Annotated in this window: 208 protein-coding genes, 2 tRNA genes and 1 riboswitch (1 of these 211 cut by a window edge); of the genes, 93 read left to right on the forward strand and 117 right to left on the reverse strand. The window is 67.2% G+C overall.

Annotated features, from left to right (window positions below):
* Together NS6_RS25420 and NS6_RS25425 are read right to left on the reverse strand one after the other, a co-directional pair.
* Positions 1-1,553: the 5' portion of a glycoside hydrolase family 15 protein gene (locus NS6_RS25420; RefSeq protein WP_084471431.1), read on the reverse strand. Its footprint begins 466 nt before the window's first position; 1,553 of the gene's 2,019 nt are visible here — the first part of the coding sequence; it begins with the start codon at positions 1,551-1,553; its stop codon lies off the left edge, out of view.
* A gap of 43 nt (positions 1,554-1,596) precedes the next feature.
* On the reverse strand, positions 1,597-2,259 hold the full coding sequence (locus NS6_RS25425) for a class I SAM-dependent methyltransferase (RefSeq protein ID WP_068046452.1): 663 nt from the start codon (positions 2,257-2,259) through the stop codon (positions 1,597-1,599).
* A gap of 139 nt (positions 2,260-2,398) precedes the next feature.
* Between NS6_RS25425 and NS6_RS25430 the strand changes: the two genes are divergently transcribed.
* The 10 genes from NS6_RS25430 to NS6_RS34235 all read left to right on the forward strand — a co-directional run bounded on the left by NS6_RS25430 (position 2,399) and on the right by NS6_RS34235 (position 13,023).
* Positions 2,399-2,608 carry a hypothetical protein gene (locus NS6_RS25430; RefSeq protein WP_068046455.1) on the forward strand — a complete coding sequence of 70 codons (210 nt, stop codon included), beginning with the start codon at positions 2,399-2,401 and terminating at the stop codon, positions 2,606-2,608.
* A 139-nt stretch (positions 2,609-2,747) separates the two neighbouring features.
* On the forward strand, positions 2,748-3,782 hold the full coding sequence (locus NS6_RS25435; protein WP_068046458.1) for a sulfate ABC transporter substrate-binding protein: 1,035 nt from the start codon (positions 2,748-2,750) through the stop codon (positions 3,780-3,782).
* A gap of 72 nt (positions 3,783-3,854) precedes the next feature.
* Positions 3,855-4,694, forward strand: a complete 840-nt coding sequence (gene cysT, locus NS6_RS25440; protein WP_068046972.1) for a sulfate ABC transporter permease subunit CysT — start codon at positions 3,855-3,857, stop codon at positions 4,692-4,694.
* Complete coding sequence (gene cysW / locus NS6_RS25445) at positions 4,691-5,497, forward strand: sulfate ABC transporter permease subunit CysW (protein ID WP_068046461.1); 807 nt, start codon at positions 4,691-4,693, stop codon at positions 5,495-5,497. Before cysT ends, cysW begins: the two co-directional genes overlap by 4 nt.
* A 22-nt stretch (positions 5,498-5,519) precedes the next feature.
* A complete protein-coding gene (locus tag NS6_RS25450; RefSeq protein WP_068046464.1) occupies positions 5,520-6,515 on the forward strand; it encodes a sulfate/molybdate ABC transporter ATP-binding protein in 996 nt (331 codons plus the stop codon).
* Between the two features lie 277 nt (positions 6,516-6,792).
* On the forward strand, positions 6,793-7,812 hold the full coding sequence (locus tag NS6_RS25455) for an AurF N-oxygenase family protein (protein ID WP_068046467.1): 1,020 nt from the start codon (positions 6,793-6,795) through the stop codon (positions 7,810-7,812).
* A 16-nt stretch (positions 7,813-7,828) separates the two neighbouring features.
* Positions 7,829-9,418 (forward strand): FAD-dependent oxidoreductase, encoded by a 1,590-nt coding sequence (locus NS6_RS25460; protein WP_068046469.1) that lies wholly within the window; start codon positions 7,829-7,831, stop codon positions 9,416-9,418.
* 414 nt (positions 9,419-9,832) lie between these two features.
* Positions 9,833-12,016, forward strand: a complete 2,184-nt coding sequence (locus tag NS6_RS25465) for an Hsp70 family protein (protein ID WP_168443464.1) — start codon at positions 9,833-9,835, stop codon at positions 12,014-12,016.
* Between the two features lie 21 nt (positions 12,017-12,037).
* Positions 12,038-12,970: an HAD family hydrolase gene (locus NS6_RS36035; RefSeq protein ID WP_157112939.1), complete on the forward strand. Its 933-nt coding sequence runs from the start codon at positions 12,038-12,040 to the stop codon at positions 12,968-12,970.
* Complete coding sequence (locus tag NS6_RS34235) at positions 12,925-13,023, forward strand: hypothetical protein (protein ID WP_245669505.1); 99 nt, start codon at positions 12,925-12,927, stop codon at positions 13,021-13,023. The genes NS6_RS36035 and NS6_RS34235 overlap by 46 nt, the downstream gene beginning before the upstream one ends.
* Before the next feature lie 144 nt (positions 13,024-13,167).
* On the opposite strand, the gene NS6_RS25475 is transcribed toward NS6_RS34235, so the two are convergent.
* Complete coding sequence (locus NS6_RS25475) at positions 13,168-14,736, reverse strand: AMP-binding protein (RefSeq protein ID WP_068046475.1); 1,569 nt, start codon at positions 14,734-14,736, stop codon at positions 13,168-13,170.
* Positions 14,737-15,813: 1,077 nt separating this feature from the next.
* On the opposite strand from NS6_RS25475, the gene NS6_RS25485 reads away from it, so the two are divergent.
* Complete coding sequence (locus tag NS6_RS25485; protein ID WP_068046975.1) at positions 15,814-17,016, forward strand: helix-turn-helix domain-containing protein; 1,203 nt, start codon at positions 15,814-15,816, stop codon at positions 17,014-17,016.
* Position 17,017: 1 nt separating this feature from the next.
* Here the strand turns inward: NS6_RS25485 and NS6_RS25490 are convergent, their stop codons facing one another.
* The 7 genes from NS6_RS25490 to NS6_RS36490 all read right to left on the reverse strand — a co-directional run bounded on the left by NS6_RS25490 (position 17,018) and on the right by NS6_RS36490 (position 23,262).
* A complete protein-coding gene (locus NS6_RS25490) occupies positions 17,018-17,326 on the reverse strand; it encodes a putative quinol monooxygenase (protein WP_068046480.1) in 309 nt (102 codons plus the stop codon).
* Positions 17,327-17,523: 197 nt separating this feature from the next.
* The gene (locus tag NS6_RS25495; RefSeq protein WP_068046482.1) at positions 17,524-18,261 is read right to left on the reverse strand and encodes a sirohydrochlorin chelatase; all 738 of its coding nucleotides are present in this window, start codon (positions 18,259-18,261) and stop codon (positions 17,524-17,526) included.
* Positions 18,261-19,589: a sulfate adenylyltransferase subunit 1 gene (locus NS6_RS25500; RefSeq protein WP_068046484.1), complete on the reverse strand. Its 1,329-nt coding sequence runs from the start codon at positions 19,587-19,589 to the stop codon at positions 18,261-18,263. Before NS6_RS25500 ends, NS6_RS25495 begins: the two co-directional genes overlap by 1 nt.
* A gap of 1 nt (position 19,590) precedes the next feature.
* Complete coding sequence (cysD, locus tag NS6_RS25505; protein WP_174552632.1) at positions 19,591-20,538, reverse strand: sulfate adenylyltransferase subunit CysD; 948 nt, start codon at positions 20,536-20,538, stop codon at positions 19,591-19,593.
* Positions 20,517-21,281: a phosphoadenylyl-sulfate reductase gene (locus tag NS6_RS25510; RefSeq protein ID WP_157112940.1), complete on the reverse strand. Its 765-nt coding sequence runs from the start codon at positions 21,279-21,281 to the stop codon at positions 20,517-20,519. Before NS6_RS25510 ends, cysD begins: the two co-directional genes overlap by 22 nt.
* Positions 21,278-23,026 (reverse strand): nitrite/sulfite reductase, encoded by a 1,749-nt coding sequence (locus tag NS6_RS25515; RefSeq protein WP_068046491.1) that lies wholly within the window; start codon positions 23,024-23,026, stop codon positions 21,278-21,280. The genes NS6_RS25510 and NS6_RS25515 overlap by 4 nt, the downstream gene beginning before the upstream one ends.
* Before the next feature lie 134 nt (positions 23,027-23,160).
* Positions 23,161-23,262: an Ms4527A family Cys-rich leader peptide gene (locus tag NS6_RS36490; RefSeq protein ID WP_357238227.1), complete on the reverse strand. Its 102-nt coding sequence runs from the start codon at positions 23,260-23,262 to the stop codon at positions 23,161-23,163.
* 158 nt (positions 23,263-23,420) lie between these two features.
* Here NS6_RS36490 and hemW point away from each other — a divergent pair, with 158 nt between their 5' ends.
* Positions 23,421-24,764, forward strand: coding sequence for a radical SAM family heme chaperone HemW (gene hemW, locus NS6_RS25520; RefSeq protein WP_210747028.1), 1,344 nt, complete (start codon positions 23,421-23,423; stop codon positions 24,762-24,764).
* Positions 24,765-24,835: 71 nt separating this feature from the next.
* Here hemW and NS6_RS25525 read toward each other — a convergent pair whose 3' ends face one another.
* The 3 genes from NS6_RS25525 to NS6_RS25535 are packed head-to-tail and all read right to left on the reverse strand — an operon-like array spanning position 24,836 to position 26,760.
* Entirely contained in the window at positions 24,836-25,774 is a 939-nt protein-coding gene (locus tag NS6_RS25525; protein ID WP_068046494.1) for a hypothetical protein, read from the reverse strand.
* Position 25,775: 1 nt separating this feature from the next.
* On the reverse strand, positions 25,776-26,117 hold the full coding sequence (locus NS6_RS25530; RefSeq protein ID WP_068046497.1) for a type VII secretion target: 342 nt from the start codon (positions 26,115-26,117) through the stop codon (positions 25,776-25,778).
* A gap of 10 nt (positions 26,118-26,127) precedes the next feature.
* Positions 26,128-26,760: a YbaB/EbfC family nucleoid-associated protein gene (locus tag NS6_RS25535; protein WP_068046500.1), complete on the reverse strand. Its 633-nt coding sequence runs from the start codon at positions 26,758-26,760 to the stop codon at positions 26,128-26,130.
* Positions 26,761-26,955: 195 nt separating this feature from the next.
* Between NS6_RS25535 and hrcA the strand changes: the two genes are divergently transcribed.
* From hrcA to NS6_RS25620, 17 genes are all read left to right on the forward strand, one after another.
* Positions 26,956-27,987 (forward strand): heat-inducible transcriptional repressor HrcA, encoded by a 1,032-nt coding sequence (hrcA, locus tag NS6_RS25540; RefSeq protein ID WP_033244753.1) that lies wholly within the window; start codon positions 26,956-26,958, stop codon positions 27,985-27,987.
* Positions 27,988-28,167: 180 nt separating this feature from the next.
* Positions 28,168-29,322, forward strand: a complete 1,155-nt coding sequence (dnaJ, locus tag NS6_RS25545) for a molecular chaperone DnaJ (protein WP_068046503.1) — start codon at positions 28,168-28,170, stop codon at positions 29,320-29,322.
* Positions 29,323-29,326: 4 nt separating this feature from the next.
* Positions 29,327-30,070, forward strand: a complete 744-nt coding sequence (locus NS6_RS25550; RefSeq protein WP_068046506.1) for a 16S rRNA (uracil(1498)-N(3))-methyltransferase — start codon at positions 29,327-29,329, stop codon at positions 30,068-30,070.
* 177 nt (positions 30,071-30,247) lie between these two features.
* Positions 30,248-32,401, forward strand: a complete 2,154-nt coding sequence (locus tag NS6_RS25555) for a PhoH family protein (protein ID WP_068046982.1) — start codon at positions 30,248-30,250, stop codon at positions 32,399-32,401.
* A gap of 60 nt (positions 32,402-32,461) precedes the next feature.
* Complete coding sequence (ybeY, locus tag NS6_RS25560; protein ID WP_068046509.1) at positions 32,462-33,031, forward strand: rRNA maturation RNase YbeY; 570 nt, start codon at positions 32,462-32,464, stop codon at positions 33,029-33,031.
* Between the two features lie 5 nt (positions 33,032-33,036).
* Positions 33,037-34,359, forward strand: coding sequence for a hemolysin family protein (locus tag NS6_RS25565; protein ID WP_068046986.1), 1,323 nt, complete (start codon positions 33,037-33,039; stop codon positions 34,357-34,359).
* The gene (locus NS6_RS25570) at positions 34,352-34,702 is read left to right on the forward strand and encodes a cytidine deaminase-like protein (RefSeq protein WP_068046511.1); all 351 of its coding nucleotides are present in this window, start codon (positions 34,352-34,354) and stop codon (positions 34,700-34,702) included. Before NS6_RS25565 ends, NS6_RS25570 begins: the two co-directional genes overlap by 8 nt.
* Positions 34,695-35,609 (forward strand): GTPase Era, encoded by a 915-nt coding sequence (gene era / locus NS6_RS25575; protein WP_068046513.1) that lies wholly within the window; start codon positions 34,695-34,697, stop codon positions 35,607-35,609. The genes NS6_RS25570 and era overlap by 8 nt, the downstream gene beginning before the upstream one ends.
* A 239-nt stretch (positions 35,610-35,848) precedes the next feature.
* Positions 35,849-37,414, forward strand: coding sequence for a sensor histidine kinase (locus tag NS6_RS25580; protein WP_245669506.1), 1,566 nt, complete (start codon positions 35,849-35,851; stop codon positions 37,412-37,414).
* Complete coding sequence (locus NS6_RS25585; RefSeq protein ID WP_068046519.1) at positions 37,411-37,827, forward strand: roadblock/LC7 domain-containing protein; 417 nt, start codon at positions 37,411-37,413, stop codon at positions 37,825-37,827. Before NS6_RS25580 ends, NS6_RS25585 begins: the two co-directional genes overlap by 4 nt.
* Positions 37,824-38,183: a DUF742 domain-containing protein gene (locus tag NS6_RS25590; protein ID WP_068046989.1), complete on the forward strand. Its 360-nt coding sequence runs from the start codon at positions 37,824-37,826 to the stop codon at positions 38,181-38,183. The genes NS6_RS25585 and NS6_RS25590 overlap by 4 nt, the downstream gene beginning before the upstream one ends.
* Positions 38,164-38,787 carry a GTP-binding protein gene (locus tag NS6_RS25595; protein WP_068046522.1) on the forward strand — a complete coding sequence of 208 codons (624 nt, stop codon included), beginning with the start codon at positions 38,164-38,166 and terminating at the stop codon, positions 38,785-38,787. Before NS6_RS25590 ends, NS6_RS25595 begins: the two co-directional genes overlap by 20 nt.
* Complete coding sequence (locus NS6_RS25600; protein WP_068046526.1) at positions 38,784-40,067, forward strand: cytochrome P450 family protein; 1,284 nt, start codon at positions 38,784-38,786, stop codon at positions 40,065-40,067. Before NS6_RS25595 ends, NS6_RS25600 begins: the two co-directional genes overlap by 4 nt.
* Positions 40,064-41,299, forward strand: coding sequence for a cytochrome P450 family protein (locus NS6_RS25605; RefSeq protein WP_068046529.1), 1,236 nt, complete (start codon positions 40,064-40,066; stop codon positions 41,297-41,299). The genes NS6_RS25600 and NS6_RS25605 overlap by 4 nt, the downstream gene beginning before the upstream one ends.
* A gap of 186 nt (positions 41,300-41,485) precedes the next feature.
* Positions 41,486-42,259: a DNA repair protein RecO gene (recO, locus tag NS6_RS25610; protein WP_068046533.1), complete on the forward strand. Its 774-nt coding sequence runs from the start codon at positions 41,486-41,488 to the stop codon at positions 42,257-42,259.
* 169 nt (positions 42,260-42,428) lie between these two features.
* On the forward strand, positions 42,429-43,238 hold the full coding sequence (locus NS6_RS25615) for an isoprenyl transferase (RefSeq protein ID WP_068046536.1): 810 nt from the start codon (positions 42,429-42,431) through the stop codon (positions 43,236-43,238).
* Positions 43,235-43,660, forward strand: a complete 426-nt coding sequence (locus NS6_RS25620; protein WP_068046539.1) for a hypothetical protein — start codon at positions 43,235-43,237, stop codon at positions 43,658-43,660. Before NS6_RS25615 ends, NS6_RS25620 begins: the two co-directional genes overlap by 4 nt.
* On the opposite strand, the gene NS6_RS25625 is transcribed toward NS6_RS25620, so the two are convergent.
* Positions 43,642-44,277 (reverse strand): TetR/AcrR family transcriptional regulator, encoded by a 636-nt coding sequence (locus NS6_RS25625; RefSeq protein WP_068046992.1) that lies wholly within the window; start codon positions 44,275-44,277, stop codon positions 43,642-43,644. The genes NS6_RS25620 and NS6_RS25625 overlap by 19 nt on opposite strands.
* A 105-nt stretch (positions 44,278-44,382) precedes the next feature.
* Here NS6_RS25625 and NS6_RS25630 point away from each other — a divergent pair, with 105 nt between their 5' ends.
* On the forward strand, positions 44,383-45,360 hold the full coding sequence (locus NS6_RS25630; RefSeq protein WP_068046542.1) for a hypothetical protein: 978 nt from the start codon (positions 44,383-44,385) through the stop codon (positions 45,358-45,360).
* Positions 45,361-45,445: 85 nt separating this feature from the next.
* Here NS6_RS25630 and NS6_RS25635 read toward each other — a convergent pair whose 3' ends face one another.
* Together NS6_RS25635 and NS6_RS25640 are read right to left on the reverse strand one after the other, a co-directional pair.
* A complete protein-coding gene (locus tag NS6_RS25635; protein WP_245669507.1) occupies positions 45,446-45,886 on the reverse strand; it encodes a Fur family transcriptional regulator in 441 nt (146 codons plus the stop codon).
* Positions 45,887-45,889: 3 nt separating this feature from the next.
* Positions 45,890-46,240 (reverse strand): ArsR/SmtB family transcription factor, encoded by a 351-nt coding sequence (locus NS6_RS25640; RefSeq protein ID WP_084471436.1) that lies wholly within the window; start codon positions 46,238-46,240, stop codon positions 45,890-45,892.
* A gap of 357 nt (positions 46,241-46,597) precedes the next feature.
* Between NS6_RS25640 and NS6_RS25645 the strand changes: the two genes are divergently transcribed.
* Both NS6_RS25645 and NS6_RS25650 read left to right on the forward strand, forming a co-directional pair.
* A complete protein-coding gene (locus NS6_RS25645) occupies positions 46,598-47,983 on the forward strand; it encodes a glycine--tRNA ligase (RefSeq protein ID WP_068046999.1) in 1,386 nt (461 codons plus the stop codon).
* A gap of 212 nt (positions 47,984-48,195) precedes the next feature.
* Positions 48,196-48,873, forward strand: a complete 678-nt coding sequence (locus NS6_RS25650) for an MBL fold metallo-hydrolase (RefSeq protein WP_068046545.1) — start codon at positions 48,196-48,198, stop codon at positions 48,871-48,873.
* Positions 48,874-48,925: 52 nt separating this feature from the next.
* Here the strand turns inward: NS6_RS25650 and NS6_RS25655 are convergent, their stop codons facing one another.
* Together NS6_RS25655 and NS6_RS25660 are read right to left on the reverse strand one after the other, a co-directional pair.
* Positions 48,926-49,828: a cutinase family protein gene (locus NS6_RS25655; protein ID WP_084471438.1), complete on the reverse strand. Its 903-nt coding sequence runs from the start codon at positions 49,826-49,828 to the stop codon at positions 48,926-48,928.
* Positions 49,829-50,137: 309 nt separating this feature from the next.
* A complete protein-coding gene (locus NS6_RS25660; RefSeq protein ID WP_068046546.1) occupies positions 50,138-51,172 on the reverse strand; it encodes a DUF6508 domain-containing protein in 1,035 nt (344 codons plus the stop codon).
* A gap of 273 nt (positions 51,173-51,445) precedes the next feature.
* Between NS6_RS25660 and NS6_RS25665 the strand changes: the two genes are divergently transcribed.
* The 3 genes from NS6_RS25665 to dnaG all read left to right on the forward strand — a co-directional run bounded on the left by NS6_RS25665 (position 51,446) and on the right by dnaG (position 55,513).
* Positions 51,446-52,144, forward strand: coding sequence for a YdcF family protein (locus NS6_RS25665; protein ID WP_068046549.1), 699 nt, complete (start codon positions 51,446-51,448; stop codon positions 52,142-52,144).
* A 64-nt stretch (positions 52,145-52,208) separates the two neighbouring features.
* The gene (locus tag NS6_RS25670; RefSeq protein WP_068046552.1) at positions 52,209-53,453 is read left to right on the forward strand and encodes a deoxyguanosinetriphosphate triphosphohydrolase; all 1,245 of its coding nucleotides are present in this window, start codon (positions 52,209-52,211) and stop codon (positions 53,451-53,453) included.
* A gap of 137 nt (positions 53,454-53,590) precedes the next feature.
* Positions 53,591-55,513, forward strand: a complete 1,923-nt coding sequence (gene dnaG, locus NS6_RS25675) for a DNA primase (protein ID WP_068046556.1) — start codon at positions 53,591-53,593, stop codon at positions 55,511-55,513.
* Between the two features lie 5 nt (positions 55,514-55,518).
* On the opposite strand, the gene NS6_RS25680 is transcribed toward dnaG, so the two are convergent.
* On the reverse strand, positions 55,519-55,767 hold the full coding sequence (locus NS6_RS25680; protein WP_068046559.1) for a hypothetical protein: 249 nt from the start codon (positions 55,765-55,767) through the stop codon (positions 55,519-55,521).
* Between the two features lie 207 nt (positions 55,768-55,974).
* On the opposite strand from NS6_RS25680, the gene NS6_RS25685 reads away from it, so the two are divergent.
* A tRNA-Asn gene (locus tag NS6_RS25685) sits at positions 55,975-56,047 on the forward strand.
* Between the two features lie 453 nt (positions 56,048-56,500).
* Here the strand turns inward: NS6_RS25685 and NS6_RS25690 are convergent.
* Complete coding sequence (locus NS6_RS25690; RefSeq protein ID WP_068046562.1) at positions 56,501-57,955, reverse strand: MFS transporter; 1,455 nt, start codon at positions 57,953-57,955, stop codon at positions 56,501-56,503.
* A 77-nt stretch (positions 57,956-58,032) separates the two neighbouring features.
* Between NS6_RS25690 and NS6_RS25695 the strand changes: the two genes are divergently transcribed.
* Positions 58,033-58,644 (forward strand): TetR/AcrR family transcriptional regulator, encoded by a 612-nt coding sequence (locus NS6_RS25695; RefSeq protein ID WP_068046565.1) that lies wholly within the window; start codon positions 58,033-58,035, stop codon positions 58,642-58,644.
* A gap of 313 nt (positions 58,645-58,957) precedes the next feature.
* Positions 58,958-60,247: a Fic family protein gene (locus NS6_RS25700; protein ID WP_157112941.1), complete on the forward strand. Its 1,290-nt coding sequence runs from the start codon at positions 58,958-58,960 to the stop codon at positions 60,245-60,247.
* A 339-nt stretch (positions 60,248-60,586) separates the two neighbouring features.
* Here NS6_RS25700 and NS6_RS25705 read toward each other — a convergent pair whose 3' ends face one another.
* A complete protein-coding gene (locus NS6_RS25705) occupies positions 60,587-61,048 on the reverse strand; it encodes a class I SAM-dependent methyltransferase (protein WP_245669508.1) in 462 nt (153 codons plus the stop codon).
* Between NS6_RS25705 and NS6_RS25710 the strand changes: the two genes are divergently transcribed.
* On the forward strand, positions 61,047-61,313 hold the full coding sequence (locus NS6_RS25710) for a TetR/AcrR family transcriptional regulator (protein ID WP_245669509.1): 267 nt from the start codon (positions 61,047-61,049) through the stop codon (positions 61,311-61,313). The two genes, NS6_RS25705 and NS6_RS25710, sit on opposite strands and share 2 nt — an antisense overlap.
* Before the next feature lie 34 nt (positions 61,314-61,347).
* Here the strand turns inward: NS6_RS25710 and NS6_RS25715 are convergent, their stop codons facing one another.
* The 4 genes from NS6_RS25715 to NS6_RS25730 are packed head-to-tail and all read right to left on the reverse strand — an operon-like array spanning position 61,348 to position 65,544.
* Complete coding sequence (locus NS6_RS25715; protein WP_068047003.1) at positions 61,348-62,688, reverse strand: bifunctional adenosylcobinamide kinase/adenosylcobinamide-phosphate guanylyltransferase; 1,341 nt, start codon at positions 62,686-62,688, stop codon at positions 61,348-61,350.
* Positions 62,688-63,608: an ABC transporter ATP-binding protein gene (locus NS6_RS25720; RefSeq protein ID WP_245669510.1), complete on the reverse strand. Its 921-nt coding sequence runs from the start codon at positions 63,606-63,608 to the stop codon at positions 62,688-62,690. The genes NS6_RS25715 and NS6_RS25720 overlap by 1 nt, the downstream gene beginning before the upstream one ends.
* On the reverse strand, positions 63,605-64,633 hold the full coding sequence (locus tag NS6_RS25725; RefSeq protein ID WP_068046574.1) for a FecCD family ABC transporter permease: 1,029 nt from the start codon (positions 64,631-64,633) through the stop codon (positions 63,605-63,607). Before NS6_RS25725 ends, NS6_RS25720 begins: the two co-directional genes overlap by 4 nt.
* On the reverse strand, positions 64,630-65,544 hold the full coding sequence (locus tag NS6_RS25730; protein WP_157112942.1) for an ABC transporter substrate-binding protein: 915 nt from the start codon (positions 65,542-65,544) through the stop codon (positions 64,630-64,632). The genes NS6_RS25725 and NS6_RS25730 overlap by 4 nt, the downstream gene beginning before the upstream one ends.
* 35 nt (positions 65,545-65,579) lie before the next feature.
* Positions 65,580-65,726: riboswitch (cobalamin riboswitch) on the reverse strand.
* Between the two features lie 549 nt (positions 65,727-66,275).
* On the opposite strand from NS6_RS25730, the gene NS6_RS25735 reads away from it, so the two are divergent.
* Entirely contained in the window at positions 66,276-67,532 is a 1,257-nt protein-coding gene (locus tag NS6_RS25735; RefSeq protein WP_210747026.1) for a cytochrome P450 family protein, read from the forward strand.
* A 72-nt stretch (positions 67,533-67,604) separates the two neighbouring features.
* Here the strand turns inward: NS6_RS25735 and NS6_RS25740 are convergent, their stop codons facing one another.
* Positions 67,605-68,468 (reverse strand): SMP-30/gluconolactonase/LRE family protein, encoded by an 864-nt coding sequence (locus NS6_RS25740; protein WP_068047009.1) that lies wholly within the window; start codon positions 68,466-68,468, stop codon positions 67,605-67,607.
* A gap of 130 nt (positions 68,469-68,598) precedes the next feature.
* Here NS6_RS25740 and NS6_RS25745 point away from each other — a divergent pair, with 130 nt between their 5' ends.
* From NS6_RS25745 to NS6_RS25775, 7 genes are read left to right on the forward strand one after another with little or no spacing between them, the layout of a single operon-like run.
* The gene (locus NS6_RS25745) at positions 68,599-69,786 is read left to right on the forward strand and encodes a lipid-transfer protein (RefSeq protein WP_068046577.1); all 1,188 of its coding nucleotides are present in this window, start codon (positions 68,599-68,601) and stop codon (positions 69,784-69,786) included.
* A 2-nt stretch (positions 69,787-69,788) separates the two neighbouring features.
* Complete coding sequence (locus NS6_RS25750; RefSeq protein WP_068046579.1) at positions 69,789-70,244, forward strand: MaoC family dehydratase N-terminal domain-containing protein; 456 nt, start codon at positions 69,789-69,791, stop codon at positions 70,242-70,244.
* A complete protein-coding gene (locus NS6_RS25755) occupies positions 70,241-70,666 on the forward strand; it encodes a MaoC/PaaZ C-terminal domain-containing protein (RefSeq protein ID WP_068046582.1) in 426 nt (141 codons plus the stop codon). The genes NS6_RS25750 and NS6_RS25755 overlap by 4 nt, the downstream gene beginning before the upstream one ends.
* A gap of 14 nt (positions 70,667-70,680) precedes the next feature.
* Positions 70,681-71,511: an SDR family NAD(P)-dependent oxidoreductase gene (locus NS6_RS25760; protein WP_068046584.1), complete on the forward strand. Its 831-nt coding sequence runs from the start codon at positions 70,681-70,683 to the stop codon at positions 71,509-71,511.
* 29 nt (positions 71,512-71,540) lie between these two features.
* Complete coding sequence (locus NS6_RS25765; RefSeq protein ID WP_068046587.1) at positions 71,541-72,686, forward strand: acyl-CoA dehydrogenase family protein; 1,146 nt, start codon at positions 71,541-71,543, stop codon at positions 72,684-72,686.
* A 28-nt stretch (positions 72,687-72,714) separates the two neighbouring features.
* A complete protein-coding gene (locus NS6_RS25770) occupies positions 72,715-74,262 on the forward strand; it encodes an acyl-CoA synthetase (protein WP_068046590.1) in 1,548 nt (515 codons plus the stop codon).
* Positions 74,263-74,267: 5 nt separating this feature from the next.
* Positions 74,268-75,476, forward strand: a complete 1,209-nt coding sequence (locus tag NS6_RS25775) for a TetR/AcrR family transcriptional regulator (protein WP_068046593.1) — start codon at positions 74,268-74,270, stop codon at positions 75,474-75,476.
* A 123-nt stretch (positions 75,477-75,599) separates the two neighbouring features.
* Here the strand turns inward: NS6_RS25775 and NS6_RS25780 are convergent, their stop codons facing one another.
* The 12 genes from NS6_RS25780 to NS6_RS25835 form a co-directional block, all read right to left on the reverse strand.
* On the reverse strand, positions 75,600-76,052 hold the full coding sequence (locus NS6_RS25780) for a hypothetical protein (protein ID WP_068046595.1): 453 nt from the start codon (positions 76,050-76,052) through the stop codon (positions 75,600-75,602).
* Between the two features lie 176 nt (positions 76,053-76,228).
* A complete protein-coding gene (locus NS6_RS25785) occupies positions 76,229-76,747 on the reverse strand; it encodes a DUF4232 domain-containing protein (RefSeq protein ID WP_068046598.1) in 519 nt (172 codons plus the stop codon).
* A 154-nt stretch (positions 76,748-76,901) separates the two neighbouring features.
* Entirely contained in the window at positions 76,902-78,878 is a 1,977-nt protein-coding gene (locus NS6_RS25790) for a neutral/alkaline ceramidase (RefSeq protein ID WP_068046601.1), read from the reverse strand.
* A gap of 188 nt (positions 78,879-79,066) precedes the next feature.
* Positions 79,067-79,642, reverse strand: a complete 576-nt coding sequence (locus NS6_RS25795) for an Asp23/Gls24 family envelope stress response protein (protein WP_068046604.1) — start codon at positions 79,640-79,642, stop codon at positions 79,067-79,069.
* Positions 79,643-79,741: 99 nt separating this feature from the next.
* The gene (locus NS6_RS25800; RefSeq protein ID WP_068046607.1) at positions 79,742-80,314 is read right to left on the reverse strand and encodes a DUF6286 domain-containing protein; all 573 of its coding nucleotides are present in this window, start codon (positions 80,312-80,314) and stop codon (positions 79,742-79,744) included.
* Positions 80,311-80,631 carry an Asp23/Gls24 family envelope stress response protein gene (locus NS6_RS25805; protein ID WP_245669511.1) on the reverse strand — a complete coding sequence of 107 codons (321 nt, stop codon included), beginning with the start codon at positions 80,629-80,631 and terminating at the stop codon, positions 80,311-80,313. Before NS6_RS25805 ends, NS6_RS25800 begins: the two co-directional genes overlap by 4 nt.
* Positions 80,628-80,819: a hypothetical protein gene (locus NS6_RS25810; RefSeq protein WP_068046610.1), complete on the reverse strand. Its 192-nt coding sequence runs from the start codon at positions 80,817-80,819 to the stop codon at positions 80,628-80,630. The genes NS6_RS25805 and NS6_RS25810 overlap by 4 nt, the downstream gene beginning before the upstream one ends.
* Positions 80,820-80,850: 31 nt before the next feature.
* Positions 80,851-81,339, reverse strand: coding sequence for an Asp23/Gls24 family envelope stress response protein (locus NS6_RS25815; RefSeq protein ID WP_068046614.1), 489 nt, complete (start codon positions 81,337-81,339; stop codon positions 80,851-80,853).
* Positions 81,340-81,401: 62 nt separating this feature from the next.
* On the reverse strand, positions 81,402-81,731 hold the full coding sequence (locus tag NS6_RS25820; RefSeq protein ID WP_068046617.1) for a hypothetical protein: 330 nt from the start codon (positions 81,729-81,731) through the stop codon (positions 81,402-81,404).
* Entirely contained in the window at positions 81,731-82,099 is a 369-nt protein-coding gene (locus tag NS6_RS25825) for an Asp23/Gls24 family envelope stress response protein (protein ID WP_068046620.1), read from the reverse strand. Before NS6_RS25825 ends, NS6_RS25820 begins: the two co-directional genes overlap by 1 nt.
* Entirely contained in the window at positions 82,096-82,704 is a 609-nt protein-coding gene (locus tag NS6_RS25830; RefSeq protein WP_068046623.1) for an Asp23/Gls24 family envelope stress response protein, read from the reverse strand. The genes NS6_RS25825 and NS6_RS25830 overlap by 4 nt, the downstream gene beginning before the upstream one ends.
* Positions 82,695-83,261, reverse strand: coding sequence for an RNA polymerase sigma factor (locus NS6_RS25835; protein WP_068046626.1), 567 nt, complete (start codon positions 83,259-83,261; stop codon positions 82,695-82,697). The genes NS6_RS25830 and NS6_RS25835 overlap by 10 nt, the downstream gene beginning before the upstream one ends.
* Positions 83,262-83,467: 206 nt before the next feature.
* Here NS6_RS25835 and NS6_RS25840 point away from each other — a divergent pair, with 206 nt between their 5' ends.
* The gene (locus NS6_RS25840) at positions 83,468-83,698 is read left to right on the forward strand and encodes a hypothetical protein (RefSeq protein ID WP_068046629.1); all 231 of its coding nucleotides are present in this window, start codon (positions 83,468-83,470) and stop codon (positions 83,696-83,698) included.
* A 327-nt stretch (positions 83,699-84,025) separates the two neighbouring features.
* Here the strand turns inward: NS6_RS25840 and catC are convergent, their stop codons facing one another.
* The 9 genes from catC to NS6_RS25885 all read right to left on the reverse strand — a co-directional run bounded on the left by catC (position 84,026) and on the right by NS6_RS25885 (position 91,438).
* A complete protein-coding gene (gene catC, locus NS6_RS25845; RefSeq protein ID WP_068047014.1) occupies positions 84,026-84,325 on the reverse strand; it encodes a muconolactone Delta-isomerase in 300 nt (99 codons plus the stop codon).
* Positions 84,326-84,336: 11 nt separating this feature from the next.
* Positions 84,337-85,458, reverse strand: coding sequence for a muconate/chloromuconate family cycloisomerase (locus tag NS6_RS25850; RefSeq protein ID WP_068046632.1), 1,122 nt, complete (start codon positions 85,456-85,458; stop codon positions 84,337-84,339).
* Between the two features lie 27 nt (positions 85,459-85,485).
* Positions 85,486-86,334, reverse strand: a complete 849-nt coding sequence (catA, locus tag NS6_RS25855) for a catechol 1,2-dioxygenase (RefSeq protein ID WP_068047016.1) — start codon at positions 86,332-86,334, stop codon at positions 85,486-85,488.
* A 221-nt stretch (positions 86,335-86,555) separates the two neighbouring features.
* A complete protein-coding gene (locus tag NS6_RS25860) occupies positions 86,556-87,176 on the reverse strand; it encodes a response regulator transcription factor (protein ID WP_068046635.1) in 621 nt (206 codons plus the stop codon).
* A 77-nt stretch (positions 87,177-87,253) separates the two neighbouring features.
* On the reverse strand, positions 87,254-87,805 hold the full coding sequence (locus tag NS6_RS25865; protein WP_068046638.1) for a nuclear transport factor 2 family protein: 552 nt from the start codon (positions 87,803-87,805) through the stop codon (positions 87,254-87,256).
* Positions 87,802-89,082 (reverse strand): amidase, encoded by a 1,281-nt coding sequence (locus NS6_RS25870; protein ID WP_068046641.1) that lies wholly within the window; start codon positions 89,080-89,082, stop codon positions 87,802-87,804. The genes NS6_RS25865 and NS6_RS25870 overlap by 4 nt, the downstream gene beginning before the upstream one ends.
* On the reverse strand, positions 89,079-89,348 hold the full coding sequence (locus tag NS6_RS25875) for a hypothetical protein (protein WP_068046642.1): 270 nt from the start codon (positions 89,346-89,348) through the stop codon (positions 89,079-89,081). Before NS6_RS25875 ends, NS6_RS25870 begins: the two co-directional genes overlap by 4 nt.
* Positions 89,324-89,878, reverse strand: a complete 555-nt coding sequence (locus NS6_RS25880) for a flavin reductase (RefSeq protein ID WP_068046645.1) — start codon at positions 89,876-89,878, stop codon at positions 89,324-89,326. Before NS6_RS25880 ends, NS6_RS25875 begins: the two co-directional genes overlap by 25 nt.
* A gap of 78 nt (positions 89,879-89,956) precedes the next feature.
* The gene (locus NS6_RS25885; RefSeq protein WP_068046648.1) at positions 89,957-91,438 is read right to left on the reverse strand and encodes a sensor histidine kinase; all 1,482 of its coding nucleotides are present in this window, start codon (positions 91,436-91,438) and stop codon (positions 89,957-89,959) included.
* Between the two features lie 169 nt (positions 91,439-91,607).
* On the opposite strand from NS6_RS25885, the gene NS6_RS25890 reads away from it, so the two are divergent.
* The 8 genes from NS6_RS25890 (at position 91,608) to NS6_RS25925 (ending at position 98,624) form a co-directional block, all read left to right on the forward strand.
* Entirely contained in the window at positions 91,608-92,768 is a 1,161-nt protein-coding gene (locus NS6_RS25890) for an acyl-CoA dehydrogenase family protein (protein ID WP_068046651.1), read from the forward strand.
* Positions 92,769-92,799: 31 nt separating this feature from the next.
* Positions 92,800-93,165, forward strand: a complete 366-nt coding sequence (locus tag NS6_RS25895) for a hypothetical protein (RefSeq protein ID WP_068046654.1) — start codon at positions 92,800-92,802, stop codon at positions 93,163-93,165.
* Between the two features lie 23 nt (positions 93,166-93,188).
* A complete protein-coding gene (locus NS6_RS25900; protein WP_068046658.1) occupies positions 93,189-94,466 on the forward strand; it encodes an aromatic ring-hydroxylating oxygenase subunit alpha in 1,278 nt (425 codons plus the stop codon).
* Entirely contained in the window at positions 94,459-94,971 is a 513-nt protein-coding gene (locus NS6_RS25905) for an aromatic-ring-hydroxylating dioxygenase subunit beta (RefSeq protein WP_068046660.1), read from the forward strand. Before NS6_RS25900 ends, NS6_RS25905 begins: the two co-directional genes overlap by 8 nt.
* Positions 94,968-95,702: an SDR family NAD(P)-dependent oxidoreductase gene (locus tag NS6_RS25910; RefSeq protein ID WP_068046663.1), complete on the forward strand. Its 735-nt coding sequence runs from the start codon at positions 94,968-94,970 to the stop codon at positions 95,700-95,702. The genes NS6_RS25905 and NS6_RS25910 overlap by 4 nt, the downstream gene beginning before the upstream one ends.
* The gene (locus tag NS6_RS25915) at positions 95,666-96,667 is read left to right on the forward strand and encodes a PDR/VanB family oxidoreductase (RefSeq protein ID WP_068046666.1); all 1,002 of its coding nucleotides are present in this window, start codon (positions 95,666-95,668) and stop codon (positions 96,665-96,667) included. Before NS6_RS25910 ends, NS6_RS25915 begins: the two co-directional genes overlap by 37 nt.
* Positions 96,668-96,780: 113 nt before the next feature.
* Positions 96,781-97,080 (forward strand): DUF485 domain-containing protein, encoded by a 300-nt coding sequence (locus NS6_RS25920; RefSeq protein ID WP_068046670.1) that lies wholly within the window; start codon positions 96,781-96,783, stop codon positions 97,078-97,080.
* Positions 97,077-98,624, forward strand: coding sequence for a solute symporter family protein (locus NS6_RS25925; protein WP_068046673.1), 1,548 nt, complete (start codon positions 97,077-97,079; stop codon positions 98,622-98,624). The genes NS6_RS25920 and NS6_RS25925 overlap by 4 nt, the downstream gene beginning before the upstream one ends.
* A 100-nt stretch (positions 98,625-98,724) precedes the next feature.
* Here the strand turns inward: NS6_RS25925 and NS6_RS25930 are convergent, their stop codons facing one another.
* Complete coding sequence (locus NS6_RS25930; RefSeq protein WP_068046676.1) at positions 98,725-99,330, reverse strand: TetR/AcrR family transcriptional regulator; 606 nt, start codon at positions 99,328-99,330, stop codon at positions 98,725-98,727.
* Between the two features lie 205 nt (positions 99,331-99,535).
* Here NS6_RS25930 and NS6_RS25935 point away from each other — a divergent pair, with 205 nt between their 5' ends.
* Complete coding sequence (locus NS6_RS25935) at positions 99,536-100,642, forward strand: FAD-dependent monooxygenase (RefSeq protein ID WP_068046679.1); 1,107 nt, start codon at positions 99,536-99,538, stop codon at positions 100,640-100,642.
* Positions 100,643-100,753: 111 nt separating this feature from the next.
* Positions 100,754-102,223, forward strand: a complete 1,470-nt coding sequence (locus NS6_RS25940) for an MFS transporter (protein ID WP_068046682.1) — start codon at positions 100,754-100,756, stop codon at positions 102,221-102,223.
* 242 nt (positions 102,224-102,465) lie between these two features.
* Here the strand turns inward: NS6_RS25940 and NS6_RS25945 are convergent, their stop codons facing one another.
* Positions 102,466-103,233, reverse strand: a complete 768-nt coding sequence (locus NS6_RS25945) for an alpha/beta fold hydrolase (RefSeq protein WP_068046687.1) — start codon at positions 103,231-103,233, stop codon at positions 102,466-102,468.
* Between the two features lie 128 nt (positions 103,234-103,361).
* Positions 103,362-104,381 carry an ABC transporter substrate-binding protein gene (locus NS6_RS25950; RefSeq protein WP_068047017.1) on the reverse strand — a complete coding sequence of 340 codons (1,020 nt, stop codon included), beginning with the start codon at positions 104,379-104,381 and terminating at the stop codon, positions 103,362-103,364.
* A 217-nt stretch (positions 104,382-104,598) separates the two neighbouring features.
* Here NS6_RS25950 and NS6_RS25955 point away from each other — a divergent pair, with 217 nt between their 5' ends.
* The 5 genes from NS6_RS25955 (at position 104,599) to NS6_RS25975 (ending at position 110,474) form a co-directional block, all read left to right on the forward strand.
* Complete coding sequence (locus tag NS6_RS25955) at positions 104,599-105,570, forward strand: FecCD family ABC transporter permease (protein WP_068047019.1); 972 nt, start codon at positions 104,599-104,601, stop codon at positions 105,568-105,570.
* Positions 105,567-106,649 (forward strand): FecCD family ABC transporter permease, encoded by a 1,083-nt coding sequence (locus NS6_RS25960; RefSeq protein WP_068046690.1) that lies wholly within the window; start codon positions 105,567-105,569, stop codon positions 106,647-106,649. The genes NS6_RS25955 and NS6_RS25960 overlap by 4 nt, the downstream gene beginning before the upstream one ends.
* Positions 106,646-107,458, forward strand: coding sequence for an ABC transporter ATP-binding protein (locus tag NS6_RS25965; protein ID WP_068046693.1), 813 nt, complete (start codon positions 106,646-106,648; stop codon positions 107,456-107,458). Before NS6_RS25960 ends, NS6_RS25965 begins: the two co-directional genes overlap by 4 nt.
* 306 nt (positions 107,459-107,764) lie before the next feature.
* On the forward strand, positions 107,765-109,471 hold the full coding sequence (locus NS6_RS25970) for a hypothetical protein (protein ID WP_245669512.1): 1,707 nt from the start codon (positions 107,765-107,767) through the stop codon (positions 109,469-109,471).
* Between the two features lie 124 nt (positions 109,472-109,595).
* Positions 109,596-110,474, forward strand: a complete 879-nt coding sequence (locus tag NS6_RS25975; protein WP_068047022.1) for a TIGR03854 family LLM class F420-dependent oxidoreductase — start codon at positions 109,596-109,598, stop codon at positions 110,472-110,474.
* On the opposite strand, the gene NS6_RS36495 is transcribed toward NS6_RS25975, so the two are convergent.
* Complete coding sequence (locus NS6_RS36495) at positions 110,366-110,731, reverse strand: helix-turn-helix domain-containing protein (protein WP_084471408.1); 366 nt, start codon at positions 110,729-110,731, stop codon at positions 110,366-110,368. The two genes, NS6_RS25975 and NS6_RS36495, sit on opposite strands and share 109 nt — an antisense overlap.
* 252 nt (positions 110,732-110,983) lie before the next feature.
* Here NS6_RS36495 and NS6_RS25980 point away from each other — a divergent pair, with 252 nt between their 5' ends.
* Together NS6_RS25980 and NS6_RS25985 are read left to right on the forward strand one after the other, a co-directional pair.
* Positions 110,984-111,217, forward strand: a complete 234-nt coding sequence (locus NS6_RS25980; RefSeq protein ID WP_068046699.1) for a ribbon-helix-helix domain-containing protein — start codon at positions 110,984-110,986, stop codon at positions 111,215-111,217.
* Positions 111,211-111,645 carry a PIN domain-containing protein gene (locus NS6_RS25985; RefSeq protein WP_068046702.1) on the forward strand — a complete coding sequence of 145 codons (435 nt, stop codon included), beginning with the start codon at positions 111,211-111,213 and terminating at the stop codon, positions 111,643-111,645. Before NS6_RS25980 ends, NS6_RS25985 begins: the two co-directional genes overlap by 7 nt.
* Positions 111,646-111,855: 210 nt before the next feature.
* Here the strand turns inward: NS6_RS25985 and NS6_RS25990 are convergent, their stop codons facing one another.
* Positions 111,856-112,329: a Uma2 family endonuclease gene (locus tag NS6_RS25990; protein ID WP_245669513.1), complete on the reverse strand. Its 474-nt coding sequence runs from the start codon at positions 112,327-112,329 to the stop codon at positions 111,856-111,858.
* 453 nt (positions 112,330-112,782) lie between these two features.
* Between NS6_RS25990 and NS6_RS25995 the strand changes: the two genes are divergently transcribed.
* The gene (locus NS6_RS25995; RefSeq protein WP_068046705.1) at positions 112,783-113,337 is read left to right on the forward strand and encodes a DUF8020 domain-containing protein; all 555 of its coding nucleotides are present in this window, start codon (positions 112,783-112,785) and stop codon (positions 113,335-113,337) included.
* Positions 113,338-113,508: 171 nt separating this feature from the next.
* On the opposite strand, the gene NS6_RS26000 is transcribed toward NS6_RS25995, so the two are convergent.
* Entirely contained in the window at positions 113,509-118,974 is a 5,466-nt protein-coding gene (locus tag NS6_RS26000; protein WP_068046708.1) for an ATP-binding protein, read from the reverse strand.
* Positions 118,975-119,408: 434 nt separating this feature from the next.
* Between NS6_RS26000 and NS6_RS26005 the strand changes: the two genes are divergently transcribed.
* Both NS6_RS26005 and NS6_RS26010 read left to right on the forward strand, forming a co-directional pair.
* Entirely contained in the window at positions 119,409-120,389 is a 981-nt protein-coding gene (locus NS6_RS26005) for an alpha/beta hydrolase (protein ID WP_371859361.1), read from the forward strand.
* A gap of 254 nt (positions 120,390-120,643) precedes the next feature.
* Positions 120,644-121,345: an MspA family porin gene (locus NS6_RS26010; RefSeq protein ID WP_068046711.1), complete on the forward strand. Its 702-nt coding sequence runs from the start codon at positions 120,644-120,646 to the stop codon at positions 121,343-121,345.
* 73 nt (positions 121,346-121,418) lie between these two features.
* On the opposite strand, the gene NS6_RS26015 is transcribed toward NS6_RS26010, so the two are convergent.
* Positions 121,419-121,850, reverse strand: a complete 432-nt coding sequence (locus tag NS6_RS26015) for a hypothetical protein (protein WP_068046714.1) — start codon at positions 121,848-121,850, stop codon at positions 121,419-121,421.
* A gap of 125 nt (positions 121,851-121,975) precedes the next feature.
* Positions 121,976-122,830: an oxygenase MpaB family protein gene (locus NS6_RS26020; RefSeq protein WP_084471410.1), complete on the reverse strand. Its 855-nt coding sequence runs from the start codon at positions 122,828-122,830 to the stop codon at positions 121,976-121,978.
* A 224-nt stretch (positions 122,831-123,054) separates the two neighbouring features.
* Between NS6_RS26020 and NS6_RS26025 the strand changes: the two genes are divergently transcribed.
* Positions 123,055-123,813 carry a PaaX family transcriptional regulator C-terminal domain-containing protein gene (locus NS6_RS26025; RefSeq protein ID WP_068046716.1) on the forward strand — a complete coding sequence of 253 codons (759 nt, stop codon included), beginning with the start codon at positions 123,055-123,057 and terminating at the stop codon, positions 123,811-123,813.
* A 127-nt stretch (positions 123,814-123,940) separates the two neighbouring features.
* Here the strand turns inward: NS6_RS26025 and NS6_RS26030 are convergent, their stop codons facing one another.
* The 11 genes from NS6_RS26030 to NS6_RS26080 form a co-directional block, all read right to left on the reverse strand.
* Complete coding sequence (locus NS6_RS26030) at positions 123,941-125,572, reverse strand: acyl-CoA dehydrogenase family protein (protein WP_068046717.1); 1,632 nt, start codon at positions 125,570-125,572, stop codon at positions 123,941-123,943.
* A gap of 177 nt (positions 125,573-125,749) precedes the next feature.
* Positions 125,750-126,043, reverse strand: coding sequence for a gas vesicle protein K (locus tag NS6_RS26035; RefSeq protein WP_068046719.1), 294 nt, complete (start codon positions 126,041-126,043; stop codon positions 125,750-125,752).
* On the reverse strand, positions 126,036-126,254 hold the full coding sequence (locus NS6_RS26040) for a gas vesicle protein (protein ID WP_068046721.1): 219 nt from the start codon (positions 126,252-126,254) through the stop codon (positions 126,036-126,038). The genes NS6_RS26035 and NS6_RS26040 overlap by 8 nt, the downstream gene beginning before the upstream one ends.
* Positions 126,251-127,039, reverse strand: a complete 789-nt coding sequence (locus NS6_RS26045) for a GvpL/GvpF family gas vesicle protein (RefSeq protein ID WP_068046722.1) — start codon at positions 127,037-127,039, stop codon at positions 126,251-126,253. Before NS6_RS26045 ends, NS6_RS26040 begins: the two co-directional genes overlap by 4 nt.
* Positions 127,029-127,421, reverse strand: a complete 393-nt coding sequence (gene gvpJ / locus NS6_RS26050) for a gas vesicle protein GvpJ (RefSeq protein ID WP_068046724.1) — start codon at positions 127,419-127,421, stop codon at positions 127,029-127,031. The genes NS6_RS26045 and gvpJ (NS6_RS26050) overlap by 11 nt, the downstream gene beginning before the upstream one ends.
* The gene (gene gvpO / locus NS6_RS26055; protein WP_084471411.1) at positions 127,418-127,717 is read right to left on the reverse strand and encodes a gas vesicle protein GvpO; all 300 of its coding nucleotides are present in this window, start codon (positions 127,715-127,717) and stop codon (positions 127,418-127,420) included. Before gvpO ends, gvpJ (NS6_RS26050) begins: the two co-directional genes overlap by 4 nt.
* Positions 127,718-127,722: 5 nt before the next feature.
* A complete protein-coding gene (locus NS6_RS26060) occupies positions 127,723-127,980 on the reverse strand; it encodes a gas vesicle protein GvpG (RefSeq protein WP_068046726.1) in 258 nt (85 codons plus the stop codon).
* A gap of 3 nt (positions 127,981-127,983) precedes the next feature.
* Positions 127,984-128,778, reverse strand: a complete 795-nt coding sequence (locus tag NS6_RS26065; RefSeq protein WP_068046730.1) for a GvpL/GvpF family gas vesicle protein — start codon at positions 128,776-128,778, stop codon at positions 127,984-127,986.
* The gene (gvpJ, locus tag NS6_RS26070) at positions 128,775-129,182 is read right to left on the reverse strand and encodes a gas vesicle protein GvpJ (RefSeq protein ID WP_068046733.1); all 408 of its coding nucleotides are present in this window, start codon (positions 129,180-129,182) and stop codon (positions 128,775-128,777) included. The genes NS6_RS26065 and gvpJ (NS6_RS26070) overlap by 4 nt, the downstream gene beginning before the upstream one ends.
* Entirely contained in the window at positions 129,179-130,270 is a 1,092-nt protein-coding gene (locus NS6_RS26075) for an SRPBCC family protein (protein WP_084471441.1), read from the reverse strand. Before NS6_RS26075 ends, gvpJ (NS6_RS26070) begins: the two co-directional genes overlap by 4 nt.
* Before the next feature lie 5 nt (positions 130,271-130,275).
* On the reverse strand, positions 130,276-130,848 hold the full coding sequence (locus NS6_RS26080) for a hypothetical protein (protein ID WP_068046739.1): 573 nt from the start codon (positions 130,846-130,848) through the stop codon (positions 130,276-130,278).
* Between the two features lie 272 nt (positions 130,849-131,120).
* Here NS6_RS26080 and NS6_RS26085 point away from each other — a divergent pair, with 272 nt between their 5' ends.
* On the forward strand, positions 131,121-131,792 hold the full coding sequence (locus NS6_RS26085) for a DUF3159 domain-containing protein (RefSeq protein ID WP_068046741.1): 672 nt from the start codon (positions 131,121-131,123) through the stop codon (positions 131,790-131,792).
* A gap of 158 nt (positions 131,793-131,950) precedes the next feature.
* Here the strand turns inward: NS6_RS26085 and dhaL are convergent, their stop codons facing one another.
* From dhaL to NS6_RS26100, 3 genes are all read right to left on the reverse strand, one after another.
* On the reverse strand, positions 131,951-132,625 hold the full coding sequence (dhaL, locus tag NS6_RS36040; RefSeq protein WP_068046744.1) for a dihydroxyacetone kinase subunit DhaL: 675 nt from the start codon (positions 132,623-132,625) through the stop codon (positions 131,951-131,953).
* 12 nt (positions 132,626-132,637) lie between these two features.
* A complete protein-coding gene (locus NS6_RS36045) occupies positions 132,638-133,633 on the reverse strand; it encodes a dihydroxyacetone kinase subunit DhaK (RefSeq protein ID WP_068046747.1) in 996 nt (331 codons plus the stop codon).
* A gap of 257 nt (positions 133,634-133,890) precedes the next feature.
* Entirely contained in the window at positions 133,891-135,132 is a 1,242-nt protein-coding gene (locus NS6_RS26100) for a cytochrome P450 family protein (RefSeq protein WP_068047032.1), read from the reverse strand.
* A gap of 343 nt (positions 135,133-135,475) precedes the next feature.
* On the opposite strand from NS6_RS26100, the gene NS6_RS26105 reads away from it, so the two are divergent.
* The 3 genes from NS6_RS26105 to NS6_RS26115 all read left to right on the forward strand — a co-directional run bounded on the left by NS6_RS26105 (position 135,476) and on the right by NS6_RS26115 (position 138,648).
* Positions 135,476-136,291, forward strand: coding sequence for a class I SAM-dependent methyltransferase (locus tag NS6_RS26105; protein ID WP_068046750.1), 816 nt, complete (start codon positions 135,476-135,478; stop codon positions 136,289-136,291).
* Positions 136,292-136,488: 197 nt separating this feature from the next.
* Positions 136,489-136,950, forward strand: a complete 462-nt coding sequence (msrA, locus tag NS6_RS26110; RefSeq protein WP_247610643.1) for a peptide-methionine (S)-S-oxide reductase MsrA — start codon at positions 136,489-136,491, stop codon at positions 136,948-136,950.
* Between the two features lie 90 nt (positions 136,951-137,040).
* Positions 137,041-138,648 (forward strand): bifunctional phosphatase PAP2/diacylglycerol kinase family protein, encoded by a 1,608-nt coding sequence (locus NS6_RS26115; protein WP_245669514.1) that lies wholly within the window; start codon positions 137,041-137,043, stop codon positions 138,646-138,648.
* Positions 138,649-138,699: 51 nt separating this feature from the next.
* On the opposite strand, the gene NS6_RS26120 is transcribed toward NS6_RS26115, so the two are convergent.
* Together NS6_RS26120 and NS6_RS26125 are read right to left on the reverse strand one after the other, a co-directional pair.
* Complete coding sequence (locus NS6_RS26120) at positions 138,700-140,343, reverse strand: MFS transporter (RefSeq protein ID WP_068046756.1); 1,644 nt, start codon at positions 140,341-140,343, stop codon at positions 138,700-138,702.
* A gap of 24 nt (positions 140,344-140,367) precedes the next feature.
* The gene (locus tag NS6_RS26125) at positions 140,368-140,790 is read right to left on the reverse strand and encodes a VOC family protein (protein WP_068047039.1); all 423 of its coding nucleotides are present in this window, start codon (positions 140,788-140,790) and stop codon (positions 140,368-140,370) included.
* Positions 140,791-141,128: 338 nt separating this feature from the next.
* On the opposite strand from NS6_RS26125, the gene gad reads away from it, so the two are divergent.
* Positions 141,129-142,568, forward strand: a complete 1,440-nt coding sequence (gene gad, locus NS6_RS26130) for a glutamate decarboxylase (protein WP_068046759.1) — start codon at positions 141,129-141,131, stop codon at positions 142,566-142,568.
* 91 nt (positions 142,569-142,659) lie between these two features.
* Here gad and NS6_RS26135 read toward each other — a convergent pair whose 3' ends face one another.
* The 3 genes from NS6_RS26135 to NS6_RS26145 form a co-directional block, all read right to left on the reverse strand.
* On the reverse strand, positions 142,660-143,013 hold the full coding sequence (locus tag NS6_RS26135; protein ID WP_068046762.1) for a hypothetical protein: 354 nt from the start codon (positions 143,011-143,013) through the stop codon (positions 142,660-142,662).
* A gap of 123 nt (positions 143,014-143,136) precedes the next feature.
* A complete protein-coding gene (locus NS6_RS26140) occupies positions 143,137-144,333 on the reverse strand; it encodes an NADH:flavin oxidoreductase (protein ID WP_068046765.1) in 1,197 nt (398 codons plus the stop codon).
* Positions 144,330-144,977: a TetR/AcrR family transcriptional regulator gene (locus NS6_RS26145; RefSeq protein ID WP_084471412.1), complete on the reverse strand. Its 648-nt coding sequence runs from the start codon at positions 144,975-144,977 to the stop codon at positions 144,330-144,332. Before NS6_RS26145 ends, NS6_RS26140 begins: the two co-directional genes overlap by 4 nt.
* Before the next feature lie 215 nt (positions 144,978-145,192).
* Between NS6_RS26145 and NS6_RS26150 the strand changes: the two genes are divergently transcribed.
* A complete protein-coding gene (locus NS6_RS26150; protein ID WP_068046768.1) occupies positions 145,193-146,047 on the forward strand; it encodes a 3-hydroxyacyl-CoA dehydrogenase in 855 nt (284 codons plus the stop codon).
* A gap of 21 nt (positions 146,048-146,068) precedes the next feature.
* On the opposite strand, the gene NS6_RS26155 is transcribed toward NS6_RS26150, so the two are convergent.
* From NS6_RS26155 to NS6_RS26255, 21 genes are all read right to left on the reverse strand, one after another.
* Positions 146,069-147,334, reverse strand: a complete 1,266-nt coding sequence (locus NS6_RS26155) for an amidohydrolase family protein (RefSeq protein WP_245669515.1) — start codon at positions 147,332-147,334, stop codon at positions 146,069-146,071.
* Complete coding sequence (locus NS6_RS26160; protein ID WP_068046769.1) at positions 147,303-148,367, reverse strand: acetamidase/formamidase family protein; 1,065 nt, start codon at positions 148,365-148,367, stop codon at positions 147,303-147,305. Before NS6_RS26160 ends, NS6_RS26155 begins: the two co-directional genes overlap by 32 nt.
* Positions 148,367-148,768: an allophanate hydrolase-related protein gene (locus tag NS6_RS26165; RefSeq protein ID WP_068046773.1), complete on the reverse strand. Its 402-nt coding sequence runs from the start codon at positions 148,766-148,768 to the stop codon at positions 148,367-148,369. Before NS6_RS26165 ends, NS6_RS26160 begins: the two co-directional genes overlap by 1 nt.
* Positions 148,769-148,810: 42 nt before the next feature.
* Positions 148,811-149,464 (reverse strand): GntR family transcriptional regulator, encoded by a 654-nt coding sequence (locus NS6_RS26170; protein ID WP_068046776.1) that lies wholly within the window; start codon positions 149,462-149,464, stop codon positions 148,811-148,813.
* Positions 149,461-150,366: a hypothetical protein gene (locus tag NS6_RS26175; RefSeq protein ID WP_157112947.1), complete on the reverse strand. Its 906-nt coding sequence runs from the start codon at positions 150,364-150,366 to the stop codon at positions 149,461-149,463. Before NS6_RS26175 ends, NS6_RS26170 begins: the two co-directional genes overlap by 4 nt.
* A 47-nt stretch (positions 150,367-150,413) precedes the next feature.
* Positions 150,414-151,787: an allantoinase AllB gene (gene allB / locus NS6_RS26180; protein ID WP_068046782.1), complete on the reverse strand. Its 1,374-nt coding sequence runs from the start codon at positions 151,785-151,787 to the stop codon at positions 150,414-150,416.
* A 26-nt stretch (positions 151,788-151,813) separates the two neighbouring features.
* A complete protein-coding gene (locus NS6_RS26185; protein ID WP_068046785.1) occupies positions 151,814-152,863 on the reverse strand; it encodes an ABC transporter substrate-binding protein in 1,050 nt (349 codons plus the stop codon).
* A 32-nt stretch (positions 152,864-152,895) separates the two neighbouring features.
* The gene (locus NS6_RS26190) at positions 152,896-153,705 is read right to left on the reverse strand and encodes an ABC transporter permease (RefSeq protein ID WP_068047044.1); all 810 of its coding nucleotides are present in this window, start codon (positions 153,703-153,705) and stop codon (positions 152,896-152,898) included.
* Positions 153,702-154,463, reverse strand: a complete 762-nt coding sequence (locus NS6_RS26195) for an ABC transporter permease (RefSeq protein ID WP_068046787.1) — start codon at positions 154,461-154,463, stop codon at positions 153,702-153,704. The genes NS6_RS26190 and NS6_RS26195 overlap by 4 nt, the downstream gene beginning before the upstream one ends.
* Complete coding sequence (locus NS6_RS26200) at positions 154,460-155,272, reverse strand: ABC transporter ATP-binding protein (RefSeq protein ID WP_068046790.1); 813 nt, start codon at positions 155,270-155,272, stop codon at positions 154,460-154,462. The genes NS6_RS26195 and NS6_RS26200 overlap by 4 nt, the downstream gene beginning before the upstream one ends.
* A 188-nt stretch (positions 155,273-155,460) precedes the next feature.
* Positions 155,461-156,819, reverse strand: a complete 1,359-nt coding sequence (locus NS6_RS26205) for a cryptochrome/photolyase family protein (protein WP_068046792.1) — start codon at positions 156,817-156,819, stop codon at positions 155,461-155,463.
* Between the two features lie 72 nt (positions 156,820-156,891).
* On the reverse strand, positions 156,892-158,388 hold the full coding sequence (locus NS6_RS26210) for an SDR family oxidoreductase (RefSeq protein ID WP_068046796.1): 1,497 nt from the start codon (positions 158,386-158,388) through the stop codon (positions 156,892-156,894).
* Between the two features lie 120 nt (positions 158,389-158,508).
* Positions 158,509-159,939, reverse strand: coding sequence for a transcription termination factor Rho, short form (locus NS6_RS26215; protein ID WP_307648488.1), 1,431 nt, complete (start codon positions 159,937-159,939; stop codon positions 158,509-158,511).
* Positions 159,940-160,067: 128 nt separating this feature from the next.
* On the reverse strand, positions 160,068-161,015 hold the full coding sequence (locus NS6_RS26220; RefSeq protein ID WP_068046802.1) for an ABC transporter substrate-binding protein: 948 nt from the start codon (positions 161,013-161,015) through the stop codon (positions 160,068-160,070).
* A gap of 25 nt (positions 161,016-161,040) precedes the next feature.
* Entirely contained in the window at positions 161,041-161,748 is a 708-nt protein-coding gene (locus NS6_RS26225) for a class II aldolase/adducin family protein (RefSeq protein ID WP_068046804.1), read from the reverse strand.
* A 166-nt stretch (positions 161,749-161,914) separates the two neighbouring features.
* Positions 161,915-163,072, reverse strand: a complete 1,158-nt coding sequence (locus NS6_RS26230) for an LLM class flavin-dependent oxidoreductase (RefSeq protein ID WP_068046807.1) — start codon at positions 163,070-163,072, stop codon at positions 161,915-161,917.
* Entirely contained in the window at positions 163,069-164,115 is a 1,047-nt protein-coding gene (locus tag NS6_RS26235; RefSeq protein ID WP_068046811.1) for an LLM class flavin-dependent oxidoreductase, read from the reverse strand. Before NS6_RS26235 ends, NS6_RS26230 begins: the two co-directional genes overlap by 4 nt.
* On the reverse strand, positions 164,112-165,161 hold the full coding sequence (locus NS6_RS26240; protein ID WP_068046815.1) for an ABC transporter substrate-binding protein: 1,050 nt from the start codon (positions 165,159-165,161) through the stop codon (positions 164,112-164,114). The genes NS6_RS26235 and NS6_RS26240 overlap by 4 nt, the downstream gene beginning before the upstream one ends.
* Before the next feature lie 11 nt (positions 165,162-165,172).
* Complete coding sequence (locus NS6_RS26245) at positions 165,173-165,970, reverse strand: ABC transporter ATP-binding protein (protein ID WP_068047046.1); 798 nt, start codon at positions 165,968-165,970, stop codon at positions 165,173-165,175.
* On the reverse strand, positions 165,967-166,722 hold the full coding sequence (locus NS6_RS26250) for an ABC transporter permease (RefSeq protein ID WP_371859364.1): 756 nt from the start codon (positions 166,720-166,722) through the stop codon (positions 165,967-165,969). The genes NS6_RS26245 and NS6_RS26250 overlap by 4 nt, the downstream gene beginning before the upstream one ends.
* Positions 166,723-166,831: 109 nt before the next feature.
* Positions 166,832-167,890: an NrtA/SsuA/CpmA family ABC transporter substrate-binding protein gene (locus NS6_RS26255; RefSeq protein WP_068046819.1), complete on the reverse strand. Its 1,059-nt coding sequence runs from the start codon at positions 167,888-167,890 to the stop codon at positions 166,832-166,834.
* 296 nt (positions 167,891-168,186) lie between these two features.
* Here NS6_RS26255 and NS6_RS26260 point away from each other — a divergent pair, with 296 nt between their 5' ends.
* A complete protein-coding gene (locus NS6_RS26260; RefSeq protein ID WP_245669517.1) occupies positions 168,187-168,903 on the forward strand; it encodes an IclR family transcriptional regulator in 717 nt (238 codons plus the stop codon).
* Between the two features lie 20 nt (positions 168,904-168,923).
* On the opposite strand, the gene NS6_RS26265 is transcribed toward NS6_RS26260, so the two are convergent.
* Positions 168,924-169,658: an ATP-binding cassette domain-containing protein gene (locus NS6_RS26265; protein WP_068046825.1), complete on the reverse strand. Its 735-nt coding sequence runs from the start codon at positions 169,656-169,658 to the stop codon at positions 168,924-168,926.
* A gap of 105 nt (positions 169,659-169,763) precedes the next feature.
* Complete coding sequence (locus NS6_RS26270; RefSeq protein ID WP_068046829.1) at positions 169,764-170,531, reverse strand: IclR family transcriptional regulator; 768 nt, start codon at positions 170,529-170,531, stop codon at positions 169,764-169,766.
* An 89-nt stretch (positions 170,532-170,620) separates the two neighbouring features.
* On the opposite strand from NS6_RS26270, the gene NS6_RS26275 reads away from it, so the two are divergent.
* The 3 genes from NS6_RS26275 to dmpG all read left to right on the forward strand — a co-directional run bounded on the left by NS6_RS26275 (position 170,621) and on the right by dmpG (position 173,641).
* Entirely contained in the window at positions 170,621-171,484 is an 864-nt protein-coding gene (locus NS6_RS26275) for a 2-keto-4-pentenoate hydratase (protein ID WP_068046832.1), read from the forward strand.
* Positions 171,481-172,443 carry an acetaldehyde dehydrogenase (acetylating) gene (locus NS6_RS26280; RefSeq protein WP_084471414.1) on the forward strand — a complete coding sequence of 321 codons (963 nt, stop codon included), beginning with the start codon at positions 171,481-171,483 and terminating at the stop codon, positions 172,441-172,443. The genes NS6_RS26275 and NS6_RS26280 overlap by 4 nt, the downstream gene beginning before the upstream one ends.
* 154 nt (positions 172,444-172,597) lie before the next feature.
* Positions 172,598-173,641, forward strand: a complete 1,044-nt coding sequence (gene dmpG, locus NS6_RS26285; protein ID WP_068046835.1) for a 4-hydroxy-2-oxovalerate aldolase — start codon at positions 172,598-172,600, stop codon at positions 173,639-173,641.
* Positions 173,642-173,756: 115 nt separating this feature from the next.
* Here the strand turns inward: dmpG and NS6_RS26290 are convergent, their stop codons facing one another.
* Positions 173,757-174,023: a hypothetical protein gene (locus tag NS6_RS26290; RefSeq protein ID WP_157112948.1), complete on the reverse strand. Its 267-nt coding sequence runs from the start codon at positions 174,021-174,023 to the stop codon at positions 173,757-173,759.
* A 114-nt stretch (positions 174,024-174,137) separates the two neighbouring features.
* Here NS6_RS26290 and NS6_RS26295 point away from each other — a divergent pair, with 114 nt between their 5' ends.
* Entirely contained in the window at positions 174,138-175,844 is a 1,707-nt protein-coding gene (locus NS6_RS26295; RefSeq protein ID WP_068046841.1) for a hypothetical protein, read from the forward strand.
* 241 nt (positions 175,845-176,085) lie between these two features.
* On the opposite strand, the gene NS6_RS26300 is transcribed toward NS6_RS26295, so the two are convergent.
* On the reverse strand, positions 176,086-176,880 hold the full coding sequence (locus NS6_RS26300; RefSeq protein WP_068046845.1) for a thioesterase family protein: 795 nt from the start codon (positions 176,878-176,880) through the stop codon (positions 176,086-176,088).
* 306 nt (positions 176,881-177,186) lie between these two features.
* On the opposite strand from NS6_RS26300, the gene NS6_RS26305 reads away from it, so the two are divergent.
* Both NS6_RS26305 and NS6_RS26310 read left to right on the forward strand, forming a co-directional pair.
* The gene (locus tag NS6_RS26305) at positions 177,187-177,840 is read left to right on the forward strand and encodes a GntR family transcriptional regulator (protein WP_245669518.1); all 654 of its coding nucleotides are present in this window, start codon (positions 177,187-177,189) and stop codon (positions 177,838-177,840) included.
* On the forward strand, positions 177,837-179,045 hold the full coding sequence (locus NS6_RS26310; protein ID WP_068046848.1) for an MFS transporter: 1,209 nt from the start codon (positions 177,837-177,839) through the stop codon (positions 179,043-179,045). Before NS6_RS26305 ends, NS6_RS26310 begins: the two co-directional genes overlap by 4 nt.
* Before the next feature lie 312 nt (positions 179,046-179,357).
* Here the strand turns inward: NS6_RS26310 and NS6_RS26320 are convergent, their stop codons facing one another.
* On the reverse strand, positions 179,358-180,581 hold the full coding sequence (locus NS6_RS26320; RefSeq protein ID WP_084471418.1) for an NAD(P)/FAD-dependent oxidoreductase: 1,224 nt from the start codon (positions 180,579-180,581) through the stop codon (positions 179,358-179,360).
* Positions 180,582-180,656: 75 nt separating this feature from the next.
* A complete protein-coding gene (locus NS6_RS26325; protein ID WP_068046855.1) occupies positions 180,657-181,136 on the reverse strand; it encodes an RrF2 family transcriptional regulator in 480 nt (159 codons plus the stop codon).
* Between the two features lie 231 nt (positions 181,137-181,367).
* Between NS6_RS26325 and NS6_RS26330 the strand changes: the two genes are divergently transcribed.
* From NS6_RS26330 to NS6_RS26350, 5 genes are all read left to right on the forward strand, one after another.
* A complete protein-coding gene (locus NS6_RS26330; protein WP_068046857.1) occupies positions 181,368-182,957 on the forward strand; it encodes an AMP-binding protein in 1,590 nt (529 codons plus the stop codon).
* A 187-nt stretch (positions 182,958-183,144) separates the two neighbouring features.
* The gene (locus tag NS6_RS26335) at positions 183,145-183,990 is read left to right on the forward strand and encodes a mycofactocin-coupled SDR family oxidoreductase (RefSeq protein ID WP_084471419.1); all 846 of its coding nucleotides are present in this window, start codon (positions 183,145-183,147) and stop codon (positions 183,988-183,990) included.
* Between the two features lie 215 nt (positions 183,991-184,205).
* Positions 184,206-184,646 carry a hypothetical protein gene (locus NS6_RS26340; RefSeq protein ID WP_068046860.1) on the forward strand — a complete coding sequence of 147 codons (441 nt, stop codon included), beginning with the start codon at positions 184,206-184,208 and terminating at the stop codon, positions 184,644-184,646.
* A gap of 267 nt (positions 184,647-184,913) precedes the next feature.
* Positions 184,914-185,468 (forward strand): hypothetical protein, encoded by a 555-nt coding sequence (locus NS6_RS26345; protein WP_068046863.1) that lies wholly within the window; start codon positions 184,914-184,916, stop codon positions 185,466-185,468.
* Positions 185,469-185,642: 174 nt separating this feature from the next.
* Entirely contained in the window at positions 185,643-186,656 is a 1,014-nt protein-coding gene (locus tag NS6_RS26350; protein WP_068047059.1) for a ferric reductase-like transmembrane domain-containing protein, read from the forward strand.
* 9 nt (positions 186,657-186,665) lie between these two features.
* On the opposite strand, the gene NS6_RS26355 is transcribed toward NS6_RS26350, so the two are convergent.
* From NS6_RS26355 to NS6_RS26380, 6 genes are all read right to left on the reverse strand, one after another.
* The gene (locus NS6_RS26355; RefSeq protein WP_084471420.1) at positions 186,666-187,409 is read right to left on the reverse strand and encodes a TetR/AcrR family transcriptional regulator; all 744 of its coding nucleotides are present in this window, start codon (positions 187,407-187,409) and stop codon (positions 186,666-186,668) included.
* A 10-nt stretch (positions 187,410-187,419) separates the two neighbouring features.
* Positions 187,420-188,619: a thiolase C-terminal domain-containing protein gene (locus tag NS6_RS26360; RefSeq protein WP_068046865.1), complete on the reverse strand. Its 1,200-nt coding sequence runs from the start codon at positions 188,617-188,619 to the stop codon at positions 187,420-187,422.
* Between the two features lie 125 nt (positions 188,620-188,744).
* Positions 188,745-189,899 carry a thiolase family protein gene (locus NS6_RS26365; RefSeq protein ID WP_068046869.1) on the reverse strand — a complete coding sequence of 385 codons (1,155 nt, stop codon included), beginning with the start codon at positions 189,897-189,899 and terminating at the stop codon, positions 188,745-188,747.
* Entirely contained in the window at positions 189,896-190,963 is a 1,068-nt protein-coding gene (locus tag NS6_RS26370; RefSeq protein WP_068046872.1) for a thiolase family protein, read from the reverse strand. The genes NS6_RS26365 and NS6_RS26370 overlap by 4 nt, the downstream gene beginning before the upstream one ends.
* The gene (locus NS6_RS26375) at positions 190,956-191,429 is read right to left on the reverse strand and encodes a Zn-ribbon domain-containing OB-fold protein (protein ID WP_068046874.1); all 474 of its coding nucleotides are present in this window, start codon (positions 191,427-191,429) and stop codon (positions 190,956-190,958) included. Before NS6_RS26375 ends, NS6_RS26370 begins: the two co-directional genes overlap by 8 nt.
* Positions 191,429-191,887 (reverse strand): PhlB family protein, encoded by a 459-nt coding sequence (locus tag NS6_RS26380; protein ID WP_068046877.1) that lies wholly within the window; start codon positions 191,885-191,887, stop codon positions 191,429-191,431. The genes NS6_RS26375 and NS6_RS26380 overlap by 1 nt, the downstream gene beginning before the upstream one ends.
* Before the next feature lie 224 nt (positions 191,888-192,111).
* Here NS6_RS26380 and NS6_RS26385 point away from each other — a divergent pair, with 224 nt between their 5' ends.
* Positions 192,112-193,647, forward strand: coding sequence for an aldehyde dehydrogenase family protein (locus tag NS6_RS26385; RefSeq protein ID WP_068046881.1), 1,536 nt, complete (start codon positions 192,112-192,114; stop codon positions 193,645-193,647).
* 228 nt (positions 193,648-193,875) lie between these two features.
* On the opposite strand, the gene NS6_RS26390 is transcribed toward NS6_RS26385, so the two are convergent.
* Both NS6_RS26390 and NS6_RS26395 read right to left on the reverse strand, forming a co-directional pair.
* Positions 193,876-194,598, reverse strand: coding sequence for a VTT domain-containing protein (locus NS6_RS26390; protein ID WP_281211449.1), 723 nt, complete (start codon positions 194,596-194,598; stop codon positions 193,876-193,878).
* Positions 194,599-194,681: 83 nt separating this feature from the next.
* A complete protein-coding gene (locus NS6_RS26395) occupies positions 194,682-195,194 on the reverse strand; it encodes a UCP032817 domain-containing protein (protein WP_068047067.1) in 513 nt (170 codons plus the stop codon).
* 829 nt (positions 195,195-196,023) lie between these two features.
* Here NS6_RS26395 and NS6_RS36280 point away from each other — a divergent pair.
* A complete protein-coding gene (locus NS6_RS36280) occupies positions 196,024-196,158 on the forward strand; it encodes a hypothetical protein (RefSeq protein WP_281211450.1) in 135 nt (44 codons plus the stop codon).
* Here NS6_RS36280 and NS6_RS26400 read toward each other — a convergent pair.
* The 3 genes from NS6_RS26400 to NS6_RS26410 are packed head-to-tail and all read right to left on the reverse strand — an operon-like array spanning position 196,146 to position 198,418.
* Complete coding sequence (locus NS6_RS26400) at positions 196,146-196,592, reverse strand: nitroreductase family deazaflavin-dependent oxidoreductase (RefSeq protein ID WP_068046884.1); 447 nt, start codon at positions 196,590-196,592, stop codon at positions 196,146-196,148. The genes NS6_RS36280 and NS6_RS26400 overlap by 13 nt on opposite strands.
* Positions 196,593-196,642: 50 nt before the next feature.
* On the reverse strand, positions 196,643-197,113 hold the full coding sequence (locus NS6_RS26405; RefSeq protein ID WP_068046887.1) for a hypothetical protein: 471 nt from the start codon (positions 197,111-197,113) through the stop codon (positions 196,643-196,645).
* Positions 197,114-197,158: 45 nt separating this feature from the next.
* Positions 197,159-198,418: an alpha/beta hydrolase gene (locus NS6_RS26410; RefSeq protein WP_068046890.1), complete on the reverse strand. Its 1,260-nt coding sequence runs from the start codon at positions 198,416-198,418 to the stop codon at positions 197,159-197,161.
* A 329-nt stretch (positions 198,419-198,747) separates the two neighbouring features.
* On the opposite strand from NS6_RS26410, the gene NS6_RS26415 reads away from it, so the two are divergent.
* A tRNA-Ile gene (locus tag NS6_RS26415) sits at positions 198,748-198,821 on the forward strand.
* 131 nt (positions 198,822-198,952) lie between these two features.
* Here NS6_RS26415 and NS6_RS26420 read toward each other — a convergent pair.
* Positions 198,953-199,894, reverse strand: coding sequence for a helix-turn-helix domain-containing protein (locus NS6_RS26420; protein ID WP_168443462.1), 942 nt, complete (start codon positions 199,892-199,894; stop codon positions 198,953-198,955).
* A 159-nt stretch (positions 199,895-200,053) separates the two neighbouring features.
* On the opposite strand from NS6_RS26420, the gene NS6_RS26425 reads away from it, so the two are divergent.
* Entirely contained in the window at positions 200,054-200,356 is a 303-nt protein-coding gene (locus NS6_RS26425) for a hypothetical protein (RefSeq protein WP_068046894.1), read from the forward strand.
* 515 nt (positions 200,357-200,871) lie between these two features.
* Here NS6_RS26425 and NS6_RS26430 read toward each other — a convergent pair.
* Positions 200,872-204,120, reverse strand: coding sequence for an arabinosyltransferase domain-containing protein (locus NS6_RS26430; protein ID WP_068046898.1), 3,249 nt, complete (start codon positions 204,118-204,120; stop codon positions 200,872-200,874).
* Between the two features lie 119 nt (positions 204,121-204,239).
* On the opposite strand from NS6_RS26430, the gene NS6_RS26435 reads away from it, so the two are divergent.
* The gene (locus NS6_RS26435; protein WP_068046901.1) at positions 204,240-204,809 is read left to right on the forward strand and encodes a TetR/AcrR family transcriptional regulator; all 570 of its coding nucleotides are present in this window, start codon (positions 204,240-204,242) and stop codon (positions 204,807-204,809) included.
* A 75-nt stretch (positions 204,810-204,884) separates the two neighbouring features.
* Here the strand turns inward: NS6_RS26435 and NS6_RS26440 are convergent, their stop codons facing one another.
* From NS6_RS26440 to NS6_RS26450, 3 genes are all read right to left on the reverse strand, one after another.
* The gene (locus NS6_RS26440; RefSeq protein ID WP_068046904.1) at positions 204,885-205,631 is read right to left on the reverse strand and encodes a methyltransferase domain-containing protein; all 747 of its coding nucleotides are present in this window, start codon (positions 205,629-205,631) and stop codon (positions 204,885-204,887) included.
* A gap of 27 nt (positions 205,632-205,658) precedes the next feature.
* On the reverse strand, positions 205,659-206,477 hold the full coding sequence (locus tag NS6_RS26445) for a class I SAM-dependent methyltransferase (RefSeq protein ID WP_068046907.1): 819 nt from the start codon (positions 206,475-206,477) through the stop codon (positions 205,659-205,661).
* A 513-nt stretch (positions 206,478-206,990) separates the two neighbouring features.
* Positions 206,991-207,581 carry a TetR/AcrR family transcriptional regulator gene (locus NS6_RS26450; protein ID WP_157112951.1) on the reverse strand — a complete coding sequence of 197 codons (591 nt, stop codon included), beginning with the start codon at positions 207,579-207,581 and terminating at the stop codon, positions 206,991-206,993.
* Between the two features lie 220 nt (positions 207,582-207,801).
* Between NS6_RS26450 and NS6_RS26455 the strand changes: the two genes are divergently transcribed.
* Positions 207,802-208,140, forward strand: a 339-nt coding sequence (locus NS6_RS26455; RefSeq protein WP_157112952.1) for a DUF475 domain-containing protein, incomplete at its 3' end; no start/stop codon positions are given.

Raw genomic sequence — 208,140 nt, forward strand, 5'->3', positions numbered from 1 at the left:
AGTAGCGAGGCGTCCAGCGTGGAACCGCCGTAGACCTGGGTGAACCGGCCGCGTTCGTCTACTCCGTGGGCCAGGACATCGGCTCGGATCTCCGCCGCGATCTCATGCCATTTGCGGGCGATCGCCGCCTGGCCGTGCAGTTCGGCCAGGCGTGCGCCGCGGTCCAGCGCGACCCAGCACATCACCTTCGAGGAGGTGAAATGCTGTGGTTCGCCGCGCACTTCCCATAGGCTGCGGTCGGGTTTCCGCCAGTGCGCGATGGCCGCGTCCACCTGGCGTTTCAGCATGGGCCACAGCGTTTCCGGAACGTGTTTGCGCGATTTCACGTGCAGGTACACCGCATCCAGCATGGTGCCCCAGATATCGTGCTGCTCCTGGTCGAATGCGCTGTTGCCGATGCGTACGGGCCGGGCGTGACCGTAGCCGGTGAGATGGTCGAGGGTGGATTCGGGCAGATGTCGTTCGCCGCCGATCCCGTACAGAACCTGCAGTGGTACCGGGTCGCCGTCGGGTCCGGTGGTGGCGTCGTGCAGGAATGCGAAGAAGTCGTCGGCTTCGCGGTCCAGGCCGAGAGTGTAGAGACCCCAGAGGGCGAAACTGGAATCGCGCACCCAGGAGTAGCGGTAATCCCAGTTACGTTCCCCACCAGGTGTTTCCGGTAGTGAGGTGGTGCCCGCCGCCATCAGTGCGCCGGTCGGAGCGTAGGTGAGGCCCTTCAAGGTGAGGGCGCTACGCTGTAGGTAGCGCCGCCATGGATGGTCGGGGAAATCGCCGAGGGTTATCCATTGCCGCCAGCATTCGATCGTGGTCCACATATTGTCGGCAGCCTCGTCGAACGTGCGCGGGGCGGGCAGGTCGGACCAGGTCAATGCGACGTATGCACAATCGCCTTCGGTCATTCGGGTGCGTGCGCGGGCTTCCCGGCCCTCCAAGCCCAGACGCAGATCGGTGGTGAGCACCAGGTTCGGGCCGGCGGTTGTATCGGCGGTGCAGACCGCGGTCGCCTCCTCGTACACCTTGCCGGTGTATTCCCAGCAGGCCGTGGCCCGGTGGTAGTCGAAGGACGGTTCGCAGTTCAGTTCGAGCTCGACCGTGCCGCTCACGCATTTGACCGTGCGCAGCAGCATATGGGCGGCATCCCAATCGGTCGGGGTGCGCCGGTGGGTGCGGCTGCGCTGCTCGGTGCTGTGCCACGGGCCCAGGACCAGCGCATCGCGCACGATCAGCCAGCCGGTTGCGGTCTGCCAGGTGGTCTCCAGGATCAGTCCGCCGGGTAGGTAGCGGCGGGCAGCGGGTACCGAATGCCCGTACGGCCCCAGGCGGAAGTGGCCCGCGCTGCGATCGAGCAGTGCGCCGAACACGCTCGGCGAATCCGGACGGGGTAGGCACATCCACTCCACGGCGCCGTTGCCGGCGATCAGGCAGGTGGTTTCGCAGTCGGAAAGGAATGCGTAGTCGTCGATGGCCGGGAAGCTGTCTGCACGGCCCATCGCGGCCGGGCGGGAGGCGCCCGGCCGTCCGCTCGCCGGTGGTGCGTGCTCGGGACTCGACATACAACCCATGATGTGTTGCCGAGCCCCGCGACGCCACCATCGGTTATTCGGTGCGCCGGATCCGGGCGAGCCAGGCCACGACCTCGACCTTGCCCGCGGCGTCGACCGTCAGGTCACCGAGTTGGCCGGCATTGGATTCGGTGACGCGCCCGTAGTAGTGGTCGGGTCGCAGGTCCTCGAGCTCCCAGCCCGGCCCGGCGAAGGAGTCGCGGATGAGGTCTGCCCCGATACGGGGCCCGAAACCCGATTCGGTATCGGAGAGCGCGAGGATATGCACGTATCCGCCGGGTTCGCACAGCCGATGCAGCGCGCGGACGTATGCCGCGCGGGCTCGGTCGTCGTCCATGAACACGTGGAACAGGGCGCTGTCGACGATCGTGTCGAAGGTACCGAGCGGGTTGCCGGGCGAATCCGCGAGCGCGACCATATCCACCACCTCGAACCGGGCTGCGGGCACACCTTTGGCCGTGGCATTGCGCCGCGCATAGGCGACGGCGCTGGGGGAGAGGTCGACACCGAGAATGTCGTAGCCCGCGGCGGTGAGCGCGATGGTGTGTTCACCGGCGCCGGTCCCCGGGTCGAGTGTCCGGCCGCGGATCCGGCCGGAGCGTTCCAGGGCGATGATCGCGGGTTGCGGTTCGCCGATGATCCACGGCGCGGTGTCGTTGTCGTAGGCGGAGTTCCATACCTCGGGGGCCTGTGTCATGACTTCAGCCTGCAACCTCGAGCGCGCTCGAGGTCAAGACACAGAGTAGGCCGGCCCGGCCGCCGGCGAGGCATCGGTACATGGGGCATGTCATGCCAGGTGGGCAGGCGCCGGAACCCGGTGTTCTACGCTGGTCGCCGTGGAGCGTATTGCCGACTGGTGGGACGGGTTCGAATTGTGGGTGGCGGGGTTGCCGTTCATCCCGCAGTTCCTCGTGGTGCTGGTGGGCATGGTGCCGATCAGTTTCGGGATCGCCTATCTCATCGACCGGGCCGTCCGCCTGGCCGCCAGGGCACTGGGGCGCGACGAAACCGACGGAGCCCCCGAGACCGGAAGCGAGGTGGGCTGATGCCGCGCTCGCGAGTACAGCTCGCACTGGCCGCGCTGCTGGTGCTGGTGATCATCGCCTGGTTGTTCACGCTGTGATCGGTCCCGGTGGCCGCGGGCCCGTACGCGCTCGGCGCGGATGCGGCGCGCAAAGGTCCAACATGCCGCGTACCGGCCGCCCGGCGGGGCGCCGCCGGATGTTCACCGCGCTCGTGGCGGTGCCCGTATTGCTGAGCGCATGTGCGGGTGGTTCCAGCGACGAGGTCGGTGGTCGTGGCGCCGACGGCAGTGGCGGCACGGTCGATCTCTATGCCTACGCCATCCCCAAACCCGGCTACGACGAGGTCGTGCCGGCGTTCAACGAGACCGAGGCAGGCGAAGGGGTCGAGGTGCGCCAGTCCTACGGCGCCTCCGCCGACCAATCCCGCAAGATCGCCCGCGGCGCCCCCGCCGATATCGTGAGCTTCTCCCTCGAACCCGATATCACCCGGCTGGTCGACGCCGGGCTGGTGGACCCGGACTGGAACGCCGACGCCACCCGCGGCGTCCCGTTCGGTTCGGTGGTCACTCTGGTGGTACGGGCCGGTAATCCGAAGAACATCCGCGGCTGGGACGATCTGCTGCGACCGGACGTCGAGGTGGTTACCCCGAACCCGTTCAGCTCCGGCTCCGCGAAATGGAACCTGCTCGCACCGTATGCCGCGGCCAGCGACGGAGGCCGCGATCAGCAGGCCGGGATAGATTTCCTGGATCGGATGCTCACCCGCGTGCGGGTCCAGCCGAAATCCGGCCGGGAGGCCACCGAGGCATTCCTACAGGGCACCGGCGATGTGCTGATCAGCTACGAGAACGAGGCGATCTTCGCCGAACGGCACGGTGACCCGGTGGAACACATCGTGCCGGAGACCACGTTCCGGATCGAGAATCCGGTCGCGGTGCTCGAACATGCGCAGCATCCGGAGAAGGCGCTGGCATTCCGGGATTTCCTCTACACCCCGGCCGCCCAGCGGGCGTGGGCCGAGGCCGGCTTCCGGCCCGTCGATCCCGGGGTTGCCGCCGAGTACGCCGAGCAGTTCCCGGAACCGGTCACGCTGTACACCATTGCCGACCTCGGCGGGTGGGAAATGGTGGAGGCCGATCTGTTCGCTCCCGACTCCGGTGCGATCGCCGTCGCCTACGACAACGCGACCGAGTAGCCGGGTGACCCGGACCACACGCGATACTCGATACTCGTGACCGAACACAGCCCCGACACCGCACCCGCCGCGGTGCGCGCCGAACCCACCCGCCGCCCGCTGGGCTCCTGGCTGCGGTTCACCGGGTCGGTGGGTCCGCTCGGTATCGCCACAGCCATGCTGTGGCTGAGCGTTATCGTGCTGCTACCGCTGGCCGCGCTGACCTTCAGTGCCTTCGACGACGGCTGGTCGGGGTTCTGGGGCGCGATCACCGACCCGCTGGCGCTGGCTTCGCTGCGGGTGACAGTGCTGGTGTCCATCGTGGTGGCGTTGCTCAACGTCGTCATGGGCACACTGATCGCCTGGGTGCTGGTGCGCGACGACTTCCCCGGCAAGGGCCTGGTCAACGCTTTGATCGATCTGCCGTTCGCGCTGCCGACCATTGTCGCCAGTATCGTGCTGCTCGCGCTGTACGGGCCCAAGAGTCCGATCGATATCCATCTCAACGCCACCCAGCCGGGGCTGGTGGTCGCTCTGGCCTTCGTCACGCTGCCGTTCGTGGTGCGATCGGTGCAGCCGGTGCTGATCGAGGCCGATCGTGAGGTCGAGCAGGCGGCGCTGTCGCTGGGTGCGGACAACTGGACCACATTCCGGCGGATTGTGCTGCCCACCCTGGCGCCCGCGATCATCAGCGGCGGCGGGCTGGCCTTCGCCCGGGCGATCGGCGAATTCGGGTCGGTGGTGCTGATCGGCGGCAATATCCCGCGCGAAACACAGGTGGCCTCGCAGTACATCCAGCAGCAGATCGAAATCGACCGGCCGGTGAACGCGGCGGCGGTATCGGTGGCGCTGCTGGTGATCGCGTTCGTGGCCCTGCTGGTGCTGCGGGTTTTTGCCGAACGGACGGCCCGGAAGGAGCGCGAGGCCCGATGAAACTGTCCACGCCCAGCCGGGTGAGCTTGCGGGTGCTGGCGCTCGGCTACCTCTTCGTGCTGCTGGTCCTGCCGCTGGGGATCATCCTGTATCGGGCGTTCGAGCACGGTATCGGCGCCTTCATCGACCAGATCAGCACGCCGGCGGCTATCTCCGCCTTCAACCTGTCCATGGTGATCCTGGTCATCGTGGTACCGGTGAACGTGATCCTCGGGGTGGTGATCGCGCTGGCCCTGGTGCGCGGGAACTTCCCGGGCCGGCGGTTACTGCAGGGTCTGGTGGATCTGCCGTTCGCGGTCTCGCCGGTGGTGGTGGGTGTCGCGCTGATCATGCTGTGGGGTGTGGGCGGCTGGTTCGGGGTGATCACCGAATGGGGTTTCCAGGTGATCTTCGCGCTGCCCGGGATGGTGCTGGCGACGATCTTCGTGACCATGCCGTTCGTGGTGCGCGAGGTGGAACCGGTACTGCACGAGATCGGTGACGATCAGGAACAGGCGGCCGCGACCCTGGGCGCCTCCCGCTGGCAGACCTTCTGGCGGATCACCGTCCCCGCCATCCGCTGGGGTCTCACCTACGGTGTGGTGCTCACCGTCGCCCGCGCGCTCGGCGAATTCGGTGCGGTGATCATGGTGTCGTCCGGTTTCCCCGGTGTCTCGCAGACACTCACCCTGCTGGTGCACGAACGCTATATCAACGATCACAACGATTTCGGCGCTTACAGCGCCGCAGTCCTGCTGATGGGTCTCGCGCTCATCACCCTGCTGTTGATGACGCTCCTGGAACGTAAGCGGGACGTGTCATGACCGTGCATGCCGGAGGCCGCCCATGATCACTGTGACCGATGCGCGCAAGAACTATGGTTCTTTCGCCGCTCTGGACGATGTCAGCCTGGAGATCCCCTCCGGTGAGCTGACCGCGCTGCTAGGCCCTTCCGGTTCCGGGAAATCGACCCTGTTGCGGTCGATCGCCGGGCTGGAGAATCTCGATTCGGGCGTGGTGACCATCAGCGGTCGCGACGTGACCCGGGTGCCGCCGCAGAAACGCGATATCGGGTTCGTCTTCCAGCACTACGCGGCGTTCAAACATATGACGGTCCGTGACAATGTCGCCTTCGGCCTGACCATCCGCAAACGCCCCAAGAACGAAATCGCCCGACGAGTGGACGAACTGCTGGGCATCGTCGGGCTCGACGGTTTCCAGCATCGCTATCCGGCGCAGCTCTCCGGTGGCCAGCGCCAGCGGATGGCGCTGGCTCGCGCACTGGCCGTGGACCCGCAGGTCCTGCTGCTGGACGAACCGTTCGGTGCGCTGGACGCGAAGGTGCGCGCGGATCTGCGCACCTGGTTGCGCCGCCTGCACGACGAAGTGCATGTGACCACCGTGCTGGTGACGCATGACCAGGAGGAAGCCCTCGACGTCGCGGACCGGATCGCGGTGATGAACGCCGGCCGCATCGAACAGGTCGGCAGTCCCGAGGATGTCTACGACCGGCCGGCCAGCGAATTCGTGATGACTTTCCTCGGTGCGGTGGCGCGGTTGAACGGCCACTTGGTGCGGCCGCACGATATCCGGGTCGGCCGGGACCCGAGTATGGCGCTGGCCGCCTACGAGGGCACGGCGGAATCGGCGGGCGTTACCCGCGCGACGATCGAACGGGTGGTGCGGCTCGGGTTCGAGGTCCGGGTGGAAATGCGCAATGCCGCTACCGGGGACCTGTTCGTCGCGCAGGTGACCCGTGGTGATGCCGAGGCGTTGCGGCTGGCCGAGGGGGAGACCGTCTTCGCCCGCGCCACGCGGATTCCGGAACTGCCGGTCGCCTAGGACCCACCCATCCGCTCCGGTTCGAGCCGCGCGTTCTATCCGGCGAATCGGCAAGTACCTGTGACCGGAACTCCCGCAAAGGGGGAGGGGCAACGTCCCGGGCGTCCGGGAGCGGCAGTTCTGCGAGCGTTGAAGGCTTCCCTCGTTCTGTGCGTTGAACTGCGGTGATGCCTTTTGGTTATCGACCGTGGTCCGGTTCCGCCGAATGTCGTGTTGACGTACCCCGCATTAGCTGTAACTATGGGAAACAGTTAAGCCGGAATCATTGACGAGAGGCATGACGATGACGTCTTCAGCCACCACGGTCTCCGACGACCAGCTGGTCGCTCAGGCCCAGGAGTACGCGGAAAAGCTGCTGCTGTTGTCGGAAGGCTCGGTCAACCGGAATTTCGACCCGTTCGAAGATATCGACTGGGACCACCCGGACTTCGATGTCGATGCGCGGCCCGAACGCTGGATCCTGCCCGTATCCGGCGATACCATCGGGCGCCATCCCTGGTACCGGGCGCTGTCCGACCAGCAGAAGATCGCTCTCGGCAAATACCGCCAGGCCAATGTCGCCAAGGTGGGTCTCCAGTTCGAGGCCATCCTGATCAGCGGCATGATGCAGCACGTCTTCGGTCTGCCCAACGGCGATCCGGAGTTCCGCTACTGCTCCCACGAGATGATCGAGGAGCACAACCACACCCTGATGTTCCAGGAGATGGTGAACCGGATCGGTGCCGACGTACCGGGCATGGGCCCGTTGGTCCGTCAGTTCCGGCATATCGTCATCCCGGTCGCGGTGGCCTTCCCGAATCTCTTCTTCATGGCGGTGCTCGGTGGCGAGGAGCCGATCGACCACATCCAGAAGGACATCCTGCGCTCGGGTGAGGAAGTCCATCCGATCATGCGCGGGGTGATGGCGATCCACGTGGCCGAAGAAGCCCGCCACATCTCCTTCGCCCACGAATTCCTCGCCAAGCATGTGCCGGAATCATCGCGGATGAACAAGTTCGTGCTGTCGCTGGCCATGCCGATCGTCATGTGGATCCTGGGCCGCGCCATCGTGACCCCGCCCAAGGCGTTCTTCGACGAGTTCGATATTCCGAGCAGTGTCCGCAAGGAGCTGTTCTACGGCTCGGCCGACGCCAAACAGACTTTCAGTGACTACTTCGGCTATGTGCGCATGCTGGCCGAGGACATCGGCCTGATGAACCCGATCGCCAAGCGTGTGTGGAAGGCCCTCGGCATCGCCGGGCATGCCACCCGGTACCGCTCCGAGCCGCTGCGCGCCGTGCCCGGCAAAGCGGCCTGAAGAACGGTAGGACTTCATGCCCTACGTCGTCACCCAGTCGTGCTGTAGCGACGCCTCCTGCGTCTACGCCTGCCCGGTCAACTGTATTCACCCGACCCCGGACGAACCGGATTTCCGGACCGCGGAGATGCTCTACGTCGACCCGGCCGCCTGTGTGGACTGCGGCGCCTGCGCCTCGGCCTGCCCGGTGGACGCCATCACGTCGTCGAAGAAATTGACCGACGAGCAAAAGCCGTTCATCGAGATCAACGCCGATTTCTACCGGCAGTCGCGACCACGCCCGATACTCGCCCGGCCGGTTCCGGCGCCGCCGATCGATACTGCCGGTCGCGGCCCGCTGCGGGTCGCGGTGGTCGGTTCCGGGCCCTCGGCCATGTACGCCGCGGACGAACTGCTCACCCAGCCGGATGTGCGGGTGACCGTGTTCGACCGGCTGCCGGTTCCCTACGGCTTGGCTCGCTACGGCGTGGCACCGGATCATGAGAAGACTCGTAAGGTCGCCGGACTGTTCGACGTGATGTCGCGGCAGTCCGGATTCGGGTCGTACTTCGATGTCGAGGTCGGCAAACATATTTCGCACGAAGAACTGCTCGCCTACCACCATGCTGTCGTCTACGCGGTCGGTGCCTCCGCCGACCGTAAACTCGGCATCCCCGGGGAAGGTCTGAACGGAAACGTCTCGGCCACCGATTTCGTGGCCTGGTACAACGGGCATCCCGATCACGCCGACGACGATTTCGATCTGTCCCAGCGCCGCGTGGTTGTGGTGGGCAACGGCAATGTGGCGCTCGATGTGGCCCGGGTCCTCACCACCGATCCGGAAGCACTGGCCGGCAGCGATATCTCGCCGGTCGCGCTCGAAGCACTGCGGCGCAGCGAAGTACGCGAGGTCGTGGTGCTCGGCCGGCGTGGTCCGGCCGAATCGGCCTTCACCGTCCCGGAGTTCGTCGGGTTGCTGGGTTGCGATGTGGATATCGCGATCGACGGTGACCTGCCGCCACTCACCGGCGACCTGCCGTATCAGGTGGAACAGAAGCTGAAACTGCTGCACCAGGTGGCCGATCGGCCGTTCGGGCAGCGGCGCCGGATCGTCTTCCGCTACCAGAGCGCGCCGAGCCGGATCCTCGGGCCCGACGCGGTCACCGGTATCGAAGTGGACCGGACCGAGCTGGTTCCCGGCGACGACGGCAGTGCCCGCGCGGTCGTCACGGGCGATATCGATCTCTTGGAGGCCGGGCTGGTGCTCACCTCGGTCGGCTACCGAGGAGTTCCCACACCCGGTCTGCCGTTCGACGAACAACGCGCGATCATCCCCAATCGGGCCGGCCGGGTGCTGACGGGTCCGGAAGGCGATGTATATCCGGGCGCGTATGTGACCGGCTGGATCAAGCGTGGTCCCACCGGGTTCATCGGTACCAACAAATCCTGCGCCCAGGAAACCGTGCAACAGCTTGCCGACGATTTCAACACCGGCCGGCTGGCCGGGCCCGCAGGTAGCGCGGAGGCTTTCGACCGGCTGTTGCGGCAGCGCCGGCCGCAGGTCCGGGCCGCGGGCGCGGTGGCCCGCTCGGCCGCGCCGGTACGCCGCTTGTTCGCTCGCACCTGAAGCGATCCTCCAGGTTCCGCCCGTCCGGTATCGCACCGGGCGGGCGGTCTTCGTTTGCGCGAGGCGAATTCCGCGCGAGTAGCTATTGATCGGTTACCGGTGGGCGGTCGTGCCCGGATGAACGTCCGGGTGTCAGTGGGGGTTACCTGCGGACGCGTCGACAGGTAGTGGTGTGCGCCTAGGTGTTTCTGTTGAATCCCCAGTTCAAAGCCCATTTCATTCGGAATGGATAATTGGGCTATCGGTTTGTTTTCCGGCCGATATTCGGGGAGTTGTTCCGTAACTGCCACTTTCATCGCCGATTATTCGATTTATTCGAGCCATTGCAGCTAACCTGTGGTCGCTGTTTGGAAAACGACCGCGCCCATGGCTTTTTCGCAGGACGTGGTCTCGGTGCGTTTGACGGGATGGCAAATGACTTCTGGCCTGGGTATCAGTATCGGCACGGTGAACGTTGTCTCGGCGCGGGTCGCCGAACACGGCGCCCGGCCGATCGTGCGGACACGGCGGACGGCTGTCGGATTCGACAACCGCGGAACCGCGCGGCTCGGGGGAATCACCCGATTCTCCACGGCGGTAAGCGAATTCGCCGACCTGGGCCGCGACCCCGAATCGGTCTATGTCGACGGCCGGATCTGGGCGCCGGCCACCATCTTCGCCTCGGTGGTGCAGGGACTGGTCACCGCCGAACCCGCGGCCGGAGTGGTCGCCACCCATCCGGCCGGATACAGCGCCAAACAACTCGACCTGCTCCGGCAGAGTCTCGACCTCGCGGGTGTGGGGCATGTCCAACTGGTTCCGGAGCCGGTAGCCGCCGCGCACTGGCTCGATGCCGAACACGGCCCGCTGGATACCGGATTCGCCCTGGTCTACGACTTGGGCGGGAACAGTCTCGATGTCGCGGTGGTACGGACCGGGATGGACTGGCCGGATCACCCCGTCGTCGGAAAGCCGGTGCGTTCCTACGATTTCGGTGGCCGCCCGCTCGGCGCGATGATCGCTCGTTGCGCGGGTGACCGGGCGATCGGCCCGGCCGAACCCGGTACCGGGACAGTGTCGCTGATGTCCTTCGTCGACCCCGAAGGGCTGCGCCGCGAACATATCCGGGATTCGCTCGAAGTAGTGCGCGGCGCGGTGCGCTCGGCCGGTGTCGCACTGTCCGATATCGGCCGCATCCTGGTGGTCGGCGGTGCGGCGCGGCCACCGCAGGTCGCCGAAACCCTCGCCGAACTGGGGGTGCCGGTGATGATCGCCGCCGATTCCGCGCAATGCGTGGCGCTCGGTGCCGCAGCGATGGCCGCGGAGAGCGTTCCGCTGGCTGCCTCGTCCCACGCCAGGCACGCCCCGATCTTCTCGGGTGCCGCAGTGTTTTCCGCGGTCGCCATGTCCGCGGCCACCATCCTGGGCAACGGTGCCGCCGACACCGTGGTACCGGATCCGGACCGGATGCCGCTACAGACCCCGGGCGCGGTGCTGTACGAAATTCACGGTGAAGCGCAGGTGGAACGCTCCGGCGCCGGATGGAGCGTGTCCTACGCGCCACTGAGCGCCGGGCCGCATATCACTCCCGCGGGGGTGTCGCGACCGTACGGGCCCCCCATGCCCGGGACCGCGGCGGCGCCCGCGGACTCGGCGCCGGATCGTGATGGCGACCGTAACGACTCGCACACCTCACCCCGCGACCGGCACGCCGACAACGAATCCCGCTACAGCGATCCGGCGCAGTTCCAGAATCCGATCCCCTTCGAACCCCCCGGCTTCCCGGTACGGCCCGGTCCGGGCCCCGCGGAGCCGGAGATTCCCGGAATCGAACTCCCCGGCGGCACCGATCCGGGCGAACCGCCCGTCGTCGATCCACCCGGCGCACCGCCCGGTGGGGAAACCGATGGGCCGGAGCACGGTTCGGACAACGGCACCGGCGGACTGCCGGGACTCCCCGATACCGGTTACCCGGGAGTGCCGGACATACCGGGTGGGAACTGGTCCGGTGGCGAGGAATCACCGGGAGGCAACTGGTCGGCACCGGGTAGTGACTGGTCGGCACCGGGCGGCGGATGGACGGCGCCGGGCGGTTCGGGCGATACCCCGGCGCCGGAGTCCGGGGACGACGGATCGGGCGCCGGCAACTCGGACGGTTACGGTGCGGGCGACCCTGGCGGCTTCGGTGCGGGCGATCCCGGCGGTTACGGCATGGGTGATTCGGGCGGTTACGGCATGGGTGATTCGGGCGGTTACGGCATGGGTGATTCGGGCGGTTACGGTGCGGGCGACCCTGGCGGTTACGGTTCGGGCGGTTTCGGCGCGGGTGATTCGGGTGGCTTCGGCGGGAACGGTTTCGGTGGCTCGGACAGCGGCCTGGGCGGGCCCTCCTTCGGCGGATCCGATTCATCCGGCGGTTCGAACAGCAATTCCGGCGGTTTCGGCGGCGGTTATTCGAGCAGTAACGGCGGTTCGGATTCCGGCGGCTCCGATTCGTCGAAGGGATCGAAATCCCGGGGCTCCGATTCCGGCGGCGCCAGTTCCTCCGGCCACGCCGGCGGGTCCTCCCGGAGCAACGGCTCAGGCGGGAAGTCCTCGGGCGGTGGCTCCGATAACTGACGTCCGGCTCGGGAACCACAGGTGAGCGGGCCACGACCCATGCAACGACCGACCGGACGCCCGACACCGGCGCTCATCGTGAGTTACCCGGACGACAGCTGGACGGCGCGAACAGTATTCGAGCAGGAAACGGCGGGTGCGGGCGCGGCGGCCCGGCGCGAATCCGAAAAATCCAGTGCCGGGGAACCCGGTCCGCGGGAGAATCGACAGGTGGATGTAGACGGGGGCCCGCCGCGGCTGATCGCATTGGATGTAGACGGCACACTGCTGAAAACCGGTGCGCCGGTGACCGATCGGGTGGCGGCAACGGTTCGTGCGGCAGTGGCGGCCGGAGCGCATGTCGTGGTGAGTACCGGGCGGACCGTGCTGAGCACCCGGCCGGTGCTCGCCGAACTGGGACTTGTACGGGGGCACGCCATCTGCTCGAACGGGGCGGTGCATATCGATATCGAAGCCGCCGAGCCGACCGCGGTACACACCTTCGATCCGCGGCCGACGGTGACGGCGCTGCGGGAACTGTTCCCCGAGATGATCTTCACCGCGGAGCAGGTGGGCTCGGGTTTCTGGGCGACAGGAATGAGTCCGGGGGAATACTACGCCGGCGGAGAATACATGGTGGTCGACCACCACACACTGTGCAGTGTGCCCACACCCCGGCTGAACTGCTGGTGGCCCGAGGGATCGGTCACCGAGATGCGCAGTCTGCTGGAGACCCTGGCCGTTCCGGATATCAGCTGGGTCTACGGTGAGTTCGGCCCGTGGCTCACGGTCTCCCGCCAGGGCGTGTCCAAAGGCTGGGCGCTGGAGCAGGTGCGCCGGGCACTGAACATTCCGCGGGAAGCCACCCTGGGATCGGCGACGGGTTCAACGACCGCGAGATGTTCGCCTGGGCCGGGCATTCCGTCGCCATGGCGAACGCGCCCGTCGAACTGCACGAGGTCGTCGACGAGGTGACCGCCGACGTGAGTGCCGATGGCGTGGCCGCGGTTCTGGAGCGCTGGTTCTGAACAGTATCGCCGGCCGCGGGTGCGGCTGTGGGATCACTGCTCGGGATGCGAGCAGGATTTCTCGAATGGCTCCGTGCGGCAGGGGTTCCCGCGAAGTGGACTGGGGTCCCGAGACACCCTGTGGCCTGGGATTTCCTCGGTAAATCAGTACCGCATCCGCGTCTCGGAGGCCGGTTCCGCCGCATGATCACGGAGGTGCCGCTTGTAGACCTTGCCGGAGTCGTCGCGGGGGAGCTCGTCGACGAGATGGACCGCGGTGGGCACCTTGTAGTCGGCGATCCGGTCACGGAGTGCTGCGCGTATCCCGTGGGGATCGAGTGCGGCGCCGGGACGGGCAAGAATGTACGCGGTGACTGCTTCGCCGAGATCACCGCTATCGGGCAGGCCGAGGACCGCGACGTCTTCCACGCCGTCCAGCGCCATGATCGCGTTCTCGATCTCGGCGGGGTAGACGTTCACACCACCGCGGATGATGATCTCGCTGGAGCGGCCCGCCAGATGCAACCAGCCGTCCTCGTCGACGTGGCCGAGATCGCCCACCCAGATCAGGTCCTCGACCGGGCTTTCGGGAGCGCCCCTGTTGAGATAGGTGAACCGCGGCCAGTAGTCGGCGCCGCGCACGTAGACGCGACCGGTCACACCGGAAGGTAGTGGGTTGCCGTGCTCGTCGGCGATCAGCACGGCCGAACCGTCTACGGGCCGGCCGACCGATCCCGGGTGCTCCAGCCACTCCGAGGCCGAGATCCAGGTGACTGTCCCCGTCTCGGTATTGCCGTAGAACTCCCACAGGGCTTCACCGAACCAGTCGATCGCGGCCCGCTTCACCGCCGGTGGGCACGGGGCGGCGGAATGGATGAGATGGGTCAGGCTCGACACGTCATAGCGTGCCCGGACGTCCGCCGGCAGCGACAGCAGCCGCGACAGCATGGTGGGCACCACCTTGGCCTGCTGGATCCGCTTGCGGTCGATGTGCTGAAGAAACTTCTCGGAGTTCCAGCGGGGCATGATCGTGATATCCGTGCCCATCCGCAGCGCCAGCACGGCGACGGCGTTCGGGCTGGTGTGATACAGCGGCCCCGCCACGAGCATCTGCCCGCCCGGCGCCAGGCCCATCCGCTGCGCGGTGCCCCCGGCGATGGACAGCAGCTGGTGCGGTGTCATCCGCTCCCGGAACACGCCTTTGGGGGCGCCGGTGGTGCCCGAGGTGTAGATGAGGCCCATGGAGTCGGCGATCGCGCCCTCGATGTATCCGAGTGCCTCGGGCTGTGCCTCGACCCACTGCTCGAGCAATGGGTGGCGCCCGGTCGGCTGGACCAGCGCCCGGTCCAGTTCCGCCTCCGCTACCAGCTCTTCGGGCATCGCCACCTCGAGCAGCTGTATATCGACCCCGATCTGCTCGCGGGCAGCTTCGAGGATGGGCACGAACTCGGTGTGCGCGATAGCCAGGCGAGCACCGCTGTCGCCGAGCACATGTGCGACCTCCGCTGCCAGCCAGCGGGTGTTGATCGGAACCGGATTACCGCCGCACCCGGCGATCGCGAGTGAGATCTCCAGGAACTCGATGTCGTTACGCGCCATGATCGCGACCCGGTCACCGCGCTCGACACCGGAGTCGGCGAGCGCGGCAGCGAGGCGACCGGCTCGGCCGTGCGCGTCGGGTTGTGCGCGGATGCGTCCGCCGCAGGTGATTGTGGGAGACGGGGCATCGTTCACATACCGAAGTCTGCCACCAAGATTCCCCCGTACTGCTGCGTTTCGTGAGTCATGGCATCACCGGTCCTTCCGGCCGCCCTGCTGACGACATAGTCGTCGCCGAACGCGGTCCGCTCACCTATCCGGCGGTCCGGGTGCTGAGGGGAAGGCGGAAAGCCCCGGCGATGTGAACCCGGCACGAGTGGGACTGAACCGATGAACCCGGCCATCGGCCGCGATGACCTCCGCAAGTGCAATGACAGGCCGCCAATGCCGATCGTTCACAACCATTGTGGTCAGATGCGGAACCACCAATACCTCGGCGTTGTGCTCGATAATGTGTTGTGTGGCGATCATGGCGGCGAGTTTCGGTGATTCGGTGTCGGTGAATACCGAATAGACGACCTCGAGCGCGTACCGAGTTGCCAGGCCCTGGATTTCGCGGCTTGCGGTGTCGGGTCGGCACAACACGACGGCGCGCCGCAGTGCCGTCATTAGCGTGCCTGCTGCGTGTAGCGGACAGCCAGGTCGTAGCGTGGGCAGCGGTGACCGGTATGCACACCCATCACCTGATGTGCGTGCGCGTACCCATGTATCGGCTCTGGCGACCTGCACCCTGCAGGGTGGTCGAGTGCTCGGAGGCCGGCAGCAATTCGCTCCATCAGTCCACGGTTGCGGTTGTGCCAGATCTGGAGCGTGGTAGCCATGGCCTGGTTCTTCGATACTCGAGTAGGCAGCGGGGGCGTCTCTGTCATCGGAGATCTCTCGTGTGGTGGACGTCGTGGTCGTGGTCAAACCCCCGCATCGGGCCCGAGAGTTCCCGGTGCAGCCCCGTTCCAGGGCTGGTTGGCTTCCCTGAGGGCGGAGGGCTCGGCACCCGCATTCAGGGCGTATCGAAGTCCGCCATGTTGCGGACGGCAGCACCAATAGCGAACCCTCGATACTCAACGGGGGATGTGACTAGTGGTGTCTCAACACATTCCGAGTGCACTGCGCCGGATGGCCGATTCCAACCATTCCGCAGCCGGCTTCATCGAAGTGCGAAAGATTTTCGTACTCTTGGCACTGAGGGTGGGGTCTACTGAAACGGTGACGAGGATGACCGATTACGCGGTAGCTACGCGAGTAGCCCAGGCACGGAAACTGGCTGGGCTGACCCAACGGCAGTTGGCTGCCCGCGCCAACGTCTCGATCGGTTTGGTGCGCGCGGTGGAGCAGAGACGCGCCCCCGCCACGCAGGCGTTCATCGGAGCCGTAGCGAAAACACTTCGGGTCAGCGTGCCCGATATCACCGGGCAGCCATTCGCGCCCGCACCAGGCCAGGACACTGAAGTGCACGCCGCTGTCGCAGGTCTGCGGACCGAACTGGCGGCCTACGATCTCGACAACGCTGCTGTGGCCCAGACACGCCCATTGCCGCAACTCACGGCAGCGGTCCACCGTATCTGCACATACCGCCGCAACGCCTCATTCCATCGCATGAGCGAGGAATTGCTGCCACTGCTGGGTGAGGTACGCGCCGCCGTTCACCGCAGTACCGGTCATGATCGTGACCAGGCGCTGGTGATGTTGTGCGAGTTGTACTACTCATCGCACAGTCTCGCGCACAAACTCGGCTACGCCGACCTTGCCGGGACGGCAGTGGATCGGTTGGCCTGGGCGGCTACGAAATCTGGGCATCCCCTATGGACCGCGACCGCCCAGTTCCAGCGCGCCGCCATGCTCACTTCCGGCGGGGACTGGGCAGCTGCGGCGAGCTTCTTGGAGCGATGTCGATCGAATATGGAACCACGACTGGCCGCGGGGCAGCGGAACGATTTGATCGCCTGGGGTGGGCTGCATCTTCAGTCCGGGCTTGCGGCAGCACGTGGCGGGAATCGGGACACCGCGAACGCTCACCTTTCCGAAGCACGCGAAACAGCAGTTCGCCTTGGGGACGACCTGGATCCAGTGTTGTCGTTCGGCCCCACGAATGTCGGTATATGGTCGGTCGCGCTCTCCGTCGAAGCCATGGATGCGCCCGAAGCACTCGCCCGCGCAAAGACCCTCATCCTTCCGCCGGGCGCGCCGAAAGAGCGCATCGGACACCACCACATGGATGTGGCCCGCGCGTGGCTGTTGTACGGAGATCGGGTACGGGCACTGTCGGCTTTGCAGGATGCAAGGCTGGTCGCGCCGGCGCAAACCCGCTACAACCCTATGGTGCACGAGACGGTTCGGGCACTGGCACGTGCGGAGGCTCGCAAGGTGGACACGTTGACCGGGTTCGCTGTGTGGTGCGGGATCACCGACCGCTTGTGATTCAGCCGGGCAGCCCCTTCGTGGCCGTGGGGGTGAGGAATTCGACTCGGAAGGATTCGACATACTCCGGTCGAGCGTCTAGGAAACGTCGTGTGTGCGGCTGCCGCTCGTGTTCGTCGAATGCTTCCCGGTCGCGATACACCTCGTAGAAGATGCGCGACAGCGGCGCATCTGTCACGGTGTGGATTGCGTAGACCAGGGTGCCGGGTTCGTGTTCGGCGATACCTTCCCCTGTTTTCGCGACGAGTTGATCGAACGCTTCCGCGGCGGCGGTGTCTTTCAACTCGAATCTGACTACGAGAGCGAACACTTAGCCAGTCTGTCACACCTGCTGCCGAGGTGGCTGCTTGACCTGATCGTGCAGCAACCCCGACCCGCGACCACCCGCCGAGAGATACCCACATCCGTGCTCCATCGCGTACCCAGCTGATCAAGCCGCATCGGTGAGCGGCACAAGGGTTGGTTCAGAGCCGCTTGCCTCTGCTGCCTGATGCCGCACGTGACTGATCAGGCGGTCAGTGGCAATGGTCGCGCGGATGCGGCGTCGTAGCGGTCCCATACGACTTCGGCCAGGGCGGGGTCGGGGCCCAGGGGCATGGTGTGTGGGAGGTCGGGTTCCTGGTCACGCAGTCGGTCGGTGAGTAGGCCCGGGGCCAGGAACCACGGGGCCACCAGCAGCTTTTCGGCGCCCCGCGCGCGTAACCGCTGTACCGCGTGGCTCAGCGAGGGCTGGGTGGTGGCGAAGCATACTTCGGTCGGGTAGTCGGTTCGGGCGGCGAAACGGCGGGCCAGACGCGCGGTGTCTTGGTTGGCGGCTGCCGAGGACGACCCGACCGCGGCCAGGGCTATTCCGATTCGGTCGTCCCAGCCGTGTGTGGTGCAGAACTCGCGAACCCGGTGGTGCAGCAGCGAGATCAGTCGTAGGTCGGCACCGAATACATTGCCCTGGGTGATGTGCAGCCGTGGGTGGCGCATCGACGCTTCTGCCAGTAGTCCGGGCAGGTCGACTCGGGCATGGAACGCGCTGCCCAGTAGTAGTGGTACCACTACGGCGTGCCTCTCGCCGTCGGCGACTACAGCGTCCAGGACCTGCCCGACCGAGGGCGCGTTCAGGTCCAGGAACGCCAGGTGCGCGGGAACATCCGGGCGAGCCCAGCGGACCTGGTCCATGAGCGCGGCGACGGTGGCGGCAGACCGGGGATCCCGGCTGCCGTGCGCCACCGCGACCAGCGTCGGTGCCGGCATCAGCCCTCGGTTCCGACCTCTACCGCGCTGAGCACATCCCCGACCAGCCCGGCCGCGAGAGTGTTGCCACCGGCCGGGTCGATCAGCAGGAAGCTGCCGGTGTGCCGGTTGGTGCGGTAGTCGTCGGTCGCGATCGGTTCGGCGACGCGTACCGAGATGCGGCCGATATCGTTGAGGGACAACGATTCCGGGTTCGGGTCCGCGATCAGGCGCTGTTCGTCGAAGCGCTCGGTGAGCGCGCCCACGATGGCCTGCGTGGTACGGGTGCCGTGTTTGAGCAGCAGCCGCGCACCGGGGCGCAGCGGTTTGTCGCCCAGCCAGCAGACGGTGGCATCGAAGGTGTCGACCGGCTCCGGGGCGTCGTCAGGGGAGGCGATGGTGTCGCCACGGGAGATATCGACCTCGTCGGCCAGGATCAGCGTGACACTGCGCCCGGCCTGTGCGACCGCGAGTTCCCCGTCGGGGGTGTCGACCCGTTCCACGGTGGTGCGGATACCGGAGGGCAGGACCACCACTTCGTCACCCGGCGCCACCGCGCCCGCTGCGATCTGACCCGCGTACCCGCGGTAGTCCGGGTATTCGGGGGTGCGCGGCCGGATCACGTACTGCACCGGGAACCGCAGTCCCACCGCGTGGGTTCCGGAGTTGTCCGCATCCACCGGCACCGATTCCAGATGCTCGATCAGCGACGGGCCGCTGTAGTACGGGGTCTCGTCCGAGCGGGTGGCGATATTGTCGCCGCGCAGCGCGGAGACCGGGATTTCCAGCACATCCTCGTCCGCCCAGCCGAGGGTGCGGGTGAGGTGGGAGAACTCGGCGGAGATCTCGGCGAAAACCTTTGCGGCCGCGGCCTGCTGGGCCTGGTCGCTGGGTTCGTCGCCACCGATCAGGTCGATCTTGTTCACGGCCAGCACAAGTTTCGGCACCCCGAGCAGTGCCAGCACCGCGGCGTGGCGGCGAGTCTGCTCGATCACGCCTTTGCGGGCATCCACCAGCAGGATCACCAGCTGCGCGGTGGACGCGCCGGACACGGTGTTACGGGTGTACTGCACATGCCCGGGGGTGTCGGCGAGGACGAACGAACGTTTCGGCGTCGCGAAATACCGGTAGGCGACATCGATGGTGATGCCCTGTTCGCGCTCGGCCCGCAGACCGTCCACCAGCAGCGAGAGGTCGGGAGTGGACAGCCCTTTGTCCACCGAAGCCCGGGTCACCGCGTCGATCTGGTCGGCCAGCACGGACTTGGTGTCGTAGAGCAGACGTCCGACCAGGGTGGACTTGCCGTCGTCGACAGAACCGGCGGTGGCCAGCCTCAATAGGTCGGACATATCAGAAATAACCCTCTCGTTTGCGGTCTTCCATGGCGGCTTCCGAGACTCGGTCGTCGCCGCGGGTGGCGCCGCGCTCGGTCAGCCGGGAGGCGGCGACCTCGGCCAGAATGGCCTCGTTATCGGCGGCATCGGACAGGATCGCGCCGGTGGTGGAACCGTCGCCGACGGTGCGGTACCGCACCGAACGGGTCTCCAGGACCTCGTTCTCACCCGGGCCGCCCCAGCTACCGGGGGTCATCCACATGCCGTCGCGCTGGTACACCGGCCGCTGATGCGCGTAGTAGATGGTGGCCAATTCCACGTTCTCGCGGGCGATATAGCGCCAGATATCGAGTTCGGTCCAGTTCGACAGCGGGAACACCCGCACATGCTCGCCGGGTGCGTGCCGGCCGTTGTACAGGTTCCACAGTTCGGGCCGCTGCCGTTTCGGATCCCACTGTCCGAAGGCGTTGCGCAGCGAGAAGATCCGCTCCTTGGCGCGGGAGCGTTCCTCGTCGCGGCGGCCGCCGCCGAACACCGCGTCGAACCGGTTCGTGCTGATGGCGTCCAGCAGCGGGACGGTCTGCAGCGGGTTGCGGATACCGTCGGCGCGTTCGGTGAGGCGGCCGTCGGCGAGGTAGTCCTCCACGGCGGCCACATGCAGCCGCAGGCCGTACTTCTCGACCACATGGTCGCGGAATTCGAGCACCTCGGGCAGGTTGTGCCCGGTGTCCACGTGCAGCAGCGCGAACGGCAGCGGCGCCGGCCAGAAGGCCTTCAGCGCCAGATGCAGCAGGACGGTGGAGTCCTTACCGCCGGAGAACAGGATCACCGGCCGTTCGAATTCACCCGCGACCTCACGGAAGATATGGATGGCTTCCGATTCCAGCGCGGCCAGGGTGTCGAACTCCGAAAGTCCGACAGTGCGTTCGGTGATTACGTCGGTCATGAGGTGTGCAACCCGCATTCAGTCTTGGCGAGGCCGGCCCAGCGGCCGCTTCGCGGATCGGAACCCGGCTCCGGCTTCCGTGTGCACGGAGCGCAGCCGATGGACGGATACCCCTCCTCCACCAGGGGGTTGACGAGAATCGAATGCTTTTCGATGTAGTTCTGCATCTCGTCGTCGGACCACGGCGCGATCGGGTTGATCTTCACCAGACCGAAACCCTCGTCGAAGGAGATGAGCGGAGCGTTCGCGCGAGTGGGGGCCTCCACCCGGCGGATCCCGGTGACCCACGCGTTGTACGGGGCCAGCGAATTACGCAGCGGCACCACCTTGCGCAGCCGGCAGCATTCTGCCGCGTCCCGGGCGAACAAGTCCTTGCCCAGCAGCGCGTCCTGCTCGTCGACGGTGTGTTCGGGGCGCACATTCACCACGTTCACTCCGTACACCGCTTCCACGGCGTCACGGGTGCCCATGGTTTCGGCGAAGTGGTAACCGGTGTCGAGGAACAGCACATCCACACCGGGCCGTACCTGGGCCGCCAGCTGCACCAGCACCCCGTCCTGCATATTCGACGCGACGATATAGCCGCTACCGAAATTCTCTTCGGTCCAGCGCAGCAGCTCCGCCGCCGTCGCGTCCGGACCGAGTTCGGCGGAACCACGTTCGGCCAATGCCCGGAGTTCGTCGGCGCCCAGTTTGGCAGGCAACTGTTTCTGCTCGGTTGTCACAGTGGGTTCTCCCGTCACCACGCTTGCGGGGTTCATCGCAGATCGGCTTCCTCGGCGCGAACAGCCCACTGCGCGAACCGTTCACCACCCTCGCGGAGTTTGACGAAGTTGCGCACCACGCGCTCGATGTAATCGCCGAGTTCAGCGCTGGTCACCTTGTGCTGGCGAAGTTTGCGGCCGAAACTGCTGTCGAGACCGAGGCTGCCACCCAGGTGAACCTGATACCCCTCGACCTGATTCCCGTCGCCGTCGTCCACCAGCTGGCCCTTGAACCCGATATCGGCGATCTGGGACCGGCCGCAGGAGTTCGGGCAGCCGTTGATATTGATCGTGATCGGCACATCGAGTTCGGCATTGATATCGGCGAGCCGCTGTTCGAGCTCCGGCGCCAGCACCTGCGACCGTTTGCGGGTCTCGACGAAGGACAGTTTGCAGAATTCGATACCGCTGCAGGCCAGCAGGTTGCGCCGCCACACCGAGGGCCGCGCCTGCAGGCCCAGTGGCTCGAGTTCGGCGATGAGCTGCTCGACCTTGTCGTCGGCGATATCCAGTACGACGACCTTCTGATACGGGGTGAACCGAATCCTGTCGGAACCGGCGCGTTCGACAGCCTCGGCGACCTTCGTGAGAATCGTGCCGGAGACGCGGCCGGCGATGGGGGAGAAGCCCACGGCATTGAGTCCGTTACGCAGCTTCTGCACGCCGACATGGTCGATCGGGCGGCTGGGCTGCGCGGGCGCCGGGCCGTCGACCAGCTTGCGTTTCAGGTACTCGTCCTCGAGTACCTGCCGGAACTTCTCGATACCCCAGTCCTTGATCAGGAACTTCAGTCGCGCCTTGGTGCGCAGCCGGCGGTAGCCGTAATCACGGAACAGGCTGACAACGCCCTCCCAGACCTCGGGCACCTCGTCCAGCGGTATCCAGGCACCGACCCGCTGGGCCAGCATCGGATTGGTGGACAGCCCGCCGCCGACCCACAGGTCCAGGCCGGGGCCGTGCTCGGGATGGTTCACACCGATGAACGCGACGTCGTTGATCTCGTGCACCACGTCCTGCAGACCGGAGATCGCGGTCTTGAACTTACGTGGCAGGTTGGAGTACTCCGGCTTACCGATGTAGCGGCGGACGATCTCGTCGATCGCGGGCGTGGGGTCGATGATCTCGTCCAGCGATTCGCCTGCCAGCGGAGAACCGAGCACTACGCGGGGGCAATCACCGCACGCCTCGGTCGTCTGCAGGCCCACCGATTCGATCCGCCGCCAGATCTCGGGGACGTTCTCGATCTCGATCCAGTGGTACTGGACGTTCTCCCGGTCGGAGATATCGGCGGTATCGCGGCCGAACTCGGTGGAGATCTCGCCGAGCGTGCGCAGCTGCGCGACGTTCAGCGCGCCGCCGTCGCAGCGGATCCGCATCATGAAGTACTTCGCCTCGAGCAGATCGATGTTCTCGTCGCCGGTCCAGGTGCCGTCGTACCCCTGCTCACGCTGGGTGTACAGGCCCCACCAGCGGAAACGTCCGCGCAGATCGCCCTTGTCGATACTGTCGAACCCGTTCTTGGCGTAGATGTTCTCGATCCGGGACCGGACGTTGAGGGGGTTGTCGTCCTTCTTGGACTGCTCGTTCGGGTTGAGCGGTTCCCGGTAGCCGAGGGCCCACTGGCCCTCGGCGCGGCGGCGCACCGGTTTACCGGTGCGGGCGCGAGTGGGGCGTGCGGGACTCTCTCCTGTTGCCGAGGTCTCGGCCTTCGCGGGGGTGGCGGCGTCGGTGCTCGACGTCATGAAGTCGCTCCTGCTGGGTATGGCTTACGTCCGTGCTGAGGGCGCGAGGGGCTGACTCGCACCCGCGGTGTCAGCGGGCCGAAATCCTCGAATCGGGAAAGATCACCGGAAAACCGGGACTGGGCGCAGCTGAGCTACCGGGCGGAACCGGGCAGACAACAGGCGCTGCAGACACGCTTGTAGTCGACGTGGCGACGGGCCACAAGTCGAACTCCAGAAGCGCGCATGCGACCCATTGTGCCATGCCGTCGCGCGCATTCCGACCGCCCTACCAGTATTTCCCGTGAACTCCCGGGAAATCGCCTGGTTCCGTCTCGTTATATGTGACGGTCGTCATATTTTCTTGACGGCGTTGGGGACCCGGCGGGAAAGAAGGGGTTGCGGGCGGTGCGGTATGGGCACCGAAGCTGACCGGCCGGCCTACGGGGCGGCCGATACCGGCGCCGAGATCGCAGCGATCCACGCTGTGCTCGGTGCCGGCGCGGACACCCCGGTCATCGCAGGCCGAGCGGCGTCCGGTCACACTGGAAGGGTGAATTCTCCCGCCACCGCGACCCCGCACAGCGACACCGCTCCGGTGCTCCGCGATTTCGGTGGCGGGCCGTTCGGCATCTACGTCCATGTGCCGTTCTGTGCGACCCGCTGCGGATACTGCGACTTCAACACCTACACCGCCGGTGAACTGGATACCTCCGCCTCGCCGGAATCGTGGTCGGCCGCGCTGCGCCGGGAACTCGCGACCGCCGCCGGGCAGTTCGCGGAGCTCCCCAGCGCCACCCCTTCGGTCGCGACCGTCTTCGTCGGCGGGGGCACACCGTCGCTGCTCGGCGCCGACGGGCTGACCGGTGTGCTCGACGCGGTCCGGTCCGAGTTCGACCTGGCCCCGGATGCCGAGGTGACCACCGAATCGAACCCGGAATCCACATCACCCGAATTCTTCGAACGCATCCGGGCTGCCGGGTTCACCCGCGTCTCACTGGGGATGCAGTCGGCGGCATCCCATGTCCTGGCGGTGCTGGACCGCACGCACACGCCCGGACGCGCGGTGGCCGCCGCCCGGGAGGCGCGGGCCGCCGGATTCGAGCACATCAATCTCGACCTGATCTACGGCACCCCCGGTGAACGCGACAGCGATCTCGACGCCAGCCTGGACGCAGTACTGGATGCGGGTGTGGACCATGTTTCGGCGTACTCGCTCATCGTCGAAGACGGCACGGCACTCGCCCGCCGAGTTCGCCGTGGCGAACTTCCCGCACCCGACGACGACGTCCTCGCCGCCCGCTACGAACGTATCGACGCCCGCCTCGCCGCCGCCGGTCTCACCTGGTATGAGGTATCGAATTGGGCTGCCGCCGACGCCGCCCGCTGCCGCCACAACCTCGGCTACTGGGACGGCGGCGACTGGCTCGGGGCGGGCCCCGGCGCGCACAGCCATGTCGGAGGAGTCCGCTGGTGGAATATCAAACACCCGGCTCGCTACGCCGACCGCACCGCCGACGGCGGTCTGCCCGCCGCCGGCTGGGAAGAGCCCACCGCAGCGGACCGCTACTTGGAACGGGTCATGCTTGCGCTACGCCTGCGCACTGGGCTCCCACTGACGGACCTCGACGCCGCTGGTGTGGCCGCGGCCCAGGGGGTCGTCGCCGATGGCCTCGCCTCGATCCGGGACGATCGGCTGATCCTCACCGACGGCGGCCGGCTGCTCGCCGACGGTGTGGTCCTGCGGCTGCTGGACTGAGCCCAGCGGTGCTACCCGTCCGGCGCAGGATCGGGCGGTTCACCGGCCGGGACAAACCGGAGTGGATCGGGTCAAGCGGGCAGAATTCCGCCGACCTGATCCTGAACGAACCCGGTGGCTTTGCCTTGCCAGTCGCCGATGATCTCGTCCGCGTCCGTCAGCGTGAACAACACCGATTTGAGGGCTTCCTTATACGGCTCGATATCCTTCAGCACATCGGTGAGGCGTTGAACGAGCACGGACACCCGGCTGGTGGAGCCGGCGATCTGTGCGGCCGCCTGGCCCGCCACGATCGGTGCGGCGGTGCCCGCCGAGAACGCCAGTTCGATGGTCCAGGTGATGAGCGCGGCGGCGAGCGAGCCCAGGATCGCCTGTACCAGGCCGCGGACGGCCTCCACGATTTCACCGGTTTTCGTCATGATGGTCTGTAACGCGGCCGCGGCACCTGCTGCCGCACCCAGCCGGTCGACGGCATCCACCGCGAAAGTGCGATAGGCGGTGGCCGCAAGCCCGGACCACTCCGCGATATCCGTAGTGACGGCGGTCTGCCAGTCGGCCCCGATGGTGGTGAGTTCCTGCGCGATTTTTTCCCACGTTCCCGCGTAGGCCGCGATCATGCCCGGATTACCCAGGAGAGCATCGAATGCCAGACGGATCGGGTCGACATGTTCGAGCATCCATCCGGCGATCTGCCCCCCGACGAAACCGAATGGATCGGCGGCGACCTGGCCGACGATATCGGTGGTGGCCCCGAATGCTTCCACCGCGCCCATGATGGACGGGTCCTCCTGGAAGCTCGAGACGATCTGCCAGGCTTCGGGTGCGATGGTGCCCGCCGCGATACCCGCTGCGCCGGGGGCCGGCATGCCCATATTCGCGAAAAGGATGGATTCGCCGAAATAATTGTCTTCGTAATCCGTGCCCTCGGCGATCAAGGCGTTTTCGGGCGGGGCTTCGTCGTCGAATCCGGCGACATTCTGCGTGATCCACCGACCGGCTTCGTCGGACATCTCAGATCCCCTCCGTACCGTTGTCGAGCAGCAGCCCCGACAGGGCCTTCGACAAGGCATCGTCCATGTTCTGGAAGGAATCGGCATCGGCATTGATCAGGCCGGGAACGGCGGCGAACCTATCGGCGAGCGTCCGGATCGCGTCGACCGTCGCGGTCTGGTTATCGGCGAACAACCAGGAGACGATCGGCCGTGGAATTGCGCCGAAACCGTCATCGGCGGCGGCGATATAGGACGCGGCTTCCAGCGCGGTGGCGGTCCGGTCGGCCAAGCCCGTCAGTTTGTTCGCGTGGGTACGCAGCTGATCCGGGTCGACGTTCAGCGGGGCGGGTTGTTCGGTCATCGTCGCAGCCTCAGACCAGCCAGGACTTGTTCCGGTAGTACTCGGTCTCCTCGTCCTCGACATCCGGGATCAGGGAACCCGGATTCGCTGGTGTAGCGGCGGTGTGCCGCGGCGGAGGTGGTGGCTCGGCCGGTGGTGCCGGCGGGCGCGGGCCGGGCCGGGTGGTGCCGGGGACGCCCCCCGCCGGATCGCTCCGGATCGGTGCCGGATCGTTCCACGCCGGTGCGGAGTGCGGTTGCGCCGGGTCGGCGGTGGCCGGCGGCGCCCAGGAGCCAGGATCCGCGGCGGCGGGTGGTTTGGGGAACTTGTCCAGGATGTTCGCACCGATCGGATCGTCGCCGACGGTTTCGTGCACTGTCGCCGCCACCTGATCCACCAGCCGCTGCCGGGCGCGGTTCAGGCATGACATCACCTCGGCCGACAGCGCGGCAGGATTCTTGCGCCGGATCTCGGCGCCGAACCGGATATCGGTCGGTATCCCGTTGTTGTCGATCGTGACCTGCACACTCTTATCGGCGGAGATCTCCGTTACCGAAAGCCGCGCCATTCGGCCCTGGAGCGTCTGGAACCGCTCGGCCTTCTGCTGCATCTCCTCGGCCCACCGAGCCAGGCCGGCCGGCCCGGCAAACGGATCTTCGGACACCGAATTCCCCCCTGCGAGTACAGATTCTGTTGCTGCGACCGCGACTGTAGCACGCACTGTGACATCCACGGCCCCAGCCTGTGGAGGGTGCGGAACTAGACTGTAGTGGGGGCCGGGTGTGCACACCGGGCCTTCAGCAAGCCGGTACGCCGCCGGGTCCGGCCGCGACGTACAGCACAGCGAGGAGGTGGGTCGATGTCGAGCACCGAGGATCGGCGCTTCGAGGTCCTGCGGGCGATTGTCGCCGACTACGTCGCCACCAAGGAGCCCATAGGGTCGAAGACCCTGGTGGACCGGCACAATCTGGGTGTTTCCAGTGCGACCGTCCGCAACGATATGGCGGTTCTGGAGGCCGAGGGATATATCGCCCAGCCGCACACCAGTTCGGGCCGGATTCCCACCGACAAGGGCTATCGGCAGTTCGTGGACCGTATCGCCGATGTGAAACCGTTGTCGGCCGCCGAGCGCAAGGCCATCATGCAGTTCCTGGAATCGGGGGTGGACCTCGACGATGTGCTGCGGCGCGGAGTCCGGTTGCTGGCCCAGCTCACCCGTCAGGTGGCCGTCGTCCAGTATCCGACGGTATCCGCGTCGACGGTGCGCCACCTCGAGGTGGTGGCGCTCAATCCGGCGCGGTTGCTGCTCGTGGTGATCACCGACACCGGCCGGGTCGATCAGCGCATCGTGGAGCTCGGCACGGTCGTCGACGACGAGGATCTGGCCGCACTGCGCGGGATGCTGGGTGCGGCCATGGACGGTAAACGGCTGGCCGCTGCTTCTGCCGCGGTGGCCGAGCTACCGGAGCAGGCGCCGCCGCAGCTGCGGGATGTGCTGATCAAGGTATCGACGGTGCTGGTGGAAACTCTGGTCGAGCATCCCGAGGAGCGTCTCGTGCTCGGCGGTACCGCCAACCTCACCCGCAACGCCGGTGATTTCGGCCTGCACGGTTCGCTGCGCACCGTGCTGGAAGCACTCGAGGAGCAGGTCGTGGTCCTCAAACTGCTGGCCGCCGCCCAGCAGCCCGGGATGGTGACGGTGCGGATCGGCGAGGAAACCCAGGTCGAGGAGATGCGCGGAACCTCGGTCGTCACCACCGGCTACGGTGCCGCGGGCGCGGTCCTGGGCGGTATGGGTGTGCTCGGCCCCACCCGGATGGACTATCCGGGAACTATCGCCTCCGTCGCGGCCGTTGCCCGCTATATAGGTGAGGTCCTCGCCGAACGGTGAGGGTTGTGCCGCGGCGCCGGAACCGCGCCGACAGGCACTGTTACGCTCGGATATTCAGACGGCTAAAGTTGAGTCGACCCGACTTAGATCACGGCCGGGCGGCTACATCCCACAGGAGTCATGCGGCCGGCCGGATGAGGCCGGGGCCGTGGACAGCGACCAAGGACTAAGAGAACTCAAGTGGCACGGGATTACTACGGACTGCTCGGTGTCGGCAAGGACGCCTCCGACCAAGAGCTCAAACGCGCGTACCGGAAGCTGGCTCGCGAACTGCATCCCGACGTGAACCCGGACGAGACCGCGCAGGCCCGGTTCAAAGAGGTCTCCGCGGCGTACGAGGTGCTGACGGATCCGGAGAAACGCCGCATCGTCGATATGGGCGGCGATCCGCTGGACGCGGGCGGCGGGGCCGGTGGTTTCAGCGGCGCCGGATTCGGCGGTCTGGGCGATGTGTTCGAGGCCTTCTTCGGCGGGATGAGCGGTGGCCCCGGCGGTGCGCGCAAGGCCCGGGGCCGGGTGCAGCCCGGCGCCGATTCGCTGGTGCGTACCCGGCTCAGCCTGGCCGAATGCGCGGTCGGGGTGACAAAACACCTCACCGTCGATACCGCCATCCTCTGCGATCTCTGTACGGGCGCGGGCACCAACGGCAACTCCAAGCCGGTGCGCTGCGAAACCTGCGGCGGCGCGGGTGAGGTGCAGTCGGTGCAGCGCTCTTTCCTCGGCCAGGTGCTCACCTCCCGCCCCTGCCCGACCTGCCGCGGCGCCGGGGAAACCATCCCCGACCCCTGCCACAAATGCGGTGGCGACGGCCGGGTCCGGGCCCGCCGCGAGATCGCGGCACCTGTCCCGGCCGGTGTGGCCAACGGGATGCGGGTGCGGCTCGCCGCGCAGGGCGAGGTCGGCCCGGGTGGCGGTCACGCCGGTGATCTGTACGTCGAGATCGTCGAGCAGCCGCACGATGTCTTCGTCCGCGACGGCGACGATCTGCACTGCACCGTCCGGGTCCCCATGGTGGACGCCGCCCTCGGCACCACGGTGGTGATCGACACCATTCTGGACGGGCCCACCGAGCTCACGATCGCTCCCGGAACTCAGCCGGGCGAGATCTCGGTGCTGCGCGGGCACGGTATGCCGCGGCTGCGGTCCAGCGCGCGCGGCGATCTGATGGCGCACCTGGATATCGTCGTGCCCGCCAAGCTGGACAGTAAGCAGGCCGATCTGCTGCGTAAGTACAAGGGCCTGCGGAGCCGGGACAAGGCCGAGGTGATGTCGGCGCAGTCCGAGCACAACAGCGGTCTGTTCGCCCGGTTGCGCGCCTCCTTCAGCGGACGCTGACCCGATGGCCGCCCCGACCGTCTTCTATCTCGACGAGATCCCGGAGCCGGGCGGCATCGCGGTACTGGACGGCCCGGAGGGCCGGCACGCCGCGACGGTGCGCCGGATCCGGGTCGGGGAGGCGATCAGTCTCTCCGACGGTCGCGGTGTGGTCGCGGAGACGGAAGTCGTTGCCGCGCAGAAGAATCAGCTCGAACTGCTGGTGTGTGACCGGGGTCGTGCCGAAGCGGCGTCCCCGGCGGTGACAGTGGTCCAGGCGCTGCCGAAATCCGAGCGTTCGGAACTGGCGGTCGAGTTGATGACAGAGTCCGGTGCCGATGTCGTCATTCCGTGGCAGGCCGCCCGCTGCGTCTCGAATTGGGAGGCCAAAGCCGACAAGGGTGTGGCGAAATGGCGGGTGGCGGCCCGCGGCGCGGCCCGGCAGTCCCGCCGCGCCTATATCCCCGAGGTCACCGCCCTGCACCGCACCCCCGAGGTGGTCGCCGCGGTGCGCGCGGCGAAAGCGCAGGGCGCGGTGGTCGCCGCGCTGCACGAATCGGGGACCGGTAGTTTCACCGGGCTGCCGTGGGCCGCGGCGCCTGCGGTCATGCTGATCGTGGGCCCGGAGGGTGGCCTCGACGATGCCGAGTTGACGGCGCTGGCCGCGGCCGGCGCCGATGTGGTGCGGCTGGGGCCCACCGTGCTGCGCACATCCACGGCGGCCGCGGTCGCGCTGGGTGCCCTCGGTGCACTCACGGCCCGCTGGTGACGTCAGGGGAACTCTGCGTTCGGCCGTTGACCGCCGTAATTCGGGTGGGACCTGTCGGGCCCGGGAGTTAGACTCGGGGCAGCGATACCGTTCGCGAGCAGAGCAAACAGTGCGCCTCACCGCGCCTGTCGAGACCGGAAAGCAGGCCATAGCCACTACGTGCGATCACAAGGCGATATCGGCGATCAGAATCCTTCCGCGGCCGAGAACGGCGCCTCCGGGCCCGCAGGGCGCACTGTCCGTTCCAGTATCGAGCTCGCGCCCGAGTCGGTGTTCCCCTTCCTCGGTTCGGCCGATGCGAACCTGCGTGAGCTCGAGACTCTGTTGTCCGCCGATATCCATGTCCGCGGCAATCTCGTCACCCTCACCGGCCCGGCCGCCGAGGTGGCGCTGGCCGAACGTGTCGTCGAGCAGTTGGTGGCGCTGACCGGCCGTAACCGTGCCATCACCCCGGAAGCGGTGCGGCATACCGTCACCATGCTCACCGACGGCAGTGCCGAATCGCCGGCCGAGGTGCTGAGCCTGGATATTCTGTCGCGGCGCGGGAAGACCATCCGCCCGAAGACGCTGAACCAGAAACGCTATGTGGATGCGATCGACGATAACACGATCGTTTTCGGTATCGGCCCGGCCGGTACCGGTAAAACGTATCTGGCGATGGCGAAGGCCGTACAGGCCCTGCAGTCCAAACAGGTCAATCGCATCATCCTCACCCGCCCGGCCGTCGAAGCCGGTGAACGCCTGGGCTTTCTGCCCGGCACGCTGAACGAGAAGATCGACCCGTATCTGCGTCCGCTGTACGACGCCCTGCACGACATGATGGACCCGGAAGCCATTCCGAAATTGATGTCTGCAGGAGTTATCGAAGTTGCGCCACTGGCGTATATGCGTGGGCGTGCGCAGCCACTGTTCACGAAGGTACTGACGCCGGAGGGCTTCCGGGCGATCGGTGAGTTGCAGGTAGGCGATCTTGTCATCGGGTCGGACGGTCGGCCCACGCCTGTGCTCGGCGTGTATCCCCAAGGGCCCAAAGAGATTTATCGCGTCCATACCCAGGACGGCGCCTCGACACTCGCTTCGGCGGACCACCTGTGGTCTGTCTACACCCGAGACGACCGGCGCCGGAACAAACCGCCCCGGGTGCTGGAGACCCGGGATATGGTCGGCAACCTGCGGTCAGCGCACTACCGTCGTTATGAGCTGCCGTTGCTCAGCGAGCCGGTGTGCTTTCCCACGCAGCCCGTGCCGATGGATGGCTACGCTCTCGGGTTGCTGTTGGGTGATGGATGCTTGACAGGCTCCACCACGCCGTCCTTCTCGACCGCAGACCCGGAATTGGCCGACCGGCTTCTGCAAGCGGTGCCAGGTATCGCCCTGCGTCGCACCTCGAGGGTCGACTACGTGCTGAAACGGGACCGGCAACCCGGTGAATCGGTGACGTTGGAGAATCCGATCACCGGCGCCGCCCGGCAGCTGGACTTGGCGGGAACTCGTTCGAATACGAAATTCGTGCCCGGTCTGTACCTGTACAACGACGCGTCGGTGCGGCTGGCAGTGCTACAGGGGCTGCTGGATTCCGATGGCGGCCCGGTGGCTCAGGACGGTCGCACGTGCCGGATCCAGTTCTCCACGGTCTCCGAGCGGCTCCGCGACGATATTGTGTTTCTGGTGCGGTCGCTGGGCGGTGTCGCGTATACGCGGACGAAGGCGTTCCTAGACCGCAAACCCGGCAGGGCCAATGGGCGTGCAGTCCATTACCGGCATAATTCCCATACCGTCGATATCCGCCTGCCTGCCGGTATCGAGCCGTTCCGGCTCACTCGGAAGGCTGCGAAATACGCCTCCGGTGGCGGTAGGCCGATGCGCTATATCGACCGGATCGAGCCTGCGGGTACGGAGGAAGCGGTCTGTATCCAGGTTGCCGCGCAGGATTCGCTGTACGTGACAGAAGACTTCTTGCTGACTCACAACACCCTGAACGATTCGTTCATCATTCTGGACGAGGCGCAGAATACGACCGCGGAACAGATGAAAATGTTCCTGACGCGGCTCGGGTTCGGGTCGAAGATCGTGGTGACCGGCGATGTGACGCAGGTGGATCTGCCGCACGGGGCGCGGTCGGGGCTGCGCGCGGCCGGCGAGATCCTCACCCGGATCGACGATATTCATTTCGCCGAACTCACCAGCAGCGATGTGGTGCGGCACCGGCTGGTGTCCGACATCGTCGACGCCTACGAGAGATTCGAGGCCGAAACGCGGCCGCCGGTCGGGCCGCCGCATATGTCCGGGAACCGGGCGCAACGGCGGGCGGCGGGCCGCGGGGCGCGGTAGTAGCGGTTGCGGGCGGGCGTCGGATGCGGTGCGGCGGGCCGCACCCATTAGGCTGACCAGGTGAGTATCGAGATCGCCAACGAGTCGGGTATGGACGTGCCCGAGGAAGACCTTGTCGGTGTCGCCCGCTTCGTAATCGGCCGGATGGATGTGCACTCGGCGGCCGAGCTGTCGATGGTGCTGGTCGATCTCGACACCATGGCCGACCTTCATATGCGCTGGATGGACCTACCGGGGCCCACCGATGTGATGTCGTTCCCGATGGACGAACTCGAGCCCGGTGGCCGTCCCGACAGTCCGGAACCCGGCCCCTCCATGCTCGGCGATATCGTGCTGTGCCCCGAGTTCGCCCTGGACCAGGCCACCAAGGCCGGGCATTCGCTCGATCACGAACTCGCCCTGCTCACGGTGCACGGGGTACTCCATCTGCTCGGTTACGACCATGCCGAACCGGCCGAGGAGAAGGAGATGTTCACCCTGCAAGCCCAGCTGCTGGAACAGTGGTACGAGGAGTTGCGGGACGAGCAGCGCCGTGCCGAACTGGCGGCGCGCGACGCCCGGCTGCTGGACAAAACGGGGTTCGTGGCACCGGAAGAGGGCCGATCGCGGCCGGGTGACGCGCACGCGTGAACGAGATGATCCTCTTACTGCTCGCCGTGTTGCTCGCTGCGGTGGGCGGGGTATTCGCCGCAGTGGATTCGGCGTTGAACACCTTGTCGGTGGCCCGCCTCGACGATATGGCGCGGGGCGACCGGCCCGGGGCGGTGCGGTTGAGCCGGATCGTGGACGATCGGCCGCGCTATGTGAACCTCATGGTGCTGTTGCGCATCCTGTGCGAGATCACCGCGACGGTGCTGCTGGCCGCGGCGCTGACACAGTTCATGGACAGTGTCTGGGCGCTGCTGGTCACCGCCGTGGTGATGGTGCTGGTCTCCTATGTGGTGATCGGGGTCGGCCCGCGCACCCTGGGCCGCCAGCACGCGTATTCCATCGCCCTCGCCGCGGGGCTGCCGTTGCAGTTCATCGGTGCCCTGCTGGGCCCGTTGAGCCGGCTGCTGATCTTGCTCGGTAATGCCATCACGCCCGGTAAGGGCTTCCGCAACGGGCCGTTCGCCTCCGAGATCGAACTCCGCGAAGTGGTCGATATGGCGCGCGAACGCGGTGTGGTCGCCGACGACGAGCGCCGGATGATCCAGTCGGTATTCGAACTCGGTGACACCACGGCCCGGGCAGTGATGGTGCCGCGCACCGAAATGGTGTGGATCGAAGCCGATAAATCGGTGGCGCAGGCGATGTCGCTGGCGGTGCGCAGCGGGCATTCCCGGATTCCGGTGATCGGGGAGAACGTCGACGACATCCTCGGCGTGGTGTACCTGAAGGATCTGGTGCCCTACGCCGATCGCGGGCGTAGTGTGCGCGTGCGCGAGGTGATGCGCGACGCGGTCTTCATGCCCGATTCCAAAGCGCTCGACGATCTGCTCGACGAGATGCAGCGCCGGCGAAACCATATGGCCCTGCTGGTGGACGAATACGGCGGTATCGCCGGGCTGGTGAGCATCGAGGATGTGCTCGAGGAAATCGTGGGCGAGATAGCCGACGAGTACGACACCGACGAGACCCCGCCGATCGAAGAGCTGGAACCGGGCCGCTACCGGGTGTCGGCGCGGCTGCCGGTCGCCGATCTGGGCGAGTTGTTCGGACTGCCGATCGGCGAAGAAGAAGTGGACACCGTCGGCGGTTTGCTCGCGCACGAACTGGGGCGGGTACCGCTGCCGGGCGCAGAGGTCGTCGCGCACGGGCTGGAGTTACGCGGCGAGGGCGGTGCGGACGCCCGCGGGCGGGTCCGGGTGCACACCGTGGTGGTGGCTCGGGCGCCGGAGCAGACCACGGAAACCGATGCGGAGCCGGACCGGGACCGACCGTCCGCCCGAAGTGACGAGGGAGCAGGCCATGACTGAACTGGATGCCGAGGACAACAAGCTGCTGGTTTTGGCGCGGGGGGCGCTGGGCCGCGCGGGGGGCGCCGCGGGAGCGGCGATCCGTGATACCGACGGCCGCACCTATGCCGCCGGCGAGGTGGGATTGCAGGCGTTGCGGCTCACGGCGTTGCAGTCGGCGGTGGCGGCGGCGATCTCCAGCGGTGCGGAGGGTTTCGAGGCGGCGGTCGTGGTGGGCGGCAAGTTCGCCGACGCGGGGGTTTCGGCGGTGCGTGAGGTGTCCGCGGGCACGCGGATCATTTTCGCCGACACTTCGGGGGCGGTTTTCGATATCGCCGAGGGTTACGAGGCCACCGATGCCTGAATCCGGTGAGCGGGAGTTCCGGTCCGGTTTCGTCTGTTTCGTCGGCCGCCCGAACACGGGTAAATCGACGCTGACCAATGCACTGGTGGGGGCGAAGATCGCGATCACCAGTTCGCGGCCGCAGACCACTCGCCACACCATCCGCGGGATCGTGCACCGGGAACACACCCAGTTGATCCTGGTGGACACCCCGGGGCTGCACCGGCCGCGCACCCTGCTCGGCCAGCGACTCAATGATCTCGTGCGCGATACCTATTCCGAGGTCGATGTGATCGCGCTGTGTATCCCGGCGGACGAGAAGATCGGCCCGGGGGATCGCTGGATCGTGCAGCAGGTGCGGCAGATGGCACCGAAGACCACCCTGCTCGGTGTGGTCACCAAAATCGACAAGGTCGGCCGGGAGCAGATCGCGAAGCAACTGCTCGCCGTATCCGAACTGCTCGGACCGGATGCCGATGTCATCCCGGTTTCTGCGGTCAAGGGTGAGCAGGTCGAGTTGCTGGTCGATCTCATCGCGTCGAAGATGCCGCCCGGGCCGGCGTTCTATCCCGACGGTGAACTCACCGACGAACCCGAGGAAACCCTGATGGCCGAGCTCATCCGGGAGGCCGCGCTGGAGGGGGTCCGCGACGAGCTACCGCATTCGCTGGCGGTGGTGATCGAAGACGTGCTGGCGCGCGAGGAACGCGAGGACATGCTCGATGTGCACGCGCTGCTGTATGTGGAGCGGCCGAGCCAGAAGGCGATCATCATCGGAAAAGGCGGTGCGCGCCTGAAAGAGGTCGGCACGAACGCGCGCAAACAGATCGAGCATATTCTCGGGACCCGGGTCTACCTGCACCTGCACGTGAAGATCGCGAAGGACTGGCAGCGCGACCCCAAGCAGCTGGGCAAACTCGGCTTTTAGATCGGACTCGGCCGGCTTCTTTTCGATTCTGAATGTTGGCTGAGGTTTGACCTGCCCGGGTAGCGCTGGTTGGACTAGGCCGATAAGCTTCGGCCCCGATACCCGGATTCGTCGGAGCGAAACCACTTCTCGCCCGACGATTCGGTAACGGGGCACGACGGGGTGCCGGATGCAGGCTCGTGGTCGAGTCGGCAGGACTTGGCGCGAGCGGGGGTACCCGACTTATGTACGAATCGGTGATGGCGGGCCGTCCGGGTGGGCCCGGACCGGCGAACCGGCGGCAATGGGTGGCCCCCGCGCTCGCGCTGGCGATCTCGGTGACGGCCGGCGTCGGACTGGTCGCCGGCGCCATGCTCTCCGTGTCGCCGCCGGATCGGATGCTCACGGCCATATGGATTTCCGTCGCCGTCGTCGGCGCGTGTACCGCGATCACCACCGCGGTGTACGTCCGAGGGCTGTTCGTGACCGAACAGCAGCGCCGGACGGAAACGGCGGACCTGCTGGCCCGGGCGGAGGCCCGGGGCGCGGCCGCCGAACAGGCCGTCGCCGTGGAGAAGGAGGCCACCGCGGCCGTTGAACGGCGCCGGTCGGTGGCCGTCGCGGCGCTGGCGAACGCGTCCGGCCGGATGCAGGCGATGACCACCAGCATGCTGGCCGAACTGCAGGACCTGGAGCATCGATACGCCGACCAGGCCGTACTCGCCGATCTGCTGAAACTCGACCACGCCACCGCCCAGGCCGGTCGCCTCGCCGACAGTATCGCGATCCTCAGCGGTGCGCGCACCGGCCGGCGCTGGGCCAAACCGATTGTGCTGGAACGGGTGCTGCGCGCGGCCATCGGGCGGGTCGGCGGTTATCAGCGGGTGCGGATGCGGGCCGTCGCCGAGATCGCGATCGCCGGGCACGCGGCCGAAGGTGTTATCCACGCCCTGTCCGAACTGGTCGACAATGCCTGCCGGTTCTCGCCGCCCACCACCGAGGTGCATATCTACGCCGCGGAGATCCCGGCGGGTGTGGCGGTGACGATCGAGGACAGCGGCCTGGTGATGAGCGAAACCTCGCTGCGCCGGGCGCAGGCCACGGTCTCCGGGACGGAGGCCGGGACCGAGGGGCTGTCGTCGCTCAACGGCACCCGGTTCGGGCTGGCGGTTGTCGGCCGGCTCGCCCGCAAACACGGACTCACCGTCAGTTACCGGCCATCGGCCATCGGCGGCACCGCGGCGGTGGTGATGATCCCCCGAGACCTCACCGCCCGCATCGAACCACCGGCCACCCCGGCATTACCCGCCGGGCATTCGGCAGAACAGCCGGGATTGCCGCCAGGGGTGTCCACCGGCGGGTCCGATACCGGGTCACGCTATTCGACCGCACCCCTGTCCGCGGACGGCGTCCCGGATACCCATGCGCACCGCGGCGCGGGCTATCCGGCGCAATCCCCGTACACCTCGGGCCGCCATCAGGTCACGCAGTACACGTCGGGACAGTTTCCGGCGCCGATATCGGATATTTCGGCGGTCACCACGACGGTCCTGCCCAAACGGCGCCGGGGCAGCACCCTGGCCGCAGCCCACCCCGAAGGTCTGCCCGCCCGGCCCGATCTCGACTGCTTCGACGGTTCCGCACAGGAGGACACTGCCGCGAAACACCGATCGACGGCCGCGGCCATGGGGGCGTTCCAACGCGCGGTCACCGGTCGGGCGGAGGAGGACCCGCAGCCCTTCGGCGGACCGATCGGGTCGCCCGGTAACGGCGCCGCGCGACCGGCGCGTCATTCCACGACAACCGACTGGGAGAACGATCGATGACGACATCGGATCCGGCGCAACTGGATTGGCTGCTACAGCGGCTGCTGAGCGAAACCGCCGGTGCCCGGCACGCGGTACTGCTCGCCGCGGACGGTATCCAGATATGCCATACCGCCGGGTTGTCGATGGATCAGGCCGATCGGCTCGCCGCCATCGCCTCCGGTGTGCAGGCCCTGGCAGGTAGCGCCTCCGCGGAGTTCGGCAACGGCCGCGGCGGGGTGCGGCAGTCGATGACCGAATTCCACGGCGGGATCCTGTTCATCGTCGGTGCCGGGGCGGGCGCCCAGATCGCGGTCCTCGCCGATGACGACGCCGATGCCGGTCTGGTCGGCGGGCAGATGGCGGCGCTGATCGAACAGGTCGGGGAGTATCTGTCCGCACCGCCGCGGGGGAGTAGAGCGAGACTGCTGTGAACCGCCCCGGCCGCGACGACGAACCCGACCGTTTCTACACCCTCACCGGCGGCCGCGCCGCCCCCACCACCGAAGAATTCGATCCGGTCACCCTGGTGGTCAGTGAATGCGTGCCCGCACCGGCGATGCAGCGCGAACACGTGGCCATCCTGACCATGTGCCGGCAGCCGACCGCCGTGGTGGAGATCGCCGCCGAACTGCGGCTGCCGATCGGCATCACGACGGTTCTGGTCGCGGATCTGCTGCACACCGGCAAGGTCACCGTGCGCCATCCCGAGCTCGCCGCGGGACCCTACGGCGACACATTCGATATCGACATGCTCGAGAAGGTGCTAGTTGGACTCCGTAGCCTTTGACGACCGCCCCACCCGTTCTCGTGTGCCCCTGGCCGGTTCGGTGCGGCACGGCCTGAAAGTCGTTGTCGTCGGCGGCTTCGGGGTGGGTAAGACGACGATGGTCCGCTCGGTGAGCGAGATCCAGCCGCTGGACACCGAGGCGGTGATGACCGATGCCGGGGCCGGGGTGGACGATCTATCCGGGGTGACCGGGAAGTCCACCACCACGGTCGCTTTCGATTTCGGGCGGATCAGCGTGTCCGGTGAATACGTGCTGTACGTGTTCGGCGCCCCGGGGCAGGAGCGGTTCTGGTTCCTGTGGGATCGGCTGTTCACCGGTGCGCTGGGCGCGGTGGTACTGGTGGACCCGCGCCGGATCAGTGATTGCTGGTACGCCATCGACCGGCTCGAATATCAGGGCACCCCGTTCGTGGTTGCGTGCAATTCGTTCGACCCTGTCCCGCCGCTGCTGGACGAGGTCCGTGATGCCCTCGACCTGGACCCGCACGTTCCGTTGTTCGGCTGCGACGCGCGCTCGCGGGATTCGGGCAAACGGGTCCTGATCGGGCTTGTCGAGCACCTCATCGAGCGGCAGGCCCCGGCCGGGCTGGAGGTGCGACCGTGACCGGTCTCGAGTACAGCGCCGGCGCGCCTGCCGCGAGTTGCCCAGCGGCGCAACCGGGCGCGGTCCGGCTCGACGGCCCCGGATTCCACACCGATCCCGCGATGCTCTACACACGTATACGGTCCGAGCACGGCCCGGTGGTGGCGGTGGAACTCATCGGCGGTATCCCGGCGTGGCTGGTGATCGGCTATCGGGAACTGCATCAGGTCACCACGGACGGAATGTTGTTCCCGCGGGATTCGGCGCTGTGGAATCAGTGGCCGGCGATCCCGCCGGATTGGCCGCTGCTGCCGATGGTGGGCCGCCCGCAACCAGGGATCTACTTCACCGCGGGCGCCGCACACGCCCGGCATGTGGCGCTGGTGGAGCCCGCGCTGGAATCGGTGGACCCGTTCGCGCTGCGCAGCGCCTGCGAGAAGCTGGCCGACGGCCTCATCGACCGGTTCTGCGGCCGTGGCCACGCGGATGTGGTCACCGAATTCGCCGAGCTGCTCCCGGTGCTGACCCTGGCCTGGATTCTGGGCGTACCCGAAGCCGATGGGCCTTATCTGGCGCAGACCATGCAGGTGCTGTGTGACGGCGGCACCGAGGCCCCGGCCGCCTACCAGCGTTTCGTCGAGTACATGCAGCAGCTACTGGTGCAGAAAAAACTCCGGCCGGGTCAGGATCTGGTGTCGCGGATGCTTGCTGATCCTGTCCCGTTCGCCGACGAAGAGTATGTGCTGAATATGCAGTCGGTCACCGCGGCCGGGCATCTGCCGACCGCCGACTGGATCGGTAATTCGATCCGCCTCATGCTGGTCGACGACCGGTTCGCCGCCGCGTTCGGAGCGGCCCGGCACAGTATCGGTCAGGCCATGACCGAAGTGCTCTGGGAAGATACGCCGACCCAGATCCTGGCCGGCCGCTGGGTCGCGCGCGATACCCGGCTCGGTGAAGCACTTGTCCGTCGCGGCGATATGTTGCTGCTCGGTTTGGCCGCCGCCAATTCCGATCCGCATATCCGCCAGTACACCGGCGACGGCGCCGACCCCGCGCATTCCGGTAACGCCGCCCATTTCGCTTTCGGGCACGGCGAATACCGCTGTCCGTTCCCGGCCCAGCAGATCGCCGAGATCATCGCGCGCACCGGTATCGAGGTCCTGCTCGACCGGCTGCCCGATCTGGACCTGGCGGTTCCGGGGGAGTCCCTGGTCCGCAGGCCCTCCCCCTTCCTGCGTGGGTTCACCTCTCTTCCTGTCCGTTTCACTCCTGTTCCCGCCGTTGGAGGTGGCTCGTGAGCCGGCAATGCCCGCATAGCGCGGCCCTGACCATCGACCCCATGGTCGCCGATCTCGCGGGGGAGACCCGCACCCTGTGCGCGGGCCCGGAGCTCACGAAGATCGACCTGCTGGGCGCCCCGGCGTGGAGCATCACCCGGCACAACCTGGCGCGGCAACTCCTCGGTGACACGCGCCTGGTCAAAGATCACACACAGTGGAATCTGTGGCAGTCCGGCGCGGTGACCCGGGAATGGCCGCTGATCGGCATGATCGACGCGGGCCGCTCCATGTTCACCGTCGACGGTGCCGAACACCGCCGGCTGCGCATCAAGACCACCCGTGCGCTGGCCCCGCGCCGCCTGGGTGCGCTGCGGCCGAAGATCGAACAGTTCACCGCCGAACTTCTCGACGATCTGGCGAAAGCCGGTGCCGGCGGTGTGGTGGATCTGAAGCAGGTTTTCGCCTACCCGCTGCCGATGCGGGTGGTCAGTGAACTGATGGGAGTGCCGCGCACCGATCACGCCTACCTGCTCGAGGCGTACAAGAAGTTCTTCTCGCTGCTCACTCCGCACGACGAGCGGATGCGGGTCTTCGCCGAACTCGACGACTACTACACCGGCCTCATCCGCGCGAAAACAGCGAACCCGGCCGACGATCTCACCTCCGATTTCATTCACGATGTCGCCGCCGGCGAAACCCCGCTCACCGAGGAAGAGGTGCACGGCAACCTCAAGGCGCTGGTGGCCGCCGGTCACGAAACCACCGTCAGCCTGATCGTCATGACCACCCGCGCCCTGCTCGCTCATCCGGAACAGCTCGCCGCGATCCGGGCCGGGCAACGCTCCTGGGAAGAAGCGATCGAGGAGACGCTGCGCTGGGACGGTCCCGTCATCCATCTGCTGATGCGCTTCGCCACCGAGGACATCACCGTCGGTGATCTCACCATCGAAAAGGGCGACGGTGTGGTCATGTCCTATCGCGCCATCGGCCGTGACCAGGGCCTGCACGGCGCCGATGCCGACACCTTCGATATCACCCGGCCGACCGCGAACCGCAATATCTCCTTCGGCCACGGCCCGCATATCTGCCCCGGCGCGGCCCTGGCCCGGCTGGAGGCCGCCATCGCCCTGCCTGCCCTGTTCGACCGCTTCCCCGACCTGCGTGCCGATATTCTCCTCACCGAACACGGCAACCTCCCTGTGCTCACACAGAACGATCCCGCCGCCTTCCCTGTCCACCTCGGAACCTAGAACCGGGCCGAGCCGCGGGACAACCGGAGGCGTTCTCGTAGCGGTCGTCCTTGCACGTCGGATCGGGTCGTCCGGCCCGACATCCCGGCGCGACCGACGGCCGGTGCCGAGTCTTACGAGGCCCTTGGAGGTTTTGACCAAGGGGGGCCAAAACCCGCGGCGCCGCAGGCGACGCATAATAATGCAGTGCAGTTGTACAGGGACCATGCGGTGGTGCTGCGCCAGCACAAGCTGGGCGAAGCCGATCGTATTGTCACGCTGCTGACCAGGCAACACGGGATTGTGCGGGCCGTCGCGAAAGGGGTGCGCCGCACGAAGTCGAAGTTCGGTGCGCGGCTGGAGCCGTTCGCCTATGTCGATATCCAGCTGCATCCCGGTCGCAGCCTCGACACGGTGACCCAGGTGCATACCGTGGAGGCATTCGCGACGGCCATCGTCGCCGACTACGGTCGCTACACCACCGCCTGCGCGGTCCTGGAAACCGCCGGACGCCTGGCCGGGGAGGAACGTGCTCCCGTCCCGCGGCTGCACACCCTCACCGCGGGTGCCCTGCGCGCGATCGCGGCCGGTGAACGCCCCCACGAACTCGTTCTCGACGCCTTCCTGCTGCGCGCCATGGACTACGCCGGCTGGGCCCCCGCCATCGACGAATGCGCCCGCTGTGCCACCCCCGGCCCGCATCGTGCGTTCCATATCGGTGCCGGTGGCGCTGTCTGCGTGCACTGCCGACCGGCCGGCGCCGCCACCCCGGCTCTCGCGGTCTTCGATCACCTGCTGGCCCTGCGTCACGGCCGCTGGGATCGGGTCGCGGATATCCCGGAATCGGCCCGCCGCCAGGCCAGCGGCCTGATCGCGGCCCACTTGCAGTGGCATCTGGAACGCGAGTTACGCACCCTGCCGCTGATCGAACGTTCTGTCGGTGGCGCGGCATCCGGGGTCGCCGGGCCGGCGACCCACTGACACTGCGTGTTCGTTCCGCTGATCAGTTGCGAAGGTTCGGCCTGCTCGATTCATGCGTGTACCACTACCGCTGTGTCTCGTTGGGCCGCCGCTCACTGCACGTGCGAACCGGCGTCCGGTAAGAACCCGCTCAGGTCGGTGTGGTCCGCGCACAGTTACTCTTTGAACCGTGATCCTGCGTCGTGACTCTGCCGGTTCGGACGCGTCCGCCGGTGCTCGTACCGTCCGCCCGCCGGCACCGCATCCCTCGGGCGCCACCCCGCCCGATATTCCGCGGGAGCTCCTTCCCCGGCATGTCGCGCTGGTGATGGACGGCAACGGTCGCTGGGCGCAGGAGCGGGGACTGCCGCGGACCGCCGGTCACGAGAAGGGCGAGGCCGTTCTCATGGACACCGTCGAGGGGTGTATCGAGATCGGTGTGAAGTGGTTGTCGGCGTACGCGTTCTCCACCGAGAACTGGCGGCGCAGCCCCGAAGAGGTCCGGTTCCTGATGGGCTTCAACCGGGATGTGATCCGGAGACGGCGCGACGAGATGCACGAGATGGGGGTGCGGGTGCGCTGGGCGGGGCGGCGGCCGCGGTTGTGGCGCAGTGTGATCAAGGAACTAGAGGTCGCGCAGGAGCTCACGCAGGACAACACCGTGATGACGCTGACCATGTGCGTGAACTACGGTGGTCGTGCCGAGATCGCCGATGCCGCACGGGAAATCGCTCGGCGGGTGGCCGCGGGGGAGGTGGATCCGGAGAAGGTGAACGAGGCCATGCTGGCCCGGTACATGGACGAACCGGAGATGCCCGATGTGGATCTGTTCCTGCGGCCCTCGGGCGAGTATCGGAGTTCGAACTTCTTGATCTGGCAGTCCGCGTACGCGGAATTCGTCTATCAGGACACCCTGTTCCCGGATTTCGACCGCCGCAATCTATGGGAGGCCTGTATGGAGTACGCGCGGCGGGATCGCCGGTTCGGTGGTGCCAAATGACGTCCGAGACCGGATCGGGAGCCGTGGCCCCCGATATCGAACTGAAGGCGCGCGCCGGCGCCGGCCTGGGCCTGCACGATATCGATATCCGGGTCGATACCGATGGTTCCTTGCGGTTCGATTTCCACGGTGCCCTGTGCTCGCTGAGTGCGTTCACGCTGACGCCGGGCCTGGATGTGCTGTCGCTGACCTGCGTGCTGGCCTGGGACCGCCCGCTCAAACCGCAATTGCACAAGCGGGTGGCGGAGCGTAATGCCGCGTTGCAGTTCGGGTCGATCGCGTTGATCGCGCACGAGAAGCTCGCGGACGTGATCCTGCGTTACACATTCCCAGCGGCCGGCCTGGACGATCAGGCGCTGACCACCATGCTGCTGCTGGTACTCGGCGGTGCGGGCGAGGCGCGTCAGGGTTTGCTGCCCTGACCATCCGCTCCGGTGCTCAGCGCCGGGCCGTACGGGAGCAGGGTGGCGACACCCTGGACGTACTGCTCGTTGGACAGATCTCCGATGACCAGATGCTGCAACACGAACCCGGGAAGCAGACCGAAGAGTGCCGCGGCCACCGCATCGAGGTCTGCATCGGCCGGGAGCCAGCCGTGTTCGCGCATACGTTCCGCATAATCGCGCCACATCGCCCGGATTCCGGTCATGGTCTGCTGGACGGGGCCGGCGGCGTTGTCGTCGGTCAGGGCTAGCGACCAGGCCAGGGGAGCCAGCCTCAACCGGCCTTCGGGACCGCTTTGCGCGGAGATCCACACGGTCATATCGGCCACGAGTTCCGCCGGTGTCGGCAGGGGTTCGCGGTGGATCGCCTCCGACATCCGGCCCCGGATATCGCCGGATGCGGTGGCGGCGAGGGCGACGACGATCTGGTCCTTGCTCTTGAAGTACCGGTAGACCGCTCCGGCGGAGAGACCGGATTCGGTGAAGACATCCTGCATGGATGTCTGGTGGAAGCCCTTGCGGATGAAGCAGATCCGGGCGGCATCGAGGATCTGCTGCCGTCGGCGTTCCAGGTGTTCCGCACTTACTCGGGGCATGTTCATAAACTAAAACGAATATTCGTTCTTGACAAGTCGCGATAGCCGGTGGGACGGTGGGCTCACCGTTAAAAGAACGAGCCTTCGATTTCTGGGGAGAACGTCATGAACGTCATCCAGCGCGCCGTCGCCATCGGGTTGGGCGCGGCCCTCCTCCAGGCGCTGATGCTGATCGCCTTCGCCTGGCCCGCGACCAATATCGCCCCGCGTGACCTCCCGCTGGCCGTCGCCGGGCCCCAGGCCGAGATGGTCGAAGCGCGGCTGGCCGGCCAGAGCCCGGGCGCCTTCGAACTCACCACCGTGCCCGATGAGGCTGCGGCCCGTGCGGCCATCGGCAATCGCGAGGTCTACGGCGCGATCGTCACCGGAAACGGCGCGCCGAGGATGCTGGTCGCCTCCGGTGCCAGTCCCGCAGTGGCCCAGCAGCTCACTCAGATCGGACAGCAGATGTCCGGAACGCCGCCCATCCAGGCCGAAGACGTGGTCGCCGGGGATCCCGACGATCCGCGCGGCGCGGGCTTCGGGGCGATGGCCTTGCCGCTCGTGATGGCCGGGATCGCCGGGGGAGTTTTGCTGACCCTGCTGGTCCCATCGGCCGCCGGGCGGATCGCGGGGGTGTTCACCTTCGGTATCGCGGGCGGCCTGCTGAGCATGCTGGTCACCCAGACCTGGTTGTCGATCGTGCCCGGCCCCTATCTGGAGCTGTCGCTGGTCGCGGGCTTGGTTTCGTTCGCCGTCGCCGGCACCGTCACCGGTCTGGCCACTGTGATCGGCCGCGCCGGGATCGGGATCGCGGCACTGGTGATGCTGCTGATCGGCAACCCGTTCTCCGCCGCTACCTCGGCGCCGGAACTGCTGCCGCAGCCGTGGGGGACGATCGGCCAGTTGCTGCCCCCGGGAGCCGCGGCGTCGCTGATCCGCTCGGTCGCGTTCTTCGACTGGGCGGGAGCGCAGGGCCCGCTACTGGTGCTGGTGGGCTGGGCTGGGCTCGCGCTGGTACTGCTCGGCCTCGGCGTCCTGCGGGACAGCCGCCGTTCCGAGACCGTGGCGGGAGATCCGGCGGCGGTGCCGGTACCCGCCTGATCCGGGCTATCCGCGAACCATGCAGCCCGCTGCCCGTCGACCGGGGTAGCGGGCTGCATGGTTCGGTATCACCCCGGCGGTCGGGTCAGCTCCGGACCTCGGCGCAAGAATGGCAGGTGCCGAAGATCTCTAGAGTGTGGCTGACCTCGGTGAACCCATGGTCGGCCGCCGTCCCGGCGGCCCACTTCTCGACAGTCGGCCCGGCGACCTCGACCGTCCGTCCGCAGTGCCGGCAGACGAGGTGATGATGGTGCCCGTTGGAGCACTGCCGATACACCGACTCCCCGTTGTCCGTGCGCAGCACGTCCACTCGCCCGGCGTCGGCGAGCGATTGCAGCGTCCGGTAGACGGTGGTCAGTCCGATACCCTCACCGCGCCGGCGTAGCTCGTCGTGTAGCTCCTGGGCCGAACGGAACCTGTCGATATCCTCCAGGAGCGAGGCGATCGCATTGCGTTGCCGCGTGGTGCGAATACCGACTGCTTTCTGTCTGGTGGTCCCTTTCGCGGTGACCAGGCTCTCGGACACGAATTACCCTTCTTCTTCGGCGTGCGCTACTGCGTCGACCACGATATGCGCCAAGTGGTCGTCGACGAGTTCGTACAGGACCTCGCGGCCCGAACGCTCGCCGTGCACTACCCCGGCCGATTTCAAAATTCGTAAATGCTGGCTGACCAGCGGTTGTGTGACACCGAGGGCATCCACCAGTTCGTGCACACAGCGCGGCGACTCCCGCAGTTGTAGCACGATGGCGATACGAACGGGGGCCGCGAGCGCGCGCAGCAGCTCACCGGCGTTCTCCAGCACCGTGCGGGCCGGGATCGGGGCCGGTGCGGGGGAGCGGTAGGGGTTATGGGCGTCGGCGGCAGTATCGGTTGTCATGGTCCACTCCTTATTGGAAACCGGTCCCATTTTGATATGCATGGATACGCATGTCAAATGTCCACGCCGATGCGGGTGCGTAATCCCTTCGCGTGGGTGGACAGGCGATACCTCCGCCCTCCGCTCCGGCATGCCGGCAACCCGTCCACACCGCCGCGGCGGGTTGGTCCTCGGCGACACCTCCGCCCCCGCTCCGGCCGCGCGCGGACTGCGGATGGGCTGCGCCCGACAGTGCCCATTAGGCTGTACCCGATCAGCGGTTCACGCCCGGACAACTGCCGTGGCGGCCGCGATCACGTGCGCCCGATCCGGGCAGCGTAACTACTGGCGATTACGTAGTGGATGGAGAGTTCTCGCGTGGCACCCAAGTCGAAGGTGGACACCGTTGCCAACCTCGCCAAGCGCCGGGGGCTGGTGTACCCGTGTGGTGAGATCTACGGCGGTACCAAATCGGCGTGGGACTACGGTCCGCTGGGCGTCGAGCTCAAGGACAACATCAAGAAGCAGTGGTGGCGCTCCATGGTCACCGGCCGTGAAGACGTGGTGGGCCTCGACTCCTCGGTGATCCTGCCCCGGCAGGTCTGGGTGGCCTCGGGGCATGTGGAAACCTTCTCCGACCCGCTCGTGGAATCCCTGTACACCCACAAGCGCTACCGCGCCGACCATCTGCTCGAGGCCTACGAGGCCAAGCACGGTCGCCCGCCGGCCAACGGCCTGGCCGATATCAACGATCCGGAAACCGGCCAGCCCGGCAAATGGACCGAACCGCGTAACTTCTCGGGTCTGCTCAAGACCTACCTCGGCCCGGTGGACGACGAAGAAGGCCTGCACTACCTGCGCCCCGAAACCGCGCAGGGCATCTTCGTCAACTACAAGAACGTCGAAACCACCGCGCGGAAGAAGCCGCCGTTCGGTATCGCCCAGATCGGCAAGAGCTTCCGCAACGAGATCACCCCCGGCAACTTCATCTTCCGCACCCGCGAATTCGAGCAGATGGAGATGGAGTTCTTCGTCAAACCGGGTGAAGACGCCGAATGGCACAAGTACTGGATCGACACCCGTTTCTCCTGGTATACCGACCTCGGTATCGACCCGGAGAACCTGCGCCTGTTCGAGCATCCTCTGGAGAAACTGTCGCACTATTCGGCCGGTACCACCGATATCGAATACCGCTTCGGCTTCACCGGTGGCGAATGGGGTGAGCTGGAAGGTATCGCCAACCGCACCGATTACGACCTGTCCACCCACGCCAAACATTCGGGTGTCGACCTCAGCTACTACGACCAGACCTCCGAAGAACGCTACGTCCCGTACGTGATCGAACCTGCGGCCGGTCTGACCCGTTCGCTGATGGCGTTCCTGGTCGACGCGTACGCCGAGGACGAGGCCCCGAACGCGAAGGGCGGCGTGGACAAGCGCACCGTGCTGCGGCTGGACCGCCGGCTCTCCCCGGTGAAGGCCGCCGTGCTGCCGCTTTCGCGCAACGCCGACCTCACACCGAAGGCCAAGGATCTCGCCGCGCGGCTACGCCGGAACTGGAATATCGAATTCGACGATGCCGGTGCCATCGGCCGCCGCTACCGCCGGCAGGACGAAATCGGCACTCCGTTCTGTATCACCGTCGATTTCGATACCCTGGACGACCAGGCCGTGACGGTCCGCGAACGCGACTCGATGTCCCAGGAGCGCATTGCCCTCGACCAGGTGGAGGGCTACCTCGCGCAGCGGCTGCTCGGCTGCTAGAGCGCCGGCCGGCAAGGACAGTGCCGGCGCGACATACAGACCACCTACGGTCCACGCTGTCGCGCCGGCCTTCGTCTCTGCGCCGGATCCGGTATGAGCTCCTTCCTTATCGGCTGACGGATTCCGAACAAACGACCGTCGCGGGAGGCTCTGCTGCCGACCGCCACCGGTCCCGGAACCGGTGTACGGATGATCATGGCTAGCATCGGGGTGTGATCACCGTCGAAAAGACCTATACGGGACATGTCGAACCGGGTGGCCCCGCGCAGCGCCGGGAGGTTCCGGGCGCCCGGATCACCAAGATGTCGGTCGGCCCGATGAACAACAACACCTACCTGGTGCAGTGCGCCGCCACCGGCGCGACATTGCTCATCGACGCCGCCAACGACGCGGACCGCATCGTGGAATTGGTCCAACAGACGGCCCCGGAAGGGGTCGGCCTGATCGTCACCACCCATCAGCATCCCGACCACTGGCAGGCACTCGCCGCCGTCGCCGCGGCAACCGGTGCGCCGACCGCCGCGCATCCGCTGGATGCCGAACCGCTGCCGGTCGCCCCGCACCGGCTGCTGGCCGAGGGAGACAGCGTCGCCGTCGGCGACCTCACGCTCGAGGTGATCCATCTGGTCGGGCACACCCCCGGCTCGGTCACACTGGCCCTGACCGACGATTCCGGCCGGACCCACCTGTTCACCGGGGACTGCCTCTTTCCGGGCGGTATCGGGAAAACCTGGCGCCCGGAGGATTTCACCACCCTGCTCGACGATGTCACCGCCAAACTGTTCGGCCGTTACGGCGACGATACGGTCGTCTACCCCGGCCACGGGGACGACACCGCCCTCGGCGCCGAACGACCGCAGCTGGCCGAATGGAAGAGCCGCGGCTGGTGACCAGATGCCGACGGCCCGGCCGGAATGCGGCCGGGCCGTAACGGGTGTCCCGTCAGGCGGCGGCGACGAGCTGTTGCCGCAGCCAGGTCAGGGCCGTGGCGCCGCCGGCCACCCCGTAGCTCGGGTAGCTCTGGTGGATGCCGGATTTCACGAAATCGTCGATCTGCTGTTTACGCTCCTCGTAGGCGGCGCCGTTGAGCTGGTCGTGCAGCAGGCCGATCCCGCCCGCGGCCAGCGCATCGTTGAGCAGTTCGGTACCCAGCGAGTGATAGTTGCCCAACTGGGCCGGATCGCCATTCGAGACCTGCGCGAAGAACCCGGCGATCCGGGCGGCGAAATCACCGTCGGGGGTGGAGCAGTACAGGTCGCCCACCGCGCAGAAGGTGTAGGTGCGGTTGCTCAGCCAGCCGAAACCCGTCAGCCGCGGGCCGCCCGCGCCGGCGCCGGGCACCGCTGGGCCGATCAGGTTGTCGGTGGGGGAGCGGCGCGGATCGGCGATCAGCCCGACCAGGGCGACCCGGTCGGCGGGGACAACGCCCAGGCCGGTACCGATCTCGGAGGCGAGGTCGCCGGCAGCGTCGGCTCCCTGACTGTAGCCGAGCAGGGCGAACCGGGTGTTGGCGCAACGCCGCGAGACATCCGAGATCAATCCGCGCGCGCCGGCGACGGCCTCGTTCTTGGAGCGCCCGTAGACCTCACCCTCCCACGGGAACGCGGTCGCCGTATAGGCGACGTAGTCGGCGTACGCGCCGTTGGGCAGGCCGTCCGTGACAGCGGCGAGCATCCCCTTGCCGGGGTCCTCTACCGAGGTCTCCCAGGTTCCGGGGATCGCCACCACATACAGTCCGGGGCAATGCGCCGGGGCCGCATGGGCAGTCGTCGTGGCCACCGCGGGGGCAAGGACAGTGGCGAGGGTTATCGCCAGACCGGCCGCGGCATTCTTCCATCCAGGCATCGTGTACTCCATATGCTCACCGAGACGGCCACGGGCCGTTCACCTGTTCCCAGGATTCCCAAAACTGTTCAAAGGCATGCCGCATCGTTGCGACTTGACGCATAAGTAAGGGCGGATCCGTGGTCACCGGGGAACGGCTGGTGACGCAGCAGACCTCGCCGACGAACAGCCAACCACAAATTGCCCGTATCGGCAGCACAATCTACCGGTGTTCGACCGTGATCTACGGGATATTCACCGTGCGAAGGCGGCTCGTCGCCGAATTTGTCCGTTAGATCCGGTTTTTCGGTCGGTCGTGCGCACGGGAACTCAGCCGACGGGCCGGCCCAGTATTTCGGTGACCTCCGGCTCGGAGCGCCCGCCGTCCGGGTAGTGCCGATAGCGCTCCCACCAGCTTTCGATCAGCCCCAGACCGGCGTCGAACTCAGGTCCGGGGGCCGGACCTCGGGACCGGGGTCCGAACAGCGGCATCCAGGGCTTTCCCGAGGTCTTCACCTCTACCCGCCAGAACAGGCCACGTTTGATCTTGCGGATCGATTCGATGGTGTGCCACGGATACTCGGTGGTGAGGATTGCCCGCGTGGTAACCCCATTCGGCGTCATCTGTGTCCGCCCGTGGCGCCCGGCGTAGCGGATCCCCGCGCCGCCACAGAACGTCGCCAGTCCCAGCAGTCCCAGCAGGACTGTCTGCACTGTCTGCCCTGGCGGGAAAGAGGCCGGAGGAATCAGCGACAGCGCCAGGCTCGCGGATACGAGCAGTAGCAGAAGGCCCCCCGTGATCAGGAAGAACCAGGAATAGATGGCAAAAAACGCGGTCCGGAAGTAGAACACGTGCTCGTAGGTGCCGCCGGGAGCGGTGGGACGGGTGACCGGGAGGGATGCGGCTGGAAGCGGGCCGGCTTCCGGGCTGTCGTACCACGCGCGCAGTCGGTGCAGCGCGGCGCGGAACGTGCCGTCCGCGAGCTTGTCGACCAGCGCGTTGTCGTAGAAGCGTTCGCTGCGCACTGCGAAGGTCAGCAGCCGTGCGACGTCCGCGATCGTGGCGGTCTCGAGGCCGGCGCCACCCGGATATGCGTTGCCGCCTTCCCATTCCCGCCAGTCGAACACCACGATGACATCCGCCGCGTACAGCGCGGTGCACACTCGTACCAGGGCCGGGCTGTGTTTCGGATAGGGAAAACCGAGGGAACCGTCCGGCCGGCGATCGGGAACGACGAGCCTGGCGTGCAGGCTATCCGTATCCGCCAGTAGATCGTCCATCGCCGTGATCAGTTCGCGCCGCGCCGCTGGTGTCGCGGCCCGCAACGCCGCGACGATCTCGATATCGCTGGGACCCCCCACCATGACGGAGAGCTTACTGCGGGACCCGGTGGCCGGCTCCGGACACGGGTACCGCCACCATCCGGCGAATCCGATAACGATTCGGGCGCCAACGTCGGCCCGATGTGCCCGGTAGTGCGAGGATTTCGGTGTCGCTTGCGATTGCCGAAACGGTGGTAACCGATATAGCCGACCGCCTGAACAGGGTGAACGGTATACCGTTCGGGTAGCTCGGTGATTGCCGGTTCGGGGTCCGTGCTGCCCGGCGCCCGGAACCTGCCTGGCAGACTTGTCGATGTGACTTGGGCTCCCGCGCGTACACGACCGGACTCGCGTGCCGATTCCCGCGCACCGCGCGGGATCGGTGCCGCGATTCTGCGCTGGGCAGGCCGGCTGATCAGCGGCGCGGTGGTACTGGGGCTGGTCCTTCTGCTCGGGACCGCGGTGCGGGTGTGGCAGGTCGCGCGGATCGAGGACTACACCCGGGCGGACGCCATCGTGGTGCTCGGGGCCGCTCAGTACTCGGGCACCCCGTCGTCGGTGTTCGAGGCACGGCTGTATCAGGCCGAGCAGCTGTACGAGCAGGGTGTTTCGGATCTGGTGATCACGGTCGGCGGGAAACAGGAAGGCGACCTCTACACCGAGGCGGCGTCGGGGAAGATGTACCTCACGGACGCGGGCCTCCCCGCGGACGCGGTGCTCGCCGTGGAGACCGGGTCCGACACCCTGCGCAGTATCGAAGCGGTGGCGGCGGCAATGAAAGAGCGGGGGCTCGAATCCGCCGCCCTGGTGAGCGACCCCTGGCATTCTCTGCGCACCCGCACCATGGCCCGCGACGCCGGACTCGACGCGTGGACCGCGCCCACCCGCACCGGCCCCGCCGTGTACACCCGCGAATCACAGGCGCACGGGATCGCCCGGGAGACCGCAGCCCTGCTCTGGTACCAGCTCACCCATTTCTCGGCGGACGATTTCAGCTACACCGCCGGTCGATAACGCTTCACCTGCCGGTGCTGCCGGACACTCCGCAACGTCACACCCTGGTGGCAGACTTGGTGCGATGACCTACACCGAGCACGACCGGGAACGCCTGGTCACCGAGGCCCCCAAAACGGCCGGCCTGGTCGAGGCCGGCGCCGGCGGCAACGGGCACCGCAGCGAATTCGCGCGCGACCGCGCCCGGGTGCTGCATTCGGCCGCGCTGCGCCGCCTGGCCGATAAAACGCAGGTCATGGGTCCCCGCGAGGGCGACACCCCGCGTACCCGGCTCACTCATTCCCTGGAGGTCGCGCAGATCGGGCGCGGTATCGCCGACGGACTCGGTTGCGACCCCGATCTGGCCGAACTCGCGGGCCTGGCGCACGATATCGGCCACCCGCCCTACGGGCACAACGGGGAGAAGGCACTCGATATCTTCGCCGCCGAGCACGGCGGGTTCGAGGGCAACGCCCAGAACCTGCGCATCCTGACCAGGCTCGAACCGAAGGTCCTCGATTTCTACGGTCACAGCGCCGGGCTCAACCTCACCCGCGCTGCCCTCGACGCCTGCATCAAATACCCGTGGCAGCGTATGGCGCCGGGCGGCAAATTCGGCGCCTACGAGGTGGATGCCGACAGGCTGGCGTGGGTGCGCAAGGACGCCCCGGAACGCCGGCCCGCACTGGAATGCCAGGTGATGGACTGGTCCGACGATGTCGCCTACTCCGTGCACGATGTGGAGGACGGGATCATCGCCGGCCGGATCGATCTGCGCGCACTGGCCGACCCGGTGGAGCGGCTGGCTCTGGCCGAGCTGGGGCATGTGCAGCATCGCGCGCTGTCGGTCGACGATCTGGTCGCCGCGGCGCAGCGGCTGTCGGGATTGCCGGTGATCGCCGATGTCTTCCACTACGACGGCACGCTACGCAGCTCGGTCGCGTTGAAGCGGCTCACCAGTGAACTCGTGGGCAGGTTCGCGAACGCGGCGGTGGTCACCACGAAGGAGGCCGCGTCCGGTCCACCGGCCCGCTATTGCGCCGATCTGCTGGTGCCGCCCGTCGCCGCGGCCGAGGTCGCGATGCTGAAAACCGTCGCCCTGCGCTATGTCATGTCCGATCCCGACCACAAACTCCGGCAGGCCGCCCAGCGCGACCGGCTGATCGCCGTGGCGGAATATCTGCTGGCCACCGGTCCGGCCGCGCTCGACCCTCTCCTGCAACCGTGGTGGGACGCCGCCGCAGACGACACCGCCCGGGTGCGGGTGATTGCCGACCAGATCGCCTCCTACACCGAGAGCCGGCTCGAACGCGTCGCCGCGCAGCTGTGAAGCGCCGGTGAGTTCGCGCGCAGGGTGCTCGGGTCCCGGACTGTGCTTGCCGGCACCCGGGACGCAGCGCGGCGTTGCCCCTCCGCAGACTGTGCACGGCCGGAGCGGAGGCGGAGGGATCGCCTAGACTCGTTCCCGTGACCGGACGAATACCAGCTCGCGATATCACCACCATTCGGGAGCGCGTCCGGATCGAAGACGTGGTCGGCGAGTATGTGGCCCTCAAACGCGCCGGAGCCGATTCGATGAAGGGTTTGTGCCCGTTCCACGACGAGAAATCGCCGTCCTTCCACGTCCGCCCCAACCATGGCCTGTTCCATTGCTTCGGCTGCAACGAAGGCGGTGATGTGTACGCCTTCATCCAGAAGATCGAGCACATCGGTTTCGTGGAGGCCGTCGAACAGCTCGCCGACAAGATCGGGCACCGGATCGACTACGAGGGCGGCGGTCCCTCGGTGCAGCGCGACCGCGGGACCCGCTCCCGGCTGGTCGCCGCCAATGCCGCCGCGCACGAGTTCTACGTGTCCCGGTTGCGCGGCCCCGACGCCACGATGGCCCGCAAATATCTCACAGACCGTAATTTCGACGAGGCCGCCTGGACCCAGTTCGGCTGCGGTTACGCCCCCGATGGCTGGGACGCTCTTACCAAACACCTGCTGAGCAAGGGTTTCGAATTCAAGGAGCTGGAGGCGGCGGGGCTTTCCCGGCAGGGCCGCCGCGGCCCGATCGACCGTTTCCACCGGCGGCTCCTGTGGCCCATCCGCAACCTCGGCGGCGATGTGATCGGTTTCGGCGCGCGCAAACTCTTCGACGACGACACTATGCCGGGAAAGTACGTCAACACTCCGGAAACGTTGCTGTACAAGAAGTCCCAGGTGCTGTTCGGTCTCGATCACGCCAAACGGGAGATCGCCAAAAGTCATCAGGCCGTGGTCGTCGAGGGGTACACCGACGTGATGGCCATGCACCTGGCCGGAGTGAAAACCGCCGTCGCCGCCTGCGGCACCGCATTCGGCGACGATCATCTGGGGATCCTGCGCCGCCTGCTGATGGACGATAATTTCTGGCGCGGTGAGATCATTTTCACCTTCGACGGTGACGCTGCCGGACAGGCCGCCGCCCTGAAGGCGTTCCTCGGTGATCAGAAGGTGGCCGGGCAGACCTATGTGGTGGTGTCGCCGGACGGCCAGGATCCGTGCGAGATGCGGCAGCACTCCGGTGACGCCGCCCTGCGCGATCTTGTGGCCCGCCGGGAACCGCTGTTCGATTTCGCACTGCGCCAGGAGATCGCCAAACGCGAGGACAGCCGCACCCGCGCCCTGACCTACGACAGCCAGGTCGAGGTGATGCGCTGGGCCGTGCCGATCGTCGCCCAGATCAAGGACCACGGCCTGCGGAAACGCTATACCACCCAGCTCGCCGAATGGACCGGCTGGCAGGACCCGCAACTCGTCTACCGCCGAGTCGACGAGGAGGCCCGCAAGTTACGTGGCGCCGCTGCGGCACCCGCTCGTGCACCCAGGGTGGAGCACACCGGACCCACGCCGCCGGCCGCCCGCCCCGATCCGCGAGACCCGACACTGCGTTCCCAGCGCCAAGCCCTCGCCGCCGGTCTCCAGTACCCGGAAATCGCCGGCCCGGCGTTCGACGCCCTGGAAACCGACGCCTTCACCCACCCCGGCTATATCGCGGTACGCACGCTCATCGCCGAGGCCGGCGGCGTCTGCTGCGGTCTCTCCGGTGCCGACTGGATCGCTGCGATCACCGACCACACCGACGACCTCACCCTGCGCGCATTGGTCTCCGAACTGGCCAGTGAACCGCTGCCGGTGAAAACCAGCGGCGATATCCCGCGTTTCATCACCGGCGTCCTCGCCAGCGCTCAGGCCGCGCTGGTGGGACGGCAGATCGCGGAACTGAAATCCCGCCTGCACCGCGTTTCCTCCACCGACGACCCGGACACCTATATGGCACTGTTCGGCGACCTGGTGGCACTGGAGCAGTACCGTAAGAGCCTGCTCGATCAGGCCATGGGCAGCGGCGAATTCGCCGCCACCTGAGTGGGCTAGCGACGCCGTAACTGGTCATGCGGCACCAGCATCGTGGTGCGCTCGTCCAGCGGCTCCATGGGTTCGAGCTTGGGTTGGGTGCTCAACTTCTCCGATAGCCGCTGCCGGCTCACGTTCACCAGCTTGCGGGTCACCGGGCTTCCCGCGACGGCCCGCGCACTGGCACTGATCTGCTCATAGCGCGCCCGCCCGGCCTTACTGCCCAGCACATAACCGGCAGCGATACCGATGATCAACCGCAGCATCTTGGGTCGAGCTCCTCCCAGTAGTCCGTGCTGCCCCATCCTGCCCGACCGCACCGACACCTGTCGATCCGACTCCACCGCAGCCCCGCCGCTCGCACCCACTTTTTGCCCCGACCACCGAGCTCGACCCCGCGATTTGGGCCCGCGCCCACCCATACGCTAAAGTTTCACCTCGGTCAGCCCGGTACGGGCGAGGCCACGGAACAATCCCCTATAGCTCAATTGGCAGAGCAGCCGACTGTTAATCGGCAGGTTACTGGTTCGAGTCCAGTTGGGGGAGCAGACGGCCCCTTGTCCTGAACACCGGCACGAACCCCGGGCCTGCCGACGGCGCCGAGTCCGTTCGGGCACACCGATCACCTGGCAAAATCTCGTGGTCGGCATGCCCGCAGACACGCAGATCACCTCGAGGTCCGCAAAGGGCCCAACCGGCCCTCCGCGGACTTCTTCCACACCCGCGCCTGCAGATGCGCCTCCCCGGGGCCTGGGGCAGATCCTCGATCTCGGCCGCCAACCGCTGCTCACGTGTCGAAGGCCCCGACTTCCCGGCGGCGAGACCGGTGCGGCCCGCTTCGAGGAGCTGGCGTTTCCAGTTCCCCATGACACAGAGCACCCGAACGCCGATCAGCACCACTCACCACACCGACACCGGTCTCGCGCCGGCCAACTACAACCTCAACGGCAGGTTTCTGCCGTATTCCGGCCGAGCGTCAACGGTAATCGGTCGGCACCGTTATCGGTGTTCTGTGGGTTTTGCCGAGGGCTCGAGAGCGACGGCGGCGACGGCGGCTCCGGCGAGCGCCATTACGGCGGCGATACCGAACCCGAGACTCCAGCCCGCCGTGACGGCCGCTGCTGAGGGTTCCCCGCTACCGGCCAGTTGTGCAGTTCTGGTGGCGCTGGCCGTGGTGAGTACCGCGAGACCGATAGCGCCACCGAGCTGCTGGCCCGCGTTGAACAGCGCTGAAGCTATCCCACCATCGGAAGGATTGGCCGCAGATACCGCGGCCGCGGTCAGGGGCACGAAGGCAAAGCCCAACCCGAGCCCGGCCAGCACCACCCCGGGCAGCACGGTGCCCAGGTAACCGGCGTCCGGCCCGATGCGCATCAGCAGCCCGACACCGGCAGCGACCAGCAGCGAGCCTGCGGCAGCGAGCCGGTGACCCGGGACCGAAGCCAGCGGCCCTCCGGCCAGCCGTGCCGCGATCGCGATGGCGACAGTCATCGGCAGAAACGCCAGCCCGACCGTTACTGGGCTGTATCCGAGAACGGTGGCCAGGAAGATGCTGAGGAAGTAGAACAAGGCATAGATCGCGACGCCGAAGATCAAGCCGGTGATATCGGCTCCCAGCACGGTGCGGTTTCGCAACAGTCGCAACGGGACCAGCGGGTCACTTCGGCGGGCCTGCAGCAATCCGAAAGCGGCGAGCAACAAGAACGCTGCCCCCAGTGCGGCCAGTGTCCCGGTGGAGGCCCATCCTGTTTCTGTGGTCCGGACCAGGCCATAGACCAGCGCCATCAGGCCGACAGTTGCAGTCAGTGCCCCTGCCACATCGATCCTGCCGACCCGGTCGCCTTCCCCGCTCGGCAGGACAACGATTGCGAGGCCGGCAGCAGCGACCGCGACCGGAACGTTGATCCAGAACACCCAAGGCCACGACAGCATCTGGGTCAGTAGGCCACCCAGGATCAGGCCGAGTGCGGTGCCGCCGGCGGTGACGCCGGCCCATACTCCCAAGGCCATTGTCCGGTCCCGACCGGCAGGGAAGACCCGCATCAGCAACGCCAATGCTGCTGGTGCCATTACGGCTGCGCCGATACCTTGTACGGCCCGTGCTGCCACCAGCAGCTCAGCCGTACCGGCCCAACCGCCGACGAGCGAGGCGCCGGCGAAGACCAGTGCACCGGTGATGAACATCCGACGGTGTCCGAACCGGTCGGCCAGGCGTCCGCCGAGGATCAGCAGCCCGCCGAAGGCGAGCGTGTAGGCGGTGATCACCCACTGAAGGTCTTGAAGCGAGAACCCCAAGTCGTCGCGAATAGCCGACAAGGCGACGTTCACGATTGTCGCGTCGACTACAACGAGTAATTGGCTGCCCGCCAGCACCGCCAACGCCCAGAGCGCGCGCTTTCGGGCCGGCGCCGATCGTTCCGGCTGTGGTGCGGCCACAGTCGCATCGTTGGTCATGAATTGCCTCCTGATCGTTTCACTCAACGAGCGTAGAGCGAATAGCCGAGTCGGTCAACGCGCGTAGAGTGAATGACATGGTGGATGTAGACCAAGAGCAGGTTTCGCGGGCAGAGCGTCGTAAGCGCACCGAAGCAGCGGTCCTGGCGGCGGCCCGCAGGCAGTTCGCCGAGTACGGCTTCGAACGCACCACGATCCGGGCTGTCGCTGCCGATGCCGGAATCGACCCGGCACTGGTGATGCAGCTTTTCGGCAACAAGGAGCAGCTGTTCAGTGCGGCAGCGCATGCCAGCATCGACATACGCCCCTTGGTCGAGGCGCCGGTCGCCGACTTGCCGAAAGCATCCGCGGCACACCTGTTCTCAGGATTCGAGGACCCCATTCGACGAGACAGCTCCGAGGCTCTGCTGCGCAGCTGCCTGACCCACCCCACGGCCGGGCAGATTCTGCTCGACCAAGTCATGGCACCGGCTCAATCGACCGTTGCCGCGACAATCGGGGGCGACGACGCCGAGTTGCGGGCAGCGGTGCTGAATGCCTGCACGCTGGGCGTCACCATCGCGAGGTACCTGCTGAAAGTCCCAGCGATAGCCCAAGCCGATCGAGGCGACCTCGAGAGAATTCTCGAACCGGCGCTGCGCGCTCTGGTGGAGGCCCAACTGGGTCACTCCGATCCAAGACCGGCATAGCGCGACCGAAACTTTCGGTGACTACTACCCAGACCCACTGGCGGCACAAGCGGCGATCGTCGGCTGAGGCTCAGTCGGCGTGGTTGTGGGCTGTGGGCCAAGTAAGGAACGGGTCCGGATACCGGGCCCACTGTTCCGGGCCGTCGTCGTGGAGTTCGGCGATCGAGTGCCCGGCTCACTGTCCGACCAAGTGGGAGACGCTGTGCACGGCCGATTCCGCTACAGCCGGACATTCCGCGATCGCCCATCAAAATTAACTTTAGATACTATAAGGTTAGGTTTCGGGCGCGATGCTTAACGTTGAGGAGTATCCGTGGCGAGGTACGAGGAACGGGTGTGGCAGCCGTCGGACGAGGGCATGCTCGCCCGCCGTGACCGGCAGGCCGGAACTTACCTGGCCTACATACCCGATCCGCTGGGGGTGGACCTACCGCAGATCGGCCCTCGGGCCCAGCAGGCGGCCGAGGATGCCCTGGCTGTGCTGGCCAGGGCTGATGAACGCATCGGGTCCCGGGGTAGCTACCTCAACCACCTGCTGATCCGCTCCGAGTCGATCTCCTCGTCCTGGATCGAAGGCAACCGCATCACCCCCAAGAAACTTGCCATCGCCGAAACCTTGGAATCAGGTACTCGCACCGCCCTGGACGTAGTTGCCACCGTGCACGCCACGGAGCAGGCCATCGATTCCCTGGCCGATCGGTCCAGGGCCATCACGACACAAGACATCGTGGACCTGCAGCACACCATCGAACCCCGGTTACCGGCCGGTCTGCGCACCGAACAGAACTGGGTGGGCGGCCCCGGGTGGAGCCCATTGCGGGCCGATTTCGTACCCCCACCCGAGTCCGCGGTGCCTGCCCTGGTCGCGGATTTGACCGTGTTCCTGACCGCCACACACGGCAATCCGGTCGTGCGGGCCGCGATCGCCCACGCACAGTTCGAGACGATCCACCCGTTCATCGACGGTAACGGACGCACCGGCCGCGCACTGATCCACACCGTGCTGCGACGCTGTGACGCCCTGCGGCACACCCTGATCCCGATCAGCACCGTTTTCGCTGCCCGCACCGACATCTATCTGGCAGGCCTGACCTCCTACCGTGATCCGGAACCGCACACCGACGACTGGGTCATCGGGTTCGCCCAGGCCGCCGAGCAGGCAGCGCAAACCGGAGTGCGGCTGGCCCGAGACGCCGCCGCGCTCGATGAACAACTCCTGCAACGCCTGGTCGAGCACCGTCGCCGACAGGGCACCAGTCCCGCCCTACCCCGCCGGGACGCGGTCGCTATGAAGATTCTCGCGGACCTGTCCACACACCCGGTCCTCACCACAGAATCGGCCGCCACCCGGTATGGCGTCTCGGCCGTCGCCGCCCACCGTGCTCTCGCAGAGCTTTCCGATGCCGGGATACTCGGCCGCTCGAAGAATCACAAGGGCAAAATCGTGTGCTACACAGCCGACGCCCACCTGGGTCTCACTGCCCTCGCCGAACGCGCAAACCGGGTCGGGGCCGGCGATACCGACCATCGGCGACCCGATCAGGGGCCACCGGCACCGGCGGTGGACCGTTACGGCCGACTGCGTGCCGCTTCACCGGAGTAACTCCGGGGCTCGGTCGGTGACTGCACCTGTCACCGGCCCGGGTTATGGACCCCTGGTGTCCGATCAACGCACCCTCTCGGCTCGGCACCGGTGCTGGGCACTAGCGGAATAGGCGAGGCGGCATGCGGTTCCCCGGCAGGACGGACGGGGAGGCTGCTCCGACTCCGGAAGCGCCCGGATCGGTCCCGGCAGTCACGATGAACAACCTGCGCACCGCGCTGACCACCGCTGCCCTCATCGGCCAGTTGATCGCTGTTGATCCTGGCGGCCTGGCAGCGGGGTACGGCCGTGTGGGTTCGGAAGCGTGGCCGGACGTCCGCGGGTGCGGACGGTGGCGAATTATCGGCCGAGGTCACCGTTCTTGTGTGCGATCAGGATGAAGCCCGGCATCGCGATACGGCCCTCGCTGTCACGACCGGCGGTGTCGGCGGATCCCGCGCCGGCGGTGTGATCGGTGGCGTACAAGTTCGCCGGACGCACAGCCTCGACCGTCCACACTGCCTCGACAGTTTCGCTCAGCTGCTCGGCCGTGAACCCATCCGGTCCCGGGCCCTCGATCTTCCAGGGCTGCGGTGCGAACGCCAGAACGAACAAACTGGCGCCGGGTGCGGCCGCCCGATGAACAGCCCGCAGATAGTCGTGCCGAGATTCCACCGGCAGCGCATGCAGTAGACCGCTGTCGAAAATGGTGCCGGGGACACCCCCATCGCCGAACTCACCTCCGACGATCCTGCCGAAACCGTTTGCCGATACGCGCGCGGCATGTTGACGGCGTGGGCCGCCGACCCCAACAGTTCCCATGGCCGTTCTCTTGCGCACCGCAATGACCAGCGAAGATGCTGCCGAGATCCTCCGAAAGCACATCACCACGCAGGTTGTGGACTTCGTCGCCGATACCATCGACGCCCCGGAAGCCCGCCTCCGCGCAGCACTGGCCGGAGCCATACGCATGGGCGTCGCCAGCCAACGCTTCATTCTGCACATGCCCGAACTCGCTACCGCCGACCTCGACGAGATCCTGCGCCTGATCACCCCCCTCCTGCAGAAACTGATGCATCCGGAGTAACCCAGGCCGGTGATGCGGTGCCCGGTGAAGATGGTCAGCGTAACCGCACCGGTATGCCCGCGACGACCAAGACGGCCGACTCCGACGCGGCGGCTACCCGAGAGTTGACCGTTCCCAGGAGATCTCGGAACAATCGTCCCGATACGGAGGCCGGTACCACGCCGCTGCCGACTTCGTTGCTCACCGCGATCACCGGGACCCGGCAGGCTCGCCAGGCGGCTACGAGGTTGTCGATATCGGCGTGGACCGGTGTGAGATCGGCTCCCTCCCAGACCTTGTGGGCGTCGAGGCGGGCAGTGAGCCAGGTGCCGAGGCAATCGACGAGCAGGGGCTGGGTGGCGGTCGCGAGGGCTGTGGCGACATCGTCGGTTTCGACGGTGCTCCAGGAGCTGGGGCGGCGTTCGCGGTGCACGGTGATGCGTTGAGCCCATTCGGCGTCGCCGTCGCGGGTGCCGCCGGTGGCGACGTAGGTGACGGCCGGGTGCGCGGCGAGCAGATCTTCGGCGTGCCGGGATTTGCCGGAACGCACGCCGCCGAGGACGAGGGTGCGGTGGGCGGCCGGTCGGGGCGGTGCGCCCACGTGCAGTATTTCGCCGTCGCTGCCCGGCCGGGCGCCGTGGATTCGCAATCGTCGCTCCAGTTCGTCGATCGGTGGATTGTGGTGCCCCAGGTGCACGGCGACCACATCGGTCGCCGCGGTGACGGCTGCGGCGTCGCGCAATCCGGTGAGCAGGCCGGCGAATTCGGGGAGGCCGAGGTGCTGGCCGGACAGTTCGGAGCGGTCGCCGAAAGTTTCCTCCAGGAACACCGCGTCGTAGGCGGCATCGCGGACCGCATCGAACCACGAGGCCGGCCAGGGCCCGGTATCGCACGCCCACAGCATGCGTGCGCCGTCCGGGGCGGTGAGGTCGTAGAGGACGGTGTCGCCGTCGTGGAAAACCCGGTGCCGGGCGGGCAGGACGGTTACCTCGTAGGGGCCCGCCGACAGGCGATCCCCGGCTCGCACCGGAAGGAACCGCACCGGGTCGTCCGGTCCGACCCATGAGCGGCAGGCATCGAGCGCGGTGGCGGGGCCGATCACCTCGAGCTCGTGACCGGTGTCTATCCAGGACCGGAACAGTAGGGCTTGCGGTCCGAGGTGGTCGGGGTGGCCGTGGGTGAGCAGGATATGACGCACGCCGGCGAGGGTGCGGCCCAGGCGCAGGGCGGCGCGCGGAGCCTCGGGGCCGCAGTCGAGCAACAGGACATCGTCGACGAGGGCGGCGGTCTGGCCGCGGATCTGCCCGCGCGCGGCGGCGTCGCGGCAGGATTCGCAGCGGCAGAAAGGCGACGGCCAGCCATCGGCCGCGCCGGTGCCGAGCAGGACGATCTCCATCAGGGTGACTCCGTTCCCTCGGGCCGAGTTCCGTCCGGCAGCGATCCGCCGGCCGGGGGTCGCCCCGTCCACGACTCACCGGATCGGGTGTCTTCCCGCGCGGACCGCCCGAACGGTTCCGCTGCGGACAAGCTTGCGCCGCGCAGGGGCAGGACCGCCCGGCCGTCGCGGCGGTCGAGCACTTCGACACACGCGCCGTAGACCTCCGCGATACGCTCCACGGTCAGCACCTCGGCGGGCGGGCCGTCGGCGACCATGCGACCACGGTCGAGCAGGATCAGGCGCTCGCCGTACTGGGCGGCGGAGGTGAGATCGTGCATGGCGGCGACGACGGTCAACCCTTCCTCTCGGCGCAGCGAGTCGACGAGGTCGAGAACCTGCTGCTGGTGACCGATATCGAGCGCGCTGGTGGGTTCGTCGAGCAGTAGGACCCGGGGCTGCTGGGCGAGCGCGCGGGCCAGCACGACGCGCTGAAGTTCGCCGCCGGACAATTCGGTGGCCGAACGCGCGGTGAACTCCTCGAGTTCGAGACGCGCCACGACCCGGTCCACGATCTTCCGGTCGCGCAGCGTCTCACTGCCGAACCGGGCGATGTGCGGGGTGCGCCCGAGGTGGATGAGATCGCGCACGGTGACGCCCTCGGGGACCACCGGGCGTTGCGGCATCAATGCGACCGCGCGGGCCGTGGCGCGGCGCGACGACCGGCCCGGGATCACATCTGCCACCCGGATGTCGCCGGTGGCGGGCACCAGTCCGGCCAGGGCGTGCAGCAGCGTGGTCTTACCCGAGCCGTTGGGCCCGACCAGCGATACCCACGCGCCCGCGGCGATCGACAAGTCCACCTCGTGCAGCACCTCGATGCCGCCGCGTTCGGCGCTGACCCGCACGCAGGCCACCGCGGGCAGACGATCCCCGGTCACGACACCTCCCGGCTCCGTCGCAATACGAACAGGAAGAACGGTGCGCCGACAGCGGCCGTCACCACACCGATCGGCAGTTCGGCGGGGGCCATGACGGTCCGGGCGAGCACATCGGCGAGCACCAGGAACGCCGCACCCGTGACCAGCGACAGCGGTAGCAGCAGGCGGTGACCGGGCCCGGCGAGCAGCCGCACTGCATGCGGCACCACGATACCGACGAAGCCGATCAACCCGCCCGCCGAGACGACGGCGGCGGTGCCGAGGGTGGCGACACAGACCAGGACCAGGCGCACCCGTGCCGGAGCGATGCCCAGGCTTGCCGCTTCGATATCGCCGACCGCCATCACGTCGAGGGTGCGCCGGTGCAGCGCGATGACCGCCACGCTCACGATCACATAGGGCAGTACGACAAGCACTTCGGACCAGCCGTCGGTGGTCAGCCGCCCGAGCATCCAGGAATAGACCTGGCGCAGGGTGTCGTCGTGGAGTTGCATGAAGAAGGTCTGGACGGCATTGGCCGAGGCCGCCACCGCGACTCCGGCCAGGATGATCACCACCTCCGATCGGACGCCGCCGACCGTCCGGCCCAGGGTGTAGGTCGCGGCGACAGCGAGCAGGCCACCGGCGAAGGCGGCGAGCGGGACGCCGGCGAATCCGGCCGCGCCGCCGCCGACGATGGCCAGCGTGGCCCCGAGCCCGGCGCCGCTGGAAACACCGAGCAGGTAGGGATCGGCCAGCGGATTGCGGAAGACGCCCTGGTAGGCGGCTCCGGCGACGGCGAGCATCGCGCCGACGAGCACGCCGAGGACGGTGCGCGGCATCCGGATGTCCCACAGGATGGCCTGCTGTCGCCTCGACAGGCCGGACTCGACATCTACGAACGGCAGCCGATCGGCCATCTCGAGCAGCACGCCGTGCGGGGTGAGTCCCGCTGGGCCGACGAGAATGCTCACCGATACCGCGGCCAGGAGCGCGAGCAGCGCGCCGGTGACCACCAGCGCGTGACGTCGCGACGTCGCGGTCAAGAGGTCGGGCGGACGGCCGGAGTGTCGGCCGCCGCGATCGTGGCGATCGCGCGCACCAGATCCACTACGCGCGGACCCCACCGGCTCGCGAGGTCCTCATCCAGGATGTGCACGTTACCGTCGCGGACGGCGCTGAGCTCGCCCCAGCCCGCGCGCTGCGCGACGGTTTCCGGGGTGACACCGCAGCACTGCGCGTCGGCCAGGAAGATCATGTCGGGGTTCTGCTCGAGGATGTACTCCGGCGAAAGCTGCGGATAACCGTTGCCGCCCGTGGCGATGGATCGCAGGCCGAGCATGGTGTAGATCTCGCCGAGGTAGGTGTCGTCGGTGACGGTGTAGTAGGTGTCGTCGAGCTCGTGGTAGTAACGCAGCGGAGCTTCGCGAATCGGCACCGTGGCGACGATCTCGGCGATATCGGTGCGCATCCCGGCGACGAGTTCGGCCGCGTCGCCGCCGTGCCCGGTGGCGGCGCCGAGCTGTTCGATCTGGGTGTAGGTGTCGTCGAGGGTGCGTGCGGCGGGCAGGATCAGTGTTTCGACACCCGCGCGCCGGAGTCCGGTCACCAGGTCGCCGGTGTCGGTGTCGGCGACCACGAGGTCGGGATCGTAGCCGAGGACGGCTTCGACATTCGGCGTGTAGCCGGACAGGTCGGTGCGGGGAGCCTCGGCCGGATGATCGGAACGGTCGTCGACCGCGACCACCTGCTCTCCCGCGCCGATCGCGAACAGCGTTTCGGTGGCGGTGGGGCTCAGCGACACGATCGTTCGAGGTCCGTCCGCGCCGGTCCCGCCGGTCGAGGGGGCCGGGCCGGGGCTGCCGCAGGCCGCGGTCAGCAACGCCAGCGCACCGAACCCGGCGGCGATCAGCCGGCGTCCGCTGAGCCGCCGGTAAGAAGTGAGTGGCACGACCATCCTCCGTCCATACCGTCCTTCGTCCGAGGACAAGTACGCCACCCGCGCCGCCGGCCGACCTGACTCACCCGGCGCAACGCCGAGCTCACAGTTGCGGGACAGTGCCGGATTCACACCGGCTTCACCGTGACGCCGCGGTACCCGGCCGGGTTCGGCCGGACATCGGCAGCGTAGTTCACTCGAGTAACCGGCCGAATGCGCTGGTCCCGGACGCGGTGGATATCAGGGGGCCATCCCTGCTCGATACCCCTCACCTGGCCGGCGTTCGAGACGGCGATCGTGGTGGCCGCCGGCGACAGTGCGTAGCCCGGCGCCGTCTGCGCTGGTCGCGGCGACCCCCGTATTCGACCCGAACGTAAGCCACACAGGCCCGCCGTATCGGTGAGGCAAGGAAGGGCTGAACGGCATCGGCACCGGGTGGCGCGAGGCATTGCTCCAGGCGAGCCGGGTGATGAAAGAGGTAGCGCGTCGTGGCGTTATGTGTCTATACCGTCGAAAGACTGTTCAACGAAGTATGTTGATCTACAGCACTTTACAGTGCCTATGTGAACATTACGTTCGCATAGGCAGCGTCTACCGGTTAGGGTCGAGGTTCGTCGACAGGCAGCTGTCTCCGCTCCGGCGCCGGGCGGACCCGCCATCGCTACCGACCTGCCGCAGGGGTGGCACTCGGCCGGGAGCCTGCCATCCGACGCGCCAACGACCGATCACCTCGACCGGAGCAGTAACCTTTGCCGAGCCAGCCGCACTCTCGTACCGCCGAGGTCATCCCGGCCGTATCGAGTTCTCCGTACGATCCGGACAGTATCCGTATCCCTCTCTACACCGAGGAGTTCGCCGCCGACCCGCACCGTGCCTACCGAGAGATGCGCGGGGCGCACGGTGCGCTGGTGCCGGTGGCTCTCGCTCCCGGCGTTCCGGCCACCCTCGTGGTCGGCTACGATGCGGCGCGCCGCATTCTCAACGATCCCGATCGCTTTCCGGCGGACCCGCGGATATGGCAACGCACTGTCGCACCCGACTGCCCGATACTGCCGATGCTGGAATGGCGGCCGTGCGCGATCCGCAGCGCGGGGCCCGAACATACGCGCTACCGGCAGGCGACAGTCGCCGCGGTTGCCGGCGTGGATATGTTCGCGCTACGTGCCACCGTGGAGCGGCTCGCCATCGCTCAGGTGAACACATTCTGTGCGGACGGAACCGCCGATCTTATTCAGCAGTACGCTTTTCCGCTGGCCTTTGCTGTGGTGAACGTGCTCTTCGGCTGCCCGCCCGAGATCGGGAGCCGGATTGCGGACGGTATGGCCAAGATCTTCGAAGGCGACGACGCGGACCAGGCGAACGCGATGCTCGGCCAGGCGTTGCTGGACCTGGTGACGCTCAAGCGCAACGAGCCCGGGACCGATATCACCACCCGCCTGATGGAGCATCCGGCCGCGCTGGACGACGACGAGATGATTCCGCAACTGGTCAGCCTGTATGGGTCGGGTATCGAACCGCAGCAGAATCTCATCGTCAACACCATGCGGCTCATCCTCACCGATGATCGGTTCGCCGGAAACGTGCTCGGTGGCAGTCAGTCGACCCGTGCCGCCCTGGACGAGGTCCTGTTCACCGACCCGCCACTGTCGAACTATTGCGTCTCCTACCCGCGGCATCCGGTTCTCATCGACGATGTCTGGCTGCCGGCACATCAACCGGTGGTGATCAGTATGGCCGGTTGTAACAATGACCCGGCGATCTCGGGCGCCGACCGGGCCGACAACAGTTCGCACCTGTCGTGGAGTATCGGGGTGCATGCATGCCCCGCCCGCTCGGTGGCGTACCTGGTGGTGCAGGACGCCATCGATCAGTTGCTGGACGCGCTGCCGGAAATAGAATTGGCCGTACCCGCGGGTGAGTTGACCTGGCGTCCCGGCCCTTTCCATCGGGCGCTCACTCGCCTACCTGTGCGGTTCCCGCCGGCGCCACCGCTTCGGCTGCCCTGAAAGTGGCCACGGCTGCCCGTGGCCCGCCACACACCTCCGGCTGCCGGTCGGTCCGGGGACCCGTGCTCGGGATCAGCTCATCCGCGGCACATCCACCGTGACCGATTCGATTCGCGCGGTTCCCTCGAAATTATTCGACATCCGCTCCAGATCCGTATCGGCGGTGCACAAGTAGAGCGTGCGCCCGTCCGGTCCGCCGAGCGCGCAGGAAACCACGAAATGGCCAGGTGTCGCGGTCGAAACGATATCGGTGACGGTACCGTCGGGGGTGATGCGCCGGACTTCGCTGCTGAACGGGCAGGTCACCCAGATGGCGCCCACGGCATCCATACACAGTCCGTCGAGGGCATCGGATTCGAGGCTGTCGAACTGTTTGAAGATCCGCTGGTTCGACAGGCCGCCGTCTGCGGCCACATCGAACGCGGTGAGCCGGAAGGTGAAGGTTTCGGCGACATAGAGGGTGTTCCCATCCGGGGCGAGGCCCACCCCGTTCGGGCAGATGAGGCCCTCGCCGGCGGTGTGTACCGTGCCGTCGGCTTCGACGACGACCATCGTCGAAGGCTGCGCGTCGGCGCCGTTGAACAGGTCGTAGCCGATCTGGGTGATATAGGCCCGGCCATGGGAATCGACCCACATGTCGTTGGCGCCGGTGGCGATCCCCGCGAGGTCCGCAACGATCTCGGTGCCGCCGTCCGCGGTGATCTTGCGCAACTTGTTGTCGGCCTGGGTCACCACCAGTGGGACGCCCTCCGGGGTGAAGCCGAGGCCCGACGGTTTCGCGTCGACAGTCGCCGCGACGGCCAGTTCGCCGTCGGCGTTCATGGTGTGCACTGTGCCCAGGGGGATATCGGAGAACCAGAGGCGGTCCGCATGCCAGCGCGCTCCCTCGAGGTACTGGAAACCGTCACGGACCACGGTGGCTGTTCTGGCGGTCATATCGTCGATCCCTTCGCGTTGTCGCGGGGCTTTCATTGCCGACGCCCCTGTACACATAAGTGAATCATCACTAGACTGATGCTGCAACCGATTCGGGTTGCGGATCCCGGCGGTGGAATGAGGAAGGCTCATGGACCGAAAAGCGCGTGTGGCCGGTGTGGGGCTGGAGCCCTTTGCTACACCCAGTAAAAGCCGTAGTTATGACGAGATCGGTGAAGGTGCGATAGTCTCCGCGCTCGCGGATGCTGGAGTCGAGTTCGGCGATATCGAGCAGATCTATGCCGGTTATGTGTATGGTGACTCGACATCTGGTCAGAATGTTGCCTACCGGGTGGGAATGACCGGAGTGCCGGTCGTCAATGTGAACAACAACTGCTCGACCGGCTCGTCGGCACTGTGGCTCGCACGGCAATCCGTCGAGAGCGGCGCCGCGGAATGCGTGCTCGCCGTTGGGTTCGAACAGATGCAGCGCGGTGCCCTCACCGCGAAATGGGACGATCGCCCGACCCCGTTCGACCGATTCATGGCAGTCGCCCGCGAGGCCGCCCCCGCGGCGGACAACGTGCCGATGGCCGCGCAGCTGTTCGGCGGCGCCGGCGCGGCGTACGCGCAGCGGTACGACATCGCCGCCGAGACCTACGCTCGCATCGCGGTAAAGGCGCGGCAGCATGCGGCGCACAATCCGTACGCGGTGTTCCGGGAACCGCTCACCGTCGCGGAAGTACTGGCCTCGCCGCATATTTTCGGCCCGCTCACCCGTCTGCAATGCTGCCCGCCGACCTGCGGCGCCGCGGCAGCAGTGGTGTGCAGCCCGGAATTCGCCCGCCGCCGCGGTATCCCGGCGGTGGTCGAGATCGCGGCCCAGGCCATGACCACCGATCGGCCGAGTAGCTTCGACACCGCCGACCTGATGAAACTGGTCGGCTACGACATGACCGTCGCCGCCGCGCAGCAGGTCTATGAGGCCGCAGGTGTCGGCCCGGACGAAATTCCGGTAGTGGAACTGCACGACTGCTTCACCACCAACGAACTGCTCAGCTACGAGGCGCTCGGACTCACCCCGGAGGGGACGGCGGAGAAGTTCGTGGCCGACGGGCAGAACACCTTCGGCGGCCGGGTCGTCACCAACCCTTCGGGCGGGCTGCTGTCGAAAGGGCATCCGCTGGGTGCGACCGGGCTCGCGCAGTGCGCCGAACTCACCTGGCAGCTCCGCGGGCAGGCCGGAAACCGCCAGGTGCCCGGCGCGACCCTCGCGCTACAGCACAACCTGGGCCTCGGTGGTGCGTGTGTGGTTTCGCTGTATCGAAAGGTCGATTGATCATGGCGATCGACCAGGCCGTCATCGGCACAGTCCTGCCCGGCACCGACCTGCTCATCGACCGGAGCCGGTTGCGCCTGTTCGCGAAGGCCACCGGTGCCACCGACCCGGTCTACACCGATATCGCCGCGGCGCGGGCGGCCGGGCATCCGGACCTACCGGTGCCGCCGACGTTTCTGTGCGCCCTGCACAATGAACAACCGGACCCGCTGTCCTGGATCGCCGGACTCGGAGTCGACCTGCGCCGGGTACTACACGGTGAGCAGTCCTTCGAGTACAAGGCGATGGCATACGCCGGCCAATGCCTGACCGCTCGCAGTCGCATCACCGACGTGTACCAGAAGAAGGACGGGGCGCTGGAATTCCTCACCCGGGCGACGACGGTGACCGGGCCGGACGGCCGGATCGTCGCCGAGCTCACCGATATCGCGGTCATCCGGCATGAGGAGTTGCGATGAACCGCAGCGTACGAGTCGGCGATACCCTGCCTCCGGTGCGGCCTGCCCCGGTTACGCGCACCACGTTGGCGTTGTTCGCGGGTGCCTCCGGTGACCACAATCCGATCCATATAGATATCGACGCGGCGCGCGCCGCCGGGATGGACGATGTTTTCGGACACGGCATGCTGTCCATGGCGTATGCGGCGCAACTGCTCACCGGCTGGATTCCGCAGCAGTATCTGCGCCGGTTCCAGGTGCGGTTCTCCGCGATCACACCGGTGCGCGCCGAACCCTTGTGCACCGGCCGGGTCACCGCGCTGGACGCCGTGGACGGCGAACAGCGTGCCACCGTCGAACTCACGATCACCCTCGCCGACGGCACCACGACCCTTACCGGGCAGGCCGTAGTGGCGATACCCGATGACGATCCCTCCAGCTGAAAGATGAGTATCCAATGGGAAATCTGGCCGAAAAAGTAGCAATCGTCTCGGGCTCGGGCCGCGGTATCGGCCGGTCGATCGCGCAGAAACTCGCGGCCGAAGGCGCGTCCGTGGTCGTCAACGACCTCGACGCCGAACCCGCGGCCGAAACCGTCGCGACGATCCGGGCGGCCGGCGGGCAGGCGGTCGCGTGTCCGGGCAACGTCACCGACGACGATTTCGCGCAACGTTTCGTCGGCACCGCGGTGGATTCCTTCGGCGGTCTCGACATCATCGTCAACAACGCCGGCTACACCTGGGATTCGGTGATCCAGAAGATGGCCGACGAGCAGTGGGACGCCATCCTCGACGTCCATCTCAAGGCGCCGTTCCGGATTCTGCGGGCAGCGCAGCCGGTGATCTCGGCGGCGGTGAAGACGGCGCGTGCGGCCGGGGCGCCCGTGCCGTGCCGCAAGGTGGTGAACATTTCATCGATCGCCGGCCTCGGTGGTAACGCCGGGCAGGCGAACTATGCCGCGGCGAAGGCCGGGATCACCGGCCTGAGCAAGACCCTCGCGAAGGAATGGGGACGCTACAACGTCACGGTCAATTCGGTGGCTTTCGGCCTGATCCTGACCAGGCTCACCGAAGCACCGGCGGGTGGCGACAGTGCGATCAAGGTGGCGGGCCGCGAAATCCGGGTGGGCGTCAATCCCGAACTGCTGTCCACCCTGGAACAGGGTATCCCGCTCGGACGCGCCGGTACCCCGGACGAGGCCGCCGGTGCCGTGTATCTGCTGTGCACACCCGAATCGGACTACGTCAGCGGGCAGACTCTGGTCTGCGGCGGCGGATTCCTGTCCTGAACCAGCGGACGATATCGACCGGAGGGATCATGAACACTTATCGCTCACCGTGGATGACCGAGGATCTGGACGCGCTGCGGGATCTGGCCCGGTCATTCTGTGCGAAGGAGATCGCACCGCATCAAGCACGCTGGCGTGACCAGAAGCATATCGACCGGGAAGTATGGACCGAAGCCGGGGCCGCGGGCCTGCTGTGCCTGTCCATACCGGAGGAATACGGCGGCGGTGGCGGGACATACGCCCACGAGGCGGTGCTCCTGGAGGAGCAGGGCAGGGTCGGGGATACCGCGTGGGGGATCGCCGTCCACAGCGTCGTCGTCGCGCACTACCTGCTCGCCTACGGTACCGAGGACCAGAAACGGACGTGGCTGCCACGAATGGCCACCGGTGCCGCCGTCGGCGCGATTGCCATGACCGAGCCGGGAGCAGGCTCCGACCTCCAGGGCATCCGTACCCGCGCGGTCCGCGACGGCTCGGAATACGTGGTCGACGGTGCGAAAACGTTCATCACGAACGCGACGCATGCCGATTTCGTCATCGTGGTTGCCCGTACGGACCCGGCGGCGGGCTCGCGTGGTATCTCACTGGTGCTGGTCGAAACCGATCGCGCCGGCTTCCGGCGGGGCCGCATCCTCGACAAGATCGGTCAGCGCGGGCAGGACGCCTCGGAGCTTTTCTTCGACGGTGTACGGGTTCCCGCAGCCAATCTGCTCGGCGGCGCCGAAGGTCGTGGTTTCGCCCAGCTGATGGGCCAGCTGCCGAAGGAACGTCTCACCATCGCGGTCACCGCGGCGGTCGCGATCGAAACTGCCTTCGATCTCACCGTGCTGTACACGAAGGACCGCAGTGCCTTCGGCCAGCGGGTGTTCGACTTCCAGCACAGCCGGTTCACGTTGGCCGAAGCCGCCACCGAGGCCCGCATCGTGCGCTGTTTCGTCGACGACTGCCTGCTCCGGCTGCTACGTGGCGAACTCGACGGGCCGACCGCGGCCATGGCCAAATGGTGGACCACCGAGCGGGCGATGCACATCATCGATCGCTGCCTGCAACTACACGGCGGATACGGCTACATGGCCGAATACCCGATTTCGCACCTCTGGGTCGATCAGCGAGTACAGCAGATCTACGGGGGCACCAACCAAATCATGAAAGAAATCATCTCCCGATCCCTCTAAACCGCGGCATACACACAGGAGTTCGCCGATGTACCTGACCCAGCTTCTGCATCAGGCTTTGCAGACCGACCCCGACCGGGTCTTCACTATCGACGGCGAGCGGACGCGGACCGTCGCCGAATCCGCCGGCCGGATCGCCCGGCTGGCCGGCGCCCTCGCCGGACTCGGCGTCGTATCCGGCGACCGGGTCGCGATGCTGAGCCTCAACTCCGACCGCTACGTCGAATACCTCTTCGGCGTTTCCTGGGCCGACGCGGTGATCACCCCGATCAACAACCGGTGGAGCGATACCGAGATCGCCTACGCGCTGGCCGAATCGGAAACCTGCGTGCTCCTGGTCGACGGCGCATTCAGCACCCGGGTGGACGGTATCCGGGAACGGTATCGCGGGCTGGATCACATCGTGTACTGCGGAGACGACATCTGCCCGGAAACGATGATCGGCTACGAGCAGCTGATCATCGAATCCGGGCCCGCCGAGGATGCCCGCCGGGGTGGTCAGGATCTGCTCGGGCTCTTCTACACCGGCGGCACCACCGGTTCCCCGAAAGGGGTGATGCTCAGCCACAACAGTGTGCTGGTCAATGCGCTCGGTTGTTTCACCACGGGAGATTGGCTGACGCAACACGGCCGGATGCTCCACGTCGCCCCCATGTTCCATCTCGCGGATCTGTTCCTGCTCATCAGCGGCGCACTGGCCGGCCACAGCCATGTCACGCTGCCGGGTTTCACCCCCGGCGGGGTGGCGGCCGCGATCGAGCAGCACCGGATAACCGATGTCCTGCTGGTACCCAGCATGCTCCAGCAGATCGTCGACCAACCCGATATCGCCGGCTTCGACCTGTCGTCGGTCCGGCATATGCTCTACGGCACGTCGCCGATTTCGGAGAGCTTGCTCGAGCGCACCCGGAACCTGTTTCCCCGGGCCGCCCTCGCGCAGGCCTACGGGATGACCGAACTTGCCCCCGTGGCGACCATCCTGCGGCCCGCGGACCACGAGGATCCGTCGCTGCGCCGTTCGGCGGGCCGGCCGGCGCCACACGCCGAGGTCCGTATCGTCGACGAGGACGATGCCGAGGTGCCGCGGGGCGTGGTGGGGGAGATCGTGGCACGTGGCGACCATGTGATGCTCGGCTACTGGCAGCGGCCCGAGGATACGGCGACCGCGTTGCGCGGTGGCTGGATGCATACCGGCGATGCGGGATACATGGACCAGCGCGGATACGTCTTCGTGGTCGACCGGATCAAGGACATGATCGTCAGCGGTGGCGAGAACGTGTACTCCGCGGAGGTGGAGAACGTGCTCGGCCGGCATCCGGCGGTCGCGTCCTGCGCGGTGATCGCGGTCCCCGACGAGCGCTGGGGTGAGCGGGTACACGCTGTCGTCGTCCGCCGCCCCGGACAGCAGGTGACGGCAGATGAGCTCGAGAAGTTCTGCCGCGAACACATCGCCGCCTACAAAGTGCCCCGCAGTGTGGATTTCGTGGCGGCCCTGCCGCTTTCCGGTGCGGGAAAGATACTGAAGCGTGAACTACGCAAGGCTTACTGGTCCGAGAGCAGCCGGCAAGTAGGTTGATACGGGTGACCACTGGATCGGTACCCGATGCCCCGCCGCGGGGGACCCGGCCCCGCAATCGCCGGGATCTCATCATCGCGGCGGCGGTCGACCTGTTCCACCGGTACGGATACGAGCAGGTGTCGATGGGGGAGGTCGCGAAGGCCGTCAATGTCAGCCCGTCCGCGCTGTACCGGCATTTCGCGGGGAAACCGGAACTGCTCATCGCGGCTGTCGTCAGCGAGATGACGCCGTTCCGGCAGATCTTCGCCTCGGTGCTGAGCGCATCGCCCCGCATCGGCCCGGATGAACTTGCCGGACAGGTCGCCGGTGTGGCCTCCGAGGTGAGCCGATTGGGGACGCTGTGGCGGCAGGAAGCACGCAGCCTGCCCGCCGACTCCTACGCGGTACTGCGGTCGGAGATCCGATCCACACTCGACCAGTTCACTGCCCTCATCCGAGCGCAGCGGCCGGAACTGTCCGAGCCCGACGCCCTGCTCTTGGCCGAGAGCACCTGTTCGGCGCTGTGCGCGACTTCCCATCGCAGCCGGGACCTGTCCCGGAGCGAATTCGAGCACGTGCTGCGCGATATCGCCGGCGCCATACTGAACGCCGAACCGGTGGCTGCCGGTGCACCGACCACCCGGCGCGCCGCGTACCTGCCGGTCACCCGCCGGGAGCGGCTGCTTGCCGCCGCCGCCGCGCTCTTCGCCGAACGCGGCTACCTATCGGTCAGCATGGAGGAGATCGGTTCGCGGGCCGGTATCACCGGGCCCACCGTCTACTACCATTTCGGTTCCAAACAGGAGCTACTGGCCGCCACCATGGAACGTGGTGCCGAATGGCTGTGGCGCGACCTCTACCGGGCGCTGGACGGAACCGACGAATCCGTGCGTGGCGCCGAGCTACTCGAAACCTATGTGGCGTTCATCGCCCGGAACAGCGAGTACGCCGCGATCCTCGGCACCGAGACGCGGCATCTCGACGGCTCGAGCCGCGACCGGCTCCAGCAGAGTCATCGCGATTTCGTGGGTGAGTGGATCGAACTGATCTGTGTCCAGAATCCGGCTGTGGGCGCGGCCGAGGTGAAGATCCGGCTCGAAGCCGTGCTCACCTTCGCCAGCGATATCTCGCGTACGCAATACCTGAGCCACCGTCCGGGCGTATTCGAAACCATCGAGCAGATCGGGCGTTCGGTGCTGTTCCCGGAGCGGCCGGTCGTGACGAACGGGTGAGTGCTCGTGCCGGCAACGGTCCGCGCCGGCGAATTCGACACTCACCCGTTCCCCGGCGCGATACTCCGGTTCGGTGAGCACGTCACCGAGCCGCCGTGCGGCGCCGTCCACACCGCGGCGATGTCATGCCCGGGGCTGTACGGGAACGGTGAGTTCACCCGGGTTCTTATCGCTGGTCACCGATACGTTCCCCGGTCCGGAATCGATGAGGACACGCCCGTAACCGTGATCGGTAGGGAATCGTCCGCCCGGATCGGGCATCGACGAGACAGTTACCTCCTCCTGGCCGGCGGCTCCGGAATCGATATTGCGCCAGGTCACGTTCACTGTCACAGAGCAAGACGGGTCCGGGCGGTCCGCGGTGAAGGTGACAGCAACCCCGACACCTTCGACATTGGTCGGTAATGGAGTACGGGCCGCCTCGGTGTGCACGGTGCCGGCGCATTCCGGCGAGATGGTGTGGTGCGCGTCCGGGAAATTGGACTCGTAGTCCTGTCCCCACGCGGGCGCCGCCGCCGTCAGCAGGGTCGCCGCGGTGATCGCGCCGAGTACCAGCGGATGTAGGGCCTTTCGCATGGACGATTCCTTTCGGAAGGGAGTCGATTCGGTCGCACGAGCTGACGTACTGTTCTCCTGGTTATACGGGGGTGGATGCGGCCCCGTTATCGCGATCGCGGTGCTCCGCATCGACCGATAAGGGCCACCGCCGGTGACCGCGTGCCGACCGTGTCGGAGCAGTGATCCGGTGTGGTTCAGGATGCGGGCTGCAGGGGGCCGATATAGGTGCCCGGGTGGGTCGCACCGTCCTGGCGCTGCACGCTCACACCCGCCGGCCACGGTGCCTCGATCTGTGTGGTGGTATCCGGTGGGGTGACGACGAGAGTGGCCGGGACCCAGCCGTCCGGGCCGGCCGGCAAGTAGGTGAGCACACTGCTCACCGCGGAACCGGGCTCGACGACCACCGGTGCGAAGTCCACGTCCTGGCGGGGCAGTTGGTATACCGGGCCGAACGTGGGATCCTCCGGGCCCAGCAGGTCGACGCCCGGGAACCCCTGTACAGCGCAGGCCTGTGCGGAGGTATTGGTCAGAACGACCTCCCTCCGGGCCTGGCCGGGGGAGTCGGACGGTCGCTCGCGGGTGGTCAGGTCCAGTGTCTGCGCGGTACACAGCGCCGGCGCGGCCGCACTGGTCGCCGCCGGGATCATCATCGCCGCCAGGGCTGCTATCGCGGCGCCGGCAGACCCGGCGACCCGCCACTTCGTCGAAGTCATAGTTCCTTTCGGATTACGTAGCATCACCAGTCCATTCGAACAGATATATCGACCGAATGGGCGCATACAGCTGGAGATGCCGACGGCGGCCCGTATCGCCTGAGCGAAACCGGGTGAGTGCGGGGCAAGCTCGCACTCACACCGTGCGGGATCGTCAGGTGTCGTGATGCGCGTCGTGGATCCGGAACTCGGGTGAGGTTCCGCTGATGGGGACAGGGTCGCTGCCGGGTTTCACGGCGTCACCGAAGTATCGGATCCGGTAGCTACCGGATGCCGCGTCGGCGGGGCTGTGCCAGCCGATGGTGATTCGCGAACTCTGGGCCGGACCGGGCGTCCATTCGAAGGTGGTCTCCCAGTCGCCGTCGTCCGCGATCGTGCGCCAGCGCGCGCCGTCGTACCGCTGCACCATGAGATAGGTGCTGCCGCGGTGCAGGTCGTGGTTGGGGTGCGCGCCGGCGAATTCGACACTCACCCGTTCCCCGGCGCGATACTCCGGCTCCGGTTCGGTGAGCACATCGCCGAAGTTCTGCCCCACCGGTGGGAAGTCCGGTGGCGGATCGGTTTTCGCGGATTGCCACAGCTGCGACAGGTCGGGGGCCGCGGTGGTGGCGGGTACGGTGCTCTCGTCGTGCAGCGCGGTCGCGAGTTGTGCCGCGACCTGCTGTAGGGCCGGCAGCTGCCACCGGCCGAACAGGGTGCTTGCGCCTTCGTAACGTTGTGCGGCGTACTCCTCGGGTGTCGTGACGTAATGGAAATAGGCGTTGCTGTATCCGGCGATCAGGACATTTGCCAGTTCGACCCCGAGAGCGGCCGCGACCGTGCGCCGCAACCGCAGGCCGGCGGCGATCGTCACCTCGCCCGGAATGCCGAGAAGATACAGCTCGGCCACGCGGATGAGTTGTACCGGGACGATCTCCTGGACGTAGGGCTTGGACCGGTTGAGCAGTCCGCCCGGAGCGACGATCGCCTTGGGTGCCTGCGCATCCCGCAGGGCGGGCGCGAACAGGTACGCCGACCGTGACAGGAAATCCCAGCCCGGATTACGGCCTTCGTGGAAGGTTTTCCACTGCGTCGGCCCGTCGTATTCCGCACCGGCGAAGGCGGCTGCGCCCCCGGCCGGCCGGCCGGTGCGGTGCTCGCAACCGTCGCCGGTGAACTCCTCGGCCACCGTGACCGAGGAAAGGTCGATATGGAGGAAGCGGTAATCGATACTGCCCGCCATCCGCGGCATATAGCCGGCGGCGAGTTTCGCCGCGGCCTCGTATTGACGCAGGCCGAGCAGCCGGGTGTTCTCGCATTCGTCGCCGGTGGGCCCGTGCCCGGGGCTGCCGTCCAGGTTGGGCGACATATCGCCGCTGTTGGTCTGCGCGAAGGCCGCGACGAAATCGGGGTCGGGGTCCACCAGATAGTTCACGCCCTCGACCACGCGCTCCCAGTGATAGGCCGCGTACCCCTTGTTATCGCCGCTGATCAGCGTGTTCCGGTTGGTCATCGACGTGCCGTGCGTGGCGAACCAGTTCACCGCGCCCACCGGTTCACCGTCGCGATCGATGCGCAGCAGGGTCGTCTGCGGGTCGATGGCTTCCGGGAAGAAATCCTTGTCCTCTTCCGGATTCAGGTCGAACGCGGCACGCGAGCGATTGACGCTGGCCTCGTGCAACTCGCCGTGAATCAGGCGCAAGGTGGCCGGCGCGATATCAACGTGTGCCCGCTCGACCGCCTCGGTGATGCCGTCGACGATCGCCGCGAAGGTCCGGGGCCGGAACCCGCCCGAACGGTTGTACAACCGGTGATGCGAATAGCCACCGGGCCCGCAATGGGTGTGGGTGGCGGTGATCATTACGTTGGACTCGGTGTAGGTGTCGCCGAAACGTTGCGCCAGCCGGCGCAGCACCTCCTGGGTGATGCTGGAGAAGATCAGTGGCAGCTCTGTCACGACCAGCAGTACCCGCCGCTCGACGAGCGGGTCCACGAAGACGAAAGCGCGGGCGCGGAGCCGGAGATGGATCCCGGCGGTTTTCTGATCGGCTCTGCCGTAGCCGAGCATGGCGGCCTCGGCCGGTTCACCAGTGATGTCGGCAATGGCACGCCCGACCAGATGGCGGTCGGTCGAATAGGTCGTTTCCGGCATCTACCTCTACTTCTGCCGTGTGGGATCCGGGACGCGGCAGCGGCCCGGATCTGTGCACAGACAAACTAGCAAGGACGGAGCCGGGATTGCCTTGCGCTACCGATGGGTTCGCCGTTCGGGTACTTTCCGGGGCCGCGTTACGGGTGGTACGAACCGGAAGTGCGGCGGCCCCTGCTGACCGCGACGAATTACCGCAGCCGCGCGCCCTGTCCGGCCCGGGCGAAGCCGAGCTCCAGCCGCACCGGCAGTGTGCCGACGTCCAGGGCCCGGCGCAGTCGTGCGACTGCTTCGTCGTGAATCCGGTCGCGCAGCCGGGGGATATCGGCGCCGGGTTCGGCGGTGACCACCAAGTGGAGTTCGGGGGTCGCGCGGGGGCCCGACAGCCACGCGTCCGCCGCGCGCACGTCACCGTAGGACTCGATATCGGCGGCCACCGCGGTGGCCGCCGTGCGCGACGACAACTCCGTCCGTCCGGCAGACCCGTCGGCCGCGATCTGCCACGACACCGGTCTCGGCATCCGGAAGAGTTGCGCCACCAGCCACCGCAGGCAGAGCAGGCCCAGCACGGTGGCGCCGGTGATCACGAGCCAGAACACCCAGTCCGGTGGCGCCGCCGTCCCCGGAACGAGCAGCGTCTGCGCGTCCACCCAGCCCAGCCGGCCGGAGTAGGCGGCGAGTGCGAGTGCGCCGGCGGTCAGGAGCGCGACCCCGAGCAGCGCGAGCAGTATCCGATTCAGTCTCGCCGGGCGGTTCGCGTATGTCATCCGAACTCTCCCTCCACCATCGGTAGTCGAAAGCTCAGGCCCGCGAGGCCCGGCGTCCTCGGTTCGCTCCGGACTCTCGCGGTATTCGCGGGCAACCGGTCACCCGGTCGGTGCGGCGACCTGGGCAGCCCGCCGCCCGCCGGCTACCTTCTCGGTGCTCTTCACCCGCACCTGCACTCGCCGCAGCGGCGGCCCGAGTTCCTGGATCCGGTTGCTCAGCACCGCACAGACCTCGTCCGCCATCTTCGTGTGCCCGCGGTGGAGGTCGGTATCGACGACGGCTCGAACTGTGCCGCGCCGGAGGGAGATCCGCGCCGAGTTCACCCCGTGCACAGTTGCCGCATCGTCGCGGAGCAGTGCCCGCAGGTCGCCGGAGGGCACCCCGGTGTCCATACCGTCACCGGTGTGCAACGGCAGCAGCCTCGGCCGGCCGGGGAGTACCGCTGCCACCAGCAACAGTGCGCCGACGGTGAGTAGCACGAGAGCAGCCACCAGGACCGGCCACTCACCCCAGGTGGTCGCGTGTAATTCGCGCGCGACAGTGTCGTAGGACAGATATTCGGGCGCGCCGGCCGCGCGTTGCGCCAGTGAGACGATGACCGCGACGCACACAGCGGCCAGCACCAGCGCAACCAGGACGGCGGGTAGCGTGCGCCGGGATCGGCGGATCACCGGACTCTCCCGGCCGGCGCCGGCCCGGCGGCCAACTCGGTCACCACGATATCGATCCGGAAGACATCGAGCCCGGTCAGTTCCTCGGTGCGCCGCAGCAGATGAGCACGGCAGGCATCGGTGACCTGACCCACCGGTTCGGGATAGCGCACCGGCAGCCGGATATCGAGTGCGGTCCGATCACCGGAGACCTCGGCGTCGACCCGGACCGGCTCGGCGACACCGGGGACCTCGCGGGCGGCCCGCGCAGCGATCCGGCGGACCGCCCGTCCGCTGACCGTGGTCATACCCGGGAGGTCGGCGCCCACTGCGGTCACCGCCGGCTCCTGTTCTGCTGCGCCGACCGCAGCACCGCGCTCACGTCGAGTTCCCCGTCGAGCCATCGGCCGGCCAGCAGTCCGACAGCCGCGAACACCAGCACGATCAGGAATGCGCCGAAACCACCGAATGCGGCGGCGAAACCGAGCGCGAGACCGACCGCCAGTCCTATCGATGTGGCGTTCACTGTGTCCTCCTCTGCGCGGCAGCAGCCCGGCTCATTGCACCCGGCCGGTCTCGGTATCGGGCTCGTCGTCGTCACCGGGGATGAAGACATCGTTGACGTTGATATTCACCTCGACGACCTCGAGTCCGGTCATCTGCTCGATCGCGGTGATCACATTGCGCCGCACCAGGCGGGCGACCTCGGCGATCGCGACCCCGTACTCGACGACGATCTGCAGATCGACGGCGGCCTGGGTTTCGCCCACCTCGACCGAGACCCCCTGACCGGTACTGGCCGAGGCGCCGGGGATCCGTTCCCGTAATGCGCCGAGCGCGCGGGCGGTGCCGCCGCCGAGGTCGTGCACACCGCGGACCTCGCGCGCCGCCAGCCCGGCCACCTTCTCCACCACTACATCGGCGATGGTGGTGGTGCCCTGGTCGGTTACGAGCGGGTTGGCTTTGCGCGCTGGTGTTGCGGGCGCCTTGTCGGCGCCGCGGCCGCTGGTGTCGTTGCCGGACTTCTCATTGGTCGGAGCGGTCATTTCTCCTCCTGATCTCCACGGAATTCACGGACTCGCTTATTCGGCCCCGGAGCGGGCGAATGTCAGGCTCCGGCGCCGAGTTGATCGGCTCCTTCCCCGGCGACCGCCGCTGTGTCGAGTTCGGTGACCACGAGCCGTAGCTCGGTCTGCTCCCACCGGGTGCCGGTCAGCACCGCGCGGATGGCTGCCCCGGCCCGTTCCAGCAGTGGCGGCAGTGGCAGAACTTCGGATACGAGGCGCATCTCGACCACCTCCGCACCGAGATCCACGGCGTATTTCCGGGTGTCCCACGGCCAGGGCTCCCTATCGCCCAGGAGGGGGGCGGCCGGCCGGAGGCCGGGCACGTCTTCCAGCGCGCCGAGGATGCGGTCGATGATCTGCTCGTCGGACATCACAGCTCCGGTTCGATATCGAGGATGTGCACGCAGACCGCGTCCACGGGCTGCCCGGTGTGCTCGCCCACTTCCCGGGCCACGTGTTCCTGCACCGCGCTGCCGACCTCGGCGGCCGGAGCGTTCGCTCGGACGGTGATATCGACGTGCACGATCAGGCCCGCGCCGGTAACCCGCACGCGCACCCCTTCGGTAGGCGCGGGATCGGCCTCGGTCCAGCGCTGCCTGCCCGCGCGGGTGAGTACGGTCAGCAGGCCGCGCACTCCGGGTTCCAGCCGAGCGACCCCCGGCGTGCCGGCGGCGGCGCGGGCTGCCACCGCGGCGATCACCGGAGAGCCCACGACTATCGAGAGTTTGCCGCCGGTCATTTCCGGCCCTCCGATCCGTCCGGCCCGGTCTCGGGAGGCTGCTCGTAGAGATCACCCACGTGGAGGTCGAGTCTGCGCAGCGTCGTTCCGATTCGGTCGGGCAGGGCCGCGGCGACCCGGGCGCGCACGTCCGGCAGCACCTCATCCAGGCTTGTCGTCCCGGACCGCACGGCGATCGTCAGCTCCACATCCACCGGCCCCGGGCCACCGGATTCGGCCGGGGCCTGCCGGACCCGGCAATTCCGTGCCCGGACCCCGGGTACGGAATCGGCCGCATAACGCACGATCACCGCCACCGCCTGCTCGCTCACCTGGATCTCGCCGGCGTGCGGAGCGGGCAGCTCCAGCATCCGTCCCCGCCGCGCATCGGCCCGTACCGCCGACATGATGCGTCCGAGCAGGTCCGGTGAGGGCTCTTCGGGTTCGTTGATCAGCTCCCGGGTCGCTGCCCGCAGCGCCAGCAGGCTTTCCCGCGCGGCCCGGCAGTGCGGGCAGGTTGCTTCGTGCGCGTCGGTGGCCCCCTCGTCGAGCCGCTGCCACACCCGGTCCAGGTCCCGTCCGCACGGCAGGAGATGGTTGCGCTCGGTTGTTTCGTTCACCGCCATGGCTGCATCACCTCCGACAATTGGGCGCGTGCCCGCGCGATACGTCCGCGAACCGCGGCGCCGCTGATGCCGATGATCGACGCGATCTCGTCGTAGGTGAGTCCGTCGACTTCTCGCAGGAGCCAGCATGCGCGTTGTTCCGGGGTCAGTTCCTGTAGCGCCGCGTTCAAGGCCGCGAGTTGTGTGCTCACCTGTACCGCGTGCTCTGGCTGGGTGTCCGTGCGCACCGATTCGGTGGATTCGGGGTCGAGCTCGGCGTGCGGCCGCCGGGTGCGGATCACGTTCAGGCAGCGGTTGGTGGTCATCCGGTACATCCAGCCGACGAACGCGCTGTCGTCGGTGAGCTGATACAGGCGTCGCCATGCCTTCAGGAAAACCTCCTGGACCACGTCCTCGCCCTCGCCACGATCGGCCAGCATCTTCGAAGCCAGCCGGAACATCCGGCCCTGGTAGCGCACCACCAGGACCTCGTAGGCGCGGACGTCGCCGTCGCGTGCCCGGCTCACCAGGGTGGCATCGTCGGGACCTGCCTCCGGTACCGATTCGATCGTGGTCATCTCACCTCCTCCACCGCTCATCGGTAGGACACCGCAGCCGGAAGATCGTCACGCTGGACCGTCGAAGAATTTGCGGCGGTGCCACGACGGGCACGAAGAGGGGTGTGATCCATGTCACCCACCGTGTTCCGTGCGGTTCACCGATCGACCGGGTCGTTATGACCGAGCGCTTCTGACATAACGGAACGGCACGGAAGGTTTTGCCCATGGATCGCCGCAGTGTTCAGAATGCCGAACAGCCGGCACCCCGGTCTGCCCGGACGGTCCGGATCGCCGGGATGGAGTGGGTGACCGCACTGCTGGCCCTGGCCATGTGCCTGCTGTTCGCGGCGGGAATCGCCATGCTGACCCACTCCCTGGAGGCCACGGTCGTCGCCACGGCCTGTATCGGGATGGGGCTGGCAGCGGTGTCGAGGATCCTACGGACGGGGCGATAACGGTCCCGTCGCTGTGGACGGACAAGCTCGCAGCCATCGTCACTCCTCACCTGGGTGGAAACGGCACGGCCCGGCGTGGACGGGCGCACCGAACGCTACGGTCCGGGGTGGGAGTGGTCTTCACACGTTCCGGATGAGAACACCGGCCGTCACGGCATCGGGCGGGTCGATGCGCAGGTGATCGCGTGGGTATCGCCCCGGTCCGCCGCGGGCGTCGACAATCCGGCCCCGCATTCCTCGTGCGTTACGCCAGGGGTGCGGATCGAGATCCCCGAGCCCTGGCTGCCGGATGCTCGGGACGGGGCCGGAGAACCGGACGCGGCGCGGTCAGATCTGCTCGGGACCCGGCACGATCGAGGAGGGGTGGGTGGTGAGGGGCTGTATTTCGATCGTCATGTAGGGGAACAGCGGCAGATTCCAGAGGATTTCGTGGAGCTCGCCGGGGGAGTCGACAGCGAAGATGCTGATATTGCTGTACTGGCCGACGATGCGCCAGATGTGCGGCCATTTCCCGGCGTGCTGTAGTTCCTGTGAGTACTTCTTCTCGCGGGCGATGGTGTCGGCGCGTACGGCCGCGTCGAGGTCGCGGGGGATATCGACGTCCATCCGGACGTGGTAAAGGTGCATGGGTTCCGTTCCTAGTTCCGGGTCCACCGTTTGACGGCGTCCATGTTCAGTTCGACTCCGAGGCCCGGACCGGTGGGCAGGTGGACCTGTCCGTCGGTGTAGCGCAGTGGTTGCTGCAGTAGTTCCTCGCTGAACAACAGCGGGCCGAAGAGTTCGGTGCCGAAGTCGATACCGGGTTCGGCACAGGCGAAGTGGAGGGACGCGGCGGTGCCGACCGGGCCTTCGATGGAGGTGGCGCCGTGGCAGGCCAGGCCCGCGGCGCGGGCGACGGCGACGACCTCCCGGCTGCGGCGCAGGCCACCGCATTTGGTGGTTTTGACCGCGAGGACATCGGCCGCACCGCGGCGGGCGATCTCCAGCGCGTCGTGCGGGGTGTGCACGCTTTCGTCGGCCATCACCGGGATCGGCAACAGGGCGTTGAGTTCCGCCAGGACTCCCAGCTGCTCACCGGGGGTGGGCTGTTCGATCAGCTCGACCCCGCCGTCGGCCAATTCGGGGAGATGGCGCAGCGCGGTGAGCCGGTCCCAGCGGGCATTGATGTCCACCCGCACGCCGGCCTGCCCGGCGAGGGCTTCGGTCACTCGCAGTACCCGGTCGGTGTCGGTGACCGGGTCGAGGGCTCCCATCTTGAGTTTGAAGCTGAAGTGTTCACGGCTCTCGATCTTCTCCCGCGCTTCGGCGATGATTTCCTCGACCGGTGCCGAACCCAGCGCCCACGTGACGTCCACGCTGGTTCGGAACGCCCCGCCCAGCAGGGTGTGTACCGGTACGCCGAGGCAGCGCGCCCAGGCATCGTGCAGCGCGACGTCGACCGCGGCTTTGGCGAAGCGCGCGGCGGCCACCACCCGCTCGATATCGGCCATGATGGCGGTGAGGTCGTCGACGCGGCGTCCGATCAGGACCGGGGCCATGTAGCGTTCGACGACGGCCTGCATCGTTTCCACCGATTCACCGCCCCACCAGGGGCCGCCGGGTACCACGCCTTCGCCGTACCCGGTCACGCCCCCACCCGTGGTGATCGCGACGAGAAGCAGCGGCTGGGCGTCCATCGACGTGGTGGCGAACTTGTGCGGGCGGATCAGCGGCACATCCAGGATGGTGGTTTCGATCGAGACGATCGACAGGTCCGGCATCGGATCCCTTTCTCGTGGCGCAGCAGATCAGGCGGGATCCAGCGCGAAGTTGTAGGTGACGCGGTTGACGCCGTCGTCGCCGGTGACCGGGTCCAGGATCAGTTCGGGTTTGGTGGCCGAGGCGACGTCGCTGTCGATCCATTCCCCGCCCCGGAAGTACAGCTGCGTGGTCACCGATTCCCGGCCCGGGGCCGAGACGATGAGGTGCAGATGCGCCGGGCGCCAGGGATGCCCGTTCTGTGCTTCGATGAACGTGCCGGTGGGGCCGTCGGTCGGGATCTGGTACGGCGCTGGTTGGATCGTGCGGATCGAATAGTGGCCCTCGGCGTCGGTGACGATGGTGCCGCGGAGATTCCATTCCGGCAGGTGCGGGGCGAACTGGGAGTAGTAGCCGTCGGCGTCGGCATGCCACAGCTCCACTTTCGCGTCGCCGAGCCCGTTGCCGTCGAGATCGGTGACCTGGCCCGCGAAGATCAGCGGCGTCTGTGCGCGGTCCTCGGCACGCATCGGCAGTTCGCATTCGGCCGGCAGTTCGGGTGCGTCGGGGACGTAGTAGGGACCTTCGATACTGCCCTTGGTGCCGCGGCGGCTACGGGCCAGCACCTCCTCCACCGAATGTTCGATGAACACGTCCAGGAACAGCGGCCATTCGCCGCCCTCGCCTACGTCGATGAGCCACTGCTTGAACACCCGGTATTCGGGATAGGTGACACCGTGATCCCGGATCACCTGGTGCAGCGCAGTCAGGGCGTCTCGGGCGATGGCGGCCAGTCGTTCCGGCGAGGTGTCGGCGGTGGCCCGCGCGCCCTTGAACTTATCGGTGGCGGCGGTGCCCGAGCCGAGCGCGGAGGGGGATACGGGTTCTGTGGTGGTCATTCGTGCTCCTCGGAGAGAACCAGGGAAATAGGAGGGGTAGAAGGGATTGATGTCGATCGCCGGACCGGTGCGTGACCCGTCCGGCGGAGTCGCCGGGGCGAACGCCTGCATCGCGTCCACCCCGTGGGGAACAAGGCTGGGGAATCCGAGTGCAGCGCGCGCCTGTGCCGTGGCGAACGTGTGTGGCGACGTTGCCGGATTCGGCCGACATCCGGACCGGGTCAGACAGGGACGCGGTAGGCGAGGATGTCGCGTACGAGGGTGCCCAGGCTTTCGGCACCTGTTTTCGCCTTGATCCGGGCGCGGTGCACATCGACGGTTTTGACGCTGGTGCCCAGGCGGCTGGCGATCTGCTGGCTGGACCGGCCCTCGATCACCAGGTGCAGCACCTCACGCTCGCGTGGCGTGAGACCTGCCAGCCGCTCCTGCACCCGCAACCGTTCGGCGCGCTCGGCGAACGCTCCGACGGCGACGCGTAACTGTTCCTGCACTACCTCGAGCATGCGCTGCGGCTCGTAGGGCTTCTCCAGGAAATCGACCGCGCCCGCCCGCAGGGCCCGTACCGACATGGGAATATCGCCGTGCGCCGAACAGAAGATCACCGGTGCCGGGTAGTCCCGGTGGTTGAGCTCTTCCTGCAATTGGAATCCGCTCAACCCGGGCATGCGGACATCCACGATGACGACGCCGGGCTCGTCCAGATCGGCCTCCTCGAGAAAAGAGGTTGCCGTTGCGTAGGTCAGGGCGTCGATTCCCACGCTTTGCAGCAGGAACGCCAGCGATTGGCGCAGGTCCTCGTCGTCGTCCACGATATGGACGACGGGGGAGGAGTCACTGCTCATGCACGATGATTCTACTGCGGCGCCTATCTCCGGCCCCGCTGTCCGGCGACCCGGCGGGCACATGACGGCCGGCGCACTCATGGCCGCATCAGCACCGAGGCCATGGGGAAGCTCTCGGCGAAATCGGGTCGCAGGGGGGCGACGAAGACGTTCTCGGTGCGGGTGCGAGTGATTTTCCAGTGCCCGTCGATCCGGCGGAACGCATTGTTGAGCCGGCTCGAACGCAATAGCGAGGTGCCGTCGGAGAACAGCCACGGCTGGATGTGGATCCACTGCCCGGCGGCCGTATCCCCGTCCACCCTGATCTGCTCGGTGGTCGAATAATGTGCGTTGAGCACCAGCCGGGGATCACGATCGGGGCTCCAGAAACGTTCGAAATGAGCGCGGATGGCGGCCTGCCCGTCCAGCCGCCCGAACTGGCCGTCGTAGTACTCACCGACGCCCTCCCACACCGCGTCTTCGGCGTAGAGCTCCATGATCAGGTCGATACGTTCGGCGTCGTCGGCGACGCCGAACTCCGGGCAGGGGGTATCACAGAGGAACATGTAGCGCGCCTGTAACCGGCGCACCTCTGCTTCGCCCTCCAGTGTCTCGATCCGGCGCAGCAACTGTTCGACGGTGTCGGTCACGGGTGTCCTCCTTGTTCGCGCGGCGGTCGGTGGGTGCGGTCCTGGATCCAGCCGCCGACCCGCAGCAACTCCGCTTCGGCATACGGTGCGCCGATCACCTGGATTCCCAGCGGCAGACCCTCCGGGGTGCGCAGACCGGGCACCGTCACCACCGGCAGGCCCAGTGCCTGCCAGGCCCGGCTGAGCACCGGGTCGCCGGTAGCGCCGAGCCCGGCAGGTGCGGGGCCGGGAGCGGCGGGTCCGATGATCGCGTCGTAGCCGGTCAGCAGGTCGAGTACCGCCCGCCGGGCCGCGTCGACGATCCCGCGGGCCGCCACATAGTCCGCGTCGGTGGTGGCGGCACCGGAGCGCAGCAGTTCGGCCAGGGGCCGGCTCAGCTCATCGGCGCGGGCGAGTTCGGCGGCGCGTTCCCGGGCGGCTTCGTAGGCCATCACCACGCGGTGCGCCGCGGTCGCCTCGGCCACGACCTGCTCGGCAGCGAAACCGGTAACGACCGCACCGTCGGCGACGAGCCGATCATGCAGGGCGGCAACGGCATCCGTCATAGCTGTGTCCACCACACCCAGTGGCTCCGCACTCCACAACGCGACCCGGGGCGGGCGGGTGGATTCGGTCAGCGGGTCCGGTACCGCCATGAGCGCCGACCAGGCGCAGGCGAGGTCGCGGACCTCGGCGGCGTAGAAACCGTGACTGTCCAGACTGTGCGCGAGACCGGTGATGCCGTCGGTCGCCAGCAGCCCCCGGGTCAGCACCAGCGCGGCGACCCCGCAATAGGCGGCGGGCCGGGTGACCGAGCCTGCGGTCTGCGAGCCCAGCGCGAGCGGTACCTGACCGGAAGCGACCGCGGCGGCCGAACCGCTGGACGACCCGCCGGGGGTGTGGCCCGGCGCGGCCGGGTTGTGTGTGGGGCCGGGTGCGAAGAAAGCGAATTCGGTGGTGACGGTTTTTCCGGCGGGCACGGCGCCGGCCGCACGCCACCTGCGCACGATCTCGGCGTCCGTCGTCGCCGGGCCGGTGTCCGCGCGCAGGGCAGAGCCGCACCGGGTCGGGTAGCCGGCGACATCGATGATGTCCTTGACGCCCAGCGGAATTCCGGACAGTGCCCCGGCCGGTGCCGGCGGCTCCGAGGGCGCGTGCCGGGTGACCCAGGCGGCGAGCCGGTCTTCGGTTTCGGCGATCCGGCGCGCGGAGCGCTCCCACGCGTCGGGAGTGCTGCACTGCCCGCGGGCGATGTCGTCGGTGAGGTCGCGCAGCGACCACGGGGCGTACAGGTTCATCGGTCGCTCCAGGCGGCGTCGGCCGTCCAGAAATCCATCCCTGCGGCGCTGACCCCGTGGCGCCACCGCGATGTCCGGCGCAGCGCGGGTTCGGCGAGCGCGGTGACCCGGTCTGCGGCTTCGGGTCCGTCTTCGGAAACCTGCCAGTGCACCCAGTTCAGTTCCCGGCCGTCGGCATCGTGGGTGAACAGGTCGACGTGGCGCCAGCCGTAGCCGTGAGTGTCGTTGTAGCACATGAGGGTCAGGCGGGCCGGCGCGTCGACCATGCGGTGCCCTCCTGCTCGATACGCGGCCGTCCAGGGCCCACGCTGTGGAAACGGCGCTGGAAATAGACGAGCGCGTCACAGTCTTCGCTGACGTCCACCCGGTCCACGCTCACCAGGAAGATCGAATGTGACCCCTGGGTGTGGTCGCTGATGATCCGGCCGACCACCCGCGCGGCAGCCGTGCGCAGCATCGGAATGTCTTCGGTGTCGTGATCCCACATGGTCCACGCGAACCGCTCCGCCATCGGGATACCGGTGGCTCCGGCGAAATGGCCGGCCAGTTCCTCATCGTGCGAACTGAGGATGTTGACGCAGAGGCGCACGTTGCGCCGGAAAATATCGTGCGTATAGCTGGACTGATTGACACAAACGAGGATCGTGGGCGGCGAATCGGTGACGGAGCACACCGCGCTGACGGTGATACCAGCGCGACCACCCGGTCCGTTCGTGGTGACGACATTGACTGCGGCCGAAAGATTCGACATCGCCGCCCGGAAGTCACGCTGCTCGGCGGTCAATTGCTTGGTCATGCAACTGACGCTACGAGTGATCCACGCCTCGAGGTATCGAGATTTTCTCCGCCCGCTCTGAAGGTTTTCCCTACGCGATCACGGGGCCGGCAGTACGAATCCGAAGACCGCTCCGCCGCCGTCGGCCGGGCGGCACCAGATACTGCCGTGCTGCCGGGTGATGATCCGATAGCTCAGCGCCAGCCCGATTCCGCTGCCGTGTGATTTCGACGTGAACGATTCCAGGAACGGATCCTGGGATACGCCGCGACCGTGATCGCGGACGGTGAAACAGCCGCCGTCGTCACGCACGGTGGTGGTCAGCACGATATGCCGGGATTCGGTGGGGCACTGTGCCATTTCGTCGATGGCATTGAAACAGAGGTTCACGATCACCTGCCCCGTGAGGACCCGTTCACAGCGGACCTGCACCGGTGCGGGATCGAGCCGCAACTCGACCCGCACGCCGGCTGCGTCCGCGCGTATCTGCACGAAGGACAGGCATTCGGCGACGATATCGTTGAGGTCGGCCACCTGCTCCACCTGCTCCAGGTGCCCGACGAAGGCACGCAACGTCGAGACGATCGTCGCAGCGCGGTCGATCTGCTTGCGCGCCGCGTCCAGGCCGAAGACCACCCGGTCGTCGAGGAGCTCCCCGCCGGGCAGATGCGAGCGGATACCGGCGATGTAGTTACCGGCGGCCGCCAGTGGCTGGCCGAGTTCGTGGGCGATCGCCATCGCCATATCGCCCATGGCGTTGTAGCGGGCCAGGTAGTTTTCCCGCCGCAGCTGCAGCCCGCGGTGTTCCTCGTCGTGGATCCGGCGCGATACATCGTGGACCAGGATGAGGAAGGCGGTCACTCCCGGCTCGTCCAGGCGCTCCAGGCTGCCGTCCAGCCATGAGGTGGTGCCGTCCGGCTGGGTGACCTCGAGCCGCACCGAGGTCACCGGATCCGCATCCTTGGCCACCACTTCCCATACGGTGCGCCGCCCGTCCCGGTGCAGGTGGGCGTACCGGGTGAGGTGCGGTCCGGCCGGTAGCTCGACGGCCGGGTCCAGGCCGAGGCGGGTGAGTGCGGTATCGGTGGCGAAGCGGATCTCGCCCGACTCGTTCAGTACGAAAGCCATCGTGGAGGTGTGCCGGGCCAGCGCGTCCACATAGGTGGCGGTCAGCCGCAGGGCGCGTTCGGTGCGCTGCTCCCGTTCGATATCGCGGAATTGCACCAGCACCGCCGGACCGCGCGCGAGTTCGATCCGGGTTGCTACCGAGTCGGTGGGGATTATCCGCCCGGATTTGGACCGGTAGTGCCATTCGATCCGCCGGGAGCCGTGCTCGACGGCGTCCTGCAGCCACGCGCGCCCGATCACGCGGTCGTATTGCTGCGCGGAACTACTCATATCGTGTGCTTTGAGCGGCCGGATCTCGTCGAGGTCGAATTCCAGCATCGCGCACGCGGCCGGATTGGCCCACAGAATGTTCTTGGTCTCGGCATCGTGCACGAGTACGCACAGGTCGGTCGCATTCATCATGGTGGCGAAATCCGAGACGACCAATTCGGGAGCGCGCGGATCGATAACCATCGCGCCAGCGTAGCTTTTCCGGACACCGCGTTTGCGGTCGTCCGGAGGCCACTGAAGGTTTCCCCTACGAACGTTGTGGTTCGCACCTTGCCGGGCGCGGGGATTACCGATGTCGGTGTGAGCGCGCTCTCCTTACCGTCGAAGAACAGCCCATCGACGACAGGAGCAGGTGATCGTGTCCACCTCCGAAGCCCCGGCCCGGCCCGCGACCGGACCGGCGATTCTGGACGACGTCCTCGCCGAACTCGCCGTGCGGCGGGAGGAATTCCGCGACCAGAAATTTGTTTCGCGGGATTTCGTCGCGCGGCTCAAAGAGGCCGGAATCTACCGGGCCGCGACCCCGCGGCGATTCGGTGGCGAACCGCAGGCGCCCGCCGATTTCCTGCGCACCGTCGAAAAGATTTCGGTGGTGGACGGGTCCACCGGATGGGTGGCCAGTTTCGGCTCGGCCCTGGTGTACCTGGCGGCGTTGCCCCTGGAAACCCAGGCGCAGCTCTATGCCGACGGTCCGGACGTGGTGTTCGCCGGCGGGCTGTTCCCGGTCCAGCCCGCGGCCGAGGTCGACGGCGGTCTGCAGCTGGACGGTCGATGGAAGTTCGCCAGCGGTTGTATGGGCGCCGATGTCCTGGGTGTCGGTATCCCCGGTGATGCGAGTACCGCGGGCAAACCCCGCACCGCACTGCTGCGTCCCGAACAGGTCGAGATCGTCCAGGACTGGGATGTCGCCGGGATGCGCGGTACCGGCTCGTTCGACCTCGTGGTGCGCGGGGCGGTGGTGCCCCACGAGTGGACATTCATCCGCGGCGGCGAACCGATGGTCGACGAACCGCTGTACCGGTATCCGACCATCGCCTATGCCGCCCAGGTGCTGGCCGTGGTCGGCGCGGGCGTGGCGCGGGCCGCGCTGGACTACGCCGTCGAAACCGGTGCGGGCCGGGCCGGGATCACCGGCGCGCCGAAACTGGCCGACCGCCCCTACTACCGGACCGCGGTCGCTCAGGCCGAAGCCGATCTGCGCTCGGCGCGCGCGTATTTCTACGAAGTCACCGAACAGGTGTGGGCGACGGTTCTGCGCGGCGATCCCGCCACTGCCGAACAGAACGCCCATCTGCGGCTGGCGGCGGCGCATATCGCCTCGACCTCGGCGTCGGTGGTGAACCGCATCATCGAGATCTCCGGTACCGCGGCCATCTTCAACGGGCACCCGCTACAGCAGTGGGCGGGCGACGCCCTGGTCCCGCAGCAGCACGCCTTTCTGGGACCCGGCCTGATCGACGCCGCCGGCGCCGTATTCATGGGGCAGCCGCCGACCGTACCCGGATTCCACTGACCCGCGACCTCTTCGACGACAGGACCCTTCCATGACCGACAGCCCACTCCGCGTTCTCTTCTGTCTCGGCATCAACCAGAACTTCTTCGACCTGCCCGAAGGCGGTGTCACCACCGGTGACGTCTGGACTGCCTTCGTCGCTCTGATGGACGGCATCAAAGCGCTCGACGGGATCGATTTCATCGGCGATATCGACGACGACTCCACCATGGTGGGGCCCTCGGACAGTTGGCCGTGGACGTGCTACCTGCTCGCCGACGCCGACGGCCACGACACCGTCAAAGCGGCCTGCGGCCTGATCCGCACGATCGGCGTGGGCGAAAGCGACTGGAAGCTCTGGAAATTCGTCAAGATCGAGGCCCGCATCGGGCGCGCCCTGACCCCGCGCCAGTACTGACCATCCACCTGCCAGGAGGCATCATGACAGCCCACAGTGCAGCACCGGCCGAACTCGTCGCCGAGGATCGGGTGGCCGCACGCATGTACACCGACCCGGAGATCTTCGAGCAGGAGATCGCCCGGATCTTCGAGAGCACCTGGATCTGGGTGGCCCACGAATCCGAGCTGCCCACACCGGGCAGTTTCAAATCCACCCATGTGGGCCGGCAGCCGGTGATCGTGACCCGCAACCGCAAGGGACAGCTGAATACGCTGCTCAACCGGTGCCGGCACCGCGGGGCCAGTATCTGCGAGCAGAAGCAGGGCGTCGCCAACGGTTTCACCTGCCCGTATCACGCCTGGTCCTACAGTCTGGACGGTCAGCTCCGAGGTATCCCGTACCCCGACGGTTACGAGGGTGTGGTCGAGAAGGGTGACCTGTCCCTGCGGAAACTGCGCACCGAATCCTATGGCGGCATGGTGTTCGCGACCTTCGCCGAAGAGATCGAATCGCTCGAGGATTTCCTCGGTGACGCCAAGCTGTGGATCGACCGGTTCATGAAACAGGGCGGCGGTTACCCGATCAAGGTGCTGGGTACGCACCGGTTCGCCTTCCATGGGAATTGGAAGATCCAGCTGGAGAACACCACCGACGGCTACCACTTCCCGATCGTGCATCGCTCCTGGATGGCCTCGGTCGACGCCGAAACCGCCGATATGATGTCGTTCATGACCGATCCGGCCGCGGTCACCCATGATCTGGGCAACGGGCACAGTGTCATGCAGATGGTTCCCGAACACTCCGATCTGGACGCCGACGACGGCAGCGAACCGTTGCAGGCCCGCTTCGACGACCTGATCGCCGAGCTGAAGACCACCGGCCTGGACGATGCCGCGATCCGCAAACTGGTCCGCGCTATGCACGGCACCGGGTTCAACCTCAACCTGTTCCCGAACGTGTCGATGTCGGCGGCGTTCTTCCGCGTGCTGCGCCCCGTCGCCGTCGACGAGACCACGATCGAGCACATCGCTATCGGCCCCGACGGGCCGTCCGAGATCGTGAATCCGGTCAACCGGGCGCGGATGCGGGTGCACGAACATTTCCAGGGTCCGTTCGGTTTCGGCACCCCCGACGATGCCGAGGGCTGGGACCGGGTACAGCGAGGCGCCCGGGCCGCCCCCGATATGCCGATCCTGGTCAACCGCGGCCTGGCACGGGAGAAGCCGAGCCCGGAGGGCTGGCCCACCTCCCACGTCACCGACGAGACCGGTATGCGCGCCGCCTATCACCAGTGGAAGCAGATGATGAGCGATGACTGAAACCCTGACCCCCACAAGGTTGTTCACCGACGCCAGGATCACCCGGGCAATCGAGCTGAGCTGGCGGGAAGCCGACCTGCTCGACCGCAAGGACTACCACACCTGGCAGGACCTCTACACCGCCGACGGCCGCTATGTGGTGCCGATCGACCGCGGCACCGATGATTTCGACAACACCCTCAATATGATCTACGACGACGCCCGCATGCGCGGTATGCGCGTGGTCCGGATGACCGAGGGCTACGCTCTCGCCGCCGTCGACGCCGCCGTCACCACCCGCACCGTATCGCGCTTCGTCCCGGAAACCGTCACCGACGACGAGGTACACCTGCGGGCCGCGCAGATCCTGGTCGCCTACAAACGCGGCCGTCACGATATCTGGGCCGGCGATATCGAATACCGTATCCGTCTCGGTGCGACGCCCGCCGACGACCGGATCGCCTTGAAGGTGATCCGGTTGGTCGACAGCGAGGACGCCGTTCCCGCCGCGGGATTCCTGCTGTGACCCCGCCCGTCGCTGTGGTCACCGGGGGCGCGAACGGCCTGGGTGCGCATATCGTTCGCCGGCTGCACGCCGCCGGCCACGCGGTTGCCATCGCCGACCTGGCCGGTTCTGCCGCGTCGGCGCTGGCCGAGGAACTGGGCGGTGCCGCGCGCGGATATACCGTCGACGTCGCGGACAAAGCGTCCCTGGAGCAGTTGCTCGCCACGGTGGTCGCCGATTTCGGCGGGGTCCAGGTGCTGGTGAACAATGCCGCCCGCACCCAGGCCCGGCCTCTCATGGAGATCACCGCCGAGGAACTGGAGGCGGTCATGGCCGTCGGCTTCCGCGCGACATTCCAGGCCTGCCAGCTGTTCGGCACCCATATGGCCGCACACGGTTACGGACGGATCGTGAACATGGCCTCGCTGGCCGGCCAGAACGGTGGCACCGCCACCGGCGGGCACTACGCGTCGGCCAAGGGCGCGGTCATCTCGCTGACCAAGGTGTTCGCGCGCGAACTCGCCCCCTCGGGAGTCACGGTGAACGCCGTCTCGCCCGGTCCGCAGGATTCGCCGGTCGTGCACGACATCGTCGGGGAGAACAACCTCGACGCCTTCGCTCGATCCATCCCCGTCGGACGTCTGGGCGATCCGGCATTCATCGCCGATATGGTCGCCCTGCTCGCATCGCCGGCCGCCGCATCGGTCACCGGGGCATGCTGGGACGCCAACGGCGGCCTCTACATGCGTTAGGAGTTGTGGTGTCCGGTAGCAAAGTGGTCGTCTCCGCGATCGTTTCGGAGACGCCGAGTATCCGGTTGCTGCGGCTGGCGCGGGAGGACGGGGCCCCGCTCGGACCCTACCGCGCCGGCGCGCATATCGACGTGACCGGCCCGACCGGCATCCTGCGCCAGTATTCGCTGTGCGGGCCACCGGCGGAGACCGCGACGCTGGCCATCGCGGTGAAACTCGAACCGGAATCGCGCGGCGGGTCGGCCGCGCTGCACCGGTTGTGCGAGGGCGACATCATCGAAATAGGTGAACCGCGCAATATCCTCGGTATCGTTTCCGGCGCCGACCGGCACGCGCTGATCGCTGCCGGAATCGGGATCACGCCGCTGCTGAGCATGGCGTACGAACTGTATTCCAGCGGAGCGGATTTCACGCTGGATTACATCTGCCGCGACCGCGTGGAGACCGCGTTCGCGGACCTGCTCGAAAACCGCGCGGAGTTTCGTGACCGCGTTCGCCTGCATACCGGGCTGTCCCGCGACGAGCAGCGCGAGGTGCTCGAATCCGTCGCCGCCACGCTGACCCGTGACAGCGTGGTCTACACGTGCGGCCCCACCGGTTTCATGGGGACTGTCGCCGAGATCGTGACACCCGTGGTCGGTGAGACCAATCTCCACACCGAATATTTCGAAGCGGCCGAGATCGATATCAGCGGCGATACCGCATTCACCGTCGAACTCGACACCGGCGAGAGCTTCGAGATCCCCGCCGACCGCTCCATCCTGTCGGTGCTCGAGGACAACGGTGTCGACGTCTTCAAATCCTGCGAAGAAGGTATCTGCGGGTCCTGTGTATCGAATGTGCTGGAGGGCGAACCCGAACACCGCGACAATTGCCTGTCGGTCGCGGACAAGGCGGCCGGTAATCAGATGGCGCTCTGCGTCTCCCGGTCGAAATCGCCGAAGCTCGTCATCGAATTGATCTGATCGCGATCGGCAGATAAAGGAATTCCGTACTCGCAGGGGGAATTCTTCGCATGTCCGTCGTCATATCGGCCCCCTACTGTGTAGGAAATCACACAGCCCGAAAGATGATTCTTATGGACCATTCCCCCTCCAATTCTGCTGATTCCCCAGGGAATTCCGGCCTGGAAGAATTGGCACGCGAACGGCAATCGCTGGTTTTCCGGCTGAGCGCGATCGTTTTGATCCTGTTCTTCCCCCTGCCCATTCTGGGTGGTTTCACCTCGGCACTGGATGCGGTGGTCGTCGGTGGAGTCACCGTGGCCTGGATCTACGCCCTGGTGCAGTTCGTCATCGCGATCGTGGTGGCCCGCTACTACATGGCCCGCGCTGCCGCACTGGAAGCCCGGGTCGCGCAGGAAGGCACCCGCGCATGAACCTCGTCTCCGCCTCCCTCTTCGCGGCCCTGGTCGTCGTCACCCTCGGCATCACCGCGTGGGCGTCTCGCCGGAACAAGTCCGCCGCCGACCACTACGTTGCCGGTGGGGCGCTCACCGGCCGGCAGAACGGCGTCGCGATCGCCGGAGATTTCATCTCCGCCGCATCGTTCCTCGGCGTTACCGGTGCTATCGCGCTCACCGGGTTCAACGGCTTCTATCTCGCCGTGTTCGTCCCCGTCGCCTTCGTGCTGGCACTGCTGCTCATCGCCGAACCACTGCGTAACCTCGGCCGGTTCACCCTCGCAGATGTGCTGGCCACCCGGTTCCCCGGCAAGGATGTCCGGTCGCTGATGGCGATCAGCACCGTGGTGATCAGTGTGGTCTATCTGGTGTCGCAGCTGGTGGGCGCGGCGCTGCTGGTATCACTGCTGTTCGACCTGGACTATGCGGTCGCGGTGCTGATCATCGGCGCCCTCACCACCGCCTACACCCTGGTCGGCGGCATGCTGGCCACCAGCTGGATCCAGATCATCAAAACCGGTCTGCTGCTGGTCTGTGCGGTGGCGTTGTTCGTCCTGGTACTGGTGCGCTTCGATTTCAACCCGTTCGGGCCGTTCAGTACCGCGCTCGCCGAATTCGGTCAGCAGTTCGTCGCGCCGCAGCGCTCCGGTGACGCCGCCTCGTTCGACCAGTTGTCGCAGACCGTCGGCCTGGTACTCGGTGTACTCGGCCTTCCGCATGTGATGATCCGGTTCCTCACCGTGCCCGATGCCAGGCAGGCCCGCACTTCGGCCTACACCTCCATCTGGATCTTCTTCGGTTTCTACCTGATCATCCCGGTGCTCGGATACGGTGCCGCCGTGCTGGTGGGCCCCGAGACCATCGCCGCGGAGAACAAGGGCGGCAATCTCGCCGTCGCGCAGCTCGCCGAAACTCTCGGCGGTGGTGTCCTGCTCGCGTTCGTGGCCGCGGTCGCCTTCGTGACCATTCTGGCGGCCTTGTCCGGGCTGGTCATCGCCACCTCCGGTGCTATCGCCCACGACCTTTATGGGCAGGTACTGCGTAACGGAAAAGTGTCGCCGGCTGCCCAGCACCGCGCGGCTCGTATCGCCACCGTCGCCACCTGTCTGGTCGGTGTGGCGATCGCCTTCGCCGCGCAGCGGCAGAACGTGGCGTTTCTGGCCTCGCTCGGGATGTCGATCGCTGCCTGTGCGAACCTGCCGGCCCTCCTGCTGACGTTGTACTGGCGCCGGATGACCGCCCGAGCGGTCATCTCCGGCATCGTCACCGGCCTCGTCCTGTCGATCGCGGTGATCCTGCTCAGCCCGGTCGTCCAGGGCCCGGATTCGCTGCTGCCGTTCTCCAACCCGGCACTGGCCGTCGCCCCGATTTCCTTCGCCGTCTCGGTGCTCGTGGCCTTCGCGACGGCACCGAAGGGAGCCGATGCCTCGGCTGCCGGTGCGGTGTTCCGGTCACTGCGCACCCGCGCCCTGACCGGACGGACGACGACGCCGGAGGAACCGGTCGCCGTGTCGTCCTGACGGACAGTGGATTCGTTGCCGGCCACCCCGGATGAGGGGGTGGCCGGCGATTTTCGTGTGATCGCGGGTGCCGACCGCGGGCCTGGTGCTCGCCGCCGGCTCAGCCGCGCAATGTGTTCGCCCGGATACCGGCGAGCACGACGGCGACGATGCGCTCCGCATCCGTGCGAGTGAACGGGCGCATACCGCGGTCGACGATGAGGTGCACCGGACCGGAGATCATCTCGCCGAGGAAGGAGCTGTCCACCGGCGGGAGCTCGCCTCGGTCGACGGCGGTGTCGATACGGCGCCGCAGGGCGGCCACGCGCTGGTCGAGGACTTTGGTGAGTGCTTCGACGGTGGAGTTCTGGCGGGCGGGCTGGACGGCCTGTGCCAGGGTTCGGCCGAACGGTGTTTCCAGGCCGCCGGCGAGGGCCAGCGCGAAGTCCACCAGGTCCCGATCGATATCGCCGGTATCGGCGACCGAGGCGAGATCCTCGGCGTAGCGCAGCAATGCTTCGACCACGAGCTCCTCGCGGTCGGGCCAGTTGCGGTAGACGCTGGTCTTGTTCACGCCGGCGAGTTCGGCGACCTCCTCGTACCGGAAGCCCGCGATACCGTCGCGCGCGACGAGTTCGGCAGTCGCGGCGAGGATCTGCGCGCGTACCCGGGCGTTGCGGCCACCGGGGCGCCGTGCGTGCGGCCGGTCGGCGGTCGGTTCGGCCATCGCTCACCTCATCTTCTCTGCTCGGATGCCGATTGTCGCCAGGTGCGGCGTTGCGGTGCAAGCCGATCGTAGCTACTCTAAAAGCCACAGATTGTTTCTTTTAGTGCGGGTCGCTGCAAGAGCGACCCGCCGAACTGCCCTGCGGGCTCGCCCGGCGACTTGCGGTCGAATCGCAACCCACCTCAGCAAAACCTGGAGCGCACACGTGAACATCCTCGTCTCCGGAGCCGGTATCGCCGGGCTCGCCTGCGCACTCGAGCTCGGCACCCGCGGCCACGACATCACCGTTGTCGAGTACGCCCGCGACCTCCGGCTCACCGGCACACCCATCGATATTCGCGGCGATGCGGTCGAGGTCGCGGACAAAATGGGTCTGCTCGCGAAGATCCGCGCGCAGCGAGTCCGGATGTCGGAGCTCACCCAGTTCGTGGACAGCCGGGGCGAGCCGATCGCCCGGATACCGCTGGCGGAGATCAACGACTCCGACGGCGATATCGAGCTTCTCCGTGCGGACCTTGTCCGAATTCTCGCCGATGCGCTGCCGGATACCGCAGCGATCCGGTTCGGCGAATCAATCGAAACGCTCACCGCCACCGGCGACGGCGTCGCCGCATGTTTCGCGTCCGGCCGCACCGGGCTGTACGACCTGGTGATCGGTGCCGACGGCCGGCATTCCGCGGTACGCACACTGGTATTCGGGCCCGAAGACAACTACCTCCGTCACCTCGGCGTCTACTTCGCCCTCGCCGATCTCCCGGCCGAGCCACACAGCGAAAACATCAATTCGATCTACAACGTCCCCGGCCGGATGGCAGGAGTGTTCCGGTACCGAGGCAAGGCCGTGGCGAACTTCCAATTCCGCTCGGGACCGATCGACTACGACCACCACGACCCGGACGCTCAGAAAAAGATCCTGCTCGACGCCTTCGCAGGCCACCGGTCGTGGCGGATCCCGGAGCTCCTCGATGCGGCCGGCGCCGACCCCGATTTCTACTTCACTGCCGCGAGCCAGATCCACCTGCCCTCCTGGCACCGCGGTCGCGTCGTCCTCGTCGGGGATGCGGGCTACAGCCCGGCCTACCTGTCCGGCCGGGGCACCTCCCTCGCGCTCACCGGTGCGCGCTTCCTCGCCGAAGAACTCGAACGGTGCGGTGATCACACCACAGCGTTCGCGCGGTACGAAGCCCGGCAGCGTCCCTATGTCACCTTCGCGCAGGGCCGTGCCGACAGCGGTCGCGATCGAATAGTGCCACCCACCTGGGCCGCCATCGCCGCCCGGAACAAGGCACTGCAAGCGCACGGCGCGCCCTGAATCCCGCATGGCAACAGTTCGAGCCCCGGAAATCGAACCACCCCACGACCCCGCTCTGCCGCAGCGGCACTGCTCGCCGGGACCTCACCCCAACGCGCTGAGAGAAGCACAGTGACAGACACCTTGGAAAACGCTGCCCGCGGGGGGCGAGAGCACCGCTGGAGTAAGCGGCTCGTCCTCTGGGCGGCCGTGCTCACCCTCGCCAACGTCCTGGCCGATGTGGCCATCGGCTCGCCGATGATGGTCCTGCCCCAGTTGCTGGAGCATTTCGATACCGGTCAGGCTGCGTGGCTGAACGCGAGCGCGATGCTCGCCGGGGCGATCTGGTCCCCGCTGCTCGCGAAGAGTTCCGATATCTTCGGCAAGCGCCGGGTCCTCATCGGCACGCTGCTCCTCGCCTGCGCCGGAGCACTGATCTGTCCGGCCGCCCCGAACATCTGGATATTCCTGGTGGGGCGCTTCCTTCAGGGGGCCGCATTCGCCGCGGTGTTCCTGACGGTGGCACTCACCCGCGAGATCTGCACCCCGCAGGTGGCGATGGCCGTCGTCGGGCTCGTGACCTCCGGTTCGGCGGTGGTCGGGATCATCGAACCGTTCCTGATGCAGCCGGTCATCGACGTGTTCGGCTACCGCAGCGTGTTCGTCACGGCGGCGCTGCTCGCCGCCGTCGCGGCGCTCAGCGTGCGAACCTTCATCCCGGAATCGCCGATCCGGGGCACCGGCCGGATCGATCTGGCCGGCGCGTTCCTGCTCGGTGGCGGCCTCGGCGCGGTACTCGCCTACATCAGCCTGGGCCAAGACCTCGGATGGCTGTCCGCGGGCATGATCGCGCTGCTGGCCGCCGGTGCCGCCGCATTGGCGGGTTGGGTGCATCTCGCATTGCGGGTCGACGAACCGCTCATCGACCTGCGGGCGCTCAGCCGCCCGATCCTGCTCACGTTGCTGGCTGTGGTGCTGGCGGCGGGCTCCTTCCGGAGCATGCTGCAACTGACGAGCCTCATCGCCCAGGTACCTTCCGGTCTGGGGCTGGGCTACGGGCTCGGCGACGGCGAGACGGTGGCAGTATTGCTCGCCACCCCCAATCTCGGCATCGTGATCGGCGGTACAGGCGCCGGATGGCTGGCGGGGCGGTTCGGTCCCGCGCTGCCTCTGGTCGGCGGTATCGCCGTCGGGGCGCTGGCGACCTTCGCGATGCTGGCGGGCGTATCGGTGCTTCCGCTGGCGATCGCCTGCGCGGCGATGGTCGGCATGGCCGCCGGCGCCATCGGCGCCTCCGGATACAACCTGGCGACCGGTATCGCCGCGCCCGAGCGGCACGGCACGTTCGCGGGGCTGGTATCGGTGGTGATGGCGCTCGGCTCCGTCGTCTTCAGCTTCGCGGGGAACGCGGTACTCGAGGCGAATCGAGCCCCCGGGACTGTTGCCGACGGTGCCGCGGTGAGCACGGCGACCGGTGTGCACCTCTATGTCGCCATGGCGGGCGGGCTCTTCGTCCTGGCCGCGGTTCCCGCAATCATGCTGGCACGCAAAAGGACTGCCGCACCGGTATCGGAAACCCCCGGACAGAACAGTCCCCGGTAGTCTCCATCGGATTCCTGAACCTCAGTCGTCGCTGACTGTTCCGGATTTCGACTGGCTTGCCGGGGGCCTGGCCGGACCTCGGAAGGATGTCATCGCGATTCTCCGAACGTCTTCGTCGAATCCGTCACATTCTCCGTTGTTCCGGTGTATCTCCAGTGTCCTCCGGATCGGCCGCCAGTCAAGACCTGAACCGCAGGTTGTGGCCATTTTCCGGCCCGCCCCGCCCGGCACTTCGATACACGCTAAGGCGATCCGACGTTGTCCGGTTCTCGATGGTGACGAATGGGCATGAGGCGCAGCGGATCCGTTTCCAGGAACTCCGCGACGAGCCCGGTGCACTGCTGGGGCCGCTCCCAGAGCAGCAGGTGGGTACCGGGCAGAATCGCCAGGGCCGCGTGCGGTATTGCCCGATACATTTCCAGCGTATGTGACAGGTGCACGATATCGTCGTCCGCGCCGAGGAGCAGCGTCGGGCACCCGACCCCGGCCGGGTCGAGGCCCTCATGTTCCACGGTGGCGAACTTCCGGGCCATCGTCGCGAAATGATCGCGACCGTCCGGGGAGAGCTCGGCATATCGGTCGACTACTTCGGCAGGGAAATCGGCGCCACCGTCCGGTTCCGGCAGTACTACCCAGCCGTTTTTGTCGGCGGCGGTATTCATCAGGACGAGCCTGCGTACGAGTTCCGGTCGCCGCAGTGCCACCGCGAGCGCCACGAATCCGCCGGAGCTGTAGCCGGCGAGATGAGCAGGTTCGCCGACAACCTGTTCCAGGAATGCGATGACATCATCGGCGAGTGCGGTGATGCCGACCGGTCCGGCAACGTCGGCAGTACGACCGTGCGCGCGCCGGTCGAGTACGAATACCCGGAACTGCCCGGACAAGGTCCGTAAGTTGTCGTCGAAATCTGCGGAGTCGGAGAAACCCCCGTGCAGGAGCACGAGCGGTTCCCCGTCTCCTGCCACGTCGTACCAGGTGCGCACACCGTTCACTGTTGCGTAGCCGGCCACTCGCTGCTCCTCTCGTCGAAATACCTCTCGACTTCCGACCGGTCAGGCCGCCCGAAATCATCGGCAGCAGCGGTGGCAGTGGCGGCTGCCCATGCCGGACGCCCGCCCATGAGCCGGGAGACCGGTGTCTATTCCGGGATCAGGTCGTTGCGCGGGTCGACCCCGAAGTGCTCGGCCAGCGCGGTGATCGAGGCATGTGCGCCCTGGATACTGACTGAGAGCACGAAGGGCTCGTCGTCGACATGGAGGACATCTCCCGACAGGCGCTGCCACAGCGGGTTGGCTTCGTAAGAGGCCTGTTGATCCCGGCTGGAATCGCCTTCCCCGCCCGGCGGGGTGTAGGCGGAGACCATAACGATGCCCGCGTCGGCCTTCAGGATCTGTTCCGTCGACAGCGGCGTGAAAATGGTGTCGGTGCTGTCGGGGGCGCCGGTCGGCCGCGGGATACCCATATCGGTCATGATCTCGCCGATGAACGAGTTGCCCGAGTACAGCCGGGCCGTGTCCTCGCCGACGAAGCGGACCAGTGAATACGTGATGTCGGGCTGCTCGGCCCGGATCTGCTCGCCGACCGCGGCCGCGCGTTCCGCATAGGAGGTGATCAGTTCTTCGGCCCTGTCCTTACGGCCCAGTGCCTCGCCGAGTAGGACGATATTCTGCTTCCAGGTCGGGCCGGTGGTCTCCGAGAACACGGTGGGCGCGATCTTGGTCAGCTGATCGTAGAGCGACTCGTGCCGCACCTTGGCCGAAATGATGAGGTCGGGTTCGAGCTCCAGGATCTGCTCCAGGTTCGGCTCGGCCGTCGTGCCGACATTGACCGAATCGGCGACCTTGTCGTCGATATCGCCCAGGTACTCCGGGAACGGATTGCCCGGGTCCGCGCGGTACTGGACATAGCCGACGAGGGGAGCGCCGAGCAGCAGTGCCGCATCGGCGTAGCTGGGGTCCAATGCGACGACCCTTTCCGGCGGGCTGTCGATGGTGGTGGTGCCCATGGCGTGTTCCACCGAAATCGCGGCGCCGTCGCCGGCCTGTGCGCCCGGTTCCGTCTCCCCGGAACCGCTGCACCCGCCCGCGAACACCAGCCCGCATGCCATGAGAGAGATCAGTGATCGCCGCGCGATCGATCGAGTGGACGTGCCTCTCATGAGGTGACCTTTCATCCGGGCCGGGCTGTAGGAAGTAGCCGAATAAGGATAGGCTGCCCAACGTAGGGCTGACCTTAGCAAGGAGTACCGAGATGTCGACACCGCATTCGCGAGCGCACCGGTGCTGAACGACACCACCTCGGATCCGCCCGGCTCCCCGAACACCGCGGCGCTCCCGGCGCGAAACAGCCTCCGCTCCGCACGTTCACCGCTGGTCATGGCCGTCGTACCCCTCGCAGCGGTAGTGGCGGCGATCCTGGTGAGCGTTTGTGTCGGCAGCAGTCCGTCGAGCCTGGCCGAGGCGTGGCATGCGATCTTCACCCCCACCGGAACCGATATGGACGTGACGATCCGCGAACTGCGCTGGCCCCGCACGCTCATCGGTATCGCCGCCGGAGCATGCCTGGGTGTCGCCGGAATCCTGACCCAGGCGCATACGCGCAACGCGGTCGCCGAACCGGGCCTGCTCGGTATCAACCAAGGGGCAGCACTCGCGATCGTCGCCGCGACCTTCCTGTTCGGCGGCCTCCCTGTGCACGCCGAAGCCGGGCTGGCCTTCACCGGGGCACTGGTGGCGAGCGTGGTGGTATTCGCGGTCGGCACCGCCGCCCGGCACGGGGCGACGCCGGTCACCCTGGTGCTTGCCGGGGCTGCCGTCGCCGCCCTCTGTGGTGGCCTGGTCACCGGCCTGGCGCTGCTGGACAGCGCATCCCTGGACACCCTGCGTTTCTGGCAGGTCGGTTCACTGGCGGCGCGCCCGCACACGATCGAAGCGATGTGGCCGTTCGTGGCCGCCGGCCTGCTGCTCGCCGTACTGAACATCGGCGCGCTCAATACGCTGGCACTGGGCGAGGATACGGCTCGGTCGCTGGGCACCTCGATACCGCGCGCCCGGTGTGCCGGTATCGCTGCGATCACACTGCTCGCCGGTTCCGCTGTCACCATGGCCGGGCCGATCGCCTTCGCCGGACTGCTGGTACCGCATATCGCCAGGGCCCTTGTCGGCGCCGACTACCGTCGTTCGGTACCCGCGGCGGCCGCGTTCGGGATCGTCCTGATCCTGCTGGCCGATACCGCGGGCCGGGTCATCGCCCGCCCCGGCGAGCTGTCGGTCGGGGTGGTGCTCGCGGTGATCGGGGCGCCGTTCTTCGTGCTTCTCGCCCGCCGCCGGCGGCTGGTGACCGTATGAGCGGCGCATCCTCGAACCTCCTCGCCCCCACCCGTGTCGCCCGGTGGGGGCCGGTCTCCGTGCGTATCGCACCGCGCGCGCTGACAACGGGGGTGGCGCTGGTGTTGCTCGTCCTGGCTGCCGCTGCGATCCATGTTGCCAACGGCGGCTCCGCGCTACCGCTCGACGAGGTCGTCCGGGCATTGCTCGGCGACGAGTCGAATACCCGGGTCCATCTTGCCGTGACGGAATTCCGGGCCCCCCGCACCGTCGGGGCGATCATCGCGGGCGGCTGCCTGGCCATGGCGGGAGCGATAACCCAGACCGTCGCCCGTAACCCCCTTGCCAGCCCCGATATCCTCGGCGTCACCGCCGGTGCGTCGCTCGGCGCCGTCTCGGTGCTGGTGCTGGCCGGTGGCGGGGCGGCGGGATTGAGCGGTATCGCCGCGGAGATCGGATTACCGGTTGCCGCGTTCACCGGCGGCGTGCTGGCCGGGATAGTGGTGTACCTGCTCGCCTGGTCCGGGACTCTCGACAGCTACCGCCTGGTGCTCGTCGGTCTCGGCATCAACGGACTGGCGGTGAGCCTGACGACCTGGCTGCTGACACTCGGCGATGTCACCAACGCGGCCCAGGCACTGACCTGGATGTCGGGTTCCCTCAACGGAACAGACTGGCTGCTGGTGCAGCCGATGGGCCTGCTGGCCCTCGCCCTGCTGGCCGGTGCGCTGTTGCTGGCGCAGCGGCTGGTACTGCTCACCATGGACGACGATATCGCGATCGGCCTCGGGGTACGGATCGGCGGCCTCCGGCTGTGCGCGCTGATGCTCGCGACGCTCCTGGCTTCTACCGGTGTCGTCGTCGCCGGGCCGCTCGTATTCGTCGCCCTGGCGAGCCCGCAGATCGCGCGCCTGCTCACCGGGGCGGCCGTCCCGCCGATTTTCCTGTCCGGTCTGGTGGGCATGGTGTTCGTCCTGGTCGCCGATACCGTCGCCGCCAACGCGCTGGCGGTATCGCTGCCGGTGGGGGTGGCCACCGCGGTGCTGGGCGGGCCCTATCTCATCTATCTCGTCCTGCGGAACCAGAGGAGGCTTACGTGAGTCGTCCGGCCACGGAGTCCGTACTACGCACGGAGAACCTCACCCTCGGCTACGGCGGCGCCGACGTCGTCACCGAGATGACATTCGACGTCCCGACCGGATCGGTGACCTCGATCATCGGCCCCAACGGCTGCGGTAAATCGACCTTGCTGCGCGGCCTCGGCCGGCTCATCGCCCCGCGTTCCGGCCGCGTCCTGCTCGACGGCTCACCCATCGGCAGCCAACCCACCCGGCAGGTCGCCCGCCGCATCAGCATCCTGCCCCAATCACCCGCCGCCCCACCCGGTCTCACCGTCGCCGACCTCGTCTCCCGTGGCCGCCACCCGCGGCAACGGTGGTACGAGCAGTTCTCCGTCCTCGACGAGAAAACGCTCCGGCACGCCCTGACCAGCACCGGCATCCTCGACCTGGCCGGCACCAGGCTCGAAGAACTTTCCGGCGGACAACGCCAGCGCGCCTGGATATCCATGACCCTCGCCCAGGAAACCGGCATCATGCTGCTCGACGAGCCGACAACCTACCTGGACCTGGCACACCAGGTGGAACTGCTGGAATTGATCGTGCGCATGAACCGCGAACACAACCGGACCGTGGTCATGGTGCTCCACGACATTTCCCTGGCCGCCCGCTACAGCGACCACCTGGTGGCGATGAAGTCCGGCGCCATCGTGACCCAGGGCAGGCCCGACGAGGTCGTCCGCCCGGACGTGCTGCACGAGGTATTCGGTCTCAGCGCCCAGGTCATCAGCGAACCCACCCACGGCCGCCCACACGTCATCCCGCTGGGCACGCTCTCGACCGGAACGTAACCCCGAACGACTCGTACTCCGTACTTCGTGCCTTCCGTACGGCATCCGGCGCTGGTGTCCGGCACGGCCGGGTCCGTCTATCGGGCGCCGCGAGAATATCCAGCTCTGCGCCGACTGCGCAGCAGGCTGGTACCGGTCCGGGACAAGACGGCACTACGGGGCCGCGTGGCGTCCTTGTCGAGTGCAAGGACGCAAGGGAATTCGCTGCCCCGTTTGCCAACGGCCGCCGGAGTCGGCAAGGTGGCCCCTCGTGCGGCGTCGGCCTTGTCACGGCCGGGCGAGCACGGTCAAGCGGAGGGTGTTGTAGTGCTGACGGCGGAGTTACCCGGTGCAGTAGAGGTCTCGGAGAAGGCGCCGCAGCGCCGTAGCCGGTCGTGGCCGGCCCCGTTGGCGGCCGTACTGGGTGGTGCCGTGCTGCTGGGGTGGCGCGCGGCCGAGTACGGCAGTTGGATCGTCGACGATGCGGGCATCACCTTCGCGTATGCGCGCAGTGTCGCCGAAGGATTCGGGCCGGTATTGCAGCCCGGTGCCGCGCCGGTGGAAGGGTTCTCCAACCCGACCTGGCTTTTCGTGCTGACGGTGGGCAAATGGTGTGGGCTCTTCGATCGCGGCGCCATTTTCGGTATCCCCGATTACGCCCTGTACCCGAAGGCGGTCGCGCTGATCTGCTGTATGGGGATCCTCGCCGCGTGCTATGCCGCCGCCCGCCGGGTGTCACGGTGGCCCGCACTGGTGACTTTTGCGACAGGCGCTGTCCTGGCCGCGATCCCCTCCTTCGTGATCTGGTGCTTTTCCGGCCTGGAGAACGCGTTGTTCGCGCTGACGGTGTGCGTCCTGGCTGTGCACCTTTTCCTGGCGGTGCTCGACGACCGATTGTGGACACCGGCGGTGGCGGTGGCGGCCGGAGCGCTGGCCGCCTTCGCCGCGTTGACTCGTCCCGACGGCCTGATCTATCTGGCCGCGTACCCACTGATTTCGGTGATCCTGGTGCGGCGTGCGACCTGGCCCGCGGCGCTCCGGTGCGGACTGTATTCCGGACTTGCGTTCGCGATTCCCTTCGGGATCTATCTGCTGTGGCGGATCATCGAGTTCGGCCGGTTCGTTCCGAATACCGCTGTCGCCAAACATCAGGCGCTGCCCTCCGTGTACGACCTGGCCAGAGTGGGGGAGCTGGCGCAGTACGTGGGTGTTCCCGTGGTGCTGGCGGCTGTCGTGGTGGGCGGGCTTGCACTGTGGCGGCCGGGCAGGTGGCGTGACGGTGTTGTCGCGCTGCTGGTGCCGCTGGGTCTGGCAGTGATCGCTTACTGCGTGCTGGAACCGGACTGGATGGAGCAATTCCGGTTCGCCACCCCGGCGTGGACCCTCGGTGCGGTCGTTCTCGTGCTATCCGCCGAGCAGTTGGTGGCGCAGCTGCGTAAACACGGGCGGGTCCTCGTCGCGCTGGGACTGATCGGTGCCGCGATCCCGTCCGGCTGTGCGTTCGCCGAAGACACTGCGTCCTACAGTGCCGACGAAGACGTTCCCGTGTGCTGGATCGCCCTCCGGTTCGGCCGCCTGTTCAACGGCTACGCGGATATCCTCCGTATCCAGCAAGGCACATTGCTCACCCCGGATATGGGCGGAAGTGCGCTGACCTCGCGGTTGCAACTGATCGATATGGCGGGACTGACCCATACCCGAATGGCCGACATCATCGCCGGAAGCGACCACACCACCTTCGGTGATTATGTATTCGAGGAGTTGCGGCCCACCTTCATCCACACCCACGGACCGTGGCTGGAGAACAACATCACCAGCGACGCCCGCGTCAACCGCGACTATTACGTGTTGCAACGCTCCCAGGACCCGACCATCCCGGACGAGGACTGGGTCCGCAAAGACGTTGTGCACGATCAGCACCAACTCGGGCAGCTTCGCGACTACGCGGCTACGGCTATTCCACCGCTTATCGAGAAGCAGCAGACGGAGGGCTGCGGTCCGACGCTGCAACCGAGCCAGACTCTCGCCGGCTGATCGGCGCTACGGACGCGGTGCCGGGGGGCTGCTCTCCGGTGCCCGCGCCGGAAGCCGGCCACGGAATGCCGGCCCCGGGGTGGGTGTTGTGCCAGAAACGTATCCGGTGACGAAGGAGAGCCAGGTGAAGATCCGCTTCGGTATCGGGACCGGTTCGGATACCGACCCCGGCGAACTTCCGGCCCTGGTGGACCGCCTGGAAGCCGCGGGCGTCGATTCGCTGTGGTTTTCCGAACTCGTCCACGCCCCGGCTGTCGACCCTTTCGTGGGGATGGCGTTCGCGCTGGCACGGTCCGAACGTCTCAAGGTCGGCACGTCGGTGGCGATCCTGCCGGGCCGCCATCCGGTGCTCGTCGCAAAGCAGCTGGCGTCGCTGGCCCTGCTCGCTCCGAAACGGGTGCTGCCGGTGTTCGGGTTGAAACCGGCGCGCGCGAACGAGCTCGATCTGTTCCCGGTCACGGGCCGTCGCGGCAGCGTTTTCGACGAATCGCTGGAGTTGCTGCGTGCGGTATTGCGCGCCGGCGAAGTCGATTTCGACGGTGCACACTTCTCGGTACGCGGCGCCGGGGTGGGGAAACGACCCGCCCGCCCACCCGATATCTGGCTGGGTGGGCGCGCACCGGCGGCGTTCCGCCGTATCGGCCGTTACGGCGACGGCTGGCTGGGCAGCTTCCTGACCCCGGCCGAAGCCGCTGCCGGAGTGTCCGCGATCAATGTGGCGGCGGCCGAGGCGGGCCGGGAGATCGAGGAAGATCATTTCGGTATCACCCTGCTGATCGCGCCGGACGGCCTCCCGGATGGGTTGGCGGCTCAACTCCGGCAGCAGCGGCCGGAAACCGATCCGGCGGATCTGGTGGCCGGCAGCTGGCCGGATCTGCACCGGTTGATCGACGGCTACCTCGCGGCCGGGCTCAGCAAGTTCGTTGTGGTACCCGCCGGTGGCGCGCCGTCGAACGGTTTCCTGGACCGTTTCGGTACCGAGCTGCTGCCCCGCGAGAACTGATTCGCACCTGTGCCGGCGATGTTGCTCTGCTCGGTGTTGGTTCGCGGATACGGCTGTCCCAGCAACTCGGCAGGCGCCACCTTCAGAGCTTGCGCACACGACGACACGTACGCCGCACTCGCGGGAGCCCGCCCCTGTTCGACCGCGCGTACCAATGACACCGAGACATGCGATTCGGCGGCAAGCCGCGGTTGTGACCAACCGAGGATCTTCCGCATCTCCGCGACGCGCTGGCCGACGCCGATCTGTGTGCTCATGGCTTCCCCATCCTGTGCCGTCCCGTGTCAACAGCATGACAAAAAGGCTTGGTAGTTCACATAGCTCGCTTGGTTGAACCTGAAACCGGCCTCGGGGCGGGTTGGATCAGACGCCCGCTCGGGGTGTCATCCATACATCAGAGCTTGGGGCCAGGGGAGCGTCATGAACAGACAACTGCCGACCAGAGACTCGACGCCTTCAATAGTAATTGCGACGTGTGTGCAATCCGGTACATGTGCTATACATGGTACATGTCGATGAAACGGACGAATGTCTATGCCGACGCCGACGATCTTGCACTGATCAAAGAGGCCGCCAAGCGGCGTGGCCGTTCCGAGGCCGAAATCATCCGCGAAGGCATACACCTGGCCGCTTTGTCGTACCGAGTCTGGGATGATCCGGACGAATGGCCGAAGGTCTCCGGTGGTGGTGAGCCGGTGACCAAAGAGGAAGTGCGACGGGCTGTGGCAGACGGCCAGTGCTAGTCGTCGCAGACACCTCCGGATTGCTCGCGGCGTTCGACCGGGACTCCCCCGACTCCAGTGCGTGTGAACAGGTGCTGCGTGAGGCCGGAACGGTTGTGGCGTCGCCCATGGTTCTGACCGAACTCGATCATTTGACTCGGCGCAGATTCGGAGGATCCCAGCGCATCGTGGTGATGAACTTCGTGTTCGCTCAGGTCGACCGCATGCGCTTCCTGGTTCCCGACACCGGGCGTGATGTTCTCGGCGTAGCTAGGGAGGTGCAGCAACGCTATGCCGGGCTCGACCTCGACTTGGCGGACGCGGTCAACGTCGCCCTCGCGGCCGAGTTCCGCACCGTCGACATGCTCACCCTCGACCGTCGTGACTTTCGGGCTATCCGGCCGCTCGTGGGTGCGGAAGCATTCCGCCTGCTTCCCGACGACCGCTGAACTCCTGCGCGGCAGCGGTCGGAAGAGTCACTGCGGCCACGGCTTCTTGTGCGGCAGTGGCGGATGTGCCGATCAGGGGCGATGGAGGGCGTCGAAGGTAATGGCGAGGGTGACCGGTGTGTCCAGGACAAAGGCGGTGCGGTGGACTTTGTGGGGCATCTACCGCAATCCGGACCAGTCGAGGCGGTATTCCTCGATGCGGTCGATGGTTTACCAGCTCTTGTCGAAGTGGACGATCGAATAACCGGGAATGCCGGTGCGCGCATACAGTTTGTGCTTTTCGGTGGTATCGGAATCGACCGTGCTCTTCCAGGCGACTTCGACAACCAGGGCGATATGGTCGCGGACGGTGTTCACATCGTAGGGTTCGCTGTCCCGGACGAAAATATCCGGGTAGCGCATATTGAGCCGGTGATCGGCCCGGTGATCGTCCGCGTCGGCGAAACGGACAGCGGTATCGGACCCTATCCGCCGACACGGGCCGGCGGGGTCGCGAGCATCCTCCAGCGCGGCGGCGAGGCGGCGCACCACGCGACTGTGCGCCTCGCTCTGCGCCATCAAGCGCACCACAAGGCCGTCCACGATCTCGACGTCGCCGAATGTGCTGCTGAAGTCGTCCGGCTCGGCATTCAGGAATTCTTCGGCAGTGATCCGAGGGTGCCCGTCGGGATGCGATGCTGTCACGAGTCGGCTCCTCGTGGGATTCAGCGGCTGTCCGCGGGGATCGACCTGCGGAAATACTGATGGAAGATTACCAGCGGACTTCGGTATCGGCTTGTCTCGGTGTACTGGCCGCGACCACGGCCTGCTGGGCACCCGCCGGAATGTCAGGGGCCGTGGTGGTGCGGGTTTCAACAAATCGGCGCGATGGGCGAGGTTGCCGGGGTTGCGGCCCCGGAAGACCATCGGTGTGGCGAGAGCGCGACTCTGTTCCCAGAGCTGACAAGTTCGAACGGCGGCGTTGGCTGGCAGGAGTTCGAGAAAGATATGGACTACAGGGTCTGTCCCGGTAGGTGGGTGACTGTCTCTTATACGCAAATCATGAAGCGCCGAAGGAGATTTCGGTAATGAATCCTTCCGGATATGCGATCATCCACACGATCGATCAGCACTTCGAACACAGATAGGGCAAACACAATGAAATTCGCCAAAATCGCCGCAACGGCGTTGCTTTCCACCGCGGCCGTCGGCGTCATGGCCGGTACGGCGCACGGTGAGGCGAATATGGCGCAGCCGGTAGCCGGGCAAGTGGACGGGAATGTGGGGTACTCGATGGCGTGGTCGCCGGACCGCTCCAGCGCGACCACCACTCTGACATCGGGCAATTTCGAGGTCACCGCGGATTCGGTCGAGGTTGTCGCGGCCGACGGCCAGGTGCTGGAACAGGTGCCGCTGGTGTACCAGGTCGCGGGTCAGCAGGTCCGTCTCGACGCGCAGGTGGACGCGGCCGGAACCTCCCTGACCATCGACCGTCCCGTAGCTGCCGCAAACGGTGCGCCGGTGGCGGACGCCCAGCTGAAGGATATCGCCAGTAACGAAACGCTCATCCTGGGCGCGGCCATCGGGTGTGGGATCGGTGCCCTGGTCGGGCTCATCTTCCTGGTCGTGGGCGCCCTGCCCGGCTGCCTCATCGGCGGCATCATCAACGGCGGCCTGGTGATGAACGGCCAGGGTATTCTGCCGCCTCGGTAACCGAGCCTGCCGGGCGATATCGCCCGAACCGGGTGTGGCACCCGGGGCGCTGAGCGCAGGCGTGTGGCGCTCGTACCTCGGTGACAGAGATGCCCTCGCCGACCGAGTCGGCGAGGGCATCAGCAGGACTTCGGCGGTGCACCCGGTTACCGCGTGCACCGCGCGATCAGATCATCGGAGCCGCGCCTCGATGGCTTCGATGATGCGGGGGCGCAGTTCGGCGGCGCGGATGATGGCGTCCACCGACCCGACCTCGACGGCGCGCTGGATGCTGTGCACCCCGTCGAATTCCGCGGCGACCTCACCCAGTTTCTCGGCGCGCACCGAGGAGCGGAGTTCGTCGAGTTCGGCGGTGAGGGCGGCCCGTTCGGTGCCACCCGCGTTCGCCGCCCGCTGTTCCAGATCCCGGACCCGGGCGTCGGTGGCGGTGCGTTTGCCGACCTCGCCGGCGAACACGACCGCTGCGGCGGGGGCGCCGCCGAGGACCGAGGCGTAGGAGCCTTCGATGGCCAGGACCGTCATATTCGGATTCAGGGCCTTCGAGAACACCACGAACGCGCCACCGTGGTAGCGGGAGATCACGCAGAACACGATCGGACCGTCGAAATTGACGATGGCGCGGCCGATTTCGGCACCGTACTCGAGTTGCAGTTTGCGCATCGATTCCGGTGAACCGTCGAACCCGGACAGGTTCGCGAGGACGACCAGCGGGCGGTTACCGCTGGCCGCGTTGATCGCCCGTGCGGCCTTCTTCGACGATTGCGGGAACAGAGTGCCCGCGGTGTAGGTGTCGGGGCCGTCGGTCGCCGGGAAACCACGCCGCGGAATGCTCTGGGATTCGATACCCAGCAGGCAGACCGGGATACCACCCAGGTGGACGTCCTGGACGACGGCGGTTTCGGCGTCGGCCATGCCGGCCCAGCGCTCGAGCACGTCGTGGTCCTGGTCGGACAGTGCCCGCATGACGGTCCGGATATCGAACGGCTTCTTGCGGTCCGGGTTGGCGGTGGGGGAGAAGATCTCGCCGACGGTGGTGAAACCGCTGTCCGCCAGCACATGCGGGAAGCCGGAGATATCGCGATCCACCGGGTCGCCGGTGGTGGCACGCCGCGGAGCATGCTCGCCGGGGGCGACGTAGGTGTGATCGTAATGCGACATCAGGACACCGCGGGCGGCGGTGAGGTTCGGCGCCCAGTACTGTGCCTGGCCGTTCGGGCCCATCACGCGGTCGTAGCCGCCGATACCGAAGTTGTCTTCGGCGGAGACGCCGCCGGAGAAGTCCAGCGACTGTTTACCGGTGAGCACCATGGCCGAATCCGGGGTCATCACCAGGATGCCCTTGGTGTGCATGAGCATGGTGGCTTCGGCGTTCCAGTACGGCTGGGCGCCGACGTTGATACCCGCGACCACGATATTGATTTCGCGGCCGTCCTGGGTGAATTCGACGATGCGTTTGAGCGCCGCCGCCACCCAGTCCATGTTCTCGGTACCGGAGCTCATCGAGATCCGGGCGCCGGAGGACAGCGCGTACCACTCCAGCGGCACCTGCATCCGGTCGGCCAGATCGAGCGCGCCGATGATCCGGCGGCATTCCGGTTCCGACAGTGCGCCCAGCGATTTCGTGGGATCGCCGAGCAGCACCACACGGGTGATGCCCTCGGGGTACCGGTCGGTCGGCGTGGTCACCACACCGGCGACGATCGCGGCGGTGTTGCGGCCCTTGGGCCGGTCGACCGGGACCAGCGTGTGGCCGGCGTCGAGATCGTATTCGGCGAAATCGCCGAGCTGATCGGTCAGCTCGTACGGGTACACGGCGTTGCGGCCGGCGGCCCGCAGCACCTTCTGGCGGTACTCGTCCAGCGGCTCCACCGGTTCGTCGGAACGCTCACCGACGACAACCTGGGTGCCGCCGATCGCGTCGAAGGTGATCCGCAACGCCAGTTTGACCAGTTCACCGGTTTTCGGATCGGGCTGGCGGGCGATGAGCAGGATTTCCTCCAGCCCGGCGCCGACCGTGGTCGGGCGCACCCGCGCGACGATCTTCTCCAGCTCACCGCGGGTGATATCGATCGTGGGCCAGATGTACATCACGATGCGGTTGGTTTGCAGCCGTTTGGCCGCCGGCCGCCCGGCCTGCGCCCGCCGGATCGAATCGAGGCAGGTGGCGATGGTGCTTTCGGCGGTCGGCAGGGTGATCAGCCGGCCGTCGTGATCGCGCAGCGCGGTCAGGTCCCGCACCTGGGCGAACGCGACGAGACGCTCGTCGGCCGGGTTCTCCTTGGCCACACACCGGAACAGGTACACCTCCTCGTTGTCCGAGGACGGCAGCTGGGTGAGATCGAACTTGTGCAGCCGCTTCATCTGCATCCGCTGCGCGATATACGGGTGCAGGCCGCGGATGAGGTGTTCCTCGTCCAGGCCGGTCGCCGACGGGCGGAAGGTGAAGTGGTGGTGCATCACCGCGTTATCGCTGCCGGCGACGGTGGCGGTGATCCGATGGACCAGATTGGGCAGTGGCGCAGCGTTCAGCACCTCGTGCAGTGCTGCCGCCATATTCTCGAAGTCCTCGGGCTGGTTCTCCCAGGACAGGTAGATATCGGCTTCGATGGAGGCGGTTCCGGTGGCCAGTTCGGCCAGCCCGCGCACCGTGTCGCCGAGGGAATCGAAGCTCACCGCGGCGGAGACCAGATTCACGCCCCTGCGTTCGGCGACGACGAAGGTACAGTCACCGGCCTGCCGGGTGCGGACATCGGTGAGGTCCTTGTTGCCGTAGTAGCGGCGGGTCAGCACCTCCAGCATCGCCGTGTTGTCCGCGGAACCGCGCGACAGCCGCTGACCCAGCAACCGCACCAGCGGTTCGGTGGCGCTCACCATCTGCGCGATCCGTTCGGTGCGGTCGGCTGCGCCCGGGTCGGCGTCGAGGTAGCTGAGGTTCTTGCGGGCGTCGGTGTATACGCGGGCCCGGTTGCGGCGCAGCACCGGCTGGCCGTACCAGGCGAAGACCAGGCCGCGGGTGAGGTCGGCGATCACCGGGAAACGCACCTGGGTGGCCGCCACCAGCCGTTCCAGGGCGAGACCGACCGGTTCGCGCAGTACCCCGTCGGGCATGGGTTCGCGCAGCCACTCCCGCAGCAGGGTCGAGATGACCTCGACGGTATCGGCGGGGCGCTGCTGGGCGAGGAAGATCCGGAAGACCGCGGCCTCGAGGGCCGGGGTGCGGTCCAGCTCGGTGACGCCGTAGTGGCCGAGGGCCGCGGCGAGCTTCGCCCGATACGATTCCGGCAGCCCGGCCCGCTCGACATCGAGGCTCTGCAGGTAGGTGTGGAAGTACTCGCGGGCGCTGTGGACATGACTACGACCGCCGCCGTCATCGTCGAACGACCGGTTGTGGCTGAGTTCGGCCAGATCGGCGAACACCTGCATCAGGTCGAGTTCCTCGGCGAGTGGCCGGTGATTGTCCGCGACGGCCGCGCGGCGCGCGGTGAGGTAGTCGTCGAGTACCCGGCGGTCGTCGTGCGGGTCGACATCGAATCCCAGCAGCAGGCTGCGCAGATCCTGCCGCCCGCGGGCCATCCGCTCGTCCGGCAGGACCTGGCCGGATTCGGCGGGAAGGTCCAGCTCGACCGATACGGAGGCCGCGGTATCCGCGGCGTCGTCGTCCTCGGCGAGCGGTTCCAGGCGCAGCAGCGGCGCACCCGTCTCCACCTGGGTGCCGACGGAGACACCGATCTCCTTCACGCGGCCCCGGAACGGTGCCCGCAGCACCGTCTCCATCTTCATGCTCTCCAGCACCAGCACCGGGGCACCGGCCTCGACCTCGGCACCGGCCTCGATCGGGGTGGCCACCACGAGTGCCGGGGCGGGCGAACGGACGACGCCGCCTTCGTCACGGCTGATGCGGTGGGTCACGCCGTCGATATCGACCAGGTGAACCGGGCCGTGTGTGCCGGTGATCAGGCGATACCGGACACCGTTGACCACGACCTGCCCGGTGTGGCGGTCGAAACGCTCGAGGTCGACATCGGCGGTGCGGGCATCGCTACCCGCCTCGATCCCGACCCGGAACCGGTGCGCACCGATCCGCGCGACCCGCACCCGGTAGCTCGCGCCGCGCAGCTTCAGGTCCAGGGGCCGGCCGCTGTCATGCTGTACCTGGGGGCGGCCGCCGGCGGCGGTGGACAGCAGCCGGTGCTGTTCGACGCGCTCCTCTTCTTCGTAGGCGTCGACGGCGGCGGCGGCCAGGGCGACGCTGGAGTGGCGGTGCGAGACCAGCCTGCCCTCGTTGCGCACCCGGTCGATCCAGCCGGTATCGGCGCTGGCATCGATCACCTCGGGCTGGTCCAGCAGGTCGAGGACGAAGCTCTTGTTGGTGGCGCCGCCCTCGATGATCACCCGGGTCTGCGCGACCGCGCGCCGCAAGCGGCCCAGCGCCTGCTCACGGTTGCTGCCGTAGGCGATGATCTTGGCGATCATGGAATCGAAATCGGCCGGGATGGTGTCGCCCTCGCTGACACCGGTATCGACGCGGATACCCGGCCCGGCGGGCAGGTCGAGGTGCGCGATGCGGCCGGGAGCGGGCGCGAAATCGCGGTCGGGGTCCTCGGCGTTGAGGCGGGCTTCGATGGCGTGGCCGCGTTCGGCCGGGGGCTCACCCTTGAGCCGGCCACCGGAGGCGACCAGCAGCTGCGCCCGGACGAGATCGATACCGGTGGTGTATTCGGTGATCGGGTGCTCGACCTGCAGCCGGGTATTGACCTCCAGGAACGCGAACAGCTGCTCACCGGGGTGGTAGAGGAATTCGACGGTCGCCGCGCCGCGGTAATCGACCGCGATCGCCAGCCGTTCGGCGGAGGCCTTCAGTTCGGCCGTCTGCTCGGCGCTCAGCACCGGTGAGGCCGATTCTTCGATGATCTTCTGGTTGCGCCGCTGCACCGAGCAGTCGCGCACACCGAGCGCCCACGCGGTGCCCTGGCCGTCCGCGATCACCTGGACCTCGACGTGCCGGGCGCCGGTAACCAGCCGCTCCAGGAACACCACGCCGCTGCCGAACGCGCGCACGGCCTCCTGCCGGGTGCGTTCGTAGGCGTCGGCGAGCTCGGCCTCGTTCGTGATCACGCGGATACCGCGGCCGCCGCCACCGGCGGTCGCCTTCAGCATCAGCGGGTAACCGATATTGCTCGCGGCGGCCAGCGCGTCGTCGAGCGATTCGACCGCGCCCCGGCTCCACGGCGCCACCGGCACGCCGACCTCCTCGGCGATCAGCTTCGCGCCGATCTTGTCGCCGAGTTTGCGCATGGCCTCGGGTGAAGGCCCGACGAAGGTCACGCCGATTTCTTCGCACAGTTCCGCGAACGCCGGATCCTCGGCGACGAAGCCCCAGCCGACCCAGGCAGCCTCTGCTTTTGTCGCCAGCAGTGCGTTACGCAGGACCTTCAGGTCCAGGTACGGGCGTGCGGACGCCGGGCCGAGGTCGTAGGTCACATCGGCTTCCCGTACGAACGTCGCGGTCCGGTCGACGTCGGTGTACAGGGCGATCGTTTCGATGGGTTGCCCGGTTTCCGCGGACAGATCCCGGGCGGCGTGGATGAGCCGCATGGCGGACTCCCCACGGTTAACGATGGCGATGCGGTTGAACACTCGCCGACTCCTTCCTGCGCAAGCACGAGCCCGGTCGGGCGGGGTTGCGGGTTCCGTTTGGGCCAGTCTGCCCCTTCACCACGTGAAAATGCACAGCGTGTGGGGGCTACTCGCACGTATCTTTGCGGAGTCGGTCCGGTCGCGCTCGCCGGGCCCGGCCGACCGGCCGCGTCGAAGGGGTATCGGAGCGGCCGGACAGGGGTGCGTTCGGCACCCATTTCGCGGGACCGGAGGTATGCCCGTCGCTGCCGGAGCCTCCTGTAAATAGCAAATACCACGCCCGCCCGACACCGTTACACTGCCGCGGCCGTAATGCGCCAGCGTCCCGGGCTCGACGCAATGGAGTCGGCGGCCCGGATCCCACGGGCGCAATCGCGGCCGGTTCGGTAGCGTTCTCGTTCGAGCACGAGACGAGACTGAATACGGGGTATGGAGTGCGAGCAGGGAATCCGGCCGCGCGGGGGCGGTTGCAAAAATTGGGTGCGGTGGTCGCGGCAGTACTGCTGATGACCTTGTCCGGTGGAGCGGTGGTCGCCGCGGCACCGGTTCGCGCTCCGGTGCTGCGTGCCCCGGCCGGTGGCTATCAGCAGCTCGCGGTGCCGTCCGGTATGGGGCCGATCGAGGTGCAGGTGCAATGGGCGGCGCGGGGCGGCAGTTCGGCGCTCTATGTGCTCGACGGGCTGCGGGCACCGCATGATCACAGCCAGTGGGTCAGCGATACCGATGTACTGAAACGGTTCGCCGGCGACGATGTCACGCTGGTCTTCCCGGTCGGCGGGCATTCCAGTTTCTACGCCGACTGGTATCGGCCGAGCGGAACCAACGGTCAGGCCACCACGTACAAATGGGAAACCTTCCTCACCGAGGAGCTCCCCGCTTTCCTGGCGCGGTACGGAGTTTCACGGACGAACAACGCCATCGTGGGCGCCTCCATGGGCGGTGGGGCGGCGCTGACGCTGGCCGCCCACCATCGTGACCAGTTCCGCTTTGCGGGCTCCTTCTCCGGTTTCGTGAATCCGACCTTCCCGATGTGGAACGAGGCGGTGCGCGCCGCGATGTGGGACGAGGGCCGGTTCGACGTGGACGATATGTGGGGACCACCGAGTGATCCGGCGTGGCGTCGTCATGATCCGACTGTGCAGGCCGAATTGTTGCGCGGCCTGCCCATCTACGTTTCGGCCGGCAACGGTGTGCCCGGGTTTCCCGATGTGCCGTACGGGGCGGGGAACACTCTGAACGCGATGGGGCTGGAGGCGATGGCCATGACCGCGGCCCAGATCTTCGCCGACCGCGTTGCGGCGCTGGGCATCCCGGCGCGAGTCGACGTCGGTAACGGCACCCACACCTGGCCGTACTGGGATCGGGCGATCGCCACCGCCCGCCCGATGATCCTGGACGCGCTCGGCACCGGCTGACCGGGCCACGGTGGACGTGCACCGGAGAACACCTCCGGATTTGTCGGCGACTCGCCGTGGCGAGCCGGCCTGCTGAGCTGTGCAACCGGTATTCTTCCGGTTTGCACGCGTCGGGCAGTGACGCTCGTGTGCGGGGTATATCGGGTATGAGCGGGGCCCCACGTGGTTGCGCTGCGCTACCGCCTCCGGGCCCGGAACGTTCGTGCCGGTTCGCTTGTCAAGTTCTGCTTCGATGCACACCCGACTGGAGCGCGATGAACCGCAAGCATTCCTGGACCGCGGTAGCGATCACCACAGCGACAGTGGCCACGGCTGCTGCCGTGCTCGGCACCCCGGCGCGCGCCGCACCCGGCCAGGTCGGCGTCGGCGGGATGCAGCTGGTCGCCTCGGTGGATTCGACGAATTCGGTCCCCGCCGGCGATATCGCGGCAGGTGTCCCCTTCAGCCACGCGACCAAGGTGTCCGGGAACTTCTCGGTCGCCCTCGACGGAACTCCGGCGCTACAGGGGGGCCGGATCGTGGTGGGATATCTGGTCGGGTGCGCGGTGGATGTCTCCGAGGGCCTGTCGATAGCGATAATCCCGGAAATCGGTGGCGGGGTCTCGGTGGCGCCGTATACCGAACTCGAGGTCGCCACCACATTCGAGGAGGGCGCCGCGCCTTTGGTGACGGTCGCGCCACTCGTCGGTGTGGAGCCCAGCGTCGGAGTCGAATCGGCGCTCGCCGGGGAAGCAGGGGTCAATCTGGCCCCGGGGACGGTGGCGCCGGTGGTCGTCGGCGAATCCGAACTGACGCCGGAGACGACCTTCCCGTACACCTTCGCCCACGCCGGCACCCCGTTGAATATCGACGGATGCCTTTCCCCGGCATCCGCCATGCCCTTCGTCACCGTCGACGCCCGGACCCCTGGCGGTGCCGCCCAAACCACCGGTTACGGAACCTCTTTCGAGTTCTGACCCGATCGATCGGTTCGCTGCGGGCCGATCCGGAGCGGACCGGCCTCGCTGCGTACGGCCGGTCCGTTCGGGGTCAGGGCAGTGGCAGGCAGGTGCTTCCGGCGCCGACACCGTATCCCGTGACATCGACCTCGATGTACTTGGCGGAGGTGTACTGCCCCGGGGTGAACTGCTGCGCGGTGATGTTCTGGCGGCCCGTGTTCTCGGGTGTCCAGGCGAACGTCGCCGTTCCGTTCTCGGGGTGGTATGTGGCCTGGCCGAGGCGGACACCGCCACCTGTTCCTTCACCACCGCTGTTGATGATCGTGATCTCGCCCGCCTCGGACGGCGGTGCGTCGACCGCGGCCGTCACCGTGTAACTGCAACCGACCCGCAGGCCCTCCGGTCCGGCAGCAACGCTCACCTCGGTGACCGCCGCACCGGCCCCCGGCGCCGCGAGCGCCGTCGCCAGAGCGGTGATACCGAGAGCCGCAGTGGAGCTGAACAGCCGGATGGATTTACGCATACATGGACCCTTCTCGTCATACGGTCGGACCCGTCGAGTGTGGCACGGGGCCTCGGGGGACGCAGTGCGGCACAGTCCTGAGGCAGCCGGTGACTCCGTGTAAAGAGTTGCGTCCGAGGACCTCGTCAGACCAGTGGTTTGCCCAGCGCCCGCCGCCTTCTCATATCCGCGAGGTGCTGGTTCAGCGGGTACAACCGCCACTGTTCGGGGCCGGCTGCCGTGACGAGCCCGATGCCGCGCATGGTCAGTTCGAAGGCCCGCTGGCGGCCCGGACCCCAGTCCAGGCCCAGTTCCTCGCGGAAACGTTGCGGCAGGAACCCGGTGGTGAAGAACCTGTTGACCCGGCGGAATGCCAGCCGTTCGAGCCGGCCGTAGGGGCCCAGATCGACCACTTGGCCGAGCAGGTATGCCTTGACTTCGTCGTCGAGGGAAATCTCGGCGCTCCGGCGGTCCCAGTATTGCGCGAACGCGGCGCGGTCGGCCGGCCACATTTCCGGGCGCATTTGCAGGGTGGTGCCGAATCGGGCCGATTCGCGGTACAGCTCGTCGGCGTCCTCGTCGCTCAGCGGGCCGAAGAGGTAGGTCACCGAATCGACGACACCATTGTAGATGCAGGCGGCGACCCACAGTTGTAATTCCGGGTCGAACGCGTTGTATTCCACCGGGCTGCCGGGGCGTGAGCGCACATGGCGGTGGGAGGTGTTGGTCGCGGCGCGATACGCCGCACGTTCCTCGTCCGTTCCGAGCATGGCTACGGCGAGATAGGTCAGCGTGGTGCGCCCGCGTTTGCGTGGGTGGAGATCGAAACGGCCGCTGTCGACCGTGCTCTCGACCACTCCGCGGCCGACCGGGGCCAGGCTCAGCTGCATGATGACGTTCGCCGGGCCACCGAGCAGTGCGCCGGGGCCGGCCAGGTTGTTGCGGTGCGGCTCTGCCTCGGGTTGCGGTGCGTGCGACTCCGTTGACGCTGGGCGCGACATCTCGACCCCCTGAATGAGTGAGAGAATAATTATTGAAGTCTCTCACAAGTGTTGCGGTTGATTCAATGGCCGGGAACCCCTCCGCATCCGAGCGGCTTGCCGCTGCCCTCGTTCTCACGCCGCGCCGTGGCCGTGTAGTCACAACCGTGGGACGAACGTGGCGCCGGGGCCCGTACACAGATCGGCACGCGCCCAGGGGGAAGGCAGGTCGATACGATCGGCCCATGTCTGCGTCCGCTGCCCGGGTCCGGGAGCTCACCGCGCGTTCGGCGATCCTGAGCGTGCTGCTCGGATCTCATCCGGCGCAGGCGCCGGCCGGTTGGATCGTCCGGGTCGGTGCCGGGCTGGGGTTACGGGAATCCGCGGTGCGGGCCGCGCTGACCCGGATGGTCGCCGCCGGTGATCTCGAACGCGGTGCCGACGCGACCTACCGGCTTTCCGACCGGCTGGCCGAACGCCAGCGCCGGCAGGACCGGGCGATCTCGCCGGACCTCCATACGTGGCAGGGTGGGTGGATCCTTGCCGTCGTCACCGTCGGCGCCACCGATTCCACCGACCGTGCCGCATTCCGGGAAACATTGCGACTGGCCCGGTTCGGGGAACTCCGTGAAGGCGTCTGGTGCCGGCCGGACAATATTGCCGCCGACCTCCCCGAAATGGCCCGGCAGCGGGTGGATCTGTTCACCGGGCGACCGGAGGAACCGGCCGTCGACCTGGCCGGCCGCCTGTTCGCGCCGGAGCGGTGGGCCCACCGCGCCCGCGAGTTGCTCGCGGCTCTCGACGGCGCCGAAACGATCGGGACCCGTTTCGAAGTCGCGGCGGCCACCGTACGTCATATTCTCGACGATCCGGTCCTGCCGCCGGAGCTGTTGCCGCGGGATTGGCCCGGCGGGGAGATTCGTGCGCGCTACGAGGTTTTCCGCACCGAGTTCCAGGCCTTTGCCGATGGGCTCATCGAAGCGAAACCTGCGCTGCCACAGTGAGGTCGGGCTGCGGCAGATCGTGATCGCACGTACCGCTGCTGCCGGAACCGCTGTCCGCCGGGTGGTGCTGGGCCGGCCGGCCGGGCGCGGCGAAAGCGACCGGCCGGAACCGGTGCGCCGCCGGTGATCAGCCGACCTTCGGGGTCAGCCGTTCGATGATCGCGCCGGTGTCCAAGCCCGCCGGCAGGGTGCCGAAGACGTCGCCGCGGTCGCGTCCGAGCCGGGAACGAGTGAAGCCTTCGGCAACGGCGGGGTGCCCGTAGCGGACGAGCAGGGAACCCTGAAGCACCAGGGCCATATCGCCGACGATCCGGCGGGCGCGATGCGGCAGGGTCTCGAAGTCGGTGAACTCGGCTTCCAGCCGGCCGATCGCGGTATCGAGCGCCGAATCGGCACCAGCGGCAGATTTGACCTCGTCGAGGAACGCGGTCAGGGTCGCCGGCTGTTTGGCGAGCGCGCGTAGTACATCCAGCGCGGCGACATTGCCCGAACCTTCCCATACCGACATCAGCGGGGCCTCCCGGTACAGCCGCGGCATCCGCGAATCCTCGACATAGCCGTTGCCGCCCAGGCATTCCAGGGCTTCGGCCGCGTGGATGGGACCCCGTTTGCAGACGTAGTACTTGCTCACCGCGAGGCTGATGCGGCGCAGTAGATCGGCGGCCTCGTCGCCGGTGGTGGCACGGTCGGTGAGCTCGGCCAGCCACAGGCCGGCCGTGGTCGCACCCTCGGCTTCGATGGCCAGATCGGCCAGGACATTGCGCATGAGTGGCTGGTCCACCAGGTCCGCGCCGAATGCGCGGCGGTGCCGGGCGTGGTGGATCGCCATGATGGTTCCGGTGCGCATGCCGGTGGCCGAGGCGAGGGTGCAGTCGAGGCGGGTCAGGTTGACCATCTCGATGATCGTGGGCACGCCACGGCCCTCGTCGCCGACCAGCCAGCCGACGGTGCCGTCGTATTCGACCTCGCTGCTGGCATTGGAGTGGTTACCCAGCTTGTCCTTCAGTCGCTGTAGGTGGAAGGGGTTACGAGTGCCGTCGGGCAGTACGCGGGGTACGAAGAAGCAGGACAGCCCACCCGGTGCCTGCGCCAGTGTGAGGAAGAAATCCGACATCGGCGCCGAGGTGAACCATTTGTGCCCGGTGATCCGGTAGGTGCCGTCCGGCTGTGGGGCCGCGGTGGTGGTGTTGGCCCGGACATCGGAGCCGCCCTGTTTCTCGGTCATCGACATCCCGGCGATCAGTCCGGGCTTATCGGCGAGCGGGCGCAGGACGGGGTCGTATTCGCGGCTGGAGAGCAGCGGTTCGTAACGGGCGGCCAGGTCGGCGTTCGCGCGCAGGGCCGGGACGACGGCATAGGTCATCGAGATCGGGCAGCCGTGCCCGGCGTCGACCTGCGACCATACGCTCGTCTTCGCTGCCCGTACCAGATGCGGCACCGGCCGGGTATCGGCCCAGGGGGCGCCGTGCAGGCCGAATCGGACCGCGTGCCGCATCAGTTCGTGGTAGCTGGGGTCGTAGCGGACCTCGTCGACGCGGTGACCGTAACGGTCGTGCGTCTGCAGCACCGGCTGGTGTTCTTCGGCGAGATCGCCCAGTTCCTGGGCGTGGGCGCTACCGGCCAGCCGCCCGATCTCGTGTAGTTCGTCGAGGGCATGGCCGGCGCCGCCGCGTTCCAGGGCCTCGAGAATGGCGGGCACCTCGGCGGCGTCGTAATCGACCAGTGGGGGGACCTGGTTGGTCACGGTATGGGTAGGCACGGCTTCTCCTTCGCGTACGACGAACCAGGACGGTGCGTAGGTAGGAACACGTCGTCGTTCATTACCATTCTGAAGCGCACGATTGAATTGTGCAATACCCAATCCGGGGATGCCTCCGGACTGCGCAGCCCCGTATCACCGGCAGCCGGATACTGCTCGATCCGGAAGTTGGGGCGGTCACTCGCGGGGGAGCAGGGTGCCCAGTGGGCCGAGGTCGATATTCAGGTCCTCCGGGGTGAGGCCGAAATGGTCGCGGAGTTCGCCCATCCGTTCCTCCAGCAGCATCAGCGTGGTACCGATCCGCTCGATCCGGTCCTCGCTCAGATCGCCTTCGTCGACTCGTCGCAGGGCCTGCCGTTCCATCAGCTGCCGTAACAGTTCCACCAGGGTGAGGACGAGGGTGACGAGACCGCGTTCCACCGACTCCGGATCGGCATCGATACGCGGCGGGATCCCCTCGAATTCATTCATCCGCCGGCTCCAGCACATCACGCGGGGCGGGTTCCAGCGCGGGACCCGACAGCGCTTTGATGGAGGAGATGAGGGCGCGCAGCGAGATCTGCACCAGATCGACGTCGGCGATGGAGAGGCGGATATCCCCGGAGATCACCACCCCGCCGGCCAGCACGCGGTCCAGCAGATCGATGAGTGCGACGCGGCGTTCGCTGTCGGGCCGGGTCATGAGGTCGCCCTGTCCACGCCCGCGAATGAGTACGGGGGCCACGGGCCGGTGAGTTCGAGCCGGATACCGGGGACGGCCCGGTCGAGTTCGGCGACCGCAGCGGCGAATTCGCCTGCCCCGGCGTCGTCGACGAGGTAGGTGCCGTTGAGGACCAGCCAGTCCCGCCGGCCGTGCAGCACCGGATCGGTCAGCGGCTGGCAGCGGCCCGCGGCCGCGCGGCGCACCAGCTGCTCGTGGATTCCTTCGGCCCGCGTCGCGGCGTCGCGTTCCACGGTTTCCTGCGCCGACAGCTGTGCGCGGCGCCGGGCCAGATAGGCCGTGCCCTTGCCGCCGCCGGTGCCCCCGGTATCCGCTCCGGCCACCGCGGCGGTGAGAGCCGCGCGGTCGCAGTACGCCTTCACACCCCATTCGGTCCGGCCGCTCACCAGTGTCAGCGCCGATTCGAAATCGGCATGCCGCTGCTCGAGCATTCGTACGACGCCGTTGTCGTCGAGGAAAACGGTGGCCAGGCGTAACGGGATCACGGGGCCGCGCCGCTGCAGTGCGGAGATCACGGCATCGTGGGCGCGGGCGGTGGCTTCCAGCCAGTCGAGATCTTCGAGGTTGTGACGCAGCGGCAGATCGCCGAACACCGCGAGCGGCACCGAGCCCACGACCGCGGTCAGTTCCCCCGATCGGACGAATCGCGACGGCTCGCCCGCCACACCGGTGAGGTCATCCGGTTCGACGGCGCCGGCTGCCGTGCGCGTCACCGCGTACAGCCACACGCCGAGATCATCGGTCACGGTCCTGCTCCTCGAGTTCGCGGCTGCGTTCCAGGGCTGCGCGGTGCTCGGTCCGGGCCTCCAATTCGGCGATACGGTCGCGCAGTTTGCGGTTCTCGAGCTCGAGGTCGTTGTCCTGCCGTTCGAGGGTGCGGGCTTTGCTGTTCAGCCACGGATCGGTTTCCCACCAGTCGATACCCACGGCCTTCGCCGTTTCCAGCGAGGCCACGACCAACCGGAGTTTGATGGTGAGCAGCTCGATATCGAGCAGATTCACCTGTATATCGCCGGCGATCACCAGGCCCTTGTCGAGAACGCGCTCGAGGATATCGCCGAGATTCGACGACTGATGACCGCCACCGTACGGCTGCGGTACCGACGATCCGCCACCCACGACAGTCATCGCATTCCCCGTCCGCCGATATCCGCGCTGCCCCGGGCATAGCGCCGGGTTCTGCGGTAGGCCAGCAGGTTTCCGTCGGGGTCGATCTCCACCTCGTAGAGCGCCAGCATATCGGCGGAGGAGGGGATGCGACGGTCCTCGACCACCTCGACCTCCACCAGCCACCCGGCCTCGGTCGGTTCGGTGGAGGTGGCACCGAGGATCTGTTTCGACATCAGCTCGCTCAACTGATCCATCGCCGTCGCCCCGGCCTGCGCCGCAGTGACCGGGGGTGGCGCCGATTCGGCCTCGTTCACTGGAATCACTCCTTCGAGCCGGTGGGCGTCGAATCGTCCGGTCGCGGGAGCATCCGGTTCAGCACCTGCTGCTGGGCCTGCCGGTACTCCTGCTCCGACAGCCGGCCCGCGGCCACCGCCTCGTCGAGTTCGTCGAGTTCGCGCCGGATATCCGCCGGATCGTGCATTTGCTGTTCGACCTGGTCCTGGATCAGCTCGCCCAGCCACACGACACCCCGCACCGGTGCCAGCGGCAACGACAGCAGCGATATCAGCAAGCCCATGGGTCAGCCCTCGGGTTCTCGTTTCATCACGAAGTCGTAGGCCGCCATCGGGCCCAGCAGGCCGAGCCGGATACGGCCGTTCCATTGCTCGGTGAGCCCGGCCAGCGCCTCCTCCAGTTCGCCTCGCTGAGACAGGTCGACGAGGACCGCGAGGTGGACCGCATCCTGATCGTGGGTCGGTGGCCGTTCCCCGACGGCCGGCCGGACCGAGGCGAGTACGTCGACGGCAAGGCGGGTGTCCGCCGCGCGTTTATCCGCGATCGAGCGGTAGATGATCTCGCCCAGTGCCATTCGAGCGTCGCGGGTGACTTCCTCCGGGGCGCTGCGGATCTGCTCGCGCAGCCGAGCGGCCTCGGCGTTCTCGTCGAGGACTTCGCGAAGGATCGCCTGCTCCACATAGCGCCCTTTGACCACGAACTGAGCCTTCCCCTCCAGCTCGTGCAGCGCTGCCCGGAACTCGTCGTGGTTGGGTTGCAAGAGTTCCCGCTCCACTGCTTGCGCATCGGACATCACTGCTCCGAACCGAAGCGGCAGCACCGGCGCGACGGCCGCCGAACCGTCCAGCAGTTCCGAGTGGGCGGTCAGGTCCTGCGGGGTGCCGAGCGGACGGTCCGGTACATCGCTGACGAGGGCGCCGATTTCGCCGAACCGCACCACCGTGATCTCTTTCGGCGGATCGCCGATACCCGTGGCCCGTGCTTCGGGCTCCACATCCGCGGGCACGATGCCGTAGACGTAGACGGCGTGGTTCTCGCCGTGGTCCGCTCCATGAGCGCTGCCGGCCGGGTCGGTGGTCATCGGTCCTGCTCGTCTCCCGAGGCCGGATGCCCTTGTGTGCGGGCCTGCCCGACATCGTCGAAGAAGTTCACGACCTTTTCGCCCGCCGCTTCGAGCGCCCCCTTGGTCTTGCGTTCGGCCCCGCCCTCGGTGATATCGCCGACCAGGCCCGGCAGGCCCGTCGGCTCACTGCTGGAGATTTCGAGCCGATTCACGGCTTCGGCAAAACGCAGATAGGTATCGACGCTCGCCACCACGATCCTTGCGTCGATGGTCAGCAATTCGATCCCGACCAGTGATACGCGGACGAACGCGTCGATGACCAGCCCCTTGTCGAGAATGGTGTCGACGACATCGGCCAGGCTCGACGAATTCGGCCGGGCCGTCATACCGCCGCCCGTGCCACCGGCGGGTTCGACCGTCATTGCCTCGCCCCTCGACTCGTGGCCGGACGGGCTTCGCCTGTGGACTTGCGCCGAGGTGGGGAACTGCGGCGCCGACTGGACTTCCCTGCCGGTTGCGGGCCCCGTTCGTCCTTTTCGGGGCTATCGTCCTCTGGTAGTTCGTCGTCGCGCGGTTCCTCGTCGAGTGGTTCGTCGTCGAGTGGTTCGTCGTCGGTGGTTTCCTCGTCCTCGTCCGGGCTGCTGCCGGTCTCCGCGGTCTCGGCCGCGTGATCGTCGGGTTCACGCCGGCGGGCGGTCTCGTCGTCCTCGACGACCTCTTGATCGCGGATCTCGCCGTGCCAGCCCACGATGTCCTCCGCGTGCAGCACGCTGTCGGTCATCACCTGCCGCTGAAAATGCTTCAGTTCGAGCCGGGCCCGCCGGCCGGCCGCCCGCCAGAGGTTGCCGGTCTTCTCGACGAACCCAGCGGGATGGTATTCGAGCACCACGATGATGCGGGTGAGGTCCGGGGTGAGCTCATGGAAGGTCACCGCGCCGTCGATATAGCCCTTCCCGCCCTTCGAACGCCAGACGATCCGCTGGAACGGCACCTGTTCGACAATCGTGGACTGCCAGGTTCGTTTGGACCAGAAGACCTTGCCGGACCAGTCGAGCTTCTCGTCGGAGACCTGGTCGACGGTTTCGACCTTCTTCATGAACTTCGGGAAGTCGGCGAACTGGGTCCACTGGTCGTAGGCGAGGTCGACCGGGACGCCCACGTCGATATGTTCGACGATATTCGTCAGCTTCAGCTTCTTTCCGCCGGAGCCCTTTCCTTTACCCCCGGTCAAGGCTTCCTTGGCGTCCGCGAACTTCCCCTTGACGGTGTGCCCGATCTTGTCCGCACCGGCGCTGAGCGCCGCCGAGAGCGGCGATTTTCCCTCCGCGAGTTTCTGGGCGCCGGTCACCGCGGACAGCAAGGATCCGCCCTCGCCCTGTCCGACCTGGGTGAGCCGCTCGGTTGTTCCGGACAGCCGGTCCGTGACTCCGGAGACGGCACGCTCGGTGATCGTGGTGGCGAGTTGCTGTAGCGAGTTCTGTAGCTGTCCCGGTGGTGCTTTCGTGTCCATGGGATTCACCGCCTCGTACGGCGGACGGGCGCGTTTTCGGTGGCAGATTCGCCGGCGTCGGCCCGGCGGCGGGATGTGGCCGCCGCGGCTGCCCGGGCCGGGGTCCGTACGCGGCGCTCGCCGGTTCGCGCACGGGAGGCCGCCGATCGTGTGCGGGCGGAGGTCCTGCGCTTCGGCGGGGGTTCGGCTGCCTCGTCATCGCCGGCCGTCTCGTCGCCGTCATCGTCGACCGGTTCGCCAGTGTCGCCGGCGTCCTCGTCCGGGATCGCGTCGCCGAGCTCTGCGCCGATGTCTCCATGATGTTGCAGGCGGGCATTCAGCGAATCTATGCGGTTGCTCGCGGCCGCAACCGCGGCGGACCTGGCGGCTTCGAGCAGTTCACCACGAACCGTTTCGGTTATTTTCGCGAGTTCCGGTGAAGAGCCGACTGCCGAGGTCGTCCGTTCCAGTAATGCCTGTGGTCCGCCCCGCCCGCTCAATCCGACCCCGGCGAGCATCAACGCAAACTTCATCTTGCGCGTCCGGCCCAGGACATATCCGATCCCGACCGCCCCGGCCATCCGCATTCCACATTTCATGGTCACTCCTCGTCCGGCACTCACTCCTCGTTCGGCATCGCCCGCGCACGAGCGGTGGGGTGCGGCCATAGCCAGTGAAGAAGAAATGTGGTTCAGGCCACATGTAGGTCTCTATGGCCGACCGTACGCCGTTTACCGGGCAGACGTAACCCCGGTAAACGTCCCCTGACAGGCGCCGGGCCCGGCTATTTCCTGCCGCCGCTTGAGTATGCCGTTACGGCACAGGTTTCACTGGAGACATCGCACAGTCCGCACAGCCGGGAGGACGGAACATGATCGACCACAAGGACCTTCGCGCAGCAGCCGAGCCCACCGGTCCCGAGCCCGCCGCCGACAGGACTGCCGTACCGCCGACATTGCTCGATCAGATGGGCGGGCCCATGGGCTTCGTCTACTCGACCGTCCCGGTGGTCGTGTTCGTAGCGGTGAACGCGGTCCTGCCGCTGGCGGCGACAGTCGGGGTATCGGTCGCGGTCGCGGTCGCGCTCACCGGGTTCCGGTTGCTGCGCGGAGAGCGGTTCTCCTCGGCGGTCGGCGGGTTGCTCGGCATCGCGGCCGCCGTGGGTATCGTGCTGTGGACCGGGTCGGCGAAGGACTTCTTCGTCATCGGGATCTGGGCGGCGGCCGCGGGGTTCGTGATTGCGTCCGCCTCACTGCTGGTACGCCGCCCGCTGACCGGTGTCGTCTGGAATCTCGTCCACGGTGGTAAGCATCCGTGGCGCGACGACGCGGTCGCGCTGCGGGCGCACGATATCGCCACCGCGGCGGCGGCGCTCGTCTTCGGCACCCGATTCGTGGTGAAGGAATGGCTGTATCTGGCCGATTCCACCACCTGGCTCGCCGTCGCGAAGATCGTGCTGGGAACGCCGTTGACGGTGCTGGCCGCGCTCGTCGTCGTCTGGGCATTCCGGCGCACTACGAAACGTTTCATCGTGCAGCCCTGACCGCCCGCTGCCCTGACCGCCCGCTGCATGGACCGCGCAGCCTCCGCGCAGCAGGGGTCCGCACAGTGCCCGCCGGCGTGCAGCATCGGGTCCACCCGGCGCCGAGCCCGCACAGCGTCGGGTGCTCTACCGGTTACCGCCGCGTGTCACCGGGACCGTCAGGTGACCGCGTCGAGCCATCCGGTGTCGATACCAGGCCGGTTCGCGTAGGCCGCGGCGGCAGCTTGCAGGATCAGGGCGGCGGCCGCCGCGCCCGGGTCCACAACGCCCCGGGCCACCTCGCCCACGTAGCTGGCCCGGCCGCGCTTGGCCACCAGCGACGCGGTGCCGGCCGCACCTTTCACTGCGGCGTCGGCGGTGGCGTCGAGCGCTTCGCCGGGGTCACCGGCCGCGTCGACCCGGGCGGCGAGGGTTTCGGCTGCCGGGGCCAACGCGTCGACCATCGTCTTGTGCCCGACCTCGGCATTTCCGTACCGCTGCACCGTGGCGAGCCCGGCACTCAGGCCCCGGGAGAAGTCCGCCGGGCTGGGTTCCGGATCGCTTGTGCAGCGGGCGAGTTCGCGGAAGAACATGCCGAACAGCGGGCCGCTCGTTCCTCCGGTGCCGAGGAATCCCCGGGAGACCGCGGTCAGCCACGCCGTATAGGAAGTGGGCAATTCGGTAGCGATATCGGTGCGCGCCCGGCGCAGGGCGGCAGCGATATTGGCGCCGAAATCGCCGTCACCGGCGCGGCGATCCAGATCCGCGAGGGTCTCGGTGTGGTCGAGGAAGGCCGCGAACATCGTGTTCACCCAGCGTTCGCCGAATCCGGCGGGCAATGCTGCGTCGTTCATGAGCGGGCTCCTTCACCAAGTCAGGGCCGGGGTGCGCACGGGCGCGTCCCACAGTGGAAGCAGATCGGCATCGGCGGGCAGCAGGGTGACCGAGACCCCGACCATATCGAGCGAGGTCACATAGCTGCCGGCGAGCGAACGGGCGACGGTGATGCCCTGCCCGGCGAGCCGGTGGTGCACCGCACGGGCCGCGATCGACAGTTCGATGGGGTAGGCACCGCCGAGACCGTTCACGATCGCGATCACCGCGGACCCGCGCGTGCAGCCCAGTTCGGCGGCCAGCGGGTCGACGAGCCGGGCGATCAGCGTATCCGCGTCCGCGAACGGGATCCGGCCGGTGCCGCGTTCGCCGTGGATTCCCACGCCCAGTTCGACTTCGGCGGTATCGAGCGTGAACGCGGGATTCGTCTCCCCGGGGTGAGTGCCCGCACTCAGCGCGAAACTCAGGGTGCGCGCATTACGTGCGACACGGCGGCCGAGCTCGGCGACCGTGTGCAGATCCGCACCCGCTTCCGCGCTCGCCCCGCAGATCTTCTCGACGGCGAGAACGGCCGCGGTGCCGCGGCGGCCCGGACCGTCATCGCTCTGGGTGGCCAGATCGTCGTCCACCAGCACGGTTTCGGTCGCGACCGCGTTATCGTCGCCGGCGAGTTCACCGGCGATCCGGAAGTTGAGCACATCGCCTGTGTAGTTCTTCACGATCTGAACGACACCCCGCCCGGAATCGGCCGCGACGGTGCCCTCGTGCACCTGCAACGCGGTCGGGCTGGCGAAGACTGCACCCGGTACGGCCACGTCCAGCATGCCGCTGCCGACGAAACCGGCGTGCAGCGGTTCGTGCCCGGACCCACCACCGGATACGAGTCCGACCTTGTTGCGCGCCGGCGTGGCCCGGGTGACGAGGCCGCGTTCGCGGTCGTAGGCGATGAGCGTGGGATTGGTCAACGCGAGCCCGTCGAGCGCCTCGTCGGGAGCGTTCTCGGGCAGGTTGAGAATCTGTCGGCGCACAGTGCTCCTTCGGATCGGCTCCGACCGATGTTAGTGCGCTGTCGGATCGGGCGGGCCTGCTCGATCTCGGCCCCTTGTCGAGTTGAGCGCCCAGCGGTGATGCCGACGGTACGGGGCCGGTGGCTGCGGGGCGGGGCGGGTATCCGCCGGTCGTCGAACGCGATGGGGCGCAGGACGGCCATGTCCGCAGCGGATGCTCACCACGATCATCATCTGCGGGTGGCGACCGGGATCGGTCCGGCCGCGGTCGGCCGCTTTCAGGCAGGGAAAGGCGGTGACGGCGGGAACGTCACCGGCAGTGTGGTCAGCGACCGGTGGAACGGGCCGGGCCGCCAGTCCGGGCCGTCGGGCAGCGCCGCTTCCATCTCCGGTAGGGCGTCGAGCAGCTGATCGATCGCCTCCTGGGCCACCAGGTAGGCCGGGGTCTGCGCGGGGCAACTGCGCTGGCCCAGCCCCCAGGACAGGTGGGAGCGGTTTCCGCGGTGATCGTCGGACCGGATCGCCGGGTCGTGGTTGCAGGCCGCGATACTGATGACCACCGGCTGGTGGGCGGGTAGCCAGACGTCCTCGATCAGGATCGGCTGCCGCGGATAGGTGATGAGGAAGTTCGCCATCGGCGGGTTGTCGAACAGCACCTCGTCGAGGGCGTCCCGGGTGGACATGCTGCCGCCCAGCACGCTGCCGCCGAAACGGTCCTCGGTGAGGATCAGCAGCAGGGTGTTGGCGATCAGGTTCTGCTGGAGTTCGATCACCGCGCCGTACAGGCCGGCCAGCTGGTGCACCATCTCTTCTTCGTCGAGCCGCGCTTCGTGCTGGAGTAGTCGCGTGGTCACATCGTTGCCGGGGTTCGAGCGTTTGTAGGCGACCAGTTCGGCCAGAGCCTCATTGATCATCCGGTTGGCCTCGTCGGCGTCGACGCCTTCGAACATGGCGGCCATCCCGGCGGATACCCGCTGCCCGGTCTCCGGCGGGCAGCCGAGCAACGTATTGCAGACCCCGAATGTCAGCGGGAACGCGTACTGAAGGAGTAGATCGGCGCTACCCGTTTCGCAGAAGGAGTTGATCAGCGGGGTCGCGAGGTCGGACACCGCCGCGCGCAGTCCGTGCAGATCCACATCCGTCAGCGCCGTGAGATTGGCCGACCGGTAGCGGCGGAATGCCTCGCCGGTGCTGCGGGCGGGGACGGGCCGCCACTGCATGATCGGCAGGACCGGGCAGTCGGCGGGCATATCCTTCTGCCAGGTGCGCGGATCGGCCGGGAAATGTTCGTGATCGTTGAGGACGCGCACCGCTGTCGCGTGTTCGATCACCAGTGTCGCGGGGACATCGGGAGCCAGATCGACCGGCACCATCGACCGGTGCGCGCGCCGCATCTGCTCGTACGCCCGGTGCGGGTTCTCGGCGAACTCGGGCGCGTACAGCGGGAACCGGGGGCCACCGTCGGTGACCGGGGAACCGTGTCCGGAGAGGGCGGGCGCGTCGTACTGTCGGGTTGTCAAAGAGGCTCCATACTGTGTCGCACTGTGGGCCGAGGTCTCCCGGGTCCCGGCGCCGGAGTGGAACACTACGCGAATGATGCACATATTGTGTTGTGGCTCAGCCGTTTTACCGAAAATGTCGCATCCACGTCAGAGCCGATCGGAGACGTGGGCCGAGGTGCGCGCGGCCCCGGCGGCGGGCCCGCTTGCCGTCATTGTGGTCTGCCCGTCTCGAGGTCGACAATAGGACGGTCCGGTAGCGATCTGGCCGGGTGTTTCGACAACCGCACGGACGGCCGCGAGAGTTTTCTCCGGAGGGCGCGACATGCCGTGAAATCTGCAGTTCCGACATGAGGAGCAGACGATGACGCAGTCCGCAACGGGAGACCTGAAAACCAAGCACAGAGCTATCTGGGCGTCCGGTGATTACTCCCGGGTCGCCGACGACGTGATCCCCGGACTGGGTGCCCGCCTCGTTCGCGCCACACCGATCGGGCCGGGCACCAAGGTGCTCGATATCGCGGCCGGAACGGGGAACGCCGCCATACCGGCCGCCGCCACCGGCGCCGAGGTGGTGGCCGCTGACCTGACCCCCGAGTTGTTCGAGGCCGGTCGCCGCAAGGCTGCGGCGGCCGGGGTGCAGCTGCGCTGGGAACAGGCGGACGCGGAAGCCCTGCCTTACGCCGACGGCGAATTCGATGTGGTGATCTCGTGTGTGGGGATCATGTTCGCGCCGTTCCACCGTGCCGCCGCCGACGAACTGGTCAGAGTTACCAGAAGCGGTGGCTCGATCGGTCTGGTGAACTGGACGCCGGCCGGGTTCATCGGACAGATGTTCGCCGCCATGAAACCGTTCGCCCCGCCGCCGCCCGCCGGGGCGCAACCGCCGCCGCTGTGGGGGGCGCAGGAGCACGTCACCGCGCTGCTCGGTGACCGGGTCGGCGGGCTGGAAATGCGACGTGAGCACGCGGTCGTCGACTGCTTCGCCGACGCCGACGCCTTCCGTACCTTCTTCGAAACCAACTACGGTCCCACTATCGCGGTCTACAAGTCCTTGGCCGGTGATCCGGAACGCACCGGGCAACTGGACCGTGAACTCACCGATCTCGCGGCCGCGTACGATCTCGGCGGCGGCCGGATGGAATGGGAGTATCTGCTGGTCACAGCGCAGCGGAACTGATGCGCACAGCGCAGCGGAACTGATATGCACAGCGCGGCCGGCCCGGTGGGGGCCGCCCGGTGGATATGAGCGGGGCCGGTGCGGGGATTTTCCCGGGTGCCGCCGGCGTTGTACCGGGGGCTCATAATGTGGGGGACGAAGGAGGAAGCGTGACCGAAACGCGGAAGGCGATCCTGGCCGGTGGGTGCTTCTGGGGTATGCAGGAGCTGATCCGTAGGCAACCGGGGATCCTCGGCACCCGGGTCGGGTACACCGGTGGACACAACGATCGCCCCACCTACCGCAACCATCCCGGCCACGCCGAGGCAGTGGAGATCGTCTACGACCCGGCGCAGACCGACTACCGGGCGCTGCTGGAATTCTTCTTCCAGATCCACGACCCGACAACGAAGGATCGTCAGGGCAACGATATCGGCACCAGCTACCGCTCCGAGATCTTCTATCTCGACGATGAGCAGAAGCGGGTCGCGCTCGAAACGATCGTCGATGTCGAGGATTCCGGGCTGTGGCCGGGCAAGGTTGTCACCGAGATATCACCGGCGGTCGAGTTCTGGGAGGCCGAACCCGAGCATCAGGACTACCTGCAGACTTTCCCCAACGGGTACACCTGTCATTTCCCGCGGCCCGGCTGGAAACTGCCGCGGCGGACCTCGGCGTAGGTGGGATCCGAGTTCTGGTGCCCGACCGGCCGATCCGCTGGTGTCCCGTGGAGTCGCGGGGGTAAGGACGCGCTGAGTAGTCTCGGGCGGGTGAGTAGGTGGACGCGCCGTAGATTCCGCAGAATCGGCCGGATCGATCGTGCGGTGGGCGATACGGTGGCGGGGTTGCCTGCCTCGAAAGCCGATGCGGGTCTATTGCGCCTCACCTCGGGCGCCGATCACGGTGTCCTGTGGATGGCCTGCGCGGCGTTGCTGGCTTCCCGGAGCGGGTCGCCACGGCGGGCTGCGGCGCGCGGGATCGCCTCGGTGGCCGGCGCCAGCTTCGTGACGAACGTGGTACTCAAATCCGTTTTCGCGCGCCGCCGGCCGGCCGCCGAACTGATGCCTGCGCATCGGCGGCTGGTACCGGCGCCGACCTCCTCGTCGTTTCCCTCCGGGCACAGCGCCAGCGCGGCCGCGTTCGCCACGGCGGTGGCGATGGAGAGCCCGCGTACCGCGCTGCTGGTGGCGCCGGTGGCGGCCGCCGTCGCCTATTCGCGGGTGCACACCGGTGTGCACTGGGGGTCGGATGTGCTGGTCGGCGCGGCTGTCGGTTCCGGGATCGCCTTGGCCACCCGGCGCTGGTGGCCGGTGCGCGAATCCGACGAGGCGCAGGCGGGGATCGTCCCCGAAGTACCTGTTCTCGCGGACGGCAAGGGGCTGGTCGTGATGGTCAACCCGGTCTCCGGGGACGCGAACTACGACCCCACCGACGATATCGCCGCCGCCCTGCCCGCGGCGACGGTATTGCGGACCCGCCCGGATATGGATTGCGCCGAGCAGCTGGCACAAGCCGTGGATGCGCAGCAGGAGCCGGTGGCGGCCGTCGGCGTGGCAGGCGGAGACGGCACCGTGGCGGCCGTGGCCGCATACGCGCTGCGCAAGGGCCTACCGCTGGTCGTGATCCCCACCGGCACGCTCAACCATTTCGCCCGCGATCTGGGTGTCTATGATCTGCGCGAAGTGATCGACGCGACCGGTGTCGGCGAGGCCGTGGCGGTCGATATCGCCGCCGTCGAGTACGGGGACGAAAATGAGACCCGCACAAGGAATCTGATCAACACCTTCAGCTTGGGTTCCTACCCGGACCTGGTCCGGTTGCGGGAGAAGTGGCAGAAGCGGTGGGGTAAATGGCCGGCCTTCGCGGCGGCGCTCGTGGTCACCCTGCGCCGCGCCGAACCCATCGAGATCTTCTTGGACGGACGCTGGCAGCGGGTGTGGTTCCTGTTCGTCGGCAACGGTCCCTACCATCCGCACGGCGCGGTGCCCGCGTTCCGGGACCGGCTCGATTCCGGGCTGTTGGATGTGCGCTGGCTGCGCGCCGATCTGCGGTGGTCGCGGACACGCGCGGTGGTCGCGCTGGTATCGGCCGCGATCGGGCACAGCCGGGTGTACGGCGAACGCCAGCTGCCCGAGTTGTATGTGCATCTACCCGAGCCGGAGGCGCTCGCCGCCGACGGTGAGGTGATCGGCAGCGCGACCCATCTGCATTTTTCCGTGGCCGGGCAACTGGCGGTCTACCGCAGGGACGAATCCAATCCGCTCTGGGCGAACCGCAGCCGCCCGCACCACCGTCGCGCCCCGTGGCTGCCGGAGGTGTTCCGGGTTCCGGTGAGCGGCCGGATCGCCCTGGCGCTGCGCGGTTCCGGCCGGGTGTAGCGCGCCGCGCCGGATTTCGTCGTCCCCGGGGGGAGCGTGCCCCGGTGCCGATCAACTCGCCCGAGGTGGCCGGGCGGGAGCGGTCGGCGACCGCACCGGAAGCAGCCGGGTGATCAGGAGCGCAGCCACCGCGAGCAGTGCGGTGACGGCGAAGGTGGTGTGCAGGGCGTTCAGCCGCGCATCGGAGTTGATGGTGACCACGGCGTCGGTGGTGGCACCGTCCACACCGGCGGCGCCGAGCGCGGAGCGCAGCTCGGTATCGGACAGGAACGGCACCCCGTCGGCCAGCTCGGTGGCCGCCTGCTGCTGCACCGTGGCGGGAATCTGCGGGTTGTTCTCGATGCCGTCGGTGACCGACGTTGTCAGTGTCGCGATCAGCACAGAGCCGATGAGCGCGGTGCCCAGCGAGGCGCCGAGATAGCTCGCGGTGTTCTGCAGGCCACCCACTTCGGCGCTGCGGGATTCGGGCACTGCCGAGACCGTGATCGCGCCGAGCTGTGCGGCCAATGCGCCCAAACCTGCGCCCATCAGCAACATCGGGACGGCGACGACCCGCGCGTCTGCCCCGGGGTCCATACCGGCCGCGAGCAACAGAATGCCGAGGATCATCGAGGCCAGTCCCAGCCGGACCACTCGGCGGGGGCTCGCACGCGGAGCGAATTTCGGAATCCCCACCGCGGTGACGATCAATGCCACCGAGAGTGGGAGCAGACGCGCCCCCGTGCCGAGTGCGCTGAGTTGGAGAACGACGGAGAGGAACAGAGGAACGGCGAAGAAGACGCCGGCCTGCACACAGAACTGGGCGAAGAACATCCCGAGCCCGCCGGTGAGTTGCCGGTTGCCCAGCAGCGCGGGGTCGAAAAGCGGTTCGTGTCCACCCCGGATCCGAATCGCGAGCCATTCCCGCAGCAGATACAGCAGGACCAGTCCGCCGAGCAGTAGCCAGATCACCGGAGAGAGACCGAATATCGCCGGGGCGCCGGGCTTTTCCTGTATCCAGCCCCATTCGCTGGAGCGGAGCACGCCGTACACGATCGAGCCGAGTCCACCCACCGACAGGACCGAACCCACGAGATCGAGCCGGGCTCGCTCGGTGGGGCTGTCGGTCATCCGGCGGAGGAACAGCATGATCACCACGACCACGACCACCTCGCCGAAGAACACCAGCCGCCAGGAGGCGTAGGTGGTCACGGCGCCGCCCAGCAGCGGCCCGACCGCCACCGCTGCGGCTCCCGCGGCGGCGACCATTCCGTAGGCGGCAGTACGGCGCTCGGCCGCGATATTCGCGGCGACCAGGGACACGATCGCCGGCATGATCAGTGCGGCGCCGATCCCTTCCAGAAGCGACCAGCCCAGCAGGAGAACCCCGAGGTTCGGTGCCAGACCGGTGACGAAAGACCCCACGCCGTACACGATCAGGCCGATACCGAACACCCGCCGCCGGCCGACGATTGCGCCGATCTTGCCGCCGGTGATCATCAGCGATGCCATCACAAGGGTGTAGAGCGTAATGGCGGTTTGAATACCGGTAATGGTGGTGCCCAGGTCCCGTGCCACCGTCGCCATCGACACGTTCATCACCGAACTGTCGAGCGTCATCAGGAACTGTCCGGCGCACAGCACAGCGAGGACCAGCCCGGAACCGGGCCGGGTCTCCGGCCGGGCCCCGGGCTCGTTGCTCGTCGGCGGCTTCATCGCATCGAGCCGGGTACGGGCGGCCTACCGGCCGTCGAAATCGAACATCCACGCAATGGAGAACCGGTCGGTCAGCATTCCGAACAGTTCGGTCCATTCCGTCTTCGCCAGGTGCATATCGACGGTGCCACCGACGGCGAGGGCGTCGAACAGCCGCTGTGCCTCGTCCTGATCGCTGAGTTCGAGACATACCGTGAAGTTCGGGCGCGTGGAGACGTCGACGGTCTGTCCGGGCGGGCAGTCCGAGCCCATCAGTATCTGTTCGACACCGTTGAGCGGCAGCGCCACATGCGCCACCAGGTTCTTGGCTTCGGCGGGCAGGTTCTCGGCTTCGCCCATATCGCCGAAGCGGATCAGCTGCAGGGCGCCGCCGAATACGGACTGATAGAAGGTGAACGCCTCCTCGGCGTTGCCGTTGAACATGAGGTATGGGTTGACGGATTTCATGCGGATCTCCTTCTCGGCTGGAATGCGGATATCGGAGGAACGCCGGGACCGGGCACAGTGCACGGCCTGGGCCGTCACTTCGCCGGCCAGCCTGGGCCGATGACGCACCGGAGGCCCGGTCCACTGCCGAACCTAACGCCCGCCTGCCGATTCCGCAGCAGAACACCCCCATGTATTCCGGTTCGGTACGTACGCCGCGCAGCGGGCTCGCCGAGCTCAGCGGCGATCCGCCCGCAACGCCTTTGACCAGGGCATACTCCTGGCGTACCCAGCGATAGAACCAAGGGGAGGGGCCGAACCCGGCGCGCCGGAGGCACGCCGAGAACCCAGAGGTTTCCATGGCGCTGACACATCCGGCGCATTCGCCGGACAACGATCGGGACCGGGTCGCGGTGAACCCGGTGTTCACGCGGGAACCGCTCGAGCTACCGCGTAACCGGCTACCCGCCGACGAAATCGACAGTGATACCGCCTACCAGATCGTGCACGACGAACTTCTGCTCGACGGTAATGCCCGGCTCAATCTCGCGACCTTCGTCACCACCTGGATGGAACCGGCGGCGCAGACGCTGATGAGTGAGTGTTTCGACAAGAACATGATCGACAAGGACGAATATCCGCGCACCGCGGAGCTCGAGCAGCGATGTGTGCGGGTGCTCGCCGACCTCTGGCATGCCGAGGACCCCGGCCATGCCGTCGGTTGTTCCACCACCGGGTCGAGTGAGGCATGCATGCTCGCCGGGCTGGCGTTGAAACGACGGTGGCAGCAGCGGCGGCGCGCCGCCGGGCAGCCGGTCGACCGGCCCAATCTGGTGATGGGCAGCAATGTCCAGGTGTGCTGGGAGAAGTTCGCCGAGTACTGGGATGTCGAAGCGCGCCTCGTGCCGATGTCGGGGGAGCGGTTTCATCTGACGGCCGACGAGGCGGCGGCGCACTGCGATGACAACACCATCGGAGTGGTCGCGGTCCTCGGTTCCACGTTCGATGGCAGTTACGAACCGGTGGCCGAGATCTGCGCGGCACTGGACAAGCTGCGCGACGAACGCGGCTGGGATATTCCGGTGCATGTGGACGGCGCGTCGGGCGCCATGTTCGCCCCATTTTGTGATCCGGACCTGGAATGGGATTTCCGGCTGGCGCGAGTGGCCTCGATCAACACCTCGGGGCACAAATACGGGCTGGTCTATCCGGGCGTGGGCTGGGTGCTGTGGCGGGACGCCGCGGCGCTGCCGGAGGAACTGGTGTTCCGGGTCAACTACCTGGGTGGTCAGATGCCGACTTTCGCGCTGAACTTCTCCCGGCCCGGCGCGCAGGTGGTGGCGCAGTATTACACCTTCCTGCGGCTGGGCCGTCGTGGTTACGAACGAGTGCAGGGCTACTCCCGGGAAGTAGCCGCGGCGCTAGCCGACCGGATCGCGCAGCTGGGCCCGTTCCGGCTGATCACCGATGGTCGCCAGCTCCCGGTTTTCGCCTTCACACTTGCCCCGGAGGAGACCGGGTACTCGGTGTTCGATGTCTCCGCGGCGTTACGCGAACAGGGCTGGCTGGTACCCGCCTACACCTTCCCGGCAGACCGGCAGGATCTGGCGGTGTTGCGCATCGTGGTCCGCAACGGTTTCAGCCATGACCTGGCGGATCTGCTCGTCGGCGCGTTCGAACGGGCGTTGCCGCGGCTGCGCGCTCAACAGGCGCCGCAGCGGGGCGCGGAATCCGCGTCGTTCTCGCACGGTGCCGATATCGGTGTCCAGGGCGCGAATCCGGCCGGTGGCGGCCACTGAATCCTGACCGGCGGGGTGGGCGCGGAGCCGATCGCCGGCCGCTCCGCGCCCACCCCGCGGGTGTCCGCTGAATGGTGAACCGTTGGGCAGGTCAGAAAGCGCTGCCGGTGCGCGGCAGGAGCCAGGGCAGCGGCAGGCCGTGGCCGAAACCGTTGCCGTGGTTCCAGCCGCGGTTCCAGCCGGGATGGCCGTGACGGTTGCGGTGGCCGCGGTCCCACCCCGCGCCGTGGTTGTGCCGGCCGTTCCAGCTGTGATCGCGCCGACCGTGACCGTGACCGTGACCATGGCGGCCGGGACGACTGACGTCTTCGGCCTCGCTGCTTGCCGTGACCGCCACCGGATCGGCCAGGGCAGGGGCGGCGGTGAGGGCAAGTGGAGCCACCGCGATCACCGCGGTGGCGGCGATACGGGTGACGAAACGTTGGGTGCGTGAACTACGGCGCATGGTTCGGTCCTCTATCGTTTTCCCGCCCGCGGCGGGTGCTGTATGGGCAATCGCTCTGTGGGAAGCGCGATTTCGATAACCAGGACCATACCGTTAAACAACGGCACATTCAATAGGTGTCCGTTAATTCGTATGATCGGCAGACAGTGGCCTCGGCGGATCGAGCCTCAGCACGCATCGGGTACGACTGTAGATCGTCGGCATACATTCGTTGCAATGCACGCACGCCGATTCGGTGGCAGCATCGGATTGGATGCGCCGCAACAGGTCCGGCTCACGCAGCAGTGCCCGGCCCATCGCGACGAAATCGAACCCCTCCGCCATCGCCAGCTGCATCGACTCCAGATCGGTGATACCACCCAGCAGTACCAGCGGCATGGACAGTTCGCGACGGAACTGCCGGGCCCGCTCGAGCAAATATGCCTTCTCATAAGGGTATTCGCGCAGGAATGCCTTGCCGACCATCCGGAAACCCCACCGCGTAGGCGCCGGTAGGGTTTTCGCGAACTCCCTGCGCGGCGCCGCGCCGTGGAACAACAGCATCGGGTTCAGCAGCGAACTACCCGCGGTGAGCTCCAATGCGTCGAGAGCGTCGTCGGCCTCCAGCCAGGCAGCCACCTGCAACGATTCCGGTAGCGTGAAACCGCCCCGGATTCCGTCCTCCATATTCAGTTTCGCGGTCACCGCGACCCGGTCGCCGACTGCCTCGCGTACCGCGCGGGCGATTTCGCGCGCGAACCGGGCCCGATTCTCGAGCGAACCGCCGTAGACATCCTTGCGCCGGTTCAGTATCGGGCTCAGGAACGAACTCGCCAGATAGTTGTGCCCGAAATGGATCTCCACCGCGTCGAATCCGGATTCGACCGCGAGTTTCGCCGCCTCGGCGTGGGCGGCGACGAGTTCACCGATCTCGCCGATGGCCGGAACCTTCATCGGGGCCATACCGAGCGGGCTGAAGAACCGGCTCGGCGCTACCGCCGGAACACGGTTGGATGCGGCATTGGCGACCGGGCCCGCGTGTCCGATCTGCGCGCTGGCCGCCGCGCCCTCCGCATGGACCGCATCGGTGAGCCGGCGCAGGCCGGGGACTGCTTCGGGACGCATATAGATCTGATGCCGATCGGTGCGGCCGCCGGGCGCGACCGCGCAGTAGGCCACCGTAGTCATCGCGACCCCACCGGCGGCCACCTCGCGATGGAATTCGATCAGATCGTCGGTGACCAGTGCGTCGGGGGTGCGTCCCTCGAAGGTTGCGGCCTTGATCACCCGGTTGCGCAGGGTGAGTGGGCCGAGAGTGGTGGGTGCGAATACGTCGGTCACCGGGACTCCTTTTGTGGCTGGTACGTGCGGTTCGCGGGGGATGTGGAGAGGCCGGCGGGTTCGCCACGTCGGCTGTCTCCGGTGGATGCGGTGAGCCCGGCGACGACGAAATCGCGCAGGGTCGCCGCGGTGTGCGGGGATAGCGGCCGGTCTTCGGCGGCGGCGGCGCCGAAACGCATGATGATCAGGTCGAAGGCGAGCATCCAGCGGTATCGGCTCTCGCGTTCGTCCACGTGCGGCAGCAGTCCGGACCAGGAATCGATCCGGAACCACTGCTGCTGCCAGTGCAGGACCTGCCGGCCGATAACGCACTGCGCGAGCAGGCGTAGATGCAGCCGGCCCAGCGGGTCGGCCGCCAAATCGGTGAAGGGCGCGAGGACCGCGTCCACGATCTCGGCGACCGGGCGCGGTGCGGCGGTGGCCTCGGCCAGCCGGTCTGCCCACAGCGCGCCGAGCCGGTCCTCCAGCAGGGCCGCGAGCAGGGCCTCTTTGGAGCCGAAGTGGTAGTGGACGGCCGCGGCGTTGGCGCCCGCCTCGGCGCAGATGCGGCGCACCGAGACCTCTTCGTAGCGATCGGTCAGCAGTAGCCGTTCGGCTGCCGTGAGCAAGCGTTCCCGGGTGGCGGCCGAGACGTTCTGGGGCATACGCGTAGTGAACCACCGCGCCGCGAATATTTCAATCAATGATTGAAATACTGATTGAAACCCCTGCTGCCGGTGCCCGCGCCAGTCGTTACCCGATCGCAAACGCCCAGACCGCACAGGCACGCCGCCACCCCGGTCGATCCTGGTCTACTGGTCTACGCATATCCCGTGATCGTCGGTGAAAGCCCGTTCGTCCGACCGGTTAGGAGACCACGATGGCCATCGAGATTCGCGCGGTCACAGTCCTGGGCACCGGGGTGCTCGGCTCTCAGATCGCCTTCCAGACCGCCTACCACGGATACCCGGTACAGGCCTACGACATCAGCGAGACCGCCCTCGACGCGGCCGCCGACCGGCTCGCCGGTCTCGCCGCCACCTACCGCGAGGAGGTGGTGGGCGCGACCGTCGAGCAGACCGAGCAGGCCCGCGCGCGCATCGCCCTCACCAGCGATCTCGCCGCCGCCGTCGCGGACGCCGACCTGGTGATCGAGGCCGTTCCCGAGGTACTGGACATCAAACGGCAGACCTATGAGAAGCTCGCCGCCGTGGCCCCCGCCCACACGATCTTCGCCACGAACTCCTCCACCCTGCTGCCCAGCGATATGCGTGAGTTCACCGGCCGGCCGGACCGGTTCCTGGCCCTGCACTTCGCCAACCAGGTGTGGAAGTTCAACACCGCCGAGATCATGGGCACCGACAGGACCGACCGGCAAGTTTTCCGGGCGGTGGTCGATTTCGCGTCCTCGATCGGTATGGTGCCGATCGAGGTGCACAAGGAGAAGTCCGGCTATGTCCTGAACTCACTGCTGGTGCCGTTCCTCAACTCCGCCATCGAACTCGCAGCCGGCGACTACGCCGAACCGGAAGCCGTCGACAAGACCTGGCGGATCGCCACCGGCGCCCCGATGGGCCCGTTCCAGATCCTCGACGTGGTCGGGCTGAACACTCCGTACAACATCCTCGTCGCAGGTGAGGACACCCGCGAACTCGCCGCATGGCTGAAGGACAACTACATCGACAAGGGCAAGCTCGGGATCGCGACGGGCGAAGGCTTCTACAAGTATCGGTGAATCCGAGGAGGGGCGACGGTCTCATTCCTCGAGCGCGGTGACGGTCGACCGCTCCGAACGGGTAGCCGCGACCAGTCGTCCGCGGTGCAGGACCAGCCGGTCCGCCGGGGCGCAGGCCACCGCGTCACGCAAACCACCGGCCCGGACCGCCAGCAGATCGGCCTGTGCACCTTCCACCGGACCGGCGGGCGGTAGACCCATCAGTTCCCGAGCGTCGCCGGTCACCGCGGCGCCGGCTTCCTGCGGTGTCAGATGGTCGGCTGTGATGAGCAGCATGGCGGTCTCGAACGGATCTCCGCTACCCACCGGATTGAACGGGTCCTGGATATTGTCGGTGCCCGCGGCCACGCGCACCCCGGCATCGAGTAGCGCGCGCAGCGCCGTGAGGCCGCGGGGCTTGGCCGTCGGATGATCGCGCGCCTGCAGGTACAGGTTGGTGATCGGCAGGGTGACCACGCCTATACCGGCCGCGGCGACGGCGGCGGCCACCCGGGCCGTGACCGCCGGACGGGTCATCCCCAGGCTCACACAGTGGCTTGCGGTGACCGGCATGGAATCGGGCCACTCCTGCACCGTATGGGCGAGCTGTTCCAGTGTGAGCATCTCGGGGTCGAGCTGTTCGTCGATATGCAGATCGACCCCGGCCCCGTGGGCCGCCGCGATCCGCAGCAACCGGCGCAGGTTCGCGCTGGGATCGGGCGTCTTGTGTGGATGGCCGCCGACGAAATCGATGCCGAGGTCGAGCGCCTCGTGTATCGCGGCGTCCTCCACCGCATACGGCGCCAGTGCCACCAGCTGGATATCCAGGACCGCGGCGAGTTCGGCGCGCACCCGCAGCAGTGCGTGCACACCGCGCAGTGGCTCCGGGCCGGGCAGCAGGTTCACGTGCGACCGGATTGCGGTGGTGCCGTACGACAATGCGCGCAGTGCGGCCGTGCGGGCCCGGGCAGCGATACTGTCGACCGTCAGACGGGGGTTGTGGGATTCCCAGGACTCGATGGCCGCCGCGAGGTCGCCGAGCGGCGGCCGGATCTCGTCGAACGACAGCGCCTTGTCGAGGTGCACGTGCGGTTCGGCGAATGCGCCCAGCAGCAGATAGCCGGTGAGATCCAGGTCGAGGTCGCCGGCCGGTGCACCCACCGCGGGGACCACCCTTTCTACCCGGTCGTCCCGGAGGTGAACGTCCACCTGCCGGCCGTCGGTAGCGGTGACGTTGCGCAGCACCGGAACCGGGCGGCCGTCGGCAGGCCGGAAGCTAGACGGCGAAATCGCGTTTGCGGATCGCACAGTGCACTCCTTTCACGATGTCCACGACCTGGGTGATCGAGAAGTCGGCGGCGGCGCTGAGGTACAGGTACGCCTCGCTCGGCGTCATACCCGTCTGCGCGGCCAGGAAATCGACGCTGCGCCGGGCGCAGTCGCGCATCGCCATGTCGAGGTTCTCGTGCAGACCGAGCAGGATCCAATGCTCGCCGGTCTCGGCGAACGGGGCGCCGCCGTCGTGGCCCGGCAGCGATTTCTGTACGGTCAGCCGCGCGGTCACCCGCAACGACCCCTCCAGTGCGGTGAGTGCGATCTCGCCGTTGCCCTGGGCGAAATGCGGGTCGCCCAGATAGAAACCGGCGCCCTCGACCTGTATCGGCAGGAAAAGTGCACTACCGGTGACGATCTCGCGTAGATCGATATTGCCGCCGAACCGGCCGGGCGGGATCGTGCTGAGCGGTTCCGCACCGCTCGGTGTCACTCCGCACAAGCCCAGGAACGGCCGCACTACGATCGGTGCGCGGCCGCCGCCGAACCGGTACTGGGCGTATCCGGTCGCATCGTCGAGCGCGCAGAACCGGCTGAACACTGCCGCGACGCTGCCGTCTGTTTCGCGCGGGAGGATATCCGGCAGGGCGCCCCGGCCGTGCCGGCTGGAAATGATTCCGTACGGGACCCGTGGCGTCAGGTCCAGGAAATCCACGCGCAGCCAGTCACCGGGTTCGGCGCCGCGTACCCGGACGGGGCCGAGGACGATATGCGGTCCCGGAGGTGGCTGCGTCCGGCGGAGATCGGATTCGGCCAGCGCTACGGCATCCGGCAGAACCTCGGCGGGCCGGACCCCGAACCGCCCGAAATACGCCACCGGATCCCGGCCCTGATCCTCCATGAGTCCTTCCTGCGAGACCGTGTCGAAGGTGACGGTGTCGCCGCTGTCGATCACCAGAATCGGTGGGGTATCGGGAACGGGTAACGAGCCCCACCGGACCGTCTCCGGGGTGCACCACAGGTAGTGGTTTGCATTACCGGGATCGATACCGGCGGTGAGTATCGCCATCAGAGGTGATCCGCTGTGGCCGAGCGATGTTCGCGCCAACCACCCGGCGCGGTGATCTCGCGGACCGGATCGCCGGGGACAGGTGGCCGGCGGCACACCATGCTCAGCGAGCCCCGGCCGTCCTCGAGTTCGATCACGGACAGTTCCAATTCGGCAGGCTCCCGCGGTAGCAGGTTCTCCCGCAGGTCGGTGTAGGACACCTCGTAGATTTCGCCCGGGACCGGCCAACCGCCTTCGGCAACCCGGGCCAGCCCCGGGAACACGTCGCCGAACGAGAAGAAGCGGTACCGCGGCGCTGTGCGGACGGCGCCGAGATACCGCGCCCCGGCGAGCGCGTCGTTGAGCGAACCGCCGCGCATCGCTTGGCCATTGACGAACATGAGCACGACATCGTCGGACATGGGAACTCCTTGTGCGGCGCAGCGCCTGCGGGATCGAAATGGTCAGCTGAGAGTGGTGTTACCGGGACCGCGTAATGCGTGGATCCGGGCGGCCGTGGTGGCCCGTTCGAGATCTCCGCTCGACAGGTCGTCGAGCAGGGCGCGGTGCTGGGAGACCGGTTCGTGGCCCGGCTGCTGGACGTAGTCGTCAGTGGGATAGAGAAAGGCCTGCCGCTGCAGGAACGACGAGGTGACCGGGGTGAATGCGGCGCGGTTGACGGCCATATGGAATTCGAGGTGGACCATCGAGTATTGCGCGCTCCCGACCCCGAATTCGCGCAGGGCGTCGCCGAGCGGGTCGAGGAGTGCGTACAGTGCCGCCCAGTCCACGGAATCGGTTTTTGCGGTGAGCATCTTCGCCGCGACCTGGTCGAACGCGACGCGCAGCTCGTGCAGTTCGGCGCGCGCCGTGGCATCGAATTCGACCACGACCAACTGGCCCCGGCGCACCCGTTCCACCAAGCCTTCGCTGGTGAGGCGCTGCAATGCCTCCCGGATCGGAGTACGGCTCACGCCCAGTTCCTCGGCGATCTGCTCCTCGGTCAACCGTATTCCGCCCGCGTACTCGCCGGTGGTGATCTGCTGGCGCAAGAACCGGTACACCCGCTCGCGGACGCTGACCTGATCGCCGGGGTGCAGGGTGCCGGGCGTGCTCATCGCACGTCCGCCTGCAACAGCGCGGCCCGGCACGCATTGGTGACGCGCTGCATGAACGTCCCCGACATGACGTTCATCCCGGCACGTAGTGCCGCGGTCTGCAATGCGGAGACCCGGTTGTTCAGATCGAAGTAGCTGTTGCCGGGGGCAGTGAGCTCCCCGAAATCGAAGACGAACGGTTGCTGTTCGGATTCGTCGGTTTCGCCCCAGGTGGTGGTGTTGACGACGAGGGCGGGCGCGGCCTCGGCGAACCGTGCCTTCAGCCCGTCCGGGGCCACTGGTTCCGCGCCGAATCCGGCCGCCCACGAGGCCAGGGCCGTGGCGTCGCGAGCGCTGCCGATCAGCTGTGCGCCCGGCCAGGCGCGCCGGCAGGCGAGGGCCACCGAATTCGACGAACCGCCCGCGCCGAGCACCAGCACACTGGACGGCGTCCGGCCCCCCAGTACGGTCTCCATTGCTGCCTGAGCGGCCCAGCTGTTGGTGTTGACGCCTGTGGTGAGCTCGCCGCTGCGCAGCAGCGTGTCCACGACTCCGGTCCGCGCGGCGGATCCGGTGTGGGCGTGGATCAGGCCGGCGACCTCCTGCTTCCACGGACTCAGCACCAGCGCCAGATCCCAGTTGCTGTCCGCGAGCAATGCGGCCGGATCGGGAAATACCACGCTGTCGGTGATTTCGATGTCGTGGGCGGTGAGCGCGTCCAGCAGCAGTGTCCCGTGCAGCGCTCGTGGTGCGGTGGTGCCGATACCGGCGATGACCGCGAGCGCGCCGCCGCAGGTACGAGTACCGCGGCCGGTGTCCGGCACGAGCGCGCGGACCTCGTTCAGGCAGTGCGTGACTGCGTTCCGTAGAGTGCCCGCGCCGTCGCCGCAGGTTTCGAGCAGCGATATCTGTGCCTCGGTCACGCCTTCTCCCTCGTGGTGGTGTTCACGGGTTGCCACATCCGTTCTGATCACACTGCGGCGGAAGAGATTTCGCGGACCGGGCGGACCTGCCGGCCGCCCGGCCCGCCGATGATCTCACCCTTCTCGTAGACGAGTTGTCCGCGCAGGTAGGTCGCAACCACCGATCCGGTGAGCGATCGGCCGTGGTACGGGGTGACATTGTGTTTGGAATGCAAGGCGGCAGCGTCGAGGGTGGTCTGTGCGGTGGGGTCCACCAGGACGAAATCGGCGTCGTACCCGGGAGTGAGCTGTCCCTTGCCGGATATGGACCAGCGCTGGGCGGGCCGGTAGGCGCACAGGCGCACAATGTCTTCGACCGTCAGTGTGCCTTCGGCCGCGGCCGTGAGCAGCAGCGGCAGCATCGTCTCGACACCGATGAACCCGCCGTAGGCCTTCCAGACATCGGGTTCGCCCTGTTCTTCGGCGGTATGCGGAGCGTGGTCGGTGGCGATGATATCGACATCACCGCGGGCGATCCCGTTCCACAGTGCCGCCACATCGGCGGCGGGCCGGATCGGTGGATTGAGTTTCACCAGGTTGCCATGAATGTCGTAGGCGGAATCGTCGAGGAACAGATGCGCGATCAGGGTTTCCACGCTGACCTGGTGGCCCTCGGCGCGCAGGGCCATCACCCGGCGCAGGCCCGCGGCCGTCGACAGATGGTGGATATGGAGTTTCGTACCGGACTCGGTGGCCATGGTGATGATCCGGGTCACCGCCTCGACCTCCACGAAGGCGGGCCGTCCTTCCAGGTGAGCCCGCGGATCGGTGCGCCCGCAGGCGCGTAGCCGGTCCCCGAACATCCGCAGCAGATGATCGTTCTCGGCGTGCACACCGACCACCAGGCCGGCCGCGGCGGCCGCTTCGAGTCCGCGGAAGATGGCGGCGTCGTTCGGGCAGCGGTTGTCGCCGGTGGTCTGGCCCATGAAGAGTTTGAAACCCAGCGCGCCGAGTTCGGCCATACCGGCGATCTCGCCGTCGTTGTCGTGGTCGATCATGCCGTAGAGCCCGAAATCGACATATGCCTTGGAGCTGACCAGGTCCAGCTTCTGCCGGTACCGTTCGGCCGTCGCCACCGGAGGTGACGTATTGGGCATATCGGCCACGGTGGTCACCCCACCGGCGGCCGCCGCCCGGGTACCGCTGGCGAAATCCTCTTTCTCGGTCATCCCGGGTTCGCGGAGATGGACGTGCATATCGACCAGGCCGGGCAGGACCAGCAGTCCGGTCGCGTCGACCGTGGGCACCCCGTCGGTGGCGAGCCCGTCACCGACGGCGAGCACCTTGCCGTCGCGGACCGCGATGTCCTGTTCGCGGCGGCCGTCGTGCGAGACCACCGTGGCGCCGGTGACCACGAGATCCGGGAGGAGAGGTACAGGCATGGGTACTGGCCTTTCGTAGGTAGAGATCAAGCGAGGGCGAGATCGGGGTTCTCGGCGTAAATCTCGTGGATCGGACCGAGGTCGAACAGATCGTCCACGGTGAGTCGCAATCCGCCCGCCGAGATCGACGCGATATTCGCCACCGCATCGGCATCGGAGATCGAGACGATCTGCTGGCGCGGATCGCCGTTGCGGATCAGTTCGTTGCCCGCCAGACAGCAGTCGTAGGTGGCGGCCCGGTCGAGTTCGAGAGTTCGGCCGTAATCGTCGACGGTGATGTCGGTGGCGAGGCGCGGGTCGGCCAGTACCTGCTGCCAGCCGCGGATCTCCGCGGTCAGGAACGCTTTCACCTTGTCACGCTGGTTGTCGAGATTGTCCTGAGTGGTGATATAGGTCTGCCCCACCAGGGGGAAGCCCATATCGGTCAACAGCACCGTATGGATGTCGAAACCCTTGTGCCGCAAGTCGACCGGCTGACTGTTGACGAATCCGAGGTAGCCGTCGATTTCGCCCGCCGTCATTCCGATCGGGTCGCCCTGGACCGGGACGGTGTTGACGCGGGACTGGTCCAGGCCCAGCGCGGCCATGAAGGTCCGCCAGACCGGTTCGCTCGACGAGGCGCAGCCGATGGTTTTGCCGTACAGGTCCTCCGGACCGTTGATCGGGTTCGCGGCCATGGACATGAGGCAGCCCGCATACCGCTGATACACCGCACCGATGATCTTCAGCGGTGCCCCCTGACCGACCGCCGAGCCGACGATCGGCACCTGCGAGACGCCGGCGAAGGTGCGGGTGAGCACATCGGATTCGATGGGTGGCGCGGTGGGGCCACCGGCCACCAGATCCACACCGGAGAACCCGGCCTCGCGGTAGTAGCCGTTGCGGTCGGCGAAATAGCTGCCCGCGAACTGAGTGTTCTTCATCCAGGCGAGTCGCTGAGAGGCGATACCGAAGCCGTCGCCGGTGGCCGAGGTTCCCGAGACACAGGCGGTGAGCGCGGCCGAACCGGCGACCGCCAGACCACCCACCGCAAGGCTGCGGGTCAGGAACTTCCGGCGGTCGAATTGTGCAGACATGTGTGCTCCGAGATCTTCGAGGGGTGGAGAGGTCAGCGAGGTGCGGTCATCCGGGCCGTGACGAGATCTTCGACGACGGCGACCACGTGATAGATGAGGACGCAGACGACGGTGAGCACCACCACCGAGGCCCACAGCCGGTCGAATCGGAATTCGTTGGCGGCCCGCAGCATCTGGCCGCCCAGGCCCTCGCCGGTGGCCAGCCATTCGGAAAGCAGGGCGCCCACAACCGAAGTGGTCACCGCGACCCGGGCGGCCGCGAACCAGGTCGGCACGGCGTGCGGGAGCGAAACTTTGATGAAGGTGGTGAGAGTGGAGGCGCCGAACGCGGTGATCATGTCGATATCGGTCCGCGGGGCCGAGCGGATGCCGTGCAACATGGTGAGCAGCGCGGGGACCACGACGATGGATGCGCCGATCACGGCGGTGGCCGGGCCACCCCGCCCGAAGATCAGTACCAGGATGGGCGCGACGGTCACCATCGGGATCGCGTGTATCGCGGTGATCGTCGGGGTGAACATGGCTTCGGCGGTCCGGGAGAAATAGAACAACAGGGAGATCGCGGCGGCCAGGGCGAGGCCGAGCACATATCCGTAGGCGGCGTCGGTGAGTGTGCGAAGCAGGTCCGTGACGATCGCCGAACGGTGGGCACCCGCCTCTGGCGCGGTGATCAGATACGTCCAGACGTCGGCGGGTGATTTCGCCACGAAGGGGCTGACGTTCACGGTGCGCAGGAACAAGGTCCAGACCAGCACGATGGCGAGCACCGCGCCGGCGAGCGTTACCAGCGTCCGGGCTGTGCTGCGCGCCAGTGGATTGCCCTTGGACGGGGCAGTGGTCATGAGCGGGCCTCCGTGGTTGTCTCCGCGGCCCACGGTGTGGCGTACCGGCCGACGGCCGCGACCAGTAGGAACGATCCCGCGGCCAGTGCGCTGCACACCAGGGTGATACCCCAGGTGCGGACGACGTCGCTGGATTGCTGGGCGACGACCAGAGCCGCGCCGAGGCCGCGTTCCTGACCCATGAATTCGCCGATGACGGTGCCCAGCAGGGCGGCCGGGACGGCGATCTTCAAGGCGGTGAGGATATCGGGCAGCGCGTACAGTAACTGCACCTTGCGCAGTACGAGATAGCGGCCGCCGCCGTATGCGCGCACCAGGTCCTCGCTCACCGGATCGGCGTGCCGGAGCCCGTTGAGTGTCCCCACCAGGGTGGTGAAGAAGACCGAGACCGCGGCCATGATCGCCGAGGTCACCGGGCCGTTGAAACAGGCTGCCAGAATGGGCGCGATGGCGATCAGTGGTACGCAGGCCGACGCTATTCCCACCTGGAGTACCAGCTTCTCGATGGCCGGAACCGTGAGAACGATTGCGGCGCAACAGAGTGCGGCAAGATTTCCCCAGAAGAACCCGGCGGCGGCCGAGGTGAGTGTGACGGGTACATGCAGGGTGTAGAAGGCCGCGCCGTCGGAGATCAGGCCCGTGACTATTTCCGCGGGCGGGGCGATGGCGGGCCCGAGGACTCCGGTGGCGCCGATGAGCTGCCAGGCGGCGAGGACTGTGGCAGATCCGGCGAGGGCGAGGTATCTGCGCTGATTCACGACTTCGCCCCCGCGGGAACGGGTTCGGGAGCGGAAGCGCCGGTACCGAACAACAGTGCGGACAGCAGGTCGACGTATTCGTGGAAGGCGCTGGTTCGCATCAGTTCCGGCGTGCGTGGGCGGGGGAGGTCGATATCGACCACTTTGCGCACCCGTCCGGGCCGCGGGGTCATCACGACCACGGTGTCGGACAGGAACACCGCTTCGGCGATGCCATGGGTCACCATCAGCGTCGTCGCGGGGCGTTCGGTCCAGATGCGCAGTAGTTCGACATTCAGGTTCTGCCGGGTCATATCGTCGAGCGCGCCGAACGGTTCGTCGAGCAGTAGTACCCGCGGCTTTACCACCAGGGCGCGGGCGATCGCCACCCGCTGGCGCATTCCGCCGGACAGCTGGGCCGGGCGCGCGTTCTCGAATCCGGTGAGGCCCACCAGCTCGATCAGCTCCGTGATGGTGTCGTCGTCGACGGGTCTCTTCGAGACTTCCAGCGGGAGACGGATATTGGCGCGCACCGAACGCCACGGGAGCAGGGCCGCTTCCTGGAACGCGATCCCCAGATGGTCGTGCCGGCGCAGTTCCCGGGGTGTCTCACCGTGCACCAGGGCCACCCCCTCGGTCTGCGGTTCCAGCCCGGCCAGGATCCGCAGCACGGTGCTCTTACCGCATCCGGAAGGCCCGAGGAGGGTGACGAACTCGCCCTCGGCGGACCGGATATCCACCCCGTCGAGGGCTGTCACCTCCCGTCGCCGCGTTGTGAACTTCTTTGTGAGACCGCCGATATGGATTCCGGGCGCGGTAGGCGAGACCATGCGTTCTCCTCGTGTGGTACCTCCCAGCTTGTATCCGAGTTCGGATCCAAGCTCGTATCCAGAAGCTACGAGCCGGAGATTTCGTACCGATGAATCGGCGGCACGAACGTATTACGTTCTCCTCACCGCCGATCGGCCGGACACCGATCCGGCGCCGCGCAGAGAACGCGACCTGCGGCCGCGTGCGCCTATCCTCGCCGTACCCTCAGGAAATCGCGCGCCGCCTGCTCATGGTCGACGATCCGCGCCGGATAGCCGTCGATTCCATCCGTATGCCATCGCCATGGCTGGTGGATATCGCGGCCCCGCAGGTGGGCGAGTTCCGGTATCCAGCGGCGCACGTAGGCGCCGCTGGGGTCGTAACGCTCGGCCTGCCGGATCGGGTTGAGCACCCGGTTCGGCCGGGTATCGGCGCCGGTGCCGGCCACCCACTGCCAGTTGAGCTGATTGTTTGCCATATCGCCGTCGGCCAGCAATGCCAGGAAATGTTTCGCGCCTCGCCGCCAGTCCAGATACAGCGTTTTCGTCAGAAAGCTCGCGGTGATCATCCGGGCCCGGTTGTGCATCCAGCCCTGTGCGGCGAGCTGCCGCATACCCGCGTCCACAATCGGATAACCGGTCTGTCCGGCCCGCCACGCCGTCAGCGATGCCGTGTCCTCGTGCCAGCGATCATTGCGGTTCCGGTAGTCGCTGTGGGTGAGCTCGGGGCGCGCCGCGAGCATCTGATGGTGGAAATCCCGCCAGGCCAGTTGTCGCACGAATGCGGCGGCGCCCGGCGCCGAGGGGTCGCTGCGATGCACCAGTTCGGTGGCCGACAAACAGCCGAAGTGCAGATACGGCGAAAACCGTGAGGTCGCAACGCTCGCGAGATCGTCGTGGCGATCGGCGTAGGCGCCGATATGCGCGCCGAACCAGTCGCGCACGAGGTGGCGCCCCGCGGATTCGCCGCCCGGCGCCACCTCCGGCGAGGGAGAGCCGGCGCCGAGATCGGTCGCGGCGGGTATCGGCTCGGATCCGGCGCCGTGCGGTAACCGGATACCTTTCGGTACCGGCAGCGGCGCGCGCACCGGCAGCCGGCTCCAGCGACGGTGATAGGGCGTGAAGACCGCGAAATGATCACTGCCGCCGCTGGGGGTGAGCCGGCCCGGTGCGGCCACGGTGATGCTGCCCGCGTGCACATGCAACCGGCAATCCGACTCTGCCAGCTGTGTACGCAACCGGTCTTCGCGGCGACGACTGTAGGCGCTGACATCTTCGGCGATATGGACTTCGTCGACCGAGTACTGCCGGACCAATCGGCACACTTCACCCACCGTATCGCCGTGGCGCACGATCAGTTGTCCACCGGCCCGGCGCAGTCCCTCGTCCAGGTCGGCCAGCGCGGTCGCCAGGAAATCGGCCTTGTTCGGATTCAGATAGTCTGTGGCGCAAATAGTTTCGTCCACAACGAACACCGGCAGTACCTCGGCATTCTGCACGGCGGCAGCGAGGGCCGGGTTGTCGTGGACACGAAGATCGCGCGTGAACAATGCCATCGTCACGGTCATGAGCCACCGTCCCTGTTATGGTCCGCTTCTCGCGGCGCGAGAGGTCGGGCGATACGTGATCCGGTCGGACGTCTATTTGTGCGGTGGCCCGGGATCCTCGGTCGTTGTCGCCGGTGCCCGGTGTTCGGCGGTGCCGGTGATATTGCGGGCCATGCCCCCGAAGACGATATCGTGAAACGGCGTGATGGCCTTCCAATAGAGATGCCCGGCCAGGCCGCGCGGCTGGAAGACCGCACGCTGGTGGTAGCGGGCGCCGCCGCCGGGTTCCGGTTCGACGCCGAGTTCCAGCCAGGCGAGCCCCGGTACCTTCATTTCGGCGCGTAGCCGCAGGATCCGGGGGCGGTCGATCAGTTCGACTCGCCACCAGTCGAGGGCTTCACCGGTGTGGAGTCGAAGAGGGTTCTTGCGGCCACGGCGTAGCCCGACGCCGCCGCCGAGACGATCGATCCAGCCGCGCAGCGACCACGCCAGCGGGAACGAATACCAGCCGTTCTCCCCGCCGATGGCCTCGACGACCGACCACAGGGTGGCCGGGTCGGCGTCGGTGCGCTGTTCCCGGATGTCCTGATAGAGCGAGCCACCGGACCAGTCCGGGTCGCTGGGGAGCGGGTCGGCGGGGGCGCCCGCGATATCGGCATCCGACCACCGCGTCGGTACCTGGGCATTGCGGATCCGTGCCAGCGCGAGTTCGACCGCGCGCTCGTAGGGGGTTGTCCCGCCTTCGGGGTCGGGAATATGGTCGGAGATATCGTGTTCGTGGCAGACCATTTCGTGCACGAGTGATTCGATCAGCGGGATCGCCAGCGCACGCGGAACCGGGGTGACCACGTTGACCCACTGGGCCGAGAGCCACGGTGTGAGGACCGGAATCGGGAGCACCACCCGCCGGGGCAGGCCGGCCACCGCCGCGTATCTCCGCATCATCGTGAGATACGTCAGGACATCGGGCCCGCCGATATCGAAGGCACGGTTGACATCGGCGGGTAGTCCGGCCGCCTGCACCAGGTAGTAGAGAACATCGCGGACGGCGATGGGCTGGATCCGATTGTGTACCCAGCGCGGGGTGACCATCGCGGGCAGGCGTTCGGAGAGGTAGCGCAACATCTCGAAGCTGGCCGAGCCGGAGCCGATGATGACCGCGGCACGCAGTTCCACAGTGGGCACGCCCGACTCCCGGAAAATTGTCCCCACTTCGGCGCGGGAGGCGATATGCCGCGACAACGGGACCCGGTCCGCGACGATGCCACCGAGATAGACGATGCGCTCGACCCCGGCCGCCTGCGCCGCGGCCGCGACCGTCCGCGCAGCGTGCTGGTCGATATCGGTGAAATCGTGCTGGGTCAGCGAGTGGACCAGGTAATAGACAACCTCCTGGCCGGCGACTGCCTCCCGGACATCCGCGTCGGCGGTGACATCGCCGCGCAGCACCTCGACCCGGTCCCGCCACGGAACCTCGGCCAGCTTCGCCGGGGTACGCGCCACGACCCGGACCCGATGCCCGGCCTGCACCAGTTCGGGCACCAACCGTCCACCGATATAGCCGGTAGCTCCGAAAACCACACACCGCATATCCGATCCCCGTTCTTCCGTGGCGAAGCACTGTCCGGACGTGGAAATTCACATGTTGTCGCGACCACTGTCCGGCCGGGTACCCAGTGACGGTCACTTGATACGTGAGCTCCGGTGCTCTCAGCCCGCGGCGCGGATCTGGGCGAGGAACTCGGCGTTGGTTTCGGTCTGCCGGAGACCGGTCGACAGTAGTTCCAGCGCCTGCTGCGGTTCGCGGCCCGCGAGAGTTTTCCGGAGTGAGTGAACGGCGGTGCGCTCCGCGGGGGACAGGAGCAGCTCCTCTTTGCGCGTGCTCGAGCGGTCGATATCGATCGCGGGGAACAGGCGGCGGTCGGCCGCATGCCGGTCCAGCTTCAGTTCGGCGTTTCCGGTGCCCTTGTACTCCTCGAAGATCACAGTGTCGGCCAGTGAACCGGTTTCGACAAGGGCGCTGGCGATAATGGTGAGCGAGCCGCCATTCTCGATATTGCGGGCGGCACCGAGGAATTTTTTCGGTGGTGCCAGCGCCGCAGCGTCGACGCCGCCGGAGAGGATACGGCCGGAACCGTTCGCGGCCAGGTTGTACGCGCGGGCCAGCCGGGTCAGCGAATCGAGCAGTATCACCACATCGCGGCCCATTTCGACGAGGCGTTTGGCATGTTCGACGGCCAGTTCGGCGAGCGCGATATGGTCGCGGGCCGGCCTGTCGAAGGTCGCGGCGGCGATTTCGGCCGGTACCGCCCGGGACAGATCGGTTACCTCTTCGGGGCGTTCGCCGACCAATACCAGCATCAGCTGGCATTCGGGATGGTTCTTGGCGATACCGTGTGCGATCGATTGCAGCACAGAGGTTTTACCCGCCTTGGGTGGAGCGACCACCAGGGCGCGCTGGCCCTTGCCGATCGGCATCACCAGGTCGGTGATACGCGTGGTCAGTTCGTGCGGCTCGGTCTCGAGCCGTAGCCGGTCCTGCGGGTAGAGGGGAACCAAGTCGGAGAAGTGCGGCCGGGACGCGGCGTTGTCGGGCGGCAGGCCGTTGACGCTGTCGATCCGGATCAGTGGCGCCGGTTCGGCGCCGTCCGGTTTCGGGGCGATCGTGCCGGTGAGGGTATCGCCGCGACGGAGTCCGTACCGGCGGATCAGACGCGTCGGCACATGGGCATCGTGCGGTCCGGGCAGATAGCCTTCGACGCGCAGCGACGCATGGTTGCCGACGATATCGAGAATGCCGGCGACCGGTGTCCCGCCGCCTTCGGTCGTGTGGTCTCTGCTACGAATAGTGTTGTCCTGCATGGAGTTTCTCCTGAATACGTGAGTTGCGAAAATGGCTGTGCGCTGTGTGCCGCATAGCGCCACCGGGCGCGCCGGATGCAGAGATGATCTGCCGTAGCCGCTGTGGCCTGTGTCCGTCCGGTCCGCACGCTGTACCGGATCGGCGGCGCTCGAAAACTGAAAGGGCGAATGCAGAGTCTTGTGGGAGGGAGTGATCCACCTACGTCCACAAGATGAAGACGGCACGTACATTACCGGCAACTCGAACAACACGCAACAGTGCCGGGTTGTTCCCCGCATCCGATGCGGCCCCCACCGCGAGCCATCCGGCACGTGATGCCCACGCAGTCGTCACTGTGGCCCTGGACGGCAAAAACCACCCGCACCTGCTCTACCTACAGCAGGTGCGGGTGGTTGGTGACGGTGCCTCAGACCGCGGTGGCCGAACGATTTGCCTCGATGACCTCGCCGATCCATGGCAGAACCGCGTCGCGGACGGCGACCGTCCGGGGCAGCAGGCCGTTGGTGTGCAACAGGTCTGCGCAACGCTGCTGTTCGTCGAGAAATTCGTCGGTGACCGGGTTGATCCCGAAGGGGCGTCCCCGCAGCGCCGCCTCCCAGCGATCGAGATCGGCGGTGCCGCCGCGCCGCCGCGCGTCGTCGACGAAGAAACGTGCGGCATCGCGTGGGTTGGCGACGATCCACGCGTCCGATTCCTGAAGGGCCGTGATGATCGCTTGGAGTTCCGTGTGGTGGTTTGCCGCGAAATCGCGCCGGACGAACCACAGCGATGGGTGGCTGAAGAGGCCGTCGGTATCGACGAGCGTGTGTACCTGCGCGGTGGCCTCGACCTCGGCCAGCGCCGGATAGGCACCGACCCAGGCATCGATATCGCCGCGCAGCAAGGCGGCACCCCCCTCGTTCACGTCGATATCGACCGGGGTGATATCGGACCAGCGCAGCCCCTCGCGGTCGAGCGCGAGCAGGGCCAGCGTGGTCTGCCACGAACCGTGGGCGATCCCGACCCGCTTACCATGCAGATCGGCGACGGTGCGGATCCCGGAGCCGGCGCGGCTCACCAACCGCCCGTTCTCGACGCGCGGGCCCGAAATCCCGATATAGACCAGGTCACGTCCCTGGCCGAGACCGGTGATCGGCGGGGTGAAACCGGTGCCGATGAAATCGTAGCCACCTTCCTCGAACAACCAGTCCGAATGCAATGTCGGCAGCCCGGTACGTGGATCGGCCCGCGGTGGCGCCGGTAGTTCGCGCAGGTCCACCCACTCGACCTCGGGGAGCCGGCGTTCGAGCAGGCCGTTGTGGCGCAGCACGAACAGAGAGTTGTTGTTCGGGAAATATCCGATACGGATAGTCATGGCAGAGTTCCTTTTCGGCGAGAGGTCAGACGAGACCGCGGCGGCGGGCCTCGTCGAGCAATCCACTACGACCCCACTGCGCCACGAGGTTCGTCGGATCGAAATCGGCAGCGCCGCCGACGAGTTCACCGAGCGCCTGGTACTGGGCCCCCTCTTCGAGCAGGACCACGAATTTGGCGAGGTCGAGCAGGCCCGACCGGCCGATCACATTGACGCCACCGTTGGCCTCGAAGATCGCGACGAGGTCGGGGTCGTCGACGAGGCGGTCGAGAATGAAATCGCCGGGGGCCTGGCTGCGGTCGAGATGGGCGGGGATATCGCGGGAGAGGGTCAGGCGCTGCGAGGCCGCGTATGTGATACGCAGGGTCCGGTGGGTCTGTGCCCAGCCGCCCAGCCACGGCGTGTGCGCGTGCACGATCGAGGTGATTTCGGGATGCTTACGGAACACCCCGGCATATCCGGTGACGAATCCGGCCGGACCGTCGCCGGCAAGTACTTCTCCGTCGAATGTCGCGAGGATCGGTTTTGCGCTGCGGTCCGCCGCCCACGGGCCGGGTTCGTTGAGTGCGACGGCCAACTCTTCGCCGGGAACCCGCTCCACGAAGTTCACGGTGCCGTTGGCGGACACGGTCCCGGTTTCGCGGAATACCCGGAACGCGGTATCGGCATCGCGGCGCGCATTGTCGAGGAAAGCCGCTACCGCGGGGGTGACGCGTTTTTCGGTGCTGGTCATGCTGATTCCCTGAGTTCGTAGGTGCCGGGGCCGGTACCCGGATGCCCGGAGTGGTGGGGTGCGACTGGTATCGGTGTTTGTTGGTGAAACCGGCTGCCCTGCTGTGCTGGTCGCTGCGGCTACCGGTCGAGCTGTTGCGGGGAGCCGGGCAGGGATCCGATGGCTGCTATCGGGTGGAAAGGGAGCGGATCCGGGTGGGGGTGGTGCGTCGCAGCAGCGGTAGCACTTCTTCGCCCACGCGGTACGCCTCTTCGAGGTGGGGGTTGCCGGCGAGGATGAACGCATCCACGCCGAGATCGATCAATTGGTCGAGTCGTTCGGCGATCTGCTCGTAGCTGCCCACGAGTCCGAACGCCGGACCGCCGCGGATGAGGCTGAATCCGCACCACACATTGGGCTGGACTTCCAGGTCGCGGTAGCCGGTGATGTGTTCCGGTACCCAGCCCGCGATCCGGGCGGCACCGACGGAGTCCCCCTGGGCGGCCCGGTCGGCGGCCGCGCGGTCGACGGATGCCCAGCCCCTCTCGATCTCGGTCCAGGCGGCTTCTTCGGTATGCCGGGCGACGATATCGATCCGTACCGCGAATTTCGGTGTGCCACCGGTTTTCCCGGAGTGTGCACGGACTCCGTCGAACTTCGCCCGCAGGGCGTCGAACGGTTCGAGCCACGACAGGTAGTAATCGGCATGCCGGCCTGCGGCGTCCACAGCGGCACCGGACGAACCAGAGAAGTACACCTCGGGGAACGGCTGACCTGCCAGCAGCGGTGGTAGCGCCGCGCCCTCGGTCCTGAAGAACCGGCCGGCGTGGTCGAACGGCCTACCGTCCCACACCCCGCGCAGCACGTCGAGGAATTCCGAGGTGCGCGCGTAGCGGTCGTCGTGCGCCACCTTGTCGCCCCACCACAACTGCGGTGCCCCACCGCCTCCGCTGATGATGTTGTAGACCAGGCGTCCCCCGGTGGCGCGCTGCAGGCTCGCCGACATCCGGGCGGCCTGCACCGGATGCAGGAACCCGGGCTGGAACGCCACCATGAAGCGGTACGTATCGCTTTCCCGGGCGAGCGCCGACGCGGTGGCCCAGGGGTCCTCGGTGATCGGGAAGGAGGGCAGCAGTCCGCCGACGAATCCCGCGGATTCCGACGCCTTCACCACGGCGGCCATATGGTCGATATAGCTGTATCCGTCCAGTTTCCCGCCGCGGATCGCCGGCGCGATATTGCCCGGCCCGTGGCCGCCGGCATGCCCGCGGTTGTAGCGGCGCGGCGTGCGCAGCGACGCGTGGTCGCCCTCCATACCGATACGCCAGTAGAAATCCGTGCTCACGCGTGGTTCTCCTGTCCTGCGAGAATGCGGCCGGCCGGGTCGGCGAGGTGTAGCAGATGTTCTCCGGTCCGGTGCAGTTCCTCGATATGCGGATGGCCGGTCAGTTCGAATATCTCGATTCCGCGTGCCCGGTAGTTCGAAAGTGCTTGTGCCACCTGCTCATAACTACCGACCAGGCCGACCGGCCTGGGGTAGCCGATCTGGTCGAAGCCCGACCAGCGGAAGCCGTCGAGGGCGAGCGCCCGGACCTCGGCGGCGCCCGCCTCCGGGCGGACCTCGCGCCATTGCCGCAGAACACGCGCCCACGCCTCGCCCTCGGTCTCTCGGGCGATGACGGGTAGGGCGAGCCCCGCGCGCACGGTACGCCCGGACGCTGTCGCCGTATCCCGCAGGGATGCCACCCCATCCTCGACGCCGTCCCCGGTTTCGTCGAATATGTGCACGTCACCGTGCCCGGCCGATAATTCGATCGCCTCCTGCGAATTACCCGACAGGTGGACACCGGGAAACGGCAGGCCCGACAGGATGCCGCGAAAGCCACCATCGATGACGTCGTAGTATTCGCCCGCGAATTCGAAACCGGTACCCCCGAACCGTCCGGGCAGCACCTGCTCTTCGTTCCACACACCCCGTGCGACGGTGAGGAATTCGGCCGCCCGGCGATAGCGATCCACGCCGGTGACCCGGTCACCGCGCGCCGCGGCGTCTGCTGCGCCGGTTTCCACGCGCAACCGCCAGTCGAGCCGCCCGGCGGAGAGTCGTTGCAGGGTGGCCGACAGCTTGGCCGCGTACACGGGTGTCCCGAACGCGGGATGGAATTCGACGCCGACCCGCAGGTGCCGGGTCCGGCGCAGGGCGGAGCCCGCGACCACCCACGACTCTTCGCCGGCCGGATCGTAGGGAGCGACGACACCGTCGAGCCCGGACAATTCGGCTGCGAGGACGACCTGATCGAGGAACTCGAATCCGCCGCGGTGTGCGGAGGCGGAACCGACGTGGCGCCCGTCCCCGCGAACCGGAAGCTCCCACCGGAACTCGGTCACGACGTTGCCTCTCTTCCGGCGGCAAGCTGTGCACTCGCCTGCCGGAGTGGTTCCGGGGCGATCCACGAGTCGAGATCGAAATCGGTGGCAAGGAAGCCATGGGTGTAGAGGAACTGTTTCTGGACATCGAGCAGTTCGACCCGCTCGTCGGACAATGCCGGGTGCAGACCACGATGGAATGTGTCGCCGTAGGCGGCCTCGACTCCCGCCGCGCCGGAGAAGGTTTCCCGGGCCAGTACAGCGCGGACCTCGTCGAGATTGCCGGCGGCCCACTCCGCGGCCCGCAACGTCTGGGTGAGGAACCCGACCACCAGGTCGGGGCGCGATTCCAGCAGGTCGGCGTGCACGGTGATCGGGCGCGGGGTGCCGTTGTTGACGCGCGAGCGCTTCGATTCGGTGGTATCGAGGTCCACCGCGGTACGCAGGCCGTGCTCGCGGGCGATCTCCTGGGCGCGCGCACCCTTGACGTAGATCGCATCGACGTCACCGGCCAGCAATGCCTGCACACCCCAGGTGGTGACCCTGCGACCGGACGTGTTCTCGCCCCGGACCTGCGGCTTGCGCTCGACCGCCACCTCGACGGGCCGGACGTCGGCGAGGGTGAGCCCACCGAGGGCGAGCGCACTCGCGAACCCGTGGAGGGCCATCGCCCGCGGGAAACTGCGGGCCCGGTCCTGCGCCCAGGCGGGAACCGCGATCCGCAGCCCTGCCAGATCGGCCGGTCCGGAAGCGGGTGAATCGGGTGCCACCAGAATCGCCTGCGCTTCGTCGATCCAGGTCAGGCCGATGAGCCGGGTAGGTGAACCCTGTGCCCGCGCCGCGAGAGCGGGTACATTGCCGCCCTCGCGGATCAGGCCCGGCAGCTGATGGTCGAAATGCCGCGGCGCCAGTTCGGGGCCGGCATCCTGCAGCACTCCCAGGCCGATCCCCGCCGCGGCGGCGGTCTCGCCCAGCCAGCCGAGACTGTGGGCCAAACCGCTCGCGGTGGGCACGGGGCACCGGGTGTACCAGAGAGTGTCGAGGACAGGGTCGGCAGCAGTGGTCATCACGTGCTCCTTCAGGGGGTGGTGGGGGAGGGGGTGCGGCCGACACCCAGCTCGGCCAGGAAAGCGGCGCGGTAGCGCAGGGACTCCGGATCGGTGCGGTCACGCGGACGGGCGAGGTCGATATCGGTGTCGACGGCGAACCGGCCTGCGTTGAGGATCAGGACCCGGTCGGCCAGCCGGACCGCTTCGTCGACGTCATGGGTCACCAGCAGGACCGCCGGCCGGTGCCGTGAAACGAGGTCGCCGACCAGATCCTGCATCTGGAGCCGGGTCAGCGCATCGAGCGCCGCGAACGGCTCGTCGAGCAGCAGCAGTTCCGGTTCGCGAACCAAGGCCCGGGCCAGCGCCACTCGCTGTGCTTCGCCACCCGAGAGGGTCGCGGGCCACTGGCGTGCCTTGCCCTCGAGGTTGACCTCGGCCAGTGCGCGGGTAGCGTGTTCCCTGGTCGCGACGGTGCGGCGCTGCCCGATGGTGACATTGCCGAGCACCCGTTTCGACGGGATGAGCCGCGGCTCCTGATAGACGGTCGTCCTGCGGGGCGGTACCAGAATTTCTCCGCCGTCCGGTTTCTCGAGCCCGGTCAGCAGCCGCAGCAGGGTGGTCTTCCCGGTTCCCGACGGACCTAGCAGGACGACGAACTCGCCCCGCCGGATCTCCAGGTCGATCCCGTCGAGAACGGTGTTGTCACCGAACTTCTTGTGCAGGCCGGTGATCGACACCGCGACCGGTTCGCCTGCCCTGCGGGCGGTGGCCGACGCGGGGCTCCGGGGGCGAGTGGACAACGGTGGCAAGGGCGCTTCGGGGCTCATCGGGCAGCCACCTGTCTGCGCCACGGCATGGCGAACCGTTCGATGATCCGGACAACTCCGTCGAAGATCAGGCCCAGCACCGCATACAACACCACACAGAGCACCATGTAATCGGTGCGGTTGTACTCCTGCGCGAGGGTCACCAGATATCCGATCCCCTCCCTGGTGCCCACCTGCTCGGCGGCGATCAGGCCGGTGATCGCGATGGAAAGGCAGATCCGCAGGGCCATCAGTACTCCGGGGAGCGCCGAGGGCAGGATCACCTCGAACACCAGGCGCGGGCCGGTGGCCCCGAAGCTGCGCGCCGCCTCGATCATCTTGCGATCGACATTGCGGACACCGAGATAGGTGTAGGCGTACATGGGCCCCACGGTGGCGAACGCGATCAACAGCACCTTGAACGTCTCGTCGATACCGAACCAGGCGATGAAGAGGGGAACCAGCGCCAGGAACGGAACCGCCCGGTTGATCTGCATCGTGGAATCCACGAGTTCCTCACCGAGGCTGGACAACCCGGAGAGGACACCGAGGATCAACCCGGTCACCACCCCGAACAGCACGCCGAGTGCGGCACGGTGGAACGACGCGATCGAGAAGTCGACGAGCTGTCCGGTGTCGTACAACTCTGCGAAAGCCGTCCACACCTTCGGTGGCCCCGCGAGGATCTCCTCGGGAATCGAACCGGTGGCCGAGCCGACCCACCACACCGCGATGAGCAGGGCGGGCACGAGGAAGCGCAGCGGGATCGACATCCACCGGGGCCGGTGCCGGCCGGCCCGGTAGTGCGGCACCTCGAGGCCGGTTTCCCGGGGGGCCCGGCCGGTTTCGCCCTGGACGCGCGGTGTCGTCACGACGGCCATCTCATTTCCCCGTGGTCGGCACGGGCCGGTTCCCCGCGGCGCCGAGCTTTTCCTCGAGCGGATAGAAGACGTCCGCCGCGGTGACGGGCCGGGTGATCACGCCGTTCTCGTAGAACAGGTCCGCCACTCCCTGGAGGTCGGCGGCGTCCTCGTTGGTCGGGTAGTGCGGTGCCGAGGCCCGGCGGCCGAGGTCGATCGCACGTTCGAGCCGTTCACCGGACAGGGCGCGCGGCCCGGCCTTCTCGAACACGTTCTCGAAGTCCGCGGGGTCGGCGCGCTGGCGCTCGACCAGTTGTCGCAGCGTTTCGAGATACTTCGCGGCGACGTCGGGCCGCTGCTCGAGTACCTCGGTGCGGAACGCGACAATCGTATTGTCGGTCGAGCCGACAGTGGCCTCGGTCGCGATCTCGACGGCTCCGCGGGACTTGGCTTCTGCGTACGGATCGTTGAACGATGCCCACGCGTCTACCTGCCCGGTGGAGAAGGCGGAGGCGGCGTCCGATACCTGCAGTGGAACCCGTTCGACCCGGTCGACCGGAACGCCGGCCTGTTCCAGCGCCTTCAGGGTGATGTACTCACCCTTCCCAGCCGGATTGACGGCGATGCGTTTGCCGACGAGGTCCTTCACCTCTCGGATCCCCGAGTCCGGCGAGGCGATGATGCCGGCCTGATCCTGATCCACCGGATCGGCCACTGCGATGATCCGGACACCGACATCCTTCGACAGCGCTCCGACTACCGGGCTGTAGGCGCCGCCGGAGACATCGAGCTCGCCGGCATTGAACAGCTTGAGGTTCGCGCTGAACGACGGAGGAGCATTGACCCATTCGATCTTTGCGCCCAACGGGGCGAGCGCTTCGTCGAAAGTGCCGTCTCGCTTGGCAACTGCGAGCGGGCCGGAGTTGCCTTCGTCGGTGACCTTCAGGACGAAGGTGGGTTCGCCACCTGCTCCGGACCCGTCCGCACTGTCGCCGGAGCCACATGCGGCGGCAACCAGCGCAACGACGGGGAGGATCGCGAGAGCGGCGCGCACTCGGGGTAGTCGGCGTGGGGGACGCATCGGTGTCGGCTCCTGGTCGAGGGGTGACGGGGTACTCCAGGAAGCTATGCCGCGGTAAGAGCAGCGCCCACCCTTACCGTTCCGATGAACGGAAAGCTTGACGTGAGGCCGAGCTGTATGTTGTGAATCGGAACGCAGAAAAATCCCAGGTGTAGGCGGGGGAAAAGGGTGGAACCTTCCTTTGGGAGGTGAAGGGCTTTCCATAATTCGGAAAATATGATGTCCAGAACAATCGCATCCCGTGCTAGCGTCGCCACGTGGAGCCCACTTCCTCAGCCCCTGGTCAACTCCAGTCGGTGACGCGTGCGCTGTCCGTACTCGGCTGCTTCCGCAACGGCGAAGACCTCGGCGTCTCCGAGATCGCCCGGCGGCTGGACCTGCCGGTGAGTACCACCCATCGCCTGCTCGCCGCCCTCGTCGAGGCAGGTTTCCTGGACAAGGTGGACGTATCCAGCCGGTACCGGTTGGGTACCGCGCTGGCCGAATACGGTCAGATCGCCTACCGGCAGCACCGCATCCACCTGGCCGAACCACACCTCGAGGAGCTGGCGGCGATCACCGGTGCAAAAGCGTCGGTCGCCACGCGGCACGGTAACGATGCCGTGCTGCTGGGAACCAGCAGCTGGCGCGAAGCGGACGGCCATGAGCTGCAAGGCCTCCGGCTTCCCCTGCATGCGAGCGCACTCGGCAAGGTACTGCTGGCCTGGGCGCAAGCCGGTGAAGGCGAGCTGGCCCGGTTGCCGTACGACAGTGGCACCGCCCGTTCGATTTCCGGGCCGGCTGAGCTCGGCGCGGAACTCGCCCGCACGCGGGAACGTGGTTACGCCTTCAACGACGAAGAACTCGTATCCGGATTCCGGACCATCGGCGTTCCGATCGGTGACGAGCCGGGGCAGGTTCGGTTCGCCCTCGGGCTACGCGGGCCCGTCGAGTTGATGATCGACGAGCGGGTCCCGTTCTTCGTCGACCTCGCGAAGGTCACCGCCCGCAAAATCGCGGACGTTCTCCGCTGAGGCGGGAGCAGCGCACAGATTCAGCGACCGGACCGGATAAGGGCCCTGACGTGTGCGTTTTCCGATCCGGCGAGTTGTGCTGGTGATCCGGTGGCCAGGATCCGGCCGGCGTGCATGATCACCATCCGGTCGGCGAATCCGCCGGCGGTAAGCATCGGCACATCGTTGCTGATGGCGAGGATTGCGGCGCCGGAGTCGGCATAGTCGCGTAGCGATTTCCACACGTGATACGCCGTTTCGCGGTCGAGGGAGGCGGCGGGGCTGTCCGCGATGAGAACGGCCGGCGCGGGTATCAGCGCGGCAGCGAGCGCGGCTCGCTGGATCTGCCCGCCCGAATTCTCGTGCGGAAGCAGGCCCGAAGCATATTCCGGGTAGTGAGCCGCAGCGCACGCCTGCCGGACGGTCCAAGCGTGGTGGCGCTGTTCCAGTTCCCGGAGCTGTGCGCCTACGGTCTTGCCGGGATCGAACGCGGTGACACCCTCCTGTGGGATGTAGCCGACGGTTCCCCCGCGCAAGTCCGGCCAGCCGTCATCGGGAACGGGCCGGCCGTTGATCAGGACTTCTCCGCGGCCCTGGGCGGTACCGGGCAAATGTCCGGTGAGGGCGTAGGCAAGCATCGTCTTACCAGAGCCGGGACCGCCGAGCACCGCGGTGATCCGGCCGCTCGGCACGAGCAGGTCCACGGTGGTGAGTACGGTTTCGCTCCATCGGCCCGTATCGATGTGGACGGTGAAGGAACATAGTTCAGCGGTCATGGGCGAGCTTTCCGGAGGTGTGAGCGATCGCCCGCGAAGCGCCTGCCCAGCAGGTAGAGCGCTCATGCTGCGAGCGTAGCTATCGGGTGCGGGCTGTTTCGGTGGTCACGGCTGGGGCTGTGCACGCCGGGCCAGAATGGAGGCTATACCCGCGGCGGCTGCCTGGACCGACGATGCGTGGGTTTCGGGCCGGAACCGGGTAACGGGGCCGGTTACCGAGATCGCCGCCGGGGGTTCGTCGCTGCCGTCGAGGATGGGGGCGGCGACGCAGGCGATGCCGATCGTCGACTCCTCGTGTTCGAAGGTGACCCCGGTTTCCACGGCCTGCGCCAGTTGGGCGCGCAGCAGGCCCGGGGCCACCACGGTTCGGGGGGTGCGGCGGACCAGCGGACCGCTGAGGATGCGGTCGATGGTAACCGGTCCGGAGTGGGCGAGTAGCGATTTGCCGATGGCGGTGCAGTACAGCGGCATCCGGCCGCCGATCCGGGAAGGGGAGCGGGCCTGGCGGTGGCCGCCGATCTTGCTGATGTAGACCACTTCGTCCCCGTCGCGGACCCCGAGGTGCACGGTTTCGCTGGTTCGGGTGAACAGATCCTGGAGGAAGGGGATCGCGACCTCGAGCAAGGTGCGTTCGGTGGCCGCGCGCATACCGAGTTCGAACAGGCCGCGGCCGAGGCGGTAGCCGTCGGGAGAGGCGCTGAGCAGGCGGGCGGCGACCAGATCGCGGCTCATCCGGTGCACGGTGGCCTTCGGCAGGCCGGTGCGCCGGGTCAGTTCGGACAGCCCGACGGCCTGATCCTCGACACCGAATGCCTCCAGGATCAGTAATGCCCGGCCGAGGACGGACCGGTCGTCGAGCTGTCGTTGCGCCATGGTGACCCTTTCTCGCGTGGGTGGTCCATTCAGTGGGCCATTTTACTGTTCAGCTGCGGCGCAGCGGTGTGCACTGGTACCACCCAACGATGAGGAGAACGGAGGTAGTGGTGGCAACCACTGTCGAGACCGCCGGCGCATCGGATGTCGACGAGTCCATCGTCGCCCGCGCCGCGCAACGTCTGATCACCGCAGCCGAGACACGTGAAACCTGTGCGCCGCTGCGCGAGGGTTTGATCAGTCCCGACGATGTCGCCACGGCCTACCGGATCCAGGAGCGGTTCAATGCCGCCCGGATCACGGCGGGAGTCACGGTGGTCGGCCGTAAGATCGGCGCCACCTCGCAGGCCGTCCAGCAGCAGCTGGGTGTGGATCAGCCCGATTTCGGGGTGCTGTTCTCCGATATGGCCTACACCGACGGCGACGTGATCCCGATCGACCGGCTGCTGCAGCCCAAGGCCGAGGCCGAGGTCGCCTTCATCCTGGGCGCGGACCTCGCCGAGGGGCCGCTCGATATCGCCCAGTGCCGGGCGGCGGTCGCCGAGGCGATGGCCGCGCTGGAGATCGTGGACAGCCGGATCACCGACTGGAACATCTCCTTCGCCGACACCGTCGCCGACAATGCCTCGAGCGGGCTCTATGTGCTGGGCACCGAGCGGCGCACGCTCGACGACTTCGACCCCATCGATGTCACCATGAGCATGAGCATCGACGGCGAAGAAGTCTCCACCGGCAACGGGGCCGCCTGCCTCGGTGACCCGCTCAATGCCCTGTCCTGGCTCGCGCAGCAGGCCCGCACGTTCGGTGAACCGCTGCGCGCCGGCCAGGTGATCCTCTCCGGTGCGCTCGGCCCGATGCGGCCGCTGCACCCCGGCGCCACCGTCACCGCCGCCATTTCCGGCCTCGGGACGGTTTCGGCTTCCTTCACCACCGCTTCGGAGGTCTCCCAGTGAGTGACAACAGCAAACGCACCAAGGTCGCGATCATCGGGTCGGGCAATATCGGCACCGATCTGATGATCAAGGTCATGCGGCATTCCCGGTTCCTGGAAATGGGTGCGATGGTCGGTATCGATCCCGATTCCGACGGTCTTGCCCGCGCCGCCCGCCTGAAGGTCCCGACCACCCACGAGGGTGTGGAGGGCTTGATCGCGCTGCCGAATTTCGACGAGATCGAGATCGTCTTCGACGCCACCTCGGCGAAGGCGCACGAGCAGAACCACGCCCGGCTGGCGCCGCTGGGTAAACGCCTGATCGACCTGACACCCGCCGCGATCGGCCCGTTCGTGGTGCCGCCGGTGAACCTCGAGGAGCATCTCGGGGCGCAGAACGTGAACATGGTGACCTGCGGTGGGCAGGCGACGATCCCGATCGTGGCTGCGGTTTCGCGGGTCGTGCCGGTGCCCTATGCCGAGATCGTGGCGTCCATCGCCTCGAAATCTGCCGGGCCGGGTACCCGCGCCAATATCGACGAGTTCACCGAGACCACCGCGCACGCCATCGAAACCGTGGGCGGTGCGGAACGCGGTAAAGCGGTGATCATCCTGAATCCTGCCGAACCGCCGCTGATCATGCGCGATACGGTTTTCTGCCTGGTCAACGCCCCCGACGAGGACACCCACGAGCAGATCAAGGCGTCGGTCCTGAAGATGGTCGACGATGTGTCGGCCTATGTGCCGGGTTACCGGCTCAAGCAGGAAGTGCAGATCGACGCGATCCCGCAGGATCAGCCGGTGCACACCCTGCTCGCGAAGGACAATGCCCTGTTCCCGACCCACCGCGTATCGGTGTTCCTCGAGGTCGAGGGCGCGGCCCACTATCTGCCCGCCTACGCCGGCAATCTCGACATCATGACCTCGGCCGGTCTGCAGGTCGCGGAGCGGATCGCGCAGAAGAGCCAGGAGACCGCGTGAGCGAGTCAGGCCCGGAGGCGGTAGCGGAGCGTAACCACGCAGGGCCCTCGCTCATGCGTAACAGGCAGAGCATGAGCGAGTCAGGCCCGGAGGCGGTAGCGGAGCGTGACCACGCAGGGCCCTCGCTCATGCCAATAGACAAGGAGAACGCTCGATGAGCTCGACGGAAACGACCTCGGTTTTCATTCAGGATGTGACCCTGCGCGACGGGATGCACGCCATCCGTCACCGCATCACCCCGGAGAATGTGGGCAAAATCGTGGCCGCGCTCGAGGCCGCGGGTGTCGACGCGATCGAGGTCGCGCACGGTGACGGGATCGCCGGTGGTTCGGTGAACTACGGGCCGGGTTCGCACAGCGACTGGGCCTGGCTCGAGGCCGCTGCCGCGAACATCCGGAACGCCCGGCTGACCAGCCTGCTGCTTCCCGGTGTCGGTACCGCCGAGGATCTGCGCCGTGCCTGGGGGCTGGGTGTGCGGTCGGTGCGGGTCGCGACCCACTGCACCGAGGCCGATGTCGCCGCCCAGCACATCGCGACCGCCCGGGAGATCGGGATGGACGTCTCGGGCTTCCTGATGATGAGCCATATGGCCGAACCCGCCCAACTCGCCCAGCAGGCGAAACTCATGGAGAGCTATGGCGCGCACTGCGTCTACGTCACCGATTCCGGTGGCCGTCTCACCATGAACGGTGTGCGCGACCGGATCCACGCCTACCGCGACGTGCTCGACCCGGAGACCGAGCTCGGCATCCACGCGCACGAGAATCTGTCGCTGTCGGTGGCGAATTCGGTGGTGGCGGTCGAGAACGGTGTCACCAGGGTCGATGCCTCGCTCGCCGGCCACGGTGCGGGCGCGGGCAACACCCCCATCGAGGCGTTCGTGGCGGTCGCCGATGTGCTCGGCTGGAAGCACGGCTGCGATGTCTTCGCTCTCCAGGACGCTGCCGACGATCTGGTGCGGCCACTGCAGGATCGGCCGGTGCGGGTGGACCGCGAAACCCTCACCCTCGGGTACGCCGGCGTGTACTCCAGCTTCCTGCGGCATGCGGAAGCGGCGAGCGAACGCTACGGGATCGATGTGCGCACCCTGCTGATGGAGGCCGGGCGGCGCCGGCTCGTGGGTGGCCAGGAGGACATGATCGTCGATATCGCATTGACGATGGTGGCCGAACGGGAAGGCGAGAAGCAGGCCGTCTGATACGCCAGTTCTGCCGGGGTCGCCGGAGGGTTCGCATCGCGTTTCCCCGGCGACCTTTTGCGTTGTTGCTCCTGAACCGCGGATGATGCCTACCCGCCGCCACCGGGCGAGGTGTTCAGGCGGCGACAGCCACCATCATCATCAGCGTGTCCGTGATCTCGTCGACGGCGGCCTGCTGTTCGGCCGGGGCGAGTTCCGCGCACCACAGCGGTGCCTGGCTCATGGCCGCGTGCATGCACTGCAGTGTTGTGTTCACGCTGATCGTCTGCAGGCCACCGTCCAGGAGCCCCTGCTCGATGAGGTCGCGGAACAGCGTGTCACGGCAGGTGGGTGCTCGGCCGGAACAGCAGGTGGAACGGTCGTGCCGCCGGGCGCCGGGCACGCCCGATCCACCGCGGTGACCGCCCGGAAACACCTCGTCAAGGTCGCCCGGTGCAGCCGTCAAGGTTCTGTCAGGAACCGGAAGCATCGGCCATAGTGCGAAAAAGCTTGTCGTGTGGGTTTTTTCGACTTGGATTTCACCGGGGCGGATGCCGGAAGTCTTATCGGCGGTGCGGTGGGCGGTGGGTTCCTCGGACCGCCGGGCGCGTTCCTCGGGGCGATGGCCGGTTCCTTCGTCGGCGGAGTCCTGGTCGACGACAAGGATATGGGTGACGCCGTGGAGGAGGCCGTCGTCGCGGGTATCGGCGGAGCGGGCGGAGCCTGGGGCGCGAATCTGGCCGGAAAACTCGTCAAAGAGGGGCTGGAGAAGGGGCTGGCCAGGGCTGCCGACGACGGAATCGCCGGTGCGGTCAAACGGCATGTGGATCACAAGTCGGGACTGGTCTTGGTGCATGGGCCCAGACGTGAGGGCGGGCTACCGGCCGCGCTGGGTGGGGGTTTCGGTGCCTACGCAGTATCCCCGCAGTCGCCGCAGGTCGTATCGATCGACACGACCGATATCGGGAACGGCAGTTGCCCGGCAGCGATGCCGAACCTGCGGATGCCGGTGGAACTCACCGGGGCCAGTGCGGCCGGCGAAATGTATCTGGGCTTGCCCGGGTATCTCTGCTCGGTGTGGAAGAGCTTCGGAAACGGTGAACGAACCGCACCACCCGCACCGGAATTACCGGAAAAGGCAAGCGGCACCGAGACTGCGGGCGTGCCCGATTACAGCGAGAAGGCGGAGCAGCTCAACACCGTTATGGCCGGGTTCGCCGAGCTCGACGCCAAGGCCGTCGAGCTGATCGCTACCGGCGCCCGCCGAGTCTCCGACGAGGGGCATCTGGCGGTCGGTGCGCTCATCGATACCGTCAACACCCGTGCCGGCGAAGCCCCGCCACCGGAGACATCGGTCCCGACACATGCGCTCGATATCCTGAACGACGCCTTCGGGCAGGGCCGGGAAATCCTGGCACAAGCGATCACCGCGAACCAGCAGATCTCCGGCGATGTTCAGGGGCTCACCGAGCGGCTCGACGCCTTGCAGCAGGTGTTCGACGAGCATATGAACGGACACGCGCCGGGAGTCTCGGCGCCGCCGGGCACCTTGGGTGTAACACCTCCCGGAACCCCCGGCGTGCCATCGCCTCCCGGGACTCCGGGCGCCTCACTCCGTCCCGGGACACCAGGTGTCACACCGCAGAATTCCGGAACACCAGAAGACACGCCGTCCGGTCGGCAGGGAGCACCCTCCCCGGCGTCCGGTACTTCCACGGACGACCGGGTGCCGGGAACCGTGCCGACGCCACCGGGTGCAGACATGACCTCCGGTATGTACGGAACTGTCGCGTCCGGGATTTCGACGACACCGTGGACCCGGTCTGCCGAGGAGCGGCCGGGCGCCGCTGATCCGCAGTTGCCGGAGACAGGTACGGTCACGCTGGTGGCCGGTTCGGTGCCGCCCGGCGCCCCGGTCGCGTTGTCCGCCTCTTCCACCGCGATGCCCGCGACGACAGGAGCGGCGGCCACCTCAGGACCGGCGACTGCGGCAGGGGCCCCGCCGGTCGCCGCGACCGGTGTCGTCCCGGCCCCCGCAGTCCCGGGCCGTACGCCGTGGACCGATCCCGCCCCAGTACGTACCGCACCGGCTGTCGGCTCGGAGTTCGCGCCGGTGTACTGGAGCCTCGCAGCCGAATCTCGGCAGCCGCCTCGAACATCTGAACCCACGGAAGAGACACACTCCGCCGATGCCTTCCCGGTGGAGTCGACTCCGCGGGCGTAACAACGGCACCGGGTTCCTGGCGGCCGGGCCTGGATCAGTCGCGTCCTGTGCATCTGTGGCGGCGCGGGTTCCGGCGGCCGGGACCGGAACGGCCACGTCCCGTGGGCGGGTTCCGGCAGCCGAGGTCCGGAACCCGGTGCGGGGGTTCGTGGCGGCTGGGTCCGCAACGGCCAGGCCCTGTGGACGTGGTGCGGCGCGGGGTTCACGGTTGTCCGTTCTCGCGCGGGCGCCCCGTGTGTGATCAGCGCGGGCCGAGGAACAGGGTCTGGGTGCTGCGGCCCAGCGGGCCCTTCTCGTCGAAGAGCGCCGATTCGGCCAGGCCGATCCCGTGTGGTTGCGGGTGGGTGACCGCGTCCAGGCAGACCCATTCGCCGGCCGGCTGCCGGTGCAGAGTGACCGTCAGATCGGTGTTGATGAACAGATAGCTGTTCCAATCCAGCACAGAACTGACCCCGTTACCGGAATCGGACGCGGCGAGCGTGCGTTCCAGCGGGCTGGGCGTGGTGCCCGCGACGATCGGATACTTCAGGCGGATCCAGCACACGGCCGGTCCGGGTTCGGAGAACGAGCCGGCGGCGAAACGGTATTCGATACCGGTGTGGAAGCCCACCGGCTGGGTGGACGGGAACCGCTCCGGTTCGGGGGTCTGCTCGGGACCGGGGCGGGAGCCGCTGGGCAGGAATTGGGCGGGGAGCTCCAGATCCGGGTCTGCGAGTTTGAACCGCCAGGCGTTGGCCCGCAAAACCGGTCCGCGGTCGGTGGACAGGGTGGCCTCGATCAGCTCGACACTGCGACCGGGCCGCACCACCCGGGCGTCCGCGGTGAGCGGTACCAGCGGGACAGGGCCGAGGATTTCCACGGCGACCCGCCCCACCTGGAAGCCGGGCCGGGGATCACATCGTTCGATCACATGTCCGAGCAGGGCGGATGGCGGGCCGGCGTGCTGGGCATCGGGCGACCACGGGCCGCGGGTGAGTTCGGTGGAGACGAACCGCCGCGGATCCGCCGGGTCGGGCAGGTAGAAGGCCTCGTGCACGTGGTTGTCCGTTCTCGCCGCTGGGTCGTACCGGACGCGACGTTACCGAGAGCTCGGGACAGCGCTTCGACCGCTCCCGTGATGCGGGAACCGGGCGGACGAGTCGGCCGGTACGTGATTGCCGGGCGTCGCGGACCGTGCCTGTGACCGCCAGGGGCTGCTTCGGCCGCGCAGCAGCGACCCCGGCGTTGCGTGGAGCTCGGTGAAGGGAGTCCCGATCTCTCGTCCCCGTGGTGCCGGAACTCGGGTAGTGATCTGGGGTACATGCTTGCATGCAAGCATGTATCTATCGGATATAGTCGCAGGGTGCCGACGAATTCCGACCCAGTCCAGTCCGTGACGAGCGCCGCCGATCGGGCCTACCGGCTCACCAAGGAACTGGTGCTCTCCGGCGAGCTGCCGGGCGGCCACCTGTTCAGCGAAACCGAGATCGCCGGCCGGATCGGGGTGAGCCGGACCCCGGTGCGTGAGGCCTTCGTCCGGTTGCAGGCCGAGGAATTGCTGACCCTGGTCCCGAAGCGCGGCGCCATCGTGTCGCCCGTCCCGCCGGGCGAGGCCGAGGATGTGCTGGACGCCCGGGAAGCGGTGGAGACCACCGCAGTGCGCCGGTTGCTGCGCACCCCGGAGCGGGTACCGGCGGCCGTAGAACAACTGCGGGACGCGCTCGCGGTGCAACGTGAGCGGGCGGACAACGCGGACCTGCATGCTTTCGCGGAGGCCGACGAACGGTTTCACCGCACCCTGGTGGAAGCCGGTGGTAACGCGCTGCTGATCCGCTTCTACACCGGGCTGGCCGACCGGCAGCGGCGGATGAACGTCGCCGCGCTGGGGCCGGTGCCCGGCCATATCCAGGTCGTCCTGCGTGAGCACGGCGAATTGATCGAGATCATCGAGTCCGGGGATGCTGCCGCCTTCACCACCGCCCTGCGGGCCCATCTGGACGGGACCCACCGGCGATGAGAAACGGCTCCATATCAGCGGTTCCGGCCGCGATCTTCGTCTGTGCGTGGGGCGGCAACCAGTTCACCCCGCTGCTGGTGATGTACCGGGACGCCGGCTATTCGGCGTTCACCGTGAACTCGCTGCTCGGCGCCTACGTCCTGGGTCTCGTCCCCGGGCTACTGCTGACGGGCACGCTGTCGGAACGGTTCGGCCGCCGCCCTGTCGCACTCGCCGGGGTGTCGGCCTCGTTTGTGGCGAGTGTGCTGCTGGCGGCCGGGACGTTCGGTGTCGGCTGGATCGCTGCCGGACGCCTGGTCACCGGGTTCGGTGTTGCGGTGGCGATGGCGGTCGGGACCACCTGGGTCACCGAACTGAGCGACCGCGCCGGCGCCGCCCCGGGCACCGGCGCCCGCCGCGCCGCGCTCTGCCTCACCGCGGGCTTCGCACTGGGCGCTGCCGTCGCCGGCGGGCTCGCGCAATGGGGGCCGGCGCCCATGGTCACCCCCTATCTCGTGCACGCGCTGCTCACGCTCGCGGTAGTGCCGTTCGTGTTCCGGGTGCCGGAGACCGGGACGGCGGACAGCCCTGCCGGTGGCCGGTTCGGCGGCTTGCGTCATCCCCGTTTCCGCCGGGTGATCATGCCGATGGCACCGTGGATTTTCGGGTCGGCGGCAGTGGCGTACGCGATCATGCCGCAGCTCGTCGGCGATCGGGTGGGGCAGTGGAGCCTGCTGTATTCGACCACTCTCACCGTCGGCACGCTGGTCGCGGGCACCCTGGTGCAACCGCTGGCGAAACGGCTCGACCGCACCAGCAGTGCCCGCGCGGTGATCGCTTCGATGACGCTGATGCCGCTCGGCCTGCTGGTCAGCATGTTCGCCGCCATCGTCCGCTCACCGGTACTGGCGCTCGTCGCCGCGATCGCGCTGGGGTGTGCGTACGGGATCGCACTGGTCTCGGGTCTGCTGGAATTGCAGCGGCTGGCGGCGCCGCACGAACTCGCGGCCCTCACCGGCGCCTACTACGCGCTCGCCTATCTCGGCTTCCTGCTGCCGTCGCTGCTGAGCCTGCTGAACTCCGCGGCCGGCTATCCCGTTCTGCTCGGTGGCCTGGTTCTGGTGGCATTGTCGGGCACCGCGATGATCCTGCGCCATTCCCGGGCGCATCTGCCTGCGCCTGCGACGGCCGAGGCAACGGAGAAAGAACTGGCTCACACTGGATGACCGGCGCCCTTCCCGGCGCAGGCGGTTGCCGTGCGGGATCCGCCACCGGCCGACTGCCGCTGGACGATATCCACCGGGGCTTTACGGTCCGTGCTTTCCGGGCGATGGAATCCGGCGGCCGTGTGGTCGATGTGAGGTGCCGGAGCGCCGTGTCCGGCCGGGCGGCAATGGATTTGCCGCCGCGTGGCGACGAGGCCGTCCCGTGCCGGGGCGAACTCCGGGCTTCGGCGGATCGGCGATGACTCGCAGCAGCGCCGGTTATGGGCGCATCGGGCTGAGCGAGATCGGTGGCCCCGCCGACCACATGGTGGCTCAGATCGCTCTGGGGCCGGTGATCTGCCGGACCGAGAACCGGTAGTCGGCCTGCCGCAGGAGTTCGTCCGGATCGTCGGTGGGCGGGTAGATCCACAGTTCGTTCACCTTGCGCTTGCGCTCCTTGGCGACTTCGCCGGTCGCGACGACGCGGCGGTCCCACCCATTGGTGAACACCGCGCCGTATGAGCCCAGGTCCAGGCACGTGACGTAGGGGGTCGCGGTGAACGGCACCGCGGGGAGCCCCAATAGGTCGGCGGCGGCATTGTGGCCCGCGAATTTACCCAGTTGCAGGGCGTGCTGACAGCACTGCATTACCCGGTGTCCCGGTTCGGCCGCCGCGGCGGCGGTATCTCCGGCCGCGTAGACCGTCGGTACACCGTCGACCGACAGGTTCGCGTCCACTTCCAGGCGGCCGAGTCGATCGCGGGTCCCCGGGATCGCGGCGGTGAGCCCACTGGCTCGTACCCCCGCCGTCCAGATCACGGTGTGAGTGGGCAGTTGCGTGCCGTCGGACAGTGCGACCCGATCCCGTTCCACCGCTGCCACGCTCACACCGAGCCGGTGTTCCACACCGAGGGCGGCCAGGGCGTCGGCGATTTCCCGGCTCGGGCCGGGGCCGAGTTCCGGCCCGACGGTGTCCGCCCGCTCCACCAGCACCACCCGGACCTTCTCGCCGGGCGCGTGGGCCGCGGCGACGGCGCCGAGCCGGTCCATCAGTTCGGTAGCGATCTCCAGGCCGGTGAACCCCGCACCGGCCACGACGACGGTGAACCGGCCCCCGCCGGGCGGCAGTCCGGGGAGCCGGTCCAGATGAGTAGCCAGCTCTGTCGCGGTGGGCAGCGTATCCACGTCGAACAGTAGTTCGGCGCCGGGTAGTTCCGGGCGGACGAGTTCACTTCCCGTGGCGAGTATCAAGCGGTCGTAGCCGATGTCGGCCCGGCGTCCATCCCTGCCGGTCGTGGTCACGGCCTGGCCGGTGGTATCGATTCCGGTCACTGTGCCTGCGATCCGGCGCACTCCGACAGGTCCGAGGATCCGGTCCAGTGGGACTCGCATCCGTTCGGGTTCGGACTGGTACAGGCGGGGGCGGATCACCAGATCGTCGCCGGGGGAGATCAGGGTGACCGGTAGCTCGCGGCCTGTTTCGCGGGCCAGGCGCACTGCGCCCGCCGCGCTCCACACACCGGCGAAGCCGCCACCCACCACAACGATTCCGGACACGGTCGCCTCCTGTTCGATTGCCGGTATTCGCAAAGCCTCCGGGCCGATCGCGGCAGGCCGCGGGCCCCGGGGCGGTCAGATGTCTGCGGTGGTGATTTCGCGCCGGGTGCGTTCCGCGGAACCCGCTGGGGCCGCGGCGGCCAGGTCGGCGATGGTCTGCGCCGCCAGTTCGCGCCGCCAGGCCAGTTCCGCGCGGCGCATGGCCGCCGCGATACCGCATCGGTGTGTGAAATCGCTGGTCGCGGTGCGACCGCTGTGCCCGCGCTGCCGGATCTCGGTGCAGCGGAAGGGGGCCGTGCCACCCTCGATGGCGGTCACCACGTCGAGCAGCGTGATCTGCTCCGGTGGCCGGGCCAGGCCGAATCCACCCCGGACGCCGGGGGTCGAGGTGAGGATGCCGGCGCGGACGAGGGTCTGTAGGCGTTTCTTCAGGTATTCCACGGGCAGGTCGAACCAGGCGGCCAGTCGCGCGATCGGGACCGGCCAGTGTTCCTCGGCCCAGGCCAGGGTCACGCAGCAGTGCAGGCTCCATTCGACGCCTTCGCCCATTTTCATAATGGGGATAGTAGATGTCCCCTTTAGTGACGGCAAGTGCGCGAGCCGGGGGCGGGGAAGCTGCCGATTACCCGATGAGGCAAAGTAGAACGTGTTATAGTTTTCCTCGGTTTGCGAGCCTCGGGCGACGGTTCCGGGGCGCGCCACTGGGTGCGGCCGGCCCGGGGTCGCGCCGGAGCGCCGGTCAACTTCGCGGGGCCGCTCGTGCGAGCAGGCCCGAAAGGCAGACGAATGAACACTGAATCGCACGTCGACGACACCGACCTGCTGTACCGCGAGCCTCTCGCGGTGGACCTGCTGGGTAAGGCTCTCGAACGCTATGCCGACCGCACCGCGGTCCATATCGACGACGCCACACTCACCTACCGCGACGTGCGGGATCAGATCAGCCGCTTCGCGCAGGCGCTGGCCTCGGCCGGCCTCGGCGTGGGCTCGCCGGTGGCGGTGCTGTCGGCCAACCGGCCGGAGGTCATCTTCGCCCAGGGCGCGAACAACGTGAACGGTTCGCGGGCGATGGCGCTGCATCCGATGGGTTCACTCGACGATCACGCCTACGTTCTCGAGGACGCGGGTGTGGAAACCCTGATCTTCGACCCCGCCGGTTTCGACGAGCGCGCCGCGCAGTTGCGCGAGAAGGTCCCCGGCCTGCAGAACTTGTTCTCGTTCGGCCCGTCCGAGGCCGGAACCGACCTCATCGAGCGTGCCGCCGGCTTCGTTCCCGACCGGCTGAATCCGCCCGAGGTCGATCCCGATGCGACCATGAGCCTGGCCTACACCGGCGGCACCACTGGTAAGCCCAAGGGCGTCGAGATGAGTTTTCGCGGCAGCGCCACCATGCTGCGCATCCAGATGACCGAATGGGAGTGGCCCGACGAGGTCCGCTTCCTGGTGTGCACCCCGCTCAGCCATGCCGGTGCCGCGTTCTGGAACCCCACTGCGCAGCAGGGTGGCTCCATCGTGGTGCTGCCCTACTTCCATCCCACCAAGGTTCTCGAGGCGATCGAAAAGTACAAGATCACCGCGACCATGCTGGTGCCGACCATGCTGTACGCGCTGCTCGATAGCCCCGACCTGGACAAATACGATCTGTCCAGCCTGAAGACCGTGTTCTACGGTGCCTCCGCGATCTCGCCGACCCGGCTGGCCGAGGCCGTCGAGAAGTTCGGCCCCATCTTCTTCCAGTTCTACGGCCAGGCCGAGAGCCCGATGACCATTTCGGTGCTGCGCCGCGCCGACCACGACCTGAGCAAACCGGAACGTCTCGCCAGCTGCGGCCGGCCGGTGCCGTGGCTCAATGTCGCGCTGCTCGACGAAAAGGGCAACGAAGTACCCCAGGGTGAACCGGGTGAGGTGTGCGTCCGCGGGCCGCTGGTGATGAACGGGTACCTCAACAAGCCCGAACAGACCGCCGAGGCAACGGAGTTCGGCTGGCTGCACACCGGCGATATCGCCCGCCAGGACGAGGAGGGTTTCCTCTACATCGTCGACCGCAAGAAGGACATGATCGTCTCCGGTGGGTTCAACGTCTACCCGCGTGAGGTCGAGGACGTCCTGTCGGCTCATCCCGCGGTGAGCGCGGCCGCGGTGATCGGGGTGCCCGACGAAAAATGGGGCGAAGCAGTCAAGGCGGTGGTGGTGCTCCGCAACGGGCAATCGGTGGCGGTCGAGGACCTGCAGGCCTTGGTGAAAGACCGTAAGGGTGCGGTCTACACACCCAAGACGGTCGATTTCGCCGACAGCATCCCGCTCAGCCCGCTCGGCAAGCCGGACAAGAAAGCGCTGCGCGCCCAGTATTGGGGCGAAGGCCGGCAGGTCAACTGAATCCGGTCGGCAACTATCACTCAGCAGTGTCCCGGCGGGACGGCCGCCGCCGCGGACGTGCTGTAGTTGCCACCCACCAGAGTCACTTCGGCCGGAGAAGGCGGCGACGTCCATTGCGTCGCGCCGATATCGACAATCGCTCGGCACAGCCACGGCAGCCGGCACTCTCGACAAACAGAGGAGCATCATGGGCAAGCTCACCGGCCAGGTTGCGTTCATCACCGGTGCGGCGCGTGGCCAGGGCCGCGCACATGCCGTGAAGATGGCGTCGGAAGGCGCCGATATCATCGCCGTCGACCGTTGCGCACCGGTCGCGACCGCGGGATACGAGATGGCGACGGAGGCCGATCTCGCCGAGACCGCGAAACTGGTCGAAGCCGAGGGCCGCAGCATCGTCACCGCGGTCGCCGACACCCGCGAGCTGGAGCCGTTGCAGCACGCCGTGGACGCCGGCGTCGAACGGTTCGGCCGGCTGGATATCGTCGTCGCCAACGCGGGTATAGCCGCATCGCCGAAGGCGTCCTGGGAGCTCACCCCGGACGAGTTCCGCGAGATGATGGACATCAATGCCGTCGGCGTATGGCAGACGACAAAAGTCGCTGTGCCGCACATCATCTCCGGCGATCGTGGCGGATCGATCGTATTGATCAGTTCGATGGCGGGGCTGCGTGGCGTCCCGGGTATCGCGCATTACGTCGCCGCCAAACATGCTGTGCGTGGTCTGGCCAAATCGCTGGCCAACGAGCTGGCGTGGGCGAATATTCGCGTGAACTCGGTGCATCCCGGAAACATCCGCACGAGCATGATCGACAACGAGCCGATGGTCCGCGGATTCCGCCCGGACCTCGAGAATCCGGTACTCGAGGACACCGCGGAGATCATGCAGAAGCTCAACCTGCTGCCGCAGCCATGGCTCGAGGCCGAGGCGATCGCCGACGCCGTCCTGTACCTGGTCGGCGATACCGGACGGGGCATCACCGGCGCCGCCTTGCCCGTGGATCTCGGCACCTCCGAGAAATTCCCCGGCCTATAGGCCCCGGCCCACCGGGTCGACTGCTGTTATCACACCGATGCCGTCCAAGCCGTGGACGGCATCGGTGTATCGGGGCATAAACTGGGTACCGCCGCCTGAGCGCCGTCGACAACGACCATCGCAAGCACTGACACGCTGGAGACAGTTCCACGAGAACAGCTCGCGAGCGGGCCATCCGGGTCCGCACGATGGAATCAGTTGGGATGTGATCAACGATGACTACGACCCACTCCGACAGCAGCTCCCGCATCAGCCACCGAGCCGGCCGGTCCGCGGCCGCCGTCACCGGACTGGGCGCCGTCGCCACCGCCCTCGTCCTGGCGGCCCCCGGTGCCGGAGCGGTCCCGCAGAACGTCGGTGCCGACCCGGGCCGGAGCATGGGCATCAGCACGCCCTTCGGCACCACCTGCACTTATCAGGTGCGCGCTGCCGTCGACAACACCACGGAGCCGGTGACCTTCTTCGACAACAACGTCATGGTCGGATTCAACCCGGCGGTCGTGACACCGAACGGCATTGTCGCGTCGACGACATGGACCCCTCCGAATCCGGGAACGCATTTCCTGCGTGCCGAACAAGGCGGCGTTTCGGTAACCAGCGCGCCCATGGAGGTCAGCACCGGAATGAACGCGGGCACGGGTTGCGCGGTGCCCTGACCGGGGCGCCTGCGGGGATCTTCCGGAACTCAGCGGCTCGACGGGCGGCGGGGACGTGCCGAATCGGCTCGTTCCCGCCCCTCTCTGTGGTCCTTCGGCACCGCTCGCTACAGCGACTGCGGTCGCAGATTCACCGATCGTAGATATCTCGGCGATGCCCGGCGGATACAACCAGGATGATCCCGCGGGGCCTCCTACAGGCGGCAGCAACCGGGGTCGACCATGTAACGCCGCCGCTTCGAGTCGGCGTAACGGTACGGTTGTCTCGTGACCCCGCGTCTCCGGCTGCCGGCTCGGCTGCGTGGCGCCTTCGTCGGGTTCTTCTCCGCCGCCGCGAGTCTGGCAGGCCATGGGCTCGGTGGTGGTCCGGTGGACATATCGGTGAGCATGCTGCTGTCGCTCGCCGTCGCCTGCCTGCTGCCGGTTCCGGCCGTGACGAGCCGGCAGGTGAGTGAGCGCCGTGTGGGCACGGTGGCCGGGGTTCTCGTCGCGGGCCAAGTGCTCGGGCACTTCATGCTGACCGCGGGACACGGCCACAGCGCGGGGGCGGCTTTGCTGCCGTCACCTGCCATGTCGGCGGGTCATGTCGTGGCTGCCCTGGCGGCCGCCGCCATGCTGTTGAGCGCCGAGCGGTCGGTACAGGCGGCTTTCGGGTTCGTCGTCGAACGGCTGGCCGGCTGGTTGCTGCCACGCCGTACGGAAACAAGCAGGCTCTGGGTGCCGGTCGCGGCCTGCGCGCCGATCGGCGCGACTACTCGTGGATTGCGGACAGCATATGGCGGAACGCGGGCACCACCCCGCGCCGGGGGTCCGTCCGCGTAGGGACGCGCGTGCACCGCGTTGTCCGGTGGCGCATCGCGCCCACATGTTGCAGCCATCCCTGGATGTGGCTGTGACGCATCCGCATATCCGGTGAACCGAGCCGGGCTCGCCACTCACCGGTACCCGGGCTTCGCCGGAAGCCTGGAAGATCGATCCGAGGAACACGAGTCATCGATGACCACTGTCAGAACACGTACGAAATTCGATACGCGCGAACTCCGCGCGGATCTGCGCACTGCCCGTATCGACGCCACCATCGCCCTGCTTGTCACTTTCGCGGTGTTCGGATGGCTCTATTACCGAGTCGCCGCCGGCACCTCGCCGACAATTGCCGTGATGCCCGATCTGGCAGACCCTGCAAGGTACTGGATGTACTGGATGTGCCAGGCCTTCGGCTGGACAGGGTTGCTCTGGGCATGGATCACTGTCATTCTCGGCTTGTTGCGCAGCAGTCGCAGTCCGAAGTGGCTACCGGTCCCGCAACACAGCATCGAGAAGTGGCATCGCGCCACCAGTTTGACGACCATCGGGCTGATGTTCGTCCACGCCGCCTGGTTATTCGCCGAATTCACCCGCGACTACTCCGCCACCGCGGGTGCCGCCGAATCGGTGTGGCAAGCATTCGTCGACACCTTCGTACCCGCGGCCTATCCCAGCGGCACGGGGAGAATCGCCATTTTCATCGGGCTGCTGGCGTTGTATCTGGCCGTACCGCTCGGCCTGGCCTTCTACTCCCGCCGCTGGTTGCGCCCCGCGGTCTGGCGGGCTCTGCACGCTTCGATCATCGTGGTCTATGCGCTGAGCGTGTGGCATACATTGCTCTACGGCACCAACGTCTGGTACGACGGACGGTTTCGTACGCTGGTGTGGATTCTTCAGCTCCCCATTGCCGCGCTCGTCCTTTACCGCCTCACCAACCTGCCATCGAGCCGGCAACGAACTCGGGCATCGACTGTCCTCCGCTCTGTGGCGGCACTTATCGTCCTCGGCTTCATCGCGATCGTCTGCACGGCCGTGCTCAGCGGGCACGACGGTGGCCGGACACCCGGTGTGGCGGGCATGGGCCTCAATGTCACCAAAGCAAACATCTGGTGGGGACTGGCGATATTCCTGGTCGTCGTCGCCTTGTCCGTGGCCCGGGTGCGGCGATTTCGCAAGGCCACGGTCACCGGCCGGGTGGACGCGTGACAATCGGGTTCAGCGGTCGGGCGGGCCGGTGAGGATGGCAGTGACCGTATCGACGAGCTCGGCGAGGAGTTCGGCGGGCGACAGACGAGTACCGCTGAGCGCAAGCATGCCTTGCAGGCCCTCCGGATCGCCGAGGGTTTGGAAGGTCAGGTTCATGGCCTGGGTGAGGCGGAAACGGATGGTGCGCGGGGCCGTGTCGGGGTCGATCTGCTGGAGCATCGCGTTGAAGCGGCGGGCCTGCGGCGCGAACCCCTCGGTCAGCCTGGTCAGGGCGGGGTGATTTCCGCTCATGATGCCGGCGACCAGGCGTATCCACGGTGTTCCGCCCGCGGCCGCCAGTTCGCCGACCGGGCGGACGAAGGCGTCGGCGAGAGCGCGGGCGTCCGGTGTCCCGGATTTCTCGACCACGTCGAGCAATTCGGCGCGGCGGGCGTGCAATTGTTCGCTGCGGCGGCTGATCAGCGCATCGACCAGGGCGTCCTTGGAGCCGAAATGGTAGTGGACCGAGGCGACGTTCGCGCCGGCCTCCGCCATCACCGAACGAAGCGAGACCGCGTCGATCCCGCGTTCGGCGAACAACCGTTCCGCAGCGAGGACGAGGCGCTGATCGGTCGGCAGGTCCGGATCCGGGCCCGGGGCGGCGGTGGAGTCCACCCCGTCCGGGGCCGGATGCGCTGCGGTTGCCCGGTGGGCACGCGAGGGTGCGGCGGCCGGATGTGTCTTCCGGCCGGTCCGCACCCGGCTTCGCGTCATGGTCGAAACTCTAGGAGACCGCGCCGGGCGCGCCGTACAGGGTCACCACACAGGCACCGCCGAGCCCGAGGTTGTGCGCCATTCCGAGCTGCGCACCTTCCACCTGCCGGTCGCCCGCGCCGCCCCGCACCTGGGTGACCAGTTCGGTGCACTGCGCCAGCCCGGTCGCGCCGAGCGGATGCCCCTTGGAGATGAGCCCGCCCGACGGGTTCACCACCCAGCGACCGCCGTAGGTGGTGGCGCCCGCGGCGACCAGCTCGCCCGATTCGCCTTCACCGCACAGGCCGAGTGCCTCATAGGTGAGCAGTTCGTTGATCGAGAAGCAGTCGTGCAGTTCCAGGACGTCGATATCGTCGATCCCGACCCCCGCGGTTTCGAGTACCCGCTGCCCGGCGATCCGGGCCATGGGCGCACCCACCACGTCGATCATCGAATCCGATTCGAAACAGGCGCCGGTATCGGTCACCAGTTCCTGGGCGAGGATCGGCACCGCCCGGTCGAGCCCGTGTTCGCGGACGTAGCGTTCGCTCACCAGTACCGCGGCGCCTGCGCCGTCGGACATGGGGGAGCACTGCGAACGTGTCAGCGGATCGGAGACCAGTTTGTCGCCGAGTACCTGGTCGAGGGTGTAGGCGTCCTGGAACTGGGCTTTCGGGTTGCGGGTGGAGTGTTCGTGGTTCTTCACCGCGACCTGGGCGAGTTGCTCGCGGGTCGTCCCGTACCGCTTCATATGCTCGTTGGCGGCGGCGCTGAAGAACTGCGCTGTCATCGGGGCGGCGCTGAAACCGGCGGCGGCCTTCAGGGCACCCATATGCCGGTCCACGGTGGTGACCTTGGGGACCGAGCCGTCACCGGCCATCGCCTGTTTGGTCATCTGCTCGAACCCGACCGCGAGCACGATATCGGCCAGCCCGGCCTGCACCCATTCCCGGGCGAGGACCAGCGCCGTCGACCCGGTGGCGCAGTTGTTGTTGACGTTCACGATCGGGATACCGGTGAGCCCGATCTCGTAGAGCGCCCGCTGTCCGGCCGTGGACGGCTGGAATACGTAGCCGGCGGCGGCGCGCTGCACCTGGTCGTAGTTCACCCCGGCGTCGGTGAGCGCCTGGCCCACCGCTTCGGCGACCATCTCCGGGTAGGTCCAGTCGCGGGACTGGATCTTCTCGAATTTCGTCATCCCGACACCGGCGACGTAAACCCGCTCGGCCATGTTCTTCTCCTCGTTTCATGCGGTGTTGCGCACCGCGGAAGCATTGTGGTGGACCGGTCCCGTGCGCTGTGCCCGGTGCGTACCGGACAGGCGGCCGGTCCGGTGTTCTGTGTTGTCCGCGCCGGTCAGGACTGTGGTGGTTCCGAACCCACTACCCACAGTGCATGGAACTGCGCTGCCCCACCCATCGCATGCCCTACGGCCCGCCGCGCGTCCGGTACCTGGTGTGCACCCGCGGTCCCGCGCACCTGCATGGCCGCCTCGGCAAACCGCAGCAAACCTGTTGCGCCGGTGGGATTTCCGGAGAGCACCCCACCGGAAGGGTTGATCGGCAGCGACCCGTCGAACGCAGTGTGCCCGGCATCGACCATCCTCCAGCCCGCGCCGACCTCGGCCAGGCCCACGTTCTCCAGCCAGATCGGTTCGAACCAGCTGTAGGGGATGTAGAGCTCGGCGGTATCGATGTCGTGTGCCGGGTCGGTGATCCCGGCCTGCCGGTAGGCGTCTGCGGCGCACAGTCGCCCGGCCTCGGGGTTCACTTCGTCGCGGCCGGCGAAATGGCCGGTTTCGGTCCGCCACGACATTCCGTGGATCCAAGCGGGTGGGCGGCCCGTGTGGTGGGCGTCGTCCTCGCCGGTGATCACCACCGCGCACGAACCGTCGGAGGACGGGCACGATTCCAGGAACCGGATCGGATCCCACAGCATCCGGGATTCGCGCACCTTCTCGACGGTGATATCCGGTAACTGGATGTGGGCGTAGGGATTGCGGGTCGCGTTCAACCGGTGGTTCACCGCGATCTGCCACCCGATGTGCTCGGGTGCAACGGAGCGGCGGATGTACTCCCGGATCACCGGTGCGAAATGCGCGCCCGCGCCTGCACCCAGTTGCGCGCTGAACGGGAGCCCGCGCGACAGCGCCCAGGTGAAATCACCCTCGGATTCCTTCGAATACGCGACCACCAGCACCCGCCGCGCCAGCCCCGCCTGCACCAGGTGTGCGCCGTAGATGGCGGCGTGCCCGCCGACGCTGCCGCCGGTGAACACCCGGGTCACGGGCAGGCCGCGCGCACCCATAGCGTCGGCCAGATACAGTTCCGGGTTCATCACGCCGTCGAACAGGTCGGGTGTTTTCGACAGCACGACAGCGTCGATATCGCCGAATTCGAGTTCGGCGTCGGCCATGGCCTCGTCGACGGCCTCGCGCACCATCGCACCGATCGTGACCTTACGTTTCTTGGCTTGTTTGCTCTGTCCGATTCCGACGACCGCGAGTTTCATCGGTCTCCCTCCAAAAGGCAGATCATGTTCTGCTGGAGCGCGGGCCCGTTGGTGGCGTGCGCCAGTGTGCGGTCCGCGCGGCCGGTCAGGATGTGCCGGGCGGCGTCGCCGATCCGGATCAGCCCGGTTGCCGTGGTGGGGCGAGCCACCAGGGGGCCGCCGCCGGGGTTGACGGTGCCGGACAGTTGGAGAGCTTCGGCGAGCAGCGGTTCCTGATAGCTGTATTCGGTGTGCAGTTCGGCGATATCGACGTCGCGGGCGGCGAATCCGGCCTGCTGCGCCGCTTTCTCCGCGGCGAGACCGATGGTGTCGGTGCGGGTGAGGTCGCGGGTGCCCGGATAGTGCGAATCCATTCGATGGTCGGCGCCGCGTACCCAGGCCGGGCGCTGCGCCAACCGGCGTGCGGTGTCGCCGGCGGCCAGCACCAGTACGGCCGCGGCATCTCCGATGGGCCCGCGATCGTGTTCCCGCAGCGGCGATGCCAGGTACGGGGCAGCCAGCAGTTCGTCCACCGTGACCTCGCCCGAGACCTGTGCGGCCGGATTACCCACCGCGCCCGCCCGAGCCCGGGCGACCACCTCGGCCATCTGCTTCTCGTCCAGTGCGCCTGCCGCGATCAGCGCCTGCGCCTGGATCGCGGCGAGCGCGTCCTGATGCGGCCGCAGCGGGGCCAGGAAGTAGGGGTCGAGCTGGGTGCTGGTGACCTGGTCCAGGTCTCGCGCCAGCGAACCGCGCCCCACCCCGTAGACCACGGCGATCTCACCTTCGCCGAGTTGCAGCCACGACCACGCCTCGTAGGCCGCCCACGCCGCGTCCATCTCGACATGCGATTCCGAGATCGGCGGCCAGGCGCCCACCGCGTCGAGCGATTCGATGTAGGCGAAGGTCCGGCCCTCGTGGAAATCGTGGCTGCCCGAGGCCCAGAAATCGACCTCGGTGCGGTCGATCCCCGCCGAGGCAAGAGCCTCCCGCATCACCGGCAGCAGGATCTCGGCCATATCGTCGTGGCGATCGGCTGCCGTACCCGGTGACTGGGCGAATGCCACCACCGCGATATCACGCATCGGAACCTCCCGCGATCGGCCGGTAGTAGCGAATGCTGTTCATGGATGTGTCCAGGTCTTCGTCGGCGCACCACACCGGTTCCACCCGCATACCGATGTGGACCTCGCTCAGTTCGACATCGCGGACGAGGTGCATGAGGGTGGTGTCCGCCCCGTCCACTTGGATGTAGGCGACCAGGTAGGGCGGTTCGATCGTCTGGCCGGGGAACGGGAAGTTCACCACGCAGAAGGTTTTGACGACGCCCGTGCCGCCCAGCTCGAACGGTTCCGACAGTTCGACGAGGCAGCGGGAGCAGAACTCGGGCGCGGGCAGATAGACCCGCTCACAGGTCCCGCACCGGCGGGCGAGCAATGTCCGGTGCTGCAACCCGCGCAGGAAGGTCGAGCGGCCGGTTCCGGCGACGAAGGTGTAATCCACCTTGTGCGGGCTGGTGAACGATTCCACCGGAGTGGGCAGGGTACTCATCACGACTCCACCGGTTCGAAGCAGACGATATCGCGGATACTGCCCACCCGTTCCACTCGCCAGCGGGGTTTCACCCGCAGGCCGGCGGCGAGGCGGGCGGGGTCGCCGCCGGTGTCCACGGCGTGGAACAGGGCTCCCTCGGTGCCGTCGATGGCGATGAGGGCCCAGGCGTAGTGGCCGGCCGCGATCTCGTCGCCGGGCCGGGTGGGCACCCAGGTCCAGTGCCGGACCGTGCCGACCGGTTCGAGCCGCACCAGTTCACCGGTGGGCGCGGCGGTGGCCGGGTCGAATTCGAGGGCGGGGCACAGGACCGCCCCGGACGCGGTGCGTACCCCGTACAGTTCGCCGTCGCGGAGACCGCCGAGGAACGTGCCGATCTTCTCGCCGACCGTGCGGTTGTACGGGAATTCGATCGTGTAGGGCGCGGTGAGACTTGCGCCCGCGGGGTCGGCTGTCATCGTTCTCCTGCCGTTCGGGTGCGCGGCCGGGCACACTGCGACCGCGCCTCGATCGTGACCCGCTCGACGTCCGATGTCAATCACTTGATTCAATCGCTTGATAGATCGGACGGTCACCGCGGGCCGGGTGCATGGATGAACCTTGCTGCACGGCTTGCGGCCATGACGTAAGCTCCCAATCAAAGTAGAACCTGTTCCAATTCCTCGGGTGAGGAGAAATCACCATGGCCATCGTTGAACAGCTGGAGCCGACCGCCGACGGACGCCGTCGGCTCGAGCTGCGCAGCCCCGCTACCCGCGAACGCGTCGGCGAAATCGAGGTGAGCACGGCCGACGATGTCGCCGCGGCGCTGGCCACGGCCCGCGCCGCGCAACCGGGCTGGGCTGCCCGGCCGATCGAAGAGCGCGCGGCGATCATCCGCAACGCGGTCTCGGTCCTGCTGAAGCGCCGCGACGAGATCGTCGAAACGGTGATGCAGGAAACCGGAAAACCGCGGGTCGAGGCCCTGGCGGTGGAAATGGTGCCGGCCTGCGACTTCCTGAACTACTGGAGCGGGCGCGCCACCAAGGACCTGGTCGACGAGAACCGCCGGTTGCACGGTTACATGCTGCCGCTGAAGAAGCTGGTCATCAATTACCAGCCACTCGGCGTCGTGGGCGTGATCACCCCGTGGAACGGCCCCTTCATCCTCTCGCTGAACCCGATCGCGCAGGCGCTGCTCGCCGGGAACTCGGTGATCCTCAAGCCGTCCGAGGTCACCCCGCATTCGGGGGAGTGGGCGGCCAAGGTGCTGCACGAGGCGGGTGTCCCGAAGGACGTCCTGCAGGTCGTGCACGGCGACGGCGAAACCGGCGCCGCCCTGGTGAACGGCGATATCGACAAGATCTCGTTCACCGGCAGCGTCGGCACCGGTAAGAAGATCGCCGCCGCCTGTGCGACGCGGCTCATCCCGTGCACCCTCGAACTCGGCGGCAAGGACGCGATGATCGTCTGCGCCGACGCCGATCTGGACCGCGCATCGCTGGGTGCGGTGTACCTATCGATGTTCAACACCGGGCAGGTATGCGTCGGGGTGGAACGCATCTACGTGGTCGACAGCATCGCCGACGAATTCATCGAACAGGTCCGAAAACGCGCCGCCGAGGTCACCTACGGGCCTTCCGGCAAGGACGTCGGACCACTGTTCTGGGACCGCCAGCTCGAGATCGTCGAGAAGCACGTCGAGGACGCCAGGTCCAAGGGGGCCACGGTCCTGCTCGGCGGTGAATCCGATACCGCCGAGGGGGTGTTCTTCAAACCCACCGTGGTCGTCGACGTCACCCACGATATGGACATCATGCAGCAGGAGACCTTCGGGCCGATCGTCGCCATCATGCGCGTCCGGGACGAAGAAGAGGCCGTGCGGATGGCCAACGACTGCCAGTACGGGCTCAGTGGCAGCGTGTTCACCAAGGACAAGGACAAGGTCCTGCGGCTGGCCAAACAGCTCAAGACCGGGTCGGTGGTGCAGAACGACGCCTCGGTGATCTACGGCGTCGCCGAAGCACCGTTCGGTGGCCGCAAGGACAGCGGGCTGGGGCAGGTGAACGGGCGCGACGCGCTGCGCAGCTTCGTCCACCCGCAGCCCGTTCTGCTGGACCGGTGGGGCCTGAAGAAGGAAAACATCTGGTACCCCTACAGTGAGGCCACTGCCGCCACGCTGGAGAAGACCATCGGCACCCTGTTCGGTAACAAGTTCATCCGCCGCCTGGTGCGCTGAGATCCCGGTCCGGCGGCGGCAACGTTGCGGCCGGACCCTTGCCAGGAGTTGCGGAAAGGAGCGGCCGACCGGTCAACCGGTCGGCCGCTCCTCTGTATATGGGCCGGAAGCCGCGCGCCGCATACGACACCGGGCCGTCTACGAGGTGCTGTACGCAGCCTCGGAGACGGCCCGGTCACGACGTCTGTGACACCCGCGCCGCAGGTGTGGGCGGCCCGGGTGGCCGGATCAGGCGGCGGGGTGGTCGACCGGCTTGTCGCTGTTCTTCGGTGCCGAACCACCCGCTCGTCCCGACCGGTACCGCTTGAACACCTCCCACACGATGGGCAGCACCGAAACCGCCACGATCAACAGGAAGATGATGTCGATGTTGTCGCGCACGAACGCGATCTGCCCCAGCAGGTAACCCAGCATCGTCACACCCGCGCCCCACAGCACACCGCCGAGCACGTTGTAGGTGAGGAACACCGAATACTTCATCTTCGCCGCGCCCGCGACCAGTGGGGCGTAGGTGCGGACGATGGGGACGAACCGGGCCAGCACGATGGTGATCGGCCCGTGCTTCTCGAAGAACGCGTGCGATTCGTCGATATAGGCCTTCTTGAAGATCTTCGCGTCGTTGCTCTTGAACAACGCCGTCCCGCCCCGTGAACCGATCAGATATCCGACCTGGTCGCCGGCGATCGCCGCGATCGGAATCAATACGAGTAGCACCCCGATGGGTGCGAAGGGTTCGATCTCGGCTGATTTGGATGCGGCGATGAGCCCCGCGGTGAACAACAGCGAATCACCGGGCAGCAGGGGAAACAGCAGGCCGGACTCGATGAACACCACGAGGAGTAGGCCCAGCAACACCCAGGTGCCGAACGAATTGAGCAGATTGACCGGGTCGAGGAATCCCGGCATCAGGGCAAGTTCGGTGGTGGCCGCTGCGGCGGCTGAGTAACTCACCCAGCCGAAGATACCGCAGAAGAATACGCTCCCTGTTTCCGGATTGCCCGTTTCGGGCGGTTATCGCGGAACGGTAGCCGGATCTAATGCCTGCCGGTGCTTTCACGTAGCGTCGCCTCGATCTCGGCGACGCGCGCGGTGGGGATCCCCCAGGGGTCCGTAAGCCCCAGACGGGAGTCCAGATCCCACAGTACGCATTCCTCTCCTGGGCGTGCCACCAGCGACCATGCCACCACCGTCCGGCCGAGTTGACCGGCCGTATCGACCGGCGCCGAACCGGCCGGTTCCGCGCCCTCCGGGTGGTGGTGCAGGAACTGCCCGTAGGCGCGGTCGCAGAAATCGGCGTACCGGCGAGTGCATAGAATGAATCCGTGCCAGGCCTCGTCGACCGCGCGGGACGGCATTCCGATCACTTGGTCATCGGCCAGCGCCGGACCGCAGCAGCGCAGCCATTGCCGCAAACCGGTCGCGACGAGGTCTCGCGGTTCCCACAAGCAGGTTTTGTAGACGGCCGCCGGAAGTTCGAGTTCGCTGACTGCGAGCTCGGTGGCGGCCGGCTCGAGATTTCGGCGCCGGGGTCTGGCGAAGGTGAACACACTGCCATTGTCCGCGTGGCCCGGGGTGGAATCGGCTGGGCGCCGGCTCGGCATCGGCATCGTGCCGCTGCGGCTGTCAAGCCCGGCATCCGGATAGTCCGGTGCGCCAACGCTGTTCGTCGGTACCGTGGAGTGATGGATCTGGTGCTGGGTTTTTTCTTCCTCTTCATGCTGGGGTTGCTCTGCGTGGGGGCGATCGTGGGAATCGTCCTCGCGATCAGCAAGGCGGGTTCCGGTGCACGACGGGGGAACCGTGCGCGGCGGGGCGGGTATTACGCGGGTGGAACCTACGTCGCCGGTGACAGTGGCTCGGGCGGTTGGAGTTCGGGCGACGCTGGGTCGAGCGGGGGCGACGGCGGGTCGGGTGGTGGAGGCGGAAGTGGCTGCGGGGGTGGAGGGGGAGGAGGAGGGGGAGGAGGAGGGGGTGGTTGTGGCGGCGGAGGCGGAGGAGGGGGCGGTTGATCGGAATCGATCGGCACCACCACCCTTCGGAATGGATGTAACCAATAGTTGCGTGTAATATTCTGCGGGTCGGGGCGTGTTCGGGCTTTCCTGCCGGTTCGGTGAAACCTGTTTCTGGACTTGTGTATTCGATTTCGCCCGTCGCGCCACGCCGGTAATTATATCAATTTGATATACCCTGGAAACGGGGATTTCCACAGAATGTTTGCGGTCTGCCGGGCATGTCTCAAATTATCCGGCCTGTGCCCGATGATCGTGAAGAATTTTGGATAACTTTCGAATTCACTTCCCGATCAACGTAATTCATGAACAGGCATAGACCATTCCCGGGTGCAGCGTTCACCCCGCCACCGTTACTGTGCGTGCCGTGGTTACCGCATTGGTAGTACTCGCAATCCTGATTCTCGTCGCCTCCGTAGTCCATCTCGCCAGCCGGCCGCCGGAGGACCTCGTTTCGCGCAGACAGCGGGTGCGGGCCGGATCGGACACCTACTCCGACTGATTCGCCACCGCGGGCGAAAGCACCACCACCGCAATCGGACGCCGGGTCTTCTTCTGATACTCGCTGTACCGGCCCTTGTTCACCGCGTCCACCAGCCCCCAGCGGCGCGCGTACTCCGGATCACCGGGCAGAGTCGCCCGAGCTACCACCGGTAACGCGCGCCGCCCCACTCGAATCTCACATTCCGGCCGCGCCTTCACATTCGCCAGCCATCCCGGCGGCCGCGGCGACCCGCCATTCGACGCGGTCACCAGAAAATCCGGCCCGTCCTTCGCGTACGTCAATGCCGAGGTCCGCGGTAGTCCGGTCTTACGTCCCGTGGTCCGCAACAACAACGTCGGATTCCCGAACAAGATCCGGTGCCCTACCATCCCACCGCTCTTCTCGTACACCCACTGGTGCACCCGCAGTGCCTGCACGAACCACCCGGCCACGGGCGCTCCTTCCGTTCGGTGATCATCGTCGGAGACGGGCACCTGCCCGGCTACCGGTCATTATCGCCAGGGTGCTCGATGCGCGACGGAAACGGCTCCCCCTCCGGCGTATCGGATCCGAACGGCGGCGTCGAGCCGGACACGCTGAGATATCCGGTCACGCTCTGTGTGACAGTGAGACCGTAACCGTCGGAGGTGCGGGCATATCCCGTACGCGGACGCATGGGGCGGTCGGGCCGGGCCTGCGGGTCGAGCTCGGTCCAGGCGCGCATCACCAGATCGAAATACACGTCGGAATCTTCCGGATCGGCGCCGGCCACCCAGTACGAGATATCGAAGAACTCCCTCTCGCCGTCCGGGGTGTCCTCGGCGGGCAGCGTGACACCGTGATGGAATCCCGCGGCCGGTAGGTCGGGATGTTGCAGCAGGAGCGCCGTTTCGGGCGGCAGTAGTCGGAGAATGCCGGTTAAGTACCGGAGCAATCGCGCGCGGGCGGCGGCTTGGGATACTGCCGATGGCATCGTGTCCTCGTTTCTTCGGGCCGAAGGTGAGCCGGCCCCGTTGTATCACTGCAGAAGGTGCCCGTGGCCGGTCACGATCATGCCGAGACTCCGGTACGACCGGTTGGCCGAGTCGAAGTAATTGGTGGCGAGATGATCGGCGGGATTCCAGCCCAGCCGTGTCGAACTGGGTGTGGAGTCGGTATCGAAAACGGTGGCGCCGAACCCGGGATCTGTCGGCGCGGGGCCGTGCGTGGCCGGCATCAACTGGATCGAATCGTATCGGGCCATGGTCGCGTACACGTTCCCGCCGCCGGAGTCCGGCCCGGCCCCGGCCAGGTGAAGATCGCCGGCGTGCGTCGCGCCCGTGCCCCACGAGCCGACGAAAACCAGCTCGTCGGTGTCCAGCGTTTGCCCGTGTCCGGCCGAATGCCCGCCCACGACCCCGCCATAGGAGTGCGCGATGGTGGTGATGTGCGAGGACTGCTCCTGGTGGGTGACCCGCAGACCCTCGTGATACTTCCGCGCGGCCGCCGCTCCCTCCTCGGCGGGCCCCGAGCGCAGCGTCGCCACCAGCGAATTCGGATTGTCGTAGCCACCCCAGAGGATGACCGAGGTCTCCGCACCCGGGTCCACCGCAAGCGCTGCCTGACGCAACTGCTTCATCGATTGCTGGGCATAGCCGACACCGCTGCGCCGCCGCAGCGCGCCGACCAGTGCGACGGCGGTATTGTCCGCGGTGTCGGGATTGCCGAGGGCATACGCGTACCGTAAATCGTTGTCGAGGTAGGACAGCAGGTGCGGCGGTAATCCTTCCTCGGTCGAGTCGAGGAACGAGCGGATATCGTCGATCCGGTCCAATCGGTCCTGGTCTCCGTCCTGTTGTGCCCGTTCATGCAACATGATGAGCGTTTTCCGGTTGTATTCGTCGCGGTCCGCCTGCGGTATACCGTCGCGGTTCCCGACGAAGGGGTCCAACCGGTGCATAGCGTCCCTTTCGGCAGTGGACAACGACGCCCACGCGTCGTGTAGTCGCCGCGGATCCGCGGGCAGACCGATATCGGGTGCCGGCGAGCCCGCCGTGATCGGCTCCGTACTGTGCGGCCACCTGAACCAGGGCACCGCGGACCTGTCGCTGTCCACGAGGTGGGCGCGCGCTGTGCGCAGACGACCGGCAGTACCGCGATACATCCCGTCGCCGACGGAGGTCGCGATGCCACGGGTGGCCTCCTCCAGGCGATAAGCGATATGGGCTTTGAAAATCCCGCGGTGAAAAGGTAGGGAAAGGAAGTCGAATGCGTTTTCGGCCGGATCCGTCCCACTCACTGCCGCAGCTCCGTTGCCGCCGCTCTCGGCGCGAGGTGGCCGTCGGCCGAGCCGATACCCACACCGAAATGAATCAGTCTTGTTCCAGAGTGCACCCTCTCCAAGCTAGAAGCGTGGAAGCGGTCCGGGCATCAGCCTTCGGTAGGGGGTCGAGTAGCCCTTTTGTATTGGGCCACAACCGGAATTGATGTACTCGGGCCGGTTTCATGCCGGTTCGGGGCGGATCGCCCACTTTGCCACCCGGCAGAAGGCGCAACATCGGGGACCAATTGGCCCGTATCGGGACCGACCGGGTATCATTCCCCACCTGCGGCCCCTGGCCGCGACGAGGGGCGGTAGCTCAGTCGGTTAGAGCCGTGGACTCATAATCCATTGGTCGTGGGTTCGAGCCCCACCCGCCCCACAGTGAAAGTCCAGGTCAGACCCGATGGGTCGACCGGGACTGGGATGCGAAACACCTATGGGACAGCAGTAGCCGAAACTGCTGTCCCACTCGCCATTTTCAGGGGCCGTGCGGTTACGCGGGCGCCACGCCTACCCGCCGATCGGGCTCATGTCCGGGTCGACACGGCGCAGCGCGGACGCGAGCCATTCGGTTCGGAGGTGCTCTGCGGGCATATCGGCCAGTCCGTCCGCCGCTTCCGCTACGGCGCTGACCGTGTCTCCCAGTATCGACAGCACCCCCGCCCGCTGCACTCCGCCGAACCCGGGCGTCCACCAGTACATCGCCTCTGGCGGTTCCACACCGTCTGCCGCCTCGGTGGCCGCGTCCGCCTCGGCAAGGGCGATGCGGGCCTGCCGCGTCTCGCCACGGGCGGCAAGCAACTCGGCCCGGCGCATCCTGGCGTAGGCGACAAGGACAGGGTGCGCGCCTCGGACGGCCAGCGCCGCGTCTGACAGGGCGATCACCTCGGCGTAGTCGCCGGTCGCGCTCCACGCGACATATCCCGCGAACCCGAGACTGTGTACGAGCCGGTCCGGGTCGCCGGAACCGGCGGCAAGGTCCACGGCCGTGGACAGGCTGCGCCGGGCTGCGGTGTCCGCACCCACCGCGTGTTCGAGCCAGCCCCGATACTGGGTGACCTCGGACGCCAGCGCCGACGCGGCAGCGAAGTGCACAGTTCGCGCGGACTGTGCGAACTCCTCGGTCATCGTCGCCATACCGCGCACCGCCGGGAGTACCGCGAGCGCGCCGGTCGCGTCCTCGATCCGGCGCGTTGCCGACAGCATCACGGCCACGTCGGACAGGGCGCCGGTGTCCACGCTCGCGGCCGAGCGCGCCACGGTGGTCAGTCGGCCCAGGTCCGTTGTCCCGAGCACCCGTTCATAGGCAGTGGTGACCCCGGCGGGTATTGGGCGCTGCCCGGTCTCGATAGCCGATAGGTAGGTCTTGCTGTAGAAGGTTCGTTCCGCCATCGTGCGCAGGGAAATACCCGCCGCCTCACGAGCGGCTCGCATGAGTGCCCCGGTTTCCACCACTCCAGCGTAAACGGGCTGCGGACACCTGTGGACGCCGAAACCGTAGGCGCGCGAACCCTCCACGCATAGCGTCGAATTCGGCCCCACCGCCGGGCGTTCGTGTCCTCGGCGGTGGGTGCACGCCAACCGCAGGGGAACAGAAACAGGGGAGGTTCGATGCGCAACCGGCCGACCGCACTCGGATACGTAGATCTGGACGTGAGCACTTCGCCGGCATGGGACCGGGCACAGGTCCAACGTCTGGCGCGCCATCTCGGCTACCTGGTGGTCTGGCCCGACGTTACGTCGATACTCCCGCTGTTCGATCAGGTCCGCGCGGCCGACGTGGACGCCGTGGTGATCCCCGGCCCGGACCACCTCGGCCCGCTGGAGTTGAACCGGGTAATGAATGTGGCCGACGTGGAAACGGTGCTACCCCGCTTGTCCTTCGCCCGGTGGTCGATCGGTGCCGGGCGTTGATCGCGCTCGGCCTGGTCGTGGCGGCCGGTCTCCCGCTGGCGGTGCTGGTGCTGGCCGTGATCCTACCTGTACCCAGTGAGCGGCCGGGCGAGCGAGATAGCAACAGCAGCAACGATTACCGGGCTCGGCGCAGCTCCCGTTCTCGTTGATTCGCAACTCATAAACTTCTGAGCATGCCTGGGAGTGGTGCTCGAGTTCCGTTCAAACCCGGAGGGTTTATTTCATGCGCCGAGAGGGCTGGAATGTTCTACGGTCCCTGACCCAACGTCGGGTAGTCCTACCGCACCGGACTGGGGGGACTGGCCATGCATCGTCCCAACGAATCCGGTTACAACCGGGCCGATGCATACCTGACCGGCGACCGGCGTTGAGCGCGATGTCAGTCGGCCGCCTGTGATTCGGGAGCGGCCGCGAGGTTCGTCATATCGTCGCCGATCGGCGACGAGTAGTAAGGGCTGAAATGATCCCCGGCATGTGTGTCGGTGAATGTGGCTTCCGGCGCGGAAAGCAAATATCTACCTGATTGCGAAGTTCAGCGGCCCCGGATTCCAGACCCCGGAGCGCCGGACAGTCGTTGTGGTGGGCAACGCGGAGGTGGCCGCCGGGTCGTATGGAACGAGTCTGTGGATCTCACCCCAGTTGCGTTTCCAGTCGTCGCGCAGATAGGAGGGCATGACCTCGGAGCGGGTCAGCAATTCGGTGTAACCGAGCGGCCCACCGGACGCATGGCTCTGCCAGTTCGTGGTCATGATGGCGGCCGAGAACTCCGGGGTGATGCGGTACTCGGGCGTTTCGGCGATCCCATATCTGTGTCGCATCGGTTGCTGACACGGGAACTGCAGGCCGACGAGCCAATCCATCAGTACCGGGCTGGTGTGTCCTACCAGTGAGTCGAGCGACTGTAGTTGCGGCACGCGTGGTGGTGTCACGGCCAGCCACTGTGCCGGATCCGAACTGTCGACGGATGCGACGATGCGGACTGCACCAGCCTGGGCGGGTAACTGTTCGAGCGGGATCCGAAGGTTTCGCCAGGACGGTTGAAGCACGCTCACATCATCGGGCACGACCTGCCCGAGCGTGTGCACGCCCTCGTGTCCCGCGACACCGTATTCGATGTAGAGACTCTGCCCGGCCACCGGAAGGCCATCGAGGTCGGTGGAGGCGATTCGGCCCGCGGCGGCGATGGCGATGATCTCACCGCGTTCACCGTCCGGTAGGTCGTACCAGCCCGAGACGAGGTCCTTCTTCGATTCTGGGCTCGCGTAGCTGCCGAGCACAGGGGTGGTTGCGGGGTCCAGGCCGAACGGTAGCGGGACGGTGCTGCCGTTGATACCCGTATGGGTGACGCCACCGGGGCCGACGCTGGTGGCGGGGCCGGTGCTGGTCGTCGTGCCGGCGCTGCCCAGCGATTGACCGACCGAAGCGGCTGCGGCATCCGATGCGTCGGGAAGTAGATCGTCGAAATTGATTCCGTTGGGCGTGAAGCCTTCATCGGCTCCGGCGCCGAGCGCGGTGGCGGGATCGCCGGAAAGAGGTTTCAGGACACCACGGTTGGGGTCGGGCTCCACCAGTACGTCGTTCGCCAGCGCGCAGGGGTTCGCGCCGAGCGCCGAGAGGTTCGATTTCGCAATCGAGTACGCCGGGTACTGGTCTGCGGCCGCTTTCGCGAACGACACCACCTGGAATGTCACCACCAGGGCTACTGCCAGCGTGAGTACAGGTATTCGCCTGCGGACCGTTCCGTCGCCGAGGCGGAATGGTTCGCGGATATGGAACCAGCCGGCGGCCACAACGGTGAGTAAGGACAGGGCGAGCAGCACTGTGCCGACCGGGATCCCGGCGATCGAGATCGGCTTGTCCCACCACGGGATTCCGTAGCTGGCCACATACCACCAGCTGTTCGAGCTGGCGAACGACATCGCCAGAACCCCGAGCACCGCAGCGGCGAACAACGTCCGGTTGCGCCGGGATCGGAGGACTCGGGGGCCGGCCGCGACCGCGGCGACCACCGCCACCGCGCCCGCCAGACCGGCGAAAACACCGAGGTGATGAGTAAATTTGGTGGGAGAGAACATCATCAGCGGAATCGCGGCGATTGTGGTGCCCACGATCCGCCGTGCCGGTCCCGCGGCCAGTCCGGGAATCCGGCCGCCGTGACGGAACAACGCCAGAACCGATACCGCGAGGGCCAAGAACATGGCGAGCATGGCGAATCGTCGTGCCAGTGAGCCGTCGGGCATGGCCTGGAAGAGGTTTTGGTAGACGAGATATTCGTCGTGCCAGGGCATATTCGGGCCGACGACCTTGTGTGCCTCGTACATCGCGGTGACGGAGGCAATCGGCTGACCGGCGAAAACAATTGTGAGCACTGCCAAGCCGGTGGCGAGCGCGGGCGCGACCAGGGCCGCATAGCCGAAATCGCGGGCCCGCTGAACAATGATCCGGGCCAGCGGGCGCGCCCCCGCGAGGAGTGCCGCGAAGCAGATCAGCCCACACGGGTTGGTGACCACGGCCAGCGCGGCGGGGATCAATGCCAGCGCAGCCGGTGTCAGCCGTCGAGTTGCCAGCGCGCGTTCCATCGATACCCAGGTAAGCAACACGCCGAGGGCCACCGCGGGCTCTGGGCGCAGACCGTTGTTGTAGGGCAACCAGAACGCCAGGAACAGCAGGCCGCCCGCCCATACTGCCGCCCGCTCTGTCCGAGCTGCGATTCCGAGACGGGGCACCACCTCGCGGCTGATGAGCAGCCAGCACACGACCGCGATGATCAGTTCCGGTAGCCGGACCACGATGCTCGCGGTCGATATCTGTGCCAGCCATCCGAACAGGTAGTCGTAGGGAATGCCGATCGGTGTCTCGGGGACTCCGAAATAGGCGAAGTAGTTCGCCAAATAGCCTGCGTGCTCGGCGGTTCGGGCCATGCCGAGGATGTAGCCGTCGTCGGCGGTACCCGCGCCGATGAAGTACCACAACACCAAGACCCCGAGGATTACACCATCGATCGGTCGCGGTCGCCACCAGCGCCACGGCAGTACCCGGCGGTTTCGGCGGTTGTCGGAACCGTCGAGCCGGTGCAGGGCCCACAATGCCAGCGCGGTGGCGAGCAGGGCGGCGACGATTGCTCCCTGCTTCAAGACTGTCGGCGAGGTCGTGAATCGGGAATCGATCTGTGCATCAGCGTGCACGCCCGCCGATACCGGATCGGCGAGATCGGTGAAGAACCCGACCAGCTGCGGGCGATGATCGCCGTGCACCACCACGGGCTCGCCGACGCCGGTGTCCACGCTGGTGCGGGTGCTGTCCGAGGTGATTGCCACCCGGCAATCGGGAGGTAGCCCGGCCATCGGGGTATCGAGCAGCGTCCGGTCGCGAAGCACGACCTGTAGCCGGCCGCCGTCCTGGACCGGGGTGACCACGGCGTTCACGCCGTAATGCCAGGCTTGGCCGGACTGCGGCGGGACCGTCGACAGCAGATTTCCGCCGCTCTCGCCCAGGCTCGCCGCGGCAGCACACGGTAAGTCGATGGTTACACTGGCCGGCGAGTAGGACACCAGCGGTGCCGTGACACTGCTCGACTGGCCGGGCTGCGGCCACGACAACGACGCCTGCTCCTGATCGACCGGCAGGAACGGCACCAGCACGGCCAGGACCGCACCGATGAGACCGGCTGTGACGGCGATGTGACGCCACCACCGATACTGCTCCACCGCACTGTCTTTCGGGACACGGACGGGTACGCGTTCCTCGGTACGAGTCAGAGTCATGGCCGCACCCGGCCGATCCCCGGTCGGTACCCCACAGCACTCCGCCCGCAGCGCAGCGAGCTGTGATCGTGTCTGTTCACCTGGGAAGGTCTAGTTGAAACACTTGTTACAGTCAAGCGATGGGAGGCCGAAAGGATTCGACAAAACGCGAAACGATGCTGAACCAGGCCTGCGAGATACTGTCCCGCAGCGGCGTCGTCGACACCTCGCTGCGCTCGTTGGCTGCGCAAATGGACACCAGCGCCAGGATGCTGATCTATTACTTCGGCTCCAAGGAGAAACTGATTCTCGAAGTCATCGACCACGAACAGCAGCGAGCTGCACCGGATCCCGGAGTCTCCTCGTCGGTCGCTGACCTGCGTACCTACATTCTGGCCGACTGGGATTCGATCACCCGTGGGGAAAAGCACGTCAGCGTACGGATTCTGGAGCAAGTTTTCGGCGCCGCCTGCGCACAGGACAGTCCCTACGCCGATTACACCGCACAAACTCTGAACCGGCTGATCGGCAACTTCGAAACCCGCCTCGTCGCCGTCGGTATACCCGGCGATATCGCCGCCACCCGTGCGGTTGTCGGCCTCACCGCGCTCCAGGGGTACCTCATGCGATATTTCACGGCCGCGGATCCGGCCGCGGTCGATCGCGACTTCTTCCGCTTCGTGGACGACGTCATTCTTGCGCCCTTCTGAAGGGAACCGCCGAGCTCTCCGCGCCCGCGCGGTTCCGGTGACCGGCCGACCGGGCTGTGGCCTGTCCCGTTCGGGTCAGCGCTTGATCAGGGCGAAGACTCCCCAGCCGAGGTGTTCACGCAGATAGCGCGGGTAACCGGCGGGTTCGGTATCGAGCGCCTTCCGCACCTCGGGGGCCAGTTCGCCGTCCGGGTTCTGGTCGAGCCAGCGGCGCATGCTGAGCCACTGTGCCGCCGTGTACCGGTCCCAGCTGTCCTGGTCGGCCAGCATCATTTCGACGACGTCGTAGCCGAGGCCTTGGAATTGCCCGATCAGCTCCGGGAGTTCCAGGTAGTCGGTGAGGGCGTTGGCGTGGCAGGCTTTGGCGGTCTCCTCGTCCGGTGGCATCCGCCGCCAGTACGGCTCGCCGATCAGCATCAGGCCACCGGGGCGGAGGCTGCGATCGAGCAGTTCCGCGGTCCCGGCGACCCCGTCGCCGATCCATGTGGCGCCAACGCAGGAGGCCAGGTCGACCGGTTCGGCCGCGATATAGCCGGCGGCGTCACCGTGGACGAATTCGACCCGGTCGGAGACGCCGAGTTCGGCGGCGCGGGCCTGGGCTTGCCGGGTGAAGACCGTGCTGATGTCTACCCCGGTACCCGTGATTCCGTGGTCTCGCGCCCAGGTGCACAGCATTTCACCCGAGCCGCTGGCCAGGTCGAGTGCCCGGGTCCCGGGAGCGAGGCGGAGTGATTCGCCGAGCGCGGCGAGCTTGGCCGCGGTGAACGGGTTGTGGATGCGGTGGTTGCTTTCGCGGATGGTGAAGATGCGGGGAAGGTCCATGACCTGATTCCTTTCTGTCATGTCTTGTCAGACGCCGAACGCCGCCGGGTAGGCGTTCTCGGTGGTCTGGTCGTGCGGGCGCAGGATGTAGGCGGCGTATCGGTAGTCGCGGCCGTGCTGGTTGCGCATGGCGATTTCTGCTTGCAGTGCGGTGAGTGCCTCGCGCATCCCCGGCCGGTCCGCATCCATCAGACGTATTCGTTCGGTGAGCGGGGTGTAGTAGTCGTGCCACCAGTCGGTCTCCGGTAGCGGCCAGTGCGCATCTACTCGGTAACCCGCCGACCGCGCCGCGTCGGTATTGCCGGCATGTGTTCGTAACCGATATGCCGCGTCCCAATAGGCGCGGACCTCGGCGTCGGGATCGGTGCCGGTCCATTCGATTTCGGTGATCGCCAGAACGCCCCCGGGTGCCAGCAGCCGCCGCCAAGCCCGAAGCGCGGTATCGAAGCCGACGGTGTAGACCGAGCCTTCGGCCCAGATCACGTCGAAGCTGTGATCGGGGAAAGGCAGCCGGTCCATGGAGTGGTTCGCCACGGAAACCTGCCTGCCGAGCCCTCGGCGTCCCGCTTCGACGACCAGCGCATCGAGGTAAGGCCGGTGGAGATCCACCGCGGTCACGATCGCGCCGGCCTCAGCGGCCAGCAGCAGAGCGGCGGCTCCTGGGCCACAACCTGCGTCCAGGATTCGCGGGCGCTCCGGAAGTGGTCCGGCGGCCTCGAGCAGGCGCCGGGTCGTGGAGTCCGAGCCCGGCCCTTGCCTGGTCAGGCCGTCGTGCAGTGCGAAGAGAGCTTCGGTCACCGCTTCGGTGTCGGAGCTGGAGGTGTTGGTGCCGGATGAAGAAGACAACGTAGAAACCCTTGGACAGGGATCCCGGAATGCGCCGGCCACCGCCCACGGGCATACGCCGATAGTGCGAGAGGGCCGGATCAGTCCGGGATCGGGGAGAGGAAGTGAGCATTGCGAGCAGGCCGAGCGGCTCGGAAATCCAGGGCGGGGCCGCGGGCGATTTCGGCCACGTCAGGGCCGCATACCGCCACGATCAGGCGATGCCACGGAATATGCAGGCAACGGGACATCGTCTCGTAGACAGCCGTGCGGGCACGGCGGTGGAGACGACTACGCGATGCAGTCGGGCGCGCTCGGCGCGGGCCGGATCACAAAACACCTCTTCCAAGGGCATACAGCCCGAAACGGATAATCACTCGCCCAGGACTCAATCACAACCGCTGAGCCGAATCCAATCATTTTCGCGAACGATGTGGGTTGCGGTGTGATCGCGCGGAACAAACGCCGATGGTCTTGTGGCCGGGATGCCACTATGTGTTCGCCGATGGGCCCAAAGGGCTGCCGGTGCTCGGCTCAAGGGTGCGTAAGCAGTGGTAGTCCGCGCTCTATCGCCTCGAACACCTCGTCCAGCACCGCGTCGAGTGGCGTCGCGTAGTTCGCGGCTCGCCAGGAACGGAGTGCGCCCAACATTGCGCCCACCAGCGCTCCGGCGTTCACCTGGATCTGCACGTCGGAGTGTTCACGGCCGGTCTGTCCTGCAAGTACCTCGGCAACGAGGTCGGTGGCCGCTATCAGCTGCCCGCCCATCAGTGCGGTCAAGGGCGGCTCGTCGAGCAGGTAGCGGAGCCGCCGGCGGTGCCGCTCTTCGGCTTCGGTGGAACCTCCGACGAGAGTGTCGCGCGCAACTCTGCTTAGCTCGCTCAGGAGGGACTCGTCTCGTCGCAGCGTGGTGTACAAGTCGCCTTCCCAGTCCCGATTCCACAGCAGGATGGCCTCTTTGGAGCCGAAATGCCGGTAGATCGAACTGGCCGAGACCTCGGCCCGTTCGGCCACCTGCTCGATCGAGACGTGGCCGTAGCCGTGCTCGTCGCATAGATCCAGCGCCGCGTCCTGCGTTCGCTGCATCATGGCGAGCCGTTTGCGTTCTCTCAGCCCTGTAGCCACGAATCTCACCGTATCGCACGTTCGCCAAAGCTGAGAAATATTGTCAATAGAGAGTAACTGTCTGTATTGTGCCGGTGTGGCCACTTCGGAAGCGGCATCTCGATGGCCGGCCTGACCAGCGCGGAATTCGCCCGGCAGGCGTTCCGGGGTATCCACTGTCGACGATTCAATACCAGCCGGTCGGACTGTAGTTCGGCCACCGCACGCGAAAGGTCCCAGCGTGGTCCTGCGAATATTCGGTTTATCCCTGGTCGTCACGGTGCTGTCGCTGGGGGTGGCGTTCCTCTACGGGGGTCCTACCGCTCTGGCGCTGTGCATCATCCTCGCCATCCTCGAGATCTCGATCTCGTTCGACAACGCTGTTATCAACGCCACCATCTTGGAAAAGATGAGTGAGTTCTGGCAGAAGATCTTCCTCACCATCGGCATCCTGATCGCCGTGTTCGGTATGCGGCTGCTCTTCCCGCTGGTCATCGTCTGGGTCACTGCGGGACTGAACCCGGTCCAAACCTTTGACCTGGCATTGAACCCACCCGCCGCCGGCGCCGACTATTTCGCC

Origin of the sequence: Nocardia speluncae NBRC 108251 (assembly GCF_001613245.1) — a bacterium.
GTDB classification, from domain to species: Bacteria; Actinomycetota; Actinomycetes; order Mycobacteriales; family Mycobacteriaceae; genus Nocardia; species Nocardia speluncae.

Bases quoted from the DNA above. Each gene is read 5' to 3' on its own strand.
- NS6_RS26020 (WP_084471410.1), bottom strand. From the start codon at position 122,830: ATGTCGCGCCCAGCGTCAACGGAGTCGCACGCACCGCAACCCGAGGCA.
- NS6_RS26350 (WP_068047059.1), top strand. From the start codon at position 185,643: ATGACCACTGTCAGAACACGTACGAAATTCGATACGCGCGAACTCCGC.
- NS6_RS26200 (WP_068046790.1), bottom strand. From the start codon at position 155,272: ATGGTCTCGCCTACCGCGCCCGGAATCCATATCGGCGGTCTCACAAAG.
- NS6_RS25920 (WP_068046670.1), top strand. From the start codon at position 96,781: ATGGACCATTCCCCCTCCAATTCTGCTGATTCCCCAGGGAATTCCGGC.
- NS6_RS25585 (WP_068046519.1), top strand. From the start codon at position 37,411: ATGACGACATCGGATCCGGCGCAACTGGATTGGCTGCTACAGCGGCTG.
- NS6_RS26135 (WP_068046762.1), bottom strand. From the start codon at position 143,013: ATGCGCCGTAGTTCACGCACCCAACGTTTCGTCACCCGTATCGCCGCC.
- catC (WP_068047014.1), bottom strand. From the start codon at position 84,325: ATGCACCTTTACCACGTCCGGATGGACGTCGATATCCCCCGCGACCTC.
- NS6_RS25925 (WP_068046673.1), top strand. From the start codon at position 97,077: ATGAACCTCGTCTCCGCCTCCCTCTTCGCGGCCCTGGTCGTCGTCACC.
- NS6_RS25530 (WP_068046497.1), bottom strand. From the start codon at position 26,117: ATGACCGAACAACCCGCCCCGCTGAACGTCGACCCGGATCAGCTGCGT.
- NS6_RS26405 (WP_068046887.1), bottom strand. From the start codon at position 197,113: ATGCCATCGGCAGTATCCCAAGCCGCCGCCCGCGCGCGATTGCTCCGG.
- NS6_RS25745 (WP_068046577.1), top strand. From the start codon at position 68,599: ATGGACCGAAAAGCGCGTGTGGCCGGTGTGGGGCTGGAGCCCTTTGCT.
- NS6_RS25790 (WP_068046601.1), bottom strand. From the start codon at position 78,878: ATGCCGGAAACGACCTATTCGACCGACCGCCATCTGGTCGGGCGTGCC.
- gvpJ (WP_068046724.1), bottom strand. From the start codon at position 127,421: ATGACTGTCGTGGGTGGCGGATCGTCGGTACCGCAGCCGTACGGTGGC.
- NS6_RS26370 (WP_068046872.1), bottom strand. From the start codon at position 190,963: ATGCGTGATATCGCGGTGGTGGCATTCGCCCAGTCACCGGGTACGGCA.
- NS6_RS25770 (WP_068046590.1), top strand. From the start codon at position 72,715: ATGTACCTGACCCAGCTTCTGCATCAGGCTTTGCAGACCGACCCCGAC.
- NS6_RS26240 (WP_068046815.1), bottom strand. From the start codon at position 165,161: ATGACCACTGCTGCCGACCCTGTCCTCGACACTCTCTGGTACACCCGG.
- NS6_RS26190 (WP_068047044.1), bottom strand. From the start codon at position 153,705: ATGACCACTGCCCCGTCCAAGGGCAATCCACTGGCGCGCAGCACAGCC.
- NS6_RS26340 (WP_068046860.1), top strand. From the start codon at position 184,206: ATGACTACGACCCACTCCGACAGCAGCTCCCGCATCAGCCACCGAGCC.
- NS6_RS26185 (WP_068046785.1), bottom strand. From the start codon at position 152,863: ATGTCTGCACAATTCGACCGCCGGAAGTTCCTGACCCGCAGCCTTGCG.
- NS6_RS25915 (WP_068046666.1), top strand. From the start codon at position 95,666: ATGCTGGGACGCCAACGGCGGCCTCTACATGCGTTAGGAGTTGTGGTG.
- NS6_RS26425 (WP_068046894.1), top strand. From the start codon at position 200,054: ATGCGCAACCGGCCGACCGCACTCGGATACGTAGATCTGGACGTGAGC.
- NS6_RS26220 (WP_068046802.1), bottom strand. From the start codon at position 161,015: ATGACTATCCGTATCGGATATTTCCCGAACAACAACTCTCTGTTCGTG.
- NS6_RS25570 (WP_068046511.1), top strand. From the start codon at position 34,352: ATGACTGAACTGGATGCCGAGGACAACAAGCTGCTGGTTTTGGCGCGG.
- era (WP_068046513.1), top strand. From the start codon at position 34,695: ATGCCTGAATCCGGTGAGCGGGAGTTCCGGTCCGGTTTCGTCTGTTTC.
- NS6_RS26205 (WP_068046792.1), bottom strand. From the start codon at position 156,819: ATGACCGTGACGATGGCATTGTTCACGCGCGATCTTCGTGTCCACGAC.
- NS6_RS25875 (WP_068046642.1), bottom strand. From the start codon at position 89,348: ATGGTCGACGCGCCGGCCCGCCTGACCCTCATGTGCTACAACGACACT.
- NS6_RS25900 (WP_068046658.1), top strand. From the start codon at position 93,189: ATGACAGCCCACAGTGCAGCACCGGCCGAACTCGTCGCCGAGGATCGG.
- NS6_RS25740 (WP_068047009.1), bottom strand. From the start codon at position 68,468: ATGACCGCCAGAACAGCCACCGTGGTCCGTGACGGTTTCCAGTACCTC.
- NS6_RS26145 (WP_084471412.1), bottom strand. From the start codon at position 144,977: ATGCCCCAGAACGTCTCGGCCGCCACCCGGGAACGCTTGCTCACGGCA.
- NS6_RS25905 (WP_068046660.1), top strand. From the start codon at position 94,459: ATGACTGAAACCCTGACCCCCACAAGGTTGTTCACCGACGCCAGGATC.
- NS6_RS26080 (WP_068046739.1), bottom strand. From the start codon at position 130,848: ATGAAATGTGGAATGCGGATGGCCGGGGCGGTCGGGATCGGATATGTC.
- NS6_RS26255 (WP_068046819.1), bottom strand. From the start codon at position 167,890: ATGCGTCCCCCACGCCGACTACCCCGAGTGCGCGCCGCTCTCGCGATC.
- NS6_RS25460 (WP_068046469.1), top strand. From the start codon at position 7,829: ATGCCCTACGTCGTCACCCAGTCGTGCTGTAGCGACGCCTCCTGCGTC.
- NS6_RS25930 (WP_068046676.1), bottom strand. From the start codon at position 99,330: ATGGCCGAACCGACCGCCGACCGGCCGCACGCACGGCGCCCCGGTGGC.
- NS6_RS26335 (WP_084471419.1), top strand. From the start codon at position 183,145: ATGGGCAAGCTCACCGGCCAGGTTGCGTTCATCACCGGTGCGGCGCGT.
- NS6_RS25450 (WP_068046464.1), top strand. From the start codon at position 5,520: ATGATCACTGTGACCGATGCGCGCAAGAACTATGGTTCTTTCGCCGCT.
- NS6_RS25515 (WP_068046491.1), bottom strand. From the start codon at position 23,026: ATGACGTCGAGCACCGACGCCGCCACCCCCGCGAAGGCCGAGACCTCG.
- allB (WP_068046782.1), bottom strand. From the start codon at position 151,787: ATGCCTGTACCTCTCCTCCCGGATCTCGTGGTCACCGGCGCCACGGTG.
- NS6_RS25640 (WP_084471436.1), bottom strand. From the start codon at position 46,240: ATGACAACCGATACTGCCGCCGACGCCCATAACCCCTACCGCTCCCCC.
- NS6_RS26125 (WP_068047039.1), bottom strand. From the start codon at position 140,790: ATGAAATCCGTCAACCCATACCTCATGTTCAACGGCAACGCCGAGGAG.
- NS6_RS26375 (WP_068046874.1), bottom strand. From the start codon at position 191,429: ATGAGTACCCTGCCCACTCCGGTGGAATCGTTCACCAGCCCGCACAAG.
- NS6_RS26150 (WP_068046768.1), top strand. From the start codon at position 145,193: ATGGCCATCGAGATTCGCGCGGTCACAGTCCTGGGCACCGGGGTGCTC.
- NS6_RS26170 (WP_068046776.1), bottom strand. From the start codon at position 149,464: ATGAGCACGCCCGGCACCCTGCACCCCGGCGATCAGGTCAGCGTCCGC.
- NS6_RS25830 (WP_068046623.1), bottom strand. From the start codon at position 82,704: ATGGCGGTGAACGAAACAACCGAGCGCAACCATCTCCTGCCGTGCGGA.
- NS6_RS25950 (WP_068047017.1), bottom strand. From the start codon at position 104,381: ATGAGAGGCACGTCCACTCGATCGATCGCGCGGCGATCACTGATCTCT.
- NS6_RS26065 (WP_068046730.1), bottom strand. From the start codon at position 128,778: ATGACCACCGACCCGGCCGGCAGCGCTCATGGAGCGGACCACGGCGAG.
- NS6_RS25495 (WP_068046482.1), bottom strand. From the start codon at position 18,261: ATGCCGGCACCGACGCTGGTCGCGGTGGCGCACGGCAGCCGGGATCCC.
- NS6_RS25565 (WP_068046986.1), top strand. From the start codon at position 33,037: ATGATCCTCTTACTGCTCGCCGTGTTGCTCGCTGCGGTGGGCGGGGTA.
- NS6_RS26430 (WP_068046898.1), bottom strand. From the start codon at position 204,120: ATGACTCTGACTCGTACCGAGGAACGCGTACCCGTCCGTGTCCCGAAA.
- NS6_RS25655 (WP_084471438.1), bottom strand. From the start codon at position 49,828: ATGCCTGGATGGAAGAATGCCGCGGCCGGTCTGGCGATAACCCTCGCC.
- NS6_RS25795 (WP_068046604.1), bottom strand. From the start codon at position 79,642: ATGACATACGCGAACCGCCCGGCGAGACTGAATCGGATACTGCTCGCG.
- NS6_RS26275 (WP_068046832.1), top strand. From the start codon at position 170,621: ATGAGGAGAACGGAGGTAGTGGTGGCAACCACTGTCGAGACCGCCGGC.
- NS6_RS26160 (WP_068046769.1), bottom strand. From the start codon at position 148,367: ATGGCGATACTCACCGCCGGTATCGATCCCGGTAATGCAAACCACTAC.
- NS6_RS26105 (WP_068046750.1), top strand. From the start codon at position 135,476: ATGACGCAGTCCGCAACGGGAGACCTGAAAACCAAGCACAGAGCTATC.
- NS6_RS25895 (WP_068046654.1), top strand. From the start codon at position 92,800: ATGACCGACAGCCCACTCCGCGTTCTCTTCTGTCTCGGCATCAACCAG.
- NS6_RS25750 (WP_068046579.1), top strand. From the start codon at position 69,789: ATGGCGATCGACCAGGCCGTCATCGGCACAGTCCTGCCCGGCACCGAC.
- NS6_RS25525 (WP_068046494.1), bottom strand. From the start codon at position 25,774: ATGTCCGACGAAGCCGGTCGGTGGATCACGCAGAATGTCGCCGGATTC.
- NS6_RS26215 (WP_307648488.1), bottom strand. From the start codon at position 159,939: ATGCGGGGAACAACCCGGCACTGTTGCGTGTTGTTCGAGTTGCCGGTA.
- msrA (WP_247610643.1), top strand. From the start codon at position 136,489: ATGCAGGAGCTGATCCGTAGGCAACCGGGGATCCTCGGCACCCGGGTC.
- NS6_RS25625 (WP_068046992.1), bottom strand. From the start codon at position 44,277: ATGCCCCGAGTAAGTGCGGAACACCTGGAACGCCGACGGCAGCAGATC.
- NS6_RS26360 (WP_068046865.1), bottom strand. From the start codon at position 188,619: ATGGCCGAGCGGGTTTACGTCGCCGGTGTCGGGATGACGAAATTCGAG.
- NS6_RS36490 (WP_357238227.1), bottom strand. From the start codon at position 23,262: ATGGGTCGCATGCGCGCTTCTGGAGTTCGACTTGTGGCCCGTCGCCAC.
- NS6_RS26310 (WP_068046848.1), top strand. From the start codon at position 177,837: ATGAGAAACGGCTCCATATCAGCGGTTCCGGCCGCGATCTTCGTCTGT.
- NS6_RS26010 (WP_068046711.1), top strand. From the start codon at position 120,644: ATGAACCGCAAGCATTCCTGGACCGCGGTAGCGATCACCACAGCGACA.
- NS6_RS26225 (WP_068046804.1), bottom strand. From the start codon at position 161,748: ATGACCAGCACCGAAAAACGCGTCACCCCCGCGGTAGCGGCTTTCCTC.
- NS6_RS25435 (WP_068046458.1), top strand. From the start codon at position 2,748: ATGCCGCGTACCGGCCGCCCGGCGGGGCGCCGCCGGATGTTCACCGCG.
- NS6_RS25630 (WP_068046542.1), top strand. From the start codon at position 44,383: ATGAACGTCATCCAGCGCGCCGTCGCCATCGGGTTGGGCGCGGCCCTC.
- hemW (WP_210747028.1), top strand. From the start codon at position 23,421: ATGGGCACCGAAGCTGACCGGCCGGCCTACGGGGCGGCCGATACCGGC.
- NS6_RS25785 (WP_068046598.1), bottom strand. From the start codon at position 76,747: ATGACTTCGACGAAGTGGCGGGTCGCCGGGTCTGCCGGCGCCGCGATA.
- NS6_RS25850 (WP_068046632.1), bottom strand. From the start codon at position 85,458: ATGCCGGACCTGTCGATCGTCTCGATCGAAACCACCATCCTGGATGTG.
- NS6_RS25820 (WP_068046617.1), bottom strand. From the start codon at position 81,731: ATGTCCGACGAGCAGATCATCGACCGCATCCTCGGCGCGCTGGAAGAC.
- NS6_RS26435 (WP_068046901.1), top strand. From the start codon at position 204,240: ATGGGAGGCCGAAAGGATTCGACAAAACGCGAAACGATGCTGAACCAG.
- NS6_RS25835 (WP_068046626.1), bottom strand. From the start codon at position 83,261: ATGACCACGATCGAATCGGTACCGGAGGCAGGTCCCGACGATGCCACC.
- NS6_RS26355 (WP_084471420.1), bottom strand. From the start codon at position 187,409: ATGACGCGAAGCCGGGTGCGGACCGGCCGGAAGACACATCCGGCCGCC.
- NS6_RS26380 (WP_068046877.1), bottom strand. From the start codon at position 191,887: ATGACAGCCGACCCCGCGGGCGCAAGTCTCACCGCGCCCTACACGATC.
- NS6_RS25690 (WP_068046562.1), bottom strand. From the start codon at position 57,955: ATGACCAACGATGCGACTGTGGCCGCACCACAGCCGGAACGATCGGCG.
- NS6_RS25620 (WP_068046539.1), top strand. From the start codon at position 43,235: ATGACGTCCGAGACCGGATCGGGAGCCGTGGCCCCCGATATCGAACTG.
- NS6_RS26365 (WP_068046869.1), bottom strand. From the start codon at position 189,899: ATGAAACTCGCGGTCGTCGGAATCGGACAGAGCAAACAAGCCAAGAAA.
- NS6_RS25765 (WP_068046587.1), top strand. From the start codon at position 71,541: ATGAACACTTATCGCTCACCGTGGATGACCGAGGATCTGGACGCGCTG.
- NS6_RS25825 (WP_068046620.1), bottom strand. From the start codon at position 82,099: ATGACCGGCGGCAAACTCTCGATAGTCGTGGGCTCTCCGGTGATCGCC.
- NS6_RS25705 (WP_245669508.1), bottom strand. From the start codon at position 61,048: ATGGGAACTGTTGGGGTCGGCGGCCCACGCCGTCAACATGCCGCGCGC.
- NS6_RS25710 (WP_245669509.1), top strand. From the start codon at position 61,047: ATGGCCGTTCTCTTGCGCACCGCAATGACCAGCGAAGATGCTGCCGAG.
- NS6_RS25580 (WP_245669506.1), top strand. From the start codon at position 35,849: ATGGCGGGCCGTCCGGGTGGGCCCGGACCGGCGAACCGGCGGCAATGG.
- cysD (WP_174552632.1), bottom strand. From the start codon at position 20,538: ATGCGGGTTGCACACCTCATGACCGACGTAATCACCGAACGCACTGTC.
- NS6_RS26060 (WP_068046726.1), bottom strand. From the start codon at position 127,980: ATGGGCTTGCTGATATCGCTGCTGTCGTTGCCGCTGGCACCGGTGCGG.
- NS6_RS25695 (WP_068046565.1), top strand. From the start codon at position 58,033: ATGGTGGATGTAGACCAAGAGCAGGTTTCGCGGGCAGAGCGTCGTAAG.
- NS6_RS25730 (WP_157112942.1), bottom strand. From the start codon at position 65,544: ATGGTCGTGCCACTCACTTCTTACCGGCGGCTCAGCGGACGCCGGCTG.
- dhaL (WP_068046744.1), bottom strand. From the start codon at position 132,625: ATGAACGACGCAGCATTGCCCGCCGGATTCGGCGAACGCTGGGTGAAC.
- NS6_RS25840 (WP_068046629.1), top strand. From the start codon at position 83,468: ATGGATCGCCGCAGTGTTCAGAATGCCGAACAGCCGGCACCCCGGTCT.
- NS6_RS25465 (WP_168443464.1), top strand. From the start codon at position 9,833: ATGACTTCTGGCCTGGGTATCAGTATCGGCACGGTGAACGTTGTCTCG.
- NS6_RS26035 (WP_068046719.1), bottom strand. From the start codon at position 126,043: ATGAATGAATTCGAGGGGATCCCGCCGCGTATCGATGCCGATCCGGAG.
- NS6_RS25455 (WP_068046467.1), top strand. From the start codon at position 6,793: ATGACGATGACGTCTTCAGCCACCACGGTCTCCGACGACCAGCTGGTC.
- NS6_RS25860 (WP_068046635.1), bottom strand. From the start codon at position 87,176: ATGAGCAGTGACTCCTCCCCCGTCGTCCATATCGTGGACGACGACGAG.
- NS6_RS25510 (WP_157112940.1), bottom strand. From the start codon at position 21,281: ATGAACCCCGCAAGCGTGGTGACGGGAGAACCCACTGTGACAACCGAG.
- catA (WP_068047016.1), bottom strand. From the start codon at position 86,334: ATGACCACCACAGAACCCGTATCCCCCTCCGCGCTCGGCTCGGGCACC.
- NS6_RS25960 (WP_068046690.1), top strand. From the start codon at position 105,567: ATGAGCGGCGCATCCTCGAACCTCCTCGCCCCCACCCGTGTCGCCCGG.
- NS6_RS26265 (WP_068046825.1), bottom strand. From the start codon at position 169,658: ATGACCGCTGAACTATGTTCCTTCACCGTCCACATCGATACGGGCCGA.
- gvpJ (WP_068046733.1), bottom strand. From the start codon at position 129,182: ATGACGGTCGAACCCGCCGGTGGCACGGGCGGCGGTATGACGGCCCGG.
- hrcA (WP_033244753.1), top strand. From the start codon at position 26,956: ATGTCGAGCACCGAGGATCGGCGCTTCGAGGTCCTGCGGGCGATTGTC.
- NS6_RS25485 (WP_068046975.1), top strand. From the start codon at position 15,814: ATGACCGATTACGCGGTAGCTACGCGAGTAGCCCAGGCACGGAAACTG.
- NS6_RS26270 (WP_068046829.1), bottom strand. From the start codon at position 170,531: ATGGCGCAACGACAGCTCGACGACCGGTCCGTCCTCGGCCGGGCATTA.
- NS6_RS25425 (WP_068046452.1), bottom strand. From the start codon at position 2,259: ATGACACAGGCCCCCGAGGTATGGAACTCCGCCTACGACAACGACACC.
- NS6_RS26325 (WP_068046855.1), bottom strand. From the start codon at position 181,136: ATGAAAATGGGCGAAGGCGTCGAATGGAGCCTGCACTGCTGCGTGACC.
- NS6_RS25780 (WP_068046595.1), bottom strand. From the start codon at position 76,052: ATGCGAAAGGCCCTACATCCGCTGGTACTCGGCGCGATCACCGCGGCG.
- NS6_RS25885 (WP_068046648.1), bottom strand. From the start codon at position 91,438: ATGGTTATCGATCCGCGCGCTCCCGAATTGGTCGTCTCGGATTTCGCC.
- NS6_RS26015 (WP_068046714.1), bottom strand. From the start codon at position 121,850: ATGCGTAAATCCATCCGGCTGTTCAGCTCCACTGCGGCTCTCGGTATC.
- NS6_RS26385 (WP_068046881.1), top strand. From the start codon at position 192,112: ATGGCCATCGTTGAACAGCTGGAGCCGACCGCCGACGGACGCCGTCGG.
- cysW (WP_068046461.1), top strand. From the start codon at position 4,691: ATGAAACTGTCCACGCCCAGCCGGGTGAGCTTGCGGGTGCTGGCGCTC.
- NS6_RS25550 (WP_068046506.1), top strand. From the start codon at position 29,327: ATGGCCGCCCCGACCGTCTTCTATCTCGACGAGATCCCGGAGCCGGGC.
- NS6_RS25880 (WP_068046645.1), bottom strand. From the start codon at position 89,878: ATGACCAAGCAATTGACCGCCGAGCAGCGTGACTTCCGGGCGGCGATG.
- NS6_RS25870 (WP_068046641.1), bottom strand. From the start codon at position 89,082: ATGAACCTGTACGCCCCGTGGTCGCTGCGCGACCTCACCGACGACATC.
- NS6_RS25500 (WP_068046484.1), bottom strand. From the start codon at position 19,589: ATGTCCGACCTATTGAGGCTGGCCACCGCCGGTTCTGTCGACGACGGC.
- dmpG (WP_068046835.1), top strand. From the start codon at position 172,598: ATGAGCTCGACGGAAACGACCTCGGTTTTCATTCAGGATGTGACCCTG.
- NS6_RS26040 (WP_068046721.1), bottom strand. From the start codon at position 126,254: ATGACCCGGCCCGACAGCGAACGCCGCGTCGCACTCATCGATCTGCTG.
- NS6_RS26025 (WP_068046716.1), top strand. From the start codon at position 123,055: ATGTCTGCGTCCGCTGCCCGGGTCCGGGAGCTCACCGCGCGTTCGGCG.
- NS6_RS25670 (WP_068046552.1), top strand. From the start codon at position 52,209: ATGACCTACACCGAGCACGACCGGGAACGCCTGGTCACCGAGGCCCCC.
- NS6_RS25995 (WP_068046705.1), top strand. From the start codon at position 112,783: ATGAAATTCGCCAAAATCGCCGCAACGGCGTTGCTTTCCACCGCGGCC.
- NS6_RS25760 (WP_068046584.1), top strand. From the start codon at position 70,681: ATGGGAAATCTGGCCGAAAAAGTAGCAATCGTCTCGGGCTCGGGCCGC.
- NS6_RS25815 (WP_068046614.1), bottom strand. From the start codon at position 81,339: ATGACCGCTCCGACCAATGAGAAGTCCGGCAACGACACCAGCGGCCGC.
- NS6_RS25755 (WP_068046582.1), top strand. From the start codon at position 70,241: ATGAACCGCAGCGTACGAGTCGGCGATACCCTGCCTCCGGTGCGGCCT.
- NS6_RS25660 (WP_068046546.1), bottom strand. From the start codon at position 51,172: ATGGTGGGGGGTCCCAGCGATATCGAGATCGTCGCGGCGTTGCGGGCC.
- NS6_RS26245 (WP_068047046.1), bottom strand. From the start codon at position 165,970: ATGAGCCCCGAAGCGCCCTTGCCACCGTTGTCCACTCGCCCCCGGAGC.
- NS6_RS26440 (WP_068046904.1), bottom strand. From the start codon at position 205,631: ATGGACCTTCCCCGCATCTTCACCATCCGCGAAAGCAACCACCGCATC.
- NS6_RS25680 (WP_068046559.1), bottom strand. From the start codon at position 55,767: ATGCTGCGGTTGATCATCGGTATCGCTGCCGGTTATGTGCTGGGCAGT.
- NS6_RS26165 (WP_068046773.1), bottom strand. From the start codon at position 148,768: ATGTCCGACGATGTCGTGCTCATGTTCGTCAATGGCCAAGCGATGCGC.
- NS6_RS26250 (WP_371859364.1), bottom strand. From the start codon at position 166,722: ATGTCGATCCCGCTGCGCTTCCTCGTGCCCGCCCTGCTCATCGCGGTG.
- NS6_RS25980 (WP_068046699.1), top strand. From the start codon at position 110,984: ATGTCGATGAAACGGACGAATGTCTATGCCGACGCCGACGATCTTGCA.
- NS6_RS25955 (WP_068047019.1), top strand. From the start codon at position 104,599: ATGGCCGTCGTACCCCTCGCAGCGGTAGTGGCGGCGATCCTGGTGAGC.
- NS6_RS34235 (WP_245669505.1), top strand. From the start codon at position 12,925: ATGGCGAACGCGCCCGTCGAACTGCACGAGGTCGTCGACGAGGTGACC.
- NS6_RS26075 (WP_084471441.1), bottom strand. From the start codon at position 130,270: ATGGACACGAAAGCACCACCGGGACAGCTACAGAACTCGCTACAGCAA.
- NS6_RS26085 (WP_068046741.1), top strand. From the start codon at position 131,121: ATGATCGACCACAAGGACCTTCGCGCAGCAGCCGAGCCCACCGGTCCC.
- gad (WP_068046759.1), top strand. From the start codon at position 141,129: ATGGCGCTGACACATCCGGCGCATTCGCCGGACAACGATCGGGACCGG.
- NS6_RS26120 (WP_068046756.1), bottom strand. From the start codon at position 140,343: ATGAAGCCGCCGACGAGCAACGAGCCCGGGGCCCGGCCGGAGACCCGG.
- NS6_RS26210 (WP_068046796.1), bottom strand. From the start codon at position 158,388: ATGCGGTGTGTGGTTTTCGGAGCTACCGGCTATATCGGTGGACGGTTG.
- NS6_RS25715 (WP_068047003.1), bottom strand. From the start codon at position 62,688: ATGGAGATCGTCCTGCTCGGCACCGGCGCGGCCGATGGCTGGCCGTCG.
- NS6_RS36495 (WP_084471408.1), bottom strand. From the start codon at position 110,731: ATGAGCACACAGATCGGCGTCGGCCAGCGCGTCGCGGAGATGCGGAAG.
- NS6_RS26330 (WP_068046857.1), top strand. From the start codon at position 181,368: ATGAACACTGAATCGCACGTCGACGACACCGACCTGCTGTACCGCGAG.